This window comes from Paenibacillus sp. FSL H8-0175, assembly GCF_045040615.1.
In the GTDB taxonomy this organism is placed as follows: domain Bacteria; phylum Bacillota; class Bacilli; order Paenibacillales; family Paenibacillaceae; genus Paenibacillus_AQ; species Paenibacillus_AQ odorifer.
In genome coordinates this window covers 2,133,672-2,364,357 of the sequence record NZ_CP150299.1, presented here as the reverse complement: position 1 = coordinate 2,364,357, position 230,686 = coordinate 2,133,672, and the positions used below count along the sequence as shown (strand labels likewise).

Genomic DNA, 230,686 nt, shown 5'->3' with positions numbered 1-230,686 from the left:
AATACTCGGGTCTTTTGGTACCTATCATTTCTTGTGCAGAATAACCTAATAGCAGCTCCACTGAGGGAGATACGTAGTGCAGTGTCCCGTCAGGATCGCCAAAAGAAATCATATCCGGTGTATTTTTCGTAATCAAATTATATAACTGCCCATCTTCATGAATCTTTTGTTCAGCAAGTTTTCGGTCAGTGATATCCGTTAACTCAGAAATCAGGACATAGGGTTCACTGGAATTCTCCTGATAGATTAAAAATATATGTTGGGCTACCCAGATGATTTCTCCATCCTTACGCAAGAACCGCCGTTCTTTCTCCAATGCAGTCCCAGGCTCAGCTAGCAAATCGTTCAGGATAACGGAATGATCGTTATTAGTTTTATCTTCCGGATACACAAGATCCAGATAATTTATATTCAAAAGATCTTCTTCTGCATAACCAAACATTTGGCATAGCGCAGGATTCGATTGTAATAACGTCCCGTCCTTCGGAGAGACTACCGCAATCCCGATAGAAGACCGTAAGTATAGCTGTTTAAAAAGAAAATCAGACACCTGTAAGCCTCCTCTTTTGAAAATGGGGGACTATATTAACAAACTTGTAATAATTTCAGTATACCTTTTTTTCGGTAAATAAGCTTGATAGTTGAGTCCTAAATGATAGACTGGTAACTTTCGCAGTAAAACTCCGCAAAAATAAACAGCAAGTCTCCCTCTGAAAAGGAAACTTGCCGTGTGTGCATGTTACAACTCTAAAGTCCTATTCTATTATCAAATTTTCCAGCTGAAGCTTCTTAATTTTCTTACGGATAGGTGCACCAATAATTAAAAAAACAAGACCTAACAAAATCAACATTCCGCCCATTATTACGTTTACCATGCTGAGATTCTGTGATGAAAAAGAATAATTTATTACACCAATCATCACATTAAATAGGCCTAAAATCAACTCTAGCCACATTACAGATTTCCATAACCTGTTGATTCGCTTATAGTGTTTTATTCTGGATTCCAGATCTGTGTAAATATCAAACGGACCTTCCACTGACTTCTTTCTAAGGTAAACCCAGCGCATGTAAGTACTCACACAATCTATACCGTTTTCCTCTAAAAACTTGAGATATTTGATGCTATCCGGATGATCCGGCAAGTTATCTAAAAGCTCAATTCTATACGTGTACTCATTATTGGGGGTCTCTGTAAACACATATTTGCACCAGGATAATTCTGATAGAGCCATCCCCTTCGCAGACATTTCATTAAGCCACTTTTCTTCCTTCTCATAATCCCAAATCAGTTTGCGAACCACATGTTTCATTTGGACTCACCTCCAGCTATTCTCTTACCATTGGCTATCAATTCTTCCAGACGGATGATCTCTCCCTGAATCACTGACTTTCCTAAGTCGGTAATTTCGTATTCTTTTCTACGGGAACCTTGCTCCCCTTCCACTGCTTTTATCCAGCCTTTTTCCAGTAAAGTGTTAAGTGCTCCGTATAAAGTGCCCGCGCCCAGATCAACCCGACCGTTACTTAAGTCCTTCACATTCTGCATAATTGCGTATCCGTGCATTGCTGTATATAGAGACAATAAGATATAAAATACAGCTTCAGTTAATGCGCCTCTTTCTGTGCTTTCAGGCATCATTTCATCCCCATTCTATTACTGTTGTCGATATATCGGCTTCCGTAATACCATTATTACGGAAGCCGATATAATTGTCAATACAAAAACACCCATTTTTTCATCGCAGCGATTATGAGCGCAACAAAAAAAACGCCTAGCACTTAGCTAGGACGGATTTGTTGGGGGGCTACTCAGCAGCTAGATACTCCCACCGTGGCACCTATTCCTTCCTCATTATGAAGTATCGGACTGAGATGCCGCTATTTCCGAAAAATAGCGTGTTTCAGCTTACGTTCGGACTCAGATGCAGCTATTCGTCTCCAAACACTCGCTTTTCACACGATTCCTTAGCAATAAGCGCTATGCAGTCCGAAACCTCTGTAAAATGTGCCAAAAATCAATAATAGCGGCCATACGGTCCGTTAGCAGACATTGTTCGTACAGATTCTAAAACTACAAAAGTCTATACAAAAAAATAGGCCAGATAAGATATGTAAAAAAGGAACATACCCAACCTGACCTATTCTTTATTTTGTTCTGCATAGTTTTTTATGGTCTCTCTTTTGAGGCATTTTTAACCATGACACCTAGTACATTTTTAAACGTTTGAAGATCCTGTTCGGAAATATTGGTGATCGTATCATCTTTAAACTTTTCGGCAACCGGCAGTAAATCGAGATAGATCTGTACTCCCTTATCTGACAATTCCAACTGCTTGACTCGCTTATCCGCATGGGTGCCAGAGCGATGCAAGAAACCCTCAGATTCTAATTTTTGAAGCAGCCTGACTACGCTGGGCTCTTTTATAGACATTTTATCTGCTAGTTCTCTCTGGGTAATGGATTCACTGGTATAGATGTAATACATCGCAATCCATTGGCTCCGGGTCATATTATACGGCCGAAATTCCTTTTCCAAGGCTTCCGCGAATATTTTTGCACTACGGTTTGCAATAAAGGCCATACAGTCATCTAAATTAAACACTGTTTACACCAACCAATCCCAACTGTTTTATCTTAAAATAATCAACTCTTTTCTAATTTATTATAGCAAAATATATTAAGGAAGCTGAACATACTTTTCAAGTGATCACATAGTTCATTTATTTAGGCTGCAGCAGGATCCATCTCCCGAGATACTTAGAACAACTTATCCTTGATGCAACGCCCCAATTCCTAAACCGAATGCAGCTTCATGAATTACTTCCCCAGTAGTTGGATGGGCAAAGATTGTCTGTGTAATCTGTTGTTCCGTAAGCCCATTGGCAATCGCAAGTGTAAGACTACTAATCAGAGAAGACGCATCGGGACCAATGATAGACCCTCCCACAATCTGTCCGGAGCCATTATCTTTGATTAATTTGATAAAACCTTCCGGTTCATTCATTGTCAATGCTTTTCCGTTACTTGCAAAAGATACCTTACTCACACGATAGTCCAGCCCATTCTCCTTACATTCATCTTCCAACAGCCCGACGCTGGCAATCTCTGGAGAGGTGAAAATTACATTCGGTACCGCGGAATAATGCATATCTTGGGATTCACCGAGTAAGGTGTTTACAGCCGTAATGCCCTGATGTGAAGCAACATGAGCAAGCTGAATAATGTTAGTTACATCGCCAATCGCATACACATTTTCTACATTCGTACGCATTTGTTTATCAACGGCAATACCTTTACCACGTTCATTTAGTTGAATACCTGCTTTTTCGATATCCAGACCCTCTAGGTTAGGCTCGCGTCCAATAGCGACCAATACTTTTTCACTAACTAGCAGATGCTCACCCTCACTATTCTCATAGGTTACAATCGCCTGACCATCATCCGCACGTTGGATTTTGGAAACTTTGGAGTTGGTGTGAATATGAATCCCAGCCTGCTGAGCTAAACACATAATTTCTACCGAAATATCACTGTCCAGCATCGTTAGCAGACGGTCCATAAATTCTACAACATGAACTTCAACTCCTAGGTTACGGTAAATGAAGGCGAATTCCATGCCGATAACCCCACCACCGATGATAGTTATTACCTTTGGTAACTCTTCGCAGGCGAGCGCTTCAGTACTGTTCATTACAAATGGCAGATCAATTCCTGGGATATTCACCTTGGAAATCCTCGAGCCTGTTGCCACAATGATATTTTTTGCTGAAATATGGTAACTATTTTCGCCGGTTACCTTCACTTCATGCGCCGATAGGAACGAAGCGTGGCCGCGAACAACCTGAACACCGTTTTTTTCCATTAAATAACCAACGCCGGAGACCAATTTCTCTTTGACTTCATTTTTACGACGAATAACCTGCTTCATATCCACTTGAAGATCAGATCCTGTTGTTATACCAAACAAAGAGGAGTTTTTTATTTCATGACAGATTTCAGATGATTTGACTAAAGATTTTGTAGGGATACAGCCAACATTTAAGCAGGTACCTCCTAATTCTTCTTTCTCAATCATCGCTACCTGAAGTCCTTTTTTTGCTGCATAAATAGCGGCAACGTAACCTCCTGGTCCTGCTCCAATGATAAGCAAGTCAGGGTTTATAGCATGAGTTTGTTGCACGGCGACTGCAGGTTGTGGGACAGATGATTGGACCGGAGCCTCCACCTGGATCGGATTTACTTCAAATAAGACTTGATTTGAGGCAATCTCGCTCCCCTCTTCAAATAATATATTGATAATAATACCCTCTTCTGCCGCTTCAATCGATCTGTTGCCTTTTCCAGTTTCAATCTGTACCAAGGTATCTCCTGCAGATATCTTGTCTCCGATATTTACATTTATCTTGCCTGCTTTCCCCTTTTTGCCACCTGGAATCATAGACATTTTTATTTCCATCGTTATGCTCCTCATATCCTTGAGGGAACTCATAAAGAGCCCCCTCAAGCGAATGTATTAGTGAATGACTACGCCTGCTTTTACCAGCTTCACACCGTTAGCAAGACAATCTCCAACAGGACATGTCTTCTCGATAAAGTCTGCAAAAGCATCTGCCTTTTCTTGGCTTTCGTTGGTTTTAAAATGCATAACAAAACGAATTTCTTGGAAACCATTTCTCACATCTGCAAGACCCATGAAACCATCCGGATCTAAGTCTCCTTCAAGTTCAACATAAAATTCTTCGAAGCTAAAATCGTTAGCGTCTGCAAAGGCACTAGCGACAATGGACTGACATGCACCAAAGGCACACAATAACGCCTCGACGGGATTCAAACCAACATCGGTCCCCCCCAAATCCTCTGGTTCGTCCATAATAATCTTAAAACCTCTAGAATTGGTTTCAACTTGCATTCCATTAGGCAGTTTTTTAGCTGTCGCTTTAAAAGTAGTTAACATATTTATTACCTCCTCCTTAAGATTGTGAAAATAATAACATAGTAATCGATGAATATCAATACTTAGCTAAGTAAGTATTTTTTCGAAGAAGAACTCGAACCTGATTCAATAAAAAAACAGGTTTCCAATCTACCTGAATAGGTAAATCAGAAACCTGTTTTTGTTGATAGGATGCGGTCAAGAGGACTCGAACCTCCACGATATTGCTACCACTGGCACCTGAAGCCAGCGCGTCTGCCAATTCCGCCATGACCGCATATTATGTAACTGGCGACCAAAACCGCCTGTACATAATACTATACTCCCTCTGCATTTAAAACGCAAGGTTTTTGTGTTATTGAAATAGGCTTCATATAGACTCATAGGTATAACCAATCAATATTATTCAGTTTATATATTTCTATTATAAAGCCTCCTATGGTACAACATAGATAAAGTAAGGCGCTATGACGGAGATGTCGGAATAATCGATCAATAGAAAGGATGAATACTTATGAACCAACAGTGGAATACCCAAACCTATGATACTGATATGGCCTTTGTGTCTCAGTTTGGAGAATCATTGATTGAGCTGCTTCACCCACAGCCAGGCGAACAGATTATCGATTGGGGCTGTGGAACCGGGGATTTGGCGGCAGCCATTGCTGCTAAGGGCGCCACTGTGACAGGTATTGATGCCTCTGCCGAAATGATTCAGACAGCCCGTGACAAGCATCCCCATCTAAGCTTTGTCTTAGCTGATGGGCAAACTTATGTCGCGGAACAGCCAGTCGATGCTGTGTTCAGCAACGCTGCCCTTCACTGGCTAACAGACGCAAACGGAGCGGCGGCGTCCATTGTTGCCAGCCTGCGGGTAGGCGGCCGTTTCGTGGCCGAGTTCGGTGGACTGGGCAATATTGCTTCCATCGTCGCTGGCCTTCCACAAGCTTTTGCAGCCATTGGCTGTAGTCATAAGCTGCATTTGCCCTGGTACTTCCCAAGCGTTGGCGAGTATGCAACTCTACTAGAGAAGCACGGACTGACCGTGGACCTCGCCCTTTGTTTTGACCGGCCAACACCACTGGAAGGCTTGGAGCAAGGATTTCAGCGGTGGCTGAATACTTTTGCCGATGGAATCTTAAGTGTGCTCACACCGACCGAACGCGCAGAAGTTCTCTCTTCTATGGAACAGAAATTGAAATCCAAGCTATATCAGGACGGCCGCTGGGTAATGGATTATCGCAGAATCCGGATTGTTGCTTACAAACGAAGCTAGAATAGATAAGAAATACTTCTCATGTTCAATAGCCAAAAAAAGAGTGCACTGGCGCTTAATACGCGCTAGTACACTCTTTTTTACACGGGATCCTATTTTCTGTCTCCAACATACCGATCACTGCCAGCGCCAAGCCCGACAACCATCAACAGTACACTTGCACCCAGCAGTAAAATCAATGGCACCGTCCAGCTGTTCGTTACATCATGCAGCCAGCCGAATAATGCCGGTCCCATTGCTGCCAGTACATAACCCACAGATTGGGCCATTCCTGACAGCTCCGCCGCTTCTTGCGTGCTTCTTGTTCTTAGACTGAAGAACATCATCGCAAGACCGAAGGCAAATCCTCCGGCAATACCAAAGCATACCGCCCAGACAGCCATTAAAGCGCCGCTGCCTTGCCAGATGCCACCTAATGCGATGAAATAAAGAACAGCAGTGATTATAACTAGAATACGTTGGTTCTTCATCCGGCCTGCCCACAGCGGTACGAAGAAAGTAAAGGGTAGCTGTGCCAATTGCATGAGCGAGAGAAACCAACCCGCATTACTCGACGACATTCCCCGTTCACCGAGGAGAACCGAAAACCAGGCAATAAAGACGTAATAAAGCAGTGACTGTAAGCCCATAAAGATCGTGACTTTCCAAGCAAGAGATGAACGCCACATATTTTTGCTTGAGGCTGCACTCTTAGAGCCGGTTCCTTGATTAAGCTTACGCATTTGCGGAATCCAGAACACTGTTGCTAGAGCTGCGATCATAAACCAGATGGCCAAGGTCCCTCTCCAACCGAATCCAGCATTCGTTGCCAGCGGTACACTAATTCCTGAGGCAATAGCTGCGCATAAATTCATAGAAACCGTGTAGATACCTGTCATTAGCCCGATTTTGTGAGGAAACTTCCCTTTAATAAGACCTGGAAGTAGTACATTACACACGGCAATGGATAATCCAAGTATAGCAGTACCTGTGAACAACAGACCTGCTCCAGATCCCGAGCGAATTAGAATTCCCATAGCCAGCATGACCATGGCAACTAATAACACATTAGCTAAACCAAAACGGCGGGCCAGCTTTGGAGCAAACGGGGACAAGATGGCAAAAGCCAATAATGGTAAAGTAGTAATAGCTCCTGCTAGAGTATTGGATAAGCCGAGGTCATCCTGAATCAATTGTATTAATGGACCCACAGAAGTAAATGGAGCCCGCAGCGCTGCAGCGATAAAAATAATTCCCAGCACAAGCAGCCAGCGATCATATTTGCTGTCCATTAAGCTATTATTCTGAATGTGTCCTTCGCTTTGTGAAGCTTTCATCGTGTATCCTCCTAAATTACAAACAAATAACCCCGCCAAGCACAGAGCTTGTCAAGGATTTGAAATATTTTAAACACTATGAACCATCATCTACTATTCTATTAGAAGTTACAACCCTTAAGTAATTTTATACCCGAATTATTGACAAAACCGCTGACCATCTTTAGTATCCATATCATCGGGTAGTTGAGAATCAATTTCATTTGAACTCATATTTAAACCACAGAAAAGAGTGAACAGAATGCTTCGAAGGTTTTTTTCCTACTATCGTCCGTATAGAAAATTATTTATATTGGATTTCTCCTGCGCTGTTTTTGCGGGACTGCTAGAACTGGCTTTTCCGGTAGCCGTCAATAAATTTATTGATGATTTGCTTCCTGGTCAAGATTGGCCGCTTATTCTTATCGCTTGTGTTGCGCTGCTGGCGATCTACGCCTTAAATACGGTGATGCAGTATATTGTCACCTACTGGGGTCATATGCTGGGCATAAATATCGAAACTGATATGCGCAAAAAAATGTTTGACCATATTCAGAAACTCTCGTTCCGATTCTTTGATAATAATAAAACAGGCCATCTAATCGGAAGAATCACCAATGACTTAAATGATATCGGCGAAGTGGCGCATCACGGTCCTGAGGATGTATTTATTGCAATCATGACCCTTGTCGGAGCCTTTCTCCTAATGGCTGATATTAATCTGAAGCTGGCGATTATTACTTTTATTATCGTTCCAATTATGGCTTGGGTAATCATCTACTTCGGCCGCAATATGACTTCAACTTATCGCCAGCTATTTGGAAATGTAGGCAGTTTCAATGCCCGTATCGAAGATAATGTCGGCGGGATTCGGGTCGTGCAATCTTTTGCCAATGAGCAGCATGAACAAGAGCTATTCGCAGTAGATAATCAAATGTTCCGCAAAACAAAACTTATGGCTTATAAAATCATGGCTAGAAGCTTGTCCGTCAGCTATATGATGACCCGCCTCATTACCATCCTGGTGATGATCTGCGGCGCATGGTTCTTTATCAATGGCGAGCTGCAAATCGGTGAATTTGTGGCGTTTATCTTGTTGTCTAATATCTTCTTCCGCCCTATCGAGAAAATCAATGCCGTGATCGAAAGTTATCCTAAAGGAATTGCCGGCTTCAGACGTTATCTGGAGATCATTGACACGGAACCTGACATCAGTGACAAACCGGATGCCGTGGAGATCAACGCTTTGCGCGGTGATATTACATTCCAGGATGTATCTTTTGGATACGAAGAGAATCGTCCGGTTCTGCAAAATATAAGCCTTAACGTAAAGGCTGGCGAAACCATTGCCTTTGTTGGGCCGTCCGGCGCAGGCAAAACAACAATCTGCAGCCTGCTTCCGCGCTTCTATGATGTCACAGCCGGGGCCATCACGATTGATGGCATCGATATCCGTGACATGAAGCTGGAATCGCTGCGCAAACAAATCGGGATCGTGCAGCAGGATGTTTTCCTGTTCTCCGGGACAATTCGCGAGAATATCGCCTATGGGAAACTGGATGCAAAGCTGCCTGAAATCTGGGAAGCTGCGCGACGTGCTCATCTGGAGGAGCTCATTCAGAATCTGCCAGATGGAATGGAGACAGTCATCGGGGAGCGCGGTGTGAAGCTGTCCGGTGGACAAAAGCAGCGCCTGGCTATCGCTCGCATGTTCCTCAAGAATCCGCCGATTCTGATTCTGGATGAAGCTACTTCCGCGCTGGACACAGAGACCGAAGCCGCGATTCAGCAATCCCTGGCTGATCTGTCCGTAGGCAGAACCACACTCGTCATCGCTCACCGTTTGACGACGATCAAAAATGCCGACCGGATTATGGTCGTGAATGAAGAAGGAATCGCTGAACAAGGCAGACATGAAGAATTAGTCCATGCTGGTGGAATTTACAGCCGTCTGCATCAGGCACAATATAACTTTTAAAAAGTAATTTGCCACAGCTGGGCAAAAATGAAGCAAGCCTAGTCACCATGTTTTTGGCGACTAGGCTTGCTTTTTCACGTAACTCCTCTGTTTGCAGCAAACGTGATGCTTGATTAAGGAATTCCTCCCTGATTTTCTTTGGTTTATTGCTCTAACCCCTGCAATCAGGGAAAACCTCCCGCAATTCACCCCAATTTACTCATAATAGTGGAATTCAGGCGATATTTAGGGAGGATTTCCCTGAAAAGCTAAGTAACCAGCAAAAATAGCTATTTTCAGGGAGGTTTTCCCTAAAAATTAAAAACGGCACAATTAAAGCTCAGTTCTCCTACTTTCGCTATTGCGGCTCTGTTCCCCATACCAGCACCCCGTTCCGATAAAGGGTCACCTTGTTCCAATCCGCATAAGCGGTCTGAAGTGAATTAAACGAATAATCATTGGCCTCGTTAAAATTGCTCCAATCTGTCTTGTGTATCCGGGTCTGAATATCCCCGGAAGTTCCTCCAGCGGCAAGCATGCCCGCACCTGCGTTGAATTTCACTTCCAAATAGTAATCTGCTCCCGTTCGGGGCGTGTCCAGCTTTACAAAGCTGCCTGCTACCTTGCTGTTGCCGATCTGGGCATAATCACAGAAAAAGGATTGCGGCTTGTCTCCATCGATCGTATACCAGTAACGGATGCTCAGCTCGCTAAGATCGACTGCAGTTGTGCCGTTATTTTTAATATTAAAATAGGGCTTCATCTGGTTGTCATTTGGGTTAGTATCCGCTGTCCGATACGCCACTGCAAGCCCGGTGACCGGTTCGACAGGCCCCGAGCCTTGCGGTGTAGCCATCGCTTGTACAGAATTGCTGCTCGTACCCGCACTATTGACAGCATTCACAACATAATAATAAGTCGTTCCGTTGCTGACCGCCGCATCGCTATAGCTCGTCCCGGTAGCCGTAGTCAGAGTGGTATAAGGGCCACCACTCGTAAGTGACCGTTTCACCGTATAGGAAGTTGCGCCCGCCGAGGTGCTCCAGCTAAGATTCACGAGCCCATTGCCTGCAGCTGCATTCAAGTTAGCAGGAGCTGCTGGAACTACGGGAGCTGCCACTGTCTCCAATACGGACCAGTAGGCCGGCTTAGATTGAAGGCGCTCATCAAATAATAAAGGCCAATTGTTACGGGCTACCGGATAAGTGCGCAGCCAAGTATTACTGTCATCCTTCCCCCAGAGAGTGACATTCGTGACCGTATCCGTGTGCCGCAGGAAGATCTCAAATAATGATTTGTATAAAGCCGCTTGGCGCTGCTTCAAATTATCAGGGAAGGTCTCATAGGCTTGAGAATTATCAGAATACACACTAATATCCAGCTCAGTAATATGAGTTTCCAGCCCTAAAGCCTTGAACTTGATAATCGAATTTTCGATTTCAGAGAGCGAAGGATAATACAAACTAATGTGCGTTTGATGCCCTACTCCGTCAATAGGAACCCCTTTAGCCTGAAGTCGTACAATCAGATTGTATAGCGCTTGGCTTTTGGCTGGCTCATGGGTATTGTAGTCATTGATGAACAGTTTTGCGTTAGGATCAGCTTCATGAGCGAACTGGAACGCCTTCTCAATATACTCTTCACCCGCGATCTGGTACCACAGGCTGCGGCGCATGCCATCAGATTGCGAAGTGTCAATCACTTCGTTGACGACATCCCAAGCATAGATTTCACCTTTATAACGTTCCATAACAGTCTTAATATGACTCTTCATCCGCTCATATAACACCGTTTTGGAGACCAAATTACCGCTGGCGTCACGGAACACCCAATCCGGTGTCTGCGAATGCCAGACTAGGGTATGTCCACGTACCTGCTGTCCATTTGCGGTGGCAAAAGCTACTGCCGTGTCAGCTTCAGCGAAATTAAACACACCTTCCTGCGGCTCCGTGCTGTCCCATTTCAGAACATTTCCTGGCGTCACACTATCAAAATGCTTGGCCAACAATTGCCGATCCGGAGCTGTCAGAAGCTCACTATTCGTAAACGCCGAGCCGATCAGAAATTTGTTTGCAAACACATCCTTCAGCGAAGGAATCGCATCCTCGATGACAATTGGACCGAGATCCGGTAGCTTTTCCAATCGAAAATCATCCAAATAAAAAGAAGTTGTCGCGCTAGCCGGCACTTCAAAATAAATAGAAAGCTGATCTGCCGGCTCCAATAGCTTGTACTGCGCCTGAAGCTTCACCCAACCGTTCGCTGTCACTGCTCCAAAGGTCAAATTGTCATAATGAATGGTAGAAGGTAATGTCCGCTGCAGTGACATATAGATATTCGCGTTGGATGATCCGGCAGGCAGCTTCACCCATCCAATAAACACATAAGTTTGTCCCACTTCCAGCTGGCTAGTCACATCCAGTGAAGGTCCATGCCACGTTTTTGTTCGGCCGCTTACCTCCAGGCCATATGTGCCGCTGCGTGCCGCATCTGTTTTGGCTGTAAGCACCTCAACTTCCCCACGTCCACTCCAACCCTGAACAGTGCCATCTTCAAAATCGCTTTGCTGAATAAGCGTGTTCTCCGCATGTGCGGGTGCAGCCCAATACGCAGGTACAAGCAAACATAAAACCAAAACAAAATTAAGCGCTTTCAAAAAAGTTCCTTTTTTCATCGCTTCGATTCTCCCTTCTGAGTTAGGTTCGAACCTTATGGCTTCGTTTCTTCCTGTCCCCGATACCGCTCGGGCCACACCACCTTCCTCATAAAAAAATCAGAGCCTATCCTCAGGAGGAACCAAGCTAGGCAGGTCATCCGTGAAGTATGGGCTCTATATCGCCATAATATCACATTTGTTTCCATTTATGGAACTAAAATTAATTATTTTCGCTCTTATCTTACTTAAGCTGAACGGATCTGCGTTATCAGATCCGTTTAGCGCCGAAAAAACCCAAGAGACGACACCATTATGGTGTTGTCTCTTGGGTTACATAACATGCTGGCTGAATGTACGGGATTTTTCCCGTACAATTCGGTATTTCCAGCTGGATCAGCGCATTGTACGGGAGTTCTACGTACATTTCGGCGTTTCCAGCAGGATCAGCGCATTGTACGGGAGTTCTACCGTTCATTTCGCCACTTCCAGCTGGATCAGCGCATTATACGGGATTTATACCGTTCATTTGGACGTTTCCAGCAGGATCAGCACATTGTACGGGAGTTCTACCGTTTATTTCGCCACTTCCAGCTGAATCGACCAATTGTACGGGATTTTTACCGTTCATTTCGGCATTCCTAGTATGTACAAGAACATTATGCTAGTCAGCTATTGATTTTTCTTTCGTTACTATCATGATCAGTAGTAAAAAAATCAAAACTAGTTGAATACCTAAATATATTATAGAAAAAAAATAGATAAGACTTATCTGATCAAAGTCAGGCTTAATATCAAAAAAACTTAAATCAACAACCCCTGAACCTCTAGACTCTTTTCCTTGTAATTCTTTTAAATAAAATAGAATTCTCGTGCTAGGAACAATACTAATAACTAACCAAGAAATGTTGTACCTAAGCTTTTCCGTCTTTAAAGCTATCTTGCAAGACACATTCAGAAGAATTATTGGTGCTGCATACATTATAAACATTTTTTTTACTACTTCTACTTCCAACTTCCCCGTTTTCATTCCCAAATGGTGACTTGTAGGAGTACTTTCATCCTTGTGCTTCTAGATTCACCTTTCAATCTATCACCTCTCACAAGTTATATTCTAGTTTCTATAATTTTACAATGAAAAAATGGAGATACTGAGATACAACAACAAATAAAAAGAGAGCCGTGTTGTGAACACGACTCCCTCTTCATATAAACCGCATCAGTAGCGGCATATTTGCAAGGAGCTTAGCAATAAGCTGTCATCCTTGATTTATTTTTTCGCAATATGAACCTTCAGCTGCTTGCCCTTCACGGTGGTCTCTCTCATCGTTTGCAGTACCATTGCGCCTTTACCGTTCAAAATATCCACGTAGGTCACATTGTCCTGAATCGAGATAATCCCGATATCTTCGGCGGAAATACCTTCAAGTTTTGCTATTGTGCCGACAAAATCGACGGCTCTTAGCTTCTTTTTCTTGCCGCCGTTGAAGTATAGCTTCATAATCTCTTTGTTTAAGCTTTCGCTTTTGTCCTTCTTGCGGACAGGTTGCTTATTGATCTTCTGCTCGAACGCATCCTTTGCGTAGGCCACTGCGTCGTCCGAAGGAGCTTTCATATGCGGAATGCTGAAGCCAATATAGCTTTCGATTTCAGTTACCCACTTCTGCTCATTCGGAGTGACAAAAGTGATCGCTTTACCTGTCTTGCCTGCACGCGCGGTTCTGCCTGTACGATGCACGTAGCTTTCTTTTTCCAGTGGAATATCGTAATTAATCACATGGGTGATATTCTCGATATCAATCCCTCTAGCCGCCACATCGGTAGCGATTAAATAGCGGAATTGCCCTCTTTTAAAAGCATTCATGACCTCAAAGCGCTCATCCTGCTCCATACCCCCGTGGATCTTATCACAAGGATATTCCAGATCCGCCAGTCCTCTGAATACAGCATTCACCTGCTCCTGCGTACGGCAAAAAACAATACAGCTATCCGGATTCTCCACCGTTATGATATCGCTTAGCAAAGAGAATTTGGCAGCTTGTCTCACTTCAATCAACGCATGTTCAATCGTAGCCGTCGTAATTCCACTTGCCTGAATCTCGATATCCGTTGGATCGCTCATATATTTTAGGCACAAATTCTTAATGACTTCGGGTAAGGTAGCTGAGAATAACATCGTTACTCGCTCTTTGGGCAGCTGCTTAATGATCTTCTCGATCTGCTCAATAAAGCCCATGCTCAGCATTTCGTCAGCTTCATCGATGATCAAATATTTGATTCGATTTAGCGGAAGTGTGCCTCTTTCAATATGGTCAAATACGCGTCCAGGCGTACCTACGACAACATGTGTTTTTTGCGTAAGCTCTATCTTTTGGGGGGCAAAGGGCTGCTTGCCGAAAAGAGCAACTGCTTTAATCCGTTTAAAACGTCCGATGTTCGTAATATCCTCTTTCACCTGCATCGCAAGCTCCCGAGTTGGCGTAAGAATCAAAGCCTGCGGCTTATTCTCCACCCAATCCACCAGATCGCAAAGCGGAATACCATAAGCTCCCGTCTTGCCACTGCCTGTTTGCGATTTCACAATCAGATCCTTTTGCTGCAAAGCTACAGGAATTACCTTGCTCTGTACCTCCGTAGGTGTCATAAATTTCAGAACATCCAGTGCTTTAATTATCTCTTCGTCTAACTCATAATCTCTAAATTGCAATTCACTCATCGTTCAACCTCTTCTATGCCGATTGTTCTGGTTAAAGCGGAAACTCCGCGATCCTTCCATCTTGTGCATACTTATCATTATAACAGTTATTGGCGTCCTTGATTCCATTCCTTATAGAACTGGTCCAGAAAATTCAACATGAAATCATGCCGTTCTTCCGCTAACTTGCGTCCATAAGCCGTATTCATTAAGAATTTTAGTTTCAACAGCTTCTCATAAAAATGATTCACAGCCGTCCCTTTGCTATAATCCCTGTATTCCTTCTGCAGCGACTCCTCGCGTGGAGAAACTTCCGGATCATAAGCCGGACGTCCCTTTGCGCCTGAGAAAATAAAGGTTCTGGCAATGCCAATCGCGCCAAGTGCATCTAGTCGATCTGCATCCTGCACCACTTGACCTTCCAGAGTCTGCATAGGTTCTCCTCCACCACCACTAAAAGACATCGTTTCAACGATCAGCATGATATGACGAATTTGCTCCTCCTCTGTAAGGTTTGCCGTAAGCCAAGTGTGGACTTTAAGCAGACCTGCTTCTTTTGACGGATTAAGCTTCTCGTCTGCAACATCATGCAGCAAGGCTGCCATCGTACAGATAAAAATATCCGCACGCTCGATCTCAGCAATTTCACATGCCGTGCTGCGGACCCGATGGGTGTGCCACCAGTCATGCCCCGTAGTATCTTGTCCTAGTTGTTCTTTCACAAATTCTTCCGCCCGGGCTATTATTAAAGGTTGATTCATCGTCAACAAACTCCCCTCACCTATGAAATATCGAAGCCCTATTATAGCTGATTGCCTGTCCATTCGCCTACTAAAAATCTTCGTTATAACAAATTCTTACTTGCACGACTCCAAATGATCCGCTATAATCGGCAGTAATCAAAATGTCGAAGGGAATTGATTCTGATGAACACCATAACAATCATGCTGAATCAACTTCATTATTATCACAAACAGCGTTAGCAACCCTGAAATTCTCAGGGAGGCTAACGCTACTCGCGTTGGCCTCCCTGCGGCATAGATCACGCGCAGGACCATGAGGTCCTGCGCGTTTTTTTATTTCTAAACTATGCCAATTCAAAGGAGCTACTAACGATGCAAAACATTAAAGGAACTTATGATTACTTCGGAAAAGAGCAGGCGCTCAGAAAGAACATTCAAAATACGCTGCAGGATTTGTTCGAACTCTATGATTTTGAATCCATGGACACCACATTATTAAATGAACTGGAGTTATTAACCTCGAAATATGCAGGTGGGGATGAAATTCTCAAGGAGATGTACCAACTAACCGATCAAGGTAACCGCAAGCTGGGCTTACGATATGATCTGACCATCCCTTTTGCCAAAGTGATCGCTTTAAATCCCGGAATAGAGTTCCCCTTCAAGCGTTATGAGATCGGAAAAGTATTCCGTGATGGTCCCGTGAAACGTGGGCGCCTGCGTGAATTTCTGCAATGCGATGTTGATGTTGTTGGTATTTCAGGACCTGAGGCGGAAGCTGAATTGATGCAGCTGGCCACAGAAGCTTTTCGCAAGCTGGACATCCCGATCATCCTAAAATGGAACAACAGACGTTTTCTCGGTGAGATTCTGGAATCGCTGGGTGTACCTGCCGAGAACCAACTGTCCGTTATGCTAACCTTGGATAAATTAGAAAAAATCAACCTCAGCGGCGTGAAAAATGAATTGATCAGCAAGGAAATAGATCCTACAACCATCGCTGCTATTCTAGAACTTATTGAAATGGACAATCCAAGCTTTGAGCAGTTATGCCAAAAATATAGTCTTACCGGACAACCGGGAGCAATGGAGGTTCTTGTCCTGCAAAAGCTGCTCCAAGACATTCAGCTGCAGCAGACTTGCCGTTTCGATCCCTTCTTGTCTCGCGGGCTTTCTTTCTACACTGGAACCGTCTACGAGATCTTTGATGCATCCGGTTCCTTTACCTCAAGCTTGGGTGGTGGAGGCAGATATGACGCTATCATCGGACAGCTAGTGGGCAGAGAGGATATTCAATATCCTACGGTTGGCTTATCTTTTGGTATGGAGTCTATCATGGCGCTCCTTGCAGAACGTCCTATCCAAGAGCGCAAGACAGCAGAGGTTATGGTCATTCCGATTGGCGAGACGCTCCCACAGGCTTTAATTGCAGCCGCCGAGCTCCGTGCCTGTTCTATCCGGACCACTCTGGTATCCGGTAAAAGAAAACTTAAAAAGCAACTCGCCACAGCCTCATCCAAAAAAATCCGTTACGTTATTCTGATCGGCGAGAGTGAATCCAGTGTGGATAAGGTGCGGCTGAAGGATATGAAGGAACAAACAGAAGTTATAGTTCCATTAGATGAAGCTATCTACCTTATTACTGGCTAAACTGCTGCCTGATATCCTCCTAAAAAGATCTGCATAAAAAAAAGACCCCGCCGGCGACCGGCGGGGTAAAGTCTATATATAAGGGAGGTTATACATGTACTATAACCCTGCAAGCTTAATATTTTATGAAAAAGAGATAAGGATTCCCTTAATTCATTTCAAACCCTTAGATCTTAAACTTATCTACTAACCCCTGAAGCTCTTTGGCACTTTGAGTATTTTCATCAGCCATAGTAACCTCCAGGAATGTTTTTTCCACGATATCCGCCGTTTTTACCGCGATATCCTGAATCCCTATAGCTCCCTCGTTTACTGTAGCAGCTACCTCATTAACGGCAATATTAATACTTGATATAGCCATACTCAAATGATCAGCTGCGCTCTCGAATTGTTTTAACAGCGTATTTACGGTGGCAGCATCACTGTTGTATTGCTGACTTACCTCAGTTAATCGTTCATAATCTGCTAGGACATTCTGGTCAATAAAAGAAAGTAATGCCTCAGAATTCTCCTTCATGGATTCAACAGAGGAATAAACACCTGTTACCACACCTTGAATTCCGGCCGCAATCTTAGACGACTTCTCAGCCAACTTCCGAATCTCACCAGCTACAACCGCAAAACCTTTACCTGCCTCACCCGCTCTTGCCGCTTCTATAGCTGCATTCAGGGCCAGCAGATTGGTCTGACTGGCAATGGAGAGAATCGTATCCGTCAGTACATTAATCTCTGCAATCGCGCTCGACTGCTCAATCGCTTTTTCCATATCCATTCGCACGGATTCATAAATTTGTTTAGCATTCGTCGTAGATTCTGTTGCCTCATCTTGGAGAGCCAGCGCCCGCTCACTAATTTGTCTAGAAACGGCAGCGCCTTCCTTCACATTATTGGTGATCCCGGATACATTGTTATCAATTTCAGTAATTGCTGCTGTCATTTCCTCTGTGGAGGCTGCGGTCTCTTCCATACCTGCCGATAGCTGCTGCGTAGTCGCTGAATTATCGTGGGCATTTTCCCGCACATCTATAGACAGCTTCTCCAGCGTTTCTGCATTTTCAAGCACTTTGGACGAGATCGTAATTAAGCTTCCAGCCATCTCACGAAGTGTAGCCCGAGTGCTGAACATCGCTTTGGCGATCGTCCCTGTCTCATCTTTGTTTTTAGTCAAATACTCATACTCTGAGTCATGCGTTAAATTCAATTCTGCCGTTTTATTAATCATGTCCGTTAGTTTAACAATCGGAGAAGAGATTTTTTTAGCAAAATAAAGAGCAATCAGCAAGGCAATAATCAAACTTCCCACACCAAGAAATAAGTTGAAATTTCTCATATCAGTGACAGGTTTCACGATTTCATCGAGGTCTGCGGTTAATACAAGCAACCAGTGCGTCTCAGGTAAAACTGTATAGGTTGATTTTTTTTCCACACCATTATATGTATTATTGAGCAGGCCATCCGCTACCTTCTCACCAGATTTCACACGCTCCATAACAGCTGCGATCTGCGTATTCTCAATAGGCTGACCAATTTGTGTTTTATCCGGATAATATAATTTATTGCCGTTCTCATCCAGTAAATAAGCGTAGGAGCTCGTCGTGTTTACCACTTTGGTATCGGCCAAATACTTAATCATACTATCTGCGGAAACAGCCGATGCAATAAATCCAATCATCTTTCCATTACTCTTTACGGGCTGTACAAAAGCCACTACATAAGCTCCTGTAGATTTTGATTTCAGCGTTTCACTGATCACAGGCTCAGCCGTCTCCATTACTCTTTTCGTATAATCTCTTTCACTAAAATCTGTCCCTATAAGCTTAGTATCACTGTCAGCCACACTAATACCTTTCATATCACTGACTAGAATGTGCTCAAGGTTTCCCGCTTCCTCCACAATGCTTTGTAGACTGGCGTTCACCTCATTCTGAAGCTTATCGCCTTTGTTAACTCCACCATTCCCAGCTTGCAGCAGTAGATCAACAATTTCCGAACGGCTCGCAATAAGCTCTGTACTTCTCTGCTCTTTTGCTATCATGGCTGATATAGTCTGAGCTTTGTTCGTATTGACCTGCTTCATAGAATTCTCAGTAAGATTCACAATCGCCTGAGTTGATTTCAAATACGTAAATATCCCCATTACAGAAATACATAAAAGGGTCACACCTATCATAACAAGTGATAACTTTAGACGAATCTTCATATTCTTTTCATCCTTCCGACTGCTTGTTCATTTGCGAACAATGAAATTGTAAATAATACAATTACTATCGGGTGGCAAAGTTGAATAGTGAATATAAATCGCGCAAAAATAAGAAATATATCATAAAATGTCGAAATTTTTCATGTAAATGAATAAAATATCACAGCTTTTAGGTCATATATCCTTCACAAGATGTTTAACAAGGCCTGTCATCTGTCCTAGATGAACTATGTGGTTCTAGCTGAGAGACCGTATTCGCTTGCATTAATGCACCCTCACTTAACAGTCGTTTAGTTCTACTACGTAAAAATAGACCAGACATCGCAGCGAGTATTTGTTGGAATAACATCCCCGAAATTACTGGAAGCGCAACAGCAGGAGGAAAATATTTCACCGCTAATACAGCTCCTGCACTTAAATTCCGCATACCCGAATTAAACTGCACCGCAACGGAATCTTCATAACTAAAGCGGAAACGGCGTGACACCAAAGCTCCGATCACATAGCCAAGCACAACGGTTATGAAGGTCACTCCAATAATGATCGCTAATTTGCCATCCGGATGTTTCAGATAACGGGCAATGCTGGCCCCATTAATAGAAACAACTACAAACAATCCGACTTTAACAAACGGAGCAAGCGGCGGTCCACATACCGTATTTACTTTCCCTTTTGTCCATTGATTCAGCAGCATCCCAACTACAGAAGGAATGACTACCATCCATAGCAGCCCTTTCATCATATCGCCTAGCTGAATTTCAACACTCGCTCCCATCAGCAAATATAAGGTACCCGGGACAACAATGGGCGACAAGAGCGTATCAATCAGAATAAGCGCCAATGTCAGCGCAATATTCCCTCCGTACATCGACACCCATACCACACTTACAACACCTGTAGGAATCGCGAACAGCAATACATAACCAGTTACTGTATATGGATCTCCCGGAAAAAAAGCCATGGCTGCAAGCCAGCCGATCAGCGGCATTACAATATGTAAAATTACCATTAGAATAATCAGCTTCTGAGGTTTCAGAAGTACCCCCAGCAGATCCTTTAGATTGGACTTCAAGCTCCCTATCAGCGTCATTACAGCGAAAATCCAGGGCACGAGACCTGTGAACGGCAGCAGTCTGCTTTCGTTAAGTACGCCGACCACGATGGCCGTGGGTGTTAATAACGGCATAATCTTTTCTAGAACAACATTAGATTTGATGAGTCCATTTCTTATATTAGCAAACACTTGGCAGTACACCTTATGTATGAAGCTCATACATCCCTTATCTTTGTTTTTTATTAAGTCTACCATAAAAAAATAGGAACCAATTCTTAAATTGGTCCCTCGAAGTAATCTATATAGAGTGTTAAACTTCTATGCCTTGTGGAAACAATGCATCCAGTGCTGGGCAGGGTTGCTTATCCAAAAACTGTGCCAATGGCGCCGGCATATTATTGTATAAATCTTTTAGTGAAGTTCCTTGATAAATGTTGCCGATAATCACCGGATGGCAAAGCTCTGAAATCAAAATGTCGCCATTTCCATGCAGATGAAGCTGCTTCTTCCCCTCAATACAGTGAGGAAAATACATACCCGGCTGCTCTTCGAACCCAAGGGCGTCCATAAAGCGGTCCATACAGGTGAAATACAGAATCGTATCTTCTTTCTTCCGTGCGATCAGCTCGCTCACTGCATTCTTTAATTGTTCCCGTGCAGCTATAGACTTCCAACCCGTATGATCCATGATAATACTGTTCTGAATTTCATGTGTGCGCACGCCCATTGCGTAGACATGATCGCTGATCTCCTTCATATTATCCTGGGTTTCACTGAACAGCAGCGTCTCCAGTACGGTATCCACACTTGTTGCAGCGAATAGGGTAATATTTTCTCTTATTTTTTCATAGATGCTTGGATGAATATTATAATATTTTGAGAAAGCTTCCGCAGTAGTAAAATTGAAGGAAATATGTATAGTCGTTAATCCTGCGGAGACCAATTGGCCAATTCGTTCAGCATTTAAAAGACTGCCGTTGGAATTTAACTGTGTCTGAATCCCTCTGGATGCGCAGTAGGTTACAATTTCCACACAGTCATCGAATTTCAGCGTCACTTCTCCACCTGATAAGCGTACTCTTTTAAGGCCTGGAAGTTCGTCCAGAATGCGGATGACCTCTTTGGCTTTGATGCTTTGTCCATCATTTCTATTATATGCACAGCAATAATCGCAGCGGAAATTACAGTTCGAAGTTACCCCTATTTCTAACCCTTCCAGCTCATAAGTAAGCGGTTTGTCGAGCTCTAATGCTTTATATCTCATACTCTAAAGTCCTCCTGAAAAATAATGAATTTAGTTCAAAAGTTCAACCTTAGAGATTATATAGGTTTATGGCTTAGGTTAATGTGAGTTTTATAACATTCGGATTGCCAGCTATAACAGCTAACGATCGTGACTACGGAAATATCCGTTCTTCCAACCGGATTTGTCTCCAGTTTTCTTTGTTATTACCGTATCAATTGGTCGGATTCCGGAGACAACCTCTGCTAACGAGGCGAATTTTCCTTCGGAAAGCTTTCGGACAGTCGCTAACACGCCACAGTTTCAAAATTTCCTTTACCACTATATATTGGTTATACAATATAATAAAGGTTATATTTTACATTACTTTCACTCTGGATTATATAGACCCTTTTAAATTAAAGGAGCTTTTATATGAAGAAAGTTTATCTGTAGGCGTTGTTGGCGAAGCCCCTAAAGTAAGAGAAGAGCACGTGAGCTTCACAAGTATTTCATTTGAGGAATTAGAAGAACACGCAAAAGTCAATGACACAAAGTTACCTACGACCATCAGAAGTTACAATCATATCTCCCTTGTATGGTACTCTCGAAGCGCATTCCTGAATCTCTCCTTCATTCGATTATGTTAATCATTGACAGATTTTCATAAGATCTTATATACTAATAAAAATCCGAAATATAGTATTTTTGGTAAAAAAGAGGAATCTAATATACCGAAAAATTGCCTCATTAGTACTGATTAGTTCTTTACTTCTTGGATCAAGAGGTGTTGTAAGCGCTTCAAGTAGCAACAACAACGATGTCGAAGCACAGATTAGTAAGATTTATCAAGAAAGAGCGGATCTACTGGGAGAACATAAGGCTGGCTACGAAATAGAATATGAAAAGCTAGGGAAGGAACTAGAATCTTTGGGGGTAGATTATTTAACTCCAGAGGAAGCACAAGTTGTAATAGGACAAAAAATTCTTAGGAACAGACAGCTCACAAATACAACCATTTGTTGATTTACCGGCGAGCACAAATATTGTTTGGTCTAGTTTCCGGTCTAACTGGGTCAAAAATGGGGTTACATATGAAGTTCAACATGTAACGGCAGAATCTAATGCTCAAAATTCTGCACTCAAGAATACGGGAGTAACGTTTCTTTCAAACTCAAATTCAAGCGGGGGCTTCCAATCTTTTGGTGTCAGCTGCGACAACTACTCTTGGTTCATTTAATAGTTATGTAGGTGCTACCATAACTATATATGACGCGGTAAAGAACTTTATTTCTGATTCTTATCAAAGTTTAGCATTAATTACTAGTACAGTTAGCGGCGCTAGTGCATATTCTATTCCTACGTTTAGCTATGCTTCAACAACTGGTGCCACAACAACTGGTGCCACAACAAATGCAACAATAAATCAGGGATCATCGAAACAATTTAGTTATACTGCCCTGTATCATAGAGATTCTTCTGCCGCAATAAATTATTATCTCAGCGGGCCTACTGCAACTTCTTTCATAACAAAAATTACTCTTACCGGGATTGATGGTAAAACCGTTCAAACTATTCCCCCTGCTATGCCTATGGGTATGGGTTATTTATTGTAATAGATTTCAATTATTTGAAGTTGAGATTTGGAGGGGAATTATGAGATTAAAGGAACCTATAACCTTAATTTCAGTTGTACTATTTTTAGTGCTAATAGGTGTTGCTTTGTTTTTATATAACTACAATTTCCCGAAAAAGGTTAACGTAGAACGTACTGCCGTCGTGTTCACCCTTAACAACTCTTCTTCAGCTAAAAGTACCATAATTAAGGTTAATGGGACACTATATAAACCAATATTTGGTCAAAAGAAATTTGTTGGAAATGTCTCAATAGATGCCTATGACTTCACAAAAGATCAAGAGGTCACTGTATATATCACTAAAAGAAATAAAGGCATAAATATGAGTACTCTATTTTATCTAGACTCCTCCGCACCATACGAAATAAATCAATACGGTCTAATGTGGTTTGATGATAGATTTGAAAACATCAATATTTGGCCATCTACTAACTGGATAGATGTTAAAGAGAAGAATTTGGCTTTCATTGCTACGGGTTCTAATTATGAACAAGCATTACAAACTCAAATAATGATGAGAAAGAAATTTGGTGATATGTTTGTTCCTCATGAATATGATTCGTTAGTTAAATGACTTGAGTATTGCGATTAATGGAATTGATCCGATCAATAGAAAAGCCCTCTGCAGATGCAGAGGCCAATGAAGAACTTACAATTTTTCTGTGCTACTGCTTAATGAACGATAAAACACAACACCTGCTCCGAACTTCGGACTGGTTTCGTATTTTTGGTCTCTTTATGCCCTCAGTTGTGTTCACCTCCAACACTCGAAAGATTGGCGTTAAACGCTTATGAAGACAGCAATCGGCTGCCAGTTACGGCGGCTAATTATCCACGCCATCCATTTATCCATTTTTTCTTGAGATTTTGCATGTGCATAGTTAATCGTTGAGTGTAACCTCCGTATCTAAATAACGTTCTTCATACTTTGGTATTAAAAGATACTCGCAAGCAGCGGCATAGCAGTCCAATTGTTCAACACTCTCGTCTGATATTCTCTCTAAACAGTTGCATTCTGCCCATAAAAAAACCTTAGGTAGATAAAACACCCACCTTCAATAGTATTTATTCAATAGAGAACAGAAAAAACCTATCGCCTCCAAAGAGGCGATAGGTTTAACCTTCGCGGTACCACTCTTTTTGATCGTTGCTGCTTACTCTACTGACTTCCCCATCTCGTTCCAGACAGGCTGCCCGATCAGACCTAAACGCCAGATCGCAATTCCTTTAAGACCATAACGTTTAGCAAGTCCTACCTTAGAATTCACTGAAGATTCGTTTTCGCTATACACAGAGATCCCGAGGATCAGCTTATCCTTACTCACTTGCTGAAGCGCAAGCCGGATGCCTTCATCAACTAAACTCATCGGCTCTGGAACTTTTTTCTCTTGTAAATAATCGTACGCCATAATGACCAAATCATCTGCAAGTGTTCCTAAAGTTTTGTAATCATAACCTTTATAAGAACTATTTAATGGATGAAGAATAACGGTAAGTTTAAGTCCTGCTGCATGTGCTTTTTGTGATAGGTTTTTCACAAAAGCATTATAATCTGCTTGCACCTTCGCCTTATCACCTGTTAGACCTAGGCCCTCCAGATCCAGAGTAATGCCTTGGAATCCTTTTTGCGTTGCAAGATCTACGATTCCAGTAATCGTCTGTTCTTGAAGCTGTTTATCTTCCAGGTTCTTAGTTAACTCTGATGCGGTGTCTCCAGAGAAGACCATCAGATAAGGAGCTGTTCCACCTGCCGCTGCATTCGTGACAATTGATTCTGGTGTTACGTCACCAGCCGCCTGAGGCCATTTGAAATCAGTCCCCGTTGTGGTGAATTGCCCGGTTTTATCAATCCCACTCCAACCGAAGGCCATAGCATCAAAATTAGGAAGTAAGGAAATCTCACTATAAGAACTCAGCGCATAGAAACCAAGAGTGTACAGCTCAGTCTTCGGCGAAGTAATAGATACGGTCTTCGTGGATTGATTCCAAGCTACACCCGCACCAAACTGCTGGCCGAAGAAGCTAAGGGGAATCATCGTTGTATCCCGGATCGTCTGCGGAGCAACTCCTAACTTCACAACCGCGCCGTTAACACCTGCATTTTTGCTGCCAAGGGTCAGGGTTACCACTTTGGTCCCTGCAGTATCTGTTTTGGTAGCCGTAATTTTCTTCTGCGCTTGATTCCACTCGACATTAATTCCCAAAGCTTCAGATATAGCTCGGAATGGCACCATCGTTGTTCCGCTCATCACAACAGGTTCTACTGGAAATGGTAGTGGATAACCATCCAGCACAATACTAACTCCACCAGCTGTGGCTGCCTGTGTAGTATTTTGGAATAACGCCGTGGTGCCTCCTAGCGAAATAGCCATACATAATACTAATTTACCGATTCGCTTATTCATGAATGTTAAGTCTCCCTCTTCTATGATATGCAGTCTAATCTTGTAAACTCTTATATGTCCTCTACCATTTTACCAAAGATTATCCAATTGTAAAATTAATAGATTGTCATCTATGAGCTGCGAAATTATTTTTCATATTAGAAGAGGTCGGCAAAATTACATAAACACGCTCAAAAAGGTTCCCACTGCTCGTTCAACATCTACATCCACTGCAACTTGTATGGGTTTACCCACTTTTGGCTGAGCCCGCAAGTCCGCTACGACCATTCCCGCTGTAAACTCACCTTTGTGCTCCACACGAACATTCATCTCTTTGTAGGTTACCAGATCTGGTTGCAGCGCAACCATAAGTGCGAGTGGATCATGCAGCGGTGCGCTGTTGATCAAAAAGTTCGCTTCACGATAGAAATTAAAATAATGAGTAAGCGATTGTTCCATAAACGAAATGATCGCTTTATTTTCTTCACGTCCAAAACGTTTTAATAAATCGATATGCTCTTGTGTAATCCGCGTCTTAAGCGTAACGTCTAGACCCACCATCATAACAGGAAGCCCAGATGTAAATACATGATCAGCAGCTTCCGGATCCCCGGCAATATTCGCTTCCGCAACCGGTGTTCTATTGCCGGGATTGAAGATCGTACCGCCCATTACCACTACTTTTTTCAAAGTATTCTTAATACCAGGGTCCATATCAAGCGCCATTGAAAGGTTGGTTAGATGTGCCAGTGTGACTAATACAATCTCTCCGGGATTCTCATTAGCCATCCGAACAATAAACTCAGATGCAGTTTCACTAATGGGACGCTGGCTGGATGGAGCAATTTCCACATTGCCAATACCGTTCTCACCATGCACATGAGTGGCGTAGCCTGAGTGCTCACGAACAAGTGCCTTGGATGCTCCGATCGCTACAGGAATCTCATAACCGGGCTTAACAAGCTCGATTAGCCGCAGTGAATTGTCCGCCGCCTTTTCGACCTCAATATTTCCAAAAACGGTTGTAATTCCTTCTACAATTACGTTTGGAGCACGCAAGGCATATAGAATCGCCAGTGCATCGTCAATACCTGTATCTGCATCAATAATAATTCGTGTTTTGCTCATTTATGTTCTCTCCCATTATGTTTTTTTCATAAAAGCTATCATATCACGGCCAACGAGGGTCGCTCAATTTTTATTCAATTCCTGTTCTTTAAAGGCTTCAATAAACCGCTCAGGATCGCACTCTATCAAATAAGCATACACGCCCTTACTCGTGTGGAGATAGAACATGCCGCTCATATCCCCCATTGAGCGATAAGACATATCGAAAATATCTTTTAGCGGGAATTCCCGATGGCGTGTTACAATTCTATCTTGATACAGATACATTAGCCGATTCGAAGCAACACTTCGTTGTTCTCCATCCCTAATTTCTCGTTGTATCTTATAATACGGAAGCTGAGCTACCCATTTCATTTGCAGTCCTCCTGCTTGTCGTAATGGACTCTATTTTATTATTCTTTTTACCCTATTGCAAAATAAAGAAGCTTAACGATCCCATTAGCGGAATCATCAAGCTTCAGTAATCACCGTTTATTTCGTTGTATAAGCTGCGGCTGCCTTGCAAAAGCGTTCCAATGCCTCAACTAATGTGGATCTCGGACAAGCCAGATTAATCCGTAGATGGCCTTTGCCTTCTGTTCCAAAAACAGAACCTTCATTAAAAGCCACTTTAGCCTCTTTGTACATCAGCTGCTTCAGACCGTCTATTTCCAAGTTCAGTTCGCGGCAATCCACCCAGAGCAGGTAGGTTCCTTGCGGCTGCATCACATGAACCTGTGGTAAATGCTCCGCCAAATAGCTGACCGTATAATCCACATTATCTGATACATATTGTAACAGCTCATCCAGCCATTCTTCTCCGTCATTGTAAGCGGCTTGTACCGCTCCTTGCGCGAAGAAACTAGCCATATGTAAGCTCAAGGCTTTCATTTTTTGATCAAATTTACGTTTCAATTCCGGATTCGAGGACACGATAAAAGAGGATTGAAGCCCCGGAAGATTGAAGGTTTTGGTCGCAGCAAGGGTGGTTAACGTAATATTGGCAATTTCCTCAGACAAGGACGCAAAAGGAATATGCTCATAACCTGGAAGCGCCAAATCACAATGGATCTCATCAGAGATAACTGTCACTCCGTGACGCAAGCACAGTTCACCGAGCTTCAACAGCTCTTCTCTTTCCCATACTCTACCGCCTGGATTATGCGGACTGCATAACAGCAGCAGCTTCGCTCCACCCAACATCAACCCTTCCAATTGCTCATAATCCATCTCAAAGCGCCCATTACGGACGATAAGCGGATTCTTGGCAACCTTCCGGTCATTCATCTGGATGACATCATAGAAGGGATAATAAACTGGCGATTGTAAAATAACCTCGTCCCCAGGCTCAGTAAACAGTTCAACAGAGAGGCTTAAGGAAGTTACAATTCCGGGAGAATCTGAAATCCACTCCGGTTTGATCTGCCAATCATGCCGTCTTTTAAACCATGACGTGATGGCTTCTTTATAAGTATCACTAGGTACACTGTAACCGTAAACTCCTTGTTCTGCGCGGCGCAGAATGGCTTCCTTCACTGCGGGAGGACTTTCAAAATCCATGTCTGCCACCCAAAGCGGCATAATATCCTTCTCACCAAACAACTTCTCGGATTGGTCCCATTTGTAAGAGCTAGTATTACGGCGGTCAATTACGCGATCGAAATCATACTTCAACTAAAGTCACCTCATCCTTATAAACTTATCTTTTATTGTATCATGAGGAAACCGATATGGCATCTTAAGATAGAATCAAAAGAATTCACATAAATAGATGATTAATTTCAAGTCGTTAGACGATAGAAAAACAATAGAATGTTAATAGTAAATACTCTGAATAAAGAGGAGGACCTTCGTTCGTCCTCCTCTTTACAATAATCATAAGTAAAATCACCAATATTAAGGTGACCAACTTATCTATACGAAATACACCTTGTTACGCTAATTGTGTAATAACGAGATGTGCTGAAACAGATCTTGTTCCTCCAGCGAGAGGAGTAATAGTAAGTGCAGTAGAGTTACCAGCAGGATTGCGAACGGTCAGGATGGTGTTAATGACCGTTGTTTGCACTATAGCCATTTCTACGATTTGCGATGTACCTGTTGCGCGTCCAACTACGGTATAGGCGAGATCCGCACCATTAAGAGTCAAGATGAGTTGTCCCGCTTCGGTTACACTAACCTGAAACAACACCTGATAAGTCCCTATTGCCGCTAAATTAAAAGAACTAGGACCTGTTCGTGCAATTGTCGTCCCGCTGGTAGGTCCATCTTGAGGAAAACTTACGTCTGTGCCCGGTGCTACAGTTGCTGCATTATCAGGAGGCATTAGGGCAAAAAAATCAGCAAAACCTAATACGCCTCCTGTTGCCCCGGTTGCGCCCGTTGCTCCTGCTGCTCCCGGTGCTCCGGTTGCTCCCGCGGCTCCTGCTGCCCCCGGTGCTCCTGCTGCTCCCGGCGCCCCGGTTGCTCCCGGTGCTCCGGCTGCTCCCGGTGCTCCTGCTGCTCCCGGTGCTCCGGCTGCTCCCGGTGCTCCGGCCGCTCCCGGTGCTCCTGTTGCTCCGGTTGCTCCCGGTGCTCCTGGTGCTCCCGGTGCTCCCGGCGCTCCCGGCGCTCCCGGCGCTCCGGTTGCTCCTACAAAACCTTGTGGTCCTATAGCTCCTGCAGGACCCGGTAAACCTTGCGGTCCCTGAGGACCTACAACTCCTTGGGCACCCGGAACGCCTTGCGCACCCTGAGGACCAACGGGTCCCGCTACACCCTGTGGACCAATCGCTCCCGCTGGCCCGGGTTCACCTTGAGGTCCTTGGGGTCCCGGAGGTCCGCCGGCAGGTCCTTGAGGTCCTTCAGCTCCTTGGAATCCTCGTGCTCCTTGAGCTCCGGGAATGCCTTGGGCCCCTTGTATTCCTTGGAGTCCTTGTGCTCCTTGCGGCCCTTGCGGTCCTGTAGCACCAACAACTGTCGGAGTAGTAACATTCACTTCTGGTGGAGGACAGGTTACTTTTACAATCTTCTTAATAACCTTTCGGCGATGTTCTTTTCTTTTTCTTTTCGAAGGAAATACAGTGGCGACTTTTTTCTTATGACACTTTTTATCGTCTGGACAACTCAATGCGTACACCTCCCTATAAAGATAGTTCAGTGTACGCATCTTATTAATTTTAGACATGGACCAATAACTAGTTTCTATTAGACTGGAACCTATTTTTATAAAAAAGGGCTAATAAAATAGGAGGTGGCCCTTAAGCACATTACAATGTCCACACCATTTTAATTTACTTTTCGTATTTTATGATTAGGACAACTGACACTTCCCTATTAGGCCCAAATCATAGATTTGGGTCTTTTTTTGAGCACATAAAAAAACAACCCCCAAACCACGGGAGCTGCTAATCATCAACTATTATATTGTATCAACAGGCTTACGAATGGTGTTGCCTACCTTCGTAAGAATATCCGCCATTGATGCCGAATCATTCACGTCATAATCATCAATGTTCAGTCGGAGCACTGGGCAAGCTGTAAACTCATTGATCCATTTCGAATATCTGCCATGCATATGTTCCCAGTAGGACACGTCCGTTTGAATTTCCATTTCACGGCCACGTTCATTAATTCGCGCTAAAATAGAAGGAAGACTGCCTTCAATATAAATCAGTACATCAGGGTGCGGGAAATAGGGTGTCATAACCATAGCTTCATACAAGCTTGTATAGGTTTCATAGTCTGTCTTAGACATCGTGCCTTGATCCGCATGCATTTTAGCAAAAATACCAGTGTCCTCATAAATCGAGCGATCTTGAACAAAACCACCGCCCATTTCGAACATTTTCTTCTGTTCTTTAAAACGTTCGGCTAGGAAATAGATCTGTAGATGAAAACTCCATCTCTCAAAATCATGATAGAATTTTTCAAGATAAGGATTATGATCAACTTGCTCCAGCGAGGTTTGAAAATTCAACCTTTTAGCCAAAGCACCTGTTAAAGTGGATTTCCCCACCCCCACGGTTCCTGCCACTGTAATTATGGCGTTATCTGGGATGTTATATGGATTCATTTCATTAGCTCCTTTAGGTGAGAGGCAATTTCGACGAAGTGTTCTGGGTTCTCCACGAAATCGACTGCATTTCCATCTATGGTAATAATAACGGTAGACGGCTCTTGAATCGCTAGAGAGGCCATCGCATCATCATAATCTTCTATCAATTGCTGCAAATACGCAGTATCCATCCCCCCCTCAAAAGGGCGTCCGCGTTTGGCAATTCTTTTTAACAAGGTATCGAGATCCGCTTTTATATAGAGAATAATATTTGGCTTCGGCAGGTCATCCGTCAGCACATGATAGATTTGTCGATACTTTTCTCGTTTCGTTCCCTTCAGCGTTCGTTCCCCAAAGATAAGGTTCTTATAAATATGATAATCCGAGATCACCGGTTTACCTTTATCTATGTATTGAGTTACTGTATCTTCAAGCTGCTTGTACCGATTACAGAGAAAAAACATCTCCAGTTGAAAGCTCCAGTCATCCATGTTCTGATAAAATTTAGCTAGAAACGGATTTTCATCAACAATCTCCTTAATAATCGGTAAGTTTAATTCCTCTGCAAGCATCGAAGCTAATGTTGTTTTTCCAGCCCCGATCGGGCCTTCCACTGCAATAAACGGTGCATGTTTCATTGATGCTGACTTCCTCCTCAGATACGGACCCTTCAATAACTATTTTTAAAAACAGACTAAATTATTGTATCACATGAGACCTTACTTGTGAGCGGCTAATTATGAAGAAACTTTTCCAGTAATACAAGTATCCAACTGTAAGATAAACCCAATAACAAGAGAAGCATCCCTATGAAAAAACGGTTCGATATCTATCTTCTCCCCATCCCCACGAGCATGAAGCGGACCGAGGAGACTCTATTTCCGAAAAATCGGCTGTATCAGCATACAATCGGACTCAGTTGCAGCTATTCTACCAAATGCGCCCTAAAAATAGTCACTATTCGGCCAATAAGAGCTATACTGTCCATAACCTTAGCTAAATAAGCTAATAAATACCAATAGCTGCTATACGGTCCTTAGCATCACTTCTCTTTTTCTAGATGTAATCGCGCATTCAAAGGACTGGAACCATAGCAAAAAAGGTGTCCCTGAAGGGACACCTTTTTAGATCATTCTATTAAGATAAACGTCCGCTGAAATCTTCGAAAGCGAACTGTTTGATTACTTTAATTCCCTCTTCGTCATTGTAGCTGACGATAGCTGGCAGATTCACGCCGTTAAACATATGGTTCTTCACCATAGAATAATGCGCCATATCTAGGAATACGAGTCTATCGCCGTATTTCAAAGGCTCCTTGAAGGAATAATCTCCAATCACATCTCCGGCTAGGCAAGTCATTCCACCTAATCTGTACGTATAAGGATATTCCCCAGGTTGTCCAGCATCGATAATGTTCGGACGGTATGGCATAGCCAGTACATCTGGCATGTGGCATTCAGCCGAAGTATCAAGAATCGCAATGTCCATACCGTTATGCATAACATCCAGAACGGTAGCTACCAAATATCCAGTATTAAGCGCAACGGCCTCACCTGGCTCCAGATAGATTTCCACACCGTAAGTCTCTTTCATATGCAAAATGCAGCGGACAAGGGTCTCCAGATCATAATCGGGACGTGTAATATGATGACCGCCACCAAAATTAAGCCATTTCATCCCTTTGAGATAAGGTCCGAACTTCTCTTCGACTACCTTGAGCGTACGCTCCAGTGTGTCAGAATTTTGTTCGCACATGGTATGGAAGTGTAATCCATCAATCCCCTCAAGCTCTTCAGGTCTAAAGTTAGGGAGAGTTACTCCCATTCTGGAATAATTGTAGCATGGATCATACAGCGGAACTTCGATCTCGGAATACTCCGGATTCACTCGAATGCCGCAGCTGATGTGCTTCGGTGCATTTTTCACACGATCCTTGAATCGATTCCACTGGTCAAAAGAATTGAACACAATGTGATCGGAGTATTCAAGAAGCTCATCGAATTCACTGTCCACATAAGCTGGTGCGTAGACATGAACCTCTTTGCCCATTTTTTCATAGCCAAGTCTGGCTTCGAATAAGGAGCTGGAAGTTACGCCATGCAAGTACTTGCCAACTAGCGGATACAAGGAGTGCATAGAGAAGCCTTTTTGCGCGAGCAAAATCTTAGCTCCTGTACGTTCTTGTACAGAATTCATAATCTCAAGATTGCGGGTAAGCAATCTTTCATCAACAAGGTAACATGGTGACGGGACAACGCTGATATCAATATCCATCAATCGCGCCTTAGTCTAGCAGCGTTGGCGAGAAATCTTCTTGCCAAGGCAGACCATGTTTATTCAAAGCTTCCATGAATGGATCTGGATCGAACTCTTCTACGTTGTGCACGCCTGGTTTCTTCCAGATTCCTTTTATAATTAACATTGCTCCGATCATTGCAGGAACGCCTGTAGTATAGGAAATGGCTTGGGAGCCAACCTCTGCATAACATTCTTCATGATCGCAAACGTTGTATACATAATAAGTTTTTGGCTTACCGTCTTTAGTACCTTGGATGATACATCCAATGTTAGTTTTACCTTTTGTTCTTGGTCCCAGGGAAGCTGGGTCAGGCAGCATTGCCTTCAAGAATTGCAAAGGAACGATCTCTTTACCTTCGTACATGATAGGCTCGATAGAAGTCATACCCACATTCTCAAGCACTTTCAAGTGAGTCAGGTAGTTCTGTGAGAAAGTCATCCAGAAACGGATCTTTTTCACGCCCTTGATGTTAACAGCCAAGGATTCCAGCTCTTCATGGTACAAAAGATAAATATCTTTAGGTCCAATTTCCGGAAGATCGTAAACTTTCTTCTCAGAAAGTGGTGCAGTTTCAATCCACTCGCCATTCTCGAAATAACGGCCATTAGCTGTAATTTCACGAATATTGATTTCAGGATTAAAGTTTGTAGCGAATGGATATCCATGATCGCCAGCGTTGGCGTCTACAATATCAATGGTATGGATCTCGTCAAAATAGTGCTTTTGCGCATAAGCCGTGAATACGCCAGTTACACCTGGGTCAAATCCACTGCCGAGCAAAGCGGTAAGGCCAGCTTTCTCAAATCTTTCTTTGTAAGCCCACTGCCAGGAATATTCGAATTTCGCTGTATCTTGTGGTTCATAATTGGCAGTATCCACATAGTGCACTCCTGTTGCCAGGCACGCATCCATGATCGTCAGGTCCTGATATGGGAGAGCGACATTAATAACGACATCCGGCTCAAAGCTCTTGATCAGTTCAATGACTTCGTCCGTGTTATCTGCATCGAGCTGAGCAGTAGAAATCTTCGTGCGGCCTCCGGCTAATTTATCTTTCAGAGCGTCACATTTCGCGACAGTTCTGCTAGCAATGCAGATCTCTTCAAATACATCCGGGTTCTGGCAGCATTTATGAACAACAACACTTGCTACGCCGCCAGCGCCAATAATTAACGCTTTTCCCAAAATAAAAACCTCCTAAAATTCCATTTGCAAAATCAACAAGGCTGATTATACATAATATTTTTGAATAAATCAATAAAAACCGACAAAAAATGATGTGTTTTGTGTAAAATCTCTAAGAAATCTTGTTAATACTCTTAAATGCTCATATTTCCTCGATTATCCACGTGTATAGATCAAGTGTTTTGCTGGAACAGAGTGGATTTTCAGAAACTAGGGCAACTAGATTATTCTATCACAAGAGGGTTATACTTCATACGATTTATTTTAAAATCAATGAAAAATCTCACCACCCTTTCAACTCCGCCTAAAGAAGTTCGGTTTCCACACATTCCAATCAACAGCACTGCAGCAAATACAAAGAGGCCGTAATATATACTCTTACCCGTTTTTGTCCCAATATTAATCGTTGTTGCTATGCCCATCCGTTTCGCGCCCATAATTGAACGATCATTGGGATAATTATAAGTTGTCCCATTTTTCCAATATTCATCATCATCCGTATAAAGAATCCTCGAAAAGATTCCCGCACACATTCTTCAAAATCGCGTACGCTTTGTTTACGGTCATTGCATATCCCCCTAAATCTTCTGCCTTCCACGCAAAAAAGCTGAGCTCCCCTGAAGGAGAGTTCAGCCTAAAGCTTCTAATATATAGTCAACTTATTTATTGGAATTTATTCGAACGGCATAAGCACCTGCATCCCATTCTACCTGCGCCCCCAACATTTCACTTATCAATCTGAGGGGTACATAAACGCTATCATTAATGAAGACCGGTTTTTGATCTGTTGCGATAATCTTTCCATTAACAGTCGTTTGTCCAGTTACCGAATTCAAGATCAGCGTTGTAGATCCCTTCACAGCAACCACAGCTCTCGATGGAACATCCCAACGAACATTAACTCCCATCTGCTCGAAGACTCCTCTTAAAGGAACATATGTCGAATTATTGATTAGTAACGGCGGCATAGTCAGTTCCATTTCATTCCCATTCAACAACACTTGAATAGATTTTTTCACCAGCTGAGGCGTACTCACCTCGATCTCTCTGACCCCCAGACCCGTCTGTCCAAATTCATTTGCCCCCCAGGCAAGGACATGACCATCTTTTAAGAGTACATAATGATTTCTGCTCCCTTTAGAAACGGAAACTGCATTCTGGATGCCTTTAGACTGTGTAACATTAATCTTGTTCTTATCGCCAACCGTCCACTGCCACACGGTCCCATTCGCCTTCACTGCGGAATCTGTTGTCAGCGAAATGACGTCTGTAAGTCCTGGAACCTGAACAGGCTTTAGAGCTTCTCCCAGATATGGATCTATGTAATTATTCCAAATCCATACTGTGCCATCCCATCTCAATGCCGCCCCATAAAGTCCATAGGCTCCATCCATATCAACCGCTCTATATTCTCCGCTTCCTTTAATAAGCGTAGGCTTTAAGATTACGCCCTTCTGAGTTCCCAGCGGTTGCTGTGATCCCCACACCCATACCTCTCCGCCGTTACCAAGAGCCACTGAATTATTCGATCCCGCTGCTATAGACAGGACGGTGGGTAGTCCCTTCACCTGCACCGGGGTTAGCTTGTTTTTCCGCGAATCGTCACCGAGTTCTCCTTGTTCATTGCCTCCCCACGCCCAGACCGTTCCATCTTTAAGAAGAGCTAAGCTAAAGGTGCCCCCCGCAGAAACAGCTTTCACATCTGTTAGCCCTTGCACTTGAACAGGCTCTACAAGAATCTTAGAAGACTGTGTTCCAATGCCAAGTTGTCCATGCTCGTTCCCCCCTACCGCCCACACTGTACCATCGTCCTTCAACATCAAGTTATGGCGATAACCACCTGAGATTTGCTTTACATGATCGATATGCATTTTGACGGGAGTATACGCTGGTGTGGTCGCCCCATTACCAATAGAGCCATACCCACCACCCCACGCCCAGGCTGTTCCATCCGCAGTGACGGCATACGCACTTCTGTCACCAGCGTCCAGTTGGGTGATGCCAGACAATAATTTCTTTTCTTCAAGTGAATTCACATTATCTGCTGCTGCCACTAAAGGTGAGACCATAGTCAGGCAAAGAACAGTCCCGACAACAACTCTACAAATCCGACTTACCTGCACTTTTGACATCAAACTTTGTTTAAACACTTGAGATCACTCCTTTTATTAAAAAATAGATAACGCAACAACTCACGGTCCCGTTCCAAAACCTCCAATCTTCCAGCCGTTAGCGTGTTTGGTCAACACTGCGAAGCGAGTCTCCCGGCCATCTGGGGTATTGAAGACGGGATTTAGTGATTTCATATACAGATCGACCACAATATTTAACGTTGTGCGGTCACCGATGTCTTTAATTTCTGAGCCAGTATCATAATCCATCACTTTATAAGAGGTAGGCTTAGCCTCAACAATACTTTCACTGAGAGCATTTTCACCACCAAAATCCGGGTTATAGAGTTGATGCGTTTGACGGTTAACCGTCAATGCAGTGAGTAAGGCATTAGGATTCAAACATGCGCGGGCACGGGTATGATTACCATCCTGAATAGCCTGAAAGAAAGCATCCAGAAGTTCGAAATGGCCTAATGAGGCTAAGTCACCATTCTCACCTTCCTCAGCAAACAAACCTTCTCTCTCCGTCCACTCCTCAAATGTAAGTCCTGTAATGTCAGTCAAGCTACGCTTCTTAATAGACGGGCCGATACTTTGAATATTAAATTCCAGCCACGCACCAACGGTATTCCCTGATTGCACAAGCAAAACGAGGTTGGAGGGATAAGAAAATTCTTTTTGTTCGCCAGAACCAGGTAAACCATCGACTAAGGAATACCGCTGCACCTCTACCGTGGTCCCCTTCAGCAGTGTCAAATCCAATCCTGCATCTTTAGAGAACTCATTCGCTAATTGCCAGTAAAGTCCCACTGGATACTCCCCCAGCTTAACCTCCCAGTTCTGCGGTACCTCAACTGCAAATACCTCCGGATGGCTCTGAACTTTATAATCCAGTGTTTGCAAAAAGTCTTCGGGAATCATAGTTACTTGAGCAGATGTCGACGTTACCTGTGGTACAGACGTTGAAGCTATAGAGGCAGCAGGTTCCACACCTATGGAGTTCTCCCCTTGATTACATCCAGAGTTTAAGAGTACAAAAAAACAAATCGTTACCACCGTTACAAACTGCCGCTTAGTCATCTGATTCCCGCCTCTCTAATCACTCCTCTATATTTAGACTGAGGAATATTATACAAAGTTGCGGGATACTGGAAATTATTAAAATCATTTTATACGCATAGGACCCTGTAGTTTGGGATTGGCGTTGATTTTACCTGCTTATGCGGCATAAATCGCCTGTTGCTTCGCTCTAGGGCTCCCGTCCACCTTTTGACACTTGTTAACTTCGAGAGCATAATAAGCTTCGGCATATTGCAACGGATTTCCATGAAATACAGGTATATGCAGGACCTTGGTGTAATTGCATCAGAGAGGATGATAACGAGTGAAAAAAGATTTTGATATAAAAAATAAACCCTTCCTAATCTTTAGCTTCGTCCTGCTGCTAAAATGCGCAGTGGCCTGGTTCGTAGTTTTTAGCGACGGTCCTAACTGGAGCATGCTGCTGACAGAGATCCCATTTTTCTTTATCGTATTTGGACTCATAGAATGGATGGCTTCCAAACGAAAGTTTCTGTATTACATGATAGCCAACCTATTGATTTCAGTCATATATTTTGCCGTGCTAATGTATTACAAATATTACGGTGTAATTGCTACTTATCATGCCTTAGAACAAGCAGATAAAGTAACTAAGGTGGGAGAAAGCACATACTCATTGCTGGACCCTTACTACTTGTTCATTTTTGTGGATATTGTAGTTTTCATGTTTTTTATGTTCCGTCCGAAATATATTGCGATCTGGAAAGAAAGAGGTATGAACCGCCGCATGAACCGGACTGCTTTGTTTGGAATCATCAGTGTTTCTTTGGCGGTCTGTGTCTTTAATGTTTGGCCAAATCATGCCAGTATGAACGAGAACAAAAAAGCGGAGAGTATGGGGATTCTTAATTACGAGGTCTATACTATTTTTGCCGATACAAGGGAAACAGAAGAAATAATCGACAGCAAAGAAATCACGCAACCATCCATTAACGAGACCAAAGGGATTACAGAACCTGTCTCACCGAAGTACTGGGCGGCAGCTCAAGGTAAGAATCTAATCGTGGTACAAATGGAATCTTTTCAGAACTTTTTGCTGGGCCTGAGCATTGACGGGCAGGAAGTAACACCCAATCTAAATAAGCTTTTGAAAAGCGAACATTATTTCAATAACTTCTATACTAATGCCGGGCAAGGAACAACTTCGGATGCTGAATTTGTAGTGAATACTTCGTTGTACGTTCCTCACCACGAAGTAGCCACTTCATCCAATTATATGGATAAGGCGCTTCCGAGCCTGCCTAAGTTAATGAAAGCTAATGGATATAACACAGCAACCTTTCACACCAATAGCGTAGAATTCTGGAACCGCAAAACCCTATACAAAGTTCTAGACTTTGATAAGTATTATGATCAAGCGTTCTATGGGGATGATGATCATATCGCATTCGGTGCTTCAGATGAGGTACTCTATGCCAAGACTGTTCCAGAATTAGTCAAAATGGATGCTAAAGATGATCCTTTTTACGCGATGGTCATTTCTATGAGTGCTCATCACCCTTATAAAATGCCAGAGTTAAAAAATAAAATGACACTGCCTAAACGGTATGAAGGCACCCTAGTTGGCAACTATATTCTAGCTCAAAATTACGCAGATTATGCAATGGGACAATTCCTGGATCAATTAAAGTCCAGTGGTCTATGGGATGATAGCGTCATTGTCTTTTACGGTGACCATCAGGGTGTATCGCTATATTCCCTTGATGGCAACGAGAAATCGTTAATGGAAGAAATGGTCGGACACGAATATGGTTATACCGATATGTTCAATGTTCCTTTCATCGTTCATGCCCCTGGTGTAGGTGAACCTGCCGTGTACAGCCAAACTGGTGGCCAAATCGACATTATGCCAACTGTAGCTAACCTGTTAGGGATTTCAATGAAAGACCAGCTCCACTTCGGAGAAGACCTGATGAACCAACAGACCAACATGCTGCCTGTCAGACACTTTTTGCCTACCGGCTCTTTCATTAATGACACAAGCATGTATTTAACTGGTGTCGATTACGACGATGGAGACAACTTTAATCTAATCGATGGCTCAGAAACAGAGGGCGGTTCGACAAAAGAACAATTTGACGCCGTTCAGCGGCTTCTAAATATGTCAAACAGCTACATTCAACAACTGCCGGATTTACCCTCTACGGATGATGCAAAGTAACTATAAAAAAATGCCCCTCAGCCAAATAGCTGAGGGGCATTTTTGTTTTTTTATAAGAATCTAAAACTTAATTAAGCTTCAACATCCTATCGATAATCACTGCTGCTTGAGCACGGTTGGCAATTTTTTTAGGACCGAAGGTATCCGCAGTCAGACCTTGCACAATGCCTTCCTGTGTTAGTAATGCCACCGCTTCTTTACCATAAGCAGCGATTGTTGCCTGATCTTTAAAGTTAGCCAGAGCGGCATTTGTATCACTTACCGACTTGCCTTTAAATTTCTTAAATGCATTGGATACAATGATTGCCATTTCCTCACGTGTAATCGCACGGTTAGGATCAAACTTTCCATTGCCTACACCGTTAATCAATCCGTTCTTGACCCCGGATGCAATGTATCCGTAAGACCAGTCAGAAGCTTTCACGTCACTGAAGGCAGCGGATGATTTCACATCAAGCAGATCAAAAGCTCGCACGATCATGGTAATAAACTCGGCACGCGTCACCTCTTTAAGCGGAGCAAAGGTATTATCGCTCACCCCTTGCAGAATCCCTTTTGCCGCCAGCTCTTTAATCGCCGATGCTGCCCACGCCACCTTACCTAGATCCGTGAAGTTAGAACCTATTGGGGCTGGTGTCGCAGACGGCTGCACAGTTGGAGTTGGAGCTGGCGTTGGTGTTGCAGACGGCTGCACGGTCGGTGCAGGTGTTGATGTTACAGATGGCTGCCACGGTGTCGAAGGTGTCGTTGGCTCTTGTTCATTCACCCCGTTATCCATACCATCCTCTTCAGTCGCCGCTGGAGCAGCAGCATAGATTGAATTGGCAAGCAATCTGAATTGATTTTGCGGATGATATTTATTCATCAGATCATTCGCAAATAACGTCACATGAATGTTGTCTGTATTGTAAGTAAGCGCCAATACTTGGTCTTGTGCAGCCTCGTTATTCGGCCACCAGCCTGCTTTGAAAAAGTCAGCGCCTGATCCGTATTTCGCCAAGATCTCTGCGCCTTCAGGCACTTTTGTAATATAAGCCGCGGAAACCGTGTAGAGGTATTCGCTATCGGCATAAGGCGCTGTAATTACATTGTCCTGAGAGACCTCAGCCTTAAATAATCCCTCATGAGCATCTTCTTTGCCATCCTTATTGACCGGAGTTGAATAGTCCAGCCCAGGGAGGACCTTAAGCCCTTTAACAGTTTTCAGCATCGTTCTTCCATAACCGATAAATGGTTTACCTGTAGCAATCAGATTCGTTCCCGAATTGATTAGAACATCTGCTGCCACTGTATCCGTAGTTACGTTAAATCCAAGATCCTTCAGCATAAATGCAGTCGCTCCTGCAATAGCTACCTTAGGAGCCTTAAGCAATTTACCCGTTCTGTTCTCTGAAGCACTAAACGGCACAATATCCAGCAGATATTTAGACGATACCGTTCTAAGGTTGGATCTGGATACAAGGAAACTTCCCTTCTCGTAACCCGTCCCCCCATTCTCCAGCAGTGTCACTGCCTTATGATTGGCTAGCAGCTCATTCACAGCTTTTATCGCATCATTGTTGCTGTTTTTAATCACATAATTTTGCTCGAACGGAGATTGATCCAGATTCGCACTAGGGATCGTTACACTGCTAACCTGTTCTGTTTTCCCAGTGAATGCTCCAACAGAACGGCTAATATATCGGTCAAAACCACGCATAGCCGAGAAATTCTGTACCGTATCTGAATACATCTCATTAAAATCCGAGACATCTAGTCCATCATACAAGACAAGATTCGCATAACCTCTTTTGGCTTGATGCATATTCACCACATAGGTTCCAGCCGGATAGACTACAGAATCTACAGTTACACTGGCTGTTGTCCGTTCTATTTTCACATTGTTACGCAGTAGGTACTGAACCATTTTGTAGGTTTCCAGATCATTTTTTTGCAAATCTTTTGCAACCGGAAGAATGTAATACTCAGGGAAGAAATTCGTATTCTCATCTACCCCTGGACGTCCAATGGACTCATTCTGTGCATTGATTAGATAATCTTTAACAGCAGCATTAGTATTCTCATTTTGGATACCCCGTTTGAAGATTTCCAATTGATTCAGGAACAGTTCCTGCTTGTTGTTGATCACATAATCGGTTGCCCCCAAAGCCGCATAATAAAAGGCATCCAGTGAATCTTCATTCAATTCAGGCACTTCAATCGTATGCCCAAGTGCTCCTTGATGCATGGCATATACAGCTGTGTAGGCTGGTGAAGCATCATCCCAACCTGTTGCATTCGTTCCTTTATAGTTCGGATCCTGTTGTGTTTTTTCGTATTCTTCATAAGGGATATGGTAGGAATCATATTTAGTATTAGCAATTCCCGCCTTCCCCATGGCATTTGCTTGCTCAAGCATACTTGGCATTACAAGATCATATTCAATGTTAGGATCATGAGGTGGTGTGCAAGGCTCAATCAAGAAGCCACTTACAAATCCATGCATGTCCAAAAAGGTAAGCGGCGTCCACTTAGCAATTTGTGCAGTTACCGCTTGTGTCTCAGGCTGGGTCTGGTAAGAGTTGTCCCGATTTGGATCAAGCAGCGTTGAAGTTTGACGCGTGTTTAACGCGCGACCGTCAGGATTCTCTACATAATCAAGCAGGAAAATCACATGGTCAAGCGCTTCGTCGATGTTCAGAACTACCTTTTTCGGATTTCCATTATCATCAGTGGTATCATAGGTGACAATTTGCTGTGTCATCAGCGTATCCAAAAACTTAATGATTACATCGACACCATTGGCTTCATCGGCATGAATGTTGTTCAACCAGATAGGTACCTTATAATCCTGCAGATCCCCGTCGTTAATTTTCTTTTGCAGGGCTTCAGGATCATTCATCATAAGCGGTAAGGTCTCGTTCAAATATTGATCTACTGAGGACTTATCCTTAGCAACAATAGAGAAATGAATGGCACGACCTTGAGTTGAGGTCCCAATTTGCTGATACTCTACATATCGATCATATTTATTATTGCTGTCAGCAGTAATCCTATCGATCGCCGGTTTAATCTCATCATATGTATGATAGGTTTCATATGGATTTAGTTTGACTTGCTGCTCTACCAGCACATCTCCAGCAGGTAATGTCCCGATTAGATTATAAATTCCCACTCGTTTGACGTACTCTGCACGTATACCCGTTAATGAGAGATTCTCTCCGTACAGCAAATCAAAATGAATTAAAGCCTTTACTTTTGAACCTGAGATCGGCTCATAGGTCACTGTTACGAAAGGATTACCTGAATAATCTTTCGCATCTTTATTCCATTTCTTCCACTCTGCCAGCGGCTTCATCTCTTCCGCCGTTCTGCCAAAATTCCAGATGATATCTTGAGGCGATGCCCCATCAGGAAGATCTAAAGTCAATTCTAATGTTCTAGCTTCCGTCATAGAAGCTTTGTATACTTCTGTGGAAACTGTCGCCGCTATTTGTTCATAGACAGCAGTCGCTACCGTAGTTTGTTCTGAAGAAAGCACCGCTGGATCAGCTGTGTTCTCCGTAGAAACCGGAGCAACAACCGCCTGCGGATTAATTTCGGTTGCAACTTCACCTGCATATGCAGCTGGAAGCAGACCCGACATCATAAGTGTAAAAGCTAGTAATAAAGATAGTATTCTCTTGGACATTTTTTACCTCCTATAATTTTGTCTACTTTCACCCCAAATTGAATGAATATACACTTATATGAATCTGTATTCATAACATAATATAGTATTCTATTAATTTTGGGAACAAAAATAATAGAAAAAATAATATTTTTATACGACTCGCCTAAGTAAGCGCATTCATTTTGTGCAAGAGCCCTACACTACCGCAACAAAAAAAGCGCCCGGATAACCGGACGCTTTGAATTACAATGAATATATTAAACGGTTTCTGGAAAAGAAGCTTCACTTAACTCTTGTGCAGGTACAAGTTCACTGCTACCCTCTTGCTCTACAGGTGCGTTAACCAGCATATACACACGGGACTCGTAAGGCCGTAATGCGACTGTCTCAATCGGCTCCGCAGGATCAACCTCATAGTTATGCAAGAGCAATTCACTAGTATCAAATTCCAAATCAAATGGAAGGTCAAACAGCGCTTCCTCTGCTGTCAGGTTAGACATGACCAGCAGTTTTTTATTTCCAAGCGTCCGCGTATAAGCATAAATACGTTCATCTTCAGGCAAAATGAGATCATATGTCCCGTAAACAGTAACGGGATTAGCAGCCCGAAGAGCGATAAGCTTTTTGTAATGATGATAGATGGAATAAGGGTCCTGCTTCGCCCGCTCCACATTGATTTCCGTATAATTCGGATTCACCTTCATCCATGGCTTGCCGCTGCTGAAACCAGCGTTTTCAGAGTCGCTCCATTGCATTGGTGTTCTAGAGTTGTCCCGACCGTTCTTCCAGATTACCTCCATGACTTCCTCATGTGGTTTACCGGCTTCAGTCTCCAAACGATACAAGTTCTTCATCGCCACATCATCGTAATCATCCATTGATTCAAATCTTACATTGGTCATCCCAATTTCTTGACCTTGATAAATAAATGGTGTTCCCTGCATCAGGAAATACATCGTAGCCAACGATTTAGCTGACTCTTTCCAATACTGGCCATCATTTCCCCAAGTAGAAACTGAACGCGGCTGGTCGTGATTTTCGATGAACAATGCGTTCCAGCCTCTGCCCTCAAGACCTTTTTGCCAACGGGAGAGCGCTGATTTTAGCTGCAGAACATCCAATCCACCTGTCACACTCTTATTCCAAAGAGCTAAATGCTCGAATTGAAAAATCATATTAAATTTGCCTTGCTCTTCACCCACCCACGACTCCGCCTGATCAACATTTACACCACTCGCTTCGCCAACCGTCATGATGTCATATCGGTCAAACGTCTCCTGCTTGAGCTCCTGCAAGAAATCGTGAATCCCCTCACGGTTCATGTGCCCATCGCCAGACGGAACATACGGAAGATTCTGTGGATTCGGTAGATCGGGATGTCCGGTGATTTTTTTAATATGTGAAATGGCATCCACCCGGAAGCCGTCGATTCCTTTGTCCAGCCACCAGTTGACCATGCTATACAATTCACGGCGCACCTCAGGATTCTCCCAGTTGAGGTCTGGCTGTCTTTTGGAAAATACATGCATAAAATATTGCTCTGTGGCGGGATCAAGCTCCCAAATCGAACCGCTGAAAATACTCTCCCAGTTATTCGGCTCCTTCCCGTACTTGGGATCACTCCAAATATAATAATCCCGCTTCGGATTATCCTTGCTTGAACGTGCTTCAACAAACCATGGATGTTCGTCCGAAGTATGATTAATCACTAGATCCAGAATCAGCTTCATGCCTCGTGCATGAACCTCGTGCAGCAGCTGATCAAAGTCGGCCATGCTGCCGAACTCCGCCATAATATCCTGATAATCCGAAATATCATAACCATTATCATCATTTGGGGATTTATAAATAGGACAGATCCAAATGACATTGATGCCAAGCTCCTGCAAATAATCAAGTTTAGAAATGACTCCCTGCAGATCGCCTACACCATCACCATTGCTGTCCATAAAGCTCCGTGGGTAAATTTGATACGCTGTGGCTTCTTTCCACCATGTTCTGTTCAATGCATGCAGCTCCTTCGTATTCATATACCCTTCACAGGAAAATATTTTCCCGAAATTCATTAGAATTAATAATTCAGTTATTGTTTTCAGCAAAAATTCAACTTTATCGTGCAAAACAAGCTTTTTTCAAGGAAATAATTTTCCTTCAGCGATCATTATAGGACCTTTTATTTCCTAGGTCAACAACAATCTTTTGGATTCTTGAAGCTATCCGTGATATGCTTGCGAGAGTTGAAACACCAAGTGAATCATATGGAAAGTTATGGTGATCTTCTTGAAGGTAAAGATAAAAGATATAGCCCAATTGGCGAACGTTTCGATCTCTACGGTGTCCAGGGTAATCAATAACAGCAAACCAGTTAACGATGATGTCCGTAAACGAGTACTGGAAGCTATTAAACAAACCAACTACCGTTCGAATGTCATCGGCCTTGAAACGGACAAAGCTAATACACAGCTGATCGGTGTGATCATTCCGCAGAATAGCAACACTGTACTGGATGACTTCAATGTTGGCATTCGCGATCTCGCGGATTTGTATGGATACGACATTATGGTCGGATTAACGGACGGCAGTGCAGAAAGTGAACAACATTATTTGAAGATGTTCCAGCGGATGGGGACAGAAGGAAATATATTTGTGGGTTCTATTCCAAACCATGAACATTTGGAGATCATCCGCAGCTCAAATACACCTTGCGTGCTTGTCGGGCAACAATCGCAGGTGGATACGATTCCTTCCGTTCATCTGGACAATATAACTGCCTCTTATGAAGCTGTTACTTATCTGATTCAAAAAGGTCATCGCAAAATCGCTATGATTCGCGGCTCGGGAGATAATGCGGTGGGTGGGGATCGGTATAAAGGCTATCTACAAGCCCTTATGGATGCAGGCATAACCTTAAGGAAAGAATGGGTAGTAGAAAGTGCGATGGCCGTCGAAGATGGGAGCGACGCCATGCGCCGAATTATGGATAGCGGAGAGTTACCTACTGCGGTGTTTTGCTCTACAGATTGGATGGCAGTTGGAGCCATGAATCATTTAACCGATAACGGTCTACGGGTGCCAGCTGATGTCGCCGTGTTCGGATTTGATAACAGCTTCATTGCCTCTATCGTTCGACCTAAGCTTTCCTCGGTTGAATACTCTGGAACGGAGATTGGGATGACCGCCACTCGAACTTTAATCAAGCTGATTAAAGGGGAGACCGTTGTGCCGCATCATGCAAATGTGGCTCATTATTTGGCTATTCGGGAAAGTACGGGTTAGGAGCTGTGGAGCTCCTAACCCTTTTTTATACAGATGTTGTTGTTGATGTTATTGTGTGAATCCTACTTTGGCTCGTTCACGCGTTTTGGTATCTAGAGAGATAGAACAGATCGAGCTGATTGGAATATAAAACTCTTCAAAATCCGTCCGGTATTTGACGAACTTTTCACTTACCGTTTCCAGCACTCCTTTTGTAGCGTTGGAGCCATCCACAAAATAGATTGTTACCTCTTTTCCCTGCAAAACCTCCAGCATAGCCTTCTTCACTCCTTCGTCTTAGAGATTTGTGATGACCTTATCGATAATTCCGTATTCAACCGCCTCATCGGCTGACATGAAATAATCTCGATCCATATCTTGCAGTACCTTCTCTACCGTCTGCCCAGTTCGGTCCGCTGTAATTTGCACAAGCACTTCCCTTGCCTTCAAAATACGTTTGGCACTGATCGCAATGTCACTAGCTTGCCCCTGCGCCCCACCATGCGGCTGATGAATCATAATCTCGCTATTCGGCAAGGCATAACGTTTCCCTTTGGCCCCAGCCAATAACAACAAAGAACCAAAAGAAGCCGCCATTCCTGTACAAATGGTATTCACCGGCGGCTTAATAAGCTGCATCGTGTCATAAATACTGAAGCCTGCGGTGATAGAGCCACCTGGACAATTAATATACATGTGTATATCTTTATCCGGATCTTCTGCTGATAAAAACAATAACTGGGCAACAATACTGTTAGCCAGCTGATCCTCAATTTCCGCACCTACGAACACTATCCGGTCCTTCAACAGCCGCGAATAAATATCGTAAGATCTTTCACCTTGATTCGTTTGTTCGACTACATAAGGAACGTACGCCATCCGTATTCGACCTCCATCTGTTTTAGAGTTTTGAAATCTACCCTGTAAACGGATTAGTAAGGGGATAGGATACGTTAGGCATGAGAATTTTTATTTTTTAAAATTGCGTATCTTAATTTCCTGCTCATTCGTTTATTATTAGAAGTAATCGAAATCACCTTACTGGAAAAGGAGTTATGCAGAGTGATCATCCTTGAGAAGCTTAGCACCGGAGATGCGCCGGATGAAAGTAACACCAGGTCTTTGCAGAAAGCTCTGAAGCGATATTGTCTTGCATTGACACAATCCCCGTGGGATGCCGATGATTTAGCTCAGGATACATGGGTCAAGGCCCTAGGTTATATGAAGACTTCGGACTCAACGAGTGCAAATAATAGGAACAGTCCAATGAATGAAGTTAAACAAAATAAAGCCATTGAAAATGATAAAGCTAATGAGGCTAATGGAGCTAATGAAGCTAATGGAGCTAATGAAAAACTTGAAACTAATCAAACTAATCAAACTAATCAAACTAATCAAATGAACTATACGTTTTCTACGGCTGCAAAGGCTGTAACGCCATCTAAGACTGCAACGTCTGCTAATACTGCAACGTCTACTAATACTGTAACGTCTGCAAAATCTGCAATGCATTCTACGATTCCTACAAATTCTACTCATCATACAAGTTCTACTCATCATACAAGTTCTACAAATCACCCAAATCCTGAGGCATTGCTTTTTCGGATTGCCCGAAACACATGGATTGATATCATGCGGCGAAAAGCCACCTTGTCACGAGTGTTGGAGCTGGATCAGTCCCCCACTGAGGCCTCTGCGGAGTATGGTTCATTTGAGATTGAAGCTGCTTTTCAAGCACTACAGGGTCATTTGTCTCCGCTGCAACAGGCGGTGTTCCTGCTTCGAGATGTATTGGGACACTCTGCAATGGAAGCTGCCGACATTCTCGATACCACAGAAGGGGCAATAAAAGCCGCTCTGCACCGAGCCCGGCAAGCCCTCCCTCTCGTAAGACAAGAGCTGCTTCAGGCCGATGGTCCTTCCTTACCACAGGACACAGCCATGCAGATCGTCTTGAGCCGCCTTGCAGCCGCGTATGAACATGGGGAAATTGACGAGCTGATCGAGCTTGTATTTGCGGACGAAAGCCAGGAACCTGTAATGGCGGTATCGAGCCAAAGCTTGCAAGGCTTCCAGACCTTCCAAGCTGGTGGATTCAGTTCAAACAGCTGGAACTATACCACGCCAGGAATGTGTATGGTGGCGTAGTTTTTCGTTAAGCTGGATCTCGGGCAGCTAAGTGTCTCGTTACGTTAAAAAAGAGTAGATATATTTGCGAGTAGTGCGCTTAATGTGTAATTAGCGTTTGGGCGGTTTGTGGTAACTAGCTACAAACGTTGCATATTGTGCAACAGAATCCGCCGTCCTGGCAGCAAAAATTGAATCTACTGCACTCTCTGCAATAGATTCTAGTGAAAAGTTAGTTTAATGCCACTTGCTCATCCATTGATTGTATAGAGTGCAATAGGATCAAATTTTCTCCACTCTAATACGAATTCTATTGCACGAGGTACAATCAAACTAACTCTTTCCCTTTAGTCCAATTTGTATCACTCAAAACTCAATACATTGCTGCTGATCTGGCTGATCCCGCTGCTTATCTACAATGAGTCAGAAGCTTTATATAAACCAATAAACAGTCGTTTTAATAACCATTAATAGCAATCAAGGAGTGAGGTTGATGAGGAAGATTCTTATTTTAGGCGGCACACGCTTTTTTGGAAAACGTTTGGTCGAGCGTCTGCTTGAGGATTCTAAGAACGAAGTCACCATACTAACGCGCGGGGAAACAAGCGATCCTTTTGGCGATCTCGTTCACCGGATACAGGTAGATCGGTCTCAACCGGAGGCCTTCGCTCAAGCATTAGGTGATACGAGTTGGGATGTAGTTTACGATGATATTTGTTTTTCACCTGATGAAGCGGATCAGGCGCGCCGTATTTTTGACGGCAAAACCACGCGTTACATACTGACTTCAAGTTTATCTGTCTATGATTTCAGTGAGCAAGCGCTGACGGAAGAGATATTCGATCCTGAAACGTACCCAATTCGTTATGGAGGACGAAAGGATTTCACCTATCAGGAGGGGAAAAGACTTGCGGAAGCTGTCCTTATCCAACAAGCTACGTTCCCGGTAGCCGCTGTCCGCTTTCCTATTGTTCTGGGAACTGACGATTATACACGAAGACTCCATTTTCATATTGAACATGTACGTAACGAACTGCCCATCGGGATTCCGATCCCAGATGCAAATATCTGTTTTATCCGTTCGGACGAAGCTGCTGATTTTCTGTATTGGCTCGGCAACTCGACGGTGACGGGTCCTCTCAACGCTTGCTCAGACGGTAAGGTTAGTATTAAAGACCTTATCTCGCTGATTGAAAAAGAGACCGGAAAACAAGCCGTCATTCAAAGCGAAACAGCGGATGCGCATAATTCTCCATTCGGGATCACACAATCCTGGTTTATGGATACAGCTAAAGCTCAATCGGAGGGATACAAGTTTCTCACTCTAAGCGACTGGCTCCCAGAGTTAGTTAGCACCCTAAATCAAACGTACGAGGACTAATTACTAACTATGTTACTACGATAAAAAGCTGGCTTTTCGTGGACAACTCCCACGAATGAGCCAGCTTCTTCATGTAACCAAACACAATTATACGTTGATTTAATTGCACTCTATACAACTATTTTCAGGTATGTGTACTCCCATCTGGTTTTAGTTGTATTTCATGCAATTATATCCCCACTAAACCACCGTTATCGTCATTTCTCCTCGAAATAACTGCACTAAATACAACTAAACCCTAATCAAGCTAAATACAAACTTTTTTAGTTGTATAAAATACACTTAAAATCAAAACGGCAGGTAGAACCTCACTAAGCGCTAAACTTTAGCCTCTCATCTCTAAACTCTATTCTATAAACTCTAATCTCTAGACTCTACTCACTACTCCCTACTCTTTTCTCTACTCTCTACTCCACCTTACGCTTAGAATGCCATTTCCCGCTGAGCTAAGCAGAGATTGTCAGATAAGACCCCTCTTTAGAACCGTCTGCATTTGGTGTACCACCATCATTTGGAGTACCGCCATCATCTGGAGGATCACCAGCACCTAATGTATCATCTCCTAATGCGTCTCCTAATGCGTCTCCTAATGTGTCCCCAGCTTCTGGATTGCCAGCATGCTTTGTATCCCTACCACCTTCATCGCTGACCCCATCGTCCCCATCCGAATTAATCTTAAAAATGTTGATTTCTTTGAATAAATTCTGCGAAATTTCGTTAATCTCAATGGCTTGACGGGCTATATCACGGATAGCATGATCCTGCTGTACGCTGGAGGCGTTCACCTCTTGCACCCCGGCCGCAGTTTCCTCGGCGATGGCCGCGACGGCATGCACAGACTCTGCGAGTCTACGGTTCATAGTCTGAGTCATATCCACTTTGTCGTGAATTTGCCCAATCTGTTTACTAATCTCCACAATAGATTGATCAATCGCTTCAAAAGAGGACAACGTTTCGGCCACTTTATGATCCTGTTCCTCAAGATTTCCTTTGGTCACCAGCATATATTGCTGGAATTCATCCATCCCGGATTGCAGCTCGCTAATAATCTGACTGATATGTACGGAGGACTCTTTGGTCTGCACAGATAATTGTCTTACTTCATCAGCGATGACAGCGAACCCTTTTCCGTAGGCACCTGCCCGGGCTGCTTCAATTGCTGCGTTAAGTGAGAGGATATTGGTCTGATTAGAAATATCTGTTATGGATTTAGTGATGCGCGAGATGTCCTTTGATTGATCACTCAGTTTGGTTAAAGCCAGATATACTTTATTAACAGATTCTCGCGAATGCTCAGACACCTCCCGGAGGGCGATGACGGATTCAGATCCTTTACGAGTATTGTGATTAGCCGTTTGACTGGTAGCCAGCATAACCTCGGTATACTCCGTGATCTCATTCACTTCACGTTCCAGCTCCTGTATCAGGCCAGCGCTCTGCTCAGATTGTCCTGCCTGCTGTTCTGCGCCTACCGAGATTTCCTGTATAGTGCTTACGATATCTTGATTCGTATGCGCCGTTATAGATGAAGATTCTTGAAAAGAATGCGAATAAGTTGCCAGCGAAGAGGCTACTGACTGGGTATGCTGAAGCATTTCCCGGACCCGCTCCACCATATGATCAAAATGATGACTCAAACTGCCCAACTCATCGTTGTAAGGTGAATTAATCTGCTGACGCAAATCTCCTTCGGCAATTTTTCGCAGAGCCACTTGCAGTTTATGAATAGGATTGAGGAAGGAACGTATGAGCATAACCGCAATCACTAATGTGAAAATAAACACTAGCACAGCTGCGTAAGCAACTATAGAGGTGGTCAGATTAAGCAGATCAAAAGAATAATCCTGTGCTTTTTCTGCATTCTCTGCTGCTGCCGTATACAATTGTTCATTAGTCACTAGCATGACTTCACTCAACGCTGTAGCTTTCGTATGTAATTCATCGATTTGTTCCAGCACACTCATGGGATCAAGCTGCTCGTCTTCTATGGTCTTTACCAATTCGTCAAAATATCCCGTATATTCCCCAATCTGACTATGTAATTGTTCTAACTCTTTAAATGCCGGCGAATCTGCCGCAAAATTCACCGTCGCCAACTCTTTAGTCAGCTTTGTTTGCTTGTCCTTAAAAGGTTGGACGAATTCCAAATCACTCGAACCCGCTAACGAAGATTCTACCGCATTCATTTCCTGCAGCAGCTGCATAATTATAGACACGGTAATTCGTTTTTCCATCTCAGCTTTTTGCGTTTCCATAGAAATCTCCACTTGGCTGATTTTATGGTTTTGATAAAACGCTACTCCCAAAAAGAAAAGAACAACGGCGGAAAAACTCAAAATCAACTTCCATTTCATAGTTAGATGCATAGACCTAGCTTTCAACAATATCATCCTCCGTATAAAGCTTCATATTGCAATAGGTACATTCTACCAATATCTTGATTGTAGAAGCTGGACGTTAAATACTGGACAATGTTTTGTATGAGAAATGTAAATTATGTCGAATACCCAATCATTAATTCTCCTTGCAATTGACGTAACGTTAAATGCTAAAATAATCCACATAAGGCGCCTTATCAAACTATGAAATGGGAGTTGTCTATGAGCGGATTTGTTACCATTGATAAGCTTTCTGCGCAATTCGGACTGACGAGTCGGACTCTGCGTCACTGGGAAGCACAAGGATTGTTTGAAAGTAAGCGGGACAGCAGCTCTGGCTGGCGGATTTATGATGAGAAAGCAATACTCGCCATTCGGGTTACCTCATTATTAAGAAAGCTGGATATTAGCATCAAGGATATTGGAACCGTGCTTAAAAATATGTCCGTTCAGTCCATGTACGAAGCGCTCAGCCAGCAAGCGGCTTCTATTCACAATCAAAAAACAGAACTAACAAATAGAGAAGGTGAAATCCATCTCTTTTTACAGTGGATATCCGCCCATCTCGAGGAACCCATTACAAATCAATTATTATCTGAACTAAACGAAAAGTCATGCAGTCCATCGGATGGTATGACTAAAACTGAGGAGGTTATATCTATGCCAACTATTAATCACTCTACCCCTATTCATGTAAGATTCATTACTCTCCCAGCTATGAGATTTGCCTACAATGTTGCGGTTAGTACCTCTCCAGAAGATGAAGCTATGATTCCAGTTAATGATTGGCTGGACGCTAGTCAACTATTAGGCACAGCACGGCTGTTTGGCGGCAATACGAACCCGCATCCAAGTGGTGAGAATAAACCTTACGGATATGGATTCTGTGCCTCAATTCCGGAAAATGTGAAGATACCAGCTCATCTAAAGGAAATGCGGCTCGACGGCGGCCTCTATGCTTTGACAGAAAGCACTGATGATATCTACGGCTCATGGCAAGCCCTAATGGGGTATCTGGATACTCATCCTGATTATCAAGCGGATCACAATTCCAGATTATGTCTGGAGGAGCATATCCGTAACGATAGTCCCAAAGGTAGCGGAAATGAGTATGCCCTAAATCTACTCGAACCTGTAAAAAAGAGAGTTCACGCGCTTGCGTAAACGAGCGAGCCATAGATAAACGTCTCTAATCTTTAAAAAAACAAAACGCTCACTTCTGCTTATTCGGGCAGACGGAGAGCGTTTTGTTGTACATTGCTTCTATTGATTTATTTCCTACGCAGACACAGCTGGAGTAATTTTCACAAAAATAAATCGTGTAAGCGGCCCAACTAAAATGATTTGCAGTGGAAGTGCAAAAATAAAATTTTTACCTATGGCAGACAGATAAGCTCTTGGTAGTTCAGCAGAAAATCCAACATGGAGAACTGCGCCATAGAAGGACATGAACAATACCATTCCGGTCACCATAAAAAAGGATATGAACATGATTTTTTTGATCATCGGATCATTTTCTTTAACCAGCTTATGCGCGATCCCCTTCGCAACCTTGCCTACAACAAACACATCTAGAATGAGTGCAACTATAAATGCAGGCAAGTAGCCGACAATCACATCCTTAACTATCGTGCCTGACCAACCCTCCATTAGTGCTACATTGTAAATACTCATCCCCAGCACCATCAAAAAACACATGATGAACGTAAATAAAAATGCCTCTTTTTTGTTTCTTCCCATCTTCAAGCTCCTTTTATCTCTATATTGTCAACTTGGATTACAATAACACAAATCCTCAAATCAAGTCAACCAAGTTGACAATAATCGCAAATGACTTATACTGGGATAAACGAGCCATCATTTAGGAGTGTTCTAATGAATAAGCAGCTGCAAAAAATGAACCTGATTGATTTACTCAGTGAGAAGCATCTAGCTTTACGTAAAATAGTGACAGACAAAGACCCGGATCAAATCAATAAGACCGAATCCCACATTCTTGCAGTTCTTGAGGCCCGAGAAATGTTATCGATCTCAGAAATCAGTAGAATAATTCATATTTCAAGACAGGGCACGCATAAAAGCATTCAAGGCATGTTATCCCGTGGTTATGTTGAAGCCGTTGAAGTCGAAGGAAATCAGCGTGACAAAAATATTGTCCTCACTCCAAAGGGTATAGAATGCAATAACAGAATGATGATCACCAAAATTGAATTAGAGCAGCAGATCGCTGCCAAGCTGGGAGTAACAAATGTAGAGCTTCTTAAATCTTTGCTAAAAGAAGATTGGCTCTAATCTCCAGCAAAAAAAAGCCGCAGAGTTGTCTACTCTGCGGCTTTAAAAAGATTGAATTATTTTCCGGGAAATTGTCGTTAATTAGCTTTCAAAGCACTGTTTGCCGCGCTCTCTCCACCTAGACGACCTGAGGTAAAGGAATAACCAATTCCGACCCCATTGCCCACATAGGTATCATTGAATAATACGCCTTCCGATTCAAGCCCTACAGCAAACAATCCTTTTACTGGTGTACGTTTATCATTTAGCACTTGGAACTTAGTGTTTACCAGCAAGCCACCTACAGAACCCAAGTTGTTGATTTCAGCGACGATGGCATAATACGGTCCTTCTTCGCCCATTGGCTCTAAATAATCAGCAGCTTTACCAAATTCAGTATCCACACCAGTTTTTGTAGCTTCTTTATAACTATTGTAATTTTCTACAAACACATCTACATCCATACCTGCATTTGTTGCTAATTCTTCGATTGTATTTCCTTTGTAGCCATCTCCGTTTTCTACCATAGAATCAAACACCTTTTCTGCATTTACCCATGGATTCTCTAACGTGAATTGATCTGCAAATTCGGCATAAAATTCTGGTGGCATTCCTGGCAGGCTTGGTGCGTTAACACCTTTCATCCCCTTGGACTGAAGAGCAGCCAATTGAGATTTTGATACGATAACCATATGGTAAGCACCATTAAATGCACTCGTATTAGCTGCTGCGACCGATGTTAATGTAGCTGCTTCATCTCTGAAACGTGCTCCGGAAGAACCGACATTCATGAAGTTAGGCAGATACGTCAACATCAGCGGATAACTTGCTTCAAAAGGCTCATATTGTGCTTTTAGTCCTTGTGTTGCTCTGGCTAATGTTTGGTGCAGCATTTGTCCACCGAAGTTATCAGGAACCTTGGCTCCTGCTTCCCAAGCCATTTTCAGACCTTCCCCAACATTCTGACCTAGTCCTCCGTTAACCCCTTCAAAACCAAAAGCTTCTTTAACCATTTCCGAATTTGCGGCATAACCGCCTGTTGCCATTACGACACTTTTTGCTGTGATTTCAAGAGTAGTCCCGTCCGATTTCTCAGCCACAATACCTGTAACTTCTCCTGCTTCATTGGTAATCAGCTTTTTGGCAGTGGTTTCGGTGATCACTTGTCCACCCTTTTGTTCAACCGATTCAGCCAACATTTTCCGAAGGGTCTCTTCCCGGGTTTCATAAGCTGGCAGCACATGCAGCTGCTCTCCGAAGAAGTTTAGGAAGCTGGTTTTATACCCTTTTTCTGCTAACCAATCATAAGTTTCGCCGGATTTCGTTACGTATTGTCTAATCGCTGCAGCGTCAACTCTCCAGTGATTGTTGACAATCCAATCGGCAATTTCTTTTTCCACATTTACTTTAAGATTATTGTCAGTAGCTGCGGAAGAATTATAGAACTTACCGGCCCAGGATAGATTACTTGCTCCCCCGATAACTCCTGTTTTTTCGATAATAATAACCTTGGCACCTTTATCAGCAGCGGTTACCGCTGCGGACACACCAGATGCACCGGCGCCTACTACCACTACGTCTGATTCAAGCTTTTCCGTTTTACCTTCACCTGCTTTTTGCACGCCACCGGCTTTAAGGACTTCCAGATTTCCTCCACCTTTGGTTACGGCATCTTCAACTGCCGCGAGCATTGCTTCACTGGAAAGACTCGCACCACTAACAGCATCTACTGCCAAGGTTTGTCCTTCCAGAATTTGATCTTTTATTTTTTCAAGTGCATTATCGCCTAGACCACCCGTTTCTGACTGGCTTACGATCTTAATATCTTTAATTTTATCTGGCTCATCCATAGTGACTTCTACTTTAATCACGCCCTCTTTGCCTTCCGCTTCCCCTGCGAATGTACCGGCTTTAAAAGATGATGATGACGAATTTGCCGACTCCCCATTTCCTTTGCATCCGCTCAGCATGGAAACGATCAGCACCATACAAAAAGTTAACATGAGCATTTTCTTGGTGAAATTTCTGTTGCGCATTCTCTTCTCCCCCAGTATCTAATATCTTATAGCTCGCCAAGAACGTGATATTTTTCACATTCATATCTATACATATCTACCGAACGTTGCCAAGCTATATACCGAAGTATAAACATTGGTGCAGCACCAAGGTCAATGTCCAATTCTTGTCCAAAAAGAAAAAACACCCGCTCTTAGAGCAGGTGTTTATAAAAATAAACTTATACAATTGGAATATTCACTTCCAAATATGAGCGGTTATTGCCTTCTATTTTTTCAGTAAGCATTAATTTACCCACCACATCACCCGCTATGGTATAACCATTTGCTTCGATGTAATCTATCATAAACTGCAAAGATTTCTTCGTGATATAATGTCCATCCGTAGATAACATGATAGCAGAGATACAGGTACTCGGGCTAATGTACTCTACATATTCATCGATATCCATTGCAAATTTCTGCACTTCCTCCTCGGGTAAGGTAAGCCCCCAGCTATAGTCAAAGTTATTATCACCGGATAACACCCCCGCGTCCTCAATCTTAAAAGAATAAAACGCATAAGGAAGCCTATCCATCCAAGTGTTGACGAGGCTTTTTACGATATCATTTTTTAATAATGCATTTTTATCCGTTTGCTTAAGCCTGTACATGCCTGGCAGTTGTTTAAGTTTACATATATATAATGAGGACTCTATTTCCTTAAGCTCTTTATGAATTTCATTCATCTTGTTTAGCAGCATCGTCTTTTGCTTAATCTCTTCTTCTAAACTCTGCTGAGACTGCTGCATCAATCCCATAACTTGCTCAATAGAGGAATCCTTCATCAGAAGTGCCACTTCGGGCAATGGAATTTCCATACTGCGATACCATCTGCTCATTAACAGATCCCTTGCATCTAAATCATTAAAATATCTATAATTATTGCTGTTATCTTTTGTAGGCCTAACAATATCATGTTTCTCGTATAATCTCAGCGTATCCGCAGTTACCCCGAGAATGGAAGCAAATTCACCTATGCAATACTTCACTTGAAGTCCCTCCATTCATTTCATGCATATCCTACCACACTAAATGATAAAGAGAAGGATGCTGTTTGGATATGAAGTAACTCATTTCATACTCAGGGTGTACATGCTAACTACGCTAGCGCAAGTAAGTGAACTAACATAAATCCAACTAAAGATAACATGACCGAACCTATAAGTCCCGCTGCAAAAGACTTCATTCCAAGCCGTCTAAATGCCGCCAAATCAACGTTTAATCCAAGCCCTGCCATCGCCATAGCGATTAACATATAAGCAATCGTAACGATCCCATTGGCTACTGATGCGGAGACGATTCCTAACGAATTCACACCACTGACAACTAGAAATCCTAGAATAAACCAAGGGATTGGAATGCTTTTCCACGAAGCTTTTGCCGCTCCACCTTGCACTTTTCTTTCTTCACGATTGGACCAAATCCCAATTAAAATAGCCACCGGCACAAGTAAAGCCACCCGGGTTAATTTAACGATGACCGCCATATCAACGGCAGCATTTCCACCAGCATCCGCAGCCGCGATAACGTGAGCAATTTCATGTAAAGTCGCTCCTGAGAATACCCCATAACCTAAATCTGATAAGCCGAGAAAAGGATATAAAAATGTGTACAGCAGTGTAAATATTGTGCCTAATATAGCTACTATAGCTGCACCAATAGCAGTTTCGTCATCTTTGGCTTTTATCTGTGGAGCGATGGCAACCACCGCTGCCGCACCGCAAATCGCAGTTCCGCAGGCAGTTAAGATACTGAGGCGCTTATCTACTTTGAACAGTCGAGCCAGTCCGTATACAACGGAGATCGCAAATATAATGACGATGACTGCCAAAAGAAATACCCGGGGTCCTGCCGCAACGATATCCTTTAGATTAAGCCGCATACCGAGCAAGATAATCCCAAGACGAAGCAGTTTTTTACTGGAAAAATCGGTGCCATGTGTGATGCTATTTGGCACTCCTATCGTAGCTCGCCAAATAATCCCGATTAAGATGGCAATGACCAATTGCCCCATAATAGATAGGAATGGAAAACCCGCTAAAAATTTCGCCAATAATGCGATAACTAAGGTTAGCCCTATCCCTAATGCAAACCCAACCTTTTTGTTGTGATCTGGTTGATACAAACCTTCTGATTGACCCATGTCGTATACACTCCTTGATGAATCTCTAGATGATGCTGTATAAATACATCCCATGACTCAACAATAATACGACACCGCCCGGAAGTTAAATACCAATATCCTATCCGTAAGATTAGGAATACTTATGCTTAATTTTAGACAAAAAAGCTCCTTCGAGTGAAACATAAATGCCGTAGCATCTGCCTCACCAAAGGAGCAATTATAATCGTTAGTGATATTTAAGCTTCCAGCTTCTGTAGTCGAGTCCCTTTTGGAAGTACAGAAGTTATATATTCGTGTACCGGATGTTGCCCTTCCTCTTCCGCAAGTACAGTTACAATTCCTTGATCTGTACCGGTTCGAATCAGCCGCCCCATCCCTTGTTTGAGTCTTAACAGCATGTAAGGCAAATCCACATCTTCAAAGGGAGTGGAGGTTTCCGCCCGTTTTGCCATAAACACTGGATCAAGCGGAGGATACGGCAGCGACCATATGATCACATTAGATAATGAAGGTCCAGGAATGTCCAGCCCTTCCCATAAGGTGACCGCACATAACACGCTATGCTCATCCCGTTGGAACGCCGAAATTAAATAGCTGATTTCTTGATCCCCTTCATATAAAAATGAATATGAACTGCTTTCCGGTCTTAACGAGTTAAGCTGCTTGAACTGCAGAAGCTCTTCACGAGTACGGAACAGTAGCAGTGCTCTACCTTCAGTCCGCTGAATAAGCTTCAGGGAAATTTCCATTTTCTCAGCAAAATCCCCACTCTGAAGCTCTGGCACATAGACATTCATCTGGTGCTCATAGTCATAAGGTGAGTCTACAGAGAAGGATAAAAAATCTTGTATCCCAAGACTGTCCTTCAAGTATTGGAATGATTTATCCACAGACAATGTAGCCGATGAGAATACGATTGGCATTTTTTGCGTGAACAGGCTGTCTTGAAGTACCTCTTTGACATTTCGTGGCATGACCGACAGCGTTAGACCATCACTTTCTTCTGTCGCCCAGCAGATTAGAGCTCCCGAATCCTCAAACAATCGCAAAGCGATCTCTATGGTCTCCAAACGTTCCTCCACAATTCGCAGTTGGTATTCATCAATCGTGTAGAGTCCGCTCTCGAATACTAATTCTTCTTCGATAGCAGCAATTACACTCCGCATCCGGTGTACCTCACGAATCAATGAAGCATTCAGCGCAATGCTTTTCCGATCTGATCCCGGTATGTTTCGGCATTGACGGCGAATCGCTTTGAACATTTGCTCACTTTGCATGATCGCTTCATCAATCAGAACCGCCAGCGTTTCACGGATTTCATTCTGTAGCAGGCGAGAAATCAATTCTTCAAAGACGACATGCTTCATCTTATAGCCAAGCGCCTTCATGGCCGCTGATTCTAATAAATGTCCTTCATCGAATACAACCGCACAGTGATCCGGAAGCAAAGGGATTTGCCCTTCCCGCTTACGCGCTTCATAGGTCCAAATATGCTCCATGTAATAATCGTGGGAACAAATGATCAGATCACTTGATTTCCGGTAATGATCACGGGACAAGGTCTGCCCGCAGCGGTGACGCATATCGCAAGTAAAGCAGTCCTGAAACGTATCCCAGTTAATCTTGTTCCATTGTTCGTCATTCAGATCAGGGTAATCTCTGCGGTCTCCATAAGCATGGAATTGCTGCATCGGTGCATGTGAATGTACAAAATCAGGTAATGTACTGTACAAGCTCTCCAGTGGTAAGCTTTCATCATCATGGTTCCGAGCCTGATCCAGCTTTTTCAGACACATATATTTATCCGGAGATTTCGCTAGTCTGGCATCAATATTCATGTTCAGATGCTTCGCAAGCTTGGCGATATCGCCTTCCGGTTTCACAAGCTGCTCAATCAAGGACTCGTCCGCACATGCAATAATCGCAGGTTTGCCCATATAACGCGCATAACAAATGCTATACAACAAATACACTAATGTCTTGCCTGTTCCGACCCCTGCTTCAGCAAAAATCGTCTTTTTCTCGGCAAAAGCCCGCTCTACCTGAAAGGCCATATATATCTGTTCATCACGTACTTCAAATCCAGCCTCAGGAAGAATTTCATAGAATACATCTCCGACCCATTCCCCTACTTGCTCCATAAAAGGTTTGGTCCGATCATATTCAAAAGGATACTGTTTCGCCAACAAGCCTACCTCCAATATTTGATCAGGCATCTCTACCATGCCATGAAAAATAGAATCAACGGAAAAACTCTATTATCTCATACGTTTGGAGGAATTACAAAAAATAATTAGAGACAACTAAAGATCTGATTAATAACGAAGATACTCATTTTCGTAAATATCACTAATCCTTTCCAAAACATTCCGGGCTTGATCCTTAAATTTCAAATCCGCAACCTGGCCTTTCCAAAGAAACACCCCCGTCTCCCCACGGTGTTCTCCCAGAGCACCCTCATACAATTGGTCGGCGCCGTGGGTAGGCGGAGAGAAAAACAGCTTCATCAACGGTTTAACTATTAGAGGCAGTCCAGAATTTTTTCCTTTTCGCAGCGTGTTATTGCTACCCGGATCAACACTGCGAATCATGATGCCCTCGTTAGCAAGCTGCGGCGCAGCGGCCTGTGTCCATAACGATAATGCCAGCTTTGAGGTGGCGTAAGGACCAAGCAGCTTGCGGAAGGTGGTGGGACGCTCCAGGATTTCAATCGTAAACTCTTTCGTAAACTTAAGCGCTGAGGATGAGGTGTTGATCACCGTTTTTAAGCGTCCTTTTTGTAGGATATCCTTCAATTCCATTAAAATAATATACGGCACAACGGTCATCAACTCATAGTGCTTTTCGCGCCCCTGTGTCGAATAGCTCAGTTCAGGGAAGCTCCCGCCGGCATTGTTGAACAAAATATCGATCCGCTGCTCCTTGCCTTTGATCTCTTCCAGTGTCCCTCTCAAGCTGGCAAAATCCGCGAGATCGGTTGTTTTATAAATACGAAGCCAGCCGTTTTTGATGGATTTTTGGATGTTCACATCATCGGCTGGAAAACCGGAACGGTTCAAAGCAACCACCTGCCAATCCTCCGCTAGCAATTTTCGAGTTAATTCCAATCCAATCCCGGCGTTAGCGCCTGTAATCAATGCGATATTTTCACGTTGCTGTGTACTCATTGTAAATCTCCTCCTGAATTCGGGATATCTTCTTCTTATAACGCACATTTTATTAATTGGAGTCGACTCCAAGTCAAGGCGTAATAAAAAGATTTTGTCCCAGAGATAAGGTCTTGACTTGGAGTCAGCTCCAAGTTGTATAATGCACACACAAAGCAATCTCCTGGAGGTACAGTATGAAGGCAGAGCAAACGTTTACGATAAAAGAAACCGCCGTGCAAACCGGAATATCCGAGGATACGATCCGCTATTACGAAAAGATCGCGCTGCTTCCCCGGGCGGACCGGAAGGACAACGGGCATCGCGTTTACCGGCAGGAAGATATAGATACAATCCTGCTGCTATCCTGCCTCAAAAAAACAGGCATGCCCTTGCAGGAAATGCAGCCATTTTTGGCGGTCTCCGCTGACGCTGATCCCGCAGATTATCCTGAACTGGTGGAGCATTTAAGGAACCATCGAGAAAACATCGTCAGCCAAATCTCGTCGCTGCAGCAGGTTGTCGATTTTATTGATATGAAGCTGGAACAAGGGAAATATCGCCGAGACTGCTCAGATAAAAGCGAGGACAAATCGAAATCAAAAAACATCTCCCCTGTTGAGATGAGTTATTTTTCTGGATCAGCAAAAATGAATAATTAATGGATTGGAGTTTTTAGGATGAAAGCAATGATCATAAAAAAATACGGGAATTCTCCTCTTCAACTAGCCGACATCCCAACACCCGCAGTGGGTGATTACGATGTATTGGCAGAGATCCACGCAGCAAGTATTAATCCTATCGATTTCAAAGTGCGGGATGGCAAAGTACGTACGCTGTTGAAATACAACATGCCCCTAGTTTTAGGAAATGATTTTTCAGGGATTGTCATCCAAGTAGGAAAGAATGTTAAAAAATTCAAGATAGGTGATGAGATTTACGGACGGCCCAGAAAAGATAGAATCGGAACCTTCGCAGAATATATCTCCGTACATGAAGAGGATATAGCGCTCAAACCTCACAATCTTTCCTTTGAGGAAGCTGCATCCATCCCATTAGTCGGGCTTACTTCTTATCAAGCATTACATGATATATTACAGCTAACGGCAGGACAAAAGGTATTGATTCAAGCGGGAGCGGGCGGTGTTGGCACCTTTGCTATCCAACTTGCCAAAGCGATGGGGATATACGTGGCTACTACTACAAGCGATGCTGGAGCAGAATTGGTCAAGTCACTTGGAGCCGATCAAATTATCAATTATAAAACCGAAGCATTTGATAAGATTTCACAAAATTATGATGGAGTATTCGATACCATTGGCGGTGAAACATTAGAAAAAGCTTTTAAAACAGTCAAACAGGGAGGACAAATTGTATCGGTTTCAGGGTTGCCTAATGCACGCTTCGGAAAAGAGTATGGAGCTGGGTTCATAAAAACTAATATTTTTCGCTTGATTACCCGGAAGCTGAGCAAATTAGAGGCAAAGTACAAGGTTAAATACAGCTTTCTGTTCATGAAACCAAGTGGCAGTCAATTAGAAATCATTTCAGAGCTTATTGAATCCGGACAAATAAAACCTGTTATTGATCAAGTGTTTCCTTTTGTAGAGGCGCAGAAAGCGATGGAGTATTCCGAATCGGGCAGAGCTAAAGGAAAGATCATATTAAAAATAAAGTGATACAACATTTAAATAAAACGGCAGTCTAAGACTTTATGCTTCTGTCTAGACTACCGTTTTTTACTTGTGTACTCGTTAATTAAATTATCTATTTCCAAAAATCCGTTCCAGCAAAAACAAACTCTTTATCCAGCGTCTCGTCGCCATCTTCAAAGCAATCTGCCCAAAACACACGTTGCTTACTCAGGGGAATTGCATCCTTCACGCCATATTCCTGATAACTAACGGTTTGTTCATTAGCGGTGTTGTCCCAGTTATCCCAGCCAAGTGGATGTATATGTGCACCCAACTGGCAATCTACAAATACGGTTTTAGCATACTCACGCCAAGGACGGCCCAGAAACACCGGAGCAATATCAGGAGCTGCTGTTAAAAAGCAATTTTTAAAAATATAACCATACGATTGTCCCTCAGGTGTGGAGGCAGCCGTAATATAACCTGCTTGATTCTCACTATGACACAAGCTGCGAATTTCACATCTGTCAAAATATGCTGTAGCCCCACCAAATATAAAGTCCACTGTTCCCTCTATATAGCAATGCTGATACAACTGCCGATATTGGGCATGGTGTTCTCTCAGTGGTATACCTCCAAACGTAGATCGCTCTTTGGGTGCAGGTGGCAAAGGTCCTGTGAACAACGTGTCCTGATACCCTTTTAAAGTACAATTTCTGAATACGGTTTGATCACAATTAGCATACACAGCTACGGCCTGCCCGATATTTTCACCCTGCCCTGCATTATTGGTAATCACCAGATTCTCCAAGACCAGATGGCTCCCGCCCAGAAATAACGTTGGTGTAGAGAATGTATTGATTTCTTCGCCCGCTTCATCACGCTCTTTCGCGTAACGATTCATAACAATCTCCACGTAGCCAATCCCTATGATCGTAAGATTAGAACGATAAATCCGCACTGCCTCTTTATAGACCCCTGACAAAATATAAAGCGTATCCGCTTGACCGGATGGCCCCTGCTCTAGTGAATCTACCGCCTCTTGAATCGTGTGATAAGCGCAAAAAGATTCTTTTCCTACAACAAGCATAGTGGATTCTTTTCCTTTCAATAAATTGATGACTTTCTCTTATGGACAGACATTCTGTGCTTCAGGTGACACTGTAGCTTGTTCTACTAATTTTTCCGGCTTCTTCGTGTTTTTTGATCGACAATTTATGATCTCTACAGCTTCTCCATTTTCAATGTAAAAAGCAGGCCCTTCATGGTTCTCAATCGTCACCTGATGAAATTGAACATCTCTTGCATTCCCGAGGAAAAACCCGCGATTATTCATGTTTTCGATCCCTGTCATCATGTCTGGATGGCCGGGAATTGCATTCGTCGCCATGGAGATGTCCACATTGGTAAACGTAATCTCGGATACATACTGCTCAGCAAGCCCGTATAAGAAACCCGCTGCGGCATGAACATTACGTGCGGTAATATTGGCAAAATGAATGCGTCTAAAACACGGCGTTTCCTCTGTAATCGGATAAGGATTTTTATCCCACACATATTTTTCTTTCCCGCGTGGTCCACAGAAATAATATAGATTTAGAGTAAACGGACAAATAACGTCCTCCATTACAATATTGCTGATCCGAATATCTTCAATCGTTCCCCCGCGTCCCCGTCTTGATTTCATCCGGATTCCACGATCGGTTTGTTTAAACACACAATTACTAATCGTGACATTACGAATATCTCCACTCATTTCACTACCGAGTACGACACCCCCGTGTCCATGTACCATAGTGCAGTTGGTGATCGTGATATTCTCACAAGGAACTCGTTCTTTGGTATCCTCAGTTCCTGCCTTGATCGCAATGCAGTCATCACCGACATCAATATTGCAATTGCTAATTCGCACATTGGTGCAAGACTCTGGATTAATGCCATCTGTATTCGGAGAGTCGGCCGGGTTCAGAATGGAAATATTATCAATAGTCACATTGTAACAGCCTATCGGATTAACGGTCCAGCTTGGAGAATTGACCAGCGCGATATCTTTAAGGGTTACCCGCTGACAGCTATCCAAGCCGATTAGAGTCGGCCGGGGATACTGCAGCTCTTCCCGGCGGTTCCGAAACTTATCCCACCAGAGTTCACCATTTCCGTTAATCATTCCGCTGCCAGTGATCGATACATTAACTAACTCTCTTCCATAAATACAAGGTGAATGAACCTGCTGCTTCACTCCCTCCCATCTGCATTCCACTGCAGGGTAATCCTCCGGGTTCGTACTGAATGAAAGAATGGCACCAGGATTTAAATTCAATTCGATATTGCTTTTCATATGAATTGCACCGGTTAAGAACGTACCAGCCGGTACATAAACGGTTCCTCCACCGGCTTTATTTGCCGCTTCAATCGCACGCGTTATCGCTTCAGTCGCTAACTTTTTACTATTCTTAAGCGCTCCAAAATCCTCAATATTGTAGATCAACATTCATAAGCCCCCCTGTTCTATATCAGATCCAGCCTCTTAATTGTTCATATTCCACACAAGCCTGTAGGAAAGCACCCACACCTTTTTGGTCGTTAGTGACAATAGGCTCGCTAATGTAATAAGCGAAAGTACCGTCACGTTGGTCCACTCCACCTAATCCGGCTACTTGGCAATTCTTATTTAAATTGACCCATTCTTCTTTGGTTTCAAGTACAAACTCCGAGATAAGTCCTTGGTAAGCCAGATCTAATGTTTCGTACCATCCAGCGTTTAACACGCCTAATCGGATACCTTTAGCCATGGCATACACGATCATACTTGAAGCAGAGGCTTCAAGATAATTTCCTTTGCGTTCCCCTAGATTCATCACTTGATACCAGACCCCGGATTCCTTATCCTGATATGTCTTCACCGCAGTTAAGGTATCATTTAGTATTCGTACCAGCTCGGGATAATCTGAGTGCTCATTAGGCAGCAATGCCAGAACATCAACTAAAGCCATGAGATACCAGCCAAGTGAACGGGCCCAAAAGTTAGGCGAAAGTCCTGTTTCAGGGTCGCACCAAGGTTGAATACGCTGTTCATCCCATGCATGATATAGCAGACCTGTTACCGGATCTTTCGTATGCTTCTCACACAAGATAAATTGTTTGGTTACATCCTCAAGTCCCTGCCCTTCTTCAAAAGCTAGCAAGTAGGCTAAATAAAAAGGAGCGCCCATATAAATTCCATCTAACCAAATCTGATAGGGATATATATTTTTATGCCAAAAAGCACCTTCCGAGGTTCGCGGATGGGTCTCAAGTTGCTTTCTAAGTAAAGCAGCCGCTTTTTTATATTTTTCCTGCTTCGTTTCTTTATATAGAGTCAATAATAATTTTCCGTTGTTAATATGATCGATATTATGCTCCTCTAGGTGGTAGCCCTTGACACTGCCATCTTCCTGAATAAAGTAGTCCATATTATCTTGAATGAACTGCAGATACTTCGAATCACCGGTCTGCTTCCAAAGCCATTCAAAACCGTTCAATACCACGCCATAATCGTAGGTCCAGCTTCCTTTGTAGCCTTTATCTTCATAAAGCTTCGGTGTCCGCGCCATAATAGAGTCTGCCGTTTGAATTGCCCACTGTGATTTCTTCATCCCAACCCCCAAAATATTTATAAATTTAAGAGCTCAAAAACTAAAAATAGGTTCAGCCGATTTAAGGATTCTTTGCACATAAAATAATACGACTTGATTCTCTGCAATCTCAGAGAATCAAGTCATTGTTTAGTAAGGATACCGAGCGATTCACTCTTGAAGCATTGACTGTATTTCAACACAAGCCATCACCAATGCGCCCACACCATGCAGATCATTTTTAACCTTAGGCCGAGTCACGTAACTCTCGTAATCTCCAGCTGAGGTACCGATACAAATGTCCGGCAGAACTAATCGGTTATGCTCATCCCACTGGATTACTTTGGTTAACCCTTCATATCCTTTTTTAGCGGCAGCTGTAGCGATAGTCACATCACTTACAACGCCATGCTTCACGGCTTTGGCAATCGTATAGACGAACAAACATGACCCTGAAGTCTCCAGCCAATTATCTGGCTCATGTCCCTTATCTACGACTTGATACCAAAGTCCACTTTTTTGATCTTGGTAACGAATAAGTGCATCCACAAAATCTCTCAGTGTAGTAGAAAGCTCTGTCCGGGCTGAATCATGGGAAGGTAACAGATCCAGAAATTGCGATAAGGCGAGACCATACCATCCTAATGATCGGCTCCAGAACTCCGGTGAACAACCCGTCTCCGGATTCGACCAAGGCATCCGCCGGCTCTCATCCCAGGCATGGTATAACAAACCCGTTGTCTCATCCTTCATATGCTTGCGCATTAACATTTCCTGATGAAGGACCGTTTCACGCAAGCTTGGTTCATCGTAGACATTAGCATATTTCAAGGAGAATACGCCTGCCATATAAAGTCCATCCAACCACATTTGGTTGGCGTACTTATCCTTGTGCCAATACCCGCCCTCAGAGGTTTTATTTAGTGTGAGCAGTAAATTCCTTAGCTTCTCTGCTGCAATACGATACTTTAGTTTGCCTGTCCGTTCATAAAGAGTGAATAGTAGCTGTCCTGCTTGAACCGCATCCAGCTCATCACGTGCAAAATAAAAGTTCCCGTATTCATCCACCAAATCATCTACATATTCCTGAATATAGTTGATATAACGGTCTTCTTGATAAGCATTCCACAAAAGCTCCATGCCACACAGAAATACACCCTGATGATAGTGCCATCGATGCGCGGGGGGAAGCTCTCCCGCCCTGTAAGTATCCATTAGTGAATCGCAAGCTTTTTTTGCCCACTCTATCGGCGTTGTAGGTATCTGTACAGTCATCTCGAAGCTCCTCCCCTAAGTATAGTCTCTCTCTTTCTTGCTAGCCCTTCATAGAACCCAACATGGCACCTTTGGCAAAATGCTTTTGCAGGAACGGATACACACAAACTATTGGTAAGGTAGCTACAACGATAACAGCCATTTTAATTGATTGATCTGGCGGTGGAACAGCAGCATCCAGTGTAGCGCTGTGATCCATACCGCTGGCAAGGACGACAATTTGTCTGAGCAGAACCTGTATTGGCCATTTCGCACTATCATTCAAATACAGAATCGCATTCATGTAGGTATTCCAATACGTTACCGCATAGAACAATCCGATCGTCGCTAACGCAGGTAAGGATAGTGGCAATACAATCCGAAATAATATTCCAAAATCGTTACAACCATCAATTTTGGCCGATTCCTCCAAACCTTCAGGTATATTTTGGAAAAAGTTTCTCAAAATGATCATATTAAAGGCACTAATCGCTGACGGTAGAATCAGTGATGCGTACGTGTCAATTAGTCCTAATTCCTTCACCACGAGGAACGTTGGAATCATCCCACCATGAAAAAGCATGGTGAACACAACCATGAAGTTAACCACTTTACGACCATCCAGATCTTTTCTGGTAAGAGCGTAGGCCATCAAAGAAGTTATAAACAAACTAAAAATAGAACCAATTGCCGTGACACCAATGGAAACACCCATGGCTTTAAATATTGTATTCGTCGAAAAGATGAACTTGTACGCTTCCAGACTCCATACCTTTGGAATCAGTACAAATTTGCTAGAAGCTAGTTCTGCACTCGTTGTGAAAGAGCCTGCTACAACGTGAACAAGGGGAAGCACAGTAATTAAAGCAATGATCGCAAGCAGCGTAAAGTTTATAGCAGAAAAGATTCTACCACTGATTGTTTTATCTTCTACCATTTCGATTCCTCCCACAAAATATCAATAAACGCCTTCTTCTCCCATTTTCTTGGATAATTTATTCACCATCATCACCATTACAAAGCCTACAATCGATTTAAAGAATCCAATAGCTGTACTGTAACTAAACTGCCCCTGTCTCAAACCAGCAGTATATACATACGTATCGATAATTTCCGCAACTTCTCGATTCATGGAGTTAAGTAGCAGATATACATGTTCAAATCCAAGATCAAGAACGGAACCAATTTTCAGAATAAATAATGTAATAATTACGCCTCTAATCGCTGGAAGAGTGATATGCCAGACTTGTCTAAGTCTTCCAGCTCCGTCCATACGCGATGCTTCATAAAGCCCTGGGTCAATCGCAGCTATGGAAGCTAGATAAATAATCGTTCCCCAACCTGCTTCTCTCCAAATCACCTGAATAATATACATGGGCCTGAACCATCCTGGATTAAGCAGGAAATTGATTGGTTCAAAGCCAAAATAGACAAGCAGCTCGTTGATAATCCCTCCATCCATCGTGACCATTACATAAGAAATGGAGACGATGATAACCAATGACAGAAAATGGGGCAAATAGAAGATCGTCTGAAAGGTTCTTTTGAAAAAGCTGCCTTGAAGTTCATTTAACATCAGGGCAAGAATAATCGGCATCGGGAAATAGATAAGAATATTTAATCCGAAAAGAATAAGTGTGTTCACTAATATATTTAAGAAATCCGGCTCTGTGAACAACCTGCTGAAATGCTTCATCCCTACCCAGTCACTACCGTTGATCCCTTGATAGGGTTTGTAATCCTGAAATGAGATAATTAATCCGTACATTGGAAGATATTTAAAAATCAAAAAATACAGTACTCCCGGAGTTAGCATGACGTAGAGCCATTTATTTCTCCACAGCCGCTTTTTCAGTTCGCTGCTGCTTTTATAAATTTCAGGCTTAGGATTCATTTGAGGAGCTGAGCTGGGCTGTGCGGTGACTTCCTGCATGATATTCTTCCTTTCTCCTTCTTTATTCAAACACGATATTTCTGAACCCCGTGAGGAATAGAAAAGGTTGTTGAAACAAGATCAACAACCTTTTCAGCTACAATTTGTCGCTTAACTATTCGAGTACGGGTTACTATTTTTTGTATAACGCGTTGTATTCTTCAATAATCTTATCTCCACCACGGCTCTTCCAGTTCTCTACTTCCTTCTCAAATCCAGCCTTGTCAATCTGACCATAAATATATTTATAGGTTGCATCTGTAATAATCTGTTGAAGCTCTACGCCTTTTTCTGTATAGGTAGCCGAATCCATAGCAGCTGTTGGATCCGCTACACCAACTTTGACATTCTCAAGAACCAATTGATCTGCATGAATTCTTCCTGGCAGCGTGTTATAGTTCTCGTACATTCCATTGGTTTCAGCTTCGCCGATAACACTGTCCTTATATCCCTTTACTTCACGTTCAATCAATTCTTTGTCGTCAGTAGCTTTTGCTTTACCGTCTTCAACGGTATAGTGAGTACCTTCAATTCCCCAATACATCAAATTAGCTACTTCTGGGGTCATCATTTGATCAAAGAAAGCAAGAATCTTCTTCAGCTCTGCCTCATCCTTGACAGCAGATTTCGGGAACAAGACAACATTGTTATAGCCTGGAATCATCCATTGAGCATATTTTCCATCTGGACTTGCAACCATACTATGCGCATCCAAAACAGCGTCAGGGTTATTCTTAATAGTATCTTTATTGAGGGAATCAATATCTTGCATGGAGCCCCCAATATAGAGTCCACCCTTTCCAGCCTTAAACATATTTACTGCATCCGTTTTACTGGTGGCAGCGAAATCTTGATTAATGTATCCGCCATCACGAGCTTTTTTGAAAAAATCCATTGTGTCGAAATATTCATCGAAGGTAAATTCAGGCGCTAATTTGCCATCCTTCTCACCCCAGGTATTCGGTGTTCCGAACCAAGACGAAACAGTTTTGAAAGCTCCATAGGTCAACTCATTACGGTCAATAATACCGGTAGTATCTTTCTTTCCATTACCGTCTGGATCTTGTTCTGTGAAGGCTTTAGCCATTTCAAATAATTCATCTACATTAGCTGGTGCAGCAAGTCCTAATTTATCTGCCCAGTCTTTGCGGTAAATGATCCCTTGGCGTGCAAGTGGACGCCCGATATATAGGGTATAAAGCTTGTCATCTACTTTCGTGTTATTAAGAATTTCTGGTTTCAATTTGCTCAAATTCGGAAATTCGCTTAATAGTGGACCGATTTCCCAGAATTGTCCGTCTTTTATCGCTTCTTTCATCTGAATGAAGGTTGTCTGATTCTTCAAATATGTTACTTGCGGCAATGAACCCGTTGCAAAAGATGAATTCAGTTTTTCTTCATAAGTATCAGCCGGAAAAAATTGATAAGTCAGCTTCGTGTTGGTCAATTTCTCAAGTTCATTCTTAATCGTATCAGGCGGAGTCTCTGATGTATTCAATGGAAGCATGATTTTGATTTCTGTAGGTTCCTCTTTAGGTGCTTCAGTCTCTTCCACCTTCGTAGTGTTCTCTGCACTTGTAGTTGGGGCTGCTGCTTCTTCTTTGTTATTGTTGTTACCACCGCATCCAGCTAACAATGTGCTGAATGTTAACAGTGCTGTTAACAACATGGTGAAGGATTTCTTCTTCATACCATTTTGACCTCCATAATTTGTATTGGTTACGAGTTCCACGTTACATCGTCGGCAAGGTTACGAAAACAATCATTTCCCCATAACGGCGCGTTCTGAAAGGGATCTGAGCAAATGATTATCGGGATATCGCAGCACAAAAAAAATCCACCGCATTATCCGCAGTGGATCAAAACCTTTTTAACCTATTTACTTTTCTGTCCCAAACTCAGCCTCAGCATATTCCTTAATAATAAGATTGCCTCCACGAGCTCTCCATTTCTCAACCTCTTGCTGGAATCCCTCAACGGTAATGTTACCTAATATATAGTTATATGTAGCATCCACAATGATTGTAGATAACTCCATATTCTTCTCATCAAAAGTAGATGAGCTCAGAGAAACTGTCGGGTCATCAACCAGAAAAGATTCATTATCTTTACTCAGCTGATCTGCTAGAGAGGTTAATTGCTCCTTCTGAGCCACTTCCATAATGTTTTTATTACTAATGTCCGCAATCATTAAAGCATATAGCGGATTCACTTCCTGTACCCGCAGTTGTGAGGTTTCCTCGGGAAGGATAATTTTTCCGCCTTCAAGCTTATAATGCCGCCCCTCAAAGCCATACATCATTATATTGGCTACATCTTTATCCATGGTCCGATCAAAAAATCCAAGCACCTGCCGAAGCTCCTCCTCTGTGGCAATGGACTTTTTGGAAAAGAGATACAGTCCGTTGTAATTGGGGATAGACCACACTTTATATCCATCAGGCCCCTCGATACGATTGATCAGCGTAAGTTCAGCCTTTGGATTGTATGCTTGAGCTTCAATTGACAACCGCTGCACATCAGTCATGCTGCCAATAAACACACCAGCGATACCGTTAATGAATTTATCGCGTTGAACCTCTTTACTGGTAAGAGCAAAGTCCTGATTTATGATTTTTTCATCATATAATTTCTTCATAAAATTCATTGTGTTCATATACTCCGCTGTTACGAATTCCGGAACAAATTGATGATTCTCTAGCTTCCAATTATTTGGTGTGCCAAAATAAGAGCTTAGTGTCTTAAATACACCATAAACAAGATCATTACGATCGACTAATCCAAGGGTATCTTGTTTGCCATTCTGATCCGGATCGTTATATGTAAATTGCCTCATTACTTCATATAGGTCATCTAAGGTCTGTGGATTGCTCAAATGAAGATTGTCCAGCCAATCCTTACGTATTATGACACCCTGTCTGGAGGAAGGGCGTTCTGTATACAGGCCGTAGATCTTACCATCAACAGCGGTCTGCTTAAGAATAGCGGGGTCCAGTGCTTTAAGATTGGGGAACTCCTGAAGATATGGGCCGATCTCCCAAAATGCTTCAGAACGGATGGCGTTTTTCACCAGATTATAGTCTGAGAACTTCACAAAGGTGACTTTTCTCAAGGAATTAGTGGTCAAAGCTGTGTTCATTTTATCGGTATAAACACCCTCAGGCACCCACGTGATATCAAGCTCCACCCCTGTTAATCTTTCGATCTCAGCTATAATCTTTTTTGAAGGCTGCTGTGGAAAATGAAGGGGTGCCAAGATGGAGATGCTCGGGCGAGCTTCTTGCAGTACAGAACCAGCTGACTTTCCATCACTGCAAGCGCTTAACATAGGGAAAACAAGCATGAAAAATAAGCAGCAACAAAACGTTGCCCTTCTACACATAAATTGTCTAAACATTTCTACAGCCTCCTAAGGTATTGTAAGGATTTTCACCCTACAGCTTGAAGATTTTCCATTTTGTAGTCATAATTAGGGTTAATGATTATTGCAGAACGAGATGATTATTGTTATTTTCCACCAGGTTTCATACACTAAGAACAAGTGTCTACTTCTACATAAGTAAAGGTGCTGAGTCCCGTGAGACCATTAAGCTTTTTAAGTAAATTAACGATTTTTGCCTTTGTAATTAGCACGTTGCCGGTGATATTCATCGGTTCTTTTTCCTATTTCACATCATCTAATGAGATCCAAAAGAACGTAAACAACAGTAAAATGGAACTTATATTACAAATCACCTCAAATGTAGAACATAAGTTAACAACTGTCAATCAAACATTAAACCAAGTGATCAACTCTAGTGTATTAAAAAAAGCACTAAATAACCCTTTAAGTGAAACCGATTTCATTTTATATAATGATTTAAGAAACGAAATCCGTAATATGCAATCCTTCGATACGAAACTTGAGGATGTCATCCTGCTCAATCAGCAGCAGAACTGGATGATCAAAAATTCAGGCGTCTACCGTCTGAATGAATACAAAAACCACGCGCAACTCTCTAATCTAATGAATATAGCTGACGATACTTCATGGATTTTGAATCCATCGTCCTTATTTTATAGCGAGGAGAGCATTAACGTCACTGGCTGCAATTACAGTATCAGTCTTATCAAAAAGCTTCCCACCAATAAGCTGCAAAAATATGGGCTTGCCCTAGCTAATATTCCGGTCTGCAGTCTTCAGGATTTCATTAATTCAGATGTGCAGCCACTCGATGACATTATCGTTCTGGATCAAGCTGGCCGCTTCCTACTCCATCCGGATACCAGCTTAATCGGAAAACCTAAAGAGCAAGGCGGATTTAAAGAAGTCCCTTTAATCTCTGATCCTTCTAAACAATCCGGACAGTTCAAGACTGTGATCAACAAAAAGAATTACTCCGTCACTTTCATGCGTTCTCAGTTAAATGGCTGGGTTTATCTATCGGTTACTTCCATGGAAAGCTTGACGAAGGAGTCCAATAAAATCGGTATGTTTACGATAATCGTGTGTACCATTATGCTCTTGTTCTCCATTCTTCTGGCCTGGATCGGCTCCAGGCGTATGTACACCCCTATCGAAAGACTGCTTAATCAGATGGGCCAACGCAAACCGGATATTAAATCGAGACATCGCAATGAATTTCAGATTATAGGAGAACAAGTTCATTCTTTGTTCCAATCCAAATCACAGCTGGAAAAAGAAGTCCGGCAACACTTTCAGCAGGTTCGTACGTTTTTTCTGATCAATGCCTTCCACGGCAATGTTAAGAAACGTGATTTGCTCGAAGAATTAGGGCAATTCGGCTACCAAACCCAGCTTGAAGAATGGAAAACCATGGCAGTAATTACGTTGTCTATTGATTATGCCGAGGATTCCAGCTATGAGAAAAAAGATCTCAGCCTCTTATTGTTCGCTGCCCACAATATGATCGAAGAATTAATCTGTCCTGAACAACGGCTGGCTCCAGTGATCATGGACCATGCGGTAGTCGTATTATTGGGCAGTCCAGACTGCGATACCCAGTCTTTTCATAAGACACTGTATTCGTTAACGGAGAAGCTGCAGCAAGAAATAAATAATTATCTAAAGGTGCAGGTGAGTATTGGGCTGAGCCTGCCCTTCAACGCCTTCGATAAACTAGCCATCGCCTACAGAGAAGGTCTTGAAGCACTGAAACATCGCATTAAGCTTGGCAAAGGCGTTATTATTCAATATGAGAACATTAACTCCGGCAAACATTATCTGAACTTGAACTACCCTACGCATAAAGAAAACGATCTAATGGATGCTATCAAGCTGGCTGAAACGGATAAAGCCAAGGAACTGATTCATTTGCTTTTTAAATCTATCTTTGCCCTAGAGCTTTCACCACAGGAATATCAAATCCCGTTGACCCGCTTACTCAATAACTTGCTCATTATGATGCAGGAATCGGGCATTAGCTTAAATCAGATCTATCATGCTAATGGCTCAATTTTTGAGGAATTACATGACCTTCATACCGTGGCTGAGATTGAGGATTGGTTCTGGAGCATGGTCATTTACCCGATGATCAAAATTTTTATCAGCAGGCAAAATGCCCAATACCAAAACATCTCTGAGAAAATCATTGATCTGATCCAACATGAATATGATACGGATCTAACCTTGGAAGAATGCGCTTCACGGCTGCATTACAACGCCAACTATATCAGCAGTGTCTTCCGTAAGGAGACCCAATACTATTTCAGCGAATATTTAACGATGTACCGATTTAAAATGGCAAAAAAATGGCTGCAGGAAACCGATATGCCGATCAAAGATATTGCAGCCAAATTAAGATACAACAATTCTCAAAATTTCATTCGATCTTTCCGTAAACAGGAAGGGATGACCCCTGGACAGTACCGGGATAACAATACAGGCACTAAATCCAAACCAACATTTGACGAATCTATGTAAAAATCACAAAAAAATCGTTCAAGGCCGAATCTAAAAAAAAAAAGAGTCTCTCTTTTTTTCGGAAAATATGTTAACGTGTGCATATAACCATTTAGGGAGGAATTTGAACGCAATGTTGAACTTTCGTCTAAATACTAACCGTGTAGAACAAGATGCGATTTCTCAGGAAACCTCACTACTCACCCTCTATCCGCTCGAGACGGATCACCCCCGTCCTTTTATATTGGTATTGCCTGGTGGAGGTTATCAGCACTTAGCCAAACATGAAGGAGAACCTGTAGCTCAATGGCTAAACAGTCTAGGTATTCATGCAGGTGTACTAGATTATCAGGTCGGAGATTTCAACGTCTCTTCTTTGTTAAATGATGTTGAGGAAGCTCTCAAATGGATTAGGGAAGCACCCAAAGCTTGGAATGTGATCTCAGACAAAGTAGGGATGATTGGATTCTCGGCAGGAGGACACTTAGCTTCTATCTTTTCTACCACTAGAGCAGAGAAACCAAACCTTCTTCTATTAGGTTACCCTGTAATCACTTTCCAAGAGCCCCATTCGCACAAGGGAAGCCGGCTACATTTTCTTGGAGACGACCCATCACAAGCGGAGCTTGACTCCTTTTCCTCAGAAGCCCAGGTGGATTCACTCACACCTCCAACCTTTATCTGGACAACAGCGAACGATGCCAGCGTTCCCGTGGAGAATAGTCTGTTGTTCGCCTCTGCCCTGTCTAATCAGGGAATTCCTTTTGAATTACATATCTTTGAAGAAGGGCGGCATGGTTTAGGGCTTGCAAAAGAACACCCTCATTGCCAGCAATGGCTTTCCCTTGCTGAGAATTGGTTAAGAGAACGCCAATACGTTAAAGGAGAAGAAGACCTTATGAGACAACAACTATTTATTGCAGGCGATTCCACTGCGGCCATTAAAGGCGCTGGAGAAAAACCTATGACCGGCTGGGGAGAATACCTGCAAAGTTATTTTCGGACTTCTATTCAAATCCAGAATCGTGCAATTAATGGTCGAAGCACCAAATCGTTCATAACAGACGGCCGCCTCGATGCTATCAGAAAAGACTTCCAACCCGGCGACTACCTGTTTATTCAATTTGGACATAACGATGAGAAAAAAGAGGATCCATTACGTTACACCGATCCTGAAACCGAATATCGCCATAATCTCATTCAATATATAGATGCTGCTAGGCAGCTAGGGGGGACTCCGGTTCTGTTAACCTCTGTAAGTCGCCGCCGCTTTAACGCCGATGGAGAGCTGGACCCGTTTGCTGTAGGTGCTTATCCCGAGGTAATGAGACAAGTGGCTGAAGAAACGCACACTCCGCTACTTGATATTTTCCCAGCCTCGCAAGCGCTCTATCGTTCATTAGGCGAAGAGGAATCCAAGAAGTTATTCATGCATTTGCCAGCGAAAACACATCCCAATTACCCAAATGGGGTTACGGATGATACTCATTTCTCAGATGAAGGTGCCCGGGAAATTGCTAAACTTGTGGTTCAAGCTCTTAAACAAAATACAGCCTCATCTCTATCAAACTTACAACAACTTTTATAAGGAGTGATCAAAGATGTCTCTAATTAAAGAAGTTATTACGGAATACTATCGTATCCCTTTGCCAGAAATCATGGAGGATGCTAAACATGGCTTGCATACTCATTTTGAAGTTCCCATTGTCAAAATTAGAACGGATGACGGTCGTGAAGGTGTAGGTTATACCTATACTGGCGGATTTGGCGGCAAAGCGATCTGCTCACTAATTGCTAATGAATTAACACATATCTTAGTTGGCAAAGACGCCAGCTGTGTGGAAAGTATCTGGGAGCAGATGAACTGGGGAATACATTATGTTGCTCGCGGGGGCTTGGCTAGCTTCGCCATTGCGGCATGTGACATTGCGTTATGGGATTTACGTGCAAAGAAAGCAGATGAACCTCTCTACAAACTTCTGGGTGGCGCAAGCAATGAGGTCAAATGTTATGGTGGAGCGATTGATTTAAACTTCCCATTAGAAAAGCTCCTGCGCAACAATCAAAAATACTTAGATATGGGCCTCCAGGCTGTCAAAATTAAACTAGGCCAAAAAACATTAGCTGAAGATGTGGAACGAGTGGCTGCGGTACGCCAATTGGTCGGCCCGGATGTAGCCTTTATGGTCGATGCCAATATGAGCTGGAGTGTGGAAAAAGCGATAAAAGCCGCACGTGAATTTTTGAAATACGACATTCTCTTTTTAGAAGAACCAACGATTCCGGAAGATTATGCCGGCTATGCACGGATTGCTGAAGAAACAGGAATGGCCGTTGCAGGCGGAGAGAACTTGCGCACATTAACCGAATTCCATCACATGCTGCAATATGGTCATGTTGATTTTCCTCAACCTGATGCTTCCAATATAGGCGGAATTACGGGCTGGTTAAAGGTAGCTCACTTAACACAAGCCTATAACCTTTCCGTTTCCACACATGGAATGCAGGAATTGCACGTTAGTTTGTTAGCAGCTATGCCAAATGCAGGTTATCTCGAAATGCATAGCTTCCCTATCGATCAATACACTACACGTCCGCTAGTGATTAATAAAGACAATGGGATGGCAGTTGCGCCAGAAGTAACGGGCACTGGTGTTACCTTTGACTGGGACAAATTAGCACCTCACAAACAACAATACTAATAGGAGCGATCGGTCATATGAGCATTCCCCTTCAACTAGGTGTTCGAGCACATGATTTCACACAAGTTCCATTGCAAGAGTTAATTGAGAAGATTAAGTCCTATCATTTCACTCATATCCAGTTCGCACTTAAGAAATCTTTTCCTGATAGTGCCCCTAGCCTGACGGCTATAAGCCCTGGAACAGCCAGCTATTATGGCAATGCCTTTAGACAGGCAGGTATTCAGATTGCGGTTCTGGGCTGCTATGTAAATATTGTAGACACCGATCCTCACAAACGGGCGCAAGCGTTAGCCGCGTTTAATACCCATCTGCGCTTGGCCAGAGATTTCGGCGCTAGTCTGGTAGGTACGGAAACCGGAAGCGTGGGACTTGGGTATACCATAGATAATTTTACAGAAGAAGCCTTCCAAGAGGTGGTGGCATCAGTTAAGGCCATGGTGGCGGGGGCCGAACGTTTTGGTGTGACGATAGGAATCGAAGCAGGACTTCATCATCCGCTGTACACCGCGCCCTTAACCCGCCGACTTCTGGATGAAGTCCCTTCTAACAATCTTCAGGTCATATTGGATTGCGCAAATCTAATGTCGCCTACAAATTACTTGCATCAAGAAGCTATTATTACGGAGGCTTTGAAGCTTCTAGGAAATCGAATTGCTGTCATTCATTTAAAAGACTTTATCGTCCAAGAAGGAGCCATAAAAATAGTCCCTGTAGGTCAAGGGTGGCTAGAGTTTGAGCCGATCCTTCGTTATATGAAATATGAACGTCCTCATATTCAAGGAATCCTGGAAAGCACTCCTGAGTCACATTTAGGAGAAAGCATTACCTTTTTGCAACAGATATACGAATCCTTGTAGGGCTTCATCCCATTAAAACTAATAAATCCACTGCACACCTCTTTATCTTACCTGGCGCAGTGGATTTTTATATTCTGTTTAACATCCGTTTGACCTCCATCAAATAATCGCCTGTTATGATCAGGGCATCAAGAGTACCTGGGAGGGGTTCCATGCGTCTTGCTTTATTCACGGACACATTTCTTCCGCAAACCAACGGAGTTTCACGTACGCTTCAACGATTAACCACCCATTTGAAAGAGCGCGGTATTGAACATCTGCTTTTCTCACCAAAATCTGCTCCTGAAGACAGTTATGCCGATCCCATACGTCCCATTACCAGCATCCCCTTTTTCTTATACCCTGAATGTAGACTCGCACTGCCCAATATGTCCTCTATCCAATCAGAGCTGAAAGCTTTTCGTCCCGATCTGCTTCATATGGCAACTCCGTTCAATATCGGTCTCTGCGGCCTTCGTTATGCGCGCAAACATGATCTGCCCCATGTCGCCTCCTATCATACCCATTTTGACCGCTATCTTGAATATTACCGGATGAAAAAAATCGCTCCGCTCTATTGGAAATACATGAAATGGTTTCACCGCTCCTGTGATGCCACCTTTGCACCATCCTATGAAACCCTCGATTCCCTCCAAACTCAAGGCTTTCCTCGCCTGAAGCTATGGTCCAGAGGCATCGACTGCCAGCAGTATACCCCCAAAAAACGCAACCATGCGGTCCGTGAGCGCTACGGAATTACCGCACCGTTACTGCTTCTATATGTGGGAAGGATCGCCCCTGAAAAAGATATACAGACGCTTGCTCTCGCCATGCAGCAATTGCCCGAATCTATGCAATCTCAGGTTCATTGGCTGGTCGTTGGAGACGGTCCCCTTCTGCCGGAAATGCGGGCACAGGCGCCGCATAATGTCACGTTTACAGGCTATAAACATGGTGACGAGCTTGCCCAATTATATGCCTCAGCAGATCTATTCGTCTTCCCTTCCAGTACGGAAACCTTCGGTAATGTTGTCCTTGAGGCTATGGCCTCGGGACTGCCTGTCCTCGCAGTAAATGAAGGTGGGGTGAAGGATCTGGTCAAACCCGGCCGCACAGGAATGATTGTCGAGCCCCGCTGCCCGGATGCTTTTATTCGTGAGATTTGTGCTTGTGTAGAGCACCCTCAAAAGCTAGCTGCTATGGGGCATGAAGGCCGACAGCTGGCACTCGGCCGCTCTTGGGAGAATATTTTTGATGGACTCATCCGCGATTATGAAGAGATCATTGAGAATAGGCGTTATGATCTTATACCGGCTTTACTACCATTAATATAATAATGACGATAGTAAGTACATGAACCGCCGCTTCTAGCGGAGCGATCTTGTTCATAGCGGTAGTATAACCATCAGGAATTTCTTCCCCTTCGCTGGTCATTACGAGCTGGGTTAGCTTTTTCAATCGGGGCTCAACCATTCCAATAATAATCACTTCGATCACGATAAAAAATAATAACGACAGATTTAACCACAACACCGACAAGCCCATTTTATCTATGATCATTAACAAAATACCTGTAACGATCAGGGTGATCCCACCTGTCTTAGGGAATCTGTTTATTTTCTTCATAAGACCAAATACAAAACGAAGCTGACTACCTGTCTTGGCTGAGCTTGTCAGTATTGGCAGCACAAAAGCTGGTCCAATTCCCACTATGGATGCTATAACATGTATAACTACCACAAGCTTTGAGATCATATGCGTCAAATCCATATTTACAATCCCCCCTATCATTCGTTGTTTAGATTCATATGAGGCTGTTAGGAGAATTAGTCTTGCAGAATCCTTTAAATCTTAGATAATCTAAAAAAAGCGCCTAGCCGGATATTACCGACTTAGGCGCTTTTTTAACAAATATTCAGTTATTTTACCGTAACTTTCATGATCGCACTCTCATTTACCCCTTGATCATTCAACAGCTCAGCCCGGTATTCATAGACGCCTGGAGAACGGTTAGTGATAGAAGTAGAAGCCGTTTGTGCGTTTGGGGTGCCCGCTGTTAAAGTCTGAGTATCGATCAGTATTCCGTTCTCATACAAGCGATACTCTTTGCCGTTCATCCCCCACCATAAATTCATAGTCACTTTATACTCTCCATCACCATCCCAGTTGTCATTGGACAACACCGGCTTAGCTGGTGCAGCATCCTTCACGATAACCACATGAGCAGCAGACACCGTTGTGCCAAAAGAATTGGTCAGCTCAGCCGTATAGGTGTAGGTTCCGTTTTCTTTTCCGGTAATATTAGTCACTGCAGTCTGTGCAGCTGGGGAATCATCACGTAAGGTTTGCGTGTCGATTAAGGCACCGTTCTCATATAGCTTGTAGACCGTACCATTATTGCCCCACCACATATTCATTGTGATTTGGTAATCCCCGTCCAAAAGTCCTGTATCCTGCCCATTATTATTGGATAGAACCCATTGCCCCGGAACACCTGTAGCCTTCTGAGGTCCACTTACGAACACAATCACTTGTTCTGTCGTCGAAAGTCCAGCGTTATTAATGGCTGTTGCGATGAACGTATGCGCTCCCGCAAGCCCTGTGAGTGGAATCTCATCTCCATAAACGACAGGTTTACCATCAAAGGTAATATCCAGACTGCGAATGCCAGACTCTGGATCTTCCGCTACGACCTGCACCTTCAATACATCCGTTTCACTCATTTGAGCAGAAGGTAAACCAGAAATCGTAGGTGGTGTAGTATCTTCAGTTTCTCCCGGTGAGCCTACATATTGAATTTTTGGAGCCGCTGGTTGTTCCATCCCTTCACCAAGAAAGAATCCAGGGTGCGGAGGTTGATTATAGCCTACATTTTGCCAAGCTACTGCCAGGCGGTAGATCGGATCATGCATCAATGTGCGAATACGATAATCTGTCATATCCGTTGTTGTGTAGATCCGTAGTTCAGAACTGTCCGTTGCCCGCCAGATCACTTCTTCACGCCAATCCCCGAACAGATCTGCCTGCAAGCTTGGATTCGCCTTGGTGCCATTATTTGAAGAAGCACCTACAGCCGTCAATAAGTTAACCGTTGTCTGGTTGGTATAGTCCCACTTATCCACTCGATTCGCATCCAGTAATTCACGTAAAAGATCACCATCCCACCAAATACCAAAATTCGTGGAGGAAGGCAGTTTTTTAGTAATTAGTTCCCCTTGCGCACTGTATAGGCCCGTAACAGGTATATGCTCCTCGTTGGTGATCGTTGCAGCCCATACCTCTTCGCCAGCATATCGCGGATCAATATCTGCTGACATTCCCCGTCCAGTATCAATCCCCGTGAATACACCCCATAATATTTCTCCTGTAGCTGCATCACGCATTTCAATCCCATACTTCGAATCGGTATGCTCATGAACATCAAAGACTTCCAGCCCGGGTCTGGTAGGATCAAGGTCCCCGAAATGAATTGCATCACCATGGCCAAGCTTTGTATTATACAGCGGCAATCCGTCATCGTCGATTGCCATCGCGCCGAAGGTTATTTCGTCCTTGCCGTCGCCGTCCACATCGCCTACAGAAAGATTGTGGTTTCCTTGACCAACATAGTCTCCATATCCTTCATCATTAGAATCGAAACGCCATACTTTCTCGAGCTTGCCCTCGCGATAATTGTAAGCTGCAAGTACGGTTCTAGTATAATAACCGCGGCTAAAAATAACGCTTGGCTGCTCGCCGTCTAAATAAGCTACAGCTGCCAAAAAGCGGTCTACACGGTTACCATAGGTATCCCCCCAAGCGCCAACATCTCCACGTGGCGGATCATAATCAACGGTATCCAATGCCCGGCCTGTTGCCCCTTCGAACACCGTTAAATATTCATTGCCCAGCAGCACATAACCCGAACTGTTACGATAGTCTGCACTGGCATTGCCGATGACTTTTCCTTGACCGTCCACTGTGCCATCTGCCGTCTTGATCATAATTTCGGCACGTCCATCACTATCCAGATCATATACCAGGAATGGAGAATAGTGTGCGCCGGCACGAATATTAGGCCCTAAATTAATCCGCCATAAGCGAGTTCCATCTAATTTATAAGCGTCCATATAGACAAGTCCAGTATACCCAGCTTGAGAGTTATCCTTGCTGTTCGAAGGTGACCACAACATGATGATTTCATATACACCATCACCGTCCAAATCACCTACACTTGCATCTCCCGCACTATACGTATACGGTTGACCATCCTTGGTGTAATCATCTGCTGGCTTTTGCAAAGGGATCGATAGATATTGCTTCTGCCATACGCTGAATGGTTCCGAAGCAGATTTCTCGACTCCATTGATTACTGATGTGATTCTATATTTGGCATCCTCCGTGCCTTTAGTATCGAGATAGTTCGTGTTTTGAGTAATCAACGAATCATTAAGTTTCTTATCGCCACGATACAGATTGAATCCTATCGTTTCCGGATCCAGACCTAACATCCGCCAGCTGATATAAACACCCTCATCTGTCTTAACCGCTACAGGCGCACGATCCAGCGCCTCCATCTTCCGGTATAAAGTTGTCACCGCTGAGGTTTCCAACGTAGCGGATAGATCAGAGATGCCGCCTGCATTTACCGAGGCTACTTTGTAATAGTAAGGAATGGTAGTCAGAACGGTCGTGTCTGTGTACGAAGCTTCGAATGATTTGCCGATCAGGATGAACTCACTGTCTGCGGATTTCGCACGATAAATGTTGAACATCCGTGCATCCGGTACCTCATTCCAAGTAAAGGTCACATCATTTTTGTTCGTAGATTGTACAGCTAGACCACTAGGTACGGCTGCTTTTGCTACGGAGGGGTCAATCATAGACACTTTTAGCGCATTGGAGCCTACAGATTCCAGTCCCGTGCTGTCGACCGAAGTTACCGTATAGATATATTCCATACCAATATCCGCAGTGGTATCTGTGTAGAGCGGCTCTGTTGTCTCGCCCAGCAGCTCTGCACTATTCGCAACCGTAGCCTGACGATATACACGGTATTTCAGCGCACCCTCCATACTATCCCAAGAAAGATTAGCAGTGATAGGCTCACTGTTTAAATCCAGGCTACCCAGTTTCAGATTCGTTGGGGCTAATAATAACGGTGTGATCTCCAGCCCATTGAGATGAGCGGTTGTGCCACTAAAGACAAGATTCATCTGCCCGTCTTTGACAGCAATCTGGTTATACAGCTTCTCAGCAATATTTTCCTTACCTGAGGAGACTGTTCCGTAATCTTTGCCTTCAATGGCTACATTCGTCTTGGCAGATCCAATCCAATCTCCTGTATAGGTCTTAACAGAGTAATAACCATTGGGTAAATCAACTTTGAATTCATACGATCCTCCAAAATAAATCACAAAATCTCTGCGCAGATCGTCCGTCGCATTTCCCCGATCCCGATCAATCATCCCTGCACTCGAGGTCAAACCATATCCACGTTCTGGGGTATACAGGACATTCACATTCACTTCCGTATAACCCGCAGCAACGGGTGAACCAACAGGTCCAAAATCATAACGATACTGAGCGGATTTCGTAGTCAGCTTCACTTCATCTGAAGGCTCAGACTCTCCTAGCCCGTTCACTGCAGTCACTCTTACCGAGTAGCTTTGACCTTCAACCAACCCGCTTAATGTCAATGAAGGGACAGTTGAAGTTCCCGCTAATGTATAAGCAGATTCGGCTTCTGCCGCTAGCTTACGATAGATTTTATAGATATCTGTACCTTCTACTTTATTCCATTTCAGTACTGCACCTGCATTACTGATACTCCCAGCTACAAGACCTTCAGGCTTCACAGGCACCGTTTCCGGCTGTTTGATGTCCTGCACAAAGCTGGAGAGTGGAATATTTAATTCCCCTATTCCTTTGGCCAGCAGACGGGCCATTTGAATGGCTCCGTACTCTTGAAAGTGAGTATCGTCTGTCGAGCCATTTGGGAAAGCACCATATATCCCTGCATCGAGGTGAAGGAATACAGAGCGTGTAGCTGCAAAACCGATAGAATTGTAAAAAGCTACACTGAGTGCGCTAAGATCGACCAAATCAACATCAAGTTCACTTGCTACCTCTTTCATAGCCTGCACATATTCTGGAAAGCTCACATTGAATTTTTCGCTCGCAGCATTATAATCTCTGCGCCCCATGGGGGTCACCAGAATCGGAGTTGCTCCTCTTTGCCTAGCTCCATTGACATATGTTTTTAAATAAACTTTGTAATCGGCTGGAGAAGCATATCGGTCTGGAACGCTAATCGTTGCGTCATTATGACCAAACTGGATCAGGAAATAATCACCCGGTTGGATCTTACGCAGCACTTCATCCAGCCTTCCCTCGACAATAAATGACTTAGAGCTGCGTCCTCCGATAGCGTGATTCTTAAACGTTACTTCCTCGCTAAAGAAATCAGGAATCATTTGTCCCCAGCCTGCCTGTGGTATCCAATAAGGATCATAAGTCTGCACGGTTGAATCACCCGCAATATAAACTGTTGGCAATTCATTAGCAGGACGGTCTGGCTGCTTAGTAATCACCAGTGCATTGATATTTGGCTTAGTGCCAGAGAACACCAAGTTCATTTGTCCATCCACCAAAGCGATGTCAAAGCTCATTTCCAAATACTGGCCTGCTGTTTTGCTCGTCTGTTGAACTTTTTGAATGGATTCGACTTTGATGCCAATCTCTGTATCTCCGGCGCTGTCACCAGCGATAAGTGACACTGTATAATCGCCATTCGGTAAATCTACATTAAAAGTTGCATCCTTAGGGACCACAAAATCTGATCGCAAAGGATCTGAGGTTCCTCGGTCTACCCCAGTTACTTTCGATATATCTGTAAATCCATATTTAACCTCAGAGGAATAAGATACCCCTGCATCTACCTTAAGATAACCTTCAGCCACAGCACCCGGGCCAAAATCAAAGGAATAAACATCCCCTTCTGGCAAAGTTCCAGGAGGCGAATACACAGCGCTTTCCACCATGTTAGATAGCTCTGATTCGCCTTGGTCATTGGCTGCCTTCACCCCATAATATTGCCGTTTTGAGGTGTCCGCTGAGGCATCCGTAAATGTCGTCTTCTCTGACTGACCAATCTCATGGAATGTTCCATCTGCTGAATCAGACCTTAAGATCGTATAGCGGCTAGCTCCAGCCACACTGTTCCAATTCAGTTGAACAGAACTTACACCAACACTGACAATTGAAAGACCGGTTGGTGCTGTGGGAACCTCTACCCCCGGAATTTTGTCTACGGTCACAGATGCGCTCAAAGCAGACTCCTCACCCTTTCCATTTACTGCTGACACATTGTAAATGTAACCACTGCCTTCATTTACATCTGAATCCACGTAGCTGTTAGCAGCAGCTTGACCTATGGCTTGAAGGCTTCCACTAGGAAGAACCGTTCGATAAATATTGTAATAGACTGCTTCGGTCACGCTGCTCCACCCTAGAGATACCTCAGTGGGAGTGATATTATGAACCACTAATCCCTCAGGGGCTTTCAATGGACCTGGTACAATCTGCTGAATAATTAGTCCATTTAAATATCCGCCAACCCCTGTACCCGTAATGCCGACGGTCAGTTGACCATCTTGAACAGTCGTCCGATAGGTAGCTTGATTTACAGCTTGCTTGCTGCTTATCGACCCAGCCGTGCTACCTTCCAAAGTAATCGTAGTTTTGGTTGTACTTGTACCCGCTAGTAAATCTCCTGAGTATACAGTCACATCGTAATCCCCATTAGGAAGATCCACTAAAAAAGAATAGGACAGTCCCAATACAAAATCGTTGGTCATATCGTCTCCACCCGAGCGATTCCTCGAAGCAACCGCCTGATCTAAACCATACCCTAGCTCATTCGTATATAATTCAGATTCATGCACGCCTGTATAACCACTCATAACAGGACTTGTTGCTGTTCCAAAATCATATTGCAAGGTTATTGGGCCTGAAGCTGCACTGGCCTGTTGCCCCCCAAATGTTGTAGATGGAAGTATTGATGAACAAATGAAGATCCACGACAATAACACCATAAATATTTTATTTCCAAGTTTATTCCTCTTCATCTTCCGTGCTTCACCCGCTTTCTTATGATTGAAAGAACTTAGTACGCATCTAGCCCCGTTGTAGTAAACGCTTACAATAAGCTTCGTTGTCATTCGTTCTTCAAATATAAGTTCACTTCGTGCGCGTATCCCCTCCTCTTTGCTCAGGAAGCTGGATGGTAGCTGATTCCAGTTTCACTCATATCCAACACGATACTACCACCTAAGTGTCACTCTGAACATTTAAAAAACAGATTTTATCATACACTAAACCGTTCAATTTCTTCGCCTATAGTTATAAAAACCTACGATTTGGGAAGAAGTTAGGACAGAAGAATCAGTGAGGGGACACCCGCTTTTGAGATTACGACAACAGTTTTGCTATTCCTTCATCCTTAACCATTCGCTTCTGAGCAATCCATAGGAATAAGTATCATGCCAGATTGGCTCTCCATTACTATCGTATTTAAAATAACCCGTCTGCAAAAAATGTCCTTCTCGACGAAGCTTCAATCGTTCGAGCAGTTTCCATGAGTGTGTATTTTCGGGATCACAGTTCGCAATCACACGTCTCATTTTCAGATTATCAAAGCCATAGTTTAACAATTGATTACAAGCCTCTGTAGCATAACCTTTTCCCTGAAAATCAGGGTTAAAAACATATCCAAATTCCCAAACGCCAAAAACCTTTGGTTCGCTCGCTTGAAAATATAAGTTGCCGATCATTTTTGTCGTAGATTTAAGACAGACTGCCCAAAAAGCCCGGTCCGATGACCGTCTGAGCGCCTCAGTGCGAGATTCATCTGCATTAAACACGGAATAGGGCTCATATTTCACAACACTTTCTTGCGACAAATATTCATGAAGGTCTTTCCAATCCTCTGCTGAGAACCTTCTAATCCATAAACGTTCGGTTTCCATAATTTCCATCAGAACAACACTTCCCCAATATTAATAGTAAATATATACCATACACCCCATAATACCCCTATTCCTTTTTTATTTCATATGAGCAAAATCATTTCACAAACAGCAAATAGGCCTCCTTGGATTCCCAAGAAGGCCTATGAATGTTTCTCTATATCTTAACTCTGCTTAAACTGCCACCTGACGCAAATAATCGTTCGATATGCTTCTGAACGGTTGGGTCCGGGATCAGTGGCGGGGCTTGATGGGGTTTTACCCGAGCATCAATAATCACGTTATCACAGGACCAATGTTTATACTCAGTAGAACTGTTCACTCCATAGATATCATGAGATGGATTACTGCGGGTGAACGTCGCCCATAGGAAGTTATCGATCTTTTCACTCAAAAACTCGCTATCATCACACAAAATAATCATTGGGCAAGAAGGAAGTGACCCTTGCTCCTGAATAGCTTCACTAAGCTTGTTCATTTCCAGTGCTGCTTCAGCGTAGCTTGTGAATTTAGCACCTTGAAGGGCAACAAGACCAGGCATCACCATTCGTGCATGTTCAAATCCCTGTAATTCTTTCAGCAGGCCTGGCACCTCTGTACATAGCTCTCTTTTCTTATCCCCTACTGCTGCAAAGATCACTTTACTTCCGCTGTTTAATCCTGTGCCGGAATAATCAAGCGTATCAATCGTGGTATTGGTATAGAAATGAATATCTCTATGAAGATTAATCCGCTCTAAGATATACGTCAAGAAATCCTCGATATTATGTGTGCTGATAGGCTGATTCTCTTCTGCTGTAATAAACAAAAACTTAGCTAAACTAAGCTGACCCGTCCCTAAAATCCGGTTAGCAATGGTCAGAATTTCCGCTGGCTGCTTTACTTGCTGATAAGGCGTATAACGTTCACTGCCAATGGCGAACAACAGGGGATGAACACCCGCAGCATCGACTGCATGAACTTCTTTGACGCCCGGAATTTCTTGGCGGATAGCCCCACCTGTCAGCTCGTGAATTAACTCCCCAAACGCGGTATCCTCCTGTGGTGGCCGGCCGACAACCGTAAATGGAAAGATTGCATTTTTTCTGGCGTACACTTTATGTACTCTCATTACTGGGAAAGGGTGCACCAAGCTATAATAGCCTAAATGATCGCCAAAAGGCCCCTCCGGCTTCGTCTCACCAGGGTGAATTTCACCTGTTATCACAAAGTCCGCATCATTGCTGATACAATAACCATCCACATAGCTATAGCTGAAATGACGTCCTGAAAGTAATCCTGCAACGATCATCTCACTCATTCCCTCAGGCAAAGGCATAACCGCCGATAAGGAGTGAGCAGGTGGTCCACCGATAAAACAACTCACTTTAAGCGGTTGTCCTTGGCGGTTCGCTTTTTCCTGATGTACGCCAATGCCGCGATGAATTTGATAATGAATGCCCACTTCTTTATTTAATTCATACTCATTTCCAGTCAGCTGCACACGGTACATTCCCAGATTGGAGTTCATAATGCCCGGCTTGTCCGGATCTTCTGAATACACCTGCGGCAAGGTTACAAAAGCACCACCATCTCCCGGCCAATGTGTGATTAGCGGAAGATCAGAGATACTAATTTCCTGAAAACCGCTTGGCAGACCCCCTGGCTTTTTAATAGGCAATGCTTTTCTCGCGGATAATCCGGTACCAACATATTTAAATGGATTTTTGAGTGCTTTTACGGGATCGTTGCGAAGGGCAATTACGTTATGTGTGGAGTCCCAAGTACGCCGAAAGATAAACTTACTGCGCTCTAACGTTCCAAAAAGGTTAGATACGGCCCGAAACTTCGAGCCTTTTACATTTTCAAATAATAATGCAGGTCCGCCAGCCTCATAAACCTTTAGGTGAATCGCCGCCATCTCTAGATAAGGGTCCACTTCTTCATGAATACGAACTAAATGTCCGTGTTTCTCTAAATCATTAACACACTCTTCTAAATTGCTATATTTCATTTCATTACTCCGATCTCTAGAAGGTTATTACAAGATTACTTGGATGCTTTAATTATACCCTGTAAGATATTAAAATAAAGCGCACGTGTACCCTATGTACTAGAACCTAACGTCTTTATCTTGTATTCTCTGGTTTCGGTTCACTCCGCAATATATTTTTAGCAGGAATACCTACAGCCGAAGCGTTATCCGGCACATCCTTTACCACGACAGACATGGCCCCGATATTAACATCGTTACCAATGACAACCGGTCCAAGAATCTTGGAGCCTACTCCAATAAAAGCTCTGTCTCCAATCACTGGCTCTCCTAAGTTATTTCTCCCGCCAATAGTCACTTGATGAAAAATAGTAGCATGGCTTCCAAGCACCGCTTTAGGACTAATGATAATCCCATTTAAACCATGCGGTAAATGAAGCGCATCACCAATTTGAGCTTGAGCGTGAAGCTCGCCATTCGCAAGAATGCGGACAAAAAGCACATCCATTATCCGATACAAAAGCCACAAAGGTTTTCGCACGATGCCATTCTTCACTCGATAATACACCCAATTTCCATAACGATAAGTAAACAAGGCCATAATCGTTTGAGGATTTTTCAGATTTGCTTTCCAGTCCGTTTTGAATGATTTCATCATTTTATCGTTCTCCTTTTTAGGGGCTAGGGGGTATGCACTGTATTCTGGAGTAATGAAGGCAGCTGTGGAAAAAACATCTGGAAGGATCGCAGGCTGGAGGGTCAGTCGGGTGATGTACTTTCACCAGTGTAAGATAGATTCTGAGATTCATCAAGCAAGTGGACAGTTCTCTATATATAATCATCAACCGATTTAGAGGCTTGTTAAACAACAACACGCGCCGAACAAAAAGATCGGCGCGTGTTGAACAGCATATTTTCTATTAAATCAGATCCAGAACAATCACATTCACGGAATTGGCAGCTAGCTTCACAATTGCCGTGTCTTTATCAATTACGATTTCCGTTTCAACTGGTGTAACCTTCTCATCATTTTTTCTGTTCACATTAGGTGTGTGAACCAGCGAGGCGTCTCCGGTTAAGGTAATCCGTTTACCCGTAGCAGCTACTTTTAAGCCTTTTAGATCAAGCTTCGTTGCTTTTTCTACACCATCCGCATTTACAAGCTTCACATAGAGATGCTTATCATCTTTAGTTACGGAATTGTATACCTCTCTGTTATAAGCCTCAAGCTTATAATCCAGTACTTTGCTTGTTACCTTGCCATCTGTATAAGAGCAAATCAAATGTTTGCCATCTGCTCCGCCATAATTAACGGTGATGGTATATTCCGTATGATCCGCAAGCTCTTCATAGCAACTGGCTCTAAGGTTACCAGCAGCGGTACTAGAGGAATAATCGCCGAGAGTATAAGCCTCAATCCCTTGCTTGTACACCTTGACTCCTGTGGCATCGCCATTATAGCCAATTGCATATTCGATAACATCTTTATTTTCCGGTGAGATTTCTGTCAGACCTGCGCCTACATAGAAGCCATCTTCGCCAGAAGCTTTTTCAGCTACAACCTCTACTTTATAATTAGTCCACGCATCATTAAGGATATACAATCCATTCAATCCGCCATTCTGCGCTTTCAATACCAGACCTTTGGAAGGATCCATCGTATATCCGGCAGAGCCAGGAATCACTTTCCAAGCTTCATCCAGCGGCTGCGTGAAATCTTGATCCAACCATACACTGCCATCTACATTCGAAGTCACTTTCACCCGTTTCACGATCACAGATGATTTCCCCGCAGCCACTTCAATTCCTCCATGAGGAATGAGGTCTACCTTCTCCCCGTTGCGATAAGTCGAAAATGAGGTGCCAACCACTTTGGTTCCCAGGTATTTAGCATACAACTGCTGAACATAATAGTTCGGTGTGTACCATACGGTTTCATCATCGAACCAGATGCAATCCGGTGTCCATCTATAGGTGCCATCTGTCAGAACCTTGTTGAACAACGGTGCCGTTGCCGCCAATCTAATCACATCAGAGTTATTCTCGAAGCTGGACATAATCGCCGCCTCAGCAACAGCTCCTGCCAAAGTGTTTTTATCTGTGGAAGCATATTCACCCACAAAAACCTTTGAAGTTTCAGCCTCATCCAAGCTGCCGTCTTCCTTATAGGCTCTGTAATAGTAGTTGTAACGATCAGCATTCTCTAACAAATATTCATTGGAACGGTAGTAATGCTCATCCGCAATGGTATCCATGTAGTTCTTTTGTTTTTCGTACCAGGTAACAGTCTCTTCGATGCTCGATGTACCATCCGTAAAGCTGATTTTTTCCGAGCCCTGTAAATTTCCGCTTAGGAATTTCCAACCTTGCTGGTAAGCATCATCATCTGCCTGTGCACCCACGGTAGAGAGAATAGTCAATTCATGATCAGGATAGTTCTTCACCATATACTCATCAATCACTGTTTTAAAATATTCGAAGTTGGCGAAAAACTCTGTACCCCAGTTTTCATTCCCCACACCCAAATAACGCAGATCAAACGCTGCTTCATGGCCCATCTTTTTACGCAATGCAGCCCACTCATTATTGTCAAAATCCATGCTAATCGCAAAATCAATCAGATCCGTAAAGTTCTTCACATAATAATCTCTTAACGCACCGCCAGCTGGATTCGCATAATCCGAACGAGCTTGACAGAGTACGCCGCAGGCCATAACCGGAAGTGGTGTTGCGTTCAAATCCTCGGCTAATTGGAAATACTCCATATATCCAAGACCCATGGTCATCATGTAGCCCCATACGTTATAGTTCTCTTTGCGCAATTCGATATCGTTGACGGACTCTTTCCAATCGTACACGTTCTCCCAAATGTGAGAACCTTCAGAAATACAACCCCCAGGGAAGCGCAGGAAGGTAGGATGAAGATCAACGAGTGCATTCACTAAGTCTTTTCGCAATCTATAGTTTGAATTTCCTTTATAGTTAGCATGAGCTGTAGCAGAACGTTCCTCTTCACCAGCGCCCCAAACGTCATCAGGAATTAAGGAAACCATATCAATGGAGATCTCACCGTTAAAGGTTAAAGCCAGCTGACCAAGCACAGTTTCAGATCCTGTTAATACAAGCTTTGAATCGACACCATACTTCTTCCAGCTGCCGTCACCGTTTACTTCAACAACTGCAGTATCGCTGATGGCTTTACCGTCTTTGTCGAGCAATTGCAAGGTAATTGTGCCCGCTGCTTCTGCCTTCGCCCAAATCGTGAAGTTGTACTTGGCATCTTCCTGAATAAACATCGAGCAGTGCTGATTGGAATCGGCAAAACCTCTATTATTAATCGTCGCGCCATCCGCTACCGTCACATAATGCGCATTCATATCTTTATCATCGATGCCGAAGAAATCGTTTAATCCGCCTGTATTATGGACAGTCATTTGGTCTGTATCCCCAGACCATGCGTGAAGAGGTGTATAATTTCTTCCGGTGGAAGCACCATGTACACCACATACATGCGAATAGCTGTCAAAAGCAAAAGATTCGAAGGAGCGATTCTGCACTAGCTCTGCATAGATCCCACCGTCTGCTGCATTGTTAATGTCCTCATAGAATAAACCATATAGAATTTGGCTAACATCCAAAATCTCCTGATTGCCGTCTATCGTTAAGGTGTAAGGTGGCAAATCTTCCGGAAGCACAGACACAGTGAAGCTCTTTTCTACTATACTAGCTCCCTTTTTCAAATGTGCTGTAAGTGTTACGCCTTGAGCAGATTGAACTCCTTTATTCACAACGCCTTCATTAGAAATGACTTTGGTTTCGCTGGATACCCAAGATACGTCAACTTTCCCGCCCATCAGCGAAGCTGGCAATTCGATATCTTTGGTAATAATCGAGCTTGGGAAGGTTAAGTATTTATCTTTTGCAAGCTTAACGATATCTTCATCCGTCAAAGATTCGCACATAATTTCAATCACTTCATCTTGAGTTAAGCCTGCTTTATATACACGGAAGTCCGAAATATAGCCGCCAAAATCAACATCTGCCGCGTACTGGGATTTCCCGATTGTATTATTGCTATAATTCAGTTGGTCTTCAAAAGTAGCAAACCATGTGCGCAGCTTAGCATATGTGCCACTCGAGGTTTGGCTGATCATTCCATCCGCAACTACTTCACCATTTACATACATCACAGGACCTGCACTGCTTAGTGTTCCACCTTTTGTGCCTGTAACTGCAAAGGAAACGTGTACCCATTCATCAGTCGCAAAGGATTTCCCTGGATCTGCAATTAAGTCTTCCCCTGCAAAACAAGTGCCCCGTAAATTGCGGGTTACAAAAAGATAAGGTCCTGTTTCACCTTTACCAAAATCAAAAATTCTTTCCCATAAGCTTGAAGCTTTGCTTACATACATCCAGGTCGAAATCGTAATTCCTGTATGGTCACTGACCTCTTTAAGCAGATCGTTAGGTAATGAAATATAGGATGTGCCATGTTCTCCCCCAGCAAGCGAAACAGCTTGTCTACCTGCTACGGATTTAATAGCCGGCAGCTTCGTACCTGAAGCGGTTCCATCATTGCCGTTCCCCGAGAAATCTTGACCAACATCCTCTGGATTATCAAACTTATAATGCGCAATTAGACTACCATTAATAAATTTGTTACCGTTGTCATTTTTCATAGAAGATCACCTGTTATCTTTATAGTAGAAATCTTAAAAACCTAACCAAATTAGTTCATTGCCGTTTATACGAAACATAATAACATATTTTATAGTCAATTAATATATTAACCAATTAATATTTATGTGAAATAAAAGAAAACAATTTTTATAATCAAATATTACCAAATCAATCAATTGTTTCATGGTAAAATATCTGTTAGTTAATAAAGGAGTGGTGAAAGTTGAGCGAGGTTGTGAATGAAGAGGCCAATTCCAATGATTTATTTACGATTGATTGTAAAGATATTTTTTTGCGGGAATATAGCGTGGAGGATTTAGAGGAGTTTCATGCGCTTACTCTACAGCCTGAAATTATTGAATTCTTGCCAGATTGGAATGTTCCTAAAGAACAACGGTTGGACTGGTTAATAAACTATGAAATAAAAGAGAACCAGCAGTTTCTTCAAGCGATCTCAGCGGGCGGAGATATCGGAGAGCTTCGTCTTCGTTTAGGCATTATTTTAAAAGAGTCCGGTGAGTTCATTGGTTGGTGTTGTACAGGAATTAAGGATGAATTGCCCGTTCCCAACAGAGAGATTATGTATGCCATATCCAAGGATCATCGCGGTAAAGGCTACACTACTCAAGCTGCCAAGGGATTAATTAAGTATTTGTTTGATAATAGCTCTACCGATGTATTAAACGCCATTGCTCTGAAACACAATATCCCGTCTAATAGAGTCATTCAAAAATGTGGTTTCGAGCTTCTTGACGAGATTACAATTGAACATGAAGACTATAATTATTACCGGCTTTCCCAGCAACAGTAGAATGAACAGGTAGGATGTAAATAGCGCCCCACACTAAAAAACCTCTGTATGGGAAATGGAGATTCGATCCATTTACCAAAACAGAGGTTTTATTGTGAATTCATGACTGTTGCTTCATGCGAAGCATTTGATCCAAAAGCTCTTTCACATCTTTTTCTGGAAAAGCTGCTAGCAGGGTCTCTTGAAAGGTATCTTGTGCACGGAGGAGCTTGTCTTCGCCAATGGCAGTCAAGGCAGTATAGATACTTCTGCGATCAGCATCACACGCTTTTCTTTCTAAAGCGCCACAGCCTTTGGCCTCAAACCGACTAACCAGTCGGGAAACTGCACTCTGGCTTAAACCCACCATAGCTTCGAGCTTCTGCAATTTCAGTTTCTTCTCCGGCGCTTCCGACAAAAATAACAGCAAATAAAATTCTTTCAAGGATAAGCCATGTTTGGCTTGTAGATTAGCTTCCAATTCATTCGTCACATTCATTTGTATATGCGTTAACGTCAACCAACTCGTTATAAGTTCATTGTTAAGAATGTCGCCCATTTTATTATTCATCTCCCGGGTGTATGGCTTTTCATGATCTTTTCCTTCTATATAATAGTACTACAATCCACAACCATACATAAAGTATAGGTTCGATACTTATACTTTATTTTATTTTAAAAAAAGAGGAGAGACCGTTTCTCCAAGAAGCCGGCCCCTCCACACTTTACAATTATTTTGTTTAGACTTCACACCATTTAAATTAATCTTTATCCATTAATTCTTGGAAACCCGAAAGAATATTGTCTGGGAATACCAGCATCTTTCTGAAGCTCGACCCCTGCTTCCAGCGTCCAGTATGGATTTCTCAACATGCCCCGGCCCACGGCAACAAGATCAGCTTCCTCATTCCCAATCACGGCATTAGCAAGTACAGGCTCATCCAATCTGCCAACCGCAATAACCGGAACATTCAAGCCATATTTGATTTCTCTAGCCAAAGGGACCTGATAAGCTGCATGCGTCCCTGGTTTCCCGGCAGCTGCGATAGGACCTTCACCACCTGCACTGATATGAAAAATATCTGCGCCTGCTTCTTTGTAAGCTTTACTAAATTCCAAGCTTTCTTTGATACCGTACCCGCCCTCAACATATTCTTGAGCCGAGATACGCATAATTAATGGCATTCCTTCCGGCATTTCACTTTTTGCTGCGCGAATGACTTCTGTACCAAACAGTGTTAAATCCTTGCCATATTCATCTGTTCTTTGATTGGTTAGAGGGGAATGGAACTGATGAATAAGGTAACCATGCGCTCCATGAAGCTCGATAACATCAAATCCCGCTTGAATCGCCCGCTTCACGCCCAACCGGAATTTCTCAACCATAGTTTTCACTTCTTCAGTTGTTAAGGCACGTGGTGTTTTGGAGTCAGCATCAAAAGGAACGTTAGAGGAGGATACAGGAACTGCTGCATCTTCTGCTTTACGTCCGGCGTGTGCAATCTGAATACCCACTTTAGCACCATATGAATGACAAGCTTCAACGATTCTGGCCAGTGCAGGAATTTGCTCATCAGACCAAATGCCAAGATCAAAATCAGTAATCCGGCCATCAGGCTCCACGTCCGTCATTTCAATAATAATTAATCCGGTTCCGCCAACAGCGCGGCTTACGTAATGATTATAATGCCAATCCGTAGCAATCCCGTCTTTGTTAGACACTGAATACTGACACATTGGAGGCATAACCACGCGGTTCTTCAGCTTCAAATCCTTCAATTCATACGGGGTGAACAAGTCCTTCATGATATCTCTCCTCTTTATAAAAAACTAAGTATAGTATGATCAATGCTTCCAGTGAACATGAGTTTCTAAGTTCATCTTATATAAAATATTTATAAATGCATGCTCATGCATGTATATTATTATAGAATAGCGATGATGTCAACCGTGAATAATCTTCTGCTAAATGGAAACTCCGTGTATTGTTGAAACTTCTATCTTAAGGTAATATATGGATATCTATTTTTCTTTGAAAGGATGACCTCACTCGTGGACAAAAAGCTCTTACAATCACATAGTATTTTCCCTACGTTGAATATTGAGCAAACCGCTGCCTTCTACAGCCAGTACTTAGGTTTTAAAGCTGTGCCCTATTTAGATACACAAGAACCACATCTTTGTTTGTATCGTGACGATACAGAGATTATCCTTACGCAATCCCATGGACAAAAGGTCATTCCCAATCGAGAGTTGTACGGTTATGGATACGATGCCTATTTTATTACGAAGCAGCAACAAGAGTTGGAGAAGGAGTTCGAAGCCGCCGGTGTTCATATTGTTCGTTCTTTATCAAACACCGATTATAATAACAAGGAATTTGTGATCGAAGATGTGGATGGTCGCTGGATTGCTTTTGGAATCAAAAAATAAAAAAACGGCTCTCAGCCGTTTTTTCTTGTATTTAAAAGAGTCCCCATAACTTCTTACAACTATTTTTACGGGAAGGATCCAAAACATCCGTAACCCCAATCTTATTTAACTTGTGTAGTAACTCTTCCTCGCTATGCTTGATTTTATAATCTAACTCCTCCCCATAGAGCGGAATTAACGTATAAAAGTGCACCACTTTCTCATGGCTCATTTCTAAATTAAAGAAACCGGCTTTATCTTTTACATCTGGAACCCAAACGAACATCCCTTGAAATCCTGTATCCTCACTATAAGGCTGGGCGGGATTACCGTTCACAAGCGTATGCCCCATATAAAGCCATGTATTATATTCATGCGGAAACCTAGCCATTGTTTTCAGGGCTCGAATCGGCCAATAATTCCGTTCATCCTTAAAAGCCTCATCCGACAGCTTCCAGGTAGGAGGGAGACAAATCATTAGTTCAGCATATTGATATTCTTCTGCACCTTCTGGCACCGTCATCGGTAATTCGCTCATTCCAGAGGTAATTAAAGTATAGAAGTTCCACTCAGGCGTCGGATCAAGAATTAGAATATCTATCGACAGAACACCTGAAATAATTTCTTTAAAAACATTATCAATAACACCTATGTATTTTTCAATATGATTACATATTTTCTCATTAGACTGAGCAGAATGCATTCATAATTCCCTCCCTTATATATGTTTATCGGTATAAACAAAGGAGAGTTTATTGCTAATTTACAGAATTTCTTCTCCACTACCATGGATCTCACAAAAATCTTTATGAACCCTACTAATTAATGCCGAATAACCTTGCCCCTGATCTAAAAGATGCTCCACAAGGAACTTACTTATAAGCTCATTTAAGCAAGTATGAATTTCACAGGTTCTTTGTTTTAAATTCTCTCCTTCCTCATAAAGGGGCAGATCGCTAAATGACATATGTGTAGCCTTTCGTATTTTCAGAAAAGATTTATATCCGTTCCAATTCTGAAAAAGCGCCTCTTGTCCTTTGATGAAATCATTTGCCAGTTTCTCCTGTAATATATTACTTAAGGATTCTAAGGTCGAGGCCTTTTGCCTTAATACAAGAAGCGGCACAGTATTGTTCTTCTCTTCATTCTCAATATATAAGTGCATGCTTGCATCTAATAAAATAGCAGCTTTAATTCTATCGTCTTCCATAGTTAAATCTAATGCAGTAGCACCGCCGATGGAATGGCCGATAATACCAATCTTATTCATATCAAATAAGCCCTTCACATCTTTATCCATAGAATTAAGCGTGGACAGGTGATCCAGAACGTATTGAATATCTTTTTTTCGAATGGAAATTAAGTTATGTAAATCGGTATAATCCGCAGCTTTTATTTGCCTCATGGCTTCGGATTGATTAATAAATTCTCCACTAGGGCAAACAGTAAACATAGCTTCGTACGCAGCACTGACCGTTACCACTATGAAACCTTGCTTGGCCAGCGCTTCTATATTATAAATATACATATCTCTATCTAAACCTAATGCAGGTGAGTAGATGATGACTGGATAGGAGCGTTTGGATTTGCTTTGAAAGGTCCGATCGCTGATTGAGGTAGATAATGTATTTATGATTTCCATGTTCATGCCAATATCTTGTAGAAGCTCTCTCGCCTGTTGTTCACAGGGCCCGAAAAGCTCCATATATTTCATTGCAGATGCGTTTTTATTTAATACACCCTCTGTATCCGGATAATAAATACTTATAACTATTTTCCTTCCCTCTGACTCTTCTTGGAACGTTTCCGTGCGTGTGTAATCCTTCAATAATTCAACTTTTCGAAAAACTCCCATTGCCCCACCCCATCCTTCCTAATATTCTATATTTTAATTGATTTTCCCATTTACTGAAATGCAATCTCCTTAATGTCCATAATTATGTCGATTACAATGAATGGAATGAAGCTGTATGAACGGTTATAATACCTAAGTGCATAAGAAATCTCTAAAAACTTCAGGGATGTGGAAAATTTAATGGTGAATAATTCAGCATATACACTTTATTTACGTGAGGATTGGAAAAAACTAAGCGATTTCACCGCTATCCAATTATCAGAAGAAGAACTTATGGAAGTCCAAAGTATTAATGAAAAAATCTCCAGCGAGGATGTTAACGAAGTCTATCTTCCTCTGTCCAATTTACTAAATCTGCAACTTCTATCTGCTCATAAATTTAATGAGTCTATAAATCACTTTCTGAACAATGATCTAAAAAAAGGTCCATTTATCATAGGTATCGCGGGAAGTGTCGCTGTTGGTAAAAGCACTACGGCCAGACTCCTACAAAAACTCCTCTCACAATTACCTTCCCATCCAAAAGTGGATTTAGTTACGACTGATGGTTTTCTACATCCCAACGCAGAGCTGGAAAAGCGCGGTATAATGACGAAAAAGGGCTTTCCTGAAAGCTACGACACGCGTAGTTTAATTTCTTTTTTAACGGATGTGAAGTCTGGGGTGCCGCGGGTCCAAAGCCCTGTATACTCTCACTTAACTTATGATATTGTGCCAGATGAATATATTACGATTGAGAATCCGGATATTCTAATTGTTGAGGGCTTAAATGTTCTTCAGACTGCGATTACAAATAATCATAATATGCCTAACTATTTTGTATCTGATTTCTTTGATTTTTCTATTTATGTGGATGCCGATGTGAACGATATCGAGACATGGTACATTGATCGGTTTATTAAGCTCAGAGATACTGCCTTCCAAGATGAACAATCTTATTTCAAAAAATATGCACAGCTGTCTCTAGAGGAATCTATTGAAATCTCAAAGCGGATCTGGAAAGAAATAAACTACGTTAATTTGCAGCAAAATATTCTGCCCACCCGAAATCGTGCGGATCTTATAATGCATAAGGACAACAATCATCACGTAGATCAAATTAAGCTGCGAAAATAAAGATTGAAGTCCTTAGCCGACCAAGTTGCTGAGATTCAGCACTTGGTTTTTTGGTGTTCACATGAAATTGGGTGAATATTCTGGGTTTAATGTCTCTGTCCTCTGATCAAGGCGAACGTATACTGTGGTACATTCGTACACAAACGTGAAGAGAGGATAAATCAAATGATCGATATCGCCTTGGCTTTTCAAGATAAGGATGGGAAATATGCTGAACATGCCGGAGTCGTTCTAGCGTCAATTTTTCATCATACGAGTTCCCCAATTCATATTCATATTTTACATGATGTTTCTTTAAGTGAAACTAATAAGCGCAGGCTTAGCGCATTAACTACAAAACATAATCATACCCTTAGCTTTTATTCAATCACTATGCCTGATGATCTAACTCAGGTGCTAGCCAATGTTAACTCCATTAATGTATGGACGCAGGCATGTATGTATCGATTGCTTCTTCCTGCACTAATACCCGTGGACAAAATCATCTATCTGGACTGCGATGTATTAGTGAATATGGACATTACTGAATTATGGCAGGTTGAACTGAATGACAAGTATTTGGCTGCAATTTGGGACCAGGGAATTAGAGAGGTTGCTCATATTGTGAGCGCTAAGGGATTAAATCCTGATCTTTATTTTAATTCCGGAGTGATTTTATTTTCTTTGCATAATATCCGCCAGAATACCAACTGGTACGAAGAAATGCTAACCTTCCTACGTACCTTTCCTGATGTCACCATGCCAGATCAGGATGTTCTGAATGCAGTTTTTGGTGGGAATTACCTCCCCCTCGATATCCGTTTTAATTCGTTCAACACAAACATTCCGGACCATGATTTCACTAACAAAATCATCCATTTTGCCGGAGATGATAAATGCTGGAATAAAGATTCCGCAGGTTCATCCCTATATCAGCAATTCCTAAAGCTAACCCCTTGGAGAATCACCAGAGCCAAAATCAGACGAAGAAAACGGAAAAGCAGCCCTTTAAAACCACACCTCACCCGAAAAAGAAACAAGCAGAAAATAAAAATTGTTCAGTTGAACTTAACCCCTATTCTTTTAGCCGATTTAAAACAAATTAGACCGATTAGACCGATTAGAAAAAGCCCCATTTGATATGGGGCGGCATTTCTTTAGTTCACTTTTGTAAAAAACCATTTCTGAGCATCACTCCCGTTATCCGTCCACTGCTGAACTGCTGCACCATCGGCTGTTGATGCTCCGGATACATCCATGGCTAATCCGCTCACTTTTGAAATAAGCTTATAATAGCCCCCTCCAACATCAATAATGCTCCATCGCTGAGCGTTGGTACCATTGTCATCCCATTGCTGCAGCTGTATACCGCTCGCGGTTGATGAGTTCGGCACATCCAACACTTTTCCACTATGCACTGCCGTAAGCTTGTAATAACCGTCGCCTGTACTCTCCACTTTAAATTTCTGATTATTGGCAGTGTAATTGGTCCATTGCTGCATTTTCGCCCCGCTTGCTGTGGATACATCCACTACGTCCAGAACCTTGCCACTAGCCTTGTCAGCTAAAGTGTAAATCCCACCACTAACGATGCTTGAGGTAGGCGCAGCCTGATACACACGTACGTAATCAACCAGCATTTGAGCTGGGAAAGCAGTTGAAGCATTTGGACTTCCCGGCCAATTTCCACCCACGGCAAGGTTTAGCAGGATGAAGAAAGGTTTCTGGAACTCCTCCGTATTTCCGGTTCCGTTCTCAATATAAAAAGCATTAAATGGGTTGCCGTCTACAAACCATCTTATATAATTCGCATCCCATTCCACGCTGTACACATGGTACTGTGAGAAATCGAGGTTACCAGACACCTGACCGTACTCGGCATGCCCATTGGCATCCCAATGTACCGTCCCGTTAACAAAAGCATTATTGTTCACACGCTCCATAATGTCCGTTTCCCCAGATTTCGGCCAACCCACTGAATCAATATTCGCCCCAAGCATCCAAAATGCTGGCCAGAGTCCCTGTCCTGAAGGCAATTTGATTCTAGCTTCGATTTTTCCGTAGGTGAAGCTTTTGAGTCCCTGTGTTTTGATCCGTGCAGAGGTATAATTCATCCCCCCGTACGACTCCTTTTGTGCAGTAATCACTAAATTCCCACCCGTTACCTGCAGGTTCTGCGGACGACTGGTATAATACTGAAGCTCATTGTTTCCCCAACCCCCGCTACCCGTACCTATTTCCGCCGACCAATTATTAGTGTTCAGAGAATTCCCATCAAATTCATCGCTCCATGCCAGATTCCAGCTTGATGCCGCGCTTGAACTCCCTGTAGGTACCCAAGCAATTAAGAGGGTGAACAGCAGAAATAGACTTAACATTTTTCCTTTTCGTAACATCGTCTTTTCCTCCTACTGATTTCATTGCGCGGCGCGCTCGCACATTTGAAACCGGTTTCGAATAATGGATAAAACAAAACGTTATCCCATAAACAGCTATAACAGCCAGAGTCAGGTTAACGCCTCGCTTCATTTGATGTGTACGTCTTTTCTAAACGCAATATGCCAACATTTCGATTAAAGGGACCATTTTCCATAGTTCTGCATGCTTAATGTCCAGGTTTTCTCTGCGTATTTTACCGTCGCCATACTCTCTGAGAGCGTCCATGCGATACCAGCATACTGATCCTTATGATGGTCAAGGAATGATTTCCAATGTTGTCCCCCGTCTATCGTTATATATAACAATGTATGTTCATTTTCAGCAGGCCGAGTAATTAAGATTCCTTGATCCTTCGTAAGAAAGAGGGGAGGATAAGCATAGATTTGCGAGTTTACTAACTCATCCGGCACTGTGACAGTCTGTTCACTCCATGTAACTCCACCATCCATTGTTTTATATAAACCAACCTTTCCCTGCCAAGGCGCATTCGTTGTAATCCAGCCTTCTTTTTCGTTAACAAAAGTAATTCCCGATTTCACCCCGCTAGGAAGAGTACTTCCTGCTTGTAAGCTATCCCCAATCTCCTTCCAAGTCTCTCCCCCATCACTAGTTGTATAAAGCTCCATATCTTCACGTGACATTCCTTGAAAATGATAGACTGCTTTCCAACCTATATTTTTGTTGAGGAACACAGTATCTTCTCTGCGGTTATCTGAAGGATCAGGAGAAGGAGAAGTTTCCTGATTAGAGGTTGGATGAGGAATTGGAGTGGAATTGGAACAACCAGATGCTATCACTGCAGCAATTAGTAGTATTGAAACTAGATATTTCATCTTGTTACCACGCCTTCGTTTATTTTTCTAAAAAAGTATAGTGGTGCTGTACATATAGCTTGGTCCGCAAACGTATTCCGTAAATGAAATTTTATCCTAAACTATCTGAAAAGTATTGACAGTTTCTTTATATAATCCAGCAACACCAAGGCCTATCGGACCGAGGAGACGTTATTGGTTCATTTTCAAGAGAATTCTTCTGTTAACGGACTGAGATGCAACTATTTGGCTAATCCTCCTACTTTTATAGGCAATAAACAGACAATAAGTGCTATACGGTCCGCGAGTTCGGTAAATGGAGCTAAAAAGCAAAGATAAGCGCTATACAGTCCGTAGATGATGTGAACGAAACCTTCAAGCAGCAGGTTATCAGCTTAAAGCTATCAGCTCAAAGTAGATATGAATAAATTCATCAAGCAAGGATCTACTCTTTGAATGTCAAAAGAAAAAGAAACGGCATTTCTGCCGTTTCTTTGGGTTATGGATGGTCAGGACTCAGAGCCTGTTTTACTCCAATCCATGTTCTTTGCGGATGTTATACATGCCTTGAACAAGCAGTTCGGATGGATCCCGGTTCAATTGCAAATGAGTCAGCAACAGATGAAGCGGGAATGCGCATACGTTATTCCCATCGGTGATCGCTGGAAATCCAGCCTCGAAGACTGGTCCCAATTTCTCGTTCCATGCCAGCCCGACATGCACTTTTTCTGGAGCAAATTCTTGGGTAATTTCCTCAACACAAAGCGGAACTAACACATTGTCAATAATCCCTTTTGCTTCTTCTTCACTTGCTGGTGGTTTTGGAAGTGTTTTGCCTCCCTCAATTTTCATCAGCTCAACGAAGAATGAGGCCATCCATGCTGCCGGATCCTTACCCGACTGGAATCTTGCAATTAACTCGCGCAGAAAAAATCCGCAGGAATACACCTGATCTAATTCAGTTTTCACGTGAAAAACAAAAACAGGGCCGTAGGCTTCCATGTTCAATACTTGTCCTTCAACATCTTTAAAGTGTACTCTCAATGCTACAAGGCCGTTATGGTGAACAGCCTTTAGCAGCTGCGCCATATCCTCTTCAGACATTTCTGTATTATCATTTACTTCCTCATTCTCATTTGTTATTTCATTTTCATTAGTCGTCTCATTGTTCATTTTATAATTCCCTCCCATACCTATCATACCATCTAGCGAATTGAAGGAACACTTTATAATAGAACAATTTCTACCAGATTGCAGAGAAAACAAAAAAAACGGCAGCTTTGCCGTTTCTCTGTTCGTCTCGCTGGAGCTTAAAAGCTAGATCATATCCCTTACTTTCTTCACTATTTTTCCAGTTAATTGATTAATATCGCCCTCATTTAACTTATAAGCTGAGGTATCTTTACGTGCAGGTTTGTGATCTGCCGATATCAGATCTGCGATATGCTGCTCGATGAATACAACAGGGTCTGCTCCAGTTCTTTTTCTGAGCTCCCCTGGTACCTTCGGATTTGGACCGTCAGCTCCACCATTGATTGAAAGGTAACCATACTTTTGCGGATTTTTCTTCAAGTACTCTAAATAGGCGCGGAGCGGTGTGGCCACTTTTCCCATCCAAACCGGTCCAAAAAATAGGATAATATCATATTTTCCTATTTGCTCAGGCTTCGGTTGAACCAACGGTATCCTGTCAAAAATCATATCAAAGGTAATCCTACCGAGTGTTCGGGGTTTAGCTTCCGAGATTCGGATATATTCAGCCGACAACGCTTTCGCCACACTCCTTGCTAATGCTTCATTATTACCTGTGAATGAATACGAAATGACTGCAATGTTCATATAAATTCTCCTTAAAATGAATTATTTCGTCTCCGCCTGCAGTAGGGCATTTTCGAGTGCCTTAAGATGTGTTTTAGAGGTAAGCGTTGCCCCGCTGATAACGTCCACCTGAAGAGACTGCGATTCAATCACATGACCAAACAAATCACCAATGCTTAGCCCACCCTTCAGTTCAGCAGGGTTCCCTGTTTTGTCCAAGGCACCTTTGAGTATTTTGATATCTGACAGCCGTCCAGCAGATATTGTGGCCTTCACCATGGTATCTCTGGAATGATCTTTGATGCCAATGTATTCCCCCACATAGCTGCCCTCCCGCAGTTTCTGTATATCTATGGCGTGGATAGTAAGCTGCTGAACTTCATGCCTTCCCGGAGCAGATAAGAGAATACCACCTATCCAACCTATGACTGTAATCCCGCATAGAATGCTGAGAACAATAATCCATTTATTGAATTTTCGCTTTTTTCCTCTTCTCTTACTCACCTGCTTGCCTCCTTCCTTTTGATTTAAAATTTGAATGAATATTTTATAATTCATTCATTTCACTAAAAAAAAAACTGCACCATAAGTGTATTAGGGGCAGTCTGTCAAACCCTTCATAATTAGTTCCAGCATATTGTCCAAAAGTTGTGGAAAATACTCCAGCCCGATTTCTTCCTTGTGGGTTTCCACATTAATCATTGCGCCGAAGATCATCATAATCATTTTACTATCCATATCGCTGCGCATTTTACCATCGGCTTGCCACTGCTTAATGATTTCATGGAAGCTATCATACAAGAAGTCGTTTACCTGAATGTTGGTTTCTTCCCGGTACAGCTGTTCGATTTTTGCGAAAACACTTTTGTTATACCATTCCTTAAGAATGGGGTTGGCTATCATACCTTCCAAATTAAGCACCATCATCTGCCGTATTAGTGCTAATGGGCTTTGGCTCATATCGAGCGATTGCATACAGCTTTTTTTGAGCTTTTCGTTTTCCTCTAAAAAAATATCCATAAAAAGCTTTTCCTTGGAGGGATAATAGTTGTAAAAACTTCCTACAGCTATTCCAGCCATTGTGGTAATGCCAGAAACATTCGTGTCTTTAAAGCCTTTATTGCTAAATAGCTCTTTCGCACATTCGTATATCTTTGTTTTTTTGTCTTCCACTTTTCGTCTCTCCGTGAATGAATAATTATTTTTTCATTCATATCATAGTGTTAACAGCAGAATATGTCAATGCACAAATAGATCACCAAAAGCATCAACATCCTTAGCCGAACCAATGCCGCTGTTAAATTCCACCCAGCCCTTACGCCCCTCACCATCATTGTCATTGACCAATAACGAAAATTTCACCTTCATTCCTGGCTTCACCTGTACATCGTCGGATTTTAGTTCACGCCAGGGAATGGCTAGTTCGTAGCTGGTTTTTGAATCTTTACGTTCCACGGCATACTGTAATTCTATAGCATCACCCAAATTAAACCCCTTGGGTGCCAACCAGCACCATTTGAGTAATTCGCCCGTATCTCCGCGAGCCACACCGAGTTCATGGTACTCAGAAGGCACCGTTCCATCCCCGTTGGCAATGCCAATTCCAATCTGGATGCTGTCCCCACTCCAGATGGCATCTCCTGATGCTGACTGTGCATGATAATCATCGATAACTTCTACCCCAAGGTAAAGATTGTCGGCATCCCATGCTAAGGAACCCTTGGCGCTGAGATCCTGCTCTCCTTGCCAGCCCATGATTTTGACATCCTTCACATCAAAGGGAGCTTGATTCCCCCAGTCCGACAAGTTGCCATCGATTTGGACAGGCGGACTGAGTTTCGGCAACAGAAGCACGTTAGAAGAATCAACTGTCGATTGCAATAAGGTACCTATATCATTAAAAACTTTAAGCGAGCGCTGGCCTCTTGCCAGCTCAGGAATCTCAAGACGAACGCTCTTACCCGGCTCCAGATTTTCCACAGTCGAAGCATAAGTACCTCGGGTAGATCGTCCCGTCTCATAATCAGCTTCCACTGAACCGCTGAAATTGCTTGTAGATTGATTAGTAACATCCATATGGGTTTTTATCTCTTTGGCAGACTCCTCATAAAAGGTCTCGTAATACACTGCCAGCGGGTCGATTACGTTGATATTCATAGTGAAGCTTGATGCCGCTGTAGGATCTGCACCCTGAGAGACGAACAGCGAATCGTTTCCGCGCACCAAGCTTTCCGGAACCTGTATCCGCAGCGAACCTTCTTCTTCTCCATTAAGCAGCCATCCCTCTGGCAAATCGATATTAAGCGGCTCCTTCGATGCGCTGCGATAAGCTTCAGGCAGCTTAATATCAAAAGTAGAACCAGAAGCAACCGTGATCCCCGAATTTTCCGGAAGACTCGCAAGGTCCGAACTGTTCATGACATTCCACAGAAAATGTGCTGTCGTCTCCATAATTTCATCGATATATTTTTCATTTTTATAATCATGTCCGACTCCCTCCAGCGTGAGCAGATTATGATAAATACCTTTCTCTTTCAATTGAGCGGCTAGGTCAATACTTTGCTGGTACGGCACCATTTTATCTATCGTTCCATGAATAATTAGGACAGGCGGCAGCTTGCTGTCAGCACTTCTTGTCAGTTCACCACCATAAATATCTATAATGGAAAATACAGACTTAACTAGGGAGGGATCTCTTGCTAAGGATAGATTCACAAAGTTCATGGCCAGATGACCTCCTGCTGAATCTCCGCCAATAACTATACGTTCCTTGTTCAATCCATAAGTCTCCGCATGCTCATTAATCCATTTGATCACATCGTTTATATCCTCATTAGCATCATTAAGTGTGCGAGTAAAATTGAAAAACGGATCTTTTTTTAGCCTATAATCAATAGTGAGAACAGCATACCCCCGTTTCGCCAGGCCTTCGGAAAAATCTGCTGCATCAGACTTATCCCCTCCGGTATAACCTCCGCCATGAATAAAAATAAATACTGGCCTCTGCTTGGTTTCATCTCCAATGGGCTGGTACAAATCGAGCTTCAGCGGTTCTTCAGCATCCGTCTCGTTTTTCTTACTTGCATACAAAATATCGTGTTTCACTGTAACTTTATATGCGGGATCCAAGTACTGCACCGGAGTTTCTCTGTTATTTACAGTAACGTTAGCCATTGTTGTGTTAGTATCAACAGTACTCGTAGGCAGCACTTCCTGCACTTGCTTCTCAGAGGCGCTTTTATTTTCCCGGTGATTCAGCAGCAACCATGAACCTAATACAATAAACAGAATAAGAACAACATAAATAGGCCTTCGCTTCATTAGGACAACCTCCCAGAATGATTTTGAAACCAAAAAAGTAACGTGATGCCAATAACATCATTCTAGAATTCAAGATAGCGTTTAACAATTATGTATTCCTTCGTGAATTAGGTTTAATATTACGAACTTATAATAAAAAAAGAGGACATCCATAGGTTGGAGTGCCCTCTTATTGCGCAAGAATTAGAAAAACTCTGTATATTCATTCTAATCTTTGCCAAAATGCTTAATTACAACATTATTAAAAATCGCGGTGCCACCTTCAGAAAACAAGGTAATGCCTTGATCCTTTATTTCCGGGAAGATTTCATTAGAAAATACAATTTCACCATCATCTATAAAAACTTCAATACTTGTTCTATCCACAAGGATCTTCAGATGCACTTTTTTCTTGTTCACATCAAAGGGGGCCTTGCTTTCAAGATATCTGTCACTCTCATCAGGTTGTCCAGTGAAGGCTCTATTAACATAAGAATATTGTCCTTCAACAAACACTCCTACGTCCACGTGGCGCGTCTTATCTGCGGATTCACGAAGTCTTAAGCCTACATTGGTACTCTCTGACCAAGATAGATCTGCATCGAGCTGGTAATTTTCGCCTGTGATATCAAGTGTTGACGAGCCGTTCACTTTTATTTGTTGCAAGGAATCCGTTGAAGTTACCATTTGATCTAATGCTTCGATGGGCTGTGATACTAACTGATACGACTGCTCTTCATCTCGTGTTAATTTTATTTGACGCACGATTGAATCCATTCCGTTAAAACCTTCGTTAAGATTGGGGGTAACATGAGGGTAATCCCAATTATTCATCCAGGCCAAAGCATATCGATGATTGTATTGATCCTTGTCCTTTCCTTCTTCAAAAGTTACAGCACCATACCAATCAAATCCATAATCTAGCCACTGTGGTTCATGATGATCCGCGATAAATTCATTCTCATTAAAATCTCCAGTCCAGTAGGCATACGTGTTAGGTTTACCTATCGACTTACCATTTGCACTGACCCCAAGAACCCATTTATAAGTGCCATCATTCGCCCGCATCATATAGAAGTCAGGACACTCTACAATTCCAATATTTTCTGTTTCGAAGCCACTTGTGTAGTGCCAATCCTTTAAATTGTCAGACTCGTAAAAGCCTACTTTCGTACCTTCGGCTAGCGTCATCACCCATTTATGAGAATGTTGATCCCATATTACCTTCGGGTCTCTGAAATCTTCTGTGCCCGGATTTGGCAAAATAGGATCATCACTATAAGATTTAAACGTCAGCCCACGATCCGTACTGAACCATAAATATTGTTCTTGCTTCCCCCCCTCTGCAGAGGGCTGTGTTAAAATCGCCACAATAGCCCCTTCGCCAAAACCTGCTGTATTGCTATCGTCAACAACAACAGATCCTGACCAGGGATCACCATTGGGTGTTGTATATTTTGGAATCGCAACGCCTTCATCTGTCCAGCTCACCAAATCCGTTGATGTGGCATGTCTCCATTCTGTACCATTTCCATCCGGGTAATCAGCATTATAGAGATAATAGTAATGATATTTACCATCAAAATAAATGGGTTTTTGCGGATCGTTTTTCCAATGCTCAGGTACAGTGAAATGATAGCTAGCCCGAGTGGTAGGTTTATGATCAGGAACGTCGGTCCCCGGCTTCTTCTTCTCTCCAGCGTCATAAGTTACTAATACTATCGTCACAATACAAATTAAACAAAGGATTAATATAGTGATTCCTATCATTTTTTTCTTATTCAAAATATACCTCGCTTTTTTCACATTGCTAATCTCAGCTTATAAAAAGAAAAGTAAACGCCAACTACATTGGCATTTACTTTGTAAATGATTAATACGGTTTGTTACCTTTAAGCGTCAATTGCCCTTGTTCCAAAATGCTGTTCGGTACAACTGAAGTCTTGGAGCCTTTAATATTCAGCACAAAGCTTGGGGCAAAAGTGGAATGATGATCCCCAAAGTAACCTCTATTCGTCATGTAACTTGTGATGACTACATTATTCCCTTTCGCTTGCGGAATCGCAAAGTGAGCATAAGTCCAGGTAATATCATAAGGATTAAGATCTTGATGGAGGACAAGTCCTGTACCATTTAATGGTTTATACGGTCCGGTTAAAGAATTAGATACGTACCCGAGCATATAGATGTCTTCATCATCAATGCCATCAATGAACATTTTAGAACCTCTTGAGCTTGTGAACAGATACCACTTGCCATTCAATTTAAATATGTTCGCACGTTCAATTTCATCTGTCACGGTATTGGAGGCAAGTAGCGGCTTCATTTCTTTTTTGAATGTATAATCATTATTTAATTCAATGATACCGAGCGCACCATTCGCGGTTTCCGCAGATGTTTTGTCAGCACTGCTTAGTAATTTCTTTTTCTCCGCTTGGAAGAAGGCATTGCTATTACCATAATAAGCTTTGTTAAAGAGAGATTCTTCACCCTGGTAACCCGTAGTTGTCCCTGTATTTGCTTCAAACACAAGATACTTGTGGCCTTTATCCTCCACATAGTGAGGATCTCTTAAGGTATGATTATCGTCGTAATCGCCTTTGCTAAAACCGGTGATATCAACACTTTGATAAATTTCACCTTGATTACCGTCATAGATGGATTTCATATCTTCTACGCCATCAATCTTAAGGGTATCCCCATCCGGGGCAGAGACATTAATTTGAGCTGTAGTTAAAGTTTGTTTCCCGTAAAATCCGCGATCTGGATCCCAAGGATGACGATTAGTGTAAAACAAGCGAACTTTGCCATCAGATGTCATGGTTGCTGAACCGGACCATTCTTCGGCTTGATTGTTTAAAACATAATCATCAGGAACAAGTTTGTCACTATCCTTAAACACTCTGCCGGCATTCTTCCAGCTGCTGATAGAGTTGTCTCCTTCTTTCTTATAGAACAAATAAATAAATGTGTCTGATCCATTATTAGGGTCGCCCGCCAGACCAAAAACAATTTGATACCCCTTATAACTGGCTACAGTTCCATCTGCATTTTGCAGCGGCCAAGTATCCCAAACATCCATTTCAATTTTGTTTCCATTCTCATCGAACTTAATGGCTGCAGGAATGTTCTCAATCGTTGAAGCATCAAATTTGGGGACTTGGAATTGTTTACTATTTTGTTGTTTGGGTAATTTCAACATGTCAGCGCGAGTGATATGAGAGAAACCATAGTCATTGTACTCCGGCTTGTTCGGCTTGTTATTTCCTTTCGCAAAGGTTTGAGTAGCTCCACCTAACATTAAAGCAGCTGTAAAGGTTAGGATTGTTGTTTGTTTAATCATTTTCTTGAAATTCATCATCTAACTCCTCTTATACTTTAAATTTGGGTTTCGATCTTCCTTTGTGCTGTTCCCCTTTTAAATTCTAATGAAGAGTAGACGTTATGAGTATGTCGTAAATTGATGCATTTACAGGGTTATATTGATTTGGTTTTATTACTTCACATGGGTATCCCACGATTTTTGAAGTTCTTGAAGCAATTGATCCCGATTAATTTGCTCTCCTACATAAGCTTGCATAAGATAGCCAAACTCCTCTCTTGCTCTGGGAGGGAATTTGAACCAATTCCAAGATAAAGTTTTCTGTTCATCGACGTATCGCATAAGATCTTTTACAAGCGCTCCCGAACGGTCCGTCTCTATATTTTTAAAAGCTGAAATAAAATGAAAGCGATCCTTCATGAACTTTTTCCCTGTTTCCGAGGAAACCATCCAGTTCAAAAACTTTTTGGCTTCCTTCTTCTTTTCTGGCGAAGATTCTTTATTAACAGCCCAATTATTAGATACCCCTACTGGCAACGCATTGTTTTCGGCACCATCATTAATAGGCATGGGTAAAAAACCGATATTCATATTCGGCGATATTTGATCAATTTTAGACTGAACCCAATTCCCTTGTTTTAGAATCGCCGTTCTCCCTGTTGCAAATAACTCAACTTCCGAATTATAATCTGTTGTCAAAAAATTTTCGTTACCATATTGTACGGTCAAATCCAGCATCCGAATGACATCTTTAACTTCCTTATTCGCTCGAAAAGATTGTGTTCCGTTGTTTAACCCTTGAATAAAAGCATCCGGGTCCTCCTGTTGTGCAATAGCAATATTCAACAGGAGTACAAAAAACCAATGATCGGAATACCCAACAGAAAAAGGAGTCACACCTATAGCCTTCAGCTTTTTCGCCGCCACTTTTAATTCCGTAAACGTTGTTGGGAGAGGAGTAATCCCAGCCTTTGCGAATAAATCCTTATTATAAATAAAACCGTAGCCTTCAAAATTGATTGGCATCCCGTATATTTTCCCGTCCATCTTCATCGGTTCTAGCGCCTCGTCATAAGCCTGTTCCACCCAAGGTTGATCTGATAAATCCTCAAGATATCTACTCCATGCCTTCGCTTCTTCATAACCGCCATTTGGAAAAATATCCGGACCAACATTGGCAGCAAACCTCGCCTTTAGCTCATCAAGGTAGTTAGCTCCCCCGCCAAAGGTTAGAATTTCTACGTTAATATTCGGGTTTTCCTTTTCATATTCCTTAACCATCTGCTCGAATTCTATAGAGATTTCCACTTTAGGATTCAGTACCTCCAAAGTGACTGCCTTATCCGCTACCTTCAAATCCGCTTCCTTCAGTGGACGTGTATGCGCACCACATGAAGAAAGCGTTAGCGTAATCAACCCCACGATAATCATTTGAACCCTTTTTATTTTCATAATTCCCCCAGATGCATTCAACAATGAACTTATGTATTGGCTATCCTGACTTCCGCGTCTATTTCTCTTGCTCCCTGTGAATTACGATATTCAGCAGGCGTCATACCGACGTTTTTTTTGAACAGCTTAGAGAAATAAATCTCATCTTGATACCCTAGCTTTAAGGCAATCGAGTACATCTTTTCATCCGATTCTAGTAACCACTGTTTCGCTTGATTTATTCGTAAATGAATGACGTAGTTAGTAAGAGTCATCCCTACTTCTTGCTTAAATCTCCGCGAGATATGTTCTCGGCTCAGAAAAAAACGGGTGGATAATTTGTCCAAACTTAGCTCTTCCATATAATGCTCATCAACAAATGCGACAATATCATTCATACGCCTAACATCATCTAAATCCGCCAAACGATGGATTGCTCTAAAATTTTGTTCAGCCATAGACCTTTGTACAGATTGAAAAGATAACGATATCTCTGCGAGCGATTGGATGGAGGGGCCACTAACCAAACGAACAGGTATATCAAAATGCTGGGTAATCCATTCCTCTATCGGGAAAAGCTGTCCATGAAGGGACAGAATCACACAGACATTAGGATCATTTTGAAGCGTAAATGCATTTCCCCACTCCCGTGTAGCCAGCTCTTCGGTCAAAAGCTGAATGTATGGCTCCGAATAATGAGATTGGTAAAAATACATCATGGTGAAGTCGTATACTTCTGCCTGTGGGAGAGCCGAGGCAATTTCGCCTGCATCAAAAGCTTCACCGTTACAAGCAGCAGTAATCTCCCTGTTTAAGCGAAACATTTTTACCTCTTCATAAAATCCGGACTCCATATTGCGACGTTCTCCCTCTTCTTGTTCCCAGGCTCTCAACGCCCCTTCTAAAGTTTCATTCAGCATTTTCTCTTCAATTGGCTTCATCAAATAATCAAAGCATCCCAGCTTAAACGCTTTACGCATGAAACAATAATCGTCAAACCCTGAAATCATAATCACTTTTCCCGGATAGTCTTTAGCAGCCAACCACTCGATTAACTCCATCCCGCTATTTTTGGGCATTTTGACATCTGTCATTATGATTTCTGGAGATTTCTGCTCAATCAACGCCTTAGCCTCGAGACCATTTCTGGCTTCCAGCACTTCGGTAATTCCGTATTGTTCCCACCGTCCCAAAAAACGGATGATTTTTCTAACATTAGACTCATCATCTACAATAAGAGCTTTCATAAACGTTACTTCTCCTTTAGGTAGAGTGGAATTACTAGCCGTACAGTGAACCCTTGTCCCTGCATCGAATCTAGTTTGATTCCCGCTGTCTGATCGAAATGAAGAACCAAGCGATCATGAATGTTTTTTAACCCGATATGTGCAAAAGAAGGATTGCCTTCGTTAACCGATGTGTAGAGATTATTTTTTAATGCCTCAAGTTCATCATCCGTCACGCTGTTTCCGTTATTTTCTACGACTAGATTCAAATATTCACCTTGTATTTCACCATAAATATGGATGTAAGCTTGTTCATAGCCCTCGTCATAACAGTGCTTAAAAAAGTTCTCAACGAGCGGCTGCAAGATCATACTAGGAACCGGAATATCAAGAATATCTTTAGGCACATCAATGGAATAGCTAAAATCAGTCTGAAAACGTTCCGCTTGAAGATTCAAATAAGCCTGTACATAATCCACTTCGCTTTGAACCGTCGCCTTCTGATCCACACGAATCGAGTACCGCATCATTTTGGATAAAGAGGTAATCAGTTGATATACTTTTGGAGATTCAGAGAGTAGGGCAACTGCAGCAATAGATTGTAAAGAATTAAATAAAAAGTGCGGATTGATCTGCGACTTTAGCGCCCTATGCTGATTTTTCCTGTTCTCTATCTCAAGCTTATACTCCCGGTCAATATGACGGTTGATCCGATTCATCATCTCCTTGATATGTCTTTCTAGAATACCGATTTCGTCCTCCCGCATATCGTCGAATGGGGCATTCATATTCCTCCCCTCGATACGCTGGACTTTTTGACTAAGCAGTTTTATCGGCCGTGTAAATCCATAAGAAATGATTGTTATCATTATCAAGCCCAGTCCACCTACAACCACACCTACGATGATGTTTGTATAGGCAGTTTTCCTTACATCTTCAAATAAAAAAGAGCTCGGGGTTACCTTAGCAAAATGCCACGCTTTTATCGGTTCCTGTAATGTTCTAGTAAACACAATATCTCCTTCTGGAGATTTAGTATCTGCCTGTATCGGACTTATTTTCCTTTGCAGTTCATCGGGAACGGTTTTGCCTATCCATGTTTCATCACTTGCGTAAATGACATGATTCTCCGCATCGGAAAGCCATACGCTCTCTTTATTTTTCTGTAGAAAATGATTAGCGATATGAGCAATCTTGTCCAAATCAATATCTATAGTGATGACGCCCAGAAATTCCTGTGTTAGGACATCCACAATTTTGTGATGAACCGTCAAGACCATCGTTTTATCCGAAGGAGGCATAATGGAGGTATCGTTATAGTTCTCAATCGGATGCGGAGCTTCAATAAGATCATTGCTATTAGAGCTCATCAGCTTCTGAATGGAAGCTTGCTGTAATAAATCCGGATTCCTTTTACGGGAACTTAACATGGCATTATAAACTGTAAATGAGCTTTTCCCTTCGTTTATGAATAGACGGACCTGACGAATTTCACTCCTCATGAGATAGAAGTTAGTCATACCCTTATTAATTTCAAGCTGCTTGTAATAAAAATCTTCTTCTAACCCTTCTTCAAACACCCTGAATAAGTCTGGATTTCGGTATAAAATATATGGAAGATTAATGATTTCATCAAAATATTGCTCTAGATCGGCTGACGCCTGCTGAATTTGCTCTTGGCTGTTCTCAAGTTCATGTCGTTCCACATTCTCTTTCGTCTGCCGATAGATCAACAACACGGATAAAAAATACGGTAGAATTATAAACACAAGCAGCAAGAATAATAAGCGCTTATGAATGCTTTTCAAATAAATACTCCTCTGTAAAAATTTCGGTTTTCAGCAAAAAATCTAATATCAGGTTTTATATTTTCACAAATATCCAACACAAAATCAAAATACTTGTTGCTGAGCAACAAGTATTTTTGCCGGATCAATATATGACAAACGCCAGTCGTTTATTACCCAAATTATATCCATATGAAACAACCGTAAAGAAATTTCCGCAAATTAATCAGCTATTTGAAAATTGAAATAATTACCTGCACAATGGGTTTCCAAAGATGTGGATATTCTTGCTGAATTAACTTTCTTACCTCCTCCCCCTTGATGTCGTTGAAATTATTATCTTGAGTAATAAAGGTATAAGCACCTTTTACGGTATCCCCTATAGCTATATGCCCGCTTGCATACCCACCCATTGCAATATGGGAAGCGATAGAGAGACCACCCAAGGAGAACATACCTACAGCTAAACCTCCAACAGCAAATATTCCCAATGCTATTCCACCAACGGCCATTGTACCCGCCGCAATGCCCCCAACGGCTAACAAAAGCCCTAGAGCCAGACCTGCAAAACTGATGAGTCCTAGAGCAAGCGCACCTAAACATAATCCGCCCAAAGCAACAATACCAATGGATACCGCACCAATCGCAACATTACCTATGGCAATAACCCCTTTGGCAACGTATAGCCCCCGTCCGATATGGATATGAACCAGAGGAATTCCAAAGCATGTTCTCTTACTTTTGTACTCATAATGAAACAAGGAATTCAGATCTACATATACGGGGCTTGCGACATGCTCTGCTCTGGTATCGCTTGAAGCATCCTTCACCAGATGATCCAAACTTACGTGAAATAATTCACTTAAACTAATCATCTTATCCATTTCGGGATAGGATTGACCTGATTCCCACTTAGACACGGCTTGCCGCGAAACACCAATCACCTCCGCCAAGTTCTCCTGGGACATTCCTCTCTGTTTCCTATAGCTTTGCAATTTATTTGCAAAGTCCATTCGCCATCACCTCATGCTCATCATATTATAACGTTCTGTAATTGACTACCTATCTCCCCTTACATACTGTCAACCACTGGTTGCACAGCTGATTTTGCGGGCTTTTATCCTCATTAAACGTTCTTGATTTCCCATTCTCCCTGTTTCCGGGCAAGATGATAGCGTATAATATACGATATAGAATATTCATCAGAGGAGACTATAAAACCATGAAATTGAGTATGAATTGGATTACGCTTCGGGTCCGCGATCTGGAGGCTTCCCTTCATTTTTATAACCGGATACTGGGGCTACCCATTGAGCGTAGATTTGAGAGCAGTGGAAAACAGATCGTCATGTTAGGTCTGGAGGGGCAACCCAAGATCGAGCTTATTCAGGGAAGTGACCCGGCTTTGAAGCCGGAATGTGGCGTTTCTGTGGGTTTCGAAGTGGAGTCACTTGATGAAGCGATGGAGAGTTTAAAAAGCCAAGGTATCCCAGTAGCGCGCGGACCAATCGCACCCAATCCCCACCTGCGGTTCTTTTATATCCTGGACCCGGACGGGTTTGAGGTGCAGTTAGCGGAGCATAACTAACGTTTATCAAGCGTTATTACCTCAAAAAGAAATAGACCGCCCTAACCAAAGGTAGCGGTCTATTCTGCCGTAAGCCTAACCCCCACTCTTAAAGCAAGGATTTATTCAACAGCTTTAGTTGATCTTTTTTCAGTGAAAAAGTAAACCAAAGCCAATAGCGGCAGGATCACTCCGATGAGTGAGGCGAAGGTCCATCCCCCATAGGCATAAGCCCAACCACCCAAAGATGATCCAACGGCTCCACCCACGAAGAAAATCGCCATAAAGATCCCATTAAGACGTCCCCTCGCTTCACTTCCCAATGAATAAATCACACGCTGTCCGAGTACAAGATTTCCGGATACGGCCATATCCAATGTAATCGCGGAAATAAAGAGCAGGATGAGAGCAAAAGTTGAGTGGCTATGGAAAAGATGAATTAGTAAAAAAGACAAGGTGGCAATGATCATGGCCAGCCCGGTTAACCATTTGCTCCAACCTTTATCTGCCAGTCTTCCAGCAATCGGCGCGGCTACAGCCCCACCAACACCTACTAAAGCAAACCATGCGATCCCTTGCTGCGACATTCCAAAATCATCCGCCAACCGCAACGGAACCACCGTCCAAAAGAGACTAAAAGCTCCAAATAAACAAGCTTGATATAAGGCACGTCGGCGCAATATAGGCGTTTGTTTTAAAAGGGTGCCTAAAGAGACAATTAATTTACTATAGCTTACCGAAGGTGCAGGTTTACGTTCAGGAAGAAATCGCGACAGCAGAATGGCTAACAACGTGATGACGACCGCTGAAAAAATAAAAACGGCTTGCCATCCCCAGATGCTGGTGATAAAGCTTGCCACGGGCCGGGCAAACATAATACCAAGTAAGAGTCCACTCATAACATTACCAACCACACGCCCACGCTGCTCTTCAGACGCTAAATAGGTGGCATAAGGCACCAGGATTTGAGCTACCACAGAACCGGTTCCTATAAACAAAGATGCTGTCAGGAACAAAGGCGCATTAGCTGCGAAAGCTGCAACCAGCAATGCACCCACTGCAACCATTAACGTGATTATCGTGAGACGCCGATTCTCAACAATGTCACTCAGCGGCACGATAAATAACAAACCTACAACATAACCGATTTGAGTTAAAGTGACGATCAAGCCTGCGGCTGTAGAAGAAAGTCCTGTCGAGACACTGATAGGTCCGACAAGGGTTTGAGCATAATAAAGATTGGCCACGATAAGCCCGCATGCCGCTGCTAACATAAACATCATCCAACTTGATATGTGGTTCTCTTTCGCCGCTTGTTCTTTTTGCATGTGAATCCTCCTCAGATGATCATAATAATTTAAATACTATACGTTCAGTTCACTAATTCATGTTTAAATAATATACTGAACGTATCGTTTTGTAAATAGGCGATGGTCATTTATTTTTCCAGATTTTTTTAGTATACTGAACGTATAGTTTATATTTTGATTGGAGACAGATTAACGAAAGGGTGATTTCAGATGGAGAGTAAACGAGGACGTCCGCGTAATGTTGAGACGGAGAAGTCTATTCTTTCCGCTTCCTATGATTTGTTATTGGAAAATGGTTTTGGAGCAGTTACGGTGGAAAAAATAGCGGATCGTGCCAAGGTCAGCAAAGCTACGATATATAAATGGTGGCCTAACAAGGCTGCCGTGGTGATGGATGGATTCCTATCCTCCGCTGCGGACAGACTGCCCGTACCTGACGCAGGTTCAGTATTCGATGATATTCTCATGCATGCAACGAACTTATCCCGGTTCCTGATTAGTCGAGAGGGTAAAATCATTACGGAGATCATTGGCGAAGGACAGATGGATTCAGGCTTGGCGGAAGCTTATCGGACCCGATATTTCCAGCCTCGCCGGCTTGAGGCACGGCTGCTTATGGAACGAGGTGTTCAGCGCGGGGAATTGAACGATAATCTCGATATTGAAGTTGTTACCGATCTTATTTACGGGCCGATATTCTACCGCTTGCTGGTGACCGGCCAACCCATAGACGATGCTTATGTGCAGCAGTTGGTGAGGTACGCTTTTGAAGGAATACGGTAACTAACGGGAACGGTAAAATAGACCGCCCTCTCTCACAAGGGATCGGTCTATTTCTGATCGTAGTACTATAAAATGTCGGACTGGCGGAAGGTTGAGATACAACGGACCGAGGTGCTCTTATTTTCTCATTATGAGGCGTTTTCCCAAGCTATCGGACTCCTACGCACTTATCTAGTCTTTTAAAAGCAAAATACTGCTACTGATGAGGGAATAAGTGCGATACGGTCCGATCACTCGACTAATTTCATTAAATAAAGAAAATAAGAGCTATACAGTCCGCAGGATCATGAATGGGTGATTCGAACGGACATGAGGTTAGTTTCACTAATTAAATCAGTTTCCAAATAAACCTTTCTGCTGCAAAATGTCTCGCGTATCGTTCCATAATTTATTTTCCATTACCTTATCTCCTCCCGGTTGTACGGGTACAATGGGATTGCCTGTCCCAACGTTAAAATATCCCCCACTGCTCTCTTGATACTTAGGATCGGTCATTAAACGAATAATGATCTCCGCTCCTTTACGAGGATCGCCAATACGAAAGAAATTCAATAAGTGCTTAAGCAACGAAGAAAACCAAAGTTCACGCCCGAGACCTGTAACGTTAAAACCCGGATTCAATGCATGAACACTGATTCCCGTGCCTGCCCAGCGGCGTGCAAGCTCACTGGTAAACATAATATTTAACAGTTTGGTTTTCCCATAAATCTCAGAAGATCCTCTGGAAGTAAAAGAAGCTGTATTGAGCAAATCTCCTGGCAACTTTAGTACTCCATGACGGCGTGAAGCTTCTGAAGCAACATTTATGATTTTTGCACTTCCTGCTGCTCTCAAAGAACGTTCTAAGGTATGTGTCAATAACCATGGTGCAAAATAGTTCACAGCCATCATTTCTGAGAATCCATCGGCAGTTATCCGCTGTTCAAACCCATGAAGTCCTGCGTTATTTATTAACACGTCTATCTTCGGAAAAACACTAGATATTTCTTGTCCTAACCTAGTGACATCCCTCATTGAGGATAAATCTCCGTAGAAAAAACTAATTTTGGCTGCTGGTACGCTCTCCTTTATCATTTTTTCAGTTACTTCCGAACGAGTTTTACTCCTTGCAGTCAGAACAAGATGGGCACCTCGCTTAGCCATTTCAAGTGCAACGAGTTGTCCCAAACCGCTTGTAGCTCCAGTAATTACAATAATCGGCTTTGTCATCATCTACATTCTCCTTTATATCAGGAATTCATCAGGGGCAATTTCATTTTGACAGCGTATTGTCCAAGTCATATAATTGATATATATCAACTATATGTTGATGATTGACATATGTCAACTAAATAGATGTATGACAACTTTAAAATACAAGGGTAGGTGGTTAAAACAATGAATACTGAACGTAAAGACACGTTGAGAGGACAATTAGAACTGAAGCTAGGTGGACAAATTAGTGCTCTCATTAGCGCTTCGCATGCCCTAAATGTCAGAACTGCTGCCGCATTCGATTCATCTATACAGCCTGCTGCTTTCCATATAGTCCGTTGGCTGTACTCTTATGGACCAACAAGCGCCTCTGTGTTGGCAGAATCAACGGCTATGGATCGTAGTTCAGTCAGCCGTCTCATCAAGCAACTCGAAAATTTGGGTTATGTTAGAAGAGAAGATTCTCCTAATGATCGTCGAGCCATCCTTCTTACACTCACTGAACTTGGACGACAAAAAACCTTTGATGCGCTGCAGGATAAGGAATTCATATTTTATGAGCGCATAGCTCAATGGGATAATCAACAGCTTGAAACCTTTATCCAAATGCTTCAGGAGTTTAATGGATTTAATGATAATTAATAAATGGGAACAAAAAAAGAAACAGCATCTTGCTGTTTCTTTAGATATGGATTGTCTGTAATTGGAGTCAGCAATTGTCATTGATGTTCATGTTCGGCATGTTCATTATTGCACTGCTCAACTACCTCAAAAAGAAATAGACCGCCCTCTCGCAAAGGAATGCGGTCTATTTCCTGACTAAACTTCCGAAGCCGCCGCCCTTAAAAGCGGCTATTGCACTGGGAGTCGTGTTTCCGCACGACTCTCTTTGCATTGTACGTTTTATCTACCCAAACTATACCACGATCAAAACCAAATAAAAAGTCACTCTTCCCCAAACAGCAAAAAAACGGCATTTCTGCCGTTTCTTTAGGATGGACTCTCAGGGGCTCGAACCCTGGACAAATAGATTAAGAGTCTACTGCTCTACCAACTGAGCTAAGAGTCCATATGATGTTTGGTGGAGCCAAGGGGGATCGAACCCCTGACCTCATCGCTGCCAGCGATGCGCTCTCCCAGCTGAGCTATGGCCCCAAACTGAAATTTCAGATGTATGAAATCACACATTTTTTAATTTTAGTTTGGTCGTAATTGAGTTGTTCCGATAAACTCAAGCGTCGTAGGCGACTTCTATATAATATAAAAAATCGCCCTCTATGTCAACACTTTTTTTAAAAATCATTTTTCCACTCAAATTCCCCGCTCAAAACTCAGAGGAAACAAACCAGTACAAGCACTCCTAACAGACCCTAAGATTTGCTGTACGCCCTAACTGGACAAAACCCTATAATCCCTCTAATTCTCCCGTACTCTTGGATAGCAGCCCCTTGAGTTCCTTCATGAACATATTAATATCCTTGAACTGGCGATATACGGACGCAAAACGAACGTAAGCCACTTCATCTACTGGGTAGAGCTGCTCCATCACGAATTCACCAATCTGTTGGCTTTCCACTTCCGCAACGGCGATGCCGCGCAGAGATTTCTCAACCTCGGACACGATCTTTTCTAGACGTTCCACAGAAACCGGCCGTTTCTCACAAGCACGGATGAGACCGCGGAGTATTTTATCACGACTAAATTCCTCACGGCTGCCGTCTTTTTTAATTACAATGAGTGGCGTTTCTTCAATCATTTCAAAAGTAGTGAAACGTTTGCTGCAACGCTCACATTCACGCCTACGACGGATTGACTTATTTTCATTCGCTGGTCGCGAGTCCAGCACTTTAGTATTTGTGTGATCGCAGTAAGGGCATTTCATAAGCTTCATCACTTCCTATTACATAATGGTATGGGTCCCGGCACGTTATAAATCCGGCTTTTGAACGGCTTTTTTATTATTTCCAGAAATCACCGTTTTTTTCTTGTAATGATAATGGCAAGTCCGGCACATAATACAGTTACCAACAGAGGAGGTGAACAGCAATGAGCCAAAGCAACAACTCCAATAACCTTGTAGCTCCAAATTCCCGCGGTGCCTTGGAACAACTTAAATACGAAGTTGCCCAAGAACTAGGAATCACGCTTTCCCCAGATGGTTACCAAGGCAATAAAACTTCTTATGAAAATGGTTCGATCGGTGGTTACATCACTAAACGTCTTGTAACCCTGGCAGAACAACAACTGGCAGGTCAATACAAATAACCTGACCAACATAAGCTTTTTGAAGAAGTATTAAACGACCTACAGGTCGTTTAATACTTCTTTTTATACATAACACGGTAGAAATTAAAATTCTTTGTAAATGTCCGTGTACTGATCATAGTAATAATTAACGCGCTGTACATAATGCCTGGTTTCACCAATGGGAATATCTTTAATGGTTGCATCTGTCCCATCCCAGACCCCTTCGTCCAACCAGCGTTGAACTTTTCCGGGCCCAGCATTATAGGCTGCGATAATTGCTGTACGTTTACCTTCGAACTGACGGGATAAAGTTGAAAGATACCATGTACCCAGTTCAATATTAGCCGAAGGCTCATGCTTGAGTTCTTCCATAGATACGTTTGGAAGCTTGGCCTTTTCCAGCGCCCACTTCGCGGTATCCGGCATAAGCTGCATCAGCCCTAGTGCGCCTTTTTTGGATTCTCGTCCAGTTTTGAAGTTCGTTTCTACACGAATAATCGCGGTTACAAGAAACGGGTCTATCTCATAAGTGATGCTGTGCTTGCGAATCTCATCTTTAAAATGGATGGGATAAAACCACGACATCCAGTTAGTACTCAGAAACAATATTGCCGTAAAACCCACAAATAGCAGAAGCAGTACTCTTTTTTTACGTAGCCATTTCATGATAAACCCAGCCTGTCCCAAAACACAGCAACCTGTTGCTCAGTGTACGCAAGATCGCCACTGTTGTCGATGATGTAGTCCGCTTTATTACGTTTCTGCTCAATATCCATCTGTGCATTCAATCGCGCTTCTGCTTCTTCTAAAGAGAGCCTATTACGTTCCATTAATCGAGCAATTTGCATTTCACGGGGAACGTAGACTACTACAATCTCATGGAACAGGGTCTCAAGCCCTGATTCAAAAAGAAGCGGAATATCCACAATAATAAGCCGCTTCGGCTCTTCCTGCTCCATGCTGTACATACGGTCTTTGATTTCCTGCCGGATAGCAGGATGCGTCAAATTGTTCAAGGTTTGCAGGGCCACAGGATCTTGAAAGACGATTTCACCTAATTTGGCCCTATTCAGTGTTCCATCCGTAAAAAGGATCTCTTTTCCGAATTGCTTAGCAGCAGCAGCCAACACTTCATGCCCGGGAAGCATAACTTCTCTGGCGATCACATCGGCATCAACCAGCCTCGCTCCCTTGTTCACAAGCAGTGCAGACACTGTGCTTTTTCCGGATGCGATTCCTCCGGTTAAGCCTATAATCATGTACTCACCTCATAATAGCTTCAGTATTCCCATTGCAATTAATAATAACGCTGGTAATGCGGCAGCATGCTTCATCCAGTAGTTCCCGGCAAATCTAAGTCCAGTCTTCATACCCAGCAATAGAAATGTACCACTAAACAAAGCTATTGTAAGTGATGTCCATATCGGATTGAAGCCAAGCAGCGCTGCGCCAAGTCCAGCCCCAAAAGCATCCAGAGAGAGCGCAATCCCCAGTATCATCGCTTCCATCGAAGAGATGCTTCCTGAGGCATCCATATCCGCAGAAGACGGGGTACGCAAGATCTGTACTACGATCCCCAAACGGCGAAGCTCAAGTGAAAAAACAGCTGATTTCAACGGTTCATCATTCATAACAGGTTCTGTACCCGCTTCAGAATCAGCAGCTACCTCTGCCCAAGCCTGCTCGGAAAATGAGCCCTTATCTACCGTTTCAGCTTTACGTCCGCCATCTGCATCTTTCTCTTTCTGCATCAGCATCTGAACAAGCGACCAGCACCCCATTAGCACAAGTATAACTGCACCAACTATAGAAGCTGCATTCGGAGACACTACCTTGGCAAGCAAAACCCCAACCTGCATCGATACACAGATAACTACCCCCGAACAGAGCGAGATAATCAGAACGGAGAGCAGTGGTATTTTCATTTTACGCAGCCCATATGTAATTCCTACACCAAAACCATCCAAACTCAAGGCAAACGCTAGCAATAGCAGTGAAAATAATGGGCTGAGCACCCGCAATCCCTCCTGTGAAGAACCGGAAAACTGAAATTTTATCGTTTCAGCTTCCGTTCTCTATTAAGCATTCTTCACACAGTATATGGGCGGGACAAGTAGTGGGTGCCAACCTTATTATTTCAACAAATTCAGTGAACAGTCGGACGCTGGCAATTTGGACAATAATGCGTGCCACGACCGCCTACAACCGTCTTCTCAATCATCGTTCCGCAGTTACTACACGGCTGATCCTTACGACCGTAAATCAATAGCTGCTGCTGATACGTACCGCTCTCACCTTGGCCATTAACATATGACTTAACAGATGAACCTCCGGCGTTAACCGCTTCGGCCAGCGTGCTTACAATAGCATGATGCAGCTTGTCCAATTGATTGTCCGTGAGCGCTTTGGCGCTGTCTTCAGGATGGATACCCGCACGGTGCAACGACTCATCTACATAAATATTGCCGATGCCGACGATATATTCCTGATTAAGCAGCAGCGATTTAATTTTGGTGCTTTTACCGGACACGATCTGCTTAAACCTCTCCGGTGTAAAAGAAGGCTCCAGCGGCTCCTGCCCCAGCTTATTTAAAGGCGGCAGCTGAAGATCTTCTCCCATCTGAAAAAGATGCATTGTCCCGAATTGGCGAACATCCGTGTAACGCAGCTCAGTTCCATCCGTAAAATGAAAAATCACATGTGTATGCTTGTCCAGTGGGTCATCATTTGAAAAAAGTCCGTAACGGCCTTCCATCCGTAAATGTGACACAAGCACCAGACCATCCAGCACAATACGCAAAAACTTTCCTCTTCGTTCAACTTTTACAATGCTATGACCTGCCAGCAGGTGGGCAAAAGCCTGAATATCATCCGGACGCTGAATAATCCGCGCCAACCGGACGGTTACATTCTCTATCTGCTTTCCATTAACTAACTCATTAAGTGTTCTCTTGACTGTCTCTACTTCCGGTAATTCCGGCATGATGTCTTCACCTCAACTACATTATAGCTGATATGCACACCTTAAAGGGAGTCTATTTCGCCTCGTACCAGTTACTTCCAAAGCTGACCTCTGCCTTAAGCGGCACAGATAACTTTAGGGCTCCACCCATTACTTCCGGCAAAAGCGTCTTCATAAGCTCCATTTCATCCTCTGGCACCTCGAATACAAGCTCATCGTGTACTTGAAGCAGCATACGGCTCTTAAGCCCACGATCAAATAACGCCTTGTCCATATGCACCATCGCCAGCTTGATTATATCCGCTGCTGTTCCCTGTATAGGTGTATTCATTGCTGTCCGCTCCGCAAAAGAGCGCAGATTAAAGTTCTTCGCATTAATCTCCGGCAGATAACGGCGACGTTCGAGCAATGTGGTCACATAACCATACTTTCGTGCCTCCACTACAATATCGTCCATATAGCGGCGCACACCCTGATAAACCTCAAAATACTGTTCAATAAATTGCGCGGCTTCCTTACGCGGAATATTCAGATTCTGCGAGAGACCGTAATCACTGATCCCGTAGACGATCCCAAAGTTAACGGCTTTTGCGGCACGGCGCATATTACTGTCCACCTGTTCTGCGGTCACACCGAACACATCCATCGCTGTCTTCGTGTGAATATCCATATCATGCAGAAAGGCTTCCTTCATCCGCTCATCACCGGAAATATGTGCCAGCACACGCAGTTCGATCTGCGAATAGTCGGCTGCTAAGATGGACCAGCCCGGTTCGGACGGAACGAATACCTTGCGGATTTTGCGTCCTTCCTCTAGACGAATCGGGATATTTTGCAAGTTCGGGAATTGGCTGCTAAGCCGTCCTGTAGCGGCAATTGTCTGCCGATAGAATGTATGCACCTTCCCTGTGTTCGGGGAAATTTCTTTAAGCAGCCCCTCTACGTAGGTAGATTGCAGCTTTGCAATTGTGCGATATTGCAGAATCAAACGCACCACATCGTGGTATGGCGCCAGTTTCTCAAGCACTTCGGCATCCGTGGAATAACCCGTCTTCGTCTTCTTGACGACAGGCAGACCTAGCTTTACAAACAAGATTTCACCCAGCTGCTTTGGTGAGTTCAAATTAAACTCAGTGCCACAAATCTCGTATATTTCACTGACCAATTTGGAAATTTGCGCCTCGAATTCTTTTCCAAGCTCTTTAAGATCACCAGCATTGACTGCAATCCCCTGTTTCTCCATATCCGCCAAAATCCGTGACAAAGGCATTTCCAGATCCTCGAATAGCCCTGTCATTGCGGTCTCCACCAGCTCCTGCTGTTGCTTCTGTGCGATTCCAAGAACCGTTGCACTCTTTCGTGCAACGTGATTTCCTAAAACTTCAAGCTCAGGGATTTTGTATTTGGCACCTTTACCAAATACCTCTTCATCAGGAGAGAGCCGCGGCAAGCCGTATTTAGCAGTGAGATCATTTAGATTCTGATTAGCCTCCGTAGGATCAAGCAAATAAGCCGCCAGCTGCACATCATGGGCTGCACCTGCAAAAGCAATTCCCTGCCAGTGTAGAGCCAAATCAGCGCGGTGAAGATCATATCCACTTTTCGGAGCCTTTTCATCTCCTAGCCAATCACGCAGCTTCGCAGCGGCCGGTTTATGCAGTAATTCAAACGGCACATAGTAATGCCGCTCCAGAGAGGACAATCCTATTCCGATTACCTCGGCACGATGCGGATTATCTCCATACGATTCCACATGCAACGCCGAAATATCAGCCAGGGCTTCACTGAGCTCCTTAAGTTCTTCTTCACTTACGATCGTAATATCAAGTGCCGCAGCTTCTACTTCAGCTGCACTCTCCTCACCCTCGGCAACAGGAGCATAAGCACTAAGCGACAAACGTTCCAACAATGATTTAAATTCCAGCTTGGCAAGCGCTGGTCCGGCTGTATCCGCTGAAATTCCATTGAAGACCATGTCTTCCCACGAATGCTCAAGCGGTACTTCACGATAGATGGTCGCTAATTTTTTACTCATCACCGCATCTTCCGCATGGGTTTCCAGTTTCTCTTTCATTTTACCCTTTAGCTCACCGGTTCCAGCTAAGACACCTTCCACTGATCCAAATTGATGCAGCAGCTTCAAAGCTGTCTTCTCACCTACGCCGGGTACTCCCGGGATGTTATCACTTGCATCGCCCATCAGCCCTTTAAGATCAATGATCTGCTCAGGGGTTAGGTCATATTTCTCCCGGATTTGTTCCGGCCCATAAAGCTCAACTTCGGTGACCCCTTTGCGGATTAAAGCAACGGTCGTATGTTCAGAGGCCAGCTGCAACATATCCTTGTCTCCCGACACGATCATAACCTGCCGTCCCGCTTCATCCGCCTGGCGTGAAATGGTGCCAATAATATCATCAGCCTCATAATTGCCAATTTCAAACTGCGGTACACCTAAATTAGTCAGCAATTCCTTCAACAAAGGGAACTGCTCGGAGAGTTCCGGCGGTGTTTTTTGCCGGCCGCCCTTATAATCTTGATAACCTTCATGCCGAAAAGTAACTTTCCCTGCATCGAAAGCGACAATCATATGTGTCGGTTTATGTTCTTCGATTAAACGAAGCAGCATCGTTGTAAATCCGTACACCGCATTTGTCTGTTGCCCTGCTGTATTCGTCAGCGGGGGCATCGCAAAAAAAGCACGGTAAATAATATTGTTTCCATCTATAAGTATCAACTTGTCCATAGTGCACCTCGCCTTTTTCATGCTTACTCCTTACATCTTACCATATGCCCTGTACAAGTAGAAACGGCTTTACCAACCTAAACAGTGGGATAAGCTGATATGTTAAGGATATACAACAAGTAGCCGCCCTTTTAAAAGGGCGGCTACTTAGTTTAACTAAAGATATAACAAAAGCTGTGTAAGTGCAAATTACTGATTCAAGTCCGGACGGCTGCCTGTGACCAGATAAACAACACTCTCACCAATGTTAGTCGCATGATCGGCAATCCGTTCAATATAACGGCCTACCAGCGTTAATAACATAGCTTGGGATACAGAATCCGGTTTTGCCACCATATAACTATATAGCTCATTGATCATCGAACCATATAATTGATCGACCTGATCATCATCTTGTGCCATTCTATAAGCCAGATCCGTGTTCTCATCCAGATAAGACTGGATAGCCTCATCAATCATGGTCGTCACAATTTCCGCCATACGTGGAATGTCTACAAGCGGCTTGATCAGCTGCTGTCCATGGATGCGCATAGTTGCTTTCGCAACATCAATAGCCAAGTCACCCATACGTTCCAAATCGCTAGATATTTTGAAAGCAACGATAATGCGGCGCAAATCTTTTGCTACAGGCTGCTGTGTAATAATTAGCCGTGAGCCAATTTCCATGATTTTATCTTCCATGGCATTCAGCTGCAAATCTGCTTTAATGATTTCCTGAGCGCGCACAGTATCAAGATTCTGTAAAGCAACAATTGCTCCACCAAGAGCATCTATTACATGTTCACCCATCTGCTGCAGCAGACTGCGCAGCTCTTCCAAATCTTTATCAAATTCTTTTCTGCGAATCATAGTAAGAGCGATCCTCCTCATTAATGTATGGTCAGCTTGCCATTTCCAAGGACGAGCGCCCTTGTAGCCCGTATCAGCCGAAACGTCCAGAAATATAATCTTCGGTGCGGGAATCCTTAGGAGTCGAGAACAACACCTCTGTATCCGCCGCCTCTACAATTACACCATTCAAGAAAAACACGGTTCGACCAGATACACGTGCCGCCTGATGCATGTTATGAGTAACCATAACGATTGTATACTTACTTCTTAATTCCTGTACAAGCTCCTCTATCTTGAGCGTAGACACAGGATCAAGTGCAGACGTTGCCTCATCCATGAGCAGAATATCCGGCTGTACTGCCAAAGCTCGGGCGATACACAGCCGTTGCTGCTGTCCGCCGGACAAGCTAAGGGCAGATTTTTTCAGAAAATCTTTAACTTCCTCCCACAGCGCGGAATGACGCAGACTTTGCTCTACAATCTCATCCAGTTCGCTCTTTGAACGAATGCCGTGCAGGCGAGGACCATAAGCTACATTGTCGTAAATCGACTTCGGAAAAGGATTGGGCTGTTGGAATACCATGCCCACCTGCTTACGCAGGCTTTCTACCTCTACCTCGTCACTATAAATATTTTTGCCGCCGATGTTTACAGTTCCTTCAATACGTGTACCAGGAATCATATCATTCATACGATTCAGCGTGCGCAACAGAGTGGATTTTCCGCAACCGGAAGGTCCAATAAAAGCAGTAACCTGTTTCTCCGGAATTTGCAGATTCACATTCTTCAGTGCGTGAAATGACTCATAGTAGAGATCAAGTTTCTCTATGTCAATGATGGATTTCATTAGTATTTACGTCTCCTTCTCATCATCTTCGTTCTCCATAATAAGCTTTTAATGTAAATACAGTTGGAGAGAAATGTTAACGCAATGTAAAATTGGTGAAGATGAATTAGTCCACGTGATAGTATTCCCTACAATTCGGCGTGTAATCTCACCTGAATCTTGTTTATGAACGGGATAAAGAAGAAAACTCCAGCCATGCTAAATGACCGGAGCTCTCTTTTTGTTAACAACTAATTTATAACCTACACCTCGAATGGAATCGATATGGACGGATTCTGGATCTAGCTCAAGCTTTTTACGAAGTGAACTTACGTGCACATCAACTGTGCGCTGTCCACCAATATAATCAAAGCCCCATACAGCGTTCATAAGATCATCTCTTGTCAGCACTACCCCTGGTTTACGAGCCAAATATAACAATACCTCGAACTCTTTCGGTCGCAGGTTAATGCTATGTCCACCTAGGGAAACTTCATACCGCTCAGGATAGATTTCTAGTTGTCCCAGAATGATCGTAGAAGCAGATATAGGTGTCTCTTGTGGAGCCTCCTCAGCAAGACCAGAGATCCGCCGCAATACAGCGCTCACTCTTGCAAGCAATTCGGATACTCCAAAAGGTTTGGTTATATAATCATCAGCACCGGATTTCAGCCCTCTAACCACATCTTCTTCAGCATTTTTAGCAGTCAATACGATAATAGGTGTGCGGATACCTTGTCCACGCAATTTATCAAGGATGTCAATGCCATTCATTCCTGGCAGCATCAGATCCAATACGATCAAGTCAAAAGGTTCCCTCGTCGCACGATCATATCCTGCCGTTCCATGATCCTCTACCGTCACCTCGTAACCTTCCTGCGTTAAGTTATAGGACAGCAGCCGGGCTAGTGTCGGTTCGTCTTCAATGACAAGCAATCGTTGAGCCATAGGTTCCCCCGTCTTCCATATAGTTTGATTTTTACAAAACAGCAACAAAACCATCATATCACCGTAATGTTAACTTAGTGTAAAATTAAAAAAGTGAATTTACAAAAATCTAATCGGTCTTTTCTTCCTGCAGCAAAGGCAATTCAATCACAAAGGAACTGCCGATTCCCAGATCACTTTCAACTGAAATCACTCCATGGTGCATATCTACCAAATGCTTTACAATAGACAGCCCCAATCCCGTTCCACCGGAGCTTCTGGATCTTGCCTTATCCACCCGGTAAAAACGTTCAAAAATACGCGGCAGATCTTTTTTAGGAATCCCCATACCTGTATCGCTAACAGTAAATTGAACATTTTCGGAGCCGTCTGGTTTCAGTAGACTCTTAACGTAGACCTTTACGTTTCCGCCTTCATGTGTGTAATTAATCGCATTAGAGAACAGATTCATAAAGATTTGACGCAGCTTATCCTCATCCGCCTCAATGAATAGCTCCTCAGGAACCTCTACATTAAGACTAATGTTTTTCTTCTCAGCGACTTTACTGATGGTTCCCAGCACGGAATCAAAGAATTCAATGATATGAACCGGTGAGCAATCGAGCTGCACCCGTTTAGATTCGATTTTAGATAATTCCAGAATATCTCCAATCAAGCGATTTAAACGCTCATTCTCATCATAAATAATTTGCAGGAAGGATCTCGCCGTCTTCTCATCTTTAACTCCGCCTCCCAGTAAGGTCTCGGCAAACCCTTTGACCGCTGCAACCGGAGTCTTGAGTTCATGCGATACATTAGCTACAAATTCACTACGCATCCGCTCCAAACGGCGAATTTCCGTAACCTCTTGCAATAGGAAAAGCATACCTCTGTACGTACCATCCTGGATCATCGGAACCGCGTCCATCCGTACAATTCGCTCTCTTGGGTTATAAATACTTCGTTCTTCATGAATCGGCTCCCGGCTTAACACCCCTTCTTCAAGCAGACGGGTTAGCTCATAATGCCGTTTTAACTCTTTGTACGAATGACCCGCCATTTCACCGTTACTGACATCAAGCATTCGCTCTGAAGCCCGATTAAGCAGCGCAATCTCTTCTTCCGCATTGATCATTATGATGCCGCCAGTCATATTATCCAGCACGCTTTGCAGCAGATCCTCATTATCACGAATCGTCTTAAGCTGGTCTTGAAGACTGTCTGCCATCGCATTAATCGCTGTAGCCAGCTGTCCAACTTCATCTTTACGCTTCAAATGAACTCTGGCATCATAATCCAGATCGGTAATCCGCCGGGCAACTCTTGTGATTTGCTCCAGCGGGGAAGTCATGCTTGAAGCTACTTTATAGCTCACAATAGTTGCTGACAAGAACAAGATAATTAGACCTGCAGCCATGATCATCCAAGCATGCTTAAGACCTTGCGTTACAGCATCAAGTCCCATTGAGACCCGAATATAGCCGTCAAATCCCTGATCAGAAGTTACCTTTCCAGCCACATATAACATCTCATGCTTTAGAGTTTCGCTGTAACGGATTGCCCGTCCAGTTCCCTCTTTCGCAGCCCCTATCTCTTCTTCACGATTGGAGTGGTTGTCCATTTCCAAGGGGTTTTTCTCAGAATCGCCAATTACTTTACCCGAATTTGTAATAAACGTTATCCGAGAATCTAAAAGTTTAGAAATATGCTCCGCCTGTTCAGTGTAATACGGGATCGCATTCGAAGAATTCATATCAACAAATTCCAGTGTGCCTGAGAGCAAGCTTATTTCCCGGGACATATTCTCTTCCAGAGCAGTTATATGGGAGCTCTTAAACAGATGAGCCATCGTAAATCCAGTACCAATCATGGAAATACCGATTAAGGCCATAAGTATAAACGTAAGACGAGCACGAAACGGTTTCATCTGAAATTTGCCTCTCCCTTTATCATTGTATCTTTTATCCTAACTTCATTTTCTTCAAAATACCAGTACGACTATGACCGTGACATAAGCCCCCCAGAGTAGATTATATAAAAATAACAGCCCGAGTTGATTAATTCTGGACTGTTACTTTGTATTACTTTTGTAAAAACACATGAGTTTATTCTGTACGGGTGGCAAGAAACCACTGATTACCCTGACGGTCTCTAACCCCTGCTCCTCTTTCTCCATAGGATTTATCCAGTGGTTCTTCAATAATAGAAGCCCCGGAATCCAGGCACTTGCGGTAGGTCTCATCAACATTTCTTACATAAAGATGAATGGCAAGCTGTACCGGTGAATACTTTTCATTCGCTTCGGAAATCTCAATGATGGAATCACCGATTCTGACCTCGGCATGCCTAATCCTTCCCTCATCATTTCGCAGCATATCAATAATTTTGGCATCAAAGCAGTGCACAACAAAATCTATCAATTGGTCTGCATCTTCCGCAATAAAATACGGCGTAACGTTAAGAAACCCATTTCTAATATAATGTGGTGCCATTCGTTGTCCTCCTTTAGACAGGCAAAAACGCCTTCGGCGTTCCTTAAGGATCATTTATAGTCTGGACATATAAATCCTTATAATTTGATTAAAACCCATGGAAAAGCCATTCAGAGAATCTGCCCTCCTCATGACTTATCCACCGGTTGTAACCCCATTTATTTAAACACTGGCTCCTTGAATTGAGTCAATTTAGCTGCAGAATCTTTTTCCACATCCGCATGCAGACTGTTGCCGTGAGCATCCATCGTCACAATCGCTGCAAAACCCTCCACATCGAGATGCCACATCGCCTCAGGAATACCAAATTCCATAAAATCAACAGCGTTGACCTTCTTAATACACTCAGCATAATACTGGGCTGCTCCACCAATCGCATTGAGGTATACCCCGCCGTGCTCCTGCAACGCTTTTAACGTTTTTGGACCCATACCACCTTTTCCGATGACTGCACGGATTCCAAATTTTTTGATGATATCGCCTTGATAAGGCTCTTCACGAATGCTCGTAGTTGGGCCCGCAGCTTTTACATGCCAGCCTTCCTCATCTTTCATCATCACAGGACCACAATGATAAATCACAGCCCCTTCCAGATCTACCGGAGACTCATGATCCATTAAATATTTGTGCAAAGCATCACGGCCTGTATGCATTTCACCGGATAAAATAACCACGTCTCCAACACGCAGACTACGGATATCCTCTTCACTTATCGGCGTTGTAAGACGTACTTCCCGCGACTCAGAGGCCGGGCTGTTAGCTCCCTCAGCAACTACTGCTTCAGATTCATGTGCCCCTTCATCATCTACAGATATCCCTGTACCACTCTCATACAACCAATCCTCTATATTGCCTGTGGATGGATCAACCAGCACCCCTTGGCGGCGGAAGGCCCAACAGTTATAAGCAACGGATACGAAAAAGCTAGCTGGCAGACGATTCATTACGCCAACCTTACAGCCCAGCAGCGATACTTCACCACCAAAGCCCATCGTGCCAATTCCAAGCTTGTTAGCATTCTCCATAATATAGTCTTCCAGCTTACTAAGGTCTTCTATTGGATTAACATCCTCCACTTTGCGGAACAGCTGCTTCTTAGCCAGCTCGTAGCCAGTCGTACGGTCACCGCCGATACCCACGCCAATAAAACCGGCACTACAGCCTTGTCCCTGCGCCTGATATACCGCGTGTAAAATACATTTACGGATTCCGTCCAGATCCCGGCCCGCTTTGCCGAGTCCTTCTAATTCTGCCGGGAGACTGTATTGAATATTTTTATTCTCGCAGCCTCCACCCTTCAGAATAAGTCTAACGTCTATTTTATCCTCTTCCCATTGTTCGAAATGAATGACTGGTGTGCCTGCACCCAAGTTATCTCCGCTATTCTCACCTGTTAATGAATCTACAGAATTGGGACGAAGTTTACCATTCTTGGTCGCTCGTACAATGGCATTATGAATATCTTTTTTCATCTCAATCTGATTGATTCCCACAGGGGTGTGAATGATAAATGTAGGCATTCCCGTATCCTGACAGATCGGAGACACTTGCTGCTCAGCCATTCCGATATTTTGCGCAATCGTGGTTAAAGCAAGACCGGACCGGGTAGCCCTGTCTTCCAGCGCGCGACCTTTTGCAACTGCCCGGCGTACATCTCCCGGCAAATTCGTGGAAGTTTCTACGATAAGGTTATAAATACTGTCTTCAAAATGCTGCATCTTCATTCAAGCTCCTCTCGGCAGTTCCAGGTTATCTAAAGTTTGATACAATTAGTATAATAATATCATACCTAGCACCGCATGAAAGGGGTTACTTTAAAATTGAGCTACCATTTTTCTGCCTATCTATATCGTCTTCAGTATATTCAGCGCTGGAGCTTGATGCGCAGCACCGCACCGGAGAACGTCGCTGAGCATTCTTTTCATGTTGCATTGCTCACACATATGCTCTGTTCCATCGGTAATGTTCATTTTGGACGTTCACTAAACGCGGAACGAGCAGCAACCATAGCTCTGTTCCATGATGCCAGCGAAGTGTTCACAGGTGACATCGCCACGCCGGTAAAATACAACAATCCTCGCTTGCTCACCAGCTTCCGCGAAATGGAGAAAGTTGCGGCTGATCGCTTAACTGGAATGATTCCATCAGAGCTGAAAAGCATCTACACTCAGCTTATACGACCGGAAGACAGCCCTCCCGATTCGGAGGACATTCTGCTGCACAGCTATGTGAAAGCCGCTGATCGGCTGGATGCTTATTTGAAATGCGTATGGGAAGTTGCTGCAGGAAACCGAGAATTTGCCGCCGCGAAGGAGCAGACAGCAGCAAAACTTCGTGGGCTTGACCTGCAGGAAGTGGATTATTTTCTGACTCATATGGCACCGAGTTTCGAAATGTCTCTCGATGAGCTCTCTGCCGGAAACTAAACACCCTCTATACAATAAAAAATGGACCTCCGCATGAATCTCGCAGGGGTCCATTAGTGATTAATAATTGATAATATAAGCGTTACGTTCTTGATTCAGTCAGGATATTCCAGTCTTTAAAAATGGGCTGCAAACCCTTCGTATATAGCATTTCCGTAATCTCCTGCACACTACGGCTATCGGATATTTCGAATTGCGGAGTTCCCCCTGCATTAGTGTGACCGCCCACCTCAGTAGTGACCCCGGCTGACATCTTAGTTATTCCTAGATGAATTAAATGATCGCGTAGAGAGGCAGGCTCTCGTGTAGATAAAGTAATGCCCGAACGGGGTAAAAATAACCGGTATGCCAAAATAATCTGCACTAGCGATCGGTCGGTAACATCACACTCCGGGTTAAATTCCCCTAAATAAGGCCGAAACCGTGGAGGTGACAGACTGATCTCGCAATCTGGATACCGATCCTGCAAATAGCGGGCATGCATGGCACTTTGGAATGCCTCTTGCCGCCAATCATACATCCCGAGCAACGTACCAATATTCACAGAACGAAAACCTGCCTGACAGCCGCGTTCAGGTGCATCCAGGCGATTCCGGTAGTTTCTTTTAGGCCCTTTAACATGCAGCTTTCTGTAAGTCTCCTGGTGGTACACCTCTTGGTATAGTGTTAATCCATCCACCCCTGCTTGAAGAAGCTCTTTATATTCTGCAGTTGATAGAGGATTTATCTCAATACTGACAGAGGAAAAAAATTCCCTGAGTACATCTACACAATCCTTAATATATGAGACAGGATTCTCCCGGCGCGATTCACCAGTCAAAATGAGGATATGCCGCAGACCTGTAGCTGCAATCTTCTCAGCCTCCCTGCGAACCTCCTCCAAGGACAGCTTTTTGCGCGGAAAATCATAAATGGAGCTGAAGCTGCAGTAGGTACAATGATTCACACAAAAATCCGCAAGATACATCGGTGTGAACAGCTGCATCGAATAACCAAAATGTGCACGGGTCAGTCGCTGTGCAGCCAACGCCATCTCCTCTAGCAGCGGCGTTGCTGCCGGAGAGAGCAATGCCAGCAAATCATTTTCGTTCAGCTTGTCTTTTCCAAGCGCCCGCTTAACGTCATCCTCCCGGAACTCCTTCCACAGCTGCTCATAAGGATACTGCTCCAAGCGGGCCAGTGTGTCAAAAAAGCTCATGCTAATCTTCCCTCCTTTCGTGACCTATCAAATTCAGTTCAAAAATCCAGTCAACGGTGACGAAGCAAAAGCAACTTCTTCTACAGGACCGAGTCCTGCCAAATAAGCTTTGCGGCCAGCGGATATCGCCTTGCGGAACGCTTCCGCCATGACGAGCGGATTACGTGCCGTTGCAATAGCCGTATTAAGCAGAACAGCAGCGGCCCCCATTTCCATTGCTTCCGCCGCTTCCGAGGGCTTGCCAATCCCGGCGTCTACAATAATCGGCAAATTCACTTCTTCAATAAGAATACGCACAAGCTCCTTAGTGCGCAGGCCGCGATTCGTCCCGATCGGCGCACCAAGCGGCATCACAGCAGCAGCACCGGCATCTCTCAGACGTAAAGCAGCCGAAAGGTCCGGACTCATATAAGGCAGTACTACAAAACCCTCCGCTGCTAAAATCTCTGTAGCTCGTATGGTCTCCAGATTATCTGGAAGCAGGTATTTCTGATCATTGATCACTTCGATCTTGACCCAGTTCCCCAGTCCCGCAGCTCTTGCTAATCTTGCAATACGGACTGCCTCTTCCGCTGTACGCGCTCCTGAGGTATTAGGCAGAAGAGTCATGTGGCCGGGAATATGGTTCATGATATTTTCTGCTCCACCTTGCGGGTCCACTCGGCGAAGCGCTACAGTAATCACCTGAGAACCAGAGCTTGCGATCACTTCGGGGATCAACGTATTCCGGCTATATTTTCCGGTTCCGATAAATAATCTACTGGTTAATTCGATGCCGCCAATATGTAACGGGTCATGCATGAAATTACCTCCCTTTGGTTCGTATAAATTTCTCAAAATTCTATACCGCTCCATCTCAACCCCCACCAACAAAGTGCACCAGTTCCAAACGATCATCCTCGCTCAGAGCAGTACTTTCATAATTCTCCTTACTGACAATTTCTCCATTCAGCTCAATGATCATCAGACGACCCGACCACTCAGGAAGACTGATCAAATCAGCTATAGTTTGAATACCACCAGAACACTCTGCGGATTTCCCGTTAATCAACAGCTTCATTCTGAATCACCCCCTTCGCCCATGCTGTTACCTCCAGGCTATGAATGAACCGCCTTATGAATAGCTTTGGCGGCCTCATAAGGATCATCCGCTCCGCAAATACCGGACATCACAGCAACTCCTGCCGCACCTTGTCTAATGATCTGCGCCGCATTAGCGGGGCTAATTCCGCCAATCGCAATTACAGGAATAGAGCTGGTCTTCACCGTTTCTGCAAGCAGCTCTAACCCACGTGCGGGCAGCCCTAACTTGCTATCCGAGGGAAATACATGACCAAACAAGCAATAATCAGCTCCCTGCTCTGAGGCATTCGCCGCTTCTTCCGGAGAATGAACCGATCTCCCCAGCCGAAGCTGAGGTGCAATTCGCCGGGCTGTAACCGGACTCAGACTGTGCCAAGCCAACTGAACCCCCGCGGCACCAGCTGCCAATGCTACATCTATCCGGTCGTTGATTATCAGTTTGGTAGCGGGCATACCGGCAGCCAACAGCTGCTGTGCCGCAGCGAGCAGTTCGCATGCAGGACATTGCTTATCTCTCAGGTGAATATAATCGACCCATGTCTGCACCGTGACAGCTAGTTCAACAAAATGTCTCAGCTGTAGCTTGCCGTCTGATATTAGATGGATCTCAGCTTGCAACATCACGATCTCCTCTCTCACTTCCCTGTAGGTCAGTAAAAAACAAAAAAACTGCCCCCCGTAAGGAAGGCAGTCAGAATCTGTATATAGACGGCACTACAAATAGCCCGACAACAGAAATTCGTTCTCCACTTCCCTACGCTGGTCTTAACCAGATCAGGTTCAAAGGGTCCGGAAATCCATTCCGTCTCAGCCAATCGGCACCCCTAGTGACATAAATATACAATTTTAAAATGCTAACGTGGTTTATAGTAACATATTTTTTTATTGAAATACACCCATTTATTCACATTAGCTGTACTGATCTAACCGTTTACTACCTCGCCACCATTTACATGAATAACCTGTCCAGTCACATAACTGGAATCGTCAGAGGCCAGATATACATAGGCTGGTGCCAGCTCTTCTGGTTGTCCAGGCCGTTTCATAGGCTGTGTACCTCCAAACTCGCTAACCTGTTTTGCATCAAAGGTAGAGGGAATCAGCGGTGTCCAGATTGGACCTGGTGCAACACCGTTTACCCGTATGCCCTTCTCTGCCAGATTCGTGGACAAGGATCGTGTGAAGCTAAGAATAGCTCCTTTAGTTGATGAATAGTCCAGCAGCTGCGGGCTTCCGCGATAAGCGGTAATTGAAGTTGTATTTATAATTGTAGATCCTGCTTTTAAATGAGGCATAGCTGCTTTTGTTAAATAGAACATCGCAAATATATTCGTACGGAAAGTACGCTCAAGCTGCTCGGAAGTAATATCCTCGATCTTAGCTTGCGGATGTTGCTCTGCCGCGTTATTGATGAGAATATCAAGCTTTCCTAAGCCCTCCACCGTCTGTTTAATAAGATCCTTACAGAATTTCTCGTCACCGATATCACCTGGAATTAGGATACATTTGCGGCCTTCCTGCTCGACCTGACGTTTAGTTTCCTCTGCATCTGAGTGTTCATTAAGATATGAAATGACTACATCAGCGCCTTCTTTAGCAAAAAGCACAGCAACTGCACGCCCAATTCCGCTGTCTCCACCGGTAATTAACGCCGCCTTGTCTTGCAGTTTACCTGCTGCTTTATAATTTGCCGGCTCGTATTTGGGCAGCGGCGTCATTTCACTCTCAATCCCTGGCTGATGATGCTGCTCCTGTGGGGGTAAGGTTTTTTTTGTAGCTTGTTTATTGTTGCCTGACATCTTCCCTATCTCCTCTCGTTAAGCAAATTGATAGTTAACTGATCGTCTTAGGATGGCACAACTATGCACGTTTATACGCTGGGTTTGTCATTTTCTTAAATCGCTTTACGAATCTTACTTACCACAATGAAAGTAGATATAAACAACCGTGAGAGATATACTGCTGTAAGTGGAGAGGAATTCACTGCATACAAATAGACACAGCATCGCTGCTGTGCCTTGAATTGTTCACCCTGACTATTTTAGAGAAGAAACATGATTTTCTGCATTCACTTCATGTTCCAGCACCCACATAAAGTACAGAGCTTTGGCCGCTTTCTCCCGGGTCACTATAGCTTTAGGTTCTAGTTCTGTCCCATTGACCATTTCGCCTCTGGCAATCCCCACTTCAGATCTAATGAGTCCTAATTCATATGCACTTTTCACTTTTGAAATTAAATAAGGAGAAATGTCCGCTGTATCAACAAGCTGCGTCCAGGATACAAGAGGATAGTACATCGCACCTCTAGCTCCTGGCTCCAAATTCGAATCATAGCCAGGATCTCCTGGCACTACTGCTGTGCCGTTATAATCAGTCATGTACTTAGGTTTATTAGCAAACTTTACTTGGTAAACATCATAGAGAATAGCACCCATCGATTCACGTGACAGCTTACCTTTCGGATAATAGGCAACATCAGATCTTTCCACTTTCATTAACTTAGAAATACTGCGTGTGAATTCAGCAACTGTCATCTCCGTATCCGGATTAAAATTCCCTTGACGGTCTTTGCCCATTACTCCCAGCTGGATTAATTTTTCAATTTGATTACGGTAATAAGCAGCTTCCCCAGTCGTCGTATCATTCGTTATTTCCGGAAAAATCTTACCCCAGTTCCCTGTTAGTGCCGCATGCTTAACGTTCCCTTTAAGGTAAGGAGTAATGGAGGCAGCAGTAGAATCGCCAGTAGCACCTTTCTCTACAAGCTCCGTGACAATCATCCGTGAAAATTGTTTGGCGAGCGCTTCTTTAAAATGAGTCCCATCGACTTTCTTTGAAGGATGCCCGTTAGCGTAACTTCCGTCATTTGTTTTGCCTGGCGTTTCTCCGGCTTCAATTGACATGAAGAGGGCTGTTATTGCTTCTACACCGATCTCGTTATAATATTTCAGACTTTCCGAGTTAAGGTCAATAAGTGTAACTCCAGATTCATCTGCGACCCGTTTAAGAATATCTACAAACTTTCTTGATTTAAAAGAATTTTCATAGATATATCCCGGACTTGCATTCCCTTTAATTCTGGACATTGGGGTTACCAGTACTGGTATCATACCCCGGGCTTGAATCGCAGGGAGATAGACTTCTTTAAGGTAATTTTCATACATTGCTTCTGTCGAACCTCTGCCGTAACGTCTGAACTCATCTGCGCTCTCATCATTGTGTCCGAATTGAATAAACACATAATCCCCAATGCTGCCATTCAGTAAAATGTCGTTCAGTCGACCTTCTGTATAGGCATTTTTAAACGAGCGTCCCCCCATGGAATAGTTAGTTACACTCAATTTATGTTGATTAAACATACTGCCAATAATCTGGCCCCAACCACTCATTGGTGCTTCGTCGAAGGTGTAGGACTTGACCGTAGAATCTCCAAGTATAAATAAATTCGGAAGAGCTCCAACTGCTCTATGCTGAGGCAAAATCGGTTCCAGTATGATCTCCTCAATCCCCACAGCTGTGTTCACTTTGTTCGGTTCGATCTCAATATCTATATGGTCACGGCCGTTTACATACGTATAAGTCCACTCTTTCCCTTTGGCTACAGCCGTATGCTTGACGGGTACAAGCTTTGCAGCGTCCCAATGTCCACTTTTCAACAAGCGGCTGGTCTGCATTCCGGATACTGACACGATCCCATCCTCTGCGTCAGAAGTCGTTTTTACATATACGTTGTAGGTTCCAGGGGGAGCATCCATTCGAAACGCCATTCCGTAGTTGTTATAATTATCTTTCTCAGATTTAGGTTCAGCAAAAAAAATAGGTTCTGTGATGAAAAAACCTGTTCCATCGGATGTAATTGAGTCGGTGTGCACTTCTCTGGCGGGTAAAGCGTTGGTCTCTTGAACAAAACCATAACCTAAAGATGAGTCATACAATTGTGCACCGCGATTAGGATCATACCTAACGGATTGATATCCTGTTTTAACTTGGTTTGTAAAATTGAACTTGTATACGCTTGCAATTTGGGTTGGAGGTTGCCTCTCTGCCCCATCTTTTAATAGGGATGCCTCTGTTTTACCGTGAGTAAGAGTCAATGAAGCCATAAGTAAAGAAGATAAGATTAGTATATTCCTACACAGCTTTCTCACTTCATTACACTTCCTTCCGTTTCTCGAAATACTTCCCTAGGTCCCTCCATTATCCCTGTTCTCTAAAGTAATTCAAATGATGATTTCATTCTTTTTTTTGACCTTTTGTAACGAAAACCATGGAATGATCAACGGCTCACACTGCAAAATGGTCATATGTATAGGTATCCTTGATATAATTAAGAACATCCCTATTGATCCTAAGGAGGAGAACTCCTATCGCTTACAAAGTCAGCTTTCCGAACATTATAAGTACACTGCAGCTGATCGGTGTTCATTATCGTGTAGCAGAACCTGGGTGGACATACCCTGATCATCATCACAAAATCTTCGAACTATTGTATTGCTACGACGGCAACTCCCATCAATATGTAGAAGGAAGTTCCATTGCCTTTGGTAAAGGAGATTGGTTAATTATTCCGCCTGGCTTACGTCATTATGTAGTTAATTCTGGCCTGAGCAACTATATCTACCTCTCCTTTCATTTCGATATTGACGATTTAAAGTTTCGTGAATGGTTTCAGTCTCAGGCTGTACAGAAATGGAATAACCAGCAAATGCAGCATTCGGGATTAAATCACCAACTGGAACATTTGGATGAATTTATTAAGAACAATATTCTCGCCACGACAGCCTCCACTGGATTTCCCGAGGAAATTGAAGAAATGATTCTTGTAAAAGAAAGGCTTCGTTTGCAAGCGATCATCCTGATGATTTTGACTGAACTCATTGATGTACAGCTCTCGAATTCGGAGAATTCCAACACAGCGCGACAAGCAAACTCTTTGTACGAGGTGGAAACTGCTCATCAGATCGAAAAATATATTGCAGCCAATATTCATTTGCCGGAGCTCACGGTTAATTTGATTGCTGAGCAGCTTTGCTTAAGTCGGGTGCAGTGCCATAAGTTGTTTACAAAGATATATAAGATATCTCCTAGGCAGTACATAACTAACCTAAGATTAAAGAAGTCAAAACATTTGCTGCTTCATACCGATTTAAAAATACAGAGGATTTCTGAACAACTCGGGTTTGCTTCCCAGAGCCACTTCAGCCGACAATTCAAACGATGGACGGGTGTTTCTCCGTTAAATTACCGGCCGAAATCTTATACGAATCCTATCAGGGATTAACGTTTTATGAAGATAAATTACCGGAACATACGAAAAACCCGCTCTCCATTACGGAGGCGGGTATAATTCGCTATAGATTAAACTATATCGTTAAACACCATGAAGAATACCATTAGTAGCAATGACACCGTAAGCAGTGCACTAAGTGTGCGCAATTTTCCAGTCTCTGCGCTAACGTCGCGGTTCTCACGAATTCCAGCTGCTGCAAGACGCAAAGGCTTGCTCATAATACCGCCAAGTGCAAACATCGCTAGCAATAACACAACAACAATAATCATCCACGCTACTGAATAATCACCTTTGGTCATCATATAACCGCCTGTAAGGAGTTGGATCACCAATCCATACTGCGCAAAACGATTAAATCCGGTTACTGCACTTAACGTTCCTTCTTTAGCCCCAGACGACAGTTTCTCTGCACGTCCTAGGATGAAGGGTAGCACAAGGTAGAAGCCAAGTGCCAAGGTTCCGATCATATGTAAGAAAAACAACACGTTCCAATCCATAACATATCTCCTCCGATTTAACTGTGATAATAGTTACATTTAATTATACCCATTATTGCTTGAGAAGAAAAGGAAACCCCCATTTTAAGTGAACAAAATGGGGGTTTCTTCATACCTCTGTCACAATCTATACAGTTAGCACAGCTGTTACGCTACGCACGGATTCAGCAGACTTATCTAAAGCCGCTTTTTCCTCAGCTGTAAGCTCGAGTTCAAAAATTTTCTCAATACCATTGGCACCAAGTAACGCCGGAACACCCATGAACAGGTTATCGTAGCCATATTCTCCTTCGAGCAAAGCGATAACCGGAATGATCCGTTTTTTGTCCTTCAAGATAGCTTCCGCCATCTGAACTAAAGAAGCCGCTGGTGCATAATAAGCACTACCATTTCCTAAGAGGTTAACAATCTCTCCGCCACCTACACGTGTACGTTGCACAATCTCATCAATACGCTCCGCAGATATCAATGTATCAATTGGAATGCCACCGACACTGGAATACCTTACGAGCGGTACCATATCATCGCCGTGTCCGCCTAATACGAAACCACGTACATCTTCAACAGATACCTTCAGCTCTTGTGCAATAAACGTGTTATAACGGGCTGTATCCAGCACTCCGGATTGTCCAATTACGCGACTCTTCGGAAAACCCAGCGCATTAAATGCCGCATAGGTCATAGCGTCAACTGGATTGCTCAGAATGATTACAATGGAATCTGGTGCTACACGTTTTATGTTCTCGCATACCGACTTCACAATACCTGCATTGGTGTTCACGAGATCATCGCGACTCATTCCAGGTTTACGGGCAATCCCTGCAGTGATGATTACAATATCTGAATCCGCAGCATCTTCATAGCTTGAGGTTCCTGTAATTTGACTGTCAAATTTCTGTACAGGACCTGCTTCCAGCATATCTAGTGCCTTCCCCTTGGTTGTGTTCTCCATTTGTGGGATATCAAGCAGCACAACGTCACCAAGCTCCTTTTGAGCAAGCATAAGAGCTGTAGTAGCCCCAGTAAAACCGGCACCTACAACTGTAATTTTATAACGTTTGATTGCCAAGGATTCTCCTCCTAGAACGGTGTCGGTATAGCTTGTATTAGCTAAACTTCAATATATTCAGTTGGTTGAGCCAGCCTATCTTAGAGGTGATTAATAATCTCGTCGGCAAATGCAGAGCATTTCAGTTCAGTTGCGCCTTCCATCAGGCGGGCAAAGTCATAAGTCACGGTTTTGTTATTAATAGCTGTTTCCATACCTTTATAAATCAGATCTGCTGCTTCCTGCCAACCCAGATGCTCCAGCAACATTACGCCGGACAGAATCACGGAACCAGGGTTCACAACATCTTTGTCTGCATATTTAGGTGCGGTGCCATGAGTGGCTTCAAAAATCGCATGTCCAGAAATATAGTTAATGTTCGCTCCAGGAGCGATACCGATACCGCCGATTTGCGCAGCAAGCGCGTCAGACAGGTAATCCCCATTCAGGTTCAAGGTAGCAATAACATCAAAATCAGTCGGACGAGTCAGAACTTGTTGCAATGCGATATCCGCAATGGCATCCTTGATGATAATTTTGCCCGCAGCTTCAGCATCCTTCTGAGCAGCATTGGCAGCAGCTTCACCTTCACGTTCTTTAATCACATCGTATTGATTCCAAGTGAAGACCTTATCTCCGAACTCTTGCTCAGCAACTTCATAACCCCAGTTTTTGAAGGCACCTTCAGTGAACTTCATGATGTTTCCTTTGTGCACAAGCGTTACGCTCTTGCGTCCGTGTTTGATCGCATATTCAATAGCAGCACGCACTAAACGTTTCGAACCTTCGGAGGATACTGGTTTGATACCAATACCAGAAGTTTCAGGGAAACGGATTTTGTTAACTCCCATCTCTTTTTGCAGGAATTCGATGACTTTCTTCACTTCAGCAGAACCTTCTTGATATTCAATCCCTGCATAAATATCCTCCGTATTCTCACGGAAAATAACCATATCCACCAGCTCAGGACGTTTAACAGGAGAAGGAACCCCTTCGAAATAACGAACTGGACGCAGACATACGTACAAATCCAACTCTTGACGCAAAGCTACGTTCAATGAACGAATACCGCCTCCGATTGGAGTCGTAAGTGGACCTTTAATAGCTACAAAATATTCACGGATTGCCTCCAAAGTATCATTTGGCAGCCATTCGCCATATGTATTGAAGGCTTTTTCGCCAGCAAAAACTTCATACCAAGCGATTTGCTTTGTGCCGCCATAAGCTTTAGTTACTGCTGCATCAAGTACGCGTTTGGAAGCCTTCCAAATATCACGGCCTGTGCCGTCACCCTCGATAAAAGGAATGATTGGATGATTAGGAACCTGCAGTTTACCATCTTTAATTGTGATTTGTTCGCCTTCTGTTGGCAGATCGAATTTTTCTAGTTTCAACATTTGAGTGTATTCCTCCTAAAGTTTTGTGGGATTTAATTTCTCATGGACAAGCCTCGAACAAAACTCTCTACGTATGAATATGCATTATTGCATATATTCTAGGGTTCATTCTACTAAACTTTAGGAGCAGCCCGCAAGGCTGCCCTTCTATCTTTCGTCTACTGGAACGTATTTCTGTTCAATCATACCTGTGTATTCTGCACGTGGCCGGATAATACGGTTATCTGTATATTGCTCCAGAATATGTGCAGTCCAGCCTGAAGTCCGGCTAATTGCAAAGATAGGAGTGAACAGCTCACGTTCAATACCCAGCTGTGTATAAACTGATGCCGAATAGAAATCAACATTCGGTTTAAGTCCCTTTTGTCCGGTAATCAATTCCTCGATATTTACGGACATATCATACAGCGTAGTATCATTTTTCATTGTGCCAAGTTCAAGTGACATTTTCATCAGGTGTTTAGCACGTGGATCACCATTTTTGTATACTCTATGGCCGAAGCCCATGATCTTCTCGCGGTTATCCAGCTTCTTACGAATATAAGGTTCAACCGCTTCCAAACTTCCGATCTCTTCAAGCATCTTCATAACGGCTTCATTCGCCCCACCGTGAAGTGGACCCTTTAGTGCGCCGATAGCGGAGGTCACGCCGGAATAAATATCGGACAAGGTTGCAACCGTAACTCTGCCTGCAAAAGTTGAAGCATTCAGCTCATGGTCCGCATGAAGCACAAGTGCGGTATCAAGCGCTTTAACAGATACACTGTCAGGCTCTTTTCCCCATAACATATACAGGAAGTTCTCGGCAATCGAGACGCCTTCTTTAGGAGCCACAGGTTCCAGACCTTTGCGAATACGCGATAGGGCCGCCACAACCGTCGGGAGCTGTGCCTGTAGTTTTACTGCTTTAATCTCGTTAGCTTCTCTGCTCATATCGTCAGCCGCTTCATCATAGAGAGCAAGGCTTGATACAGCAGTCCGCAATGCTGCCATGGTGTTGGTGTCTTTTGGATAGAGCTTCATTTGCTCGATGACTGGCTCAGGAATCCGTGCGAAAGCACTGAAATCCCGTTTGAGCGCTTCCAGCTCTGGTGTTGTTGGTAGACTGCCAAACCACAATAAATAAGCGGTTTCTTCGAAGGTAGCATTTTCTGCGAGATCATCAATATCATAACCACGGTAAGTGAGTACCCCATCCACAATAGAGCTAATGGATGAAGTTGTTGCAACGATACCTTCCAAGCCTTTGGTAGCTGTCATAGCATATCTCTCCTTTGCCAACAAGGTATAAAAAGCATTCTCGGTTTCATGTAAACATTTCCAATTTAAAGCATTGAAAAATCTAAGGAGTGCAGTTCAAGGACATATCCGGCGAGGATGTTGTCTGACTTTCGTAATCGAATCTTTATTCATCATACTGGATTTTGTCGGTTATGTGAACAATGTGGAAGCTTTGCTGCGCATCAAATGATTTTATCACAGAGATAGAAAAAAACTTCTAAACCCTTGATTCACAGTTGAGATTTTAGTTTATAGCATCCGGTTCAGCCCAATATTTATCCCGTTTCCTAGTCTTTAAATAGGTTCTATGAATATATATGAAGACGAGCTTTTATTCCCCTGCATCCGCAGGAATGAAGGAGGTGTAGATCTTCGTATGGACCGATTAGCATTAAAAAGACTGCTGCGCGGCCTGTGGGTCGTTCTGGCTACCTCTATCCTCCTGCTGGCAATCTATTTATTGCTTCCGCTGTTATACCCCCTCCTGCTCGCTTGGTTGCTCGCTTATATCATGCATCCACTAGTGTTGATTCTTAAAGGCCTTAAGCTCCCAGCGTGGCTGGCGGTGTCGCTCTCGCTGCTATTTTACATAGGCGGAACCGCACTAGTACTGACCGCGATGATTACAAGGCTAGTGAAAGAATTGATCGTGCTGCTGCAGACCTTTAATCTTCATACGGACCAATGGAGAGAGCTTCTGCTGTCCTTGAGCCAGAATGCAAGCATACAGAATATCATTAACCAGATAAATCAGTTCTACCGCGACAATCCTGACTATCACGCCACCATTGACAGCAATATCAGCAGAACAACGGAAACCGTTGGTTACGCAGTTACGCAAGTGGTGACCGGATTTTTTAATGTGATCTTAAAGCTGATCTCCGCTCTACCCAGTATGGGTACAATTCTTATCGTGGTCGTTCTCGCTGCCTTTTTTATTAGTACTAGCTGGGAAAGACATAATGCCAAACTCACAGGCTGGCTGCCAGCCCCATTCTTAAAGCCGGTATCGGGTATCTGGCGGGATCTGCGAAAAGCTCTCTTCGGCTATCTCCGGGCTCAGCTAATCCTGATCTCCATTACAGCGGTCATTGTAGTGATCGGGTTGCTGCTCTTGGGTGTAAAATCTGCTTTCGCTATTGGCTTAATGATTGGTTTTGTGGATCTGTTGCCTTATTTAGGGGTTGGAATCGTAATGATTCCGTGGGCGTTATACTCTTACATGACAGACAATCTGGCACTGGGGATCGGACTTACTATCCTATATGCCGTTATCCTTGTAACCCGCCAAGTGCTTGAGCCGAAAGTGCTCGCCAGCAGCATTGGGCTTGATCCCCTTGCTATGCTGGTCGGTATGTTTGCAGGTTTGCAGCTGTTCGGTATGCTTGGGCTGATCATCGGTCCCGTTATTCTAGTTATTCTTGTAGCCTTTAACCGAGCAGGTGTATTTCACGCATTACACAGCTATATTGTCAGCGGAAGACTAAGATAATAAACAATACCCTACAATTCTTGGAATAGCAAAACAGAGCGGGCTCCTATCAATGACAGGGGCCCGCTCTGTTTTTGTTTTGATTATGACTAGCGGCGGTAAAAGGTGAAGGTGCCGTTTTTCATCTTTTTCTCAATCCACTTCAGCAAAAATATACGATACAAAGGCCGAGTCAACGGAAACACCAAGGAGAAACCTACAATATCCGTTATGAAGCCAGGTAAGATCAGCAGTAAGCCACCGAAAAAAATGCATAGGCCATCCAGCATCGTCCGGCCAGGAACGCGTCCCTCCTGCATATGTGTTCTGCTGTCTTGCAGCACTTTATTCCCTTCGAAACGCATCATCAATAGTCCGATAACCGAGGTCGTCAACATAAGCAGCAGCGTTTTGAATGCTCCAAGTTGATCTGCTACAAAGATAAAGCCGAATAATTCCACGGCAGGAATGATAAATAATGCAGCCCACAACCATTTGCTTCTAATCATACAGAACCCCTTTCTTCCCGCAGCGCTCCTTTAATCGCGTGAAACAGCTCCGGAAGGGCTCTATCCAGCCTGGCAGGCTTCCATTCTCGATTCACCCAAACATGATTTGTCGAGCCGGTAACCAGCAGTTCCCCGGGGAGGTCCATCGACCGCAATTGTCCCAAAGTAGCCGCTGAACCCTCTAAATTCCTACCTTCTGCTTCCGAGAGCCTCCGCACCTGATACTCAAATGCGACTCTTAACGCCGAAAAGGTAGTCATTCGCGCATACACGGAGATAAGATCATCATATCGCGCCGGACTTTTAAATTGCAAATCGGCTGAGGTAACAGGCAGCAGCACTCCCTGATTCTCAAGCTCACGATAAGTAAAGCCAAGCTGACGTAACAACTCCGTACGGCCAGACTCAAACCAGTTCAAATAATTCGCATGATACACTACGCCCATCTGATCACTTTCCTGGTATCGAACACGCAGGGTAGACTCATACCACCGGCTTCGCAAGCCGTCTTGCTGTAATTCCATTTATAAATACTCCTTTCGGCATAGGCAGCAGGGAGAGCTTTAGGCCCGGGCCCCGTCTGAAGATAGCTTTGTCGTCGATAGTTTGCTTCGGGAGCTTCTGGCGACATAAAATAGCAGCATCGCTCCTGCAATTGAACTCAACATACAAGACAGGTTCATCACTTCTACGCCGCCTTGATTGAGCAAGAATCCATTTAATAAATTGCCAACAACACCGGCAAAACCCGAGAACACCATATTAAAAACACTTTGCCCAGTCGCCTGCATCTCGTTAGAGGTGATCTGAGATACATATTCAACGGCAGCAATATAAAAGAACCCGAATGACAGACCATGCAGTACCTGCACTCCAATCATTACGGATGGATAAGGGAAAGCCACCTGAATACCCCACCGCAAGACATAAATAAGTGCGCCAAGGAGCAGCGTCCGCTCGCGCCCCAGCTTTTTGATTACCTTGGAAGCAAACAGCATGGAGGGCACGTTCGTTACAGATGCGAGGAAAAGCGCAATTCCTGCATAACGAGTTGAACCTCCAACCGACTGAAACGCAATGACGAAGTAGGTTCCAAAAGCAGTCATCGTCTGGTTCACAAGAAAACTGCCACCCAAAAACGCTAGGAACACCCGATTCCCCAGCAGCTTTTTAACCCCCTGAGAAAACGATTGCCGCATCATATGATTCTCTTCTGCCTGCTTCGGCAGCGTCAATGCAATAAGAACCGCAATCAGATTAAACATAAGAAAGGGCAGCCATATCGTGGATACAGAGAAGGAAGATACGTACAATCCGCCTAAATAGGCTCCCACAGCCGCTCCAATGCTCATCATAAGCCTTATACTGCCATAAGTAGCCCCAGCCCTCTTCGCCGCTGAAATCGCGTAAGAATCGGCTATAGGCGCCTGTGTCGAGGAAAAGATTGTAGAGAGGGTATACACCAGCAGTAACACTATAAAATATTCCGAACGGTAAAAGACGGCTAATAAAGCCGGTATCGCCACACTTAGGATTAGTACCAAACGCGTCTGATTATACCGATCCGAGACAATTCCCCATATTGGCTGAATCGTGATCGCAATTAGCGTGCCTGTTGCCATTAGTATACCTATCTGCCCGCTATCAAGTCCATTGTGGACAAACAGCAGCGTTAGATATGAGCCAAATGAACCGCCGGCCAATCCTAAAAACAGATAAAAGCCACGCAGCTTCGATAATTTTTCCATTTTAAGCTACAAATCCTCTCCAGCTTCTTAATCAAGCATTGCACTCTCTTATATTTTAGCAGAACACCCGTACTTCCTATGTAATCACCGCATTTAATATAGCAGTACTATAAAGGCGGTGGACAAGTTGAATGATAAGCAAAATTCTAATCGGGTCAATCATCCATGTCTAAAAGACAAATCTAATTCGAACAAATTTCAAAGCTCCGGCTTCGGCTGGTCTTCAACAAACTGGAGCGGATATACGATCACTGGAAAAAAGGGGGCTTTTAACCGCATTGCCGGTGAATGGATCGTTCCATATGTAAAACCAACCTCTAAACCTTCCTATTCCTCTGCTTGGATTGGTATTGACGGTTTCAAGAACAGCAGCCTGATCCAAACGGGTACAGGCCATGAATTCGTAAATGGCCGTGCCCGGTATTACGCTTGGTGGGAAATCCTACCTGATGTCGAAACGGTAATTCCCCTTCCAGTGAGCCCTGGAGACCATATAAAAGCGAACATCACGAAGGTAGGCCGCAACAAATGGACGATTACGCTCCGCAATTTGAGCCGAAATTGGATTTTTCGAACATTACAGCGATATACCGGACCACAAACCTCTGGTGAATGGATTATGGAGGCTCCCGAGGTAGACGGCTCGATCGCAAAGCTGGCGCGTGTCTCCCCTACTTGCTTCTATTGCTGTCGAATTAATGGCAAAAGTCCGAGGCTCACTCTCAATATGGGAGGAATCATGGTGCAAAATAACGCTACTATCGCCGTTCCTTCTTGTCCAAACCATCGTGGGGATTCTTTTACTGTCAAACGAACATACCCCAAATAAAAATACTCGAACCTATCATTCAAGATTTGTTACTAACAGCATAAATGGATTTAACATAATCTTCAATCGAATATGTTGATAAACACGAAAAAAAGGGCTGCCTCGCTTGTAGATTTTCACTACAGTTGAGACAACCCTTTAATTAAGCTTTATGGAACCTGTTAAACAGGTGAAGCCAATCGAGAACTACTCGATTGTGCTTACTTTTACCAAGTTAGTGGAACCAGAACGTCCAAGTGGAATTCCTGCAGTAATCACAACTAGGTCACCAGTTTGAACCAGACCGGAATCCTTACCACCTTTGATTGCTGTTTCCAGCAGCTCATCTGTGGAAGATGCAACTTGTCCGAACACTGGCGTTACGCCCCAAACGAGGGACAATTGACGCATAGTTCTTTCTTGTGTTGTAACGGCAATGATTGGTGCTTTAGGACGGTATTTGGAAACAACGCGTGCAGTATGACCTGTTACAGTCGAAGAAATGATAGCCTTAGCGTTCAGATCCAAAGCAGAAATTGCAACGGATTGGCTGATTGCTTCTGTAACTGTAGTTTCTTGTGCAGTTTGTTGTTTCATGAAGATTTCATGGTGGTTCAGAGCGGATTCCGCTTTCTCAGCAATGCGGGACATTGTAAGTACGGATTCTACTGGATATTTACCAGCAGCAGTTTCTCCGGAAAGCATGATTGCATCTGTACCATCTAAAATAGCGTTTGCTACGTCACTTGCTTCAGCGCGAGTAGGACGTGGGTTGCGTTGCATGGAATCCAACATTTGTGTAGCTGTGATTACTGGTTTACCAGCAACGTTACATTTTTGAATCATCAATTTTTGAGCCAAAGGTACATCTTCAGCTGGGATTTCAACACCAAGGTCACCACGAGCAACCATCAGGCCGTCAGAAGCTTCTAAAATTTCATCAAGGTTGTCAACACCTTGTTGGTTTTCGATTTTGGAAATGATTTGGATGTGAGAAGCGTTGTTTTTCTCAAGCAGCTCACGAATTTCCTGAACGTCGCTAGCTTTGCGAACGAAGGAAGCGGCGATAAAATCGATGTCCTGTTCGATACCAAAAAGAATATCGTTGGTGTCTTTTTCCGTAATACCCGGCAAGGAGATGTTTACTCCTGGTACGTTAACGCCTTTCTTGCTCTTAATCGTACCACCGTTTACAATACGGGTCTTGATTTCTGTACCTTGAATGTCGACAACTGTCAAACCAATCAGACCGTCATCAATAAGGATTGTGGATCCTACTTGAACATCGTTAGGAAGTTCGCTGTACGTGATGGAAATACGATCTTGATTACCAAGGATCTCTTCCGTAGTCAGTGTCAGGTACTCGTCCTGAACAAGTTCAATCGGTTCTACTTCCAGCTTGCCTGTGCGAATCTCCGGTCCTTTAGTATCGAGCAGGATAGCAACTGTTTTGTTCAGTTCCTTAGATGCTTGACGGATCGTATTGATCCGAGCACCGTGCTCTTCGAAATCGCCGTGGGAGAAATTCAGACGGGCCACATTCATACCAGCCAAAATCAATTTTTTGATATTCTCCAACGATTCACTCGCAGGTCCGATCGTACATACAATTTTACTTTTCCGCATTAGGTTTTCCTCCGTTTTTTCGTTCTCTCTGTCTCACTTTTTCCAACTACAAAATCTACTACAAGGCTAACTAATAAAATAGGAACTTTGTCACATGTGCCTTTAAGTACGCCCTTATGAATATTACTGCAAACCAGACACAAAATCAATGTTGTAGGCACTTTTGGGTGTAACTTTAAGTCGAATTTTCTGTAAACATAAAAAAAATTAAAATAATCCCGTTAGTGGATCGAGATTATTTTAATTCCAATAAATTGTATATTTTACACTATATCCAAAAGACCCACTAAGTATAGCTATATGTCTTAAAGTGCAAATGATTTTGCACTTTTACACTTCTGACTTCACTTCTTCTTCAATAAAAATTTGTTCCTGCTGAGCCTCTGCAAACTCACCAATTTTACGGAATTTACGGTATCGATCATCCTTCAATTCCACTGAGTTCATCTGGGTTAGCTCCTGCAGATGCCGCCATAATGCATCCTTAATCGCCGCTGCCGTTGCTTCGTAATCCCGATGAGCGCCGCCTTTAGGCTCTGGTACGATCTCTTCTATAACTTCCATCTCAAGCAGATCAGCAGCCGTTATCTTCATGGCTTCTGCCGCTTGATCAGCCTTCGAAGCATCCTTCCACAGAATAGAGGCCGCTCCGTTAGGAGATATCGCCGAATAAATGGCATGTTCCAGCATGAGCACTCTATTTCCAACCGCCAATGCGAGGGCGCCACCGCTTCCGCCTTCACCGATGACCACACAGATTACAGGGACACCAAACTGAGACATCTCGCGTAAATTGCGGGCAATCGCTTCGGATTGACCTCTTTCCTCGGCTGTGTTGCCTGGGTATGCACCTTTCGTATCCACGAAGGTAATAATGGGACGTTTGAACTTGTCCGCTTGCTGCATCAGACGCAGCGCTTTACGGAAGCCCTCAGGGTGTGCACTGCCGAAGAATCGTAAAATATTCTCTTTGGTGTCTTTACCGCGCTGCTGGCCAATAACTGTAACCGGCAACCCATTTAGTTTACCGATGCCGCCTACAATAGCAAGATCATCCCCAAACATCCGATCACCGTGGAGTTCAATAAAATCAGTGAAGATCTGCCCCATAAGATCAAGGGAAGTCGGACGTCCTTGATGTCTAGCCAAATGCATTTTTTGCGAAGGAGAAATATTAGAATATATCTCTTCCTCCAGCACACGGTATCGTTCTTCCAGCCTAGCTACCTCGTCCGTAAAATCAATACCCTTCTCTTCGCCAAACTGCTTCAGTTCAGCAATCTTCTTGCGCATTTCTACCAGAGGCATTTCAAAAGGCAACTCTCCTGCCAACCTAAAATCCCCCTTTCACGTCATGCAGCTCCAAAATTTTAGTCAATGTAGCGCGCATTTCTTTGCGGTGCACGACCATATCAAGCAACCCATGCTGAAGATTAAATTCAGCGGTCTGGAAATCATCCGGAAGCTTCTGGCGAATGGTCTGCTCAATGACTATACGTCCTGCGAAACCAAATACCGCTCCAGGCTCTGCAATAATTATATCACCAAGGCTGGCAAAACTCGCAGATACTCCACCGGTAGTAGGATCCGTAATTATCGAGATGTAAAGACCTCCAACCTCGTTAAAACGAGCCAGCGCAGCGCTGGTCTTCGCCATTTGCATTAGACTAAGAATACTCTCCTGCATTCTCGCTCCACCTGAAGTAGAGAAAATAAGGAGTGGAAGCTGTTGCTCTGTGGCCTCTTCTATCGCACGGGTGATCTTCTCCCCTACTACAGAGCCCATGCTGCCTGAGAAAAATTCAAAATTCATCACAGCTACGATGACTGGATGGCCACCAATGGAACCCTGACCCGTAATTACGGCTTCAGTTTGTCCAGATTTCAGCTGCTGTTGCTCCACTTTGGAAGCGTAACCCGGAAATTTCAGCGGGTCGATAGAATACATTTCACTGTCAAACTCAATAAAGCCCTCAGGGTCTAATGTCATTGCAATGCGCTCCACAGCATTTAGGCGCAAGTGGTGACCACAATTAGGACATACCTTTAGGTTCTTCTCTAATTCCTTACTATACTGGATCGTTCCGCATTTATTACATTTGCTCATTAATCCTTCAGGGATTTCACGTTTGGGGCGTTCGCCTTCCGCAGGCCCGCCGCTCCGCTCCAGACGTTCTGAAGGAATAGTCGCGTACTTCCGTTTCTTCTGAAATAAATCTTTGAACACACCCGCACCTCTTCAGCCGTTTATTTGCGTTATGCAGCTTGCCGCTGTCATGACTTTTGTCTTGTAAGAAACTCAGGGATGCAGAATAAGATTAAGGACTTCCTGTACTTCCTCCAGCTCACCTGAAGGAACCAATATCTCAAACTGCTGCTTGGACATATTGATTGGACGGCATTCTACCAAAAAACCTTCTTCTGTCAGCTTACTCTTAATCATATCCGCCACTCTGGCGGTCGGCGCGATATATATTACCGTCCACATGCCCTGCAAGGCCTCCCCAATCTTAATTCCCAGCCGTATCCCGTATAATGGAATTATGATAACACAGTTTTCTTTTTTCCCGCAACAGGAGTAGGGCATAGGAAGCAAGACTGAGGAACTTGTTCAAACGAAATAAAGGGGCTCAATTATTCCTTGTCCGTGCCTAAAGGATATACTTTTGCCCCTTCATGCCGATGAGCAATTCTGGCGGAAGCGGCGGCAGCAATGCCGGCAACAAGGTCATCCAAGAATACATGAATCCTACCTTTATCATCGTTCAGTTCACCAATGATTCCAAGCTTTATTTTGTCCAAATACCCAAAACCTGTCAGTCCGATCATCCCATATACCCCTGTAATACCAAGTGCCAGAGTCTCGTCCGCTCCGTAGAGGGATTCATCAGCCTCCATTACCGCCTGCAGCGGCTGTGGAAGCAGTTTTTTCTCGGCTAATTCATCAAGAGCAACACCTGTCATTAAAGTATACTGCACTTCTCTTTTGCCCAAAACAGACTTGACGCTGGACAGACATTCATCCTTGGTTAAACCAGGATAATAAACCGATTGTAAAATATATACGATTTCAGCAATGGAGGAAAGTGATACACCTCTGCGTTCCAACAGATCTACTGCCATTTGATAGGACATGCTGCGACTCCCCTTTCCGTACAGGGATGTGCCCTGTGGTTTCCTAATGTATGCGGAAAAGGGGAGAATTGTTCTTATTTTATTCTTACCGTACCTGCACCCAGCATAACCTCGATCGCCGCGAAAAGTTCCTCGGACGGCTTAATTCGATAATTATCGCTAAGAGCTAGGAGCTTCTGATCCTGTTCATAGAACAGAAGCGTCGCAGCTGGACCGGGATGATTCTGCAGCAGCTCTTTCAGGCGCGACAGCAACGCTGCATTCTCTGAGGCCGGCGTGATCTTGATAAAGACACGCTGGCCTGAGGTCGCCGCTGTTGCTGGCGCGGCCTGTGCAGGTGTTGCAGGCGGCGTTGTGCCGCCTGCTGGCCTGGCAGCCGGACCAGTGGCGGCACCGCTGGTCCGGGAAGCAGGAGCTGCGCCGCGTGGCGGCGCTCCTGCCGAGGCCGAGCGTCCCGCGCTGTACGAGCGGGACGCGGCGGCACTGCGGCGCTGCAACAGCCCGCGGAGAGCCTCCGCAGACAGCAGCGCCACTTCCTCGGCCAGCAGCTTGAAGCCTTCGTCTTCCTGCTGAACCTTAGCGCGCAAGGCCAGCAGCGCGCCCTTGGCAATCAAGCTGCGGCTTCGCTTCCACACCTCAGGGAAGAGTACGACCTCGCAGCGCTCGATCTGATCTTCCCATTCGACGAAGGCCATCGATTTTCCTTGCTTCGTCGTAATTTCCTTAACGGATACTACCATTCCGGCCGTAACCGTCTGGCTCTCATCCGCGGCTTCACCAAGATCCATCAGCCGCTGCATGCCGGGCTCCTCAAGCAGTTCCGCGCTATCATCAAGCGGATGGCCCGAAAGATATAACCCCAGCAGCTCACGTTCCATCTCCAGCTGCTGGCCAATGGTGAACTTAGGGATATCCGGATAGCGGATTTCCCAGTTCGGTGTCTCCACCAAATCGTCGAACAGCTGGATTTGCAGTTCATCCCGCTCCTTGCGCCATTTCAGCGCAGCGTCAACCGTCTCGTCCAGCATAGCCAGCAGCTGGGCGCGATGACCCGGCAGACAGTCAAAAGCTCCCGCCTGCAGCAAAGATTCCACTACCCGCTTATTGCAGACCCGCAGGTCCACACGTCGACAGAAATCTAGCAGACTGTCGAACGGCCGCTCCTTGCGGACCGCCATAATGTTCTCCACTGCCAGCGTGCCGACGTTCTTAATGGCTGCGAGTCCAAAGCGGATATGCCCGGTTCCGGTTCCTTCGCCTGGAACCGGAGTAAACAATACGCCGCTCTCGTTCACATCCGGCGGCAACACGCCGATGCCTGTGCGGCGGCAGTCCAGCACATACTCCGCTACCTTGCGGTGAGTGCCCATTACAGCGGTCAACATAGACGCCATAAACTGCACCGGATAATGTGCCTTGAGATAGGCTGTCTGGAAAGCCAGTACTCCATAAGCCGCGGCATGAGCACGCGGGAAGCCGTAATCAGCAAAGCGCACGATCATGTCATAAACAGCATTTGCATCCGTTTCATTATACCCCTGCTGTAAGCTGCCTTGAACAAAATGGCTCCGTTCCTTATCCAGCGTCTCACGTTTTTTCTTTGAGACCGCTCGACGGAGCAGATCCGCTTCTCCTAACGAGAAGCCCGCCATCAGAGAAGCAATCTGCATGATCTGTTCCTGATACACAATGATCCCATAGGTGTCCGCTAAAATAGCCTTCAAATCAGAATGTGGATACTCTACTTCAATCTCACCGTGTTTGCCTGCTATATATTTCGGGATAAATTCCATCGGACCGGGACGATACAGCGCTAGAACCGATACAATATCTTCAAAGCCGTTAGGCTTCAGATCTTTAAGTACTCGTCTAACGCCCGCCGACTCCAGCTGGAAGACCCCTGTTGTCTCACCAGCCCCAAGCATTTCATACGTAGCTGGATCATGATCTGGGATAACACGGAAATCCGGAACACTTCCGCTCATTTCTTTAATCGAATTCATGCAGCGTTCGATAATCGACAACGTGCGCAAACCCAGAAAATCCATTTTCAACAGCCCGACGCTCTCCAAATGCTCCATAGAGTATTGGGTTAACGCCGTACTTTCGTTACCTTCCTGAAGTGGGACTGCATCGGTCAACGGACCCTTCGAGATAACAACCCCCGCTGCATGTGTCGAAGCATGGCGGGGCATGCCCTCCACCTTCATAGCCATATCCAGCAGCCCTTTTATCTTTGGATTGCTATCATACAGTGCTTTAAGATCTGGTGTACTCTCCAGCGCTCTGGCAAGGCTGATCCCTAGTTGACCAGGTATAAGCTTGGCAGCTTTGTCTACCTCGTTATAAGGCAAGTTCAGCACCCTGCCTACATCACGAACGGCAGCCCGTGCAGCCATAGTTCCGAAAGTAATAATTTGTGCCACATGTTCTTTGCCGTATTTCTCCACTACATAACCAATAACCTCATCACGCCGTTCATCACTAAAATCGATATCAATATCCGGCATGGTGATCCGTTCTGGATTTAGAAAACGTTCAAAGAGCAAGTTATATTTCAATGGGTCCACGTCAGTTATTCGCAAAGAGTATGCGGTGAGACTACCCGCGGAGGATCCCCGTCCGGGTCCCGTAGCAATTCCCTGACGATGACAATAAGCAATAAAATCCCACACAATTAGAAAATAATCGCTGAAGCCCATACTCTCGATAACGCCCAGCTCATAGGTGAGACGCTTCTCAGCCGTCTCTCTTTGCTCAGGTGTAGTCCATTGCGGTGTATCTATATATCGTTCCTCCATCCCCTTCCAGCACAGCTCACGCAAATAAGCAGCGGAATCCATGCCTTCAGGGAGCGGAGAATAGGCAGGCAGAATATGATTGCCGAAGGTCAGCTCCAAGTTACATTTTTCTGCGATGAATAAGGTATTGGCGATAGCCTGCGGCACATGCGGAAACAAGGCCGCCATTTGCTCGTTGCTTTTTAGAAACAGCTGATCTGTTCCGATCTTGAGACGTTCCTCATCATCCACCGTTTTGCCTGTTCCGATGCAGATCAGCACATCCTGAACCTCAGCATCTTCCTTCGCTAAATAATGGACATCATTCGTCACCACAAGTGGAATTTCACAGTCCTCGGCAAGGGCGATCAGCTTGGGATTGACTCTCTTTTGCTCGGAGATCCCGTGGTCTTGCAGCTCCAGATAGAAATCTTCGCCAAAAATCGCCTTATATCGCAGCGCAGCCTTGCGCGCCTCCTCATCACGTCCATGCAGCAGATGCTGCGGCACTTCTCCGCCAAGACAAGCACTAAGACAAATAATCCCCTCTGAATGAGCTGCCAGCACTTCCATATCGATCCGGGGTTTATAATGATGGCCTTCCAGATGGCCGATAGAGATCAGCTTCATCAGGTTCTTGTAGCCGGTTTCATTCTTGACGAGCAGAATCAAGTGGTAGATCGGTTGATCTTTTCGACTGCCCCGCTCACGGCGTGAACCCGCGGTTAAATAAGCTTCACAGCCAATAATCGGCTTGATTCCATTCTCTTTACACGCTTTATAAAAGGGGATGGCCCCGTACATCACTCCATGATCCGTAAGCGCCAGCGACTTCATGCCGTATTCGCTGGCCCGGCGCACGAGATCGGTAATGCGCGCCGCCCCGTCCAGTAAACTGTATTCGCTGTGCACATGCAAATGCACGAAAGGGCTCATAACCCCACTTCCTCTCTACTGCAAAAATCAAACATAAGATGAAACTATTTTATCATATTAAAGGGGGACCCGCCCATAGAATGGATTAAGAGCATAAGGACAGGCAAAGCTTGTAAATGCCTCGTCCGGGAAGGGGCCTGTATGAGCATTTTTATGAGCAAAGCTATCCTCGACTTCTTTATCGCCTTCGGCATCGTGCTTGGCGGAGCTATGCTCGGCGGAATCGGCGCCGTTGTATCCCTGCAACCGCCGACGCAAACGATGCTGGATGTGGCAGATCGGATTAAAATATGGGCACTAGCAGCCGCTGTAGGAGGTACTATGGACCCCTTACGGGTCATTGAAAGCAACATGATTGGAGGCAACCTCTCCCCCGCCATCAAACAAATCATGTATCTTGCCTTCGCTTTTCTAGGAGCCCATATGGGCAGTGAGCTAGTAAAATGGGTGTGCGGCAGGGGGTAACGCCAGTGAGAGTTCCACCATTCAGTCGTTTTCGCAGATTCACCCAGATCTCCGCTATATTCATGCTAGGGATCGTCGTAGGAGCTGTCATATACAATGCTATTTACCATGTAGGATATAACGTATTATGGCTGCATAATCAAGATCTGCGTGTACAGATCGAGCAATATCAAAAAGATATTCAGACACTCAAAAAATACAATAATACCTCAACCGTGATCAGAGAAATCAAAATTCGATCGGAGGAAAGCAAATCCAAAGAAGATACCCCACTTGACCCCGTAACTGTAAAATTAATCATAAGCCAAATGGGTTCAGATCTGGAACCGATGCGCGGCCGCAGCATGTTCGATATTGATACAGACAGCAAACTGGTTAGACTGCTGTTGGATGGTAAGCTATACATTGTGCGTGACAAGGAATACTCTGTCAAAATCCGAACCATGCTCGTCATGGAAGGCGTCCTGCAAATCTGGGTAGAAATCAGTCCTTTTAAGCGCAGCTGACAGCCATCGTGTGATACAATAATGGACAGACGTGGAAATTACTTCTTGGCTACTGCAAGACACGATAAAGGAGCTGGCTGTCCATGGTTTTATTTATCAAGTATTTATTGTTTATCCTGCTGGTGATCTTTGTAATCGGTGCCGCTGTGTTCAGCATATCCTCCCGCCGTGCCTTAAATCCCCAAGATAAAGGGCTGAAACGCTCCGTCATGAATGTGATGCTCGGTGCTATGCTCGTAACGCTGTCCTTGATATCCATGTTTTTGTTTCGCGGCTCTACCGTTAATATCATTGTTGAAGCTGCCTTTCTGCTGATTGGTGCGTTCAACATCTTCTCGGGGCTACGCAGCTATAGTTTTTACAGCCGTAGTCGCAGCCGCAGCCAGGAACAACACTAGTCGAAAGCTTAGCTGCTGTTCTGACGGAATAGAAAGAATAAAATAGACTCCCCTCTCTTTCAATGATGAGGGCAGTCTATTTAGCATGTATACGATCCTATTTACCGTATGCTATCCAGCTAGCAAACCATTTTTTAGCCATGATCAATGGATTGCAGCATCAGAACAGCTTTGGCTACCAGAGTATCCGAGTGGCTGATCTCAATTTCAAGCTTACAGGTACGGCGGCTGATTTCGAGCAGTCTCGGCATTACAATGATCGCATGCTCGATCTGTACCGGTCGGATAAAATAAGTGGACATATTATCTAGTACATAATCATTTCCTGTGATGTCCTTAGCTGCTTTAAATGCCGAGAGCGTCATAAGCGTAGACAATATCCCTTCAGAAATCGTCCCAAGATCCGTGGCCATCTGCGGCGTAATAAAGCCATGGAAGAACAATCGTCCCTCTTCGTCCCGCTCATCCGCAAAACCATTCCAAATGAGATGATCAAAAGTCTCTCCCAGCTGAGGTTGATTCCGGACATCGCGTAAGCTTTGCAGCACTTCTTTACGGGTTAGGGAGCCTACCAGTTTACGGTTACGGTCCACTATGGGCAGAAAATCCACGCCTTCCCACATCATGATCTGGGCCGCGGAGGCTAGTGAGGTTTGCAGTGCAGCCGTAACCGGACTGCGGATCATCGCTTTTTCAATGATCTGGCCTTCCGTCAATTCCTCTACATCGCGGCGACCGATAATGCCGATGACTCGGTTCCATTCATCCGTAACGGGAAAGCGCTGCTCTCCAGTTTCCTCAGAAACCTGTCGTAGCTCGCCGACGGTACTAGAGATTTTTAACGTATTCAGGCGCGGTTTGCTGTCGATAATATCCTCTACCAGCATAATTTTTTTCTTAATCAATCTATCAAAAATAGCACGGTTAATCATTGAAGCGACGGTAAACGTGTCATGTCTCGAAGAAATAATGGGAAGATCCAGCTCGTCTGCCAAGGCCTTCACTTCACGGCTCGTCCCAAAGCCCCCTGTCACCAGAACCCCCGCACCCTGCTCCAGCGCTAGAGAGTGAACATCATCACGGTTACCTACAATCAACAGACTGTCAGCGTCTATATAACGGATCATCGCATCGACCTTCATCGCCCCGATCACGTATTTATGCAGATGTTTATTTAGTCCACTTGCTCCGCCGAGCACATGCCCTTCAACAATATCAACTACATCGCCAAACGTCAGCTGTTCTGAAATGTTCCGAGGTTTCTTTTCTACACGAACTGTACCAATCCGTTCCTTCGTGATGACTATCCCGAGATTCTCAGCTTCCTTCACTGCACGGTAAGCAGTCCCTTCGCTGACTAACATTTCTTTGGCGAGCTTGCGAACAGATATTTTGGTGCCTACCTTAAGACCTTCAATATGCTGCAGCAGTTGCTCGTGTTTAGTAATCGCATCGCCTTGACCTTCCAACTGTTACACCCCCATGCTCCGATCTGTACTATACTGTACCTATTATACACGGATAGAATGGCTCAGTACAACCGATTCATAAGCTTCGAATTCGAATTTCACTCTCCTTACACAATCTACGATTAAGGTAGGTATTGCCACATAGTGAGTTTGAAAACCACCTTAAAATCGAATTTTTTGAAACTGAATATCTCTGATGCGTTTTAAGCTGACCTTAAACATTCGCTGCCTTTATTTAGCAACCTTTTCCTCTTTTTTATAGTCTGAGAATTAAAGAATGTGTAAAGGAGCATTGAAGATATGAACAAGACCGCTTTATTACTACTTACTATTACTTTGCTTTTTATAGGACTGGTCGGCTGTGGAAATACGGGAAACGAAGTAAAACAAGCAGGCCAGATTGAGTTGGATGCAAATAATATAGTGTCTATTAACTTAATTGAAAAAAAACAGCCCATGGCCACTATTTCGGATCCATCCTCGTTTGAACGTTTTGTTCAAGCCATAACTACTGCTGAATATGATAGAGGACAACTAGATATTGCTTCCAGCGATTACAGCACCACTGTGAACATGAAGGATGGCATAAGTTATGAGTTCTCTTTTTGGATCGGCGGAAGTAACAGTGGGTTACTCATTAAATCCGGACAAATGGGCCACTATCGTCTGTCAGATACCAGCAAAAAAGATCTATTGGACTTGTTTCAATCAACTTTTAAAGATAAGATTTCATCAGAAGACACTGCTAACCCACAGCCCCCAAGCGTTCAAGTTACTGTTGGCGGTGAGCGGTTCGAGGCTATTCAAGGCTCTTATTGCTGAAACGACAATGGCAAAGGCGTATGTGTGGATATGGCTTCTTACGATGAATTGGTTTCCAAACAAAAGGTACATCCTAAAGCCATCAGCGGTGATCGGGTAGAACTCGAGTTCTCATATGCACCCAAAGAGATAGAGGTTATGGCTTCATTTCCCCGTGAGGAACGACCGGACGAAGCCCTTTCCGTGGACAAAAATAGTTTTCAACTCGCAGCAGGTAGAGGCAGACATCTGTATATCATCCATGCAAGATGGCCTCAGGGAAGCGCCAGTTATGTATTTGAAGTAGAAGGCTCGGTCAGTAAAAAGTAGTCGGATTGTTTTTGCAACAAGTGGGTGGGATGATGGTCGGATGGGAGGATGGTAGGATCATATCCATCCTTTCTACGATCAGGAAAAAAGTTTATACTATCGACGTGAAAGGAGCTGAGCTTATGCAATTTCTTGTTATACTCGCGGTTCTCGTTCCTGCAGTGTGGTATTACGCGGCTCTCGGTAAACGGATATCTGCAGAAGAAAAGAAGGCTGGAAGAGATCTCACGAATGAGATCAATCCTTTTACGGGTTGAAAATAACATTTAGCCCCCTGCTAGCAATGCAGGGGCATATTAAAGCCCACTGGCTTAGGCTAGTGGGCTTTTTCGTATGAGTGTGTCTTTTGGCGCGGCATTCTACGGTATTTTTGCCTCTCTTCGCACCATTGCCGCGCTTTCCGCAACATTCTGAGGCACTTATGCCTCTCTTTTCGCTACTTCTGCGCTTTTCGCGGCATTCTGAGGCATTTTTGCCTCTCTTCGCGCCACTCCTACGCTTTCCGCAGCATTCTAAGGCATTTTTGCCTCTCTTTTGGCTAGTTGTGCGTTTTGCGCGGCATTCTACGGTATTTATACCTTTCTTTTGGCTACTTGCGCGTTTTGTGCGACATTCTACGGTATTTATACCTTTCTTTTGGCTACTTTGGTGTTTTGTGCGGCATTCTACGGTATTTATACCTTTCTTTTGGCTACTTGCGCGTTTTGCGCGGCTTTCTACGGTATTTATACCTCTCTTTTGGCTACTTTGGTGTTTTGCGCGGCATTCTACGGTATTTATACCTTTCTTTTGGCTACTTTGGTGTTTTGCGCGGCATTCTAAGGTATTTATACCTTTCTTTTGGCTACTTTGGTGTTTTCCGCAGCATTCTAAGGCACTTATGCCTCTCTTCGCACCATTGCCGCGCTTTCCGCAGCATTCTGAGGCATTTTTGCCTCTCTTTGCACTACTTCTGCGCTTTCCGCAACATTCTAAGTCATTTTTGCCTCTCTTTGCACGACTGCCGCGCTTATTCGAGAGACCTGAAGCTAATCTAGCTTTTTAGTATCCGATGTCAACTCTATTATCTTTGCGAAACTCTAGTTTCTTCATTCCACTTTGTCTGCCATTGCTCCAGCTTTGCTTTTCGCACAGCTTCCAAACGTTTGGACTTTTCTTCATCAACCCCGATAATAAAATGCAAATGTGCCGCAATGACCATAAACGCAAAAAGTGACCAGACGACTCCAAAACCAAACACCCAGCTCGGTCCATTCGCAAGCGAAAGCTTCGGCAGTGCATACAAAAGCATGGCCAACGCCAGCAACAAATAGATACCATGTTTGAACTTGTTTCTTTTTCTCATTAATAACAGCTCCTTCGTAGACAGGATATTCGATTGAATCTATATCTCTACTCTATGAACATGAGGCCCGTAATATGAGACAAGTCCATTAAAAAATATATACCTTTTCAAAATTATGTATAAAAGGTTAGCATTTATATAGCAAGAGACGCTTATATATGAGATGATGATTTCATTTAGGGAGGCGTTTTTGAATTGAATGCAGCTTATAATCATACCGAATACATAATTCGCAAAAAAGTATTTTCGATCATGGGTGCGAAACTTCATATTTTTGATAGCTCTGAGCAGCTTGTGCTCTATTCGCAAATGAAAGCGTTCAAGCTTAAAGAAGACATTGCACTTTATACGGATGAGTCCATGCAGAAGGAGCTGCTGCGCATAAAAGCCCGCAACGTGGTCGATTTTAGTGCTACTTATGATGTACACGATACAGAGTCCGGTGAGCATATTGGTTCTTTTCGACGTAAGGGTCTCAAATCTATTTTGAAGGATGAATGGATTATTCTTGACCGTCATGATCAGGAAATCGGAAAAATCAAGGAAGACAGCACCGCGATGGCTCTACTGCGCCGCTTCATCGCTATTATTCCGCAGAAATATAATATCGAGATGGATGATACTACGATCCCTGCATTCAAGCAAAATTTCAATCCATTTGTCACCAAAATTATGGCTGACTTCTCGGAGGATCGAAAAGGCAAGCTTGATCGCCGCTTAGGTTTGGCAGCTGGTATTCTTCTCTGCGCAGTCGAAGGTAAACAAGATTAGGTTGAGGTTGAGATTGGGTCGAGCTTGAACTTAGGCTAGCCATATAGCCACATCCATAAGAAAGAGGGTGTTTCCAGAGCCACCGGCTTCGGGAACACCCTCTTTTGATTTTCATTGCTAAAATTTATTCGCCGTACAATTGAGACAAACTCTCGGTGATAATTTTATTTACATCCTCGATTACAACGCTCAGACGGCGTTCCGCATCGAACAGACGACGAATGCCAAGATTCAAGTTAAGCACCTCGAACAGCTTCTCCATCTTTTCCATTTCTTCTTGTGGAGGCATTTCTCCGCTCATCATCCGTTGTTGCAGCTCCATCTGACCTTGGCGGAAATTGTCCAGCATCGCTTTCGCTTCAGGATCTGTTTCTACGACCTTCATGGCATTTCTGATATCCGATACCTCGCTGCTCTCTTTAATGGCTTTCGCCAATTCATGTGCTTTGTCGTGAATGCTCATTATGATTCCTCCTAAAAGTTTTGTTAGCGTACACTCCTCAGATCGTCTTCGTACAAAACTCACTTCGAAAGCATACGCTTAGGTTTTGTTAGCTGCTGCTTCCTGAATCTACTCTGCTCTAAAAACTCACTCCGAAAACATACGCTTAAGTTTTGTTAGCAGCTGCTTCCTGAATCCACGTCGCTTCAGTTTCCAATATTCGCTCATTCCATACTTGTTTCGCTTCTTGGGCCGAGCTTATGAAATGACTGGGCAAGGTTTTTAGCGGTTAGGTCAATCACCAAGGGTCATCTGTCTCCATATGATGAATGATATGTAACCCTTAGCTACCAAATTGCCGGCATCATGCTGCCTACCGGAAGGAGATCCACGATGTCCCAATTCAAGATCCCGGTCCATACGGTCAACTCGGGCATCCTGCAGGAAAACGCTATAATGCTTGGCGAAAAATCCATGAAAAGACTCAAAATCCCGTCTCACGGAACACTCCAGCTGGCATTCGGCTCTTTCCGGCAGGAGGTTACCATTATCTCGGCTCCCAAATCCGACATCCTGCGTGTAAGCGAAGGACTGGCGCAGCGGACCGGATGGAAACACCGACAAACCCTCAACGTTTCTTACAGCTCTGTAAGCCGCACCTTGCGGCTTGGACCGTTGATCGGCGTGCTCGTCAGTCGTGACCATCCAGATAATCTCGACAGGTTGTTTGGACCCATTACCATGTTCTGCCGGGAATTGACAAATGCCTGCCACACACAAGGCGCCTATGTATATTTCTTTACCCCGGAAGCGCTGGAAACACGCAGTTCTTCCATTCAGGGCTGGGTATACAACGAGGGTTGGAGAAAAATGAGTCTGCCCATTGCCGATGTAATCAACAATCGGTTAACGACGCGAAAGGTGGAGAATAAACCTAGCGTACAGCATTTTTTGGCGGATGTAAAATCACGATATGGAACGCATTTCTTCAACGAAAAATTTCTTGACAAGACAGAGGTATTTGAAGCTTTAGCGCAAGACCCTTCCCTGCAGCGGTATTTACCTGAGTCGCATGCGTTGAACGGCTTTGCCGTAATGAAGAAGATGTGCAGCCATTACCCAAGTGTATTTTTGAAACCTGTACGAGGCAGTCTCGGCAAAGGCATACTTCGTATCTCTAAAGAAGAAGGCGGAGGTTACCGTCTGTTGTCTACTACCTCCATAGGTACACGCAAGCAAAGCTACACCACTCTCGCTAAATTGTACCAGTCCATCGCTCCCAAAATGAAGACTACTCGATACCAGATTCAGCAGGGATTGCCTTTGATGGAGCTAGGAAGGCGGCCTGTAGATTTCCGGGCACTTGTTCAGAAGAATGGCAGCGGCAAATGGGGGGTTACCTCCATTGTCGCCCGCACCGCCGGAAGCAATCACTTCGTGTCTAATTTAGCTAGAGGTGGCAGTCTCAGCACAGTAAAAGAAGCGGTTAGCAAGAGCAGTCTTCCTCCGGGCGCAAAAGAAAACGTTCAGCTTCAGCTGCCCAGAGCAGCACTTGCCATTGCAAGAGGGGTCGAAACCTTTATCCCCGCTCATTTCGGAGAGCTCGGAATCGATCTGGCACTGGATCAATCAGGACGAATATGGCTCTTAGAGGTTAACTCCAAGCCCTCCAAGAACGATAATACACCGTTAAATGATCAAAAAATAAGACCGTCCGTCAAGCAAATGATTTTATATTGCCGCTACTTGGCCGGTTTATAAGGAGGACACGATGACTGAAACAGAAGTGGGGTTCCTCGGCATTATGACAGGCCGCCGCAACGGGAATCCACCGATCGCCGAGCCAGAGTTTTGCAGTCATTTATGCCGGGCAGCTCCTCTATACAGCCTAAAAGTCCTCGTATTTCATCCAGACGGAGTAGCGGCAGACGGGTCCTCCATTACCGGCTATACCTGGAAAGATGGAAGCTGGCAGAATACCACTTCTTCACCGCCAGATATTGTCTATAATCGCTGCTTTTACGAAGGTCCTAAAGAAAGAAAAGAAGCTTCCGCTGCTCTCTCTACTCTTCATCGTTCCTTGCCTTGGTCTCGAGGTTTGCCAGATAAATGGGGTGTACATGAGATATTGAAGCGCGACCGGAGAGCAGCGGCAATACTGCCGGAAACTGTACTCTATACCGGTACCCGCAGGTTAAGTACAATGCTTGCTGAAAGAGAATATGGAGTCTTTCTAAAGCCCAAGGCCGGCACCCATGGCAAACGTACATTACATGCCATACTGCAAAACAGAGGTATGAGAGTTCGAGGGCGTGACGGTACAAATACACCCTTTCAATATGTTTTCGACTCACAGGCTGAAGGACTGAACTGGATTCATGAATTTATCGGCTCACGCCGCTATATTATACAGCCTTTCCTGCACCTAACGAATAGTAAGGGGCAACCGTTCGATGTGCGTGTATTGATGCAAAAGAATGGCCTTGGCCGCTGGACTCTTACCGGCATGGCCGTACGGCTGGGTAACCAAGGTTCGCTGACTTCGAACCTGCATGGCGGCGGAACAGCTGTTTCTCCCCTGCCTTTTTTGCTTGCTGAATATGGTCAGGGTGGAAAAGACATCATGCATGAGCTTGCTGCAGAAGCTGCATACTTACCTCCCCTACTGGAGGCTGCATGCGGCAGGCTTGGAGAACTCGGCCTTGATTTCGGTATTGATTCGAGCGGTCGGATTCATTTACTAGAAGCAAATTCCAAGCCAGGGCGCACGGTATTCCGGCTGACGGGCGACCGCCGGGCTGCTAAGCTCGCCGCCGAGAATCCACTGTCTTATGCGCGCCATCTACTGCTCACACAACGACGGATACCATCCCTATCTACGGACAGCTCCGTTACAAACGGGAGAATGATAACAATGGTTCCTAAGGAGGATTCATAAATGAGTCTCACTTTTTGCAATGTGCATTTCACTAAGCAGCCCCAAAGAGTTGTATATGTATCAGGTGCACTGATGAAAAGCTTGAAGTTAACCGGGAAAAAAAATATACGCTTAAGGCTCGGTAAAGATGCCACCCCGACCATGATCAAGCCCATCAAGCGCGCCGGAAATCACCTATATCTCGCCTCAGGCGTAAAAAGCGCTATCAAGGTTCCGAAATCAGGCGGTGTCTATTTACGCAATCTACAGAATGACGAGGTGCAGCTAGGACCTTTAGTTGGCATATTGTCCGATGGTCCTGCTTCTTCGTCTCAGCCCTTCGGTTCTCGCACAGGGTTCATCAAGCAATTGCTGCGGGAAGGCAGCAACAAATGTTATATATTTGCCTTTATGCCGCGTGACATCAACTGGCAACAGGAACAGGTCTATGGATATTTTTTGACCTCAAGCGGTAAGTTTGAACGAAAAATGGTCCCTCTGCCTGATGTTGTCTATAATCGATTGCCCAGTCGGAGAGCTGAGACCTCACCCTATATCAACCAACTTCGCGAACGATTTATGCGGAAAAGAATTCCATACTTTAACTGGAGCTTTTTCAATAAATCCGATATCTATAAGCTTTTAGAAAATGATGGGGCGGCAAATCGTTATGTACCTGAAACCCACAGCAATCCGTCCACGGAAAAAATGAGAGAAATGCTGGATCACCATCATTTTGTATACTATAAACCTTCTGCGGGAAGTCTGGGTCACGGCATTTATCGGCTTACCTATCTCCCGAAAAAGGGGTATTTTGCCCGCTACCGCCGCGGTGGAAAAAACGTTCTTTTACGCTTTACCACCTTTGAAGCCCTTATGCGTATGCTTCGTTCGCGTCACGGTCAAAATCTGCAAAATTATATAGTTCAGCAGGGAATACGTCTCATCGAAATAGATGGCTGCCCGATTGATTTCCGGTTCCATATGCATAAAAACGGCAGTAATCAGTGGATTGTAGTCGGCATAGGCGCTAAAAAAGCCGGCCGTGGCAGTGTCACCACTCACCTTAAAAATGGAGGAGCATTGCTTACACCTCAGCAAGCACTCGGACGTGTATTCGGCGCAAGAGCTGACGAAGTACTGCAGCGTGCAAAGACTACAGCCATCAAGCTGGCAGAATCACTAGAAGTCCAGCATCGTCATTTGCTCGGTGAAATTGGCTTTGATCTCGGAATTGATCAGGATGAAGACATCTGGATGTTCGAGGCCAACGCCAAACCAGGTCGTTCCATCTTCCGTCACCCTTCCCTGCGCGCTGAGGGCAAAGCTTCCATCGAGCACATTCTGGAGCATTGTCTATACCTCAGCAAATTCCGCAGGAGGGATGAGATGTGAGCACCCATAATCCGGAAGATACAAAACCTGTTATTGCCATACTGACAACCAGCGATAAAGTACGGCAATTTAATGGCAACCGCAGCAACTTCCGGGACATTATTCGCACAGGCAAAGAAATGGGATTTCTTGTCTACGTCGTCACTGTCCGTGACCTCAAGCTTGAGGAACGGATGGTGAACGGATATGTCCCATCGTCCAGCGGTAAAATCTGGTACAGCATTCCTGTACCTCTTCCACAAATCATTTATAACCGAATTCCCACCCGTGAGGATGAGGAAAAACCTGCTGTGGTACGTAAAATAGCTCAATGCCTGGAACATCCAGGCATTAAGCTATATAATCCATATTTTTTCAATAAATGGAGTCTCTTCGAATGGTTGAGGGGTTCGCACTCCACCTCAAAGCATGTTCCAAAAACGAGACGATTACGCAGTGCAAACACCCTTACTGCCATGCTGAACCAGCATACCAGCCTCTACCTTAAACCAGAGAATGGCAAAGCAGGAAAAGGAATTATGCGCCTAAAATATCGTGCAGATACCGCTTTGCCTTACCGGCTCCAAATTCAAAGCGGCAAAAAAAATGTGACGTACAAAGCAGCTTCCATGGACCGGCTCTGGGCAAGAATCGGAAAAGAAAAAGGAATCTCTCGTTATATTGTGCAGCAGGCTATTGAACTGGCGACTCATCGGGGAAGACCGTTTGATCTGCGGGTGCTGCTGCAAAAAAACAGCAGAGGCGGCTGGGGAGTCACCGGAATAGGTGCACGCCTCGCCGGTGCCCGAAGTATAACGACACATGTACCACGCGGCGGTAGTATTGAAGAGCCTGCCAGCATGCTGGAAAGTACATTTGGAACCGAAAGAGCAGCCATGATCCTGAAGAGTGTGCCTACAACCGCCCTTCTTATCGCTAGACAAATTGAAAGAGCTTCTGATTCTATGCTCGGAGAGATGTCGATGGATCTGGGTGTAGATGAGAACGGGGGACTCTGGTTCTTTGAGGCCAACTCCCGGCCGATGAAATTTGATGAACCCGCGATCCGCAAGCTGTCCCTAGAGCGAATCTTTCACTACGGCCAGCATTTAGCGCGCCAGTTTAAATAGAAATCATTAAAAGGATGTGACACAGCATGCAGATATCCTCCATCTATGACACAAATGCCAAACAGTGGAAATCACGGCTGGCTGGACTGCTTGAGTTTATAAGAGCGCATGGGGAGAAGCGAATCACAAACCAAGCTTGCAAAGTACTGGCCCGATTAACACCGGATCAGTTGTCAGAGCCGGGTATCTCGCTGCTTGTCGCCACCGTACGCGGTCAGAATGGGCGCCAGCTCGCAGGAGTCAGCTTCGTATCCGGATTCGGTGCAGAAGCCTGTCTTGTCGCTGTGCACCCCTTCTACCGGAATAGACATACCGGCACTGCCTTAATGGCTGCCCAGCTGAAACGCCTCGGGCATCTGCAATGCAGTGTTGCCTGCGACAATACTGCTAGCCTAAAGATGTGCTTCAATATCGGCCTTGCTGCCGACACACTTACCACTGGTCCTACCGGCAAGCCAACATTACTGCTCCGGTCACCCCATCATACCGGCAGCACTACTATTTCTCCACAAGAAGGTGAACTCCTGTGCCAGAGCCCGTCTTAGGCATTCTTACTTTATATATTAACGAAGCTAAGCAGCTTGAAGAAAAGGCCGTGTACCGGAGAATGATCGTCGAGGGCAAACGAATTGGCTTGGATGTCTTTGTGTTTACCCCCATGGATGTTCATCCCAGCAAAGAGCAGATCCATGCCCTTGTCTTTGATCCCAAGAGCGGAAAATGGTCACGCAAATGGCGTTCTTTTCCGAATATGATTTATGACCGTTGCCGTATTCAGCGCAGCTCACGCTTTCAGCAACTGCTTCGTTTCCGAGAACGCTACAATCATCTGTTATTTCTGAATCGTCCACTGCGCAACAAATGGACCATTCACCAAACATTTTCACAAAAAAGCCGTTTCCGGCAGCATATGCCAGAAACTTTACTCTATCAGTCCTCTGCCGACCTGCGCCGGATGCTGAAAACCAATTCAGTAGTCTATATCAAGCCGGCAAACGGCACAGGCGGACGTGGCATCCTCAGAATTGAGAGAATGAAGGATGGGCGTGGGGTATATGATATTCAAGGCCGTCGCCAGGATCGCCGAATCATTCCCACCCGTAAAGTCTCTTCTACTCGGCTGGATTCCATCGTACGGCAATGGTGTATCGGCGGACGTTTCCTTATCCAACAGGGGATCCCATTACGTCTGCCGGGCGGACGTTTCCATGATTACCGGATGCTCGTTCAAAAGAACGGGCAAGGTGTCTGGGAACTGACAGGTATGGCAGCACGGGTCGGTGCAGCGCGGAGTGTAACCTCCAATCTTCATGGCGGTGGTCATGCCGTTCGAGCGGAAACGCTGCTGAAGGAATGGCTGGGCAGTCAGGATAAAACCGATAAGGTCATGAAGACTGCCGAGAGGTTGGGCCTTGATGCCGCAGCCTTCTTGGAAGAAAGTTACGGAGCCTTATGTGAGCTTGCATTGGACCTCGCCATTGATCGCGAAGGTAAAATTTACGTGCTGGAGGTTAATCCCAAGCCCGCCCGTGAAGTGTTCGCAAGATCAGGTGACGGAACCACATACCGCAAAGCCCTGATTCGCCCTCTAGAATACGCGCTGTGGCTCTACAATAACAAAGGAACCCCGAGCACAGCTAAAACGACTGAGGAATAAAAATTATCATAGTAGTCATCAAAAAAAGACGCCACTAGCTCGTATTAATACGGAGCCTAAGAGGCGTCTTTTTCGATTTATTTGGCCAATGATCCCTGCAGGGAACCTGCATTGAAGTCCGGCTGTGCTTCGATATCGGTGTCACCTGCGGCTTTGGCTTTTTCAAGTGCCGCATTATAGCGAGTATTCAAGTCCTGAAGCTCTTTATCTAAATCTCCACCACCAAAAATGTATCTATTGAAGACATCAACCTTCTTTAGTCCTTCCAGACGTCCCTCACTGATAACCATCGGAGTCGCTGGATAAATCCCGTCTAACTTCGTAGGCAGAAAATCTTCAATTCCTGCAATGTCTGGTGCCTTGGCAACAGTAGCAACCGATGGGATAACCGAAACCCCATACCCTGCTTCCTGGTAAGCAATCTGCACATCATCACTGTACATCCATTCAATAAACTTCCAAGCTTCTTCCTTATGCTTCGAATCCTTGCTCATAGCCAAATAACTTCCTGCAATAACTTGGCTGACACCCTTCTGCTCCCCGTCAATGGTTGGAGGAATCGCAGCTGCCCAGCGAATTTCAGTTGGGAATTGGGTTTTGTAGACCGTCGGCTCAACGGAATGGTTGAAATACATACCGATCTTGCCTTGAGCAAATTGCGCACGCAGCGGGTCGATATCAAGCGATTCCGATCCTGGCATCATGCTTCCATCCACCTTAATCTGCCGCAGCGCCTCAGCAACCTCTTTATAGACGCTAAAATCAAATTGCCCCGTCTGGAAGTCGAAGCCCTCTGTGCCCTTAGTCTTGCTAAGTGTTGTTATTGGATAAGCGATACGCTCAAATCCGCTGGTACTTTTGAAATTACCCGCGAAGCCGTAAGCGCCTATGTCTTTTCCTGCTGCCGTAATTTTCTTGGCATCCTCGACCATCTCTGCGAGTGTGGTAGGCGGCTCTGTAATGCCAGCCTTCTCGAACAAATCTACGTTATAGATGAGGCGCCAGAACTGACCGATATTGGGAAGGCTATATATTTTGCCGTCAACGGTATTTTTCTCGTTGATAAGTACGTTCTCGAACCGGCTCTTCATCTCTGGTGAAATGTAGCTATCAAAAGATTCCAGATACCCTCTTTTGACCCATGTTGGCACGTTATAAGTATCCACCCGGAGAATATCAGGCGCCTGCATGCTGGAGAAGGCAATATCCACCGACTGGGTATAGTTCTCTGCCATAACCTTCATTTCAATCTCGATATTGGGATTAAGACCTTCATACTCACTGATCTTTTGCTCAATAAAATCAGAATCATGACGATCAATGGTCCAGTAGACCAATTTTGTTTTTTCGGAGTTTGTATTGCTGCTGCTTACCTCCGTATTAGATTCGGATGATGAACAGGCGGCCAACGAGCCAGCCAGCATCAGCGAAACCCCAGCTAATATCCATTTATTTCTTTTCATCTAAAATGCCTCCCTTTTCTTTTGAAATCGCATTCATTTCTTAAGAAAATTATAATTCCACTGCCCTTTTATCAGTGAAGGAGAAAACAACTGTCAATGGGAGACGAAATCACTGTTTCCCTCCACTTTAGGCAAGCTATATTTTGCACGAAAGTCAGTCGGCGTCATTCCGGTGTATTTTTTGAACTGCTCTGTAAAATAGGGTCGATCCTCATAGCCCAAAGAGATGGCAATATCCTGAACCTGTATGCCTTCCAACACTAGCTCCTTGGCTTTGTCCATTCGTCTTCCGATAATATATTGGGCGAGTGTCATCCCCGTCTCCTTTTTAAAAAGATTGGAGAAGTAGCTAGGACTAAGATGCACCTCCCGTGCACAGTCGGCGACGGATAGATTTCGATGCAGATTTCCATTGATATGAGTGATGGCCCGATCCACAAGCATACGCGCGTCACTGCATTGGCGTTGTTGCAAATACGTACAGCCCAAACGGCAAAATTCCCGAATCTGGCGGCTAAGATCTTCAAAAGAGACTGCACTGCTCATGTCTGCAAGCTTATTTTCCAGAGTTTTAACTTCCGAATCCGTTGCTTTTTCCGAGAAAATCCGATGGATAGAATGAGCCAGTTCAAGACATAACGTCTTAACGATGGACGGATTAGGCGTTGCCGGTGCAGTAATCCAATCATGCCAAATATGATCCAGCTGCTCCTCTGCTTTGGGTAAATTCGCCGAACGCAGACAATAAAGCAATTCTTTCTCCTTGTCATATGAGTATCTGGGTAGCGCGGCATTCACGACTGCATCTTCAACATAGGTGTACACGCTGTTCCCACCGTTCAGAAAGGTGTTCGCAAGTGCAGACAGCGCCTGCGCATAGGAAGCAGAAAGCTGCCCTACCTCCTCCACCTCTCCACCCAGTCCAATGGATACCGTCTGGTACGTATACCGATGTACATTTTCCCGGCATTTCTCTGCAAGTTGCTCCATATTCGGCTCCTCCCGAGGGTTCATCACAATAACGAACTGATTCACATTTTCCCGGAACACAATACCCCGAGTGTATTCGGATATTGTATTTTCCAAAATATTCTGTACGGCAAAGCGGATTAATTCCACCTCGGAAACCGTAAGTTCTGATGTACGTTCCACAAAAAAATCCACTTCCGCTACCATCACGCAAAAGTTATGGTTATTCATCTCGATATTGTAAAAATCCCACTGCTGGCTCAAGTGCTGCTGCCTAGTTCCGTAACGGATGAGCAGACGCATATATTCCTGACGCAAATAAGGTAAGCTCTCGCGCAGCTTTTGTTCCATGCCCATCATCTGCTCAGCTTGACTGCGTTCCCGCTCCAACACTTCTTTGGCCTTCAACACGGATTCAAGCACTTGAACCTTGGTATACGGTTTTACAATCAGATCAAAGGCACCCAGCTTAACTGCTTCCTGGGCATAGGTGAAATCAGAATAACCCGTCAAAAAAATCAGTTTGATGCCTGGCTGCTCGGCTTGGATGCTCCGCATCATCTCTAAACCATCCTTAAAAGGCATTCGGATATCCGTCAATACGATGTCAGGACGATGCTTGCGGATCTGCTCCAGACCTTCTTCCCCGTCTGCCGCGGTGGCCGCGATCACAATCCCATGTTCCTCCCAAGGAATCCGCTGCGACAATCCGCGGACCACTGCAGGAATATCATCAACAATACATATTTTAATTGAATGGGCGCTCAGGATTTATTCCCCCTTCCACAGGAATGGATAGAACAGCTTCGGTTTCAACACGCGGACTGCTTCGAAAGACCAATCCGGCTTCTTTGCCGTAGTACAGCTGCAGTCGGCTACATATATTAGACAGAGCATAACCTCCACTGCCGTTCGGCTCCTTCAGCCAGGCATTGAGTTTCTCCGCATTCATGCCGGTTCCGTTATCGGTAACCCGGATGAGCAGTGTGTTTTTGGCTACTTCTACAGAGATCCGGATCACTCCCCCTCCCCTTAATTCCTTAAGGCCGTGCAGGATTGAGTTCTCCACCAAGGGCTGAATAATAATTTTCAATACAGGAAGCTCCAGCAGTTCCACTCCGGCATCAATTGTATAGTCAAACAACCCTTCATAACATTGCTGCTGAAGGTTTAGATACTGGCGGACATGTTCCAGTTCCTTGCCTAAGGTCGTAATTTCCTGCCCGTTGTTCAGTCCCAGCTGAAACAGTGCAGACAGCGAAATGACCATCTGTTTCACATCTTCATATTCATCCATCTCACATTTCCAGAAAATCGTGTTTAATGTGTTATATAAAAAATGAGGCTCGATCTGCGCCTGAAGCGCCTTGATCTCCGCTTTTCTCTTTTCTTTTTCTGTATCCTTGACTTCAGCAATCAACTCACCAATCCGGTCCAACATCTGGTTAAATTTGCGTCCCGCCTCCCCAATCTCATCCTGGAAAGGACTCTGGAAGCGTGCACTGAGATCCTCTTGCTCAACACGAGACATCGTCCGTTGCAGTTTCAGCAGCGGTCCCAGTAGCAAAGCGGACAGATACCTTGCAAGGAAAAGCGCGATGACGATACATGCCGCCATGATCATCAACACCAGCCATTGAATACTCCGAACAGGTTGCAGCAGTTCCTTTTTGGACAAGTAGCTGACCAACACCCAGTCTTTTGCGTACCCTGAACTGGCATAGCTGAGCAGCATTGGCCCATCCCCAGCAGAATATTCAAAATTACCCCGGTCTGCTTCCCTCAGTTTGTCCAAAAACACAGAGTCCCGAGACCATTCCGGACGTCTCCCGTCTCCGAAGACGCTTGTTCCCTCTTTATTGATCAGTAAAAAACGCGCGGAGCCAAGACTCCCGCCTCCACTTACAGTATCTTCAAGAATGTCCTCTTTTACATTAACGATCAAAAATAGATCAGGGACATAATTGTCTGTAAGCGGCTGCAAGACTAGGGAAATAACATGGTGTTTCCCGGCAAATAGCTCGTCCCGATGACTCTCCACCCAATTGGATTCAGGTTTCTCCTTAATCCGTTGGTACAGCGAAGATTCTAGAAATGGGGTCAAGGTTCTGCGCTGATTGCTGGTAGAGTAGAAATCCCCGTCCGGCGTACTGATCAAGATAGATTCAATGGAGTTTTCCGTCAACTCTACCTGCGTGAAGGGCGCTTGCAGCATAGAAAAATTGGCAAAAAAACGTTCCATATTATGAGCTTTAATATCCCGGATGGTCTGCTGATAAGCTTCGCTCAACATCATCGTGGAGGAAGCCACAATGATTTGCTTTAACTTCTGGTCCAGGACATTGATTGACTGAGTCAGCACATTTTGATTTAACTCGACAGAGTTACGCTCCATCGCCCGAGAAGCGATGGAGTAAGCCAATAAACCGGTGACAGAAATACAGAATACCGTCAGTGCGGTAAAAGATAGCCATATTCTTTTCTTCAAAGAGGTACGATAAACCCAGGCCTTCAGCATGTATTCACATCCTTCTTGAATAGCTGTCCGAAGCCCGCCCCGAATTTAGCCCTTTACAGAGCCAGCTGTCATCTGCATGAACGATTTGTTAGCGAAAATATAGACAACAATCATTGGCAACATGGACAGACATGCACCCGCGAGCATCAATTGAGGTTGCGCCGCATCGCCGATACCATATTTTAGCCCCGCCAATCCTACGGTGAGTGTCTGTAATTTTGGCTGTGTCATGGTAAAAACCAGCGGCAGAATATATTCGTTCCATGCTCCGCGGAAGGTCCAGAGCGCCGTGACTCCAAGGGCGGGTGTCAGAAGCGGTAAGATAACTCGAAAGTATACGCTATAGAAATTACAGCCGTCAATAAAAGCAGCCTCATCCAGATCCTTCGGAATCGCTCGTACAAAACCAATCAACATAAAAAATGCCGTGGCATGCGCACTAATCAGAATAATAATGACACCCCATAACGATTTCTGTAGATTAAGCGCTACCATAAGGTCAAATTGCGGCCGAAGCACCACAGCACCGATCGAGATAAACAGCGTGCAGGACTGAATTACAACATATATACGTTTCCCGTAAAAATCGACTCTCGCTACCGCATATGCGGCCATCGTTCCAATGAATAGAGTGCCTAAGGTGGTAAAGATACTGATAAACACACTGTTCCATGTAAAGCGGGCAAAGTTAGCCGAATTCCAAGCCTGCGCGTAGTTTCCAATCTGCCATGACTTAGGCAGCAAGGTGGTTCCTGTCGTCAACTCCAGATTGGTCTTAAGGGATCCAAAAAAAGCCAGAATAATCGGAAACAACGCAAAAGCCGCCACTATAAGTAGAAAAATCCACAGCAAGGTCCGGGACAGCACCGCTCGGGTCTTGAAGGACCGGACAGGCTGGACCGAAGTGTTCTTCGTCTCCGCATGTAATGTACTCACTGTTCATTCTCCTCTCTTTTAATAGATATCATTTAGCTTTTTAGATACATAAAAGTAGACTAAGGTAATCAGACCTACAATAACTGCTGTGGCAAAACCAACCGCACTACCGTAGCCAAATTGCTGAATGCTTGTACCCCCACTGGATACAGGGAAGAACAGCTTATACAGGTACAGGTACATAACTTCCGTCTTGCCATAAGGACCGCCTTCGGTAAGCACCATAATACTCTCGTAGCCTTTTAGGGAGGCGGTAATAGCGAGCATAATGATCATTTGCAATACAGGTCCGAGCATGGGAACGGTGATGTTCCACATTTTTCTGAAAGGTCCAGCTCCATCTATAGATGCCGCCTCATAGAGATCCTCAGGAATGTTCTGTAAACCAGCGATAAAGAGCAGCATATAGTTACCGATAGCCCCCCATATCGCAATCATAATAGCGGTTAGTAAGGCATATTTCGGCCCTAGCCAATCTATCGGAGCGGAAATAATTCCAGAGCCGACCAATAGCTGGTTAACCATCCCATTGTATGAATTAAAGATAACGTAGAATACGATGGCCATAACCGAAGCACTGATTACGGTCGGCATAAAGTAAATCGCTCTTAGCAGCTGCCGCCCTTTCAAAGCACGATTGAGGACAACCGCCAGTAAAAATGATAATGGCAAGGTGATGAGCAGCTTGCCTCCAGCGTAGATAAAGGTGTTGACCACTGACTTCCAGAATTCCTGATCCCTTAATAAGCGCTCGAAATTCTCCAGCCCGATAAACAAGGGTTCGCCGAAACCCTGGTAATCATAGAACATGTACTTCAGAGCCCAAAAGATCGGATATACTCCAAAAACCAGCGTCAGAATCAAACTGGGAGCAACGAAGGTCCAGGCGTTAATTTGACGTTTTGATAAATTCATTTATTGTTCCTCCTGTCCATTGGACTAAGCTTATGTCCTTAATGATAATTCTATCCGTTCGTAACGGTTAGGGAGAAAGCGACTGCGCTTGGGGGAGAATTTCACTTTTTCAGTTGCTTTGTCCCCTTTCCTTCATTTGTTTATCTATCCCGTCCTTCGTAAAGCCACGTTTATACTAATTAAGAGAAAGCTCACCCACGAACCATGACTACTTTACAAGGAGGTTAGAACTACCGATGATTTCAGCATATGGTGGCGGTACACGCCCCTTCGGATGTTATACCGAAGGAGAGCTTGAGGGCATACGCCTTAGAATCGAACAGCTTCCCAAGGTCCGGCAAGAGTACGAAAGACAACAACAGCTGTCTGAACAATTTGCCAGCCGAGAAGCTGCTGCGCCCCTCCATAAACTCGGCGTGTTCCGGGTAGAACCCTTTGTTTTTAAAACCCCTCCCAGAACGGCCTTCCTCAAGCTTTCTGTACAGATTCGGGGAAAGGGCACGGCGCGCATCGGGGGCTTGCGTCTGACTCATTCGCAGCTTGGCTTGCCGGTTGAACTAGCGAATGGCGGTCTAGAATCTGGGATGCTGGGGTGGAGTCAAGACCGAGAAAACGGAAGCACAGTATATCTAGAGAAATTGGCCAGCTGGCAGCAGGGTCTCCAGCCATCTGGTGTAACCCCATCTGGCGCTAGTCTGGCAGACGATTTGCAATGTATCTGCATCAGTAATGAGGAAGTGAAAGGATTGACAATCCTTCATTATGGAGAGACCATACCTGTATATGAAGGTGATCATTACAGCGTGCAAACGGCACTCAGTCTGGAAGCTCCTCTGGGCGAAGGAATCTGCATCGGGGTCCATTTTCTAAATGCTGCGGGGCAGCCGTTAGGAACTGAGCTGCTCTCCCCGCTTTTTAATCGGCTGACACTTAGCAATTGGGCCTACCTGCTGGAGGCTACGGGAGCGGACGCCAATATGTATATGATCACGGGTGAAAGTGAATTTGCGGTTCGAGCCAAGCAAAAGCTCCAGTACATGCTTGCCGATATGCGGGTAGGCATGGATATTTTCCGTAGAGACGGCTGGCATGACGATGATACTTACGGCGCGGTGCATATCGGGAGGGGGCTCGCTGCTGCTTCGGTAATCTACGATCAAATTGCTGGCAGCAGTGTATTCCTCACTGGAGAAGAAACCGAACTTCTCGCTCATTTCCGCTATATCGCAGACATGATGATGGATACCCACTACTACCGGTTTGATCTGGAGACCTTCCCAGATGAAAAGGGGGGAAAACGCAGTAATTGGAATGCCGACCGGGCAACCGGACTGGGTGTATATGCCCTCCTCTTTCCCAATGAAAAACAAAGTGAGGCATATCTTGATCATGCCCTCTCAGTCATCAACTGGCAGCTGGCAGAAGTGGTGGATTCAGACGGCGCGTGGCCAGAAAATATTCGCTACCATGGCGCAGTATTGCATCGCTATTTTCTCTTCTTCGTCCTATTAAAGCGTTTGAAGGGCATTGATTATTTCAAGCATGAGAAGGTAAAGGGCATGTACCGTTTCCTAATCGGAACAGTGACTGCACCAGATATTATTCAAGGCGGCTCTTCTGGCTCCCCCATCCTGCTTACACCAGCGGTCGGCGATGCCAATGTGCAGGAAAAATGGTTTCGCCTGCTTGGATATGCGGCCCCATTCTATATGGACGAAGACCCCCAGCTTGCCGGGGAAATGCTCTGGACGTGGAAGCACGGCGGAGAACCGATTGAGGATAGCGGCGCTTTTCCTCTGCCTCTGGTCGCGCTGTTATATCCACAGCCCGACTTAGCAGAACAAAGGCCTGCACTCGACTCCGTACATTATCCCGATATCGGTTATGTCATCTTCCGCAACGGAGAACAGAACCTTCAGCATTATGCAATCTACGAGGCGTCTCCGCTGACTTATCACGCTCATCATGATGAAGGGCACTTCTCCATCTGGGCAGATGGTGTTCCAGTAACCCTTGATTCTGGAACGGGAGGTTACTATAACGGAGATCGGCATTGGTATGTGTCCAGCGCAGCTCATAATGTTGTTCAATTTACCGATTCATTCGGAAATTTTGCCAATGGCCCACTGCAAAGCACATGCAAGGAAGTACGCTTTTCAGAAGAGTTAGATCATGCCAGCAGTCTTATTCCAGAGGCTAACGCCAGAGAATATGAGCGGAATTTCTTGTTCATTAAAGCAGGCTTTAACGTCTACTTGATATGGGATCGAATTGAGGGAGCATCGAACAGCGTCTGGAATCTGCATACACTCAGTACTGATGCAAGTATAATGGAGCAATCCATTGATGCAGCTTGCCTGAACGGCAAGCACCTAAGCGCTTATATCGCCGAACCAGAACTTCCAGTGATTACAGTGGGAGAAGGCGCTGTCGCCGGGAATTATCCGCTGGCAGAGCAGCAACATTTTCGTGTTTATGGTGGTAAAAGCGATTACGTCATTCTGCTTCATCCCCGGACAGAAGATGCTTCTTCACTACAGCTTGAACAGCTTGATTTTGAAGAGGCTATCGAAGGAGTACGCTTGTACAGAATATCCCGTACGGATGGGAAATGGTTTATCGCCGCCATCAACGGCACCAAGGAGGAACACCTTGTTACTGTTCCGGGTCTCGGACCGCTTAGGCTGCTCGGAGAACCTGAGTCAACATCCGGGCAACCTGAAGCAACCCAATTAAGAATTGAGGCAGGCAGAATTCACATCGCCATGCCCCGATAACTATATACAAGGAGGAAGATTAGAACATGAGCAATCTTGGAGTATGGGAACCAGCAGAACCGGGAGTTAAACGCTGTATCTTGAACGCTGCAGCCAGTCTGATGATGATGGAGGTTCATTTCGAAAAGGGAGCCGAGGGCTATGAGCATAGCCATCCTCACGAGCAGATGAGCTACTGTCTGCGTGGAAGCTTTGAATTTCGTATTGACGGCGAGAAGCATAAGGTAACCGCGGGGCAAAGTATTGCCATACCGCCAGATGCAAAGCACGGTGTAACCGCATTGGAAGCAGATTCTGCGCTGCTCGATGTCTTCACACCTATCCGCGAGGATCTGCTGAAACGCTAATAAATATATATCTGGCAGCAAAAAAAGGCCCAATCATTCCATTTCAGAGGGAATGATTGGGCTTCTGTTATTTTTCAGCTTGGTACCGTTCCACCTCAAGTGATGCTAATAACAATGGAGCGACGCCCATAGGCACATCCGACAATACGTCCTCAGAGATATAGTAATCGTATGAGCCATTACGGTCTTTGCTCAGACCCGCTCCATGACAGATCTGGTGCAAGTGCACACCTTGTTCATCCTCTTCAGTCAAATGCGTCAAAATGCCTTCATACCCTTGCAACATCGCCTCTATAAAAGAGGATTCCAGATAACCTAATCTTAGTCCCTTAGCCATCGCATAAACAAACATGCACGAGCCGGAAGCTTCAAGATAATTGCCTTTTCTCCCCGCTTGATCTAACACCTGGTACCAGAGGCCAGTCTGCTTGTCTTGAACCTCCAGAAGCGCGCCGCACATCCGCTGGAAAATGCCAATGATCGTCCCCCGCTGCGGATGAGTGAGCGGAAAATGCTCCAGGCAATCAACCACAGCCATCGCATACCAGCCCATCGCCCGGCTCCAAAAATGAGAGGACAATCCGGTAGAAGAGTCAGCCCATTCCTGCTCTTTGGATTCATCCCAGCCATGATAGAGCAAACCGGTCCGTGGATCACGGGTCCGCCGCTCAACCAGCAGCAGCTGATGCGCCGCTTCGTCAATCAGTTCAGGTCGTTGAAAAACCTTGCCGTATTCCGCTAGGAATGGCGATGCCATGTACAGCCCGTCCAGCCACATCTGGAAAGGGTATACCTTCTTATGCCAGAATCCCCCTTCGGAGGTGCGGGGATGTCCAATAAGCTGTGCGGCCAGCAAATGGGCTGCTTCAGCATACCGTTCTTCTCCGGTTTTCTGGTATAGCAAGAACAGGTTTTTCCCCTCGTTAATCTGGTCCAGATTGTATTCTTCCAGCCTGTAGGTACGGATGGAACCATCCTCTCCAATAAATGTGTCCATATGCAGCTCCATAAAGGAGACATACTCAGGCTGGTCGAGCTGAACACCCGCCCGGGCCATTGCCATCAGCAGCATGCCCGGAACATAAGCCCATCTTTCCAGCACATATTCATGCTCTCCCTGCTTGTTGCACCCTCCAAGAATCGTACTCGCGATTTTACTGGACAAGTGAACGGTTGTTGCTTCAGTTATAGACATCCTTATTCCTCCTTCGTTTGTCATCCATATGAAGTCTAATCTTATGCTCAAGTGAGCTGCTTGCGCAGCCAGGCAAAGGCTGGTTCACCATGAATCTCATGACCTCCGGTGAAGAAGTCCGCTTCTACCTGTCCGATATGATTCGCCGACCTGTAAATCGTCTGCAACTGGGTTAAAGCTAATTTTGTTCCGCGCGGGCCAAACAGATGATCGGCATCTCCCGATTCGAGGAACAGGCCACGAGGGGCAATGAGGCCCAGTAGGTCAGGCATCTCCGCTTCCAGCAAAATCCCTGGAATATAATTATCAAGGCAATGATTGCGTGTCAGAATACTGTCTGCGAAAGTATTGGCATACCCGCTTACGACCGCACAAGCGATTCGTTCGTCAAGTGCAGCTGTGAAGCCAGCCACCAGTCCCCCGCCGGAAATACCCATAATTCCAATTCGTTCATCCTTAACTTCTTTTCTTGTCTGCAAATAATCCAGTGCCCGCATGGTTTCGTAGATACGGTAGCCGGCCATCGTCTTCCCAACCATCAACAATGCGGATGACAGGCGGAAGCAGGAATTACGTCCAGGCTCCCCGCTTGTTAGGTCTTCTTCCAATCGTCTGTCCCCAAAGCCGAGCAGCTCCGGGGCTGCCACTACAAAGCCCTGTTTTACCAGTGAAACAGCGAAGTCTTTGTGCAGCCCGGGATCTCCCTGCCGATCCGATCCGTCCGGGTTCAAGCCTACGATCTCCCGGCTTCCATAGCCATGTCCATGAATGGCAAGAACGGCAGGAACAGGGGTAGAGAACGGCTGATCCGGGATCAGAAGATACAGCGGCATGCGCAACCCTTCATAGGTAGTTATCTCTATACGTTCACGGGTATACCCGGAGCAGACGGTTCGTTCCAGCAGAACCGGTTGCAGCTCCTCAGCTATTTCTGGAAAGCCACCTAACCGCTTCGTAAATGCTGCGCTAAGCTCATCACGCCATTGCTGAAAGGGTATGTCTTTGCTGAAAGCCGAGTTACGTTGTGCTGAACCAGCTAGTTCTTTCATGTATTGTTCCAGAGGCTCCATCCGAAGTGCTCCTTCCTTAATATCCTTCAGGATGCCAGCCATCAAGCACGGTCAGCACCCTATACTCCGCAGCTTCCTGTGGAATCAGCTGCCGCGACCATGCAGCTCTGGCTTCGGGATTGGCTCCCGGTCCACTGCTGCCATATTCTTCATAGCGGCTAGTTTCCTCCCTGTCCGGCTGCCCCCAATTATGCCAGCCTTCGCCGATAATCGAACTGTCTATGACCGTGCGGATAAAAGCCACATGTGCATAAGGGCGCCAAGGTCGGCCAAGATACACTTCACTTACACCTTGACCGCCAGTAATTTCACAATCGAGGAATACATAACCAAACGGTGCGCCTTCAGGCGTTGATGCGGCTGTAATATATCCTCTGGAACGTTTGTTATGCAGCCGGCAACGTTCAAACAAAGCCGTAGCCGCGCCAAAAATATAATCCACATCGCCTTCAATGTAACATTCGTTATAATATTGCTTTCCTTGCCCTGTATACAAAGTATCCTGATCACCCAGCAGGCGTACACGCCGGAATACAGCATGACCAGCATCAACAAAAGCAGCCACCGCCTGACCAGTGCCGGGACCTGATGCATTTCGAATGGTCAGATTTTCAGCGGTGAAATGCTCAGCGAATACATTCAGGGTACCGGATTTGAACGTGCCAATCGGCTCTCCGTCCGGACCTAAAGTGTGCGCGTTGTCTGACCAGGTAATGATGGTGGAATTCGTGTCTTCCCCCAGTAGCAGAACCGGAGGCGTTCCCTGTTTCACTGTAATTTTTTCCTCGTAAATGCCGGGTTTGATACGAATCGTCACTTCTTCCTTGTGTTCCTGTGGAATTGAATCCAACGCTGCCTGTAGACTACTGAATCCTTCGTCGACACTCTTAGAGACTGTAATTAACATCTGCGGCTCCTTTCCTATCAACCTGAGTTTATTCTATAATAACCGTAACGCTTCGTAAGAGAAGAGGAGAATTATGACTAGCCTGACTAGCCCCAATCACAAATATCATATTGAAGAAGACCGCTACAGCATCCAGCATATGAAACGTAAAGGCATCACTGCTATGCCACGTCCCCACAGCCATGACTTAGCCGAGCTGTACTATCTGATACAAGGGGAGCGGGTATACTTTGTGGACGACCGAGTCATTACGGTTCATAAGGGTGAGCTTATTCTTATCTCCGGCCGGGAGCTTCATTCCACAGCAAGCTCGGAAGTAGCCGAGTTCGAGCGGATTCTGATCAACTATGATCCTGCTCTTCTACCGCCATCCCTGCAGAATGAAGCCATCTGGTTTCATGACCGCGGGTACCGCTTGTTCAAGCTGACCCTGCGCGAGCAGGACGAAGCGGAAATCCTAATGAACCGGATGCTGGAAGAATGCCGGTTGCAGCGCCCGTATTACGAAACCAGCGTAATCGCTTTATTCTCCGAGCTGATGATTCTCCTCCAGCGTTCAGAGAGTATCTCACAAGCTGGAGGGACGAAACATCCGCTCCATCATCTAGTAACGGATGTAGCCACCTATATCCGTGATCACTACCGTGAGGCCCTTACTCTGGAAGAGACTGCGAGTAATTTTTACATTAGTCCTTCATACTTGAGCCGGGTATTTCACCGATTGACGGGTTTTCACTTTCGGGAATACATCGTTCATGTCCGCGTAAGGGAAGCCGAACGGCTGCTTGTCGGATCTACAGGCAAAATCCAGGAGATCGCCTCCGCTGTCGGATTTGAACATCTTTCCCATTTCAATAAAACATTCAAAAAATCAACCGGTCTGACCCCGCTCCAATACCGAAAAGAAGCAAGGTCACACCCACGGAAGTTCAAGACGGATTTCCATCATCCATAGAATTTTTTATCTATCTGTAATCGTCAAATCTTCGGAATGAGTGAGCGTGACGTGGCTGCATCTATGCGCTGTTATCTTCGGCATTTGCGAAGTCTGCAACCGGATACGATCCAACGTGAGCCCCGTGGCATGCCGCAGCACAATTCCCCGATCACTCACTGCGTGGAATTTTTCGATGGTTAGATCAGCAAGCGGCATCTCCGGCAGCCCGTTAACCAGTAGAGCGGTTGCCGCACCATGGCACACAATATTCTTCAGGGTAATCTTCCGAAATTGCGGAGTTTCCTCTGTAACCGAAAATAACTGCTCGTCATACCCTTCCGATCCTTCAACCCCTGCATAGAACATATGAAAGGATACAGCCTCGTGGATGATGCCGGTCATGTTGATATTCTCCATTAAAATATCCTCCACCACACCGCCTCTTCCCCGGGTGCTTTTGAACCGCAGGCCAATGTCCGTGCCGATGAACAGGCAGTCACTAACTCGAACTGCATGGACACCTCCGGACATCTCGCTGCCGATCACAACGCCTCCATGTCCGTGATATACCGTGCAATTCCGGATGGTAATATACTGGCAGGGCATTCCCCACTTACGGCCTTCCTCATCCTTGCCTGACTTGAGACAGATGGCGTCATCACCCACATCAAAGCTGCTGTGCTCAACTAGAGCATGCGTGCAGGATTCCAAATCAAGGCCATCCCCGTTCTGCGAATACCAAGGATTACGTACCTGAACATTTCGTACGGTAATCTGCTCGCAGCCAATGGGATGAAGACACCAAGCAGGTGAATTCTGGAAGGTCGGCCCTTCCAGCAGCACCCGCCGGCAATTGCGCAGGCTAAGCAACGTCGGACGAAGATACGTACGAGCAGGCAGATAAGCCTCCATACTAGTTTCTCCCTTGTCCCACAGCTTCCGGCAGAAGTCCTCACCTTCCATGGCTTCCCGGGAAGGCCACCATACTTCGCCCTGCGGATCAAGCACTCCTCCAGATTCGATCAAACGCTCCCATTGCTTCTCGGTCATCTTAAACCGCTTCACTGGGCGCCAGCCTTCGCCACTGCCGTCGAATATTCCCTCACCGGTTATTGCCACATCGCTTAAACCTTCTCCATCGAGCGGAGCCTGACAGCGCCAGCCGGCATTCCCCTCATAATGGGAAGAAAGTAACGGATACAAGGTATGATCAGGGTCAAACTGCACCAATGCTCCCTTGTCTACATACAGATTAATTCGACTATGCAAAGTAAGGGGTCCTGTACGCCAGATGCCAGCGGGAATAACAACTTTTCCGCCTCCCGCCGCAGTGCAGGCATCCAGTGCAGCCTGAATAGCAGAGGTACATAGCGTTAATCCCCCCTCTTCTGCCCCATAATCCGTGATTGCAAAAGTCCGTTCGGGAATCTGGGGAAGCTCGGGAATCGGATACGTGTTAGTTACAAGATTGCTGCTCATTGAATTTCACCTCCTCCTATTATTCAAGTCCTTCATAGCTAAACCAGTCGAAATCGGCATAGCTTTCGCTCTTTGCGCCTTGAGAGCTTGTGTACATCCCGAGGTATGCTCCTGTGAATCCTCCGGCCAGATCGGTGCTGAGCACTCTGCCATCCGTCCGTTCACAGAAGGCTGTCCACTTGGCGGCTTCAGAAGCTCTGTAATAGAAGCTATACTCTTGTCCTCTGGCTTCCACCTTAAGCTGTACCTGATCCTGTAGATAGGGCACTGACGCCAGCAGCTGCTCGCTGCCACCCATCCGATGAATCAGCTGTAATACACGTTCGCCTGCCTCTAGCCCCAGTTCATAACGGAAGTGGTGATCCGCATTTTGGAGGAGAACAAGACCAGCTACTTCCCCTTCTGCAGCGGGACTAAACGTCATGTCAGTCGCCGCTCTGAAGCTCAAATGCTGCTGGCGTCTACCGATATAAGATGGATTGGCAATCTCCGAGAGCCGTTCTGGCTTCAGGCGAAGCCGCAGAACTCCAGACTTGTCGGTAAGACTCCAGAATTCACCCCGCGGTGTCCGCAGGAAATTCCAGATCGGTGCCAGCTCATTACCTATAAACTCATCGCGCGCAGGCAATTCCGGCCATTTTGTCTCTGGCAAATCCGGAGCCTCCGTCTCAAATTCCAGCACTCCTTTGCCAGGATTGACCACAGGCCATTCATTCTCCCAGATTACCGGTGTCAGGAAGGTTTCACGTCCCAGATTGCGGTAATAACCACCGCTGGTTCGTGAAGCCAAGCAGAACATCCACCAGTCACCATGCTGAGTCTCCACTAGCTCTCCATGACCCACATTAACAATAGGATACGCTCTGCCAAGATGGCGATGCGTCAGAATCGGATTGGCTTTATGGCCCTCATAAGGACCGGTCACACTCTTGCTTCTGGCAATCGTAATCGCATGAGTATGCCCGGTTCCGCCCTCGGCAATCAGCACGTAATACCAAGCGCCGATCTTATAAATATGCGGTCCCTCTTGCGCATGAGCTACCTTGAGTGCGCCTTGCCAAATACTCTGCTTCGGGCCGATTAGCTTCCCTTGGCTGAGATCAATCTCCTGCAGCCAGATATCCATATGCTTCGGATAAGCCTGCCCTTCCGGCGGAACACGGTTGCCGGTATAATACACCTTGCCGTCTTCATCGAAGAACAAAGAGGAGTCAATACCGGGTGCATCCTCCAGCCATACAGGGTCAGACCAGTCTCCGGCCGGATCGGTTGTTGTTACATAAAAATTATGCTGGTTCTTGTCATTGTCAATAAAAGTGGTAATCATATAGAAAACTCCCTCATGATAGCGGAGCGTCGGTGCCCAAATGCCCATGGAGGGAATCGAGTGATCCAGATTGAGCTGGGACGGGCGGTCCAGTACATGGCCAAGCTGGCGCCAATTGACCAGATCCTTGCTGTGGAAGATAGGAACGCCTGGGAAAAATTCAAAGCTTGAAGTCACAAGATAATAATCTTCACCAACACGGATAGCGGAAGGGTCAGGATAAAATCCCGGCAGCACTGGATTGCGGAATGTTCTCATTAAAAGTAATCCTCCTCAAAACAATTCAAATGTAAGCACCACCAATTATAGTTCGTATAAGTTTAACTTTCTTGTATTTTCTATGTTCTATTTCTTCATTTTTATACTTTCATGCTATATTGCCCATATTTCACTCCTTGTCAGCGAATAGCCTTTCCCTCTAGAATGGGTGTAATAGGATTTACCTGAAGGGGTGAGCAGCTTGGGAAAAAGAAAGAAATTGTACTCCCGCTTTTTTATGAGCCTAACCGCGATTTCAGTTTGCTGTATTCTAGTACTGGCTGTAGTGATCTTTTATTGGTACCGGAATATTACGATAGATAATGTCAACAAGGCGAACCAAAATGTACTGGTGAATACTGAAACCGTTTTTACAAACTATGAAGAGATCGTCCAGAACTACGCTATGGACTTCTATAGGAATCCAAACATCAACGCGCTCATGATGAATGGCGATACCAGCTGGAGCGACCAGTTGTACAGTGCCTTAAGCCAAATCCGCGGAGCATTGGTTGTGAACCAATATATGGAGAACGCCTACATCATGGGAGTGGATGAGCCTGTTGCCATGTTCGAAAACCTTCCGCTAAGCCCTGAATCCAAGCTGGAGCTATTCTCGAGAATGCGGGATAACATCATTGTTGAATCACCGTTTCTGTGGGAGGCAACCTTGAATAACGGTACCCCCATTACCCTGCTCACCGTGTTTTATAATGACCGGGCGTTTGCGGATAGCGAATATAATGGTGCGGTAGCACTGACCGTCAATTTGGGAAAGCTGCAGAATAATCTGTTTACGCAAAAAGAAGGCGAAGCCACCCGTTACGCTGTGCTTGACGGAAAAGCATCTGTGCTCATGCACAGTGCATTATCTGACATCCCTCTGGAAGAGGGCATGTTAAAGCAGGTGGTGTCCTCCACCTCAGAAAGAGGCTCTTTTGTCTATAAGGGAGGTGAAGAGCCACAGCTGATTACCTATGTATATTCTGCAGCGGACAAGCTGTGGTTTGTGTCGGAGACTTCCTACAAGGATAGCATCCGTGATATCTCCAATGCCCGTAATCTGATGACTGGCCTGTGCTTGGCCTTGATTGCCGCCGCATCTATAACCGCCAACCTGATCTCGCGGCGGATGTATAAGCCAATCGGCCGGCTCTTCGGCAATATCGCTCATCTATCTGGCAATGAAGAAGCGCTGAAAACCGGTGGCGATTTCGATACCGTAAGCCAGGAGCTCGAACAGATTGGCGTTAAGCTGGAGCAGCTAAAAAAAGAAAGCGATGATAGCGCCTTGATGCGGTGGTTGCTTTCCCCGCAGAGAACACCAGAGAACAGCGGGACACCCCTGATGAGCATAGCCGCTTCTGGGGGAGCATATTGTGTATGCGTGCTGACCGCTCTGGAGCCCGAACAACCTGAAGACTCCGACTTCCGGCATACTTTTGAGGAAAACATACAACAGATTGAACATGCCTTCTGTGAACTTGCAGCCATTCAATCCTTCCGCCCGCATCAAGGCACTGCTGTACTTATTCTGAGCGAGCTTCACAGCGGCAGCTTCGGCGATTACGCTTTGTACCGCGGCAAATGGGAAGAAACCGCCGCTCAGCTACAGCTTTCCGGAGCCTGCTGCGCCTTCGGAATCAGCGGGCTGACGGATGATTTAAACCTACTGAGGGCTAAATACAATGAGGCTGCGGACAGTCTGCAATATATTAAATTTCATGTGCAGCAGAACATCATCTTTGCCGATGATACGATCCACCTGAACAGCAGCCCAATGCCCGACAGTGCCCTTGAACCGGTACTGCAAGCCGTTAAGCAGACGGAACTCTCGAACCATATTCCGCAGGCAGTGGAGAGATTGCTGGCAGTAGCCTGCAGTTACCGCGTCGAGCCTGCCACCATCGCTTTATCGAGACTGGTCTTTGAACTCAGTCGCACGGCTGAGCTTAATGCAGACGTCCAGCATTCCGGCTTTCTAGATAATTACCAGCATATCTGGCAGATCCAAAGCTATGACAAGCTATGGAATTGGATTGTAGACAGCTGTTATACCGCCCACGAGCGTATTGCCAGCATGAGCGCTGTACAGACCAAGAGCATTGCTGGTGAAGCCATTTGTTATATCAGAGATCATTATGATGACTCCAGGCTCTCCCTTAATGCCCTTGCTGACAAGCTATCGCTAAGTCCCGCTTATCTCAGTAGACTTATTGCCGACGAAGTAAACTGCAGCTTTCCCGATTTCGTTAACCTGCTGCGTCTGGAGCAGGCGCAGATGTTATTAGTCACTGAGCTTGACTTGGATATCCGGGAAATTGCCGAGAAAGTGGGCTACAACAGCAGCACCTATTTTACAACCCAGTTCAAAAAGCGTTATGGGGTTACACCTTCTAAATGGAGAATGAATCATATTCTACAGAAACAGAATCTTCCTGATTGACCCGCTAAAAGTAAGGAACAAAGGGGATGTCCCGGCAGCATTTTCATAGCCGGAGACATCCCCTTTTTGACTTTCAATGAATAACCCTCGCGCCGGCCTATACTATAAAATCCCCCTTTAAATCAGGCTTTTGAGCACCCTAAAAACAAAAAAGTTCTGTCTTTTTCGTTTTTTTAAGCTGCCCTTTTCCGCTTTTTTTAACTTTTTTCCGTTTATTATGATAGCGTTTACATTCCGGGTGGATTTATGATTTTCATGTAAAGCGTTCTCCTAAAACAAGGGACGGAAATGACAACGCTAGTATAAAGGAGTGGACTGTTAATGATGCAAGAGGCTACATCGGAGACACAAGGAATGCCAAGTCCGGGAATCAGGACGGCCAAAGCCAAGAGCTTCCGTAAATCCCTAAGGAAGGACAGCTCGCTTTATTTGCTCGCTCTTCCGGGAATCGTCATTCTAATTCTTTTTGCTTATCTGCCGATGAGTGGTCTGATTCTCGTCTTTAAAAATTACAACTTCAACGACGGAATCTTCGGCAGCCCGTGGGCCGGCTTCTCTAATTTCGAGTTTTTCTTCTCTAGTATGGAAGATTCTCTTAGGGCTACACGCAACACGGTGATGTTAAATGCGCTGTATATGCTAACCGGCACGTTTTTTTCAGTGGCCATCGCCATTATTCTAAATGAGCTGCGCAGCAAATGGTTTATCAAAATCACGCAGAGCGTCATGTTTTTCCCGTATTTTATTTCCTGGATTATTATCGGAGCCATTCTGTTCTCCCTGCTGGATTACGACAAAGGCATTATGAACCAGTTGCTCCAGACATTCGGCTTCTCCCAGGTTGACTGGTATTCCAGCCCTTGGCTGTTCGTAATCATTCTCGTGCTAGCTAATATCTGGAAAAGCGCTGGTTACGGCGCCATCATCTATTATGCGGTGCTGCAAGGCATCGACACTTCCTATTATGAAGCTGCAAGAATCGATGGTGCCTCCAGATGGCAGATTATCACCAAAATTACGGTGCCAATGCTGATTCCGTCGATCATTCTGATGACGCTGCTGGGCATCGGGGGCATGCTGAAAGGCGACCTCAGTATGATTATGGGGGTAACGTTCCTGAATCCGTTGCTTCTGCCGACTACCGACATTATCGATGTGTATGTATACCGCACAGCCATCCGTTCCGGAGAATTCGGCTTTGCTTCAGCCATCACGCTCTATCAATCCGTCTTTGGTTTCATTCTGGTGCTGGTGGCCAACAAATTAGCCGGCTGGTATGACAAAGACAGCAAACTATTTTAGGAGACTGATAAGATGCAAACTACCGAAAACAAAGGCCTGCTCATTTTCTTTTACATCTGTATTGCCGTATTTTCCGTAATCTGTCTAGCGCCGTTTATTCTGGCAGTATCCGGCTCCTTATCTACCGAATCCAGAATCGCCGCGGAAGGCTATTCGTTCTGGCCCAGAGGCTTTACCTTTGAAACCTACGAATTCCTGTTTGGCTCGAAGGCACAGCAGATTCTGCGGGCGTATTCCATGTCGGTGATCGTTACGGTGCTGGGTACCATATCGGCCGTATTGGTGACCACCGCTTACGCTTATGTCATTTCCGTTAAAAGCTTCCGGCTCAAAAATTTCTTCGCCTTCTTCGCCTATTTTACAATGCTGTTCAGCGGAGGAACGCTGCCATGGTATCTGCTTAGCACCAAATATTATCATTTGGGCGATACGCTCATCGGCCTGTTCATCCCTTATGTGCTAAGCGTCTTTCTGATGTTTCTCATGGCTAACTATTTCCGCAGCATCCCGCATGAAATCGTGGAATCTGCGCAAATCGATGGTGCCGGACATCTGCGGATCTTCTTCAGCATTATGATTCCGCTGGGCCGCGTCGGACTGGTCACCATCTCGCTCTTTTACGCACTGCAATTCTGGAATGACTTCTATTTGCCACTAATGCTGGTATCCGATCAGGATCTCTATACGATCCAATATTTGATGTACAACATGATGGCGAACATTCAGTTCCTGGCTTCCGGCAATGCTGCTCAAGTTGGTGGAGCTATCATCGCACCGCCACTGGAGACAGCCAAAATGGCAATGACCTGTCTGACCGTTTTGCCAATCGCCATATTATATCCTTTTCTCCAACGCTTTTTTGTCAAAGGCATTATCGTAGGTTCAGTCAAAGGCTAATTTCCAGCAAGGATGCCATATTATGTTCGGTTGCACCGGGTTTATGCTCCCCTACTTCTTGATGTACAATGGGACTTAAGGGAGCACGGCCTTTGCAATAGATGCCTCAAACATTATGATTCTATTTCAGGAGGGTTCATCATGAAAAAGAAAAAAGGTTGGTTAAGTTTGCTCCTCGCTGCGGTGTTCTTGGTAAGTGGCTGTGCTCAGGGCGACAATGAAAGCGCTCCCCCTAGTTCTGGAACTGGAAATGAAGGTACCTCTTCCTCTACGGATAGCGGTAGTAAAGACGGCAGCGCCTTGGCTCCTGCCAAATTGAAAATTGTGCTGTACGGGGATGAGTCCAACCGGATGAAGGAACTAGCGAAGACATCGTTCTACGACACTATTAAGAAAGAAATCAATGCTGAGGTTGAATTTCAGTTTCTTCCTTGGACCGAATATGGCGGCGGTAAAACTGATTTAATGCTGTCTACGGGAGAAGACTTCGCAACTTATACAGATGCCAATTACATGGTAAAATCTGTGGCAAAGGGGCTTTATGCCGACCTCACTCCGTATGCCGATGCAGCCGCTGATTTGAGTAAAAATGTGGACGAGGCCTCCTTCAAAGCCTTTCAGCTGGAAGGCAAGCAGTATGCGATCCCCGTCGGCAACAAACCGAATTCTGCGGAATTCTACAGTGCGCTAGTTAGACAGGATTTGCTTGAAGAAGCCGGCATGACACAGGTCACTTCACTGGGAGAACTAGAGCAGTTCTATGATAAGGTCCATGCCATTCATCCCGAACTGATCGGGTACGCCAACACCGATGCGCGCAGACTCCTACAATATAATTACACGGACAAAAACCTCTATTGGCAAAATGATTTTATTGCCCTGGATGAGTCTGTGAAGGATGATCAAATTATTAGCTGGTTTGAAACCGAAGAGTTCAAGAGTTATGCGAACCTTATGCACGGCTGGTATGAAAAAGGAATCATTCCAAAATATGCCGCCACCAATGTCCCACAGCTGCAGTCTGACTGGAACTCCGGAAAAGCGATGTTCTGGGCCGGCACAGCAGCACGCCCATTCGAAGGTGCGGCAACCATCTCACAAGCAGTGCCTGATGCCAAACTGGTCAACTATTTCCTCGGCAGCGGCCGTCCAAAAATCAGCCGCGGCACTTACAGCACCGCCTTTTTTGTCTCCACCGCAGCTAAAGACCCTGAACGTTATATTATGTTCTTCAATCTGCTGCAAAAAAACCAGGAGCTGTACGACTTGTTCGCCTACGGGATAGAAGGAACAGACTATACGCTGGATGAAAACGGGCGTTTGACCAAAATAACTACTGATTCGCTGATCCCCGACTGGCTGCTGATGAACAAAAACTTCATGCGTTTCGACAACACGGTACCGGACGAGTTTATTGCAGAATATAAAGCTTGGGACGATGGAGCCATCATTTCCAAAGGTGCCGGCTTCAACTTTGACAATACACCCGTCAAGAATGAAGAAACGAAGCTGAACGGCGTATTCACTGAATACCTCGCTCCGATCGGCAGTGGCTTCAGTGATTATGACACCGCCTTTCCCAAAGCGCTAGACAGACTAAAAGCAGCGGGAATAGACAAATATATCGCTGAATACCAAAAACAATTTTCCGAATGGTACGCTAAGCAGCAGTAAGCACCGCCGCGGCAATTATCATACCGGTCAAGAAGCGTGTCTCCATTAAGGAGCACGCTTCTTTTGGCCTTCGAACACCGTGATGAAAGCGGTATAATGGCCAACCTTGAATCAATACGACGGCGAGCAGGATAATTCAATCAAAATGATTACGTTTGGGGAATTTTCGTTGCTGATACTCTTAGAGTTATTTTCAAAGTAACTTAAAGGATAAGAGGGAAACTGCTCATTGGTTAAAAGCGCAAAAATAAAAATTTAAGCGGCGTTTTATACTGGAGATACACTCGTTATAGGTTAATACTATAAATATTATTCCTATTATATATTAGACCAATAAATGCCTATAGCGCTATTATGTTATTTATAATAATTACTCTCGCCAATTACCTGATCTTCAAAAACTTTACGAAATTCACCATGAGCAAGGGTTTGAAATACTTGGTTTTCCTTGTAACCAATTCAACGAGAAGGAGCCAGAAAGCAACTCGGAAGTACATGAATATTGTGAGAGCAACTTTGGAGTTAAGTTTCCGTTATTTGAAAAAGTTGAGGTTAGGGGACCGTCTGCCCATCCTTTATTTCAATATCTAACACAGCAAGCACCATTTCAAGGATTCGATACTGAGACATCAGGCGGTAAATGGATGCAGGATTTTCTGCAGGAAAAGTATCCGGACATATATGCCGGCGATGGGATGAAGTGGAATCTCTCGAAGTTTTTAATCGATAGAAACGGTCATGTATACGGTAGATACGAAACAACGACTGAACCTTTTGACATAGAGCCATTTATTGAGTCACTTCTTTTAAATTAAATGAATCCGATTGGTAATTTAACCAACAGAGAACGATAGTTTAACTTAAAGGGTTTACATATTAGGCATGCAAAACATTTAGAACCCTTTATGTTATTTAAATTTCATTTCTTACTTTGATTAAATAATATAAAGTCAGAATAAATTGTATTAATAAGATAAGATATAAGCCAATAACCAGTAGTACATTAAGAATTGCCTGTCCTCCCCCCCTATGATTAGTTAAGCCAACCTGTAAGGAAAAAAAAGAGCATTGTGGTACCCACACAGATAAGGAGCAATAGCTCCAAATTTTTTTCAAATAGATGTTTTATAAACCATAGATAACTTACAATGCACAACAAAAGAACAGCACTATAAAAAAACAAGGAATCATAATGAGTTACAAATAGGCTCCCTCCACCAATAGAAAAGACTATACCTATAACTAAAAACCACATCCCCACTCCAATAGCAGCACTTAAAGCAATAAAAAAGAAACTCATTATCATATTTATGCTCCCTTGGCCCACTTCTCGCTTCTCGGTTTCTACATTTTTCCTCTCCATTTTTTATCGGATTACTCCCTTTATTTATGTATATCTTTGACATTAGACTGACCGCTCCTGCACCTGCATTTGGAGTATTGAAAATAAAAAGGCACCCTTCTTCAAGGATGCCTTTTTTTGATCAAGCGCTTGCTTGTAAGCTAAGCAAACTCCCCATCGTAAGTTCTTATTCACTAATCGTTGCGTTGTCGTATAAGTCAACCAATTCGTCGAAGGAGGTAATAATGACATCAGAGCCCTTCAGCTCATCCTGACGTCCGAAGCCTGCATAGGCGCAGCCGATTACGGTCTGGCCATTTCCTTTACCTGCCTGAACATCAGAAGAACGATCCCCAACCATCCAGGCACTGCTGATACCATGATTATCCAAAAGAATGCGTAGCAGCTCGGTCTTAGTCGCAGTGCCTTGACCTCCCGCACTATACAAGCCTTCGAACAACGCCTTAAGCTCATGCACCACAACGATGCTGTGAATATAATCCTCCAGCCCGTTGCTAGCCACAAACAGCTTCACTCCGCGCTCTTTAAGCGCTGTCAGTGTCTCAACCACCTGTGGATACAGTAGCGTGCCTCCGGCTTCAAGCCCTTCAATCTCCAGCTGCAGGAGCAATTCATCCGCCCGGCGGTGCACGGCTTCATCTGCTTCAGGCATAACATTCTTCCAAATGTCTGCCAGCAACATCCCTAAGCAGCCTAGAATACGTTCTTCTGGTGGTGTAGGTCCTACGTATAGTCCCTCTTTCCGCAAAATATCGAACATTTTATGATATGCAGGCAATAAAAGACTTTCAGTCTGGAACAATGTTCCATCCATATCAAATACAATCGCTTCTGGCTTGTTCAGTTTCGCATGAACCACGTTTTGTTCCATTCCATGTACTTCGTTACTCATCTGTTGTTCCTCCCCATTCTGTTCAGCTTCAGGTAAGACATTCATCTGTGCGATATTTCCAGTACAAGCCCTATGATATATGAAATCGCTTTGTAATGTCCATGCTCTTAACTTTTTCTGTTGCAGTTTATATTTCGTTATGATATATTTCAATCTGTAATATTACAACTTGAAATATAAAGGAGAAATAACCATGTCAAATCAATTAATCATGCGCTTCCTCAAGCAGCCTGCTACCATCATTGGAATTATAACTGCACTGTTGTTCCAAGTTTTTTTCAGCTTAATTTGGATTACAGGGTACGATCATGTAACGGATCGGGTAGATCAGCTGCCCATTGCTATTGTTAATGAGGATGGTACAAATGCCCAGCCTATAGTCGATGGGATTGCAGGATCACTTCAGTTCGTAACCAGACAGGATCTCCAACTAGAAAATGCAAAAGAAGCACTTGAGCATAGAGAAATCCGCATGATTATCAATATTCCCCAAGGGTTCACTGGACAGATCAGTAATCCATCTGCAAAGACTGAACTCCACTACTTCTTAAATGAATCTAATCCACAGATGGTCAGCAATGTGATGCAGTCGGTAGCACTTAAAGTCACGGCTGCAATGAACACTCAAAACAGTAATTCAGCACTAAGCCACACCTTGGATGCTATGAATCTGCCGCAGGCACAAGCGGAGATCATCAAAAGTGCTGCAAGCAGCCGCATTTCCGCCAACGTCGAAATCATTAACCCTACAACTAATTTTGCACAAACTATGGTTCCCTTAATGATCGTTACCGCCTCATTTACCGGTGCTATGTTACTCGCGATGAATCTCCATAAAGCTTCCTCCAACTTGTCTGGACAATTTAGTAAATGGAATCGCTTTGCAGCCCGATTTGTCATAATGGGTGGAACGGCTGTGCTTATCTCACTAGTGGGAACTATCATGGTTAACTCACTCGGTATCCACTCTAATCGTGGCTTTCTGCTTATGTGGCTGTTCGAGTTCACGGTAATTCTCTCCTGTATGATCCTTGCTCAGTTTAGTCTGCTGCTCCTCGGGGATGCTGGCGGCTGGCTAAATATTGCGCTTCTCTCCATGCAAATGTTAGCGTCCGGAGCAACTATTCCACGCGATGTGCTTTCACCTTTTTATAACTGGATCGGTCCCTTTTCGCCCGCTTACTATGCAGTTAATGGTATGCTCGACCTGGTTATCGGGGGTAACGGGGTATGGAAGGATATGTTCTATTTACTCTGTATTGGGGCAACAATTGCTGTATTAAGCGTACTTGTCACTTTCCTCCGTAAAGAAACTCGGATCTCACGAGAACAAGAGCCTGTGCCAGTAAATGCGTAATTATACAGTTTGCCACTCCGGCTATGCCATTTCAAATTGAGAGCGATATGCAGTTGTGATATGGTAGGAAGTGAAAGAAAGGAGCGGCAATGATTTATGAACATACAAGATGTTATTCTGGGGATTTTAAGCGAAAAACCTCATTCTGGTTACGAGATAAAACGACATTTCGAGGAATACTTCTCATTTTTCTTCGATGCCAGCTATGGCACGATCTATCCTACCCTAAGCAAGATGGAAAAGCTGAATCTGATCACTAAAGAATCTGTGCGACAGGAAGGCAAACCCGACAAAAATGTATTCACCATTACCTCTGCCGGCTTGGATCAGTTCCACGCTTATCTACAATCACCAGCCGAAAAAGATGTTCTGCGTTCTGACTTTTTTATGCACCTGTATTTTGGGGAAAAGACGGACAAAGAGAACATAGATAATCTGCTTCGGCAAGCATTGATAGAAAAGCAGGCAATGTACGACGATCTGGAACAGAAGTTGAACCAGCTAGATTACAAGTTATCTTCCTACCAGAAGTTGTGCATGGAGCTAGGCCTCGTACAATATGATGCTTTTATCAAAAAAATCCAAAGTGTGCTAGAGTCTAAATAAAACCGGCTTTCGAAAGTACACCATAAAAAAAGAACCGGTATTACATGCACATCTTGTGCTTGTAATAGCGGTTCTTTTTTTTGAAATCATATGTGGTATATGGATTATGCTCTATCGAAGCTTGCAATAAGTTCATCAAGAACATCTTTGCTTACCATTTTACCTTTGAAATTGATCAGGTTTTCTGAGCTTCCGGAGAAGATACAAGTTGGCTCATATTTTCTAAGGATAATCTTTTCAGCGTCTACAAAAATCTCGAGCGGGTCTTTTATGTCGATTCCCATTGTTCTACGCAGTTCAATAGGAATTACGATACGTCCCAATTCATCCACTTTTCTTACTATGCCTGTTGCTTTCATCATCGTACATCCTCCCTTGAAGTCACATTTATAATCATTCTTGCTAAAAGCTATGTACGCTTCTATATGATAGTAATGATTACGCTACTACCTAATTCTAAAGTTCTATTCATTTCCTGTCAATTATTTTTCTACATTATATGATATTATTCGACAAAATTTCGACAATGTATGATATCTGTTGAGCACCAAGATTTGAAGCCATGTCAGAACACAAAAAAATAGGGGCTTCTCTGGAATGTCGAAATTCACCCAGAATGTAACCCTACTTGATGACAATTCTACCCTAAAATACCTTCGTTAATCTATTTGTAAATCTTGTCACTCCGCTTATCCGCAATCACAGTAAGTAGGAAATTGTCGAAAACTAGCAAGAACGCTACTCCGTCATTTACCCAGATGTTTAGTAAGTCAAACTTAAATAGGATCTATCATTGGAATAATAAATTCGCTATGAGTAGTGTGTGTATCGAATCCTCATGTAAATATAAGGCTGATGATATCACTGTAGTGTAAATACGATGAATCCGGAAGTCGACTAACGAGGGGCTAGCAAAGAAGTTATTAATGGAGAGTATTCTAAGTGTTTGATGATTTTTGTCCCCCATTAAGAGAGTAAATAAATTATAGAATTATATAGTTCTCTGATAAAGGTTTCATCAATCTGTTTAATATTGATAATACGTTCCTGGCATAAGCCATTTACAGCAAAAGTTGCTTGAAAGTAACCGTTTAATGGTTCAATGTCTATTTCAATATCCGTTTCTATTTTATCCGAAATATCATAGCCATATAAGACATATATCGCGATATCGTAAGATTTCTTATTCAGAATTAAGGAAAAATAGGAAGATGTCTGCGCTGAGTTTGTCTCAGGAACATAGTCTATTCCGTATAAAACTCCGATAGGGTGATTCGATGCAAAATAACTGTTATAGTTATTATTTTTAAATTGCCCTTTTAACCAGAGAATAACTTCAAAGTCAGTGTCAGCAGGGATGTAAATAGAAACCATTGGCTCTTCGATCAGCAACGGGGTGCTGTTAAGTGTGTAAATGTTGTGTATTTTGAATAAGCTATGCCATAACTTAATGTTAGTACACTGATTGTTAACTATCTTGTTCATATCTTTTCCTTGGTAATTGTCAATAAACACTACATTTTTATTGTATTTCGAAGCAATCCACTGTAATTCAACATAAGCATCAGGGTAAAGATCTCTGCTGATCACAACGAGAGTCTCAATATTTTCATTGTAAGCCAATAGGGCTGCATCAACAGCATCATAAACCGACTCAGCGGGAACGACAATTTCACCGTGTATGTTAACGCAAAGATTCAGATTGTCCAATTTGCATTTTCCGTTCACATAGCATACTAATATATCACTTATCCAATCAGGGTCAGCATAGCAAATAAACAAGTGTTTATCGTCCCTATAGTTATTTGCCATTTTCGACAACATGAGTTTTATTTGCTGCAAGTTAGTTAGGTGAGATTTACCAATGAGTTCACATACTTTGGCTGTAATCATGGGCGCGGCAAAGCTGTTCGAGTTGCTGCACTCTTTACCATTCAAATGATGTCTAGCAAAAGCCGTAAATTCTATACCGTCGATGATATTATCATTGAGATAAAACTCCCCTTCGTGCAGCGTGTTGCTTACCTCTCTCTTAACGCCTATAACGTTTGAAAAAGAAGCTGGATATGTAATATAATTATGATTACTTGCGGCACTTACAATAACTAAGCCTTGACCAGCAACCTTGTTTATAACTCTCTGCGTTTCTAATAAATCCGCTGAGCAATGGCTTCCCAAGCTGATATTTACAACTTGGATATCATTTTGAACGCACCATTCTAGTGCACTATACAACTTCTGGATATTTCCCCTTAAGGTAGAAGACAATATCTTCAAGCTATACATATAGATTTCCGGATAATAGTGCTTAATTATGCCTGCGCAGATGGTGCCGTGAGTTATTCTTTCGGGACTGTCTATTGTATAAGCGTCTATTGTGAAATCTTCATTGAAGATCAACTGTTGAACAACCGGTTCACCTAGCAAATATTCGTTGATACCATCATCAATCACGGCAATTTTCACTTTAGCTTCGATGTTCATCATCTCCTTTTACAGATCGACAAAAATAAAACCGCCTCATTGGTCACAAATCCATTGACCCAGGCGGTAGTCATGATTAAAAAAGTGATTAATCATTTAATTAAACAGGTTCTTTTTCCGCAGCATCGAATCCAGACTAGCTTGTAGCACACTATTTAAATACATGCTATCTTCTTCACCATTATTGGAGTTGTCAATAAATAACCCGAATTGTGATAGGCTAGAGCTGCTACTTAATTTACTCAACGAGTCTAACTGCTCCGCCTTTTTCTTTTTATCTGCCTCTACTTCTTTATTAATCTTCTCCCGCTCGGCAGGTGTTAAATAATCACCAATCACCCAAAAAGTAGCTGTTCCATCCGGATGTATAATGACGCCACTGGCATCACCGGGTTTATCATTAGCGCTGGAATCAAAATGATCCTGAATAATTGCTTCTACCCTTTTTTGCATTTGTGGATCTGTTGCCGACTGATTCAGTATATTTGGAGCAATGGTTACATTCCCTTTGCCAACACTACCAGAGTATACACTTTTCACTGCTTCATTGTTCTTTGGTATGGCTTGAACGTTGATTTTAATGTCGAATTTTTTTTCCAATTCCATCAAAACCGCTTCCGAACTCGATGTCGATAGCGCGTCTTGAAATGAAATCTCTGAACTCTTATTTTTCTGGATTACCATTGCAGCCCCCGCACGATTCAGGCTACTGAGTGAAGCTACATTCAACAACTTAAACCAACTCCCTTATTCTTTTTTCCTGTAGAATGCGGCAAACTGTATTATTAATTCGATCTAGGCTGTTGAAGCATCCATTTAATATATCGGTTTCCGGAATTTGTATTTTTAGTTTTTCCTCAATATGTACAAATAGAACCAACAAATCCCGTGGTGAGAACTGCATCGCCTCGCCCAATAAATCTTCATAGAAGTAGTTTTCATTAAGCTTGATCTTGTCCATTCCCATTACGTCGAATAATATTTCGTTTATCTGTTCACGCACTTGATCCAGATCCATAAATATCACCCTTCTTTTATACGATTTGCATATTTTCCTGTAACAATAGAGCTTCACAGCATTCTGCTAATTTCAAAGTGTCTGTCCCATTTAACGAATTAAACAGAGGAACCACTGACTCTAGCGATATTTTTGCAATTTTTTCATCAACCAACTTAGAATCAACCGTAAAAAACTTCAATTCTTTATCCTGTTTGCTTCTGCCCGTATCAAATTTATGATTTGACATATTAAAACAATCAATATCAAAACCTAATTTATGCTTTGTTGACACACATATCTTATCGAGAAACTCTCCATTAAAATCATCATAGGTCAAGTTCATAATACCGACATCCGGATGGATTGCACTAGCCGCCTCGAATGCAGTAATACCAAATCTATTGGTAAACAGATTATTATATACCATTGTCCCGCCTGGAATTCCGATAATCATTACATCAGGTCGTTCGTTCAATTCAATATATTTACAGAAGTGATTAAAAAGAAATATTTTATCTATCTCCGCTTCTTTATGATTAAACATAAAATCAGGAAAAGAATGAAATCCCATAATCTCACAATAAGATTTTGTCCCAATTTGACTTACTTTGTACCCTTCTTTCAAGAAATAATCCCTTAGGCTAAGCTGAACATCAAATTTATTGGATTTTTCCATAAGACTCGCCACGCAGATTATCGGAACATTAATATCCAGCAGTATTTTCTCAACGAGTTCTACTTTCGTTCTGTCAATGTCAATTCCAAAAAAACTTGTGAGTTCCACATTATTTTTCAGGCATACCTTCTTTACCATTTCAACTTCATGATCAGCACATCTGTTAAGCAGAACAATATCTTTTCCCATCTCTGCGGCTTTGATAATTGTCGGGAACACCACTTTTTCAAAACTGCATTCAAATTCACAAATCATTAACACATCAAATTCAGCATCTGAAAAAGAATCTTTAACTTTTATACCCACATCCTCACCATAATAGCTGTACGCTGCATCTTTTTCATTCAGTCCAAAACCTAAAGGTGCCATTAATGAAACAAGCTCATAGTTGCCCAGTAAATTGGAGAATCTGACGACCGGACCGAAATCTGCATGATATGGATAAACAATTGCTCTTTTTTTCACCATTGTCTCCCCCATTACACTTTTTCTTTATCAAAGTCGTAGCCTAACTCTCTTAGTACGCAATAATCTTTAAACAAACTCTCAGTGTTTTCTTTAACTTTATTGCAGATACTTAATTTTTTGGCAGCAGAAAACTCACTGATATCATCGGCGGCCATTGCACAAGAAGTGCAATATCTAAAGGCCCAGCACTCTTTGCATTCTTTCTCCGTTATTGTTCCAATGTTTAGTATGTTCCGGATATTATCCAATTCAAAGCCTGTATCTATATGCCCAATCCTCATTACACTAGATGCTTCACTAACTCTTTCACAGGGATACAGAGCACCGTCAGCATTCACAAACAATCGTTGTACTCCTGGAACACACGGTCCGGAATGATGGTCTTTTTTTACATCATAGAAAGAGATTCTAAGCCTGTTATGGACATTCTCCTGGATTTGATCAAAGCTTTCCATCACCAGCTTGGATACATCATTTTTCTTAAGCCTATCAAATTTATAAAGAAATAATTTGAAAACTTCGTAATTATACATCTTGATAAAACTGTCATTGATTAAGGACTCACTTTTTTTGTAGCTACTTGCTATATCACTTGCCATAACAGCAAAGTCTTTTACGGTCTCATAGTTTGAAAAAAAGTTTGTGGAACAGCTAAAATCTGAATTTGGATCAATAACTGCATTGAACATCACTTTATCAACATAGTCTGGTGTTTTGTTTTTGATATTTTCAATATTATCCATAATAGTCTGAAAACTACCTTTATTATTTACCGCAAAAACTCGGTTTCTATCATGCGCGACTTCATCGCCGTCCAGGCTGATCGTTAAATTAAAATCATTAGAAGATAAGAACTCTAAGGTTTCGTCGGTAATTAAAGTTGCATTTGTAGTAAGGTTAAACGTTAGTTCTTTGCCCGCACTTTGTTCTCTGGCATAAGCAACACAAGCTTTTATTAAGTCCATTTCCAGTAAGGGCTCTCCTCCATAAAATCCAATATTAATAATTGGAGAATCTACGGAGTGCTCAATCAAAAACTTAATTGCTTTCAAAGCAACCTCTTTTTTCATTCTCTTATTGGTATGTACTCTGTGTAAGTAGCTCCCTGAATACGCGCAATAGCTGCATCTTAAATTACAGTTTTGCGTGACCTGCAAAGTTATCGAGCCAACGCTTCTGCTTAAATTGTGCTGCAAAGAGTCGCTCATGGGATGAATCATCTCAAAATCCTGTTTCTCCGCCAAAAAACCGGAATCAAATAAGTTTTGAATCTCCGGTTCCACTTGTTCAAAGTTTGAATTTCTATAGTTCAACAAAGCCTGATAAGATCTTTCATTTAATTTAAGAAATGTATTTGCATTCGCATCGAACATATATTTTCCCGTTACCGTTTCAAATAAATGAAATACTGGCACCTGAACTCCCCCCACTCTAAAAGTGAAGCAGGACAGCTTTTTTAATAAAGCCATTTAGCCATCCTGCTCTTAGCTATACTTAAGATTGCACTTACTACCCGATTCCAATAGCAGTCATCTTCATGGAGTTACCAGTATAGGTTACTTGTTTCATGGCTGCTTTGTTTGATCCGCTGGCATTGCATGTACATGCATAACAAGGACATGCACTGCAAGCTGCATATGCCTCCAACGTTTCATAATTTGCATTTGTTCTTTTTACAAGTTGTTTCATATGCCTATTCCTCCTTTCAAATCGTATTTATCTAAATATCAATATTTGATATTTAAATCACTCGAAGGGTAAACCCATTAAACGAATTGATGCTGTTGAGTGATGAGCCGATACCTTTCATTTGTATAGGACAACTCCTCATGAAGTCCAATATCGGATACCCGACCTTTTTCTAAAAAGATTACTCTATCCACATGCTTCAGAATTTCCGGCCTATGACTGACTATAATCACTGTATTGTTACTGAGTACTGTATCTAATAGATGGTTAATTGCTTGTTCAGAGTGAAGATCAAGGTTGGAGGTCGCTTCATCAAAAATCACCATGGGCCTGCTTTTTACTAATGCTCTGGCTATCGCGATTTTTTGTTTTTGTCCACCGGACAACTTGTTCCCATTAGAACCTACGACATAATTCTTAAACTGGCTTGTATTCTTCTCTAATAATTGGGTAGCCTCAATAGCCTGTCTATACTGCTCCTCATGGGTTTCACTGTAAAGTTTTATGTTATTTTCGATGGTTGTGTCAAAAAGATATACCTCTTGACTAACGGTCGAAATTAATTCCCGATATTCATTCAAATTAATAGCCTTAATATCCACTCCATCGAATAAAATTCGTCCTGCAAGTGGTTCGTAAAACCTCTGGATTAAATTTAGGATTGTAGACTTCCCCGAACCATTCATTCCTACAATGGCCACTTTCTCATGGCTGCCAATCGTGAAATTCACATTTGACAAGATCAGTTCAGTATCATAAGCAAAGCTTACATTTTCAAACTGAATGCTCCCAAAAGGATTGAGTCGCTTCATACCAATGTTGTCGGATTCTACATCACAAGCTTCGATTTCTTCCTCGAGCAACGAATAATACCTTCGGGCAGAAGGCATTATTCCCGACAATAAGTATCCAATATTCAACATCGATGAGATAGGAGTGGTTACATAAGCGCTGTAGGTAATAAAAGCAAATATGCTTCCTACCGAAAGCTTTGAATCTAATATCATCGTCGATCCAGAAGCATATATAAGAAGAACTAGTCCTCCAATTAGAAATCTCTCCACAGTAATCCGCCAATTGTCCAATAAACTGATTCCCATATGGGAGGTTATTACTTGATTCTGCTTGTCCGCAAATTCTTTTTCTTTGAAAACGAATAAATTAAAAAGCCTTGTCTCCTTCACACCGTTCAAACTATCCTCAAACCAATGCGAATATTCTCCATCTTTCGTGATGTATTTTTCCGCAAGCATCTTTCTTTTTTTAGCAAACGATTTCAAAATAAAATATTCTATAGGGATTAAAATAAGCACAATGAGTGTAAGTTCCCAACTTATGATAAAAAGTCCAATAACTCCTCCTACCAAACTAAAACACTGACTAACAATAAAAAGCATGCTACCATCCGTTATTTGCGAAATATTCGATATATCGGTACTAACGCGATTTAAAATTTCACTGCAGTTTTTATCAGTGAAATATTTCACTTTCACTTTCATAAGTAGATCAAATGCAGCTTTATGCAAGGAGTAGATAATATTTGAAGCTATTTTTATTCTTTGTTTTTCTTTGAGCAAATCTAAAAAGCTACTAGACATTGACAAAAGAAAAATGTAGATTGCCGTTAAAATAATGGTTCTAACATCTGATTTCATAAATCCTTCATCAATAATGATTTTGTTGAACATCGGCAAAATGGAACTAATCAAAGTAGAAAATATTAAGAGCAGAAAAATAAAACATAAATTCTTTTTATGCGGTTTGAATAATCTGATAAGTTTTTTAAGGGTATTCTTATCATTCATAGAATATATCCTCTTCTACTTTCAAGCTTCGGTTTGACATTGAGAACGCTATCAATATATCATATAAAAGAATATTTGGGGTAATTTGGTAGCTAATGGTTGAAATAGGAGGCTGAATGACGTTTTGTGTCAGGTTTTTGTATCTCTGAAGATTAACAAATTTAATTATGGGGGGAATGACTTTGTTACGCATAGCCGTATGTGATGACGAGAAAAAGGAACACGAGTTGCTAAAGGAATATCTCCCAAGACTTATGAAAAGCACGGCTTACTCTTTCGAGATTCAATATTTTACCTGTGGTGAGGAATTGCTTCACTATTATAATCAACAGAGTAGTTATCCTTTTCATATACTTCTAATGGATATTGAACTGAGAGGATTAAATGGAATCGAGGTTGCAAAAAAAATCCGTGCACTTCCGGATCGAGAGGTTCAAATTATTTTTTTGACTAACTATCCGCAGTACGTAATGAACAGCTTTGATGTGCAACCCTTCCATTATTTGATTAAACCGGTAGACTATGAGTATTTTGAGGCAAAGATAATAAAGCTATGTAACTATATCATTTCTTCTGTAAATAGGTTTCTAATGATTAAAACTGAAGATGGACATATCGTGATCAAAAATTCTGACGTTATTGCGATTGTTAAAATCAAACATTCCTTGGCTAAAAACCGGCTAAAGATCATTACCTCAATGCAGCATTACATAATTTCAGGTACAATTTCAGAATATATAAGTAAACTAAACCGTCCGTTTATGCTTATTCATCGTTCCGTTATTGTTAATCTGGAACATGTCCATAAGTTTACAGCTACTTCCGTAATCATGCACAATCAAGAGCAGTTTCCTATTGGCCGTACTCAGGCAAAAGAGGTTAAAGAAGCCTACGCCTATTATATGATTGCACAATTCAAAGAACGAGGATGACGACTCTTTATCTATCAATGGTAATCATGATGTTGCTTATTCTGCTAATCAGAGAAACCATCCTTTTATTCGGTAAAATTAATGAAAATGCCAAACTGACTAAAGAAAATCTGCAATTACATAAACAAATGGATTATCAACACAACAGCTATGAAAAAACCGCACATTCCCTTACAAGCATCAAACAAGTTATCCATGATACGAACAAGCAATTGGTATATGTCCGGACTTGTATTCAGAAGAATGAGATTCAGGAATCTATCCATCATATTAATTCAATGCTCGGTCAAATTCATCAGCCTTCTCTAAAACTATCAACAGGTAATTTGGTAATTGATTCTTTAATTGGTAACGCGCTAAATATTGCTTGTGAACACAAAATTGCTATGAATTATGATATTCATATACACGCCGAAGCTATTGATATTGATCGGTTTGACTTATGTACCGTGATCGGGAACGTGCTGGATAATGCTCTAAACGCCGCTGCAAGAGTTCCCAAAAAAGAAGATAGATTTATTCTGCTGCTAATTTTCACTACTGATACTTCATTGTTTATCCAAGTCACCAACTCACGGAACGATTCTAGCACTATAGTACAGCATAATTTTAAAGAGAATCCCGCTTTTCACGGATTCGGCTTAACAAATATTCAAAGTGTCACCGAAAAATACGGAGGTCATCTGGTTACTAACGCTGAAAATAATGAATTCGAAACGATCATTGTACTGCCTTTTCTAAACATACTTTCAGCAGATACGCCAATCCTGACCGAATTAGAAAGGCAGTGAATAAACTATTTCCCTAGCAAGCTACAGCGACCGCTCCCCAAACATCAGATTGAAGGAGAGCAGGCCCGCTGCAAGCTTTACGAAGTAATCTCAAACAATCTCGCTGTTTTTCCTGGTGGGAGCGCCACCGTCAAAACCCCTGCCGATTTATCCCAATTCCAGGTTGAGCTATGCTGCTGAGGATAGGCACAGGTGATCGCCGGATCAAGTCCCTTCAGCTCTACCATCGGCAATTGGACATTCGCAGCTTCTCCGGCAATCCGCCATACCGCGACATACCGTCGTTCGCCGCGCCGCAGGCCAAGGCTGACCCATTCGCCCTCACTGTCCGGCAGGCCGAGTGGCCAGAAAGGTGTGGCGTGTGGGATATCACTGCGAATGGTTTTGTAATAATCCAGCGCTTCTTTAACTAGACTTCTGCGGTGGGGTTCAAGCTCCGCCAAATGACCGCTCTGGTGTACACGAAGCAACAACGCATTAACCATATTGAAGATGACTTCCTCATCGTCCCCCTCGCGCAGCGGATAAGACCAAACTGCGGACTGCTCCGGTGTCAGTGCTGCCGGAGAACCTGCGGCAATGGCCGCATACTGTACATAATCCTCCTGGTCGCTAGTAGACTGGATGCTGTGTCGGCTGAGCATCGCATAATCCATGCGCATTCCCCCGCTGGAACAGTTCTCGATAACAAGCTTCGGATAACGAACAAAGATACTGTCCAACCAAGCCAGATAAGCGCGGTTATGCTGTAGCAGCCCATCTCCGAAGCTGTCCGCATTCGTTTCTGTCCCAATGCCTGCATTGATGTTGTAATCCATTTTAATGTATCCTACACCGTACTGCTCAACCAGACGCGCAATAACACCGTTTGCATGATCAATGACTTTCGGGTTGCGGTAATCTAGCTGATAGCGGCTACGGTCCTTAACCCTTTTACCATGCCGCATGAAAAACCAGCTGTCATCAGTCTCCGCAAGCTTCGGGCTGTTGATGCCCATAACCTCCAGCTCAAGCCATAGTCCGGGAATCATCCCTTTGCTGCGGATATAGTCGAGCACATATTTAATTCCTTCCGGAAACCGTTCGCTGGAAGGCTCCCACTGGCCTACGCCATCCCACCACTCTCCGGGTGCATACCAGCCAGCATCAATACAGAAATATTCACAACCTACTTCTGCGGCAGCATCAATTAAAGGCAGTAGCTTCTCAGTCGTTGGGCTTCCCCATAGGCAATTCATATAGTCATTAAAAATAATCCGCAGCAGCTCATTATCCTCATTAGGTCTGCGGATCATCCGGCGATATACCGTAAGCTGTTCTGCCGCGCCCTGAAATCCTCCCCGCACTGCACCTACAGCTGCTGGTACTGAAGTAAACTCTTCACCGGGAGCTAGCTTCAGCCACCAATGGTTATCATGTTCTGTAGGTCCGCTGACCAGCAGGGTAAGCTGATCGTATTGATCCGTCAGCTCCCAATGCCAGGAGCCGTTATGCTCAATCTGCCAGAACAAGCTTGTCCCGCTCTCCTTATTATGCAAAACTGCCATCGGCAGAAGTTCCGCTGCTGACCAAGAGCCTGTATTGCTTGCGGCAATTCGTTTGGAGCCACGGTCTGCCAAATGATACATCCCAAGCTCAGGCAGGCGGTAGGTACGCCACTGAAGTTCACTCTGCCATCCGCTGTGAGCAAGGGTTACTTCAATCTTATCATTGCGCTCCCCGCCCCCCTCTTTGTCTACACCTGTAAGAGCAAAGGAGGAGATGTATTCCACTGCCACCTCAGCTTCTCCAGCATTCTTTAGCACTGTCCAGCTTCGAACGATTTGCACACCCTTGTAGAACTGAAAATGCTGCACTGCCTGGATTCCCGAAATCGGATCAGCCAAGCTAAACTCCAGTTTACGTCCGAGCACATTCACTGTATCGCTGTGCCCCGCATATACCATCCGAAGACCCGGATAGGATGCTCGGTGTGTGCGCCCGTGATATTCGGCGCGGTCTTCGCCCGATAATTGCAGCTCCAGCAGCCGGAAGCCTTGCTTGTTCTTATCCGCTATGGCTGCTTCCAAAGGTGCCGCTCCAAAATGCAACAGCCGAACATCCTGATCTTCCGTAACTTCAATCGTAAGATATAGTCCATTTTCAATGATTTCAACCATTTTGCTATTCACAATAATGTACCTCCTGACTTTGTCTCAGTATCTTCTTATGATTATATAACATGTAAAAAAGGGACGGTTCTCCAGTAAGTGAATCTTACCTTGGAGCCCGCCCCTGATCTGAACCTAATTATTCTGCCGATCCGAATTGAATCCAAGCTTTTTGAATTTCATCGATGGCTTGATCCTTAGTTTTGCTGCCGCCGATGTAAGCCTGCATGAGCTCACCAAATTTTTGGTGGAAGGTATCCAGAGAGTAGTTCACGGACAGGTCGCCGGATTTCTCTGTTTTGAGGATTTCTTCCATTTCTTTTGGCATTTGCAGGTCAGGCATAGGAGCATCCTTAATTGGAGGAATAACCTTAGCTACTGTAGAGAACCAGTTCTTACCGTATTCAGAAGTATACAGCCAGTTGAAGAATTCAATAGTCTCAGCAGCTACAGCAGAATCCTTATTGATACGCAGGGCTTGATCCGCACCAGTAATGATCTGGGACTGTTCAGCCTTGTCGCTGACTGGGTAACCCATAATACCCAGGTCGAAGTCCGGTGTAATTTTCTTAATGGCTTCTTCATCCCATGCGCCTTTACCCGTCATGAACGCTGTTTTGCCGGATGCAAAGTCGCTGACTTCAGCATTGCTGTCCCGTTCAAGCGGTTTGTCTGTGCCATGTTTAACAGTGGTATCAACGAAGCTGAAGAAGTTATTGTACAGCACCGGGTGATCCTTGATCGTGGTTTTTCCGGCAATAAAATCGTTTACTAGTGTCTTAGCATCCGTACCCGCATCTTCGGCTGCCGCATCTACGAAGTGTTGGAAGATGTGTTTCCATACCCACCACTCTTTATAAGCGTTGGCAAAAGGAGTAATGCCTTTAGCTTCAAGCTTAGTAATCGCATCGTCCATTTGGGCTGTTGTCTTAGGAACTTCTGTAATCCCAGCATCAGCCAACAGTTTCTTATTGTACATCAGGACAAATAAATTTCCTTTTACCGGAAGACCGAGCACTTTACCGTCCGAAGAACTCATGTTAGAACGCACTGCATCGGTCATCGCCGCAGCCAGTGGCTCATTAGTTAGGTCAGCACTATACTCCGCAAAGGTATCAATATCTCCGCCCGCTGTGGTCTGGAATACGTCAGGTGTACTTCCCGCAGCAATCTTCGATTTGAGCACCGTATTGTAGTCAGCCTGCATAATCTCCAGATTAATCGTCACATTCGGTTTAACTTTCTTGTACTCGGCAATATAAGCGTTAAAAGCATCAGTGTACTCGGGTGATGCGGTGAACATATTAATCGTGACCGGCTTGCCAGAATCTGTGGCAGGAGTATTCCCTGTTCCGCTATTGTTAGCGGCGTTGTTGTTTCCGCCGCAACCCGCCAGTAATCCGCCGACGAGCAGCAGACTCGCAGATAAAGCCATAAATCTTTTTAACATGATGTTGCCCCCTTTTCCTCATGCATCTAGTGGTCTTGAGACAATTCTAAAGAAAAAGAAAAAGGATAAGAATGTACATAAGTGAACTTATTAGGGTAAAAAAGTGTGTTCATGTAACCGCTTCACTCCTCCCCGTTCAATAGCAGAACCCGATATTCAGAAGGTGAACAGTCATAATAATTCCGGAACGCCTTGCTGAAATAATTTTTGTCCTTGTACCCCAACATCTCGGAAATGTCTTGGATTTTCAAGTCGGGGGTGGATAGCAGCTCCTTTGCCTTGTCCATTCTTACCTTTTGTACATACTCATGTATGCCATAACCATATTGCCCTTTAAAAAGTTTCATCAAGTATTCTCTGCTCAGGAAATATTTATCCGTGAACACCGATATTTTAATATTCTCAAAATAGTGATTATCAATGTATGCTTTAATATTTTCCAGTACGCTGGGGCGATTGCCAGCAAGGCTTTTGCTGATTTCATTGCCATAGCAATCTAGAATTCCGCTCAGCACCCGCTCAAATTCGCCAAAGGAAGCAAAATCGCTCCCGATGCCTAGCCCACGCAATCCTTTATCTTTACCGCCGCGAATACGTTCGGGGATCGCATCCAGCTCCGTGGCAATATCGTTCAGCAAAATAATAAACTCCTCTATCTGCCGGTCAGCCTCGCCCAGATTAAAACGTCCGGAAGCCTCCCATTTCTTCGTGAATTCGCTTAAAATACTTTTGGCATGATTGATATTCCCGCTCTCCAGTGCGTTGCGAATTAAGGGCATGCGCCCTGTCAAGGAAGGATTATCTTTCCCCTGGGAAGTATCGTTGCTGCTATTTGTGACAATCGCTCCCTTCAGCGTCAGGAGGTCAATCCCGTCGAGAGAGGCTTTGGCAGTCTCATAGGATTGAGCAAGCGCCATGATGTCACCATAGGGCTGTCCGATTCCTCCGGCAACAACAATTCCGAATAACTCTTTCAGCGTCGAGACTAACTTCTTCATATGATGTAAAGAGCGGAAAGTTGCGTCCTCCTCATAGCCGCCTTTCATTGTGAAGATGGCGATAAACTCGCGTTCTCCCTTATGGCTGGCGAAGCTGAAAGCCTGAAAATGCTCATCGCTATTCTCATTAATCACATTTGTGACGGCAAAATGCAGCAAATCCCGGTCCTCATGGAAGCGATTACGACGCACTTGTTCCAAATTGAGCACCCGCAGTACACCCGCAGCAAAATAGTTTCCGGTCGTATCGGCGCCGATCAACGGCAGAAAAGCCTCGTTGGACTGATTTTTGAAGCTGCGCTCAATGATCGACAGATAGATTTTCTCCTTTAGCTTCGGCAGAGACATGTTGAGCGTAATGTTCCTGTTGATGAACTCGCTTTCTTTCTTGCGTTTAGCCTCCAGCACATCGATAGCTTTACGTAAGGCCGCATTCAAATCCCCCCGGTTGACCGGCTTCAGCAAATAATCAACTACCTTAGAACGGATAGCCTGGCGGGTATATTCAAAATCATTGTAGCCGCTGATTACAATCGTCAGCAGTTCCGGGAACTCCTTCTCCACGATCTGCAGCAACTCACTTCCGTTCAGCTCCGGCATCTTCATGTCGACCAATACGAGATCGATCTTTTGCTCACGCAGCATGGCTAGGCCCATACTTCCATCCGTAGCCTCCAGTACCTGATCGACACCTAGTCCTTTCCAGTCTCCCAGGATGTTGATCGCCTCACGCAACGGTTCCTCATCATCTATAATCAATACTTTATACATGGTTAATCCCTCCCCGCGGTAACCGCATGTCCATCTTTGTTCCGCCAGCATCACTGGTAATGGCCAAACCCGCAGCCTCACCATACAAAAGCTTCAGCCGCGTGTTCAAATTTTTCAGTCCGATGCTTTCCGTGTCACTTTCAGCAGCGTTCTCTCCGCCCTGATCTTCCCACTGGATTTGAAGAGAACTTCTCACTTGCTCCAGCCGCTCCCCGCTAAACCCCGGCCCATCATCCGTCACTGAAATAACAGTATGGCTAGGCGTCACATGCGCTTCAATGGTAATTGTGATCGTTGTGGATACTTTTTCCAGCGCATGTTTGATGCAATTTTCTACCAAGGTCTGAATGGACAGCTTCGGAATTTCCAGCTCCAGCAAAGGGTCTTCCCACTGGTAGGCCACCTGCATTCTGTTTCCGAAACGGGCCTTCTGCAGCGCTAAATAACGTTCAATATGCTTTAATTCCTCTCTGGCATGGACCACATCTTTACCGCTAATGCAGTATCTCAGCGTCATAGCAAGATTATCGACCATATCAACAATATCATCATTGTTGTTTTTCAGCGCCTTGGTGGAAATGGCTTGCAGGGCATTATATAAGAAATGCGGATTGATCTCAGCTTCCAGTGCTTTGAGTACAGCATTTTTCTCGACAATTTTCATTTTGTACCGTTCATTGATCAGCTCATTCGTCTTTTCCACCATCTTATTGAAGTGGCGAGACAGATAGGCAATTTCATCCTTTCCTTCAACCTGTGCTTCAGCGTCAAAGCTGCCTGTACTGAACCGCTTCATCTGCAGCGACAGATTCTTTAGCGGGCTCGTTATTTTGTTCGAAATAAAGCTGACCAAGATGACCGAAACGATTAAAAATAACAGTCCTATGAAATAGTTCAATTTGCGTGTTGTCGTGGCCGCTTCATAAATTTCTTTGTAGGGAATCGGCTTAATCAGCTTCCAGCCTTCTTTTTTACTGATGTCATAAATCACTAGATACTTCTCTTCTTTATCCGACCACGTCACGCGTCCTCCTGAGGCTGGTGTCAGCTCCTTAAGCAGTCCCGCTTGTTCGCTCTGTTGATAAAACCCGGGGTCATCCACCACAAAAGGTTCATTATCGGGACTGACGTACATTAGGTGCTGCCCTTTACTGAAGGGAATATCCTTCATAATCTCGTCCGTAACCGAGGAGTTGAAATAAAGGGAGAGTACCGCCTGCGGCTCCCTGGAGACTATGGAGCGCAGCAATCGATGGTAGCCCATGAAGCTTTTATCCTTATTTATAGGGTAGTCGGAGCTATTGATCATCGAGGTTTGGTTTTTTACAAAAGACTGGTAAGAACGGTTAAACGGGCTGGCCAGCGCTTTTTTATACCAGGAAAGATTCTCAATCGACGGATGCTCGGCGACCCGCACGGTAATATTGTAGTTCTCTTTGGTGACATAATAATACTTGTGCTCCTTGATGACATACAGGTAGATAGCTTCCAGATCATTGCGGGAGAAGTACAGGTTCTTCAAGTAGTCCTCCACATACATCTTCGAGGCATAATCCTCCGATTCATGCAAAATCGCATAGGTGATCTCGTCATACGATATTTGCGGCAGGGATAATTGCTCGATGCCGTCCAAATAACTCTCCAGATTCCGGCCGACAAGCAACAGATTGTTGCTCGTACTGGCGATGCTGTTATCCACCGATTCTTTTCGCAGCATGCCGTATGAAATGAATGTCAGTGAGGTCACCACCAACACAATGATGATTGTAAACAGCAAAATAAGCTTGTTCGCCAACCTGCGTGAGACAAGCTCCAGCACGGGTTCAAACCGCTTTATGATCCACTTTTTAATAATGACCGGCAACCTCCCCCACGATTTACAGGCTTAATTATAAATATTTCAGTTCACCTTTTTACCCCTAACTGTACTCTTAAATCCATTTTTGAGTATAGGGTACTGCTCTATAATACACAATATAGACTAACCGGAATGGTTATGTGTGGCAAGCCTAGTCGATATTACCACCCAACAAATCAAGAAGAGGTGCATCCATGTTAAAATCACTCGGCAAAAGATGGCGCGAGAAAACAGAATTCGGATTATTCACTCTCCCAGTCCTAATCTGTATCGCTGTAGCATTCTACATTCCGTTTGCCATGACTATCCGCTATTCGATGACCAAATGGAACGGAATTTCGAAACACCCTAAGTTTGTCGGACTTGATAATTTCAAACAAATCTTTATGGGCGACACCAACTTCGCCAATTCAGCCTGGTTCACCATAAAGTATGCGATTCTGTACATCGTTCTCGTTAACGTGCTGGCCATTCTGCTCGCACTGGTTCTGGACATGAAGCTGAAGAGCACCCCTTGGCTGAGAGCCGCTTTCTTTATTCCTTATATCCTCAGTCTTGTCATTGTCGGTTTTATCTGGAAATTTATTTTTATGCAAGGTTTCAACTCACTCGGAGAAAGTACAGGCTGGTCCATATTTGGTCTAAGCTGGCTAGGGACGCCGGGACTTGCTTTCGTCTCCATACTGGCCGTCTCCATCTGGCAGTCGATTGGTTTTTATCTGGTCATTTATATTGCTGGTCTGCAATCTGTACCTGAGGATCTCAAAGAAGCAGCCACAGTTGATGGCGCTGGGCCCATGAGAAAATTCTTCAGTATTACACTGCCGCTGCTCGCTCCATCCATTACGATTTCTGTGTTCATGGCACTGACCAATTCGATCAAGGTGTTCGATGTCATCTTGTCATTAACCGGGGGTGGACCTGGCGGAACTACCTACAGTATCGCTTACGATATCTACCGGGATACCTTCCAGAACAATCTGTATGGATACGGTACAGCGAAAGCGCTTATCCTGTTCCTAGCCGTCTTGGTGGTAACCATTCTCCAGTTAGCATTCTTCAAACGAAGAGAGGTTGAGGCATAATGAATACAAACCGCAAAGCAGGCCGAATTATTCTAGAGGTTGTTATGGTCATCCTCTCTCTTCTGTTTCTATATCCGCTATTTCTGACGATTATCAACTCGTTAAAAAGCTTTAGCGAAGTCATGACGGATGTCATCGCCCTGCCGAAACATCTGGTCTTCGGCAACTATTCCTACGTGTGGAAGTTTATCAACTATCCGAAGCTGTTCCTGAACAACTTTGTCATTACCGGTGTAGGTCTTCTGGGTATTGTGTTCATTTCATCCATAGCAGCCTACAAGCTGGCACGGACGAAATCCAGACTGAGCGGGGTTATTTATTTCCTCTGCATTATGCCGATGCTGATTCCGTTCCAATCGATCATGCTGACCGTTCTGCAAACGGCTAAGACTTTAAATCTCTCTGAGAGTACTTGGGGACTTGGGTTGTTATATTGGGGTTTCGGTGCTCCACTCGCAGTGTTTATCTACCATGGATTCGTCAAGGGTATTCCGGTTGAAATTGATGAGAGTGCCACGATTGATGGAGCATCCGGCTTCCGCCTGTTCTTCAGTGTCATCTTCCCACTCCTGAAATCAGTCACAACAACCATTGTCATTATCGACGTAATGTGGATCTGGAATGACTTCCTGCTCCCGCTGCTCATGGTCAACGGCTCCCCAGATACCAAAACGCTGACACTGGCTGCCTACACCTTCGTGGGCCAATATACCTCAGATTGGCAATATGCGATGACAGCTATGGTTATGGCGGTGCTGCCATCGATCGTGGTATTCATCTTCTTGCAAAAGTACATCGTTAAGGGTGTTGTTGCGGGGGCGGTGAAGGGCTGATTATCTAATTCCAAACCTAGCTTCTGTAAAAAGGGGGAGATCCATATGGATCTCCCCCTTTTTGCAAACGTTCCAATACTCTACATACTGCTGCAGTCTGCTTTTGATGCAGAAGTTCCAATACTCTACATACTGCTACGGTTAGCTTTTGATGCAGACATTCCAATACTTTGCATACTGCTGCGGTCAGCTTTTGATGCAGACGTTCCAATACTAACTAGTAGTTTAACTGTATTTTGTACAACTATAATTATGCAACTCGCTCGGCCGATGGATATAGCTGTATTTCGTGCAACTATTCTGTTGATTTATTGCCCTCTAGGTCGATTCTCTAGTTTTTAGTTGTATAGAATACACTTAAAAGCAGTATGGTCCGTTTTACATATAAAATAGGTGTATAGAATACAGTTATTTCACAAACACAACGGTGATACTTTATAGGCACTCCATAGGTATTCCATACGCCACATCATGCCACCCCATACGGACTCCATAGGTACTCCATACGCCACATCATACGTACTTCATCCCACCCCATACATACTCCATACGTACTTCATGCCACATCATACATACTCCATAAGTACTCCACACATTTCGCATTCTAACGAGATCGAGCGCGATCCGTGAATAGCTAATCAGAGTTTGTATTTATTAAAGCTGCTTTTCCGTGACCCTGCCGTTAGCATCTATGTTGGCATTAAAAGATAGGGTGTTCAGGAGCTTAATCGTTTTCCTATTGTAGGAATCATCCATAAAATTGGGCTGTCCGCCAATGATTTTGACAGGGGTAATCTTGCTGGTCATCTTGGAGTCCTTAATCTCAACGTTCAATAGCATAGAATTAAGTGTTTTTTCCCCACCACGTGTGGAGCGATTAAACACAAAATTCCCAAGTGAATAATAAATGGGCTTGTGCTTATAGTATTCGATGCCCATAAGGCAGTGACTGTGAGCGCCAAGGATTAAATCCGCCCCGCTATCAATCATCTGTTTAGCTAGTGTGCGAGCGTACTTTTCAGGGAAATCCTTAAACTCTTCATTCCAGTGAATATATACGATCGTGAAATCATTCTCCTTGGACATCTTCTGAATGGCGCTAAGCATAGGCTGCGAGGTGTAAGCTGAAGCGGCTCCCGGTTTGTTTTTGCCGGCATACCATGAAGGATTTGAAAGCACACGGCTAACACCAAGGATGGCGATCTTTTTCCCTTTTACCGTCTTAGTATAAGGCTTGAACGCTTCGTCTTCATCTTTGCCAGCGCCTGTATGGCCAATCTTGTTTCGATCCAAATGGATCAGCGTGTCGAGCATAGCGTCTTTTCCATAATCCAAAATATGATTATTCGCCAAGGACACTCCATCAATCCCGGCATAGGTTAGGCCGCCTAACGTTGCTGGTTTGGATCTGAAGGCAAAGGTTTTCTCTGCCGCTTTCCCTCGGATAGACACAGGCGTCTCCAGATTGGCGAAGGCGATGTCAGCCTTTTGCAGCGTAGGTGCGACCTTTACAAACGGAAAGTTCACCCCATATTTAGCAATCTGATCGCCAACAAAACCGTCCAAAAGGATATCACCCGCAAAAGCAAGCTTTATAGGATCTGAAGATAGTGAAGCTGCACTGGAAGCAGATGTCACAGGAACTATTAGTGATAACAAAAGTGTAATGAGTGCTATTCTACGTAAAACCTTCGATCCTAATCTCAAAAAATACAGCCTCCTCTCATCTTTTGTTAGCATGATCCTAGCATACTGGAAAGAGGTTACTAAATTAAGAGTAGAAAGACCTGTTATTCCTTTGCTTTTTTCAGAACGGCTCTAAAACAATTTAATCCACCCCATGCATCCGTATGCACAGCATCCGCAGGTAATTCAAAATCTGTCTCCCCCCAATACTGAAATCCAGTTTGTAGCAGCAGGTCATTCATAAGACTCAGATTTACCGTTGGATAATCAAATGTCAATACCAATAATCCTTCTTCGTTCAACGTCCGGTGAAATTCCCGTAAAGTACCCACCGTATCCTCAAAGCTCAAATGCTCCAATACCGATATGCAAAAAACAGTGTCAAAGCTTTCATCCTCATAAGGCAGATCCGTCAGATTAGCTTGAGCGAAATGCAGGTTGTTTGTTCTTCTAGCGATAACCTGCTTCGCCGCTTTTTCCCCAATCTCATTCTCAATACATTCTTGGATAGCTTTTGGGTAAATAACCCTACTGTCCATATCGCAGGCATAGACCTCTGCACAAACCCCTGCTAAATAAAACTTCAAGGGATGAGGAATCCCACAGGCTGCATCCAGCACAACACCATGCGGAGAAATAAAGTTAATACACCACTCATATTCAAAGGGACGGCTCCACCATGATTCCGGCAGATCATAAATTAACTTCTCACGACGTGCATCTGAATTTACGAAAAAACGCGAGACAAAGGGATGGGTTGGCATGGCCAGGACTCCTTTTTCAACGGAATTTTAGGTAGTGAGAGTATATTCATGATTTGCTGATTCATTCCATAACCTTACATTGAACGAGACAAACCCAAAAAAACGGCTGCTCCCTTAGGAACAGACCGTCTTTAAATATAACTGTATAAACCTTATGCGTAGAATGAAAGAGGTTTGGCCTCAATTCCATGTCTCTCGATCAACTTATCAAGTAACGCAGACCATTCCGCATCGACCGTACATTGCTCAGGATGAGCCTCGAACCAAGCAACCGACTGCTTGATCCCTTCGGAGAAAGGCACAGTAGCCTGGAAGTCAGGCACGAAACGTTTGATTTTGCTATTATCAAAAACACTGCTTACCGCTTGATCACCGATCAAGCCATCCGCTGTCCCTGGAGGGGAAAAGGCTGTGATAAAGTCTGTGGAGATATGCACCACTTTAGGTTCCACACCTGCCGCTTGTCCGATGGCAGCATAGATCTGATTCCAATTTAATACCTCGTCGGAAGTTATATGAATGGCCTCGCCTATCGCTTCCGGATGTCCAAGCAATCCAACGAAACCTTTGGCAAAATCCGAATTATGTGTCAGTGTCCACAAAGAGGTTCCATCTCCATGTATGACTAAAGGTAAGCCGCGGCGGATACGATCGATCAGTGACCAAGGATGCTGGCCACTTGTGAGTGCCGCAGGGATGGCTGTATTTCCATAGGTATGGGAAGGACGAACAATCGTAACCGGGAATCCGTTCGCCTTGTAAGCTTCCATCAACAGCTGCTCACACGCAATTTTATTCCTCGAATACTCCCAATAAGGATTCTCCAGCGGTGTCTCTTCTGTGATTACATAATTACGCTGCGGTTTCTGATAAGCAGAGGCTGAGCTGATAAAAATGTACTGCTTCGTTTTACCTGTGAACAGGTCAATGTCTGCCTGCACATGTTCCGGTGTAAAAGCAATCCAGTCTACCACTACATCAAATTCGTAATCTCGTAATACTAATGCGGCTTCTGCCGGATTACGAATGTCTCCTTTAATTACTTTTGCACCTTCTGGAACGAATTCATCCCGCTGTCCTCTGTTGAACAAATACAGCTCGATTCCTTGATCTACAGCCAACGGGGATACAGCCTGACTAATTAATCCCGTACCTCCGATAAATAAGACCTTCATTTTGCACGCTCCTTATAGTGAATCCGGCTCGTTATTTACTGGTTAACATAATCTCGCCATACGTGCTTCGGCTGCCAATTTAGCAGCTTTTTGGCCTTCTCATTACTGAGTAGCGACTCGTGACCCTCCAGCGGCTGGCGGAAATCCGTCACCTCTGGATAACGTGCGGCCATTAGCTCTCTGCTAGGAACAGCCATGCTGGTCTCATCTGCACATATATTAAGAGCAACCGCTTCCAATCCATCCGTTTCGATTGCCAATTGGCAAGCTGTTGCTACATCCCGTGTATCAATATAACTCCATAGAATACGATCGCGCTGCGCTGGATCATGAATGAAGGAAGGGAAACGTTCATACGCCGATGGATCAATAACATTTCCGATTCTTAGGGAAACGACCTGTATACCCTTTCTGCGATAGAACATCTCAGCGGTTTGCTCATTCACAACCTTAGACAGACCGTAGCTGTCTTCAGGTAACTGTGGATGCTCCTCATCCATAGGCACATACTTCGGCCCCAAAGGATTAACCGCAAAACAGATTCCGTAAGAGGATTCACTGGAAGCAATCACTGCTTTCCGAATCCCGAGACCCGCTGCAGCCTCCAAAATGTTATAGGTAGATACTACATTATTTTGAAAGGTAACCTCACTTGTCTTTATATTTGCAGCTGGGATTGCAGCCAAATGTACAACTGCATCAGCGCCTGCGAGCACACCATATACTTCACCCAAATTATTCAAATCAGCAATCATCGTTTGGCACAAAGAATCTGCGGATTTTTGCGTATCTACATTCACAACCTCATACCCTTGCTCTACAAAATGCCGGACCACCCATCTGCCCAACATTCCACTGCCGCCTGTAACAACTACTTTCGCCATGAGTATGTCTCCTTTTTTATGAAGCTAACAACTACTCCAGAATCTCCTCAATCTGCTTCAAAATCTCTTCCGAAAGCTCAATACCTGAAGCCTTAACATTCTCTTCGACCTGCTGCGGACGGCTGGCACCCACCAGCGCACTAGCTACATTAGGTTGACGCAAAATCCAAGCCAAAGCCAAATTCCCAACAGAAATATTCAGTTCCGTGGCGATCCCACTCAATTGGCGGACTTTTTCAATCTTTTCTTCTGTAATCGAATCTTTTAATCGATCCAGCTTAGCAGCACGGCTATCCTCAGGGATGTCCGTGTTATACTTTCCAGTTAACAGCCCTTGAGCCAGTGGAGAAAATACTACCTGTCCAATCCCACGGCGCTCGCCAAGCGGAATAATCTCTTTCTCAATATAACGGTTAAACATATTATAAATCGGCTGATTAACAACAATATGATCTAGCAAATAGCGGTCTGCTACAGCTAACGCATCGGTCATTTGCGCCGCCGTCCACTCACTAACACCGACATAATATACCTTGCCTTGCCGAACCAGATCATCTAGCGCACGTAAGGTCTCTTCAATTGGAGTTTCCGGATCAAAACGGTGGCAATACATAATATCCACGTATTCTACTCCGAGACGTTTCAAGCTAGCATGACACTGTTCCGTGATATGTTTGCGGGATAGTCCACGGTCGTTAGGCCCCGAGCCCATTTCCCCGTATACTTTAGTAGCTAATACATAGGACTCACGAGAGTAGTTACGTAAAGTCTCACCTAGTACTTTCTCGGCAGCACCTTTTTCATAAACATTTGCAGTATCAAAAAAATTTACGCCTAAGTCGTAAGCGGTTTCAATGGCATTAACAGCATTATCTCTTTCCACATAGCCTCCGTATGTCAGCCAGCTTCCCAAACTAATCTCACTGACTTTTAAACCGGTTCCACCTAATCTGCGATATTTCATAATAACTGCTCCTCTCCATAGTTCCGTGTTTGATTTTGGCAGGTTGCTTAGCACTCATATTCATTCTAGAATAGTTTGTATATAATAGAAAGAAGTGAAAATTAGTTTATTATATGATCTCTAGTGTAGTTACTATACTAGAGTATAGTAGCTTCACAAACAGGAGGAGATACCTTGAAGACAGCTAAATCTACTAATAATTATATCCCCAAAACCCCTGTTACTATTGAATGTAATGTTGAAAAAACACTTGAAGTATTAGGTGGAAAATGGGCCTTTCTTGTCCTCAGAGAGCTATTCGACGGCACGCAGCGTTTTGGGGCACTGCAACGAAAAATCACTAATGTTTCTCCCCGCGCACTAACCACTACGTTGCGCCATCTGGAGGAGCATGGTGTGCTTGAACGTCACGTATTTCCGACTGTTCCTGTTACGGTAGAATATTCGCTTACTCCCAAAGGTGAGGATTTACATCAAATTTTGAAGGAAATGAAGCTGTGGTCCGCGAAATGGACTTAGCTTGAGCAGATTGTGACTGATGAAAAAAGAAGCTGTCCAAAAAGTAGAGAATTCTACTTATAGGGCAGCTTCTTTTTTATAAATAGGCTATACAATGGATGGATTGTTACTTTAACCCATGGGATATGTGCGGCGTGCGATGTGCGGTGTGCGGTGTGCGATGTGCGATGTGCGGTGTGCGATGTATGATGTACGCTTTAGTGTAATTGGGGAAATACTCCCTAAAAATAGCCGAAATTCGCTAAAAAAGAGCATAATGAGGGGATTTCTCCCTAAAAATCGAGGTGATTCCTTTATTTTTCACCAAATCAGGTAAATTACAGGGAGGTTTTCCCTAATTATAAGTTAGATGACCATATATCTAAGAATTATAGGGAGAAATCCCCTAATTATAGAGTCGGAAGCGTATTTGGACATCTGAAAACAATCGAAGATACCAGCGATTTCTGCGATCACGTCATACACAAATTACCACTTGAGGTCAGCAGGCTTTGCCTTGCCTTCAATCTATTACTGAAGCAGATCGCGGATAATCAAAAACGCAGAGCAGCGAAGATCCAATAGGAGGATGAATCGCTGCTCTTTCCCTTGCATTTTTGAAAATGAAGGAGAGATCGTCTCTTTTCGTAGAAAATCCACATATAGAATAACCCCTCCAGCATTTTTTACTATATTGATCTAATATTTATCCACAATCACGCCGAGAACTGCCGTATTTACATAGGGTTTTCCTTTGAGGCTTTGCAGCTCTTTCGCAGTTCCAGTAACGACAACTCCCAATAGCTGTACATCACTGGCGTCCGGCGCCGCTTTATCCTTTTTCAAGTAATTCGAGATTCGCTCAAACTCTCCGTAATGCTTGCCCTTCATCTGAAGCCCATAGGTTAAGGATTGTAAAAAATCCTCTGGTTTCGGCTTAAATAACCCTTCCCATTCCCCACCGTAGCCATATACTTGTCTAGCAGATTCCGGTAAGGCATATTTATTCGGGCTGCTGTCATTCCTAATAAACTCAAGGTTCTTTTTATTGTCATACGTATCTACCCAATACCAAGTCTGTGACAAACCCGCCGGCAGCATCTTCTCTACCTCTACCTGAGTGTAGCTTTTATCAAAAGAAACAGCCATTTCTACGAGCTTGCCAGGTTCCATTTGTTCGAGTGAAGGCAGGTCATTCAGCACTTTTTCGTTATAATTCACTCCAGGCACATAAAACATCATTTCCCGCTGACCATTTTGACTGTTATATCCTCGGTAGTATTCATAATTTTGCTGTGTCATTACCGGGTCAGGAACATTTATACTAGAGTATCCCCTATTAAGCAGAGAAAACCGGCTGCCCATATCGAAATACAGTTTTTTAGTATCCCATACGATGGGCACACCCTCAACAACTTTGTAAGTGCTCAGTTCAACTTTACCCGATA

General features: G+C 44.0%; 194 protein-coding genes, 3 tRNA genes, 1 pseudogene and 1 riboswitch (2 of these 199 only partly in view). Of the genes and pseudogenes, 61 read left to right on the top strand and 137 right to left on the bottom strand.

Annotated elements, in window-relative coordinates:
* From MHH46_RS10065 to MHH46_RS10035, 7 genes are all read right to left on the bottom strand, one after another.
* Positions 1-550 carry the 5' end (the start) of a PAS domain-containing hybrid sensor histidine kinase/response regulator gene (locus MHH46_RS10065; RefSeq protein ID WP_076191307.1) on the bottom strand. It extends 2,555 nt beyond the left edge of the window, so 550 of the gene's 3,105 nt are visible here — the first part of the coding sequence; its start codon is at positions 548-550; its stop codon lies off the left edge, out of view.
* A gap of 205 nt (positions 551-755) precedes the next feature.
* Positions 756-1,313, bottom strand: coding sequence for a DUF2812 domain-containing protein (locus MHH46_RS10060; protein ID WP_076125063.1), 558 nt, complete (start codon positions 1,311-1,313; stop codon positions 756-758).
* A complete protein-coding gene (locus MHH46_RS10055; protein WP_036679357.1) occupies positions 1,310-1,639 on the bottom strand; it encodes a PadR family transcriptional regulator in 330 nt (109 codons plus the stop codon). The genes MHH46_RS10060 and MHH46_RS10055 overlap by 4 nt, the downstream gene beginning before the upstream one ends.
* Positions 1,640-2,170: 531 nt before the next feature.
* The gene (locus MHH46_RS10050) at positions 2,171-2,584 is read right to left on the bottom strand and encodes a MarR family transcriptional regulator (RefSeq protein WP_312149251.1); all 414 of its coding nucleotides are present in this window, start codon (positions 2,582-2,584) and stop codon (positions 2,171-2,173) included.
* Positions 2,585-2,770: 186 nt separating this feature from the next.
* Positions 2,771-4,459 (bottom strand): dihydrolipoyl dehydrogenase, encoded by a 1,689-nt coding sequence (gene lpdA, locus MHH46_RS10045; RefSeq protein WP_076191305.1) that lies wholly within the window; start codon positions 4,457-4,459, stop codon positions 2,771-2,773.
* Between the two features lie 57 nt (positions 4,460-4,516).
* Entirely contained in the window at positions 4,517-4,957 is a 441-nt protein-coding gene (locus tag MHH46_RS10040) for an OsmC family protein (RefSeq protein ID WP_076125055.1), read from the bottom strand.
* Between the two features lie 172 nt (positions 4,958-5,129).
* A tRNA-Leu gene (locus MHH46_RS10035) sits at positions 5,130-5,213 on the bottom strand.
* A 237-nt stretch (positions 5,214-5,450) separates the two neighbouring features.
* Between MHH46_RS10035 and MHH46_RS10030 the strand changes: the two genes are divergently transcribed.
* A complete protein-coding gene (locus tag MHH46_RS10030) occupies positions 5,451-6,212 on the top strand; it encodes a methyltransferase domain-containing protein (RefSeq protein WP_076184332.1) in 762 nt (253 codons plus the stop codon).
* Positions 6,213-6,304: 92 nt separating this feature from the next.
* On the opposite strand, the gene MHH46_RS10025 is transcribed toward MHH46_RS10030, so the two are convergent.
* On the bottom strand, positions 6,305-7,483 hold the full coding sequence (locus MHH46_RS10025) for an MFS transporter (RefSeq protein WP_248549329.1): 1,179 nt from the start codon (positions 7,481-7,483) through the stop codon (positions 6,305-6,307).
* 286 nt (positions 7,484-7,769) lie between these two features.
* Between MHH46_RS10025 and MHH46_RS10020 the strand changes: the two genes are divergently transcribed.
* Positions 7,770-9,485, top strand: coding sequence for an ABC transporter ATP-binding protein (locus MHH46_RS10020; protein ID WP_076125049.1), 1,716 nt, complete (start codon positions 7,770-7,772; stop codon positions 9,483-9,485).
* A 337-nt stretch (positions 9,486-9,822) separates the two neighbouring features.
* On the opposite strand, the gene MHH46_RS10015 is transcribed toward MHH46_RS10020, so the two are convergent.
* Complete coding sequence (locus tag MHH46_RS10015) at positions 9,823-12,138, bottom strand: endo-1,4-beta-xylanase (protein WP_076191303.1); 2,316 nt, start codon at positions 12,136-12,138, stop codon at positions 9,823-9,825.
* A gap of 190 nt (positions 12,139-12,328) precedes the next feature.
* Between MHH46_RS10015 and MHH46_RS10010 the strand changes: the two genes are divergently transcribed.
* Positions 12,329-12,715, top strand: coding sequence for a hypothetical protein (locus tag MHH46_RS10010; protein WP_405132595.1), 387 nt, complete (start codon positions 12,329-12,331; stop codon positions 12,713-12,715).
* Positions 12,716-12,781: 66 nt separating this feature from the next.
* Here the strand turns inward: MHH46_RS10010 and MHH46_RS10005 are convergent, their stop codons facing one another.
* From MHH46_RS10005 to MHH46_RS09995, 3 genes are all read right to left on the bottom strand, one after another.
* Positions 12,782-13,147, bottom strand: coding sequence for a hypothetical protein (locus MHH46_RS10005; RefSeq protein WP_076191297.1), 366 nt, complete (start codon positions 13,145-13,147; stop codon positions 12,782-12,784).
* Between the two features lie 240 nt (positions 13,148-13,387).
* Complete coding sequence (locus MHH46_RS10000) at positions 13,388-14,833, bottom strand: DEAD/DEAH box helicase (protein WP_076191295.1); 1,446 nt, start codon at positions 14,831-14,833, stop codon at positions 13,388-13,390.
* Positions 14,834-14,919: 86 nt separating this feature from the next.
* Positions 14,920-15,573: an HD domain-containing protein gene (locus MHH46_RS09995; protein WP_076125041.1), complete on the bottom strand. Its 654-nt coding sequence runs from the start codon at positions 15,571-15,573 to the stop codon at positions 14,920-14,922.
* A gap of 354 nt (positions 15,574-15,927) precedes the next feature.
* Here MHH46_RS09995 and MHH46_RS09990 point away from each other — a divergent pair, with 354 nt between their 5' ends.
* The gene (locus tag MHH46_RS09990; protein WP_076191292.1) at positions 15,928-17,205 is read left to right on the top strand and encodes a histidine--tRNA ligase; all 1,278 of its coding nucleotides are present in this window, start codon (positions 15,928-15,930) and stop codon (positions 17,203-17,205) included.
* Positions 17,206-17,371: 166 nt separating this feature from the next.
* Here MHH46_RS09990 and MHH46_RS09985 read toward each other — a convergent pair whose 3' ends face one another.
* The 3 genes from MHH46_RS09985 to MHH46_RS09975 form a co-directional block, all read right to left on the bottom strand.
* Positions 17,372-19,405, bottom strand: a complete 2,034-nt coding sequence (locus MHH46_RS09985) for a methyl-accepting chemotaxis protein (RefSeq protein WP_076191290.1) — start codon at positions 19,403-19,405, stop codon at positions 17,372-17,374.
* A gap of 196 nt (positions 19,406-19,601) precedes the next feature.
* Positions 19,602-20,591: a bile acid:sodium symporter family protein gene (locus MHH46_RS09980; protein ID WP_340397907.1), complete on the bottom strand. Its 990-nt coding sequence runs from the start codon at positions 20,589-20,591 to the stop codon at positions 19,602-19,604.
* A 178-nt stretch (positions 20,592-20,769) separates the two neighbouring features.
* The gene (locus MHH46_RS09975; RefSeq protein ID WP_076191288.1) at positions 20,770-21,723 is read right to left on the bottom strand and encodes a radical SAM protein; all 954 of its coding nucleotides are present in this window, start codon (positions 21,721-21,723) and stop codon (positions 20,770-20,772) included.
* A 666-nt stretch (positions 21,724-22,389) separates the two neighbouring features.
* On the opposite strand from MHH46_RS09975, the gene MHH46_RS09970 reads away from it, so the two are divergent.
* From MHH46_RS09970 to MHH46_RS09960, 3 genes are all read left to right on the top strand, one after another.
* Complete coding sequence (locus tag MHH46_RS09970; protein ID WP_076191286.1) at positions 22,390-22,707, top strand: hypothetical protein; 318 nt, start codon at positions 22,390-22,392, stop codon at positions 22,705-22,707.
* Positions 22,708-22,886: 179 nt separating this feature from the next.
* Positions 22,887-23,297, top strand: a complete 411-nt coding sequence (locus MHH46_RS09965) for a hypothetical protein (RefSeq protein ID WP_139330050.1) — start codon at positions 22,887-22,889, stop codon at positions 23,295-23,297.
* Between the two features lie 40 nt (positions 23,298-23,337).
* Positions 23,338-23,892 (top strand): hypothetical protein, encoded by a 555-nt coding sequence (locus tag MHH46_RS09960; protein WP_076191281.1) that lies wholly within the window; start codon positions 23,338-23,340, stop codon positions 23,890-23,892.
* Between the two features lie 580 nt (positions 23,893-24,472).
* Here MHH46_RS09960 and MHH46_RS09955 read toward each other — a convergent pair.
* The 12 genes from MHH46_RS09955 to MHH46_RS09900 form a co-directional block, all read right to left on the bottom strand.
* Positions 24,473-25,723: a stalk domain-containing protein gene (locus MHH46_RS09955; RefSeq protein WP_076191279.1), complete on the bottom strand. Its 1,251-nt coding sequence runs from the start codon at positions 25,721-25,723 to the stop codon at positions 24,473-24,475.
* A 156-nt stretch (positions 25,724-25,879) separates the two neighbouring features.
* Complete coding sequence (locus tag MHH46_RS09950) at positions 25,880-26,830, bottom strand: nucleoside hydrolase (RefSeq protein ID WP_076191277.1); 951 nt, start codon at positions 26,828-26,830, stop codon at positions 25,880-25,882.
* 63 nt (positions 26,831-26,893) lie between these two features.
* Positions 26,894-27,184, bottom strand: coding sequence for a hypothetical protein (locus MHH46_RS09945; RefSeq protein ID WP_076191275.1), 291 nt, complete (start codon positions 27,182-27,184; stop codon positions 26,894-26,896).
* A 117-nt stretch (positions 27,185-27,301) separates the two neighbouring features.
* Positions 27,302-28,483 carry a MalY/PatB family protein gene (locus MHH46_RS09940; RefSeq protein ID WP_076125027.1) on the bottom strand — a complete coding sequence of 394 codons (1,182 nt, stop codon included), beginning with the start codon at positions 28,481-28,483 and terminating at the stop codon, positions 27,302-27,304.
* A gap of 259 nt (positions 28,484-28,742) precedes the next feature.
* Complete coding sequence (locus MHH46_RS09935; protein WP_076191273.1) at positions 28,743-29,918, bottom strand: collagen-like protein; 1,176 nt, start codon at positions 29,916-29,918, stop codon at positions 28,743-28,745.
* Between the two features lie 291 nt (positions 29,919-30,209).
* Positions 30,210-30,863, bottom strand: a complete 654-nt coding sequence (locus MHH46_RS09930; protein WP_076125023.1) for a deoxynucleoside kinase — start codon at positions 30,861-30,863, stop codon at positions 30,210-30,212.
* Positions 30,860-31,483, bottom strand: a complete 624-nt coding sequence (locus MHH46_RS09925; RefSeq protein ID WP_076191271.1) for a deoxynucleoside kinase — start codon at positions 31,481-31,483, stop codon at positions 30,860-30,862. Before MHH46_RS09925 ends, MHH46_RS09930 begins: the two co-directional genes overlap by 4 nt.
* 499 nt (positions 31,484-31,982) lie before the next feature.
* Positions 31,983-33,119, bottom strand: coding sequence for a carboxynorspermidine decarboxylase (gene nspC / locus MHH46_RS09920; protein ID WP_076125019.1), 1,137 nt, complete (start codon positions 33,117-33,119; stop codon positions 31,983-31,985).
* Positions 33,120-33,129: 10 nt separating this feature from the next.
* A complete protein-coding gene (locus tag MHH46_RS09915; RefSeq protein WP_076191269.1) occupies positions 33,130-34,329 on the bottom strand; it encodes a saccharopine dehydrogenase family protein in 1,200 nt (399 codons plus the stop codon).
* Between the two features lie 224 nt (positions 34,330-34,553).
* Positions 34,554-34,766, bottom strand: a complete 213-nt coding sequence (locus tag MHH46_RS09910) for a hypothetical protein (protein WP_143759894.1) — start codon at positions 34,764-34,766, stop codon at positions 34,554-34,556.
* Positions 34,767-34,988: 222 nt separating this feature from the next.
* Positions 34,989-36,479: a stalk domain-containing protein gene (locus tag MHH46_RS09905; protein WP_076191267.1), complete on the bottom strand. Its 1,491-nt coding sequence runs from the start codon at positions 36,477-36,479 to the stop codon at positions 34,989-34,991.
* 42 nt (positions 36,480-36,521) lie between these two features.
* Positions 36,522-37,523, bottom strand: coding sequence for a DUF4830 domain-containing protein (locus tag MHH46_RS09900; RefSeq protein WP_076191265.1), 1,002 nt, complete (start codon positions 37,521-37,523; stop codon positions 36,522-36,524).
* 304 nt (positions 37,524-37,827) lie between these two features.
* On the opposite strand from MHH46_RS09900, the gene MHH46_RS09895 reads away from it, so the two are divergent.
* On the top strand, positions 37,828-39,705 hold the full coding sequence (locus tag MHH46_RS09895; protein WP_076191263.1) for an LTA synthase family protein: 1,878 nt from the start codon (positions 37,828-37,830) through the stop codon (positions 39,703-39,705).
* Positions 39,706-39,772: 67 nt separating this feature from the next.
* Here the strand turns inward: MHH46_RS09895 and MHH46_RS09890 are convergent, their stop codons facing one another.
* Both MHH46_RS09890 and MHH46_RS09885 read right to left on the bottom strand, forming a co-directional pair.
* Positions 39,773-43,375: a M14 family metallopeptidase gene (locus MHH46_RS09890; RefSeq protein ID WP_076191261.1), complete on the bottom strand. Its 3,603-nt coding sequence runs from the start codon at positions 43,373-43,375 to the stop codon at positions 39,773-39,775.
* Between the two features lie 239 nt (positions 43,376-43,614).
* Positions 43,615-45,363 (bottom strand): alpha-glucosidase, encoded by a 1,749-nt coding sequence (locus MHH46_RS09885; protein ID WP_081387808.1) that lies wholly within the window; start codon positions 45,361-45,363, stop codon positions 43,615-43,617.
* A 274-nt stretch (positions 45,364-45,637) separates the two neighbouring features.
* Here MHH46_RS09885 and MHH46_RS09880 point away from each other — a divergent pair, with 274 nt between their 5' ends.
* Positions 45,638-46,633, top strand: coding sequence for a LacI family DNA-binding transcriptional regulator (locus MHH46_RS09880; RefSeq protein ID WP_256717185.1), 996 nt, complete (start codon positions 45,638-45,640; stop codon positions 46,631-46,633).
* A gap of 48 nt (positions 46,634-46,681) precedes the next feature.
* Here MHH46_RS09880 and MHH46_RS09875 read toward each other — a convergent pair whose 3' ends face one another.
* Complete coding sequence (locus tag MHH46_RS09875) at positions 46,682-46,888, bottom strand: hypothetical protein (protein WP_076125006.1); 207 nt, start codon at positions 46,886-46,888, stop codon at positions 46,682-46,684.
* A gap of 21 nt (positions 46,889-46,909) precedes the next feature.
* On the bottom strand, positions 46,910-47,491 hold the full coding sequence (gene clpP, locus MHH46_RS09870) for an ATP-dependent Clp endopeptidase proteolytic subunit ClpP (protein WP_036679301.1): 582 nt from the start codon (positions 47,489-47,491) through the stop codon (positions 46,910-46,912).
* Between the two features lie 183 nt (positions 47,492-47,674).
* Here clpP and MHH46_RS09865 point away from each other — a divergent pair, with 183 nt between their 5' ends.
* Both MHH46_RS09865 and MHH46_RS09860 read left to right on the top strand, forming a co-directional pair.
* Positions 47,675-48,760, top strand: coding sequence for a sigma factor-like helix-turn-helix DNA-binding protein (locus MHH46_RS09865; RefSeq protein ID WP_076191257.1), 1,086 nt, complete (start codon positions 47,675-47,677; stop codon positions 48,758-48,760).
* 472 nt (positions 48,761-49,232) lie between these two features.
* Entirely contained in the window at positions 49,233-50,120 is an 888-nt protein-coding gene (locus MHH46_RS09860) for an NAD-dependent epimerase/dehydratase family protein (protein ID WP_076191254.1), read from the top strand.
* 446 nt (positions 50,121-50,566) lie between these two features.
* Here the strand turns inward: MHH46_RS09860 and MHH46_RS09855 are convergent, their stop codons facing one another.
* Complete coding sequence (locus MHH46_RS09855) at positions 50,567-52,375, bottom strand: methyl-accepting chemotaxis protein (RefSeq protein WP_179086276.1); 1,809 nt, start codon at positions 52,373-52,375, stop codon at positions 50,567-50,569.
* A 345-nt stretch (positions 52,376-52,720) separates the two neighbouring features.
* On the opposite strand from MHH46_RS09855, the gene MHH46_RS09850 reads away from it, so the two are divergent.
* Positions 52,721-53,662: a MerR family transcriptional regulator gene (locus MHH46_RS09850; RefSeq protein WP_076191251.1), complete on the top strand. Its 942-nt coding sequence runs from the start codon at positions 52,721-52,723 to the stop codon at positions 53,660-53,662.
* 114 nt (positions 53,663-53,776) lie between these two features.
* Here MHH46_RS09850 and MHH46_RS09845 read toward each other — a convergent pair whose 3' ends face one another.
* A complete protein-coding gene (locus tag MHH46_RS09845) occupies positions 53,777-54,238 on the bottom strand; it encodes a DUF2798 domain-containing protein (RefSeq protein ID WP_076191248.1) in 462 nt (153 codons plus the stop codon).
* A 135-nt stretch (positions 54,239-54,373) separates the two neighbouring features.
* Between MHH46_RS09845 and MHH46_RS09840 the strand changes: the two genes are divergently transcribed.
* Complete coding sequence (locus tag MHH46_RS09840; protein WP_038569750.1) at positions 54,374-54,790, top strand: MarR family winged helix-turn-helix transcriptional regulator; 417 nt, start codon at positions 54,374-54,376, stop codon at positions 54,788-54,790.
* Between the two features lie 77 nt (positions 54,791-54,867).
* Here the strand turns inward: MHH46_RS09840 and MHH46_RS09835 are convergent, their stop codons facing one another.
* The 5 genes from MHH46_RS09835 to MHH46_RS09815 all read right to left on the bottom strand — a co-directional run bounded on the left by MHH46_RS09835 (position 54,868) and on the right by MHH46_RS09815 (position 62,118).
* Complete coding sequence (locus MHH46_RS09835; protein ID WP_076191245.1) at positions 54,868-56,805, bottom strand: FAD-dependent oxidoreductase; 1,938 nt, start codon at positions 56,803-56,805, stop codon at positions 54,868-54,870.
* Positions 56,806-57,005: 200 nt separating this feature from the next.
* The gene (locus tag MHH46_RS09830) at positions 57,006-57,815 is read right to left on the bottom strand and encodes a MerR family transcriptional regulator (RefSeq protein ID WP_076124994.1); all 810 of its coding nucleotides are present in this window, start codon (positions 57,813-57,815) and stop codon (positions 57,006-57,008) included.
* A 110-nt stretch (positions 57,816-57,925) separates the two neighbouring features.
* The gene (locus MHH46_RS09825) at positions 57,926-58,969 is read right to left on the bottom strand and encodes a YeiH family protein (RefSeq protein WP_076184311.1); all 1,044 of its coding nucleotides are present in this window, start codon (positions 58,967-58,969) and stop codon (positions 57,926-57,928) included.
* 218 nt (positions 58,970-59,187) lie between these two features.
* The gene (locus MHH46_RS09820; RefSeq protein ID WP_405132594.1) at positions 59,188-61,176 is read right to left on the bottom strand and encodes an ATP-dependent DNA helicase; all 1,989 of its coding nucleotides are present in this window, start codon (positions 61,174-61,176) and stop codon (positions 59,188-59,190) included.
* Between the two features lie 90 nt (positions 61,177-61,266).
* Positions 61,267-62,118: an SDR family NAD(P)-dependent oxidoreductase gene (locus MHH46_RS09815; protein WP_076124990.1), complete on the bottom strand. Its 852-nt coding sequence runs from the start codon at positions 62,116-62,118 to the stop codon at positions 61,267-61,269.
* Between the two features lie 176 nt (positions 62,119-62,294).
* Here MHH46_RS09815 and MHH46_RS09810 point away from each other — a divergent pair, with 176 nt between their 5' ends.
* Positions 62,295-62,759, top strand: a complete 465-nt coding sequence (locus tag MHH46_RS09810; protein WP_076124989.1) for a MerR family transcriptional regulator — start codon at positions 62,295-62,297, stop codon at positions 62,757-62,759.
* An 18-nt stretch (positions 62,760-62,777) separates the two neighbouring features.
* Positions 62,778-63,776 (top strand): NADP-dependent oxidoreductase, encoded by a 999-nt coding sequence (locus MHH46_RS09805; RefSeq protein ID WP_076191243.1) that lies wholly within the window; start codon positions 62,778-62,780, stop codon positions 63,774-63,776.
* Positions 63,777-63,864: 88 nt separating this feature from the next.
* Here the strand turns inward: MHH46_RS09805 and MHH46_RS09800 are convergent, their stop codons facing one another.
* The 8 genes from MHH46_RS09800 to MHH46_RS09765 form a co-directional block, all read right to left on the bottom strand.
* Complete coding sequence (locus tag MHH46_RS09800) at positions 63,865-64,821, bottom strand: pectinesterase family protein (RefSeq protein ID WP_076191240.1); 957 nt, start codon at positions 64,819-64,821, stop codon at positions 63,865-63,867.
* A 39-nt stretch (positions 64,822-64,860) separates the two neighbouring features.
* On the bottom strand, positions 64,861-66,222 hold the full coding sequence (locus MHH46_RS09795) for a glycoside hydrolase family 28 protein (protein ID WP_076124983.1): 1,362 nt from the start codon (positions 66,220-66,222) through the stop codon (positions 64,861-64,863).
* A gap of 22 nt (positions 66,223-66,244) precedes the next feature.
* On the bottom strand, positions 66,245-67,366 hold the full coding sequence (locus tag MHH46_RS09790; RefSeq protein ID WP_076191237.1) for a glycoside hydrolase family 105 protein: 1,122 nt from the start codon (positions 67,364-67,366) through the stop codon (positions 66,245-66,247).
* A gap of 150 nt (positions 67,367-67,516) precedes the next feature.
* Positions 67,517-68,620 (bottom strand): glycoside hydrolase family 105 protein, encoded by a 1,104-nt coding sequence (locus MHH46_RS09785; RefSeq protein WP_076124980.1) that lies wholly within the window; start codon positions 68,618-68,620, stop codon positions 67,517-67,519.
* 40 nt (positions 68,621-68,660) lie between these two features.
* A complete protein-coding gene (locus tag MHH46_RS09780) occupies positions 68,661-69,536 on the bottom strand; it encodes a carbohydrate ABC transporter permease (RefSeq protein WP_036679255.1) in 876 nt (291 codons plus the stop codon).
* 21 nt (positions 69,537-69,557) lie between these two features.
* A complete protein-coding gene (locus MHH46_RS09775) occupies positions 69,558-70,532 on the bottom strand; it encodes a sugar ABC transporter permease (protein WP_036679252.1) in 975 nt (324 codons plus the stop codon).
* A gap of 133 nt (positions 70,533-70,665) precedes the next feature.
* Complete coding sequence (locus MHH46_RS09770; RefSeq protein WP_076191234.1) at positions 70,666-72,222, bottom strand: extracellular solute-binding protein; 1,557 nt, start codon at positions 72,220-72,222, stop codon at positions 70,666-70,668.
* Between the two features lie 189 nt (positions 72,223-72,411).
* Positions 72,412-73,929 carry an extracellular solute-binding protein gene (locus tag MHH46_RS09765; protein ID WP_081387802.1) on the bottom strand — a complete coding sequence of 506 codons (1,518 nt, stop codon included), beginning with the start codon at positions 73,927-73,929 and terminating at the stop codon, positions 72,412-72,414.
* A 180-nt stretch (positions 73,930-74,109) separates the two neighbouring features.
* Between MHH46_RS09765 and MHH46_RS09760 the strand changes: the two genes are divergently transcribed.
* The 5 genes from MHH46_RS09760 to MHH46_RS09740 all read left to right on the top strand — a co-directional run bounded on the left by MHH46_RS09760 (position 74,110) and on the right by MHH46_RS09740 (position 81,309).
* Positions 74,110-76,455 carry a helix-turn-helix domain-containing protein gene (locus MHH46_RS09760; RefSeq protein WP_076184310.1) on the top strand — a complete coding sequence of 782 codons (2,346 nt, stop codon included), beginning with the start codon at positions 74,110-74,112 and terminating at the stop codon, positions 76,453-76,455.
* Between the two features lie 112 nt (positions 76,456-76,567).
* The gene (locus MHH46_RS09755; protein WP_076191232.1) at positions 76,568-78,022 is read left to right on the top strand and encodes a GDSL-type esterase/lipase family protein; all 1,455 of its coding nucleotides are present in this window, start codon (positions 76,568-76,570) and stop codon (positions 78,020-78,022) included.
* Positions 78,023-78,035: 13 nt separating this feature from the next.
* Entirely contained in the window at positions 78,036-79,136 is a 1,101-nt protein-coding gene (locus MHH46_RS09750) for a mandelate racemase/muconate lactonizing enzyme family protein (RefSeq protein ID WP_076124972.1), read from the top strand.
* Between the two features lie 17 nt (positions 79,137-79,153).
* Entirely contained in the window at positions 79,154-79,996 is an 843-nt protein-coding gene (locus MHH46_RS09745; protein ID WP_076191229.1) for a sugar phosphate isomerase/epimerase, read from the top strand.
* 152 nt (positions 79,997-80,148) lie between these two features.
* On the top strand, positions 80,149-81,309 hold the full coding sequence (locus tag MHH46_RS09740) for a glycosyltransferase family 1 protein (RefSeq protein WP_076191227.1): 1,161 nt from the start codon (positions 80,149-80,151) through the stop codon (positions 81,307-81,309).
* On the opposite strand, the gene MHH46_RS09735 is transcribed toward MHH46_RS09740, so the two are convergent.
* The 6 genes from MHH46_RS09735 to MHH46_RS09710 all read right to left on the bottom strand — a co-directional run bounded on the left by MHH46_RS09735 (position 81,281) and on the right by MHH46_RS09710 (position 95,634).
* Positions 81,281-81,745 carry a DUF2269 family protein gene (locus MHH46_RS09735; protein WP_232061246.1) on the bottom strand — a complete coding sequence of 155 codons (465 nt, stop codon included), beginning with the start codon at positions 81,743-81,745 and terminating at the stop codon, positions 81,281-81,283. The genes MHH46_RS09740 and MHH46_RS09735 overlap by 29 nt on opposite strands.
* Before the next feature lie 149 nt (positions 81,746-81,894).
* Positions 81,895-88,083, bottom strand: coding sequence for a fibronectin type III domain-containing protein (locus MHH46_RS09730; RefSeq protein WP_305954151.1), 6,189 nt, complete (start codon positions 88,081-88,083; stop codon positions 81,895-81,897).
* 360 nt (positions 88,084-88,443) lie between these two features.
* Positions 88,444-88,992 carry a GNAT family N-acetyltransferase gene (locus MHH46_RS09725; RefSeq protein WP_179086275.1) on the bottom strand — a complete coding sequence of 183 codons (549 nt, stop codon included), beginning with the start codon at positions 88,990-88,992 and terminating at the stop codon, positions 88,444-88,446.
* A 148-nt stretch (positions 88,993-89,140) separates the two neighbouring features.
* On the bottom strand, positions 89,141-90,976 hold the full coding sequence (locus MHH46_RS09720) for a UbiD family decarboxylase (protein WP_076191224.1): 1,836 nt from the start codon (positions 90,974-90,976) through the stop codon (positions 89,141-89,143).
* Positions 90,977-91,091: 115 nt separating this feature from the next.
* Positions 91,092-91,613, bottom strand: a complete 522-nt coding sequence (locus MHH46_RS09715; RefSeq protein ID WP_036679239.1) for a serine O-acetyltransferase — start codon at positions 91,611-91,613, stop codon at positions 91,092-91,094.
* Positions 91,614-91,875: 262 nt separating this feature from the next.
* Positions 91,876-95,634 (bottom strand): alpha-L-arabinofuranosidase C-terminal domain-containing protein, encoded by a 3,759-nt coding sequence (locus tag MHH46_RS09710; protein WP_076191221.1) that lies wholly within the window; start codon positions 95,632-95,634, stop codon positions 91,876-91,878.
* 236 nt (positions 95,635-95,870) lie between these two features.
* Here MHH46_RS09710 and MHH46_RS09705 point away from each other — a divergent pair, with 236 nt between their 5' ends.
* Complete coding sequence (locus MHH46_RS09705) at positions 95,871-96,446, top strand: GNAT family N-acetyltransferase (RefSeq protein ID WP_076191434.1); 576 nt, start codon at positions 95,871-95,873, stop codon at positions 96,444-96,446.
* A gap of 100 nt (positions 96,447-96,546) precedes the next feature.
* On the opposite strand, the gene MHH46_RS09700 is transcribed toward MHH46_RS09705, so the two are convergent.
* Complete coding sequence (locus MHH46_RS09700; protein ID WP_081386204.1) at positions 96,547-96,984, bottom strand: MarR family winged helix-turn-helix transcriptional regulator; 438 nt, start codon at positions 96,982-96,984, stop codon at positions 96,547-96,549.
* Positions 96,985-97,193: 209 nt separating this feature from the next.
* Positions 97,194-98,231 (bottom strand): NADH:flavin oxidoreductase/NADH oxidase, encoded by a 1,038-nt coding sequence (locus MHH46_RS09695; RefSeq protein ID WP_076191218.1) that lies wholly within the window; start codon positions 98,229-98,231, stop codon positions 97,194-97,196.
* A gap of 246 nt (positions 98,232-98,477) precedes the next feature.
* Here MHH46_RS09695 and MHH46_RS09690 point away from each other — a divergent pair, with 246 nt between their 5' ends.
* Positions 98,478-98,858 carry a VOC family protein gene (locus MHH46_RS09690; protein WP_076191215.1) on the top strand — a complete coding sequence of 127 codons (381 nt, stop codon included), beginning with the start codon at positions 98,478-98,480 and terminating at the stop codon, positions 98,856-98,858.
* A 31-nt stretch (positions 98,859-98,889) separates the two neighbouring features.
* Here MHH46_RS09690 and MHH46_RS09685 read toward each other — a convergent pair whose 3' ends face one another.
* Positions 98,890-99,540, bottom strand: a complete 651-nt coding sequence (locus MHH46_RS09685; protein ID WP_076191212.1) for a suppressor of fused domain protein — start codon at positions 99,538-99,540, stop codon at positions 98,890-98,892.
* A gap of 60 nt (positions 99,541-99,600) precedes the next feature.
* Positions 99,601-100,692, bottom strand: coding sequence for an alpha/beta hydrolase (locus tag MHH46_RS09680; RefSeq protein ID WP_076191209.1), 1,092 nt, complete (start codon positions 100,690-100,692; stop codon positions 99,601-99,603).
* A 180-nt stretch (positions 100,693-100,872) separates the two neighbouring features.
* Between MHH46_RS09680 and coaA the strand changes: the two genes are divergently transcribed.
* Together coaA and MHH46_RS09670 are read left to right on the top strand one after the other, a co-directional pair.
* Entirely contained in the window at positions 100,873-101,808 is a 936-nt protein-coding gene (gene coaA / locus MHH46_RS09675) for a type I pantothenate kinase (RefSeq protein ID WP_076124954.1), read from the top strand.
* A 165-nt stretch (positions 101,809-101,973) separates the two neighbouring features.
* The gene (locus MHH46_RS09670; protein ID WP_076124952.1) at positions 101,974-102,927 is read left to right on the top strand and encodes a glycosyltransferase family 8 protein; all 954 of its coding nucleotides are present in this window, start codon (positions 101,974-101,976) and stop codon (positions 102,925-102,927) included.
* Between the two features lie 17 nt (positions 102,928-102,944).
* On the opposite strand, the gene MHH46_RS09665 is transcribed toward MHH46_RS09670, so the two are convergent.
* From MHH46_RS09665 to MHH46_RS09605, 13 genes are all read right to left on the bottom strand, one after another.
* Positions 102,945-104,183, bottom strand: a complete 1,239-nt coding sequence (locus MHH46_RS09665; RefSeq protein ID WP_076191206.1) for an RICIN domain-containing protein — start codon at positions 104,181-104,183, stop codon at positions 102,945-102,947.
* 177 nt (positions 104,184-104,360) lie between these two features.
* Positions 104,361-105,059 (bottom strand): hypothetical protein, encoded by a 699-nt coding sequence (locus MHH46_RS09660; protein ID WP_076191203.1) that lies wholly within the window; start codon positions 105,057-105,059, stop codon positions 104,361-104,363.
* A gap of 507 nt (positions 105,060-105,566) precedes the next feature.
* Complete coding sequence (locus MHH46_RS09655; RefSeq protein WP_076124949.1) at positions 105,567-106,211, bottom strand: hypothetical protein; 645 nt, start codon at positions 106,209-106,211, stop codon at positions 105,567-105,569.
* Positions 106,212-106,355: 144 nt separating this feature from the next.
* Positions 106,356-106,877 carry a hypothetical protein gene (locus MHH46_RS09650; RefSeq protein WP_076124948.1) on the bottom strand — a complete coding sequence of 174 codons (522 nt, stop codon included), beginning with the start codon at positions 106,875-106,877 and terminating at the stop codon, positions 106,356-106,358.
* A 21-nt stretch (positions 106,878-106,898) separates the two neighbouring features.
* Positions 106,899-107,360, bottom strand: coding sequence for an FMN-binding protein (locus MHH46_RS09645; RefSeq protein ID WP_076124946.1), 462 nt, complete (start codon positions 107,358-107,360; stop codon positions 106,899-106,901).
* A gap of 90 nt (positions 107,361-107,450) precedes the next feature.
* Complete coding sequence (locus MHH46_RS09640) at positions 107,451-108,029, bottom strand: TetR/AcrR family transcriptional regulator (RefSeq protein WP_076124944.1); 579 nt, start codon at positions 108,027-108,029, stop codon at positions 107,451-107,453.
* Between the two features lie 66 nt (positions 108,030-108,095).
* Positions 108,096-110,177, bottom strand: coding sequence for an alpha/beta hydrolase fold domain-containing protein (locus tag MHH46_RS09635; RefSeq protein WP_076124943.1), 2,082 nt, complete (start codon positions 110,175-110,177; stop codon positions 108,096-108,098).
* A 207-nt stretch (positions 110,178-110,384) separates the two neighbouring features.
* Positions 110,385-111,926 (bottom strand): glycoside hydrolase family 32 protein, encoded by a 1,542-nt coding sequence (locus MHH46_RS09630; RefSeq protein ID WP_076191431.1) that lies wholly within the window; start codon positions 111,924-111,926, stop codon positions 110,385-110,387.
* Between the two features lie 103 nt (positions 111,927-112,029).
* Entirely contained in the window at positions 112,030-113,514 is a 1,485-nt protein-coding gene (locus MHH46_RS09625) for a glycoside hydrolase family 68 protein (protein ID WP_076191429.1), read from the bottom strand.
* Between the two features lie 138 nt (positions 113,515-113,652).
* A complete protein-coding gene (locus MHH46_RS09620; RefSeq protein ID WP_076191200.1) occupies positions 113,653-114,930 on the bottom strand; it encodes an ABC transporter substrate-binding protein in 1,278 nt (425 codons plus the stop codon).
* A gap of 29 nt (positions 114,931-114,959) precedes the next feature.
* Positions 114,960-116,156, bottom strand: coding sequence for a helix-turn-helix domain-containing protein (locus tag MHH46_RS09615; RefSeq protein ID WP_076124939.1), 1,197 nt, complete (start codon positions 116,154-116,156; stop codon positions 114,960-114,962).
* Between the two features lie 5 nt (positions 116,157-116,161).
* A complete protein-coding gene (locus MHH46_RS09610; RefSeq protein WP_076191197.1) occupies positions 116,162-117,943 on the bottom strand; it encodes a sensor histidine kinase in 1,782 nt (593 codons plus the stop codon).
* 209 nt (positions 117,944-118,152) lie between these two features.
* The gene (locus MHH46_RS09605; RefSeq protein ID WP_076184293.1) at positions 118,153-118,935 is read right to left on the bottom strand and encodes a helix-turn-helix domain-containing protein; all 783 of its coding nucleotides are present in this window, start codon (positions 118,933-118,935) and stop codon (positions 118,153-118,155) included.
* Positions 118,936-119,144: 209 nt separating this feature from the next.
* On the opposite strand from MHH46_RS09605, the gene MHH46_RS09600 reads away from it, so the two are divergent.
* Positions 119,145-119,510, top strand: coding sequence for a VOC family protein (locus tag MHH46_RS09600; RefSeq protein WP_051491055.1), 366 nt, complete (start codon positions 119,145-119,147; stop codon positions 119,508-119,510).
* A gap of 101 nt (positions 119,511-119,611) precedes the next feature.
* On the opposite strand, the gene MHH46_RS09595 is transcribed toward MHH46_RS09600, so the two are convergent.
* On the bottom strand, positions 119,612-120,817 hold the full coding sequence (locus MHH46_RS09595; RefSeq protein WP_076184292.1) for an MFS transporter: 1,206 nt from the start codon (positions 120,815-120,817) through the stop codon (positions 119,612-119,614).
* A gap of 192 nt (positions 120,818-121,009) precedes the next feature.
* On the opposite strand from MHH46_RS09595, the gene MHH46_RS09590 reads away from it, so the two are divergent.
* Positions 121,010-121,582, top strand: a complete 573-nt coding sequence (locus MHH46_RS09590; RefSeq protein WP_076191195.1) for a TetR/AcrR family transcriptional regulator — start codon at positions 121,010-121,012, stop codon at positions 121,580-121,582.
* Positions 121,583-121,915: 333 nt separating this feature from the next.
* On the opposite strand, the gene MHH46_RS09585 is transcribed toward MHH46_RS09590, so the two are convergent.
* Complete coding sequence (locus MHH46_RS09585; protein WP_076191192.1) at positions 121,916-122,794, bottom strand: SDR family NAD(P)-dependent oxidoreductase; 879 nt, start codon at positions 122,792-122,794, stop codon at positions 121,916-121,918.
* Positions 122,795-122,959: 165 nt separating this feature from the next.
* Between MHH46_RS09585 and MHH46_RS09580 the strand changes: the two genes are divergently transcribed.
* Both MHH46_RS09580 and MHH46_RS09575 read left to right on the top strand, forming a co-directional pair.
* Positions 122,960-123,418, top strand: coding sequence for a MarR family winged helix-turn-helix transcriptional regulator (locus MHH46_RS09580; protein ID WP_076191189.1), 459 nt, complete (start codon positions 122,960-122,962; stop codon positions 123,416-123,418).
* A gap of 74 nt (positions 123,419-123,492) precedes the next feature.
* Positions 123,493-123,558 carry a putative holin-like toxin gene (locus MHH46_RS09575; RefSeq protein ID WP_367946865.1) on the top strand — a complete coding sequence of 22 codons (66 nt, stop codon included), beginning with the start codon at positions 123,493-123,495 and terminating at the stop codon, positions 123,556-123,558.
* A gap of 214 nt (positions 123,559-123,772) precedes the next feature.
* Here MHH46_RS09575 and MHH46_RS09570 read toward each other — a convergent pair.
* The 3 genes from MHH46_RS09570 to nrdR all read right to left on the bottom strand — a co-directional run bounded on the left by MHH46_RS09570 (position 123,773) and on the right by nrdR (position 124,658).
* Positions 123,773-123,845: transfer RNA gene (locus MHH46_RS09570), tRNA-Lys, on the bottom strand.
* Positions 123,846-123,855: 10 nt separating this feature from the next.
* Positions 123,856-123,931, bottom strand: a tRNA-Ala gene (locus MHH46_RS09565).
* A gap of 250 nt (positions 123,932-124,181) precedes the next feature.
* Complete coding sequence (gene nrdR / locus MHH46_RS09560; protein WP_036678976.1) at positions 124,182-124,658, bottom strand: transcriptional regulator NrdR; 477 nt, start codon at positions 124,656-124,658, stop codon at positions 124,182-124,184.
* Between the two features lie 164 nt (positions 124,659-124,822).
* On the opposite strand from nrdR, the gene MHH46_RS09555 reads away from it, so the two are divergent.
* Positions 124,823-125,041, top strand: a complete 219-nt coding sequence (locus MHH46_RS09555) for an alpha/beta-type small acid-soluble spore protein (protein WP_036678974.1) — start codon at positions 124,823-124,825, stop codon at positions 125,039-125,041.
* A gap of 84 nt (positions 125,042-125,125) precedes the next feature.
* Here MHH46_RS09555 and MHH46_RS09550 read toward each other — a convergent pair whose 3' ends face one another.
* The 11 genes from MHH46_RS09550 to MHH46_RS09500 form a co-directional block, all read right to left on the bottom strand.
* A complete protein-coding gene (locus MHH46_RS09550; protein WP_076124928.1) occupies positions 125,126-125,689 on the bottom strand; it encodes a lytic transglycosylase domain-containing protein in 564 nt (187 codons plus the stop codon).
* On the bottom strand, positions 125,686-126,282 hold the full coding sequence (gene coaE, locus MHH46_RS09545; protein ID WP_076191181.1) for a dephospho-CoA kinase: 597 nt from the start codon (positions 126,280-126,282) through the stop codon (positions 125,686-125,688). The genes MHH46_RS09550 and coaE overlap by 4 nt, the downstream gene beginning before the upstream one ends.
* A gap of 9 nt (positions 126,283-126,291) precedes the next feature.
* Positions 126,292-127,038 carry a manganese efflux pump gene (locus MHH46_RS09540; protein WP_076124925.1) on the bottom strand — a complete coding sequence of 249 codons (747 nt, stop codon included), beginning with the start codon at positions 127,036-127,038 and terminating at the stop codon, positions 126,292-126,294.
* Between the two features lie 131 nt (positions 127,039-127,169).
* Positions 127,170-128,006 carry a DNA-formamidopyrimidine glycosylase gene (gene mutM / locus MHH46_RS09535; protein ID WP_076124923.1) on the bottom strand — a complete coding sequence of 279 codons (837 nt, stop codon included), beginning with the start codon at positions 128,004-128,006 and terminating at the stop codon, positions 127,170-127,172.
* A gap of 52 nt (positions 128,007-128,058) precedes the next feature.
* Complete coding sequence (gene polA / locus MHH46_RS09530; protein WP_076191179.1) at positions 128,059-130,728, bottom strand: DNA polymerase I; 2,670 nt, start codon at positions 130,726-130,728, stop codon at positions 128,059-128,061.
* Between the two features lie 189 nt (positions 130,729-130,917).
* A complete protein-coding gene (phoU, locus tag MHH46_RS09525) occupies positions 130,918-131,577 on the bottom strand; it encodes a phosphate signaling complex protein PhoU (protein WP_036678957.1) in 660 nt (219 codons plus the stop codon).
* Between the two features lie 73 nt (positions 131,578-131,650).
* Positions 131,651-132,406, bottom strand: coding sequence for a phosphate ABC transporter ATP-binding protein PstB (gene pstB, locus MHH46_RS09520; protein WP_036678954.1), 756 nt, complete (start codon positions 132,404-132,406; stop codon positions 131,651-131,653).
* A 198-nt stretch (positions 132,407-132,604) separates the two neighbouring features.
* Positions 132,605-133,333: a response regulator transcription factor gene (locus tag MHH46_RS09515; protein WP_036678951.1), complete on the bottom strand. Its 729-nt coding sequence runs from the start codon at positions 133,331-133,333 to the stop codon at positions 132,605-132,607.
* Positions 133,334-133,442: 109 nt separating this feature from the next.
* A complete protein-coding gene (gene pnpS / locus MHH46_RS09510) occupies positions 133,443-135,239 on the bottom strand; it encodes a two-component system histidine kinase PnpS (RefSeq protein WP_076191177.1) in 1,797 nt (598 codons plus the stop codon).
* Positions 135,240-135,417: 178 nt separating this feature from the next.
* A complete protein-coding gene (locus tag MHH46_RS09505) occupies positions 135,418-135,804 on the bottom strand; it encodes a VOC family protein (protein WP_076191174.1) in 387 nt (128 codons plus the stop codon).
* A 158-nt stretch (positions 135,805-135,962) separates the two neighbouring features.
* Positions 135,963-137,522: a fumarate hydratase gene (locus tag MHH46_RS09500; RefSeq protein WP_076191426.1), complete on the bottom strand. Its 1,560-nt coding sequence runs from the start codon at positions 137,520-137,522 to the stop codon at positions 135,963-135,965.
* Between the two features lie 102 nt (positions 137,523-137,624).
* Here MHH46_RS09500 and yfbR point away from each other — a divergent pair, with 102 nt between their 5' ends.
* Positions 137,625-138,230, top strand: coding sequence for a 5'-deoxynucleotidase (gene yfbR / locus MHH46_RS09495; protein ID WP_143762727.1), 606 nt, complete (start codon positions 137,625-137,627; stop codon positions 138,228-138,230).
* Positions 138,231-138,312: 82 nt separating this feature from the next.
* Here the strand turns inward: yfbR and thiH are convergent, their stop codons facing one another.
* The 6 genes from thiH to MHH46_RS09465 form a co-directional block, all read right to left on the bottom strand.
* The gene (gene thiH, locus MHH46_RS09490) at positions 138,313-139,428 is read right to left on the bottom strand and encodes a 2-iminoacetate synthase ThiH (RefSeq protein WP_076191169.1); all 1,116 of its coding nucleotides are present in this window, start codon (positions 139,426-139,428) and stop codon (positions 138,313-138,315) included.
* 33 nt (positions 139,429-139,461) lie between these two features.
* On the bottom strand, positions 139,462-140,229 hold the full coding sequence (locus MHH46_RS09485) for a thiazole synthase (protein ID WP_076191166.1): 768 nt from the start codon (positions 140,227-140,229) through the stop codon (positions 139,462-139,464).
* A gap of 55 nt (positions 140,230-140,284) precedes the next feature.
* Positions 140,285-140,488, bottom strand: coding sequence for a sulfur carrier protein ThiS (gene thiS / locus MHH46_RS09480; protein WP_038569682.1), 204 nt, complete (start codon positions 140,486-140,488; stop codon positions 140,285-140,287).
* Between the two features lie 38 nt (positions 140,489-140,526).
* Entirely contained in the window at positions 140,527-141,150 is a 624-nt protein-coding gene (locus MHH46_RS09475) for a thiamine phosphate synthase (protein ID WP_405132593.1), read from the bottom strand.
* Between the two features lie 95 nt (positions 141,151-141,245).
* Positions 141,246-141,347: riboswitch (TPP riboswitch) on the bottom strand.
* Between the two features lie 87 nt (positions 141,348-141,434).
* On the bottom strand, positions 141,435-142,310 hold the full coding sequence (locus MHH46_RS09470) for an SDR family oxidoreductase (RefSeq protein WP_076191163.1): 876 nt from the start codon (positions 142,308-142,310) through the stop codon (positions 141,435-141,437).
* Positions 142,311-142,547: 237 nt separating this feature from the next.
* Positions 142,548-144,614, bottom strand: a complete 2,067-nt coding sequence (locus MHH46_RS09465; protein WP_405132592.1) for a GDSL-type esterase/lipase family protein — start codon at positions 144,612-144,614, stop codon at positions 142,548-142,550.
* 239 nt (positions 144,615-144,853) lie between these two features.
* Here MHH46_RS09465 and MHH46_RS09460 point away from each other — a divergent pair, with 239 nt between their 5' ends.
* Positions 144,854-145,792: an AraC family transcriptional regulator gene (locus MHH46_RS09460; RefSeq protein ID WP_076191158.1), complete on the top strand. Its 939-nt coding sequence runs from the start codon at positions 144,854-144,856 to the stop codon at positions 145,790-145,792.
* A gap of 77 nt (positions 145,793-145,869) precedes the next feature.
* Here MHH46_RS09460 and MHH46_RS09455 read toward each other — a convergent pair whose 3' ends face one another.
* The 4 genes from MHH46_RS09455 to citZ all read right to left on the bottom strand — a co-directional run bounded on the left by MHH46_RS09455 (position 145,870) and on the right by citZ (position 150,003).
* Positions 145,870-146,298 (bottom strand): hypothetical protein, encoded by a 429-nt coding sequence (locus MHH46_RS09455; protein ID WP_036678923.1) that lies wholly within the window; start codon positions 146,296-146,298, stop codon positions 145,870-145,872.
* Positions 146,299-146,425: 127 nt separating this feature from the next.
* Positions 146,426-147,367, bottom strand: coding sequence for a malate dehydrogenase (gene mdh / locus MHH46_RS09450; RefSeq protein ID WP_076100099.1), 942 nt, complete (start codon positions 147,365-147,367; stop codon positions 146,426-146,428).
* Between the two features lie 80 nt (positions 147,368-147,447).
* On the bottom strand, positions 147,448-148,743 hold the full coding sequence (gene icd, locus MHH46_RS09445; protein ID WP_036678918.1) for an NADP-dependent isocitrate dehydrogenase: 1,296 nt from the start codon (positions 148,741-148,743) through the stop codon (positions 147,448-147,450).
* A gap of 147 nt (positions 148,744-148,890) precedes the next feature.
* Entirely contained in the window at positions 148,891-150,003 is a 1,113-nt protein-coding gene (gene citZ / locus MHH46_RS09440) for a citrate synthase (protein WP_036678915.1), read from the bottom strand.
* 397 nt (positions 150,004-150,400) lie between these two features.
* Between citZ and ytvI the strand changes: the two genes are divergently transcribed.
* Entirely contained in the window at positions 150,401-151,516 is a 1,116-nt protein-coding gene (ytvI, locus tag MHH46_RS09435; protein ID WP_076124908.1) for a sporulation integral membrane protein YtvI, read from the top strand.
* A gap of 89 nt (positions 151,517-151,605) precedes the next feature.
* Here the strand turns inward: ytvI and MHH46_RS09430 are convergent, their stop codons facing one another.
* From MHH46_RS09430 to MHH46_RS09420, 3 genes are read right to left on the bottom strand one after another with little or no spacing between them, the layout of a single operon-like run.
* A complete protein-coding gene (locus MHH46_RS09430) occupies positions 151,606-152,004 on the bottom strand; it encodes an FxsA family protein (protein WP_076124906.1) in 399 nt (132 codons plus the stop codon).
* Entirely contained in the window at positions 152,001-152,528 is a 528-nt protein-coding gene (locus tag MHH46_RS09425) for a thioesterase family protein (RefSeq protein WP_038569667.1), read from the bottom strand. Before MHH46_RS09425 ends, MHH46_RS09430 begins: the two co-directional genes overlap by 4 nt.
* A 39-nt stretch (positions 152,529-152,567) precedes the next feature.
* Complete coding sequence (locus MHH46_RS09420) at positions 152,568-153,752, bottom strand: MFS transporter (protein ID WP_076191155.1); 1,185 nt, start codon at positions 153,750-153,752, stop codon at positions 152,568-152,570.
* Between the two features lie 127 nt (positions 153,753-153,879).
* Between MHH46_RS09420 and MHH46_RS09415 the strand changes: the two genes are divergently transcribed.
* Positions 153,880-154,581 (top strand): G1 family glutamic endopeptidase, encoded by a 702-nt coding sequence (locus MHH46_RS09415; RefSeq protein WP_076124905.1) that lies wholly within the window; start codon positions 153,880-153,882, stop codon positions 154,579-154,581.
* Between the two features lie 186 nt (positions 154,582-154,767).
* Here the strand turns inward: MHH46_RS09415 and pyk are convergent, their stop codons facing one another.
* The 6 genes from pyk to MHH46_RS09385 all read right to left on the bottom strand — a co-directional run bounded on the left by pyk (position 154,768) and on the right by MHH46_RS09385 (position 163,037).
* A complete protein-coding gene (gene pyk / locus MHH46_RS09410; protein WP_038569666.1) occupies positions 154,768-156,186 on the bottom strand; it encodes a pyruvate kinase in 1,419 nt (472 codons plus the stop codon).
* A gap of 330 nt (positions 156,187-156,516) precedes the next feature.
* Positions 156,517-157,518 (bottom strand): acetyl-CoA carboxylase carboxyltransferase subunit alpha, encoded by a 1,002-nt coding sequence (locus MHH46_RS09405; RefSeq protein ID WP_036678900.1) that lies wholly within the window; start codon positions 157,516-157,518, stop codon positions 156,517-156,519.
* 1 nt (position 157,519) lies between these two features.
* Positions 157,520-158,413, bottom strand: coding sequence for an acetyl-CoA carboxylase, carboxyltransferase subunit beta (gene accD, locus MHH46_RS09400; RefSeq protein WP_076124903.1), 894 nt, complete (start codon positions 158,411-158,413; stop codon positions 157,520-157,522).
* 72 nt (positions 158,414-158,485) lie between these two features.
* Positions 158,486-158,674 (bottom strand): hypothetical protein, encoded by a 189-nt coding sequence (locus MHH46_RS09395; protein WP_036678895.1) that lies wholly within the window; start codon positions 158,672-158,674, stop codon positions 158,486-158,488.
* A 146-nt stretch (positions 158,675-158,820) separates the two neighbouring features.
* Positions 158,821-159,321, bottom strand: coding sequence for a phosphatidylglycerophosphatase A (locus MHH46_RS09390; protein ID WP_036678892.1), 501 nt, complete (start codon positions 159,319-159,321; stop codon positions 158,821-158,823).
* 74 nt (positions 159,322-159,395) lie between these two features.
* Entirely contained in the window at positions 159,396-163,037 is a 3,642-nt protein-coding gene (locus MHH46_RS09385) for a DNA polymerase III subunit alpha (RefSeq protein ID WP_076191152.1), read from the bottom strand.
* 141 nt (positions 163,038-163,178) lie between these two features.
* Between MHH46_RS09385 and MHH46_RS09380 the strand changes: the two genes are divergently transcribed.
* From MHH46_RS09380 to MHH46_RS09370, 3 genes are all read left to right on the top strand, one after another.
* A complete protein-coding gene (locus MHH46_RS09380; RefSeq protein ID WP_036678886.1) occupies positions 163,179-163,502 on the top strand; it encodes a YtrH family sporulation protein in 324 nt (107 codons plus the stop codon).
* Positions 163,503-163,507: 5 nt separating this feature from the next.
* A complete protein-coding gene (locus tag MHH46_RS09375) occupies positions 163,508-164,008 on the top strand; it encodes a DUF4044 domain-containing protein (protein WP_038569663.1) in 501 nt (166 codons plus the stop codon).
* 83 nt (positions 164,009-164,091) lie between these two features.
* Complete coding sequence (locus MHH46_RS09370) at positions 164,092-164,406, top strand: YtpI family protein (protein ID WP_076124899.1); 315 nt, start codon at positions 164,092-164,094, stop codon at positions 164,404-164,406.
* Between the two features lie 134 nt (positions 164,407-164,540).
* Here MHH46_RS09370 and MHH46_RS09365 read toward each other — a convergent pair whose 3' ends face one another.
* Positions 164,541-165,875 carry a DRTGG domain-containing protein gene (locus MHH46_RS09365; RefSeq protein WP_076124897.1) on the bottom strand — a complete coding sequence of 445 codons (1,335 nt, stop codon included), beginning with the start codon at positions 165,873-165,875 and terminating at the stop codon, positions 164,541-164,543.
* A 300-nt stretch (positions 165,876-166,175) separates the two neighbouring features.
* Between MHH46_RS09365 and MHH46_RS09360 the strand changes: the two genes are divergently transcribed.
* The 3 genes from MHH46_RS09360 (at position 166,176) to MHH46_RS09350 (ending at position 167,263) form a co-directional block, all read left to right on the top strand.
* On the top strand, positions 166,176-166,697 hold the full coding sequence (locus tag MHH46_RS09360) for a hypothetical protein (protein WP_076191149.1): 522 nt from the start codon (positions 166,176-166,178) through the stop codon (positions 166,695-166,697).
* A gap of 30 nt (positions 166,698-166,727) precedes the next feature.
* Positions 166,728-167,006: a hypothetical protein gene (locus tag MHH46_RS09355; protein WP_076191146.1), complete on the top strand. Its 279-nt coding sequence runs from the start codon at positions 166,728-166,730 to the stop codon at positions 167,004-167,006.
* Positions 167,007-167,128: 122 nt separating this feature from the next.
* Positions 167,129-167,263 (top strand): hypothetical protein, encoded by a 135-nt coding sequence (locus MHH46_RS09350; protein ID WP_256717184.1) that lies wholly within the window; start codon positions 167,129-167,131, stop codon positions 167,261-167,263.
* Positions 167,264-168,069: 806 nt separating this feature from the next.
* Here MHH46_RS09350 and MHH46_RS09345 read toward each other — a convergent pair.
* Positions 168,070-168,351, bottom strand: coding sequence for a hypothetical protein (locus MHH46_RS09345; protein WP_076184273.1), 282 nt, complete (start codon positions 168,349-168,351; stop codon positions 168,070-168,072).
* Positions 168,352-168,546: 195 nt separating this feature from the next.
* Here MHH46_RS09345 and MHH46_RS09340 point away from each other — a divergent pair, with 195 nt between their 5' ends.
* Positions 168,547-169,122: a hypothetical protein gene (locus MHH46_RS09340; protein ID WP_076184272.1), complete on the top strand. Its 576-nt coding sequence runs from the start codon at positions 168,547-168,549 to the stop codon at positions 169,120-169,122.
* A gap of 124 nt (positions 169,123-169,246) precedes the next feature.
* Here MHH46_RS09340 and MHH46_RS09335 read toward each other — a convergent pair whose 3' ends face one another.
* Complete coding sequence (locus MHH46_RS09335; protein WP_036683973.1) at positions 169,247-169,585, bottom strand: YlbF family regulator; 339 nt, start codon at positions 169,583-169,585, stop codon at positions 169,247-169,249.
* Between the two features lie 372 nt (positions 169,586-169,957).
* Here MHH46_RS09335 and MHH46_RS09330 point away from each other — a divergent pair, with 372 nt between their 5' ends.
* Genes MHH46_RS09330 through MHH46_RS09305 form a run of 6 tightly spaced genes read left to right on the top strand, consistent with a single transcriptional unit; the run spans position 169,958 to position 176,642 of the window.
* Entirely contained in the window at positions 169,958-171,325 is a 1,368-nt protein-coding gene (locus MHH46_RS09330; RefSeq protein WP_076124889.1) for a YheC/YheD family protein, read from the top strand.
* A gap of 10 nt (positions 171,326-171,335) precedes the next feature.
* Positions 171,336-172,502, top strand: coding sequence for a YheC/YheD family protein (locus tag MHH46_RS09325; protein WP_076191142.1), 1,167 nt, complete (start codon positions 171,336-171,338; stop codon positions 172,500-172,502).
* Positions 172,503-173,876 (top strand): YheC/YheD family protein, encoded by a 1,374-nt coding sequence (locus MHH46_RS09320; RefSeq protein ID WP_036683976.1) that lies wholly within the window; start codon positions 172,503-172,505, stop codon positions 173,874-173,876.
* On the top strand, positions 173,873-174,985 hold the full coding sequence (locus MHH46_RS09315; protein ID WP_036683979.1) for a YheC/YheD family protein: 1,113 nt from the start codon (positions 173,873-173,875) through the stop codon (positions 174,983-174,985). The genes MHH46_RS09320 and MHH46_RS09315 overlap by 4 nt, the downstream gene beginning before the upstream one ends.
* A gap of 26 nt (positions 174,986-175,011) precedes the next feature.
* On the top strand, positions 175,012-175,530 hold the full coding sequence (locus MHH46_RS09310) for a GNAT family N-acetyltransferase (RefSeq protein ID WP_076124882.1): 519 nt from the start codon (positions 175,012-175,014) through the stop codon (positions 175,528-175,530).
* Positions 175,512-176,642, top strand: coding sequence for a YheC/YheD family protein (locus MHH46_RS09305; RefSeq protein WP_076184268.1), 1,131 nt, complete (start codon positions 175,512-175,514; stop codon positions 176,640-176,642). The genes MHH46_RS09310 and MHH46_RS09305 overlap by 19 nt, the downstream gene beginning before the upstream one ends.
* Positions 176,643-176,719: 77 nt before the next feature.
* Here the strand turns inward: MHH46_RS09305 and MHH46_RS09300 are convergent, their stop codons facing one another.
* From MHH46_RS09300 to MHH46_RS09280, 5 genes are all read right to left on the bottom strand, one after another.
* Positions 176,720-178,105: an ABC transporter substrate-binding protein gene (locus tag MHH46_RS09300; RefSeq protein WP_076191140.1), complete on the bottom strand. Its 1,386-nt coding sequence runs from the start codon at positions 178,103-178,105 to the stop codon at positions 176,720-176,722.
* Between the two features lie 93 nt (positions 178,106-178,198).
* Positions 178,199-179,815 carry a response regulator gene (locus tag MHH46_RS09295; RefSeq protein ID WP_256717188.1) on the bottom strand — a complete coding sequence of 539 codons (1,617 nt, stop codon included), beginning with the start codon at positions 179,813-179,815 and terminating at the stop codon, positions 178,199-178,201.
* Between the two features lie 7 nt (positions 179,816-179,822).
* Positions 179,823-181,592 (bottom strand): sensor histidine kinase, encoded by a 1,770-nt coding sequence (locus tag MHH46_RS09290; RefSeq protein ID WP_076191136.1) that lies wholly within the window; start codon positions 181,590-181,592, stop codon positions 179,823-179,825.
* A gap of 45 nt (positions 181,593-181,637) precedes the next feature.
* Entirely contained in the window at positions 181,638-182,456 is an 819-nt protein-coding gene (locus MHH46_RS09285; RefSeq protein WP_076125141.1) for a carbohydrate ABC transporter permease, read from the bottom strand.
* A 90-nt stretch (positions 182,457-182,546) separates the two neighbouring features.
* Positions 182,547-183,443: a carbohydrate ABC transporter permease gene (locus MHH46_RS09280; protein WP_038569654.1), complete on the bottom strand. Its 897-nt coding sequence runs from the start codon at positions 183,441-183,443 to the stop codon at positions 182,547-182,549.
* Positions 183,444-183,679: 236 nt separating this feature from the next.
* Here MHH46_RS09280 and MHH46_RS09275 point away from each other — a divergent pair, with 236 nt between their 5' ends.
* The gene (locus tag MHH46_RS09275; RefSeq protein ID WP_076191134.1) at positions 183,680-186,220 is read left to right on the top strand and encodes a heparinase II/III family protein; all 2,541 of its coding nucleotides are present in this window, start codon (positions 183,680-183,682) and stop codon (positions 186,218-186,220) included.
* A gap of 26 nt (positions 186,221-186,246) precedes the next feature.
* Positions 186,247-186,567, top strand: coding sequence for a cupin domain-containing protein (locus MHH46_RS09270; protein ID WP_036683993.1), 321 nt, complete (start codon positions 186,247-186,249; stop codon positions 186,565-186,567).
* A 67-nt stretch (positions 186,568-186,634) separates the two neighbouring features.
* Here the strand turns inward: MHH46_RS09270 and MHH46_RS09265 are convergent, their stop codons facing one another.
* From MHH46_RS09265 to MHH46_RS09255, 3 genes are read right to left on the bottom strand one after another with little or no spacing between them, the layout of a single operon-like run.
* Positions 186,635-187,762 (bottom strand): glycoside hydrolase family 105 protein, encoded by a 1,128-nt coding sequence (locus tag MHH46_RS09265; RefSeq protein ID WP_076191132.1) that lies wholly within the window; start codon positions 187,760-187,762, stop codon positions 186,635-186,637.
* 47 nt (positions 187,763-187,809) lie between these two features.
* On the bottom strand, positions 187,810-188,874 hold the full coding sequence (locus MHH46_RS09260; protein ID WP_248547632.1) for an alpha/beta hydrolase family protein: 1,065 nt from the start codon (positions 188,872-188,874) through the stop codon (positions 187,810-187,812).
* Positions 188,849-189,739: a pectinesterase family protein gene (locus MHH46_RS09255; protein WP_076191130.1), complete on the bottom strand. Its 891-nt coding sequence runs from the start codon at positions 189,737-189,739 to the stop codon at positions 188,849-188,851. The genes MHH46_RS09260 and MHH46_RS09255 overlap by 26 nt, the downstream gene beginning before the upstream one ends.
* Positions 189,740-189,812: 73 nt before the next feature.
* Here MHH46_RS09255 and MHH46_RS09250 point away from each other — a divergent pair, with 73 nt between their 5' ends.
* The gene (locus MHH46_RS09250; RefSeq protein WP_076179655.1) at positions 189,813-190,694 is read left to right on the top strand and encodes an AraC family transcriptional regulator; all 882 of its coding nucleotides are present in this window, start codon (positions 189,813-189,815) and stop codon (positions 190,692-190,694) included.
* 6 nt (positions 190,695-190,700) lie between these two features.
* On the opposite strand, the gene MHH46_RS09245 is transcribed toward MHH46_RS09250, so the two are convergent.
* The gene (locus MHH46_RS09245) at positions 190,701-192,155 is read right to left on the bottom strand and encodes a glycoside hydrolase family 28 protein (protein ID WP_076191128.1); all 1,455 of its coding nucleotides are present in this window, start codon (positions 192,153-192,155) and stop codon (positions 190,701-190,703) included.
* A gap of 19 nt (positions 192,156-192,174) precedes the next feature.
* A complete protein-coding gene (locus MHH46_RS09240; RefSeq protein ID WP_076191126.1) occupies positions 192,175-193,740 on the bottom strand; it encodes a glycoside hydrolase family 43 protein in 1,566 nt (521 codons plus the stop codon).
* A 238-nt stretch (positions 193,741-193,978) separates the two neighbouring features.
* Here MHH46_RS09240 and MHH46_RS09235 point away from each other — a divergent pair, with 238 nt between their 5' ends.
* From MHH46_RS09235 to MHH46_RS09215, 5 genes and pseudogenes are all read left to right on the top strand, one after another.
* A complete protein-coding gene (locus MHH46_RS09235; RefSeq protein WP_339190318.1) occupies positions 193,979-196,186 on the top strand; it encodes a helix-turn-helix domain-containing protein in 2,208 nt (735 codons plus the stop codon).
* Between the two features lie 321 nt (positions 196,187-196,507).
* Positions 196,508-197,488 carry a sugar ABC transporter permease gene (locus tag MHH46_RS09230; RefSeq protein ID WP_051491306.1) on the top strand — a complete coding sequence of 327 codons (981 nt, stop codon included), beginning with the start codon at positions 196,508-196,510 and terminating at the stop codon, positions 197,486-197,488.
* A 12-nt stretch (positions 197,489-197,500) separates the two neighbouring features.
* Complete coding sequence (locus tag MHH46_RS09225) at positions 197,501-198,385, top strand: carbohydrate ABC transporter permease (protein WP_076191122.1); 885 nt, start codon at positions 197,501-197,503, stop codon at positions 198,383-198,385.
* 141 nt (positions 198,386-198,526) lie between these two features.
* Positions 198,527-200,059 carry a DUF3502 domain-containing protein gene (locus MHH46_RS09220; protein WP_076191120.1) on the top strand — a complete coding sequence of 511 codons (1,533 nt, stop codon included), beginning with the start codon at positions 198,527-198,529 and terminating at the stop codon, positions 200,057-200,059.
* A 368-nt stretch (positions 200,060-200,427) separates the two neighbouring features.
* Positions 200,428-200,874 (top strand): annotated as a pseudogene (locus tag MHH46_RS09215) (glutathione peroxidase); the annotation flags it as partial.
* A gap of 218 nt (positions 200,875-201,092) precedes the next feature.
* On the opposite strand, the gene MHH46_RS09210 reads toward MHH46_RS09215, so the two are convergent.
* Positions 201,093-201,422: a hypothetical protein gene (locus tag MHH46_RS09210; RefSeq protein WP_076191118.1), complete on the bottom strand. Its 330-nt coding sequence runs from the start codon at positions 201,420-201,422 to the stop codon at positions 201,093-201,095.
* Between the two features lie 166 nt (positions 201,423-201,588).
* The gene (locus MHH46_RS09205) at positions 201,589-202,314 is read right to left on the bottom strand and encodes an HAD family hydrolase (protein ID WP_405132591.1); all 726 of its coding nucleotides are present in this window, start codon (positions 202,312-202,314) and stop codon (positions 201,589-201,591) included.
* Between the two features lie 193 nt (positions 202,315-202,507).
* On the opposite strand from MHH46_RS09205, the gene MHH46_RS09200 reads away from it, so the two are divergent.
* Together MHH46_RS09200 and MHH46_RS09195 are read left to right on the top strand one after the other, a co-directional pair.
* On the top strand, positions 202,508-203,671 hold the full coding sequence (locus MHH46_RS09200; protein WP_076191116.1) for an ABC transporter permease: 1,164 nt from the start codon (positions 202,508-202,510) through the stop codon (positions 203,669-203,671).
* A 96-nt stretch (positions 203,672-203,767) separates the two neighbouring features.
* Complete coding sequence (locus MHH46_RS09195; protein WP_036684013.1) at positions 203,768-204,277, top strand: PadR family transcriptional regulator; 510 nt, start codon at positions 203,768-203,770, stop codon at positions 204,275-204,277.
* 104 nt (positions 204,278-204,381) lie between these two features.
* Here the strand turns inward: MHH46_RS09195 and MHH46_RS09190 are convergent, their stop codons facing one another.
* From MHH46_RS09190 to MHH46_RS09155, 8 genes are all read right to left on the bottom strand, one after another.
* A complete protein-coding gene (locus MHH46_RS09190) occupies positions 204,382-204,639 on the bottom strand; it encodes an AbrB/MazE/SpoVT family DNA-binding domain-containing protein (RefSeq protein ID WP_036684015.1) in 258 nt (85 codons plus the stop codon).
* A gap of 604 nt (positions 204,640-205,243) precedes the next feature.
* Complete coding sequence (locus MHH46_RS09185; RefSeq protein WP_081387797.1) at positions 205,244-206,764, bottom strand: S8 family serine peptidase; 1,521 nt, start codon at positions 206,762-206,764, stop codon at positions 205,244-205,246.
* A 93-nt stretch (positions 206,765-206,857) separates the two neighbouring features.
* Positions 206,858-207,493: a DUF6033 family protein gene (locus tag MHH46_RS09180; protein WP_076184254.1), complete on the bottom strand. Its 636-nt coding sequence runs from the start codon at positions 207,491-207,493 to the stop codon at positions 206,858-206,860.
* A gap of 1 nt (position 207,494) precedes the next feature.
* Complete coding sequence (locus tag MHH46_RS09175; protein WP_036684022.1) at positions 207,495-207,779, bottom strand: hypothetical protein; 285 nt, start codon at positions 207,777-207,779, stop codon at positions 207,495-207,497.
* Positions 207,780-207,795: 16 nt separating this feature from the next.
* Positions 207,796-208,905, bottom strand: coding sequence for a TIGR04066 family peptide maturation system protein (locus MHH46_RS09170; protein ID WP_179086273.1), 1,110 nt, complete (start codon positions 208,903-208,905; stop codon positions 207,796-207,798).
* Between the two features lie 11 nt (positions 208,906-208,916).
* A complete protein-coding gene (gene ccpM, locus MHH46_RS09165; protein ID WP_217904434.1) occupies positions 208,917-210,374 on the bottom strand; it encodes a Cys-rich peptide radical SAM maturase CcpM in 1,458 nt (485 codons plus the stop codon).
* 40 nt (positions 210,375-210,414) lie between these two features.
* On the bottom strand, positions 210,415-210,594 hold the full coding sequence (locus MHH46_RS09160) for a CLI_3235 family bacteriocin precursor (RefSeq protein ID WP_036684027.1): 180 nt from the start codon (positions 210,592-210,594) through the stop codon (positions 210,415-210,417).
* 77 nt (positions 210,595-210,671) lie between these two features.
* Entirely contained in the window at positions 210,672-212,399 is a 1,728-nt protein-coding gene (locus MHH46_RS09155; protein WP_076179649.1) for an ABC transporter ATP-binding protein, read from the bottom strand.
* Between the two features lie 182 nt (positions 212,400-212,581).
* Between MHH46_RS09155 and MHH46_RS09150 the strand changes: the two genes are divergently transcribed.
* Together MHH46_RS09150 and MHH46_RS09145 are read left to right on the top strand one after the other, a co-directional pair.
* Positions 212,582-213,331 (top strand): LytTR family DNA-binding domain-containing protein, encoded by a 750-nt coding sequence (locus MHH46_RS09150; protein WP_076184252.1) that lies wholly within the window; start codon positions 212,582-212,584, stop codon positions 213,329-213,331.
* Positions 213,328-214,122 carry a sensor histidine kinase gene (locus MHH46_RS09145; protein ID WP_081387794.1) on the top strand — a complete coding sequence of 265 codons (795 nt, stop codon included), beginning with the start codon at positions 213,328-213,330 and terminating at the stop codon, positions 214,120-214,122. The genes MHH46_RS09150 and MHH46_RS09145 overlap by 4 nt, the downstream gene beginning before the upstream one ends.
* Before the next feature lie 77 nt (positions 214,123-214,199).
* On the opposite strand, the gene MHH46_RS09140 is transcribed toward MHH46_RS09145, so the two are convergent.
* The 4 genes from MHH46_RS09140 to MHH46_RS09125 form a co-directional block, all read right to left on the bottom strand.
* Positions 214,200-216,281: a glycoside hydrolase family 36 protein gene (locus MHH46_RS09140; RefSeq protein WP_076191412.1), complete on the bottom strand. Its 2,082-nt coding sequence runs from the start codon at positions 216,279-216,281 to the stop codon at positions 214,200-214,202.
* A 130-nt stretch (positions 216,282-216,411) separates the two neighbouring features.
* Complete coding sequence (locus MHH46_RS09135) at positions 216,412-217,722, bottom strand: ABC transporter substrate-binding protein (RefSeq protein WP_076191114.1); 1,311 nt, start codon at positions 217,720-217,722, stop codon at positions 216,412-216,414.
* A 122-nt stretch (positions 217,723-217,844) separates the two neighbouring features.
* Entirely contained in the window at positions 217,845-219,491 is a 1,647-nt protein-coding gene (locus tag MHH46_RS09130) for a response regulator (protein WP_076191112.1), read from the bottom strand.
* The gene (locus MHH46_RS09125) at positions 219,484-221,346 is read right to left on the bottom strand and encodes a sensor histidine kinase (RefSeq protein ID WP_076191409.1); all 1,863 of its coding nucleotides are present in this window, start codon (positions 221,344-221,346) and stop codon (positions 219,484-219,486) included. The genes MHH46_RS09130 and MHH46_RS09125 overlap by 8 nt, the downstream gene beginning before the upstream one ends.
* 197 nt (positions 221,347-221,543) lie before the next feature.
* Between MHH46_RS09125 and MHH46_RS09120 the strand changes: the two genes are divergently transcribed.
* Together MHH46_RS09120 and MHH46_RS09115 are read left to right on the top strand one after the other, a co-directional pair.
* Positions 221,544-222,434, top strand: a complete 891-nt coding sequence (locus tag MHH46_RS09120; RefSeq protein ID WP_036684044.1) for a carbohydrate ABC transporter permease — start codon at positions 221,544-221,546, stop codon at positions 222,432-222,434.
* Positions 222,434-223,267 carry a carbohydrate ABC transporter permease gene (locus tag MHH46_RS09115; RefSeq protein ID WP_036684045.1) on the top strand — a complete coding sequence of 278 codons (834 nt, stop codon included), beginning with the start codon at positions 222,434-222,436 and terminating at the stop codon, positions 223,265-223,267. The genes MHH46_RS09120 and MHH46_RS09115 overlap by 1 nt, the downstream gene beginning before the upstream one ends.
* A gap of 654 nt (positions 223,268-223,921) precedes the next feature.
* Here MHH46_RS09115 and MHH46_RS09110 read toward each other — a convergent pair.
* The 5 genes from MHH46_RS09110 to MHH46_RS09090 all read right to left on the bottom strand — a co-directional run bounded on the left by MHH46_RS09110 (position 223,922) and on the right by MHH46_RS09090 (position 228,740).
* Entirely contained in the window at positions 223,922-224,974 is a 1,053-nt protein-coding gene (locus MHH46_RS09110; protein ID WP_081392475.1) for a CapA family protein, read from the bottom strand.
* A gap of 83 nt (positions 224,975-225,057) precedes the next feature.
* The gene (locus MHH46_RS09105) at positions 225,058-225,717 is read right to left on the bottom strand and encodes a class I SAM-dependent methyltransferase (RefSeq protein WP_076124835.1); all 660 of its coding nucleotides are present in this window, start codon (positions 225,715-225,717) and stop codon (positions 225,058-225,060) included.
* Positions 225,718-225,869: 152 nt separating this feature from the next.
* Positions 225,870-226,892: an SDR family oxidoreductase gene (locus MHH46_RS09100; RefSeq protein WP_076191108.1), complete on the bottom strand. Its 1,023-nt coding sequence runs from the start codon at positions 226,890-226,892 to the stop codon at positions 225,870-225,872.
* A 35-nt stretch (positions 226,893-226,927) separates the two neighbouring features.
* The gene (locus tag MHH46_RS09095) at positions 226,928-227,776 is read right to left on the bottom strand and encodes an NAD(P)-dependent oxidoreductase (protein ID WP_076191106.1); all 849 of its coding nucleotides are present in this window, start codon (positions 227,774-227,776) and stop codon (positions 226,928-226,930) included.
* A 31-nt stretch (positions 227,777-227,807) separates the two neighbouring features.
* A complete protein-coding gene (locus tag MHH46_RS09090; RefSeq protein ID WP_038569620.1) occupies positions 227,808-228,740 on the bottom strand; it encodes an aldo/keto reductase family protein in 933 nt (310 codons plus the stop codon).
* A 174-nt stretch (positions 228,741-228,914) separates the two neighbouring features.
* On the opposite strand from MHH46_RS09090, the gene MHH46_RS09085 reads away from it, so the two are divergent.
* Positions 228,915-229,259, top strand: coding sequence for a helix-turn-helix domain-containing protein (locus MHH46_RS09085; RefSeq protein WP_036684053.1), 345 nt, complete (start codon positions 228,915-228,917; stop codon positions 229,257-229,259).
* 678 nt (positions 229,260-229,937) lie between these two features.
* Here MHH46_RS09085 and MHH46_RS09080 read toward each other — a convergent pair.
* On the bottom strand, positions 229,938-230,686 hold the 3' portion of the coding sequence (locus MHH46_RS09080; protein ID WP_076191104.1) for an anti sigma factor C-terminal domain-containing protein. Its footprint extends 253 nt past the window's final position; the window shows 749 of its 1,002 coding nt (coding positions 254-1,002); the start codon falls outside the window, past its right edge; its stop codon occupies positions 229,938-229,940.

Excerpts from the sequence above, each read along its gene's own strand:
- MHH46_RS09820 (WP_405132594.1), bottom strand. The coding sequence starts at position 61,176 with ATGGTAGAGATGCCTGATCAAATATTGGAGGTAGGCTTGTTGGCGAAA.
- MHH46_RS09425 (WP_038569667.1), bottom strand. The coding sequence starts at position 152,528 with ATGGAATTACAGCAAGACGGCTTGCGAAGCCGGTGGTATGAGTCTACC.
- thiH (WP_076191169.1), bottom strand. The coding sequence starts at position 139,428 with ATGAGCTTTTTTGACACACTGGCCCGCTTGGAGCAGTATCCTTATGAG.
- MHH46_RS09335 (WP_036683973.1), bottom strand. The coding sequence starts at position 169,585 with ATGAGCATTCACGACAAAGCACATGAATTGGCGAAAGCCATTAAAGAG.
- MHH46_RS09465 (WP_405132592.1), bottom strand. The coding sequence starts at position 144,614 with ATGGCTTCATTGACTCTTACTCACGGTAAAACAGAGGCATCCCTATTA.
- MHH46_RS09170 (WP_179086273.1), bottom strand. The coding sequence starts at position 208,905 with ATGGTGAAAAAAAGAGCAATTGTTTATCCATATCATGCAGATTTCGGT.
- MHH46_RS10060 (WP_076125063.1), bottom strand. The coding sequence starts at position 1,313 with ATGAAACATGTGGTTCGCAAACTGATTTGGGATTATGAGAAGGAAGAA.
- MHH46_RS09550 (WP_076124928.1), bottom strand. The coding sequence starts at position 125,689 with ATGAAATGGCTACGTAAAAAAAGAGTACTGCTTCTGCTATTTGTGGGT.
- MHH46_RS09245 (WP_076191128.1), bottom strand. The coding sequence starts at position 192,155 with ATGAGCAGCAATCTTGTAACTAACACGTATCCGATTCCCGAGCTTCCC.
- MHH46_RS09615 (WP_076124939.1), bottom strand. The coding sequence starts at position 116,156 with ATGAAAGCTCTTATTGTAGATGATGAGTCTAATGTTAGAAAAATCATC.
- MHH46_RS09140 (WP_076191412.1), bottom strand. The coding sequence starts at position 216,281 with ATGGTTGAAATCATTGAAAATGGACTATATCTTACGATTGAAGTTACG.
- MHH46_RS09355 (WP_076191146.1), top strand. The coding sequence starts at position 166,728 with ATGGCTTCTTACGATGAATTGGTTTCCAAACAAAAGGTACATCCTAAA.
- polA (WP_076191179.1), bottom strand. The coding sequence starts at position 130,728 with ATGGACAAGTTGATACTTATAGATGGAAACAATATTATTTACCGTGCT.
- MHH46_RS09105 (WP_076124835.1), bottom strand. The coding sequence starts at position 225,717 with ATGCCAACCCATCCCTTTGTCTCGCGTTTTTTCGTAAATTCAGATGCA.
- MHH46_RS09195 (WP_036684013.1), top strand. The coding sequence starts at position 203,768 with ATGAACATACAAGATGTTATTCTGGGGATTTTAAGCGAAAAACCTCAT.
- MHH46_RS09100 (WP_076191108.1), bottom strand. The coding sequence starts at position 226,892 with ATGAAGGTCTTATTTATCGGAGGTACGGGATTAATTAGTCAGGCTGTA.
- nrdR (WP_036678976.1), bottom strand. The coding sequence starts at position 124,658 with ATGAAATGCCCTTACTGCGATCACACAAATACTAAAGTGCTGGACTCG.
- coaE (WP_076191181.1), bottom strand. The coding sequence starts at position 126,282 with ATGATTATAGGCTTAACCGGAGGAATCGCATCCGGAAAAAGCACAGTG.
- pyk (WP_038569666.1), bottom strand. The coding sequence starts at position 156,186 with ATGCGGAAAAGTAAAATTGTATGTACGATCGGACCTGCGAGTGAATCG.
- MHH46_RS09945 (WP_076191275.1), bottom strand. The coding sequence starts at position 27,184 with ATGAAATGGGTAGCTCAGCTTCCGTATTATAAGATACAACGAGAAATT.
- mutM (WP_076124923.1), bottom strand. The coding sequence starts at position 128,006 with ATGCCGGAATTACCGGAAGTAGAGACAGTCAAGAGAACACTTAATGAG.
- MHH46_RS09975 (WP_076191288.1), bottom strand. The coding sequence starts at position 21,723 with ATGAGATATAAAGCATTAGAGCTCGACAAACCGCTTACTTATGAGCTG.
- pstB (WP_036678954.1), bottom strand. The coding sequence starts at position 132,406 with ATGAAATCCATCATTGACATAGAGAAACTTGATCTCTACTATGAGTCA.
- MHH46_RS09350 (WP_256717184.1), top strand. The coding sequence starts at position 167,129 with ATGCAATTTCTTGTTATACTCGCGGTTCTCGTTCCTGCAGTGTGGTAT.
- MHH46_RS09860 (WP_076191254.1), top strand. The coding sequence starts at position 49,233 with ATGAGGAAGATTCTTATTTTAGGCGGCACACGCTTTTTTGGAAAACGT.
- MHH46_RS09330 (WP_076124889.1), top strand. The coding sequence starts at position 169,958 with ATGTCCCAATTCAAGATCCCGGTCCATACGGTCAACTCGGGCATCCTG.
- MHH46_RS09630 (WP_076191431.1), bottom strand. The coding sequence starts at position 111,926 with ATGATAGGAATCACTATATTAATCCTTTGTTTAATTTGTATTGTGACG.
- coaA (WP_076124954.1), top strand. The coding sequence starts at position 100,873 with ATGGTGAATAATTCAGCATATACACTTTATTTACGTGAGGATTGGAAA.
- MHH46_RS10015 (WP_076191303.1), bottom strand. The coding sequence starts at position 12,138 with ATGAAAAAAGGAACTTTTTTGAAAGCGCTTAATTTTGTTTTGGTTTTA.
- MHH46_RS09805 (WP_076191243.1), top strand. The coding sequence starts at position 62,778 with ATGAAAGCAATGATCATAAAAAAATACGGGAATTCTCCTCTTCAACTA.
- MHH46_RS09910 (WP_143759894.1), bottom strand. The coding sequence starts at position 34,766 with ATGGGCGCGAAACGGATGGGCATAGCAACAACGATTAATATTGGGACA.
- MHH46_RS10040 (WP_076125055.1), bottom strand. The coding sequence starts at position 4,957 with ATGTTAACTACTTTTAAAGCGACAGCTAAAAAACTGCCTAATGGAATG.
- MHH46_RS09470 (WP_076191163.1), bottom strand. The coding sequence starts at position 142,310 with ATGTCAGGCAACAATAAACAAGCTACAAAAAAAACCTTACCCCCACAG.
- MHH46_RS09185 (WP_081387797.1), bottom strand. The coding sequence starts at position 206,764 with ATGATGAACATCGAAGCTAAAGTGAAAATTGCCGTGATTGATGATGGT.
- MHH46_RS09135 (WP_076191114.1), bottom strand. The coding sequence starts at position 217,722 with ATGTTAAAAAGATTTATGGCTTTATCTGCGAGTCTGCTGCTCGTCGGC.
- MHH46_RS09160 (WP_036684027.1), bottom strand. The coding sequence starts at position 210,594 with ATGAAACAACTTGTAAAAAGAACAAATGCAAATTATGAAACGTTGGAG.
- MHH46_RS09650 (WP_076124948.1), bottom strand. The coding sequence starts at position 106,877 with ATGAACATTGCAGTCATTTCGTATTCATTCACAGGTAATAATGAAGCA.
- icd (WP_036678918.1), bottom strand. The coding sequence starts at position 148,743 with ATGTTGAAACTAGAAAAATTCGATCTGCCAACAGAAGGCGAACAAATC.
- ytvI (WP_076124908.1), top strand. The coding sequence starts at position 150,401 with ATGGACCGATTAGCATTAAAAAGACTGCTGCGCGGCCTGTGGGTCGTT.
- MHH46_RS09680 (WP_076191209.1), bottom strand. The coding sequence starts at position 100,692 with ATGGGAGTTTTTCGAAAAGTTGAATTATTGAAGGATTACACACGCACG.
- MHH46_RS09620 (WP_076191200.1), bottom strand. The coding sequence starts at position 114,930 with ATGAAAATAAAAAGGGTTCAAATGATTATCGTGGGGTTGATTACGCTA.
- MHH46_RS09380 (WP_036678886.1), top strand. The coding sequence starts at position 163,179 with ATGAGCATTTTTATGAGCAAAGCTATCCTCGACTTCTTTATCGCCTTC.
- MHH46_RS09310 (WP_076124882.1), top strand. The coding sequence starts at position 175,012 with ATGCAGATATCCTCCATCTATGACACAAATGCCAAACAGTGGAAATCA.
- MHH46_RS10055 (WP_036679357.1), bottom strand. The coding sequence starts at position 1,639 with ATGCCTGAAAGCACAGAAAGAGGCGCATTAACTGAAGCTGTATTTTAT.
- MHH46_RS09670 (WP_076124952.1), top strand. The coding sequence starts at position 101,974 with ATGATCGATATCGCCTTGGCTTTTCAAGATAAGGATGGGAAATATGCT.
- MHH46_RS09205 (WP_405132591.1), bottom strand. The coding sequence starts at position 202,314 with ATGAGTAACGAAGTACATGGAATGGAACAAAACGTGGTTCATGCGAAA.
- MHH46_RS09930 (WP_076125023.1), bottom strand. The coding sequence starts at position 30,863 with ATGAATCCATATAACATCCCAGATAACGCCATAATTACAGTGGCAGGA.
- MHH46_RS09290 (WP_076191136.1), bottom strand. The coding sequence starts at position 181,592 with ATGCTGAAGGCCTGGGTTTATCGTACCTCTTTGAAGAAAAGAATATGG.
- MHH46_RS10050 (WP_312149251.1), bottom strand. The coding sequence starts at position 2,584 with ATGGCCTTTATTGCAAACCGTAGTGCAAAAATATTCGCGGAAGCCTTG.
- MHH46_RS10020 (WP_076125049.1), top strand. The coding sequence starts at position 7,770 with ATGCTTCGAAGGTTTTTTTCCTACTATCGTCCGTATAGAAAATTATTT.
- MHH46_RS09420 (WP_076191155.1), bottom strand. The coding sequence starts at position 153,752 with ATGGAAAAATTATCGAAGCTGCGTGGCTTTTATCTGTTTTTAGGATTG.
- MHH46_RS09745 (WP_076191229.1), top strand. The coding sequence starts at position 79,154 with ATGAGCATTCCCCTTCAACTAGGTGTTCGAGCACATGATTTCACACAA.
- MHH46_RS09750 (WP_076124972.1), top strand. The coding sequence starts at position 78,036 with ATGTCTCTAATTAAAGAAGTTATTACGGAATACTATCGTATCCCTTTG.
- MHH46_RS09590 (WP_076191195.1), top strand. The coding sequence starts at position 121,010 with ATGGAGAGTAAACGAGGACGTCCGCGTAATGTTGAGACGGAGAAGTCT.
- MHH46_RS09720 (WP_076191224.1), bottom strand. The coding sequence starts at position 90,976 with ATGAAATATAGCAATTTAGAAGAGTGTGTTAATGATTTAGAGAAACAC.
- MHH46_RS09605 (WP_076184293.1), bottom strand. The coding sequence starts at position 118,935 with ATGGACTTTGCAAATAAATTGCAAAGCTATAGGAAACAGAGAGGAATG.
- MHH46_RS09325 (WP_076191142.1), top strand. The coding sequence starts at position 171,336 with ATGACTGAAACAGAAGTGGGGTTCCTCGGCATTATGACAGGCCGCCGC.
- MHH46_RS09890 (WP_076191261.1), bottom strand. The coding sequence starts at position 43,375 with ATGTCCAAGAGAATACTATCTTTATTACTAGCTTTTACACTTATGATG.
- MHH46_RS09155 (WP_076179649.1), bottom strand. The coding sequence starts at position 212,399 with ATGAATGATAAGAATACCCTTAAAAAACTTATCAGATTATTCAAACCG.
- MHH46_RS09095 (WP_076191106.1), bottom strand. The coding sequence starts at position 227,776 with ATGGCGAAAGTAGTTGTTACAGGCGGCAGTGGAATGTTGGGCAGATGG.
- MHH46_RS09790 (WP_076191237.1), bottom strand. The coding sequence starts at position 67,366 with ATGAAGAAATCACAGTGGGCAATTCAAACGGCAGACTCTATTATGGCG.
- nspC (WP_076125019.1), bottom strand. The coding sequence starts at position 33,119 with ATGGATATTGATATCAGCGTTGTCCCGTCACCATGTTACCTTGTTGAT.
- phoU (WP_036678957.1), bottom strand. The coding sequence starts at position 131,577 with ATGATTCGCAGAAAAGAATTTGATAAAGATTTGGAAGAGCTGCGCAGT.
- MHH46_RS09785 (WP_076124980.1), bottom strand. The coding sequence starts at position 68,620 with ATGACTGTACAGATACCTACAACGCCGATAGAGTGGGCAAAAAAAGCT.
- MHH46_RS09740 (WP_076191227.1), top strand. The coding sequence starts at position 80,149 with ATGCGTCTTGCTTTATTCACGGACACATTTCTTCCGCAAACCAACGGA.
- MHH46_RS09985 (WP_076191290.1), bottom strand. The coding sequence starts at position 19,405 with ATGAAGATTCGTCTAAAGTTATCACTTGTTATGATAGGTGTGACCCTT.
- MHH46_RS09430 (WP_076124906.1), bottom strand. The coding sequence starts at position 152,004 with ATGATTAGAAGCAAATGGTTGTGGGCTGCATTATTTATCATTCCTGCC.
- MHH46_RS09395 (WP_036678895.1), bottom strand. The coding sequence starts at position 158,674 with ATGTGGACGGTAATATATATCGCGCCGACCGCCAGAGTGGCGGATATG.
- MHH46_RS09255 (WP_076191130.1), bottom strand. The coding sequence starts at position 189,739 with ATGTTAATTACAGTCTCTAAGAGTGTCGACGAAGGATTCAGTAGTCTA.
- citZ (WP_036678915.1), bottom strand. The coding sequence starts at position 150,003 with ATGACAGCTACCAAAGGCTTGGAAGGTATCGTTGCAACAACTTCATCC.
- thiS (WP_038569682.1), bottom strand. The coding sequence starts at position 140,488 with ATGAAGCTGTTGATTAACGGGAAATCCGCAGAGTGTTCTGGTGGTATT.
- MHH46_RS09210 (WP_076191118.1), bottom strand. The coding sequence starts at position 201,422 with ATGGAGAGGAAAAATGTAGAAACCGAGAAGCGAGAAGTGGGCCAAGGG.
- MHH46_RS10025 (WP_248549329.1), bottom strand. The coding sequence starts at position 7,483 with ATGGACAGCAAATATGATCGCTGGCTGCTTGTGCTGGGAATTATTTTT.
- MHH46_RS09840 (WP_038569750.1), top strand. The coding sequence starts at position 54,374 with ATGAATAAGCAGCTGCAAAAAATGAACCTGATTGATTTACTCAGTGAG.
- lpdA (WP_076191305.1), bottom strand. The coding sequence starts at position 4,459 with ATGGAAATAAAAATGTCTATGATTCCAGGTGGCAAAAAGGGGAAAGCA.
- MHH46_RS09850 (WP_076191251.1), top strand. The coding sequence starts at position 52,721 with ATGAGCGGATTTGTTACCATTGATAAGCTTTCTGCGCAATTCGGACTG.
- MHH46_RS09960 (WP_076191281.1), top strand. The coding sequence starts at position 23,338 with ATGAGATTAAAGGAACCTATAACCTTAATTTCAGTTGTACTATTTTTA.
- MHH46_RS09925 (WP_076191271.1), bottom strand. The coding sequence starts at position 31,483 with ATGAAACATGCACCGTTTATTGCAGTGGAAGGCCCGATCGGGGCTGGA.
- MHH46_RS09765 (WP_081387802.1), bottom strand. The coding sequence starts at position 73,929 with ATGTTTAGACAATTTATGTGTAGAAGGGCAACGTTTTGTTGCTGCTTA.
- MHH46_RS09225 (WP_076191122.1), top strand. The coding sequence starts at position 197,501 with ATGCAAACTACCGAAAACAAAGGCCTGCTCATTTTCTTTTACATCTGT.
- MHH46_RS10010 (WP_405132595.1), top strand. The coding sequence starts at position 12,329 with ATGGAACTAAAATTAATTATTTTCGCTCTTATCTTACTTAAGCTGAAC.
- MHH46_RS09710 (WP_076191221.1), bottom strand. The coding sequence starts at position 95,634 with ATGAAAAATGACAACGGTAACAAATTTATTAATGGTAGTCTAATTGCG.
- MHH46_RS09700 (WP_081386204.1), bottom strand. The coding sequence starts at position 96,984 with ATGGGCGACATTCTTAACAATGAACTTATAACGAGTTGGTTGACGTTA.
- MHH46_RS09145 (WP_081387794.1), top strand. The coding sequence starts at position 213,328 with ATGACGACTCTTTATCTATCAATGGTAATCATGATGTTGCTTATTCTG.
- MHH46_RS09130 (WP_076191112.1), bottom strand. The coding sequence starts at position 219,491 with ATGTATAAAGTATTGATTATAGATGATGAGGAACCGTTGCGTGAGGCG.
- MHH46_RS09280 (WP_038569654.1), bottom strand. The coding sequence starts at position 183,443 with ATGAATTTATCAAAACGTCAAATTAACGCCTGGACCTTCGTTGCTCCC.
- MHH46_RS09825 (WP_076184311.1), bottom strand. The coding sequence starts at position 58,969 with ATGGGTCAATCAGAAGGTTTGTATCAACCAGATCACAACAAAAAGGTT.
- MHH46_RS10030 (WP_076184332.1), top strand. The coding sequence starts at position 5,451 with ATGAACCAACAGTGGAATACCCAAACCTATGATACTGATATGGCCTTT.
- MHH46_RS09955 (WP_076191279.1), bottom strand. The coding sequence starts at position 25,723 with ATGAATAAGCGAATCGGTAAATTAGTATTATGTATGGCTATTTCGCTA.
- MHH46_RS10000 (WP_076191295.1), bottom strand. The coding sequence starts at position 14,833 with ATGAGTGAATTGCAATTTAGAGATTATGAGTTAGACGAAGAGATAATT.
- MHH46_RS09270 (WP_036683993.1), top strand. The coding sequence starts at position 186,247 with ATGAGCAATCTTGGAGTATGGGAACCAGCAGAACCGGGAGTTAAACGC.
- MHH46_RS09555 (WP_036678974.1), top strand. The coding sequence starts at position 124,823 with ATGAGCCAAAGCAACAACTCCAATAACCTTGTAGCTCCAAATTCCCGC.
- MHH46_RS09585 (WP_076191192.1), bottom strand. The coding sequence starts at position 122,794 with ATGATGACAAAGCCGATTATTGTAATTACTGGAGCTACAAGCGGTTTG.
- MHH46_RS09695 (WP_076191218.1), bottom strand. The coding sequence starts at position 98,231 with ATGAAGGACTTGTTCACCCCGTATGAATTGAAGGATTTGAAGCTGAAG.
- MHH46_RS09235 (WP_339190318.1), top strand. The coding sequence starts at position 193,979 with ATGAGCCTAACCGCGATTTCAGTTTGCTGTATTCTAGTACTGGCTGTA.
- MHH46_RS10005 (WP_076191297.1), bottom strand. The coding sequence starts at position 13,147 with ATGAAAACGGGGAAGTTGGAAGTAGAAGTAGTAAAAAAAATGTTTATA.
- MHH46_RS09660 (WP_076191203.1), bottom strand. The coding sequence starts at position 105,059 with ATGAAATATCTAGTTTCAATACTACTAATTGCTGCAGTGATAGCATCT.
- MHH46_RS09175 (WP_036684022.1), bottom strand. The coding sequence starts at position 207,779 with ATGGATCTGGATCAAGTGCGTGAACAGATAAACGAAATATTATTCGAC.
- MHH46_RS09810 (WP_076124989.1), top strand. The coding sequence starts at position 62,295 with ATGAAGGCAGAGCAAACGTTTACGATAAAAGAAACCGCCGTGCAAACC.
- MHH46_RS09725 (WP_179086275.1), bottom strand. The coding sequence starts at position 88,992 with ATGGAAATTATGGAAACCGAACGTTTATGGATTAGAAGGTTCTCAGCA.
- MHH46_RS09360 (WP_076191149.1), top strand. The coding sequence starts at position 166,176 with ATGAACAAGACCGCTTTATTACTACTTACTATTACTTTGCTTTTTATA.
- MHH46_RS09685 (WP_076191212.1), bottom strand. The coding sequence starts at position 99,540 with ATGCATTCTGCTCAGTCTAATGAGAAAATATGTAATCATATTGAAAAA.
- MHH46_RS09485 (WP_076191166.1), bottom strand. The coding sequence starts at position 140,229 with ATGCATGACCCGTTACATATTGGCGGCATCGAATTAACCAGTAGATTA.
- MHH46_RS09385 (WP_076191152.1), bottom strand. The coding sequence starts at position 163,037 with ATGAGCCCTTTCGTGCATTTGCATGTGCACAGCGAATACAGTTTACTG.
- MHH46_RS09655 (WP_076124949.1), bottom strand. The coding sequence starts at position 106,211 with ATGAACAATGAGACGACTAATGAAAATGAAATAACAAATGAGAATGAG.
- MHH46_RS09875 (WP_076125006.1), bottom strand. The coding sequence starts at position 46,888 with ATGCTGGAGGTTTTGCAGGGAAAAGAGGTAACAATCTATTTTGTGGAT.
- MHH46_RS09625 (WP_076191429.1), bottom strand. The coding sequence starts at position 113,514 with ATGAATTTCAAGAAAATGATTAAACAAACAACAATCCTAACCTTTACA.
- MHH46_RS09240 (WP_076191126.1), bottom strand. The coding sequence starts at position 193,740 with ATGAGAACATTCCGCAATCCAGTGCTGCCGGGATTTTATCCTGACCCT.
- MHH46_RS09115 (WP_036684045.1), top strand. The coding sequence starts at position 222,434 with ATGAATACAAACCGCAAAGCAGGCCGAATTATTCTAGAGGTTGTTATG.
- MHH46_RS09600 (WP_051491055.1), top strand. The coding sequence starts at position 119,145 with ATGAAATTGAGTATGAATTGGATTACGCTTCGGGTCCGCGATCTGGAG.
- MHH46_RS09230 (WP_051491306.1), top strand. The coding sequence starts at position 196,508 with ATGATGCAAGAGGCTACATCGGAGACACAAGGAATGCCAAGTCCGGGA.
- MHH46_RS09730 (WP_305954151.1), bottom strand. The coding sequence starts at position 88,083 with ATGAAGAGGAATAAACTTGGAAATAAAATATTTATGGTGTTATTGTCG.
- clpP (WP_036679301.1), bottom strand. The coding sequence starts at position 47,491 with ATGGCGTACGTTCCTTATGTAGTCGAACAAACGAATCAAGGTGAAAGA.
- MHH46_RS09390 (WP_036678892.1), bottom strand. The coding sequence starts at position 159,321 with ATGTCCTATCAAATGGCAGTAGATCTGTTGGAACGCAGAGGTGTATCA.
- MHH46_RS09995 (WP_076125041.1), bottom strand. The coding sequence starts at position 15,573 with ATGAATCAACCTTTAATAATAGCCCGGGCGGAAGAATTTGTGAAAGAA.
- MHH46_RS09090 (WP_038569620.1), bottom strand. The coding sequence starts at position 228,740 with ATGAAATATCGCAGATTAGGTGGAACCGGTTTAAAAGTCAGTGAGATT.
- MHH46_RS09595 (WP_076184292.1), bottom strand. The coding sequence starts at position 120,817 with ATGCAAAAAGAACAAGCGGCGAAAGAGAACCACATATCAAGTTGGATG.
- MHH46_RS09275 (WP_076191134.1), top strand. The coding sequence starts at position 183,680 with ATGATTTCAGCATATGGTGGCGGTACACGCCCCTTCGGATGTTATACC.
- MHH46_RS09505 (WP_076191174.1), bottom strand. The coding sequence starts at position 135,804 with ATGGCACCACATTATATTAGAAATGGGTTTCTTAACGTTACGCCGTAT.
- MHH46_RS09900 (WP_076191265.1), bottom strand. The coding sequence starts at position 37,523 with ATGACTAAGCGGCAGTTTGTAACGGTGGTAACGATTTGTTTTTTTGTA.
- MHH46_RS09835 (WP_076191245.1), bottom strand. The coding sequence starts at position 56,805 with ATGCGCAACAGAAATTTCACCAAGAAAATGCTCATGTTAACTTTTTGT.
- MHH46_RS09200 (WP_076191116.1), top strand. The coding sequence starts at position 202,508 with ATGTCAAATCAATTAATCATGCGCTTCCTCAAGCAGCCTGCTACCATC.
- pnpS (WP_076191177.1), bottom strand. The coding sequence starts at position 135,239 with ATGAAACCGTTTCGTGCTCGTCTTACGTTTATACTTATGGCCTTAATC.
- MHH46_RS09755 (WP_076191232.1), top strand. The coding sequence starts at position 76,568 with ATGTTGAACTTTCGTCTAAATACTAACCGTGTAGAACAAGATGCGATT.
- MHH46_RS09775 (WP_036679252.1), bottom strand. The coding sequence starts at position 70,532 with ATGCAGGAAGTCACCGCACAGCCCAGCTCAGCTCCTCAAATGAATCCT.
- MHH46_RS09220 (WP_076191120.1), top strand. The coding sequence starts at position 198,527 with ATGAAAAAGAAAAAAGGTTGGTTAAGTTTGCTCCTCGCTGCGGTGTTC.
- MHH46_RS09800 (WP_076191240.1), bottom strand. The coding sequence starts at position 64,821 with ATGCTTGTTGTAGGAAAAGAATCTTTTTGCGCTTATCACACGATTCAA.
- MHH46_RS09815 (WP_076124990.1), bottom strand. The coding sequence starts at position 62,118 with ATGAGTACACAGCAACGTGAAAATATCGCATTGATTACAGGCGCTAAC.
- MHH46_RS09320 (WP_036683976.1), top strand. The coding sequence starts at position 172,503 with ATGAGTCTCACTTTTTGCAATGTGCATTTCACTAAGCAGCCCCAAAGA.
- MHH46_RS09345 (WP_076184273.1), bottom strand. The coding sequence starts at position 168,351 with ATGAGAAAAAGAAACAAGTTCAAACATGGTATCTATTTGTTGCTGGCG.
- MHH46_RS09515 (WP_036678951.1), bottom strand. The coding sequence starts at position 133,333 with ATGGCTCAACGATTGCTTGTCATTGAAGACGAACCGACACTAGCCCGG.
- MHH46_RS09980 (WP_340397907.1), bottom strand. The coding sequence starts at position 20,591 with ATGCCGTTATTAACACCCACGGCCATCGTGGTCGGCGTACTTAACGAA.
- MHH46_RS09260 (WP_248547632.1), bottom strand. The coding sequence starts at position 188,874 with ATGGCTGGCATCCTGAAGGATATTAAGGAAGGAGCACTTCGGATGGAG.
- MHH46_RS09715 (WP_036679239.1), bottom strand. The coding sequence starts at position 91,613 with ATGATGAAATCATTCAAAACGGACTGGAAAGCAAATCTGAAAAATCCT.
- MHH46_RS09190 (WP_036684015.1), bottom strand. The coding sequence starts at position 204,639 with ATGATGAAAGCAACAGGCATAGTAAGAAAAGTGGATGAATTGGGACGT.
- MHH46_RS09855 (WP_179086276.1), bottom strand. The coding sequence starts at position 52,375 with ATGGAAACGCAAAAAGCTGAGATGGAAAAACGAATTACCGTGTCTATA.
- MHH46_RS09990 (WP_076191292.1), top strand. The coding sequence starts at position 15,928 with ATGCAAAACATTAAAGGAACTTATGATTACTTCGGAAAAGAGCAGGCG.
- MHH46_RS09370 (WP_076124899.1), top strand. The coding sequence starts at position 164,092 with ATGGTTTTATTTATCAAGTATTTATTGTTTATCCTGCTGGTGATCTTT.
- MHH46_RS09735 (WP_232061246.1), bottom strand. The coding sequence starts at position 81,745 with ATGGATTTGACGCATATGATCTCAAAGCTTGTGGTAGTTATACATGTT.
- MHH46_RS09770 (WP_076191234.1), bottom strand. The coding sequence starts at position 72,222 with ATGAAGAAGAAATCCTTCACCATGTTGTTAACAGCACTGTTAACATTC.
- MHH46_RS09300 (WP_076191140.1), bottom strand. The coding sequence starts at position 178,105 with ATGAAAAGAAATAAATGGATATTAGCTGGGGTTTCGCTGATGCTGGCT.
- MHH46_RS09780 (WP_036679255.1), bottom strand. The coding sequence starts at position 69,536 with ATGGTAGAAGATAAAACAATCAGTGGTAGAATCTTTTCTGCTATAAAC.
- MHH46_RS09250 (WP_076179655.1), top strand. The coding sequence starts at position 189,813 with ATGACTAGCCTGACTAGCCCCAATCACAAATATCATATTGAAGAAGAC.
- MHH46_RS09455 (WP_036678923.1), bottom strand. The coding sequence starts at position 146,298 with ATGGATTGGAACGTGTTGTTTTTCTTACATATGATCGGAACCTTGGCA.
- MHH46_RS09120 (WP_036684044.1), top strand. The coding sequence starts at position 221,544 with ATGTTAAAATCACTCGGCAAAAGATGGCGCGAGAAAACAGAATTCGGA.
- MHH46_RS09580 (WP_076191189.1), top strand. The coding sequence starts at position 122,960 with ATGAATACTGAACGTAAAGACACGTTGAGAGGACAATTAGAACTGAAG.
- MHH46_RS09665 (WP_076191206.1), bottom strand. The coding sequence starts at position 104,183 with ATGTTACGAAAAGGAAAAATGTTAAGTCTATTTCTGCTGTTCACCCTC.
- MHH46_RS09845 (WP_076191248.1), bottom strand. The coding sequence starts at position 54,238 with ATGGGAAGAAACAAAAAAGAGGCATTTTTATTTACGTTCATCATGTGT.
- MHH46_RS09950 (WP_076191277.1), bottom strand. The coding sequence starts at position 26,830 with ATGAGCAAAACACGAATTATTATTGATGCAGATACAGGTATTGACGAT.
- MHH46_RS09795 (WP_076124983.1), bottom strand. The coding sequence starts at position 66,222 with ATGTTGATCTACAATATTGAGGATTTTGGAGCGCTTAAGAATAGTAAA.
- ccpM (WP_217904434.1), bottom strand. The coding sequence starts at position 210,374 with ATGGCTTTATTAAAAAAGCTGTCCTGCTTCACTTTTAGAGTGGGGGGA.
- MHH46_RS09500 (WP_076191426.1), bottom strand. The coding sequence starts at position 137,522 with ATGCAGCATTTTGAAGACAGTATTTATAACCTTATCGTAGAAACTTCC.
- MHH46_RS09265 (WP_076191132.1), bottom strand. The coding sequence starts at position 187,762 with ATGTCTATAACTGAAGCAACAACCGTTCACTTGTCCAGTAAAATCGCG.
- MHH46_RS09635 (WP_076124943.1), bottom strand. The coding sequence starts at position 110,177 with ATGAAGCGAAGGCCTATTTATGTTGTTCTTATTCTGTTTATTGTATTA.